This window comes from Bacillus cereus group sp. MYBK222-1 (assembly GCF_051916425.1).
Lineage (GTDB): Bacteria > Bacillota > Bacilli > Bacillales > Bacillaceae_G > Bacillus_A > Bacillus_A paranthracis.
The window spans coordinates 225,712-453,902 of record NZ_JBQAGP010000002.1 but is presented as its reverse complement, the minus strand read 5'-3'; the positions used below and the strand labels follow the sequence as shown (position 1 = coordinate 453,902).

Genomic DNA, 228,191 nt, shown 5'->3' with positions numbered 1-228,191 from the left:
ATCGTCTTGCACTGCCGTTTTTACAAAGAGCAACAGAATTAGATGAAAACGATGTAGAAGCTTTGTTCCAGTGCGGACTTTGCTTTGCACGACTAGAACATATTCAAGAGGCGAAACCTTATTTTGAAAAGGTATTAGAAATGGATGAAGAGCATGCAGATGCGTATTATAATTTAGGTGTTGCCTACGTATTTGAGGAAAAAAATGAGAAGGCTCTCGCTTTATTTAAGAAAGCAACTGAAATTCAGCCAGATCACTTTTTAGCGGGTAATGGTGTTCGTTTATTAGAGCAAGAAGCTGAATAAGATGAAAATATAGTTAATGAGTAGTTATCCCTCATCTAAATAGGTGGGGGATGTACTGCTCATTAAAGTGAAACGAAACCGGAAAGGAGAGGAAAGATGGGAAATCAACATGCAATGGATTTGTTTGAGGAAGAGAAAAAGTTTATAAAAGCGCAAGTTCTTCATACCATTTTCCACAACGAAGAAAACCTCTATTCCGTTGTCAGTATGAAAGTCATTGAAACGAATGAAACGTACGACGAAAAGAAAGTAATGATAAACGGTCATTTTCCTCGCATGCATGAAGATGAAGTGTTTACGTTGACAGGTCATTTTAAAGACCATCCGAAGTATGGAAAACAATATATGGTCGAAACGTTTAAGAAAGAATTGCCGCAAACAAAAGCCGGTATGGTGCAATATTTAGCGAGTGATTTATTTAAAGGGATAGGAAAGCGTACAGCTGAAAAAATTGTAGATCATCTCGGAGAACATGCTATTTCTAAAATTATGGATGACCCTGAGGCATTAAATGGTGTTGTTAATAAACAAAAGGCTCAGGAGATATATGAGACAATTGTTGAACATCAAGGATTAGAGAAAGTAATGAGCTTTTTAAATGGCTACGGTTTTGGAACGAAGCTTTCTATTAAGATTTATCAGCAATATAAAGAGATGACATTAGAAGTAATTCGTAATAACCCGTACCAACTTATTGAAGAAGTGGACGGAATTGGTTTTGGAAGAGCGGATGATATAGGGCGTGCGTTAGGGATATCGGGTAATCACGACGACCGTGTACGCGCAGGATGTTTTTACACGTTAGAGAATGTATCATTACAACTTGGTCACGTTTATATGAGAAAAGATCAACTTATAAGAGAAACGATGTCACTTTTAAATAATCAAGAAGGAAGAGTGACGGAGGAAGACATTATAAGCTGTATTGAAATGATGCAAAGTGAAGGGAAAGTCATCATCGAAGAAGAGCGAGTGTATTTGGCATCGTTATTCTACTCTGAAAAAGGTGTTGTAAAGTCCATTCGCAGGCTTATGAATCAAGAAGAAACACCTTCATTTCCAGAGGCAGAAGTGTTAAAAACATTAGGTGAAATTGAAGAACAACTGAACGTACAATATGCACCGTTTCAGCAAGAAGCAATTCAAACGGCACTTCATAAACCGATGATGTTATTGACAGGTGGACCAGGAACAGGGAAAACAACAGTTATTAAAGGAATTGTTGAAATGTATGCGTCACTTCACGGGCTATCGTTAAATCCGAATGAATATAGTGATGATAATCCATTTCCGATATTATTAACGGCTCCAACAGGAAGGGCAGCGAAGCGAATGAGTGAATCAACAGGGCTTCCAGCTTGTACAATTCACCGTTTACTTGGATGGACGCCAGAAGGTTCTTTCCAGCGTAATGAAACAGATCCGGTACAAGGGAAATTACTCATTATTGATGAATTTTCAATGGTTGATATTTGGCTTGCAAATCAGCTGTTTAAGTCATTGCCGACTAACATTCAAGTTATCGTTGTAGGCGATGAAGATCAATTACCATCTGTAGGACCTGGACAAGTATTAAAAGATTTATTGAATGCAGGTGCAGTTCCAACAGTAAAGCTTACTGAGATTTATCGTCAAGCGGAAGGTTCATCAGTAATTCAACTTGCCCATGCGATAAAAAATGGAACGCTCCCACCAGATTTAGCGCAAAACCAAAAAGATCGTTCATTTATCGGTTGTACAGGAGCTCAAATTGTTGAGGTTGTTAAGAAGGTTTGTGAGAATGCGAAGACAAAAGGGTTTAGCGCAAGAGATGTACAAGTATTGGCCCCGATGTATCGTGGACCGGCGGGTATTAATGTACTAAACGAAGCGTTGCAAGAAGTGTTTAATCCGAAAAGGGAAAAGAGTAAAGAAATTGCTTACGGTGATGTTGTATACCGAAGAGGCGATAAAGTCTTGCAACTCGTTAATCAGCCGGAGAGTCAAGTTTTTAATGGTGATATCGGAGAAATTGTTTCGGTGTTTTATGCGAAAGAAAACGTTGAGCAACAAGATATGATTATCGTTTCATTTGATGGAATTGAGGTAACATATACAAAACCAGATTTAAATCAAATTACACATGCGTATTGTTGTTCCATTCATAAATCGCAAGGTAGTGAGTTTCCGATTGTAATTATGCCGATAGTAAAAAGTTATAATCGTATGTTACGTCGTAATTTAATTTATACTGGTATTACAAGAAGTAAGAAGTTCCTTATTATTTGCGGGGAGGAAGCTGCTTTTCAGTCTGGTGTAAATCGCCTTGATGATGCAATGCGTCAAACGACTTTAGCTAGCCGATTGCAAGAATCACAAGGAGAAGTACAGATGGTAACGGTTAATGGCGAAGAAATGGACGTGGAAAACATTTCACCGTATGATTTCATGTAAAAAGGTAAAATTATATAGTGAAACTTTCAAACGTATAACGTTGAAAGGCTCCAGCAATGTATAAATGAATGCAGTTTGGAAATAATGGCGAATAGAATCCGGGAGACTGTAAGGAGATGAACGCCATATGTTTATTTGTCCAAATTGCAAAGGAAAAGACATTGGGAAAATAGGTGTCAACCAATTTTATTGCTGGAATTGTTATATCGAATTATCGGTTTCAAAGGGGAAAATCCATACGCATCAAGTAGAAGAAGATGGTTCGTTAAGTTCTCTTGATGATTTATTTGATGAGAATGAAAGAACGATCGGATAACGAAAAGGGGGATTTACTTTGAATCTACGCAATTCATTAATCGCATTAGGTGTTGGAGCGGCAGCATATCAATATGCTCGCAAACAAGATGTATTTTCAAAACGTAATATGAAAAAAGCACGTAAGATGATTAAATCTTATTTATAAGCGTAAAAAACTCCCTTCATGATAAGGGAGTTTTTTTATGCACTTGTATGCAAATATAAAAGTCCAATTTCAGAGAAGAGATAAGATAGGCCGTAACATCCAACGCCAAGCATGCCGTAATGAAATAATTGCTTCGCCCTTTCTTTTCGTGAGGAACGAACAAAGAAGCCTTTCCAAATACCAAACCCGATACAAATCCATTCAAGAATCATAAAAAGTGCAGATAATATGAGCATAAATAAAACCATTATGAGCCCTCCTGATTATATTGTTTCATGCCGCGTTCTCAGGGGTGGTTGTCCTTGTTATGTATATATATGTGCGTCTTTACAAAACAGTATGGTCTGCACAAAAAGATTTTAAAACTTTTGCACATAACCTACCCTATTTATTTTCACAATAAAGGTGGAGGAGGTTTTTCGTGTGAAGAATCTTAAAATCATTTGGATATATCGTTTAGGGTTATTGTTACTTGTTTTTCTTTGTTTGCTCGTCTTTTTAAAAATTAAGCCGCTATGGGCACCGATTATTTTTGTATGTAAAGTGGCCATTACACCGTTTCTTATTGCATGTTTCATTGCGTATTTATTGCATCCTTTAATTGAAAAAATTCATAAGGAAGGGATGCCGCGTACACTCGCTATTTTGCTTATTTACATCCTTTTCTTTGGCGGGATTGGTTATGGAATTTATAAAGGAACGCCGGTTGTGATTAAGCAATTACAAGAAATCAATGAACAATTCCCGCAGTTTACAAAAATGTATGATTCTTGGATGGATGGTGTTACAGAACAAACAGCGAATTTCCCGTCATTTATTCATGAAAAGGTGAAACAAATTTTTGTCGGAGTAGAGACGAAGATACAAGCACTTTTAAATAAAGTGATGAGCACAGCTCGTGGTGTACTAGATTCGTTACTCATTATTTTCTTAATTCCGTTCATTGTATTTTACATATTAAAAGATTACGGCGAGTTTTATCATATCTTTTGGAAACTAGTTCCGAGTAAGTGGCGTAGTACGGGGCAAATGCTGGCGAAAGAAATTGATAAGTCACTTGGAAGTTATATTCGAGGACAGTTATTCGTTTGTTTAGTATTAGGGGGAGTATCGGTTCTTTCTTTTTGGTTTATCGGTATGAAATATCCATTATTACTTGGCATCATCATCGGGATAACAGATATAATCCCATACTTTGGCCCTATTTTAGGAGCGATTCCAGCGTTGATGATTGCAGCAACGGTATCAACAAGTTTACTCATTAAAGCGGGGATTACGATTGCTATTTTGCAATTCGTAGAAAGTAACATTTTATCCCCTTACATCGTTGGTAAGTCGCTTCGCATGCATCCTGTCATTATTATGCTTGCACTACTAGTTGGGGGAGAAGTGGCAGGAATTGTAGGGTTATTAATATCAGTTCCTGTTTTAGCGGTCATTCGCACAGTGATCGTTCATGTAAGGCCCCTTTGGAAAAAAGAAGATGTGTAATAGGAAGGCCCTCTCCTTATAAAAGTAGAGGGCTATCATTATTTAGAGAGTTGCTCGTTTATTTTTTGAACGAGAGAGCTTACATCATTTGTTTGAATATGTTTTATTTTTTTCCATTCATTATCATACATAAATACAATTTGATTGCTGAAAAGCCGCTTTTGTTCTTTTAAATTTGAAATTTTTGCGAAAGCGTACTCTTCAAATAAAGGGTTCTTACTTACATCTGGTCCATAAAAGAAGAGCCGTTTGTCTGTTAAAATTAGCAATCCTGGCCTTGCGACGGAACGATAAATAAATATGTCTAGTGAACAGGCTACGTAAAACAATATTGTTTCATCAGTCGTTAACATATTTTTAGCTTTGTTCAATAAGGTTGTCATTATAATCGCTCCTTTATTATTAATAATTTAATTATAACAAAAATAAAATATTCAGAAAAGTGCGTGGGAGTAGTACAATTTATTAATACATGCATAATATATGAAAAGGCTGTTAAGAATGAATAGTAGAATAGCTATGATTAATAAGTAATTGATATAATATAAATGATTATCTAGATTGACAAACTTAAGAGAATTCTATTATATTTAGTCATATAATACATTAAATCAATGACGGAACAAGTACGTTACAGTCCATTTATAGAGAGAAGCTTCCATATGGCTGAAAGAAGCTTTAAATGAAGGGTAACAGAAAGCTAATCCTGAGAGCAGCTAATCACTGCCGTCTTGCCACGTTACGGCACCATGAGGTGATGAATTGATTCATATAGCAATCAATTCATAATTAGGGTGGTATCGCGAGTTAACTCTCGTCCCTTTTATAGGGGCGGGAGTTTTTTATATTTAAGGAGGAAAATACAATGAAACAACTAACAGGCGCACAAATTCGTCAAATGTTTTTAGACTTTTTCCAAGAAAAAGGACATGCAGTAGAACCTAGTGCATCACTAGTTCCACATGAAGATCCATCTCTTCTATGGATTAACAGTGGTGTAGCAACATTAAAAAAATATTTTGATGGACGTGTAATCCCGCAAAATCCACGTATTACAAATGCTCAAAAATCAATTCGTACAAACGATATTGAAAACGTAGGGAAAACAGCTCGTCACCATACATTCTTTGAAATGTTAGGAAACTTCTCAATCGGTGATTACTTCAAAGAAGAAGCAATTACTTGGGCTTGGGAATTTTTAACGAGCGACAAATGGATCGGATTCGATAAAGAATTACTATCAGTTACAATCCATCCAGAAGATGAAGAAGCATTCACAATTTGGAATGAGAAAATGGGCGTTCCAAAAGAGCGCATCATCCGCTTAGAAGAAAACTTCTGGGATATCGGTGAAGGACCAAGTGGACCGAATACAGAGATTTTCTATGACCGCGGAGAAGCTTACGGTAATGACTTTAGTGACCCAGAATTATATCCAGGCGGAGAAAATGAGCGTTACTTAGAAGTATGGAACCTTGTATTCTCTCAATTTAACCATAATCCAGACGGTTCATATACACCACTTCCTAAGAAAAACATCGATACAGGGATGGGTCTAGAGCGTATGACATCTATCGTTCAAGATGTGCCTACAAACTTTGACACAGACTTATTCATGCCAATGATTGGTGCAACAGAAACAATCTCTGGTGAGAAATATCGTAATGGTGACTTAGAAAAAGATATGGCGTTTAAAGTAATTGCTGACCATATCCGTACAGTAACATTCGCTGTTGGTGACGGTGCTCTTCCATCTAACGAAGGCCGTGGTTATGTATTACGTCGTTTATTACGTCGTGCGGTTCGTTATTCGAAGAAATTAAACATCAACCGTCCATTCATGTTTGAATTAGTACCGGTTGTTGGAGAAGTAATGAAAGACTTCTATCCAGAAGTACTTGAAAAGAAAGATTTCATTGCAAAAGTTGTGAAAAATGAAGAAGAGCGTTTCCACGAAACACTTCATGATGGTGAAGCAATTTTAGCTGAAGTTATCGCAAAAGCTAAAGAAGAAAAAACAACGGTTATTTCTGGAGTAGATGCGTTCCGTCTATATGACACATACGGTTTCCCAATTGAATTAACAGAAGAATATGCCGAAGAAGCTGGTATGACTGTTGATCATGAAGGTTTTGAAAATGAAATGGAAAAACAACGTGAGCGCGCACGTGCTGCTCGTCAAGATGTTGATTCTATGCAAGTTCAAGGCGGTGTCCTTGGAGAAGTGAAAGTAGCGAGCGAGTTCGTTGGTTACGGTACAGTTGCAACAGAAAGTAATGTTGTTGCACTTGTGAAAAACGGTGAATACACAGACAGCTTACAAGTTGGTGAAGAAGGACAATTAATGCTTGATGTAACACCATTCTATGCTGAGAGCGGTGGACAAATTGCAGACCGTGGTTATCTTCTTGCTGATGGCGTGAAAGTTCTTGTAAAAGACGTACAAAAAGCACCAAACGGCCAAAACTTGCACAAAGTTGTAGTTGAAGAAGGTACATTAACGAAAGATGCGGCTGTAAAAGCTATTATCGATACGAAAAACCGTAGTAGCGTTGTGAAGAACCATACAGCAACTCACTTACTACACCAAGCATTAAAAGACGTACTTGGAACACACGTTAACCAAGCAGGTTCTCTTGTAACTTCTGAACGTCTACGCTTTGACTTCTCTCACTTTGGTCAAGTACAAGCTGACGAATTAGAAAAAATTGAGCGTATCGTAAACGAGAAAATTTGGGAAAGTATTGATGTTGAGATTTCTCAAAAAGCAATTGAAGAAGCGAAAGAAATGGGCGCAATGGCATTATTCGGTGAAAAATACGGTGATGTTGTACGCGTTGTACAAGTTGGCGATTATAGCTTAGAGCTTTGTGGTGGTTGTCACGTTGATAATACAGCTTCTATCGGTATTTTCAAAATCGTTGCTGAGTCTGGTATCGGTGCAGGAACTCGTCGTATTGAAGCAGTAACTGGTAAGTCTGCTTATGAATTAATGAACGATCAAGTAGGTTTATTAAAAGAAGCAGCTGGAAAAATGAAAACAAATCCAAAAGACATTTTAACAAGAGTTGATGGTCTATTTGCTGAAGTGAAACAATTGCAAAAAGAAAATGAATCTCTTGCTGCGAAATTAAGCAATATCGAAGCTGGAAACTTAACGGATTCTGTAATGACAGTTGATGGCGTGAACGTATTAGCAGCGAAAGTAAATGTTGCAGATATGAATAACTTACGTACGATGATGGATGATCTGAAAAATAAATTAGAATCTGCGGTTGTCGTATTAGCGTCTGTAAATGATGACAAAGTAAACATCTTAGCTGGCGTAACGAAAGATTTAATTAGCCAAGGTTACCATGCTGGTAAACTTGTGAAAGAAGTAGCTTCTCGTTGTGGCGGTGGCGGTGGTGGCCGTCCTGATATGGCACAAGCGGGCGGTAAAAACCCAGCGCAAGTTGAGGAAGCTTTAGCATTTGTACAAGAGTACGTTAAATCTGTTTCAAAATAAAGAGATAGTAGTGTACAATGGTAGGGAGAGGAGAAGTTCTTCTCCCTATACTTACTATATAAGTGAGGTGCTTGAAATGGACGGTTTTGATAAAACAATGAAGTTTAGCATTCAAGATGAAAAACAGAGTGTCCATGTAAATGATGTACTTTTAACTGTGTATGATGCACTTCAAGAAAAAGGCTATAATCCGATTAACCAAATCGTCGGTTATTTATTAAGTGGAGACCCAGCATACATACCTCGCCATAAAGATGCACGTAGCATCATTCGCAAGCTTGAACGTGATGAATTAATTGAAGAGCTTGTGAAGTCTTACTTGAAACATCATCGTGAGGAGTAGTTTATGCGGATATTAGGTTTAGATGTAGGTACAAAAACAGTCGGAGTTGCAATTAGCGACGAAATGGGCTGGACAGCACAAGGGTTAGAAACAATTAAGATTAACGAAGAACGAGGTCACTTTGGTTTTGATCGTATTTCTGAGTTAGTAAAGCAGTATGATGTGGACAAGATAGTAGTAGGTTTACCTAAAAATATGAATGGTACAATTGGCCCGCGTGGTGAAGCGTGCCAACAATTTGCAGAAAACCTACGAGAGCTGTTACAATTAGACGTTGTAATGTGGGACGAGCGTTTGTCAACGATGGCAGCGGAACGTCTACTCATTTCAGCCGATGTAAGCCGTAAGAAGCGAAAGCAAGTAATTGATAAGATGGCTGCAGTCGTAATCTTACAAGGATTTTTAGATAGTAAATAAGAGGTGACCAAAATGGAAGAAAATCAAATTACAATTGTAGACGAAAAAGGTAACGAACATTTATGTGAAATTATTTTCACTTTTGACGCTGAAAAATTTGGCAAAAAATCATACGTAGTCTTCTCTCCAATCGGTGAAGTAGACGAAGATGGAGACCAAATTTACGATGCAATGGCTTATGAGCAAAATGAAGAAGAGGGCGGAACTTTACTTCCAATCGAATCTGAAGAAGAGTGGGAAATGGTACAAGAAATGTTCAACACTCTAGCTGATGAGCAAGAAGCTGAATAATAAGTACTGAAAAGGTGGACGATATATAGTCCACCTTTTTTTATATGTAAAATGAAAGATTTTTTGTCGAAACTGCGTAATCCTTTGTAGTATAATGAGACGGATTGTAGAAAAATAAAGTATCTGTCAAAATGATAGGTAAGTTTATTGTGATTTTTCATCGTTTTGTATAGAAAGATGTACATATGGCCTACAATTGAATAAGGAGGAAGAGTTTTGGTAGAGAATCAAGTGAAAAAGAAGCGTAGACGCATTTTTTTATTCTCGATAATTGCACTGCTTTTAGTTTGTGGTTCAGTCTATGCGTATATTTCATCCGCATTAGGACCGGTTGATAGCGGGAATAAAAAAGAGATTGAAGTAGAAATTCCAAAGGGATCATCTACTAGTAAAATTGGTGAGATTTTAGAAGAAAAAGGTGCTGTGAAAAACGGTACAGTTTTTAGTTTTTATACAAAGGCTAAATCTAAAAATTTACAAGCGGGTACATATTTATTAAATCCTTCAATGAGTGCAAAAGATGTTATTGAGCAAATGTCATCTGGTAATGTACATCGTCCAGCTCTTTATAAAGTGACGGTAAAAGAAGGGGCACAAGTAACTGAAATTGCAGAAACGGTTGCAAACGAATTAAAGTGGAATAAAGATGATGTTGTACGTCAATTAAACGATAAAGCATTTATTCAAAAAATGCAGCAAAAGTATCCCAAGCTGTTAACGGATAAAATCTTTGATAGCAATATTAAATATCCATTAGAAGGTTATTTATATCCTGCGACGTACTCTTTCTATAAAAAAGATACAACTTTAGAAGAAATTGTTATCCAAATGCTTGAGAAAACGAATGCAATCATTGTTCAAAACGAAGCAAAAATGAAATCGAAAAACTGGGATGTGCATCAGCTTTTAACATTGTCTTCACTTATTGAAGAAGAGGCAACAGGCTTTACAGATCGTCAAAAGATCTCTAGTGTCTTTTATAATCGTTTAGCAAAAGGTATGCCGCTTCAAACGGATCCAACGGTATTATATGCACTTGGAAAGCATAAACAACGTGTATTATACGAAGATTTAAAGATAAACTCACCGTACAATACGTACGTTGTGAAAGGATTGCCGGTGGGCCCGATTGCAAACTCTGGTAAACATTCAGTGGAAGCAGCGCTAGAGCCTGCGCAAACAGATTATTATTATTTCTTAGCTGCACCAACTGGTGAAGTGTACTATGCGAAAACATTGGAAGAGCATAATGCACTAAAGCAAAAATATATTACGAAAAAGCAGTGAAATGGGGAGGGATAGCGAAAAAGGTCGCACATCCCTCTTTTTTGTGGTAAAATATATCGGGTTAAAAACTGGCAGAAGAATCGTTTTTAATATCAAAACGGGACGTACAAGCTAAGGATAAAGCTGGCTTGTATTTTTATTGCATTCTATGTGTGAAAAGACGTCATAGAGGCACTTCTCCATGTAAATAAGGAGGACCATTATGGAGGATGCAGTTAACGAGTACCTATTATCATTTATTGATCCGAAAGATAAATTAATTCTTGAAATGGAAGACTATGCGAAAGAAAATCATGTGCCAATTATGGATCGACTTGGAATGGAATTTATGTTGCAATTTTTACGTTTAATTGGACCGAAGAGCATTTTAGAGCTAGGTACAGCAATTGGCTATTCTAGTATTCGTATGATGCAAGCTATTCCAAATTCTCGCATTGTGACAGTTGAGCGCAATCGCGATCGATATGAAAAAGCACTTGAATATATAGAACGTTCACCAGTTAAAGAACGTATTTCCGTTATTTACGGTGATGCGTTAGAAACAGGCGAGCAAGTAGAAGAACATGGAACATTTGACGTTATTTTTATTGACGCAGCAAAAGGACAATATCGTCGCTTTTTTGACTTATATGAACCGTTATTAAGTCCTGGTGGCGTAATTATTTCAGATAATGTTATGTACCATGGCCTTGTAACGACGAAAGAGAAAATTGAAAACAGACGTACACGTGGTTTAATCCGTCGTATTAAGACGTACAATGAATGGCTTATGAACCATGAAGGATATGATACAACGATTTTCCCAATTGGTGATGGAGTAGCTGTTAGTAAAAAGAAAGGGTGACCAAGGTATGAAGAAACCAGAATTGTTAGTAACACCAAAAGCAGTGGCGGATATCGAACCTCTTGCGAAAGCAGGAGCAGATGCGGTAATGATCGGTGAGCAAAAGTTTGGTTTACGTTTAGCAGGGGAATTTTCACGTGAAGATGTGAAACAAGCTGTGAAGATTGCACATGAAAATGGTGTAAAAGTATACGTAGCAATGAACGCTATGTTCCACAACGATAAAGTAGAAGAATTAACAGACTATGTTGCATTTTTAAACGAAGTACATGTAGATGCAATTGTTTTCGGAGATCCAGCAGTATTAATGGCGGTTCGCGAAGTAGCGCCAAATATGCAATTGCACTGGAATACAGAAACAACAGCAACAAACTGGTTTACTTGTAACTACTGGGGACAAAGAGGAGCAAAACGTGCTGTATTAGCTCGCGAGCTTAGCTTAGATGAAATTGTTGAATTAAAAGAAAATGCTGAAGTGGAACTTGAAGTGCAAATTCACGGTATGACTTGTATGTTCCAGTCGAAGCGTTCGTTAGTAGGAAACTACTTTGAGTATCAAGGACGTCATCTTGACATCGAAAAGAAAAAATATGAAGAGAATATGTTCTTATATGACCCAGAGCGTAACAATAAATATCCAATTTATGAAGATGAAAATGGTACTCACATTATGAGTCCAAATGATATTTGTTTCATCGATGAGTTAGAAGAGCTAATTGATGCTGAAATTGATAGCTTAAAAGTTGATGGTGTACTAAAAAGCTCTGCATACATTATTGAGGTAACGAAGAAATATCGTAAAGCAATTGATTTATGTGTAGAAGATCGTGATGCGTATTACGACGTGAAAGACGACTTATATAAAGAGATAGAAGAAATGCAACCGGTGAATCGTCCGTTAGATACAGGATTCTTCTTTAAAGAGACGGTTTACTAAACGAGGAGGGTGTAGGAAATGACTGTACAAGAAATTTCACGAGTGATCGATGGCAAACGCGTTATTGTGAAGAAACCTGAACTGTTAATCCCTGCGGGTAACTTAGAAAAATTAAAAGTAGCTATCCATTACGGGGCAGATGCTGTATATTTAGGTGGACAAGAATTTGGTCTTCGTTCGAATGCAGGTAACTTTACACTGGAAGAAATGGCAGAAGGTGTGGAATTTGCAAAGAAATATGGAGCAAAAATATATGTAACAACAAATATCTTTGCACATAATGAAAATATGGACGGGCTAGAGGAATATTTAAAAGGGATTGAAAAAGCTGGCGTAACGGGAATTATCGTTGCTGATCCGCTTATCATTGAGACTTGTAAACGTGTAGCGCCTTCTGTTGAGGTGCATTTAAGCACACAGCAATCACTATCCAACTGGAAAGCAGCACAGTATTGGAAAGAAGAAGGTTTACATCGTCTTGTATTAGCTCGTGAAGCAAGCTATGAAGAAATGAAAGAGATTAAAGAAAAAGTGGATATTGAAATTGAAGCATTCGTCCATGGTGCAATGTGTATCGCATATTCAGGAAGATGTACGCTAAGTAACCATATGACAGCGCGTGACTCTAACCGTGGTGGTTGTTGTCAATCTTGTCGCTGGGACTATGATTTAGTTCAAACAGTATCACAACATAAAGATGCAAAAGAGCTTCCTCTATTCCAAGAAGAAGATGCTCACTTTGCAATGAGTCCAAAAGACTTAAATTTAATTTTATCAATTCCGAAAATGATTGAAATTGGAATTGATAGCTTAAAAGTTGAAGGACGTATGAAATCAATCCATTACGTAGCTACTGTAGCGACAGTATATCGTAAAGTAATTGATGCATATTGTGCGGATCCTGATAACTTTGAGTTTAAACAAGAATGGTTAGATGAGCTTGATAAATGTGCAAATCGTGATACAGCTCCTGCATTCTTTGAAGGGGTTCCAGGACATCAAGAGCAAATGTTTGGAAATCATAGTAAGAAAACAACGTATGATTTCGCTGGTTTAGTGTTAGATTATAATGAAGAAACGGGCATCGTAACGATTGAGCAACGTAATCATTTCAAACCAGGACATGAAGTGGAGTTCTTTGGACCAGAAATAGAAAACTTTACGCAGACGGTGGAGAAAATTTGGGATGAGGATGGAAACGAATTAGATGCAGCGAGACATCCGTTGCAGATCGTGAAATTCAAAGTGGATCAACCAGTGTATGTGAATAATATGATGCGCAAAAGCATACTTCAATAAGAAAGAGTGATAGTCGAATGGGGACGAATAAGCCTGTTGTAATTGGAATTGCTGGTGGTTCAGGGTCAGGTAAGACAAGTGTAACGAAAGCGATTTTTGACCATTTTAAAGGTCATTCCATTTTAATCTTAGAGCAAGATTATTATTACAAAGATCAAAGCCATTTACCAATGGAAGAGCGTTTAAAAACAAATTATGATCATCCATTAGCGTTTGATAATGATTTGTTAATTGAACATTTGCAGCAGTTGCTTGCATATAAACAAGTAGAGAAACCTGTATATGACTATACATTGCATACGCGTTCAGATGAAATTATTCCAGTTGAGCCGAAAGATGTAATCATTTTAGAAGGAATTCTTATTTTAGAAGACCCACGTCTTTGTGAGTTAATGGACATTAAGTTATTCGTTGATACAGATGCTGACCTTCGTATCCTGCGCCGCATGCAACGTGATATTAAAGAACGTGGTCGTACGATGGATTCAGTTATTGATCAATATGTAAATGTTGTACGTCCAATGCACAATCAATTTATTGAGCCTTCTAAGAAATTTGCGGATATTATTATCCCTGAAGGTGGACAAAACCACGTTGCAATTGATATTATGGTTACAAAAATTGCAACAATTCTTGAACAAAAAGTAAATTTGTAATAGCATAGTAAAAGATATACGGTAGGAAGGGATTTTTTCCCTTCCTATCGAATACAATGAAACATGCAACCTCATCTATATATAGGTGAGGGCATATTTATATCAACTTTCCATACATATCTTCTTTATATAAAGAAGAATTGGGAATACGGGGTTGTATGTGACAACTCCGCTAGTACAGGCGTGCTAGAAACCTCCGCTTTACATATAAGCGGGGGAGTTTTCATATGGAACTCCTCTTTTTTTCGGGGGATTGGTATATAAAAGGAGTGGAAAATATGGCAACAGAAAAAACATACCCTATGACGCAAGAGGGTAAGCAAAAGCTAGAGAATGAACTTGAGGATTTAAAAACGGTAAAACGTAAAGAAGTTGTAGAGCGCATTAAGATTGCACGTAGCTTCGGAGATCTTTCTGAGAACTCTGAGTATGATGCAGCGAAAGATGAGCAAGCGTTCGTAGAAGGACGTATTACACAATTAGAAAACATGATTCGTAACGCAGTTATCATCACAGATAACGGTGAAGAATCTACAGTTGTTACATTAGGTAAAACAGTAACATTTAAAGAACTACCAGATGGAGATGAAGAAGCTTACACAATCGTAGGTAGCGCAGAAGCAGATCCATTTGAAGGAAGAATTTCTAACGATTCTCCAATCGCAAAAAGCTTATTAGGTAAGCAAATTGGCGAGAAGGTAGCAATCCAAACTCCAGGTGGAGAAATGCAAGTAGAGATTATCTCTGTAAAATAATTAAAAATCACTCGTGTAAAAGCGAGTGATTTTTTTATTTGTATAAAAGATGAAACACTCCGTCCAAACTATACTAGACGAGGTGTTTTTTTATGGAAATAAAACGGAGAATTACAATTGTTTTAATTTGTTTTATATGTGTCATGTTTATGTTACTTTGTCGTTTAATTCAAATACAAATTATCGATACGGAATCATTTACGGATCGTAAGATTAACTTAATTGAAAAAAGTGTTACACAACGGACGCAATCCATTACGGTAGATGATGGACGCGGCCATTTTATAGATCGTAATGGTAAGGAGATAGGTGAGAAAAAGTATCCTGTTTTAATTGTTTTTCCATTTCTACAATTAAAAAATAACATGTTGGAGAAAATTGCGCATATCATTGGTATGTCGAGACAAGAGATTGAAAGTCAAATGAAACATAAGAAAAGTGCATTTATCCTGCAAAGAGGAAATGAACCACTTCGCTTGGAACGAGAGCAGATGGAGAAGGTGAATCAATTAAATGTATTAGGCATTGTAGCAGCTGAAGTTCGTTTGCGGCAAACTAGCGTGGTGAATCATTTAATTGGTGATGTGGGTGAGAATGAACGAGAATTTCAAAAACGATACGGAGAAGTTAGAAAAATTTCAAAACAAACACCGATTGGCATTTCAGGATTGCAGCAATCATTTGATGAATTTCTTTTGACCGATGGAGAGGCAAAAGTATTGTATCAAGTGGACCGGCAAGGAGAACCGATTTTTGGAAAACAAGCGAAATATACATCGCCTGGAAATCCGTTTTATCCAGTGACGATTCAAACTACTTTACATAACGAGTTACAGAAAAAAGCAGAAGAAGTAGTTGAAGCAAGTGAAATTAAGAAGGGAGGAGTAGTGCTACTTGATGTAAAGAAAAATGAAATTTTAGCAATGGTTAGCAAACCATCTGTACAGGTGAAAGATGAGAGTTTATATAAAACTACACTTGAAAATCAAATGTTAACACCACACTTTCCCGGTTCTGTTTTTAAAACAATAATTGCGGCCGCAGCGATTGATCAAAATGAAAATGTTTTTAATCGCGTATTTAATTGTAATAAAGATTTATATGGTGAAGATCACCCACAAGTTAGGATGGGGACACTTAGTTTTAAAGAGAGCTTTGCTAGAAGCTGTAACAGGACATTTTCAGAGTTAGGAAATGAGCTAATACAAAAGGATAAGATGGTGTTAGAAACTTATGTAGAGGCTTTAGGAGGCGCTGAGAAGGTTGGATGGAGAGGTTCTGTATTTCATACAACTCATTTTGAGCAAATGCCAGAGGAGAAAAGTGTTACGATTTGGGAGAGTGAAGGAAATAAGAATAGTAAAAAAGCGGTAGCGCAAACAGCAATTGGACAGAAAGATGTACGTATGTCACCTCTAGCGATTGCAAATATGATGGCGACGATTGCTAGAGGTGGAGAAAAGATGGAAGTGAAAGCTGTTGAAAAAATAATGTACAAAAATGGAACGGATTTTTATACATTTGAAGACCATACATTAGGTGGGAAACAGCTTTCATATGAAACAGTGAAAACATTACAACAGTTATTAAGGAGCGTTGTAACAACGGAGAAAGGCACAGGAGCAGCATTCAAGTCGTTACCACTAAGTGTCGCTGGAAAATCTGGGACAGCACAAACAGGAAAAGGAACGAAAGAGAATCGTTGGTTTGCAGGTTATTTTCCATATGAAAATCCAAGATATGCTTTAGTTGTCGTGGATATAGAAACGAGTAGCAATGTAAATGCAGTTACACCTATTTTTAAAGCAATCGTAGAATCAATCTATCGATTAGAGAATGAAAAGTAATCTTGCAATTCATAGTAAAATGTTTTCATTTCATGAAAATATTATTGTAAATGTTCAACCTTTCTAGATTTAATGTTACAATAGCAAGTATGAAAAACTGCATGGAGGTTTGAAGAATGGCAGGAGGATCTAGATTCCAACAGAAACAACAAAAACGTCGTCAAAACGGTGTTTTAAATATTGCAATCGCTATTGTACTAGTAGCAGTAGCTATTGTAGCATATCAATTGTTTGTTCCTGACACGAAAGAGCAAGCGTCTTCTAGCGATAAAAAGGTAGCTCAGCAAACAACGAAAGAGAATAAGTCTGAGAAAGCTAAAGGCAAAGAAGAGACGAAGAAGAATGAACAAGAGAAAACAGAGGCTAAGAAGAAAGAAGAAGAAGAGAAGCTAAAGGCTGAAGAAGAACAGAAAAAAGCTGAAGAAGAAGCAAAAGCTAACGAGAAAGTACCAGCTGAAAAAACACAGCCAAAGGCAACTGACGCTTATACGAAACCTTCTTGGAAGCCAGTAGGCACAGAGCAAGGTGCAACACCTGCGATGACGTTTAAAAAAGGTACAGCAGATTGGAATGAGATGAATCAAGCGATTTCAGCTGCAATTGACGTTCCAGTAGAGCAATTAATTATTCATCGAATCGGAAATAACGGTAAGAATAAAGCTTACGGTAACGTACAAGATAAACAAACAGGTAAAAGATATTATGTAAATATTGATTGGGTAGACAATGAAGGCTGGAAACCAGTACTTGTTCAAACTCTAAACTAAAAAAGAGAAGCTCCTTAGGAGCTTCTCTTTTTTAGTTAGCGTAATTTCTTTAATTTAAAATGAACAACCGCGCTATAATATGGTCTTTTACTTTCAGGATCCATAACCATTTGATGCGAGATGTGATGAACTTCAAGCATAAGTGCTTTATTATTATCGATTTGTTCACTGATTTTACGTTCTAAAGAAGCTAAGTCTCCCGCTTCAAAAAATTCTACTTTATCTTCTAACATTTCAAAGGTAAATGACATGAAGACGGCCCCTCTCCTATGTAATCAACTATAGTGTAACAAAGAAAAGAAGGAAATACCATGTACATTTCAATTGACATTTTTAGAAAGAGGGAATATCATACTGATAAAACCGATAAGAAAAAGGGGAATTTTTATGGGTACAGAATTTAATGGTTTATTTGATGAGTGGGCTCATACGTACGACTCATTTGTACAAGGCGAAGATATACAATATAAAGAAGTTTTCGCCCATTATGAGGACATTCTAGAGGATGTAGTTAACAAGTCATTTGGTAACGTATTAGAATTTGGTGTCGGTACAGGTAATTTAACAAATAAATTATTACTTGCTGGCCGCACAGTTTACGGTATAGAACCGTCACGTGAAATGCGCATGATTGCAAAAGAGAAATTGCCAAAAGAGTTTTCCATTACAGAAGGTGATTTTCTTTCGTTTGAAGTCCCGAATTCCATTGATACTATAGTAAGCACCTATGCATTTCATCATTTAACAGATGATGAAAAAAATGTAGCGATTGCGAAGTATAGTCAATTGCTAAACAAAGGTGGTAAAATAGTGTTTGCTGATACGATATTTGCAGATCAAGATGCATATGATAAAACTGTTGAAGCAGCAAAACAAAGAGGTTTTCATCAGTTAGCAAACGATTTGCAAACGGAATACTATACACGTATTCCAGTTATGCAGACTATTTTTGAAAACAATGGCTTCCATGTAACGTTTACGAGATTAAATCATTTCGTGTGGGTAATGGAGGCAACTAAGCAATAGAAAGAGGGATTAGATTGAGAATTGCTGTAATTGGAGCAATGGAAGAAGAAGTACGTATTTTACGTGATAAATTAGAACAAGCAGAAACAGAAACGGTTGCGGGTTGTGAATTTACGAAAGGGCAATTAGCAGGACATGAAGTAATCTTGTTAAAGTCTGGTATTGGTAAAGTAAATGCAGCGATGTCAACGACAATTTTATTAGAAAGATATAAGCCTGAAAAAGTCATTAATACTGGTTCAGCTGGTGGATTCCATCATTCTCTAAATGTTGGGGATGTCGTTATTTCAACAGAAGTTCGTCACCATGACGTAGATGTAACAGCATTTAACTATGAGTATGGTCAAGTACCAGGAATGCCGCCTGGATTTAAAGCTGATGAAGCATTAGTTGCATTAGCTGAAAAATGTATGCAGGCAGAAGAAAATATTCAAGTTGTAAAAGGTATGATTGCAACAGGTGATTCATTTATGAGTGATCCGAACCGAGTTGCAGCCATTCGTGATAAATTTGAAAACCTTTATGCAGTAGAAATGGAAGCAGCAGCTGTTGCACAAGTATGCCACCAATATGAAGTTCCGTTTGTTATCATTCGTGCACTTTCTGATATTGCTGGTAAAGAATCAAATGTTTCATTTGATCAATTTTTAGATCAAGCAGCTCTTCATTCTACAAACTTTATCGTAAAAGTATTAGAAGAGTTAAAGTAATGTAACAAAAAGGCAACTGTCTCATATAAAGAAAATACATACAGTTGCCTTTTCTTTATTGGCAAATAAGGGGGAGAACACGATGAATGTATATCGTGGAGTTCATGAGTTAATTGGTCATACACCAATTGTGGAAATTACTCGTTTTTCACTTCCAGAAGGGGTCCGTTTATTTGCAAAGCTTGAATTTTATAACCCAGGCGGAAGCGTTAAGGACCGATTAGGAAGAGAATTAATCGAAGATGCGCTAGAAAAAGGGCTTGTTACAGAGGGCGGAACAATTATTGAACCGACAGCTGGAAATACTGGTATTGGACTGGCACTCGCAGCGTTACAACATGATTTACACGTTATCGTTTGTGTACCAGAGAAATTTAGCATTGAAAAACAAGAATTAATGAAAGCACTAGGCGCAACGGTCGTGCATACGCCGACTGAGCAAGGAATGACCGGTGCAATTGCAAAAGCAAAAGAGTTAGTAAATGAGATACCGAATTCATACTCTCCAAGTCAGTTCGCAAATGAGGCAAATCCTCGTGCATATTTTAAAACATTAGGACCTGAACTTTGGTCGGCACTTAATGGAGAGATTAACATATTTGTTGCTGGAGCAGGAACTGGCGGTACGTTTATGGGGACTGCATCTTATTTAAAAGAAAAAAATGTAGATATAAAAACGGTTATTGTGGAACCAGAAGGATCTATTTTAAATGGTGGTAAAGCTGGCTCACATGAAACAGAAGGGATTGGCCTTGAATTCATCCCGCCATTTTTGAAAACATCTTATTTTGATGAAATTCATACGATTTCTGATCAAAATGCATTTTTACGAGTGAAAGAATTAGCGCAAAAAGAAGGACTTCTTGTTGGGAGCTCTTCAGGAGCAGCATTTCATGCAAGTTTACTTGAAGCAGAGAAAGCGGCGCCAGGTACAAATATTGTAACGATTTTTCCTGATAGTAGTGAGCGCTATTTAAGTAAAGACATATACAAAGGATGGGAATAAAAAATGAGAGCAAAGACAAAGTTAATTCATGGTATTCGCATAGGAGAACCTTCAACTGGATCTGTAAATGTACCGATTTATCAAACGAGTACGTACAAACAAGAAGCAGTTGGTAAGCATCAAGGATATGAATATTCACGTACAGGAAACCCAACACGTGCAGCTTTAGAAGAAATGATTGCGGTATTAGAAAACGGCCATGCTGGTTTCGCATTTGGTTCAGGAATGGCGGCTATTACAGCTACAATTATGTTGTTTTCAAAAGGTGACCACGTTATTTTAACAGATGATGTGTATGGCGGAACGTACCGCGTGATTACGAAAGTGTTAAACCGCTTCGGTATTGAGCATACATTTGTAGATACAACAAACTTAGAGGAAGTTGAAGAAGCGATTCGTCCAAATACGAAAGCGATTTATGTAGAAACACCAACGAATCCGTTACTAAAAATTACTGATATTAAAAAAATATCTACTCTTGCTAAAGAGAAAGATTTATTAACAATTATTGATAACACATTCATGACGCCATATTGGCAGTCGCCGATTTCTTTAGGAGCAGACATTGTACTTCATAGTGCAACGAAATATTTAGGAGGTCATAGTGACGTAGTTGCAGGTTTAGTAGTTGTAAATAGTCCGCAATTAGCAGAAGACCTTCACTTTGTACAAAACTCAACAGGAGGCATTCTTGGCCCGCAAGATAGTTTCTTACTACTTCGTGGTTTAAAAACATTAGGAATTCGAATGGAAGAGCATGAAACGAATTCACGCGCAATTGCTGAGTTTTTAAATAATCATCCAAAAGTGAATAAAGTATATTATCCAGGCCTTGAGTCACATCAAAACCATGAACTGGCAACAGAACAGGCAAATGGATTTGGTGCTATTATCTCATTTGATGTAGATAGCGAAGAAACATTAAATAAAGTACTTGAGAGATTACAATACTTTACGCTGGCTGAAAGTTTAGGAGCAGTAGAAAGTTTAATTTCTATTCCCTCTCAAATGACGCATGCATCAATCCCAGCAGATCGTCGCAAAGAATTAGGAATTACAGATACATTAATTCGAATTTCTGTCGGTATTGAAGACGGAGAAGATTTAATTGAAGATTTAGCACAAGCGTTAGCATAGTAAAAATGCACTGCTAGTATAGGCAGTGCATTTTTACTATATTAATTTGTGAAATATTTCACAAATTAGACAAACACAAATAAAATAAATTCATGTATATTAAGTTCATGAAGTGTTACCCACGAACAAACTTGTGAAATGTTTCACAAACAATGAGGTTCATGTAGGAAAGCAATTCTATTTTTTTGCGCTAATCAGGACTAATTATGACCTGTAGGGTCTTATTTAGTCCAAGATAGCAGAATAGGAGGAATTTACATGGTAGTCAAAGAGAAAGTTGTAAATGAAATGCAGGAAGTAAAAGAGATGATTGATACGTTAGTGAATAACGGTCAGAGAGCTTTACAAGCATTAGAAAGTTTTACACAAGAGCAAATTGACAACATTGTTCATGAAATGGCATTAGCAGGTGTTGATCAACATATGCCGCTTGCGAAGTTGGCTGTTGAAGAAACAGGTCGTGGTGTATACGAAGATAAATGTATTAAAAATATTTTTGCTACTGAATATATTTGGCATAGCATAAAGAAAGATAAAACAGTAGGGATTATTCACGAAGATCCTCATGAAGAAATAATAGAAATTGCGGAGCCCGTCGGTGTAGTAGCTGGGGTAACACCAGTAACGAATCCAACATCGACAACAATGTTTAAAGCATTAATCGCGATAAAAACGAGAAATCCAATTATTTTCGCATTTCATCCTTCAGCACAAAACTGTTCCATTGCAGCGGCAAAAACAGTATATGATGCAGCGGTGAAGGCGGGGGCACCAAAACATTGTATACAGTGGATTGAAAAACCTTCTGTCGAAGCAACGAAACAATTAATGAACCATGAAGGTGTTGCTCTTGTTTTGGCAACTGGAGGGGCTGGTATGGTGAAATCAGCTTATTCTACTGGAAAACCAGCGCTAGGTGTAGGTCCTGGTAATGTACCATGTTATATAGAGAAATCAGCGCATATAAAACGAGCGGTTAATGATTTGATTTTATCTAAAACATTTGATAATGGTATGATTTGTGCATCAGAACAAGCAATTATTGTAGACAAGGAAATTTATGATAATGTGAAAACAGAAATGATTGCAAATGATTGTTATTTTGTAACCGAGGAAGAGAGAAGTAAATTAGAAAAGCTTGTTATTAATGAAAATACATGTGCAGTAAATAGTGATATTGTAGGGAAATCCGCACAGTATATTGCCGAATTAGTTGGAATTACTGTACCTAAAAATACAAAAATGCTTGTAGCTGAAATACAAGGCATCGGAGCTGCATATCCACTATCTCGTGAGAAGTTAAGTCCAGTATTAGCTTGTGTAAAAGCAAATTCATTAGAAGAAGGGTTTACATATTGTGAAGAAATGTTAAACCTCGGTGGTTTAGGACATTCAGCAGTTATCCATTCTGTAAATAAAGAAGTGCAAAAGCAATTTGGATTACGTATGAAAGCTTGCCGCCTTATTATAAATGCCCCTTCATCACAAGGTGGAATCGGTGACATATATAATGGATTTATTCCATCACTTACGCTTGGCTGCGGTTCCTACGGGAAAAACTCGGTTTCTCAAAACGTAACAGCGACGCACTTATTAAATATAAAAAGGTTGGCAAATAGAAAAAAGAATATGCAGTGGTTCAAATTACCACCAAAAATTTATTTTGAAAAACATGCGACATCATATTTAGCAAATATGCCTAACATTTCACGTGCGTTTATTGTAACGGATCCAGGAATGGTTGAGCACGGATATGTAGATACGGTTACGCATTATTTACGTAAACATGCAAATGATGTGAAAGTTGAAGTTTTCTTTGAGGTCGAGCCAGATCCGTCAGATGAAACTGTGTTTAAAGGTGCGGAAATGATGAGAAGTTTTCAGCCTGATGTCATTATCGCACTTGGTGGTGGTTCAGCGATGGATGCAGCGAAAGGGATGTGGCTTTTCTATGAGCACCCAGAAACAACATTCTATGGAATTAAACAGAAGTTTTTAGATATAAGAAAACGTACATGTAAATATCCGGAATTAGGAAGTAAGGCGCAGTTTGTTGCTATTCCAACAACATCTGGAACAGGATCAGAAGTGACACCATTTGCGGTTATTACAGATAAGAAAAATAATATAAAGTATCCACTCGCCGATTATGAATTAACGCCAGATGTAGCAATTGTTGATCCACAATTTGTAATGACAGTACCACCACATGTAACAGCAGACACTGGGATGGACGTATTAACGCATGCAATCGAGGCGTATGTGTCTGTTTTAGCAAATGACTATACAGATGGATTAGCATTAAAGGCTATTGATCTCGTATTTAAATATTTACCAAGAGCATTTAAAGATGGACATGATGAAGAAGCACGAGAAAAAATGCATAATGCTTCTGCAATTGCAGGGATGGCATTTGCAAATGCTTTCCTAGGTATTAATCACAGTTTAGCACATAAAATTGGACCAGAATTTCATATTCCGCATGGGCGTGCGAATGCAATTCTTATGCCGCACGTAGTTCGCTATAATGCTATTAAGCCAAGAAAACACGCATTGTTCCCAAAATATGAGCATTTTGTAGCTGATGAACGCTATGCACATATTGCGAGAATGCTCGGGCTACCAGCAAGTTCGGTGGCAGAAGGTGTAGAATCACTCGTCAAAGCAATTATTGATCTCGGAAAAAGTTTAAATATAAATATGAGTATTGCGGGACAAGGAGTTGCTAAAGACCAATTTGAAGAGGTTGTTGGATTATTAGCAGAAAGAGCTTTTGAAGATCAATGTACAACAGCTAATCCGAAATTACCTCTCATTTCAGAGCTGAAAGAAATTTATATGAAAGCATATAAAGGTGAGTAATGGTTATGAAAGAGTCGCAATAAAGCGGCTCTTTTTCTTTTGGAAAACATCTCCCAGAATGGCTGTATTTACTTGTCTTTAAGTTTAGTAGAATATGATACAGTGAAATGGAGGAGTGAGAATATAATGAAAGAATTACAAGAGAAAATAGAAGATTATACTCGGTTCGGACAAATTCTTCTCGCTGTAAGTACATTGTTAATGGTTGGCTTATTGATTCCAAATGGAGCAAAAGAAACGATACAATTTTTTGTTATGATGGGGAGCATCGTTATATTTTTAAGTTTATCTTTCTTTTTCTTTCAGCGTGTGAAAGTGATGCGAGACAAGTTAGAGGGAAACGAATGTGAATAATATTGATAAATAGTGCGTTACAAAAAGAAGGAATCTTTTTGTAACGCTTTTTGTTTTTTTCTAGAAAATGTATGTGTTTCATATTGACAATGATAATCCTTATCAATTAAAGTAGAATAGTAGTTAATGATTATCATTATCAATTAGAGGTGGGAGAATGAAAAAATCTATTACGCTATTTACAGCGATTTTATCTATTTTTTTCTTATTAATAGGTTGCAGTGCAAAGGGAGACGAAAAAGCAGCGGCAACAAAAACAGAAAAAGGAAAAGAGAAAATAGAAGTTACCGACCTGTCAGGAAGAAAGGTAATATTCGATAAAGTGCCAGAGAGTTTTGCAACATTAAGTATGGGAGACATGAATATTATTCATGCTTTAGGCGGAAAAATAGTGGGTCGTCCGGATGCAAAAATAACTCTTCCAGAAGATATAAAGAAAGTACAAGTAATCGGGAATGCACATCAGCCAAATTTTGAGCAAATTGCCAGCTTAAAGCCCGATGTACTTATTGCTAATAATGGGTTCCAAAAGAATGTTCCAACGGTTGAAGGGCAAGGAACGAAAGTAATGATTTCTTCTACGAATTCTGTACAAGATATTCTAAAGAATATTGAACTATACGGAACGATAATGAAAAAAGAAGATAAAGCAAAAGAACTTAACCAAAAAATTACGAATCAAATGAAGACATATGAGAAAAAGAGTGATGTGAAAGCATTGCTAGTGTATGGAGCACCTGGTACTTATTTAGCGGCATTACCAACTTCTTTATCAGGTGATATTTTAGAGAAAACAGGTGGGAAAAATATTGCCGCTGATTTTCCAGAAATGAAGGAATATCCGCAATATGCACAGCTAAGTGTAGAACGCATTATTGAGGCGAATCCTGATGTGATTTACTTAATTACACATGGAGATCCAAATAGCGTTAAAAAAGCATTTGAAGGTGAAATGATGAAAAATGAAGCGTGGAAAAATTTAGATGCAGTAAAACAAAATCGCGTAGTTATTTTGCCACCAGACTTATTTGGATCAAATCCTGGAACAAAAGTTACAGAAGCGATGGACTTTATGTATAAAAGTATACAAGATGTAAGGAAATGATAAGTATGGAAAGTAGTGAAGTAGTAAGGGAAAAGGAACATCCTTTTGCGAAAAAAAGATGGATCATAGCAGTTACCTTAGTTGTATTAACGGTTTTATGTCTTTTTTACGGTCTTTTCGCAGGAAGCCTATCCTTTTCTTTACGAGATATTGTAACAGGGATACAAGATGAAGGTTCGACAGTTCATCGAATTGTATGGGACCTTCGTATACCAAGAGTGCTCGTTGGATTTATAGTAGGAACATGTTTAGCTGCATCTGGCGCAATGCTGCAAGGGGTGATGAGAAATCCTCTTGCAGACCCTGGTATTATCGGGGTGTCATCTGGAGCAGGCCTTGTTGCAATTGTAATTATGATTTTATTCCCTCAGCATATGGCGTTTTTACCACTCGGTGCGTTTTTAGGAGCTTTCATAACGGCGATGATCATTTATGCTTTATCATGGCAAAAAGGGGCGCCACCTTCAAGAATTGTCTTAGTAGGTGTGTCAATTAATGCATTAATAGGTGCAGCGACGTCAGCATTAATGTTATTACATAGTGACAAAGTACAATCCGTGTTACCGTGGTTAGCGGGTGGTATTGGCGGTGTAAGTTGGGCACATTTAAACATGATTATTTATTATGCAATATTCGCTATTATACTGGCCTTCTTCGGTATCAAGCATATTCGAGTATTAATGCTTGGAGATGAAATGGCGAAATTATTAGGTCATAACGTGGAGAGAAGTCGTTTTTATTTAATAGTAGTAAGCACATTATTAGCTGGAATAGCAGTTAGTGTTTCTGGTCTTATTGGATTTGTCGGCCTTGTCGTACCACATATGTTACGTTTATTAGTTGGAAATGACTATAAATATTTACTGCCATTATCATGCCTTGGCGGAGGGATATTACTTGTTTTCGCGGATGCGATAGCTCGAAGTTGGTTTGATCCAATTGAATTGCCTGTCGGTATTTTATTATCCTTCTTAGGCGGTCCGTTCTTCTTATATTTAATTCATAGAGGGGGAAAACAGCGTGATTTCCGTTAATAAAGTGTTTTACGCACATTCTGAAAGATTTCAAATGCAAAATATGAATGTACATATTAAAGCTGGAGAAGTCGTTAGTTTGATTGGACCGAATGGATCTGGGAAATCTACTTTGCTTCGTTTAATAGCAAGACTACTTAAACAAAGCGAAGGGGATATCGTTTTAGATGGAAAAAGTATTCATACGATGAAAAGTGCCGATGTAGCGAAGCAATTAGCGATGTTACCACAAATGCATGATCATCAATTAGATTTAACAGTGAAAGAATTAATCGAATTTGGAAGAGGCCCTCATAAGTTATGGAGAGGTCGCTTAAATAAAGAAGATGAAGAAATTGTTGATTGGGCATTGTCTGTTACAAATCTTGAAGGGTATGAATATCGTCTTTTACAATCTTTATCAGGAGGGGAAAGACAACGCGCTTGGATTGCAATGACGCTAGCACAACGTACGAATGTCTTATTATTGGATGAGCCAACAACTTTTTTAGATATCGTTCATCAGTTGGAAGTAATGGAACTTGTGAAACGACTAAACGAGGAATTTGGCATGACAATTATAATGGTTTTACATGATATTAACCAAGCGGCTCAATATAGTGATCGTTTACTCGTATTAAAGCGAGGGAAGCTTCAGTATGATGGTATACCAGAAGAAGTGTTATGTCATGAAATGTTTCAACATGTATTTGGCATAGAGGTAGATATTTTTCAAGGAAGCGATAAGCCATTTTTTACACCGAAACGAATTTCTAAAAAAGGAGGAGCAAAATGCGAACAGAAGAACGTGTTACCACTGAGTTAGTAAGGGAATTTGTTATGGCAGCTCACGGAGATTTAGAAAAAGTACAAGAACTGTTGGCTGAATCGCCAAGTTTACTTCATGCTTCTTACAATTGGGGTGGATCAGATTGGGAAAGTGCGTTAGGAGCAGCGGCACATGTAGGGCGTAAAGATATTGCTCTTTACTTATTAGAAAAGGGTGCTCGAATGGATATTTTCGCGGCCGCTATGCTGGGGGAATTAGAAGTTGTACAAGCTATTTTAGTAGCACAACCAGAAGCATTACGTGCATCTGGTCCACATGGTATTTCTCTTCTTCAACATGCACGAATGGGTGGAGAAAAAGCACAGCGTGTATTTGACTACTTAACGGTGCTTTCTTACTGACCGCCAAAGTTCTTATGTGCGGTAAACTTTTCACTTTTATATAATTGGAAAGTTTACCGCCCGTTAGAACGGGATAAGTATCTAGTGTATTTGAAAATCCTACACCCCCCTCAATTGTAGTTTTCTTTATGCTAGTTATGATATGGATGCAGTAGACAATATTTGTCTACTGCCTTTTTTTAATTCTTTTGAGATTGAATATTCTGTATTTTAATGTTAGTTCATTTATAATAGATAGTAACATTTAGTATGGATACAAGACGTGAGCGTGTAATGAAGTACAAATTCGTGGGAAGGAGTGCAGAAATGTTTCATACAGATCGTTTACAAATTCGCAAATATACAATGGATGATTTACAGTTCTACGCTTCACTATGGGGAAATGAGAAGGTAATGCGCTATATTGGAAATGGGACGTTAAAAACATATATGCAGTGTAAAAAAAGTTTGGAGGAGTGGGTGATTCCTAGCTATAAAAACGGTCTCGGTTTATTTGTATTGATTGAAAAGGAAACGGGAATACGAATTGGTCATGCAGGATTAGTAAAGCAGCAAATAGATGGAAAAGAGGAAATTGAAATTGGTTATTGGTTATTACCTCAGTATTGGGGAAAAGGGTATGCGAAAGAAGCAGCGGCAGCATTTCGAGATTATGGCTTCCAAGCGTTACGAATGAATAAATTAATCTCTCTTATTAATCCGGATCACCCCGCCTCAATCTTTGTTGCTAGAAAAACGGGGCTTAGTTATGAGAAAACAACTTCATTTCATGGGATGGATGTTCTCGTTTATTCCATTAGGCGCATTGGATGAAAAAAGGTGAATTGCATCTTTTGAAGAATGGTATATAAAAATAAAGGGGGGATTACATGTACATTTATCATAATGGACTTATTATTCGTGAGGGAACGAATGGTGTACCTGCATATGCAATTAAAACTTTATTCGAAGATGCCGGTTGGAGCAATGATAATATCCCTTCTTGGCAAATTGAAAAATTCACGATAGCATTTGAAAATTCAACATGGGCATTCACAATTTGGGATGAAGAAGAGATGATTGCGATGGTTAGAGTCATTTCTGATGGAATCATGGTAGCCAACATAGTAAATTTAGTTGTGAAATGTGAATATAGAGGGAAGGGATTAGGTAAGAAACTTGTTGCTCTTTGTTTGCAAAAATTGCCACATGGTGACTGGTTTGCGCATACTTCTGCGAGTAATTTTGATTTTTATAGAAGTTGTGGTTTTGAGGTGAGAGAGTTATCGAGAAATGGAACATGTGCGTACTATGGATATCAAATAGCTAAAAAAGAGGGGCACCGATAAGGAGAAAAAGTAGAACAGAAAAAGGCTTACTATTTTAATAATATAAACTGAACTAAGATTCATTTTACGATAAAATGAAAGAAAATTCTGTTTATTATTAGGGGGATAAAAATGAGTATAAAAGTTGGGGATGTATTTAAATACGAAAGAAGATTTACTGAGGAAGAGGTTTTTGAATTTGCAAATATTACAGGGGATAAAGGTAGGCATCATATGGAATATGATGAAAATGGACGTTTAATGGTTCATGGTTTATTGACTGCTAGTATTGGAACGAAAGTAGGCGAAGAATTACATTACATAGCAAGAGAATTAGTAAGTGAGTTTATTAGACCAGTTTTTACAGGAGATACGATCACTTGTGAATTAACTTTAACGAATGTTGAACAGATGGAAGGATACAAAAAGGTTTCAATCGAGTCAGTTTATCGTAATCAACACGAAAAGACTGTACTAGTTGGGACAAGCTATGGAGTTATAAGAGGATAAAAAGAAGCCTGATTTACAGGCTTCTTTTTTTAATAAACACGTTTTCGATTTTCTGCATGACTAGAGATGAGTAATAATGCAGTTTCTTCTCCTATATTACGAACGATATGAGGAACACATGCATTCCAGGAGAAAGAATCTCCTTCTTCTACAATTGCAACATCTTCTCCATGTTGAACTTCTAGTTTTCCGCGTAATACAAGGTGACATTCTTCTCCTTCATGGGCATTTGGTGTGTTTTCTTTCGGAAACCCAGCAGGAATTTCTACGAGATTGAGGCGAAGGCCACCTTGCTCTGCAACATGTTCAATTCTTTGTTCATCTTTTCCGTATACACTATATTTACGCTCTACCTTTTTGACAACTTTCAATCGATCTTTTTGTTCTAACAATAAATAGGGAAGAGGAACGTTTAAAAAATTGGAGATTGTTTCTAAAGTTGAGATAGATGGTGATGTTTTATTATTTTCAACCTGACTCATAAACCCTTTAGAAAGACCTGTTCCCTCACAAATTTGTGCAATTGTTATGCCTCTACGTTGACGAATTTCACGTATTGCAGAACCAATATTCATAAAATCAAGCTCCTTTTTATAAACAACTATTTGTATCATAGCAAAAAAAATATATATTTTCCCAGTGAAAATGAATTGACGAATAAAAAAAATTAGTGTATGTTTTGTAATGTAAATAAAAGTTTTGTATAAGAAAACTATAAAGGAGAGAAGGAAATGAATCAACATATTGGTAACTTAATTATTCGTATCGTGTTAGGGGTAACGTTCTTTATGCACGGTTTAACAAAATTCCAATCGGGAATTGACAATATTGCAGGGTGGTTCACAAGCATTGGTTTACCAGGAGGACTTGCATACGGTGTAGCAACAGTTGAATTAGTTGGCGGTCTATTATTAATTCTAGGTTTAGGTGTAAGATATATTGGATTATTATTTGCACTAGTTATGGTTGGAGCAATTGTAAAAGTAAAATGGTCAGCTGGTTTATTAGGAGATGGAAAAAATCCTGGTTTCGAATTAGAGCTTGCATTGTTAGCAATGGGTGCGTACTTATTTGTTGCGAAAGCGGATGGTTTTGTAGATAATTTCTTAAAAGAGAAAATGTCAAAGAAGAACTAATTTAAATGGGAGGCTAACAAGATGAGTTTTCAACTTCATCCCGATACAACACTTGATGTTGTTCATTTATATGTATCAAATATAAAGAAATCACTAGAGTTTTATACAGAAGTACTACGTATGAAAGTGCTAAAAGAAGATGAAATGGTCGTTACATTTGGGAATGAAAATAACGAACCACTCCTTATCATTGAAGAAAAGAAAGAAGCCTTACCAAAGCAAAGAGGGAGAACGGGTTTATATCATTACGCAATTTTATTACCGAGCAGACAGGATTTAGCGAATATCCTTCGTCATCTTGTAGAAATGGTATATCCACTGCACGGCGGAGCTGACCATTACTTTAGTGAGGCCCTTTATTTAGCTGATCCAGATGGAAACGGGATTGAAATTTATCATGATCGTCAAAAAGAAGTTTGGCGTGATGAGAATGGAGAGCTACCATTTGTTAGTAACCCGTTAGCTGGTGAAGAATTATTACAGCAAGGAAGTAAATGGAGTGGGTTTCCAGCTGGTACTGTGATGGGACATATTCATTTCCATGTAGCTGATTTGGAAGAAGCGAAACGTTTCTATGTGGATGGTCTTGGCTTTGAAGTAACGATCCCAGCCCGTAATGGGGCGCTCTTTGTATCGGCAGGCGGCTACCATCACCATATCGGTTTAAATACGTGGCAAGGTGAAGGAATACTACCGCAAATGCCAAATTCTGTTGGCTTGAAATATTTCACAATTGTACTAGCAGATGAAAAACAAAAAGAGCAAGTATGTGAAAGCTTAAAAAATATTGGCAAGATTGCTACGTACAAAGATGGAATATTACAAGTAGAGGATCCATTTGGACATTGTATCCATTTCAAAATAAAAGGAGAAGCCTAATAAAGGCTTCTCTTTTTTACTTTCTTATAATGGCTTTTTCATTTTGGACAAATAGTTCATCAAATTGCTTCGCAAGCTCAAAATCGAGTTTCGTTAAACCTTTTGCATTCCAAGATGACAAAGTAATAATGACTGCTTTATACTGGATAAGGATAAATGGGTGGTGATTATGTTCTTCTGATAGTTTGGCGGCTTCAGAGACAAATTCGACTCCTTTTAAGTAGTCGGAAAACATATATTTTCTTTCAATCCATTTTTCATCTTTTACTACCCATTTATCTAACCTCAATAATTCTTCTTGAACTTCCTCTTCAGTTAATCGTAGCATCATTTTTCACATCCTTTACTGGAAGTAGCGTAAGACCATTGTTAATAAGACGTGTTACAGCTTCATCCGTTGTGAAAGTAGAAAGTTGTTGTAATAATGCTGCTGATGTTTCGTGCCCTTTGTTATGCTCTAAAAGCAATTCTAATATTTCAAGGCGAAGTAACCATTCTTTCGGATACAATTTATTTAATACTTCTTGAATTGCTACTAATTGCTCGATATGCGCGTCGTGTAAAATACCTTCATTTCGGATATCGCGAACTGTTTGATACATACGTTCAAGTTCATTCAGTACAAGTGGAGCAGGAATTTCTTGGATTTCTTCATCCATTGGGAAAAATGCTGCAGCATCTGCGGCACCTGGGAATACCGAAGTGATTGTTGAACCAACAGCCATATCAAATGCGCCCCATGAAGCATCAAATAAAACGCGGTCGTTATAAGTAACTGTACAATTGATAAAGGAAATAAGAGCGATTTTATTATCGTTTTTTACAATATCTGTTACTGTTCCTTTTACATGAATACCACTTGCAAAAGTAAACTCAGCAACATTTCCAATTGTAATTCCTAATGATTGTAATTGTTCATCTGTACAATTTTCTAATGCAATATTTTCAGTGAGTAATCCAATTGGTGTTCCAAACCCGTCACTGTGTACAGACGTAGAATGATTCGCTAGCTGTTTATTGTGAATTGCTAATGCTGTTGGCGAGCTCGTTCGCATGTAAATCAATTCACCTGCATCGTTTTCAATTGTCTCGGTAAATGTACCTGTAATTTGTAAGCCGCTATTTAATTCAGCAGTTGCATGATTTTCAGAGCGAATTGCTTTTTCTAATCCTTCTTTACCACCTGTTTTAAAGGCCATCGTTTCAGAGAATTTCTCAAGTGCTTCTGTTAATTCTTCAAATGATTCACAAACAAATAGTTGTGGTTGCATTTTTGTTACGTCATAAGTTGTACTTGTACATGCCTCTATAGAGAATGGAACCTTTTCTACAGCGTCTGTTAAGCAATATTTGCTTTCGCCAACAGAAGAAAGAAGACCAGCACCATATATTTTTGGAGCATCTATATTTCCAATTAATCCATATTCTACTGTCCACCAGAAAAGACGTGAAATTTGTTCCGCTTCTGATAAGCCAGAAACTAACTTTTGTTTTTCAAGTACATTATTCTCAGCAGCTGTAACTTCATCAGGAGTAGAAGTAGGGCTTTCTTTTACAATTGTTAATGTACGAACAGCTTCGAATGCATCATGTTCTTCTTTTGTTGAGAAAGCTTTTGCACCAATTTGTCCAAATCGTTTCACATATTTTGCATATGTAGGATCAAGTAAAATAGGTGCGTGTCCTGCAGCTTCGTGTACAATATCTGGAGCTGGTGTATACTCGATATTCTCTACCTTGCGAATATCTGTTGCGATTGGTAGCAATCCGTGCCCTTGAAAATCGAAAAATGCGACGCCAGGAATAAGTCCGTCAATCGTTACAGCGCCCCAGCCGCTTGGCGCCAAACATTCATTCATTTCTTCTACCTTTGGAATTGCATCTATATTAATACCAGATGATTGTAGTCCGTTCACATAGGCTGGATGAGCAACGTCTTTTAAGAAGCTATGATTTTGTCTCATAATGTAACGCCATACAGCGTGGTTCACCGGTGTGTATTGATCATAATGCTGTGTGGATACGAATGGTTTTAAATGCGATGGAATTTCTCTTTTCTTTGTCATTTAGACATCCTCCTTTTTTTAAATAAAATTAAGTATCGGTTTCGTATAGCTTGTATCACCCCCTTTCAAAAATTGTAAGCGCTTATAAAATTTTATCATAAGATTCGGAATTATTTAATATTTGTTTCTGTGAGAAATAGAAAAAGCCCCTATCGGAAAATCCGATAGGGGCGAAAGAATCGGGTTACTACCTTATTTCACATCTAAATCAACATTTAAATTAGATGTATTTCCAGCTGCATCTGTTGCTACAATGTGAATTGTATTTTTACCTTCTTGTAATTGAGTACGATCTAAATAAATGCCGTAATTTTTCTCCCAAGGATTTAGGAATGCACTTTCCCATACACCATTTCCGTTGATTTCATACTGTAGTCTCACTGGAATTCCAGGTGCTACCCAACCAGATTCTGTCATCCAATCTAGTAAGATATCATCCACTTTTCCTGTGATTACAAGGTTTTCTTGGTCAATTTCGTATGTTAACTTAGGTGCAGTTCGATCCAGAAATACAGCAGCTGTTTGTTTTGTTTCCCCACCAGAATTAGAGGCAACTGCTTCGATTTGGTATAGACCGTCAGCTAACGGAGTACCATCTGCTTTTGTACCATTCCATTTGAAAGGTTTGTATCCAGCTGTTTCATTTTTAGCTTGATGGATAATCCCTTGGTACGTTACACGTTCTTTTGTAACTAAATTTGCGTGCAATGTTACATCATCCACAGGTGCAACTAAATAGTAGTTGATGAGATTATCGTCTAATATTTGGTCACCATTTGGACTAAATGTAGAATTAATAATTTCGAGTCCATCTATACGTTTGTAATCTTTAGGATCGATACTAAATGTAAATGGAATGCGAGTTTCTTCCTTCTTACCTTGTTCTTTTATATACACATTTCCAGTATAGACACCTTGGGGTAGCGAACTATCGACAGTGATAGTAAATGGTTTTTCGGTACTACTATTCGGCTGTATGCTAATCGATGAAGGTACAGAAGTTTTTACTTTTGTTTTTGTGTTTGTATCTAGCAATTCCACACGAGTTGAAAAACTTTTCTTTTTACTAGATAGATTTTGTAATGTAATATTTTGCGTCAGTTTTACTTTACCACTGTTTGGCTTAATAAGACCGAAGCTCACATTGTTAGGTTTGACTAATACATCTGTTTGAGCTGCTTTCGGGATGTTAATTAAACCAGACCCTTGTGTCATAATAGGATATGTATTTTCATTCACATCTTTTAAAGTTTTTGCGGTATTGGCAAGGGATGCTTTTAATTGCTCTGTCGTCCAATCAGGATGCATTTGACGCAAGAGGGCAACCGCTCCAGCTACTTGTGGAGCAGCCATACTTGTACCATTATGAGATTCATAGCCGCCTCTCGGTACTGTACTCGTAATTTGTACGCCAGGTGCAATTATATCTGGTTTTATAAGCCAACTTCCTTGTGACGGACCTCTGGAACTGAAGTTAGCAATCAATTCGGTTGGATTTGGTTGGCCAATTTTTATATTTTTCTTACGCTTTGTAATTAAGTTTTTCAACTCTTCACCGTTTACATTGGATAGTTGCATAACTGGAAGGGCTAGGTTTTCACGTGTAAAGTATTCAGGCATAATATTGATTTCTTTTTCTGTAGAAATGAATAGTACACCAATTGCACCAGCTTGCTTCGCTTGTTCAGCTTTTACTAACGTGCTAGAAGTACCTTGTAAAACAAGTGCAAATTTTCCTTTCACATCTTGTTTTGCATAATCGCTTGGATTACCATAGCCAACATATACAAGTGGAGAATCATTTCCTATTGGGAAATCTGATTTTGATAACGGTAATCCTTGGTATGTTTTGCTGGAACCAGCTACTTGGAATGTTGGAAACGGAATAGAAACTGTAGATGCTCCAACTGATATCACGCTACTTGCATTTCCAGGTGCATCAACAGACCAAGGTTTTGGACCATCATTTCCATTGGAAACGACTGCAGTAACCCCAAGCTTTGCTGCACGTTCTAACGTTAAAGTTACAGGCTGATCAGGTACATTTAAATCTTGTCCAAGGGATAGATTTAACACATCAGCACCATCTTGAATTGCTCGTTCAATACCTTGAATAATATCATCTGTTGTACCAGTACCACCGTCATTCATGACACGATAAGCTAAAATAGAAGCATTCGGAGCAACGCCTTTAATTTTTCCGTTACCAGCAATAATTCCAGCTACATGAGTACCATGTACGTTACCATCCATTGGATCATTATCTTCATCAACTGTGTCATATCCACCGATATAATTTGCTTTTAAGTCAGGATGTGTATAGTCTACACCAGAGTCGATAATCGCTACTTTCATACCTTTTCCATCAAGCGGTTTGCCAGATGGGTCTTTTAAATTCCATGCTTCAGTTGCACCAATTGTTGGTCCGCCGATATTTGGTGCTTCTTCATTAGTAGTACTTTTTGATGTTTCATGTAATTTATATGTTAAGTTCGGATAGACTGCTTTTACTTCAGGTAAAGAAGCAAGAGCGGTAATTTGATCTCCAGGAACTGAAATAGAGAATCCAGAAAATAACGTATTATACACTTCTTTAATTTTTGCACCAGGTGCTTTTTCTTTTATTTTCTTAGTTGTATCTTCTTGTGCTTTTTTAAGCTCGGTATGATAAGACTGTGCATGATTATTTTGTAAATCTGGAGCATGCTGAATGTTACTTTGTGAAGCGAGTGGAGCATGTTGCAATTCTACAATGACAGAAATTTCTTTTGATGTTTTTGTTTCAACATTTTGCGCAATTTTGTTTTCTCCCCATTGTTCAATGTTCGCTTTTAACTGTGGACTAAATTGCTTCTCCTTTTGTAGCGATTCAGCATGTGCGCTTAAAGCTCCAAAACTGGAAAAGACGAGCGCCATACTTAATAGTGTAGATGTAGTTTTTTTCATTGAAACTCCCCCTAATAAAAAGTGCTAATATTCCGAAAAAACATCTTACAAATTGATCTCGAATTACATAATCGGATGTTAGCTAAACTATATTTTCGACATAATTCATACCAATCCTCTATGAATTTAAAATTTCTTGGGAAATTTTTTCTGATTATGTCGAATAGGTATTTTTTACATATTGTAGGTGGACATTGAGGAATGCTATGAGGGAAATGGAGGGGTGTTATGAAACGGTTCATAGTAAGCGTTGGTACAATGTTAGTCGTATTTTTATGTTCAACCATTAATAGTAGCGCAGAAAATAATGAATTTAAAATTGCTTTTATTCGTCATCATGACCTCTGGATTAAAGTTGATGGAAAAGAAAAACAACTTACAAAAGGAGAGTATATAACAGGGCCAAAGTGGTCTCATGATGGAGAGTGGCTGGCATATGTAAAAGGAAAGAAACAAAGTAATCTTGAGTTATATCGGCTAAAAGATGGAAAGAAAGTTACGCCGTTTCACTCAGAAGTATCAAATTATCAATGGTCACCAACAGAAAATATAATTGCATTTATATTTACAGGTACATTACATACCTTCGAGGTAGAAAAAAAGAATGCAGATTTTGAAAATGTATCGGCTGGTGTAGGTGATTATGCATGGTACCCGAATGGAAAGAAGTTTCTTGTATCTTCTGAAGCACACTTACTTCCAACTGGATGGACAGGAGCTCAGCTATATGAAGTACAAAAAGATGCACATATGAATCCTCACAAAATGAAGCATTTGTATGCATTGCCAAATGAACATGATGATTTCCTAGCGTTAGTTGCAAGTGGCTTTCAGTGGTCGCCAGATCAAAAGTGGATTTCATTTTTAGCAGTACCGACAGCTTCATGGTCAGCTGATAGCAATACGCTTTGCTTAGTTCGTGCAGATGGTAGTCGTTTTGAAAAGGTAGATCAAATGTTATTAAACACACAATGGTTCAAATGGGCGCCAGCCAACAATATATTGGCCTATATTGAAGGAAGCGGGAGAGTTGCATTAGAGAATAAACATTTGAAAGTAAAAGAATTGCCAGCACTTCAGCAGAACACATTTACACCGAAAGGATATGTCGATTGGGATTTTACATGGAAGAACGATAACGTAATTATCGTCTCTCGAGCAAAAGAGGGAGGATTTGAAACATTGCCAGAAAAAAGGCCACTACCATCTTTATATGAGGTTGATAGTACAAGCAATGTACAGCATCGAATCACAAAGCCACCTCATAAGCAGGGTGATTATCATCCAATCTTTATGAAGAAGAGCAATCAATTAATATGGATACGTTCAGACCGTAAGAAAGCAGATGTATGGCTTGCTGATAGAGATGGAAAGCATGAAATGAAGTGGATTGAAAATATAGATGTACCAGAGTGGTATTATGAGAAATGGAATTGGGGAAATGTTATATCGGTGAAATAACAATAAAAAATCTGCCTAAAAGATAATTTTAAGCAGATTTTTTATTATTATTTATGTGTTTTATTTGGCTTTTTTTTCGCTGGGTTTCCGTTCCCTTGACGTTTTCTATTTTGTTCATCTTTTGCTTGTTTTTCATGCAGTGTATCTAAAAAGTCATTCGAGTTACTCATTTTTCTATCGCTCCTTTCCTTTCATCTTGTCCTAATTACTATAACCATTTAGGAGGATAATCATGAGATAAAAAGTTAAGCGCTTAATTTTCTTCGATAGTATACGTAAAATATGCCATACGTAATAAATAGCATAAATAAAATTTGTAACTCTACATTTTCTTTTAAAATAGTTGCGACAGAAGTTGGTAAGTATGGTGATGTATTACTCGTTTCTATACCTAACCATTTGTTTAAGAGATTAATGGTACAAAACATAAAAACACCGGACCAGCTTGCAATGATTGCCTTTTGCTTAATTTTTGTTTCGCGTTCATCATCTGTAATCCAAGGGTTAGCAGTTTTATCACTGCTAAAAAATCCGTTTATATACCCCCATATAATCATGCCAATTAAGATAGTTAGCCATTTCATATGCATGTTTCTCCTCTCTCTTGTAAAAAGTATTTTACACATATAATTGTAATGTTTTCCAATTTGTTGTGTCAAATATTTTTTACATATCGATGTTTCATATAGCAGGAATAAAGGATGGAATAGGGAAGAAATATGTAAGAGGATTTTATAGTGAGAGGAGGATGGGGATGAAACTCATCTTTGTTCGGCACGGTGAAGGAGAACATACAAAAGATTCGCCATCAAGTTTACAAGTGCCTCATCCACCGTTAACGGATGAGGGAAGGAATCAGGCTAAATTACTTCAATGCAATGTACCCTTGCAAGAAACGGATATATTAATTGCTAGTCCTACAATTAGAACTTTACAAACGGCAACAATATGGAGTGCGAAAGTAGCTTGTCAAAAAATTGTCCACCCATATGTATCCCCACGTATTTTTCCTTATCGAGAAGGAGCGACAACATTACCATGTGATCACATAGTAGATCAGGGGGTAATAACAAATTTATTTCCACATTTTTTGATAGAGAAAAGTACAAATAAACAGCTATGGACGGAAGGTATAAATACTATTCCAGAGAATCGTTTTCAGCAAATCGTAGATGAATTTCTTCTTTGGTGTTGTCAGCTAGGCGCTGAAAGAATTTGCATTGTATCTCACGACGGGACAATTACTGCGTATCGGCAATATTTACAAAAAGTCGTTTTAACTAGAGCTGATTTTTTGCAAGAAACGGGTATATATGAAATGGATGTATCCCTTAAAATTTTGATTGAGGAGATCTAATTATAGGATGGTGGGTGTATGTGGAATGTTGCACTAGTAGTTGGCTTTAATTCTGATTTAGAGGCACAATCAATCCGAGCATCACTTGAATACTTTGGGGCGAAAGTTATAACGTACTGGATTGGTAGACCGAAAGAATTCATCGACATTCTTTCTGGAAAGGGTTTATATAACGATATTAATTATGTCGTTTTTTGCTTTCATGGTGAGGAAGGAAAGTTTGTCATGGAAGAGTTAGGTGAAGATATATATGAACAAGATGAACCGAGAGGATACTTTGGTGCAGAAGAAATTTATAAATATGCAAAATTGCATAATACAAATATTGTAAATAGTGGGTGTACGTTAGGGGAACAAAAACTAGCAGAATCTTTCTTACGTAGTGGTGCGAAATCGTATATTGGATCGATAGATTATGTAGATGGAAATGCAGCACTTATGTTTACAATACGCTTATTTTACGGGCTTATTAACCATGAAAAAACGTTAGGAGAGGTTTTTGAAGAAGCACGGTTAATTGATAAAGAGACACATACATTTCGATTATATAAGTAGTGTGAAACACGTTTATTCTATATTCGAATAAACGTGTTTCACATTTAACTCACATTTTTTTTACATTTTCTTCAATGAAAACCATTATCACTTATGGTATGATATGTTCAAGTTTTTACAGGTAATAAAAGTTACTATATAAACGTTAGTTTTTAATGTTTCATACACATGTCATGAATTATTCATAATTAACATTTTAAAAATAAGTAACTAATGTTATTTTATAACTTGTAACTAACTTAATTACAAATTTAGGAGGAATATATGGTTATTCAATTTTTAAGAGAAAACAAAGCAGTTTCTTTTGTGTTAGCGGTAATTCGAGTGTATCTTGGTTACACATGGTTAATGGCTGGAATTGGTAAACTACAAGGAAAAGGATTCGATGCAACGGGTTATTTACAAGGTGCAATTGAAAAATCTAAAGGAGCACAACCGGCTGTTCAATCTTGGTGGGCATCATTTTTACAAGATTTCGCAATTCCAAACGTTGATCTATTTAATACACTTGTAACGTGGGGAGAAATTTTAGTCGGAATTGGTTTAATTGTAGGCTGTTTAACAAAAACAGCGGTCTTTTTCGGTCTTGTAATGAACTTTTCCTATATGTTTAGTGGGTCAATTGGTGTGAATCCTGAAATGGTTATTCTATCAATGTTCGTTCTAGTTTCTGGTATGAATGCTGGTAAATTTGGAATAGATGGTTTCGTTATTCCGAAAGTATTAGGTTCAAAAACTCAAAAACGCCAAAAGCAAGCTGCTTAATATATGAAAACGGGTATCTCAAAATGAGATACCCGTTTATTTTTCAGTTATTATAGGGTTTTTGCCAAAGAAATCTTTCACATACCCTACAAACTCCTGTGGTTCCTGACGAAATGGTGCGTGATAGCCTTTCTCGATAATATGGAAAGTGCTATTTTTTAAGAATTGATGATACGTTTCTCCTTCTTTCCACGAAACGCTACTATCATTTCTTCCCCATATAATTAAGGTCGGTTGTTTTATTTCATTTGCGTTGATTTGAAGACGTCTAGGCCATAATTTCATTTTATTGTAATGCTCTTCATCATTACGTTTAAATTTCACTTTGCTCTCATCATAATCTGCAATGGCAGAAACGGTATTTAAATCAGTCGACAACTGTGGTCTTGGTGATCCTTGTTTATTAACGAGTGTATGAGGACCGCCCGTAGCATCAGTTAAAATAAGGTGGGTAACGGATTCTGGATATAAATATGTTAAATTAAGAGAAATTTCTCCGCCCATTGAGTGGCCCAATATTGCAAACGAATCGTAACCTAGTTTTTTCATTAATTTATAATACAAATTTGCATGAGTTGGGAAAGAATAATAAAAATCCATCGGCTTAGATGAGCGCCCGAATCCTAAAGCATCTACAGAAATAATTGTATGATCTTTTGCTAAGTCTGAGTAAATCTTTTGAAAACCATCTGACGATCCTCCAAATCCATGGATCATAAGTAAAGGTGGTTTTTCATTGCCAATCTTTTTGAAGTAAATGGTTTGACCATCTATTTCTACCATTTTTTCCTCGGTAGCTAGTTTTGCTGTAAGTGTATTTTTAACTTGTTTTACTTGTTCTACTGGCTTTTCTGCTGCACTACATCCTACTAATAGTGTAAGAGTAAGACAACCTACCATAAAATAGCTAAATCGCTTCAATTAGGTGTCCCCTTTCTAACATAACGCTGTATCTATCATAGCAAATAGCATATTACGATTTCCAGGAAGTTGGCTACCATTTTTGATCATAAGAGGTGAAAGGAGCGTTTCTTGGAAATGTTCTGTTTGAAGAAATTTGCGAAATGAAAATTGTGAATGTGGGACATCAATTCTTACTGTGCCATTCCAACATTCACATATGTTTTGTAGTAATTGAATAGCATCTTCTTCTCGTTTGGCGATAAGTGGATTGATACATAATACATTCCCCTTTTGTATGCATAAGGAAAAAGCTTCTATACAGTTATGTCTCTCAATTTTAAAAGAGTGGCTCGTTCTTGGGAATAGTAATGAATAAAGTAAATAACGATCGGCACCAGTTGTACTTTGATCGAGAGAAATAAGCGATATAAGATCTTTTTCTTTTACTTGTTTTGGATGAGTGATATGTGTCTTAGTAGTTTGTTTTTCAAAACGATGAATCGTCGTTACTGTTTGAAATCCGCATGATGTATACAGAGGCTCGCCAGCTTTTGTTGCAATAAGTGCAATTGGTTGTTTTGGGTGAGTGTGTTCTAAGCAGTGATTAAGCAAAATACGCCCGATACCTCGTCTTTGAAAATGAGGATGGACGATTAACATGCCAATAGTAGAAAACCTATCTTTAAAAGGAAATACGCCTCCAGCTGCAATCAGTTTATTTTCATGCATATAACCGACAAGTGTACCGAGAGAAAGGTACATTTCGAATTGTTTTTTCATAAATGCTTTATTTTGTAACCATCCAATAGATTTGCAAAGGTCGAGTAAATCAAAAATAAAAGTTTCATCTAGCTTTATTATTTTCATACATGTTCACCACATTTCTATTAATTTTCATAAAAGTAGATGGAAAATGTTAAATAAGAGATTTACGTTAAATGAAATCCAACTTGTTTATATTTTGATTGTAAAGGTGAAAATGGTTGATATGAAAAGACAAACTTATACAAATTATAACTGATATTTACATAAGTTAACAAAAAATTTACATATAACTAATTTTCTCTTAATAGTCTTCTATTAGATTTGATAGTGGGAAATGAATAACGTAATTAGGGGGACAAGACAGTGAAAAAGTTTGTGAAAAAAGCATGGCCATTTGCAGTTGTGGCATCATTAGCAGTTACTTCGGTAGCAACATGGAATTTTACACGTTCTAGTGAAGTGAGTGCAGATGAGAACGGAAGCAATGCAAAGATTAAAAATGTCATTGTATTAATTGGGGATGGTATGGGCCCTTCATATATGACAGCTCACCGTTATATGAAAGATAATCCAAAAACTTTTGAGATGGAATCTACAGAGTTTGATAAACATCTTGTAGGAACACAAAAGACATATCCAGAAGATGAACATGAAAATATCACAGACTCTGCATCTGCAGCAACAGCTATGTCAGCAGGAATTAAAACATATAATGCGGCAATTGCAGTTGATAATGATAAAGCAGAAGTGAAAACTGTTCTTGAACAAGCGAAAGAAAAGGGGAAATCAACAGGACTAGTTGCTACTTCTGAAATTACACATGCAACACCAGCTGCTTTCGGTGCGCATGACATTAGTCGTAAAAATATGGACGCAATTGCAAATGATTATTTTGATGAGAAAATTAAAGGGAAGCATAAAGTAGATGTTATGCTTGGCGGCGGCGTAAAAAACTTTGTTAGAAAAGATCGCAATCTTACAGAAGAATTTAAGAAATCTGGTTATAGTTACGTAACAGATAGAGATCAATTGTTAAATGATAAAAATGATCAAATTCTTGGTTTATTTGCACCAGGCGGTTTAGATAAAATGATTGACCGCAATGAGAAGACACCTTCATTAGAAGAAATGACAAATGCAGCAATTGAGCGTTTGAACAAAAATAAAAAAGGTTTCTTTTTAATGGTTGAAGGAAGTCAAATTGACTGGGCAGGACACGATAATGATATCGTTGGTGCAATGAGTGAAATGGAAGACTTTGAAAAAGCATTTAAAGCTGCGATTGAGTTTGCGAAAAAAGATAAAAATACGTTAGTTATTGCAACGGCAGACCACGCTACTGGTGGATTATCTTTAGGTGCAAATGGTGAGTATAACTTTAAAGTAGATCCAATTAAAGCTGCAAAACGCACACCAGACTTTATGGCAAATGAGATTGCAAACGGTGCAAATGTAGAAGAAACATTGAAAAAATATATTGATTTACAATTAACACCTGAAGAAATTAAAGCGGTAAATGATATTGCTCCTTCAAAAGATGTAACAAAGATTGATAATGCGATTGAAGATATTTTCAATAAGCGTTCGGTTACAGGATGGACAACAGGTGGACATACAGGAGAAGATGTAAACGTATATGCATTTGGCCCTGGTAAATACTTGTTCTCTGGCGTTCAAGAGAATACAAATATCGCGAAACGTGTCTTTGATATTGTTGGCGGTGGCGACCCGAATAAAGGAAGACGCTAATTATAAACGAAAGTGAGGCGAAATGCCTCACTTTTCTTTTTAGGAGATGGGAAGATGAGAGCTTTTTTCAGGGGGATAGGACTCTTTCTAATAGGTGTATTATTGCTAGTTGGATGTCAATCTAAAGAGAATCAGATAGAACAAAAAGCTACTACAAAAGCTGAAGGAAAGGTACAAATAACGAAAGAAGAAGAGAAATCGATTCAAGATGTTATGGATAAATTTGTAAGGACAACCAATGAAAAAAATCTTGCTGAACATATAGAATTATTTTCAAAGAAGATGCCTAGTGCCGAAGACTTAAAAACGCAAAAAGAAGCAGCTTTTCAAAAGGGAAATAAGAAAATTGAATTGGAACATATAGACATAAAAGCTAGTAAAGCAGGGTATGTTGTTGTTGAAACAAAAGAAAAGGAAATAGATGGAGAAATCACTCTTCAGAAAAAAGTACAGTATGCACTTGGAAAAGAAGAGGATGGCTGGAAAATTGAAGAGGTTCGCACGATAGAGAAGAAATAAAGTGAAATTTTCCGTAAATAGCGCAAAAAGGTTCTCATTGGCGAGAACCTTTTTTTATAGTGGCAACATAATTTAATCTGAGCATGCTTCGATATCATCAATATCTTGGCGAATGGTTGCCATTTTATTATCAAGATCCTCAGCTTTCATTGCGGCATCATGTAGTTCATCTTTTAAATAATCAGGTATTTTCCCTTCATATTTATAATAAAGTTTATGTTCTAAACTTGCCCAAAAGTCCATTGCGAGCGTACGTAACTGAATTTCTGCAAAGACTTCTTTTGTACCAGAATTCAGTGATAAAGGATATTTAATAATCATGTGTAAACTTTTATATCCATTTTGTTTTGGATTAGCGATATAATCTTTTACCTCTATGATTTCCATATCTTCACGCTTTTGAATGACTTCTTTCAAATGATAGATATCTTCTACGAAGCAACATGTAATACGAATGCCAATGATGTCTTGTAAATGCGTTTGCGCATTTTCAACTGTCGGTAATAAATTTTTACGCTCAAGTTTTTTAATAATACTTTCAGGTTGTTTTAATCTTGTTTTTATATGTTCAAACGGGTTGTAATCCTCTAAAAATTGGGCTTCCCGGTTCATAATTTCAAATTTAGTTTTTAACTCTTCTAAAGCAAATGTATATGGTAGTACAAAAGCTTTCCAGTAGTTAACTGTTGATTGATTATATTCCATTTATATACACACCTTTTCCTATTTACAAGTGAGGTTGTTATTATACTAAACACCAAATCATGTAGGCGCAAGCAGCAAATGATGAGATCATAAAACGATATTTAGTTTTCATACTTTCAACTCCTTTCAAATAAAATTTTATATAAATAAACGTGATTGTTAATAAGTTCACTATGTACAGTTTCTATAGTAATAGATTCGTGTGAATTTCGTATGAACTAATTGTTTCAGCTTTTTGTCTTTTTTTGCAAATCATCATTATTCTCGATAATTTAAAGTGTTTTTATTTGATTTATTCATTTGTATAAATTAATGTGTATTTGAATTTATAGTTATTAAGGAGGCTATACGGTGAACTTTGAAGAATTAGCAATTGCTAGACGTTCTGCAATGAAATTTGTACAAGGAATAGAAATCCCAGATGAGGACTTTAAAAAAATATTTGAGCTCACAAAGCTTTCTCCATCTTGTTACAATTTGCAACATACACATTATGTTGTAATTCGTGATCAAGAGCGCAAAGAAAGATTAAAAGAGTTAGCCTTCGGACAATATAAAGTATCGAGTGCATCTGCGGTAATACTTGTTTGTGGTGACAAGAGAGCATACCAAAATGTCGAAAATATTTATTTCGGTATGAAGGTTTTAAAGATGATTGATGAATGTGAGTATGAAGATACAATTAAGCAAACGAAAGGGTTATATGAAGGAAAAGGAGAACGCTTCATGGAAGAGGAAGCGATTAGAAATGCTTCGCTAAGTGCGATGACTTTTATGTACGCAGCTAAGTATTATGGATATGATACGTGTCCAATGATCGGTTTTGATGAGAAAGCAGTACAAGGTGAATTGAATATGCCAGAGCATGTAGTACCTGTTTTAATGATTACGATAGGAAAAAGTGATACTACTAAAATTCGCCCACGAGGATATAGAAAACCAATTAGTGAGTTTGTTACATATGAGACATTTTAATACAAGGTATAGATTACTTAAATAAAAGGGTTCTATTTAGATCCCTTTTATTTTGCAATTGACAAATAGAATGAAGTTATATAATATATAAATCGCAATCATTACGATTTAGTTTGCGATCTTTAAAAGAAAGGAGAATTACATATGCGTGTAAATATTACACTAGCTTGTACGGAGTGCGGTGATCGTAATTATATTTCTAAAAAGAATAAACGAAACAATCCAGAGCGTATCGAACTAAAAAAATATTGTCCACGATTAAAACGGGTAACGTTACATCGTGAAACGAAGTAGAAGACTAGAGATATCTCTAGTCTTTTTTGTTTATTATCCTTTGGTTTTGTTTGTTATAATTACCTTAAATTGTAACAAGGGGGCGGTATGATGAATCAAAAAGATATAGAAAGAAAAGAGCAAGTGGCTCATATGATCAACATTCCAGATGATTATAGACTTGTTGTAGACGATCAAGAAGGCGTAGATGACCCGTATCATCTATTATGGTGGGAGCATAAAGAGGATGAAGAGAGAACGATACAAATTACGCTGAATAGACATACTGGTAATTTAATTGAATTTAGTATAGATGATGAAAATTCTTTTTCGGACGATAAGGAAGCTCTAGAGGAAAATCAAGCGAGAGAGATTGCAAATATATTTTTAACAAAATATACAAAAGAAGGATATGAATTTTATACATATGTAACTGTTAAGGACGACAGGCGTGGTTGGAAAGAAGTAAATTATATGCAAGAAGTGAATGGCTATCCATTGCCGAATACGGGGTGTGTTGTGCTAGTACATCCATTAGGTGATGTGATGCATTTTCATTATAATGGACAAAAAGCTATCGAGAAAAAACCGTTATGGCCAAGTGATATTGTTGAGGAGAACGTCGTCTTAGAAAATTTGAAGGCTAGACAAGATATGAGACTTGCATTTGTAGATTTAACACACTCCTCATGTGAGTATGAAAATGGAGAAGAAGTAAAAGGGTACCATCTTGTATATGAACCAGATCCTAGCCATGCGTTTATTAAAGCAAGTACAGGCAAAGATTTGTTTGGGCCAGATCACTATAGAATAGCTTCTACAGTACCGGTTGTTAAAGCGATAAAAAACAGTGAAAGAAAAGATGTGCTCGATTTATTAGATTGGGATAAAGAAAAATTTATAAAAGTAGATGAAAAAGAGGATAGGTATGAAATTCAGATGAGATTTGTACTGGAGAAAGAATTACAAAAAGAAAGAAAAGAGAAAGATGCATATTCAATGGAGGAATTCTATAAAAAGTATTCCCCGATATTGAAACATGATAACTTCGTTGTAATTACTTTAGATAAAGAAACAAATCAATTACTTTCCTGTTTAATGTGGAAGGATGAGCGAGAAAGGAAAACGCTCTTATCTAGAGACCAATGTTTAGACAAAGCACTTCAATTTTTGGAGCATATTATTCCGGATGCAACCAATTATGTTCAACTTTGGGATAATTATGAAAAGGAAGATGGAATTGAGAGATTTTCCTTTTCAATATATGTAAATGACATTCAAGTAGAGGGAAAATATATTATGATTAATATTAATACAGAGAATGGTGCTGTGATGCACTACTCTGGAGAGTCTAGCAATTTTATAAAAGAATTGCTCACATACGAAACAACACCAAAAGTAACAAAGGAAAAAGCGTTAGAAATATACAGAGGGGCCATGCGAGTTCATTTAGAATGGTTTTTAGAAAATGAGGTAGAGGAAACAATTTACGAACTATTGTATAAACAAACAACGTATGAAAATCATAAAGAATCCTTCGACTGTAGTCGAGAAATTCGTTATATTGATGCGCATACTGGGGAGAAAATTTGGAGTAAATAAACTTTTAAATAGGGAAAAAGGTCTTCGAGAGAAGACCTTTTTTAGAAAGAACGATTATTCTTCGTATGTATCAATTTTATATAACCACTTCTGTACACTAGCAGGCGGTCCTTCTGTTCTCCACTTTATTGTACACATTCCACAAGAACAGTGAACTTTTCCTTTTGCAAAAATACCGGCAATTTCAGGAGTATATCCCCATGTGTGTTTTGCAATATTCATTTTTCGACGCATTGTACGTTGACGTTGGTGTCTTGTATAAGCACGTGTTCTTTCAAATTTCATATTTGTAATCCCTCCTTGTAGTACAAGTAGCTTGCAAGAGCGTACAAGGAGTTCATCTCTTACAAGCTACTCAGGTACAAGAGGGAAATGAAATATTTCATATTCCACTCTCCAATCTTTTGTTTAAGTATACGTAGTGAAGCTTTATGAGACAATTATTATGCTTAAAAACATACGGGAATGATATCGTACAGACACAAACAACCTCATGCCCACATACACTTAGTAAAGACCACTATTTTGGCGGAGGTGAAAGGTTTGAGTCTATTCGCCGCAATTGGATATATGGTTCGAGAAGTGTTTGTTTTTGTTTCTTATGTGAAGAACAATGCGTTTCCGCAGCCATTATCATCAGACGATGAGAGAAAGTACTTAGAGTTAATGGAGCAAGGTGATGCTCAAGCGAGGAATCTGTTAATTGAACATAATTTACGGCTTGTAGCTCATATCGTTAAAAAATTTGAAAATACAGGGGAAGATGCAGAAGATTTAATTTCAATTGGTACAATCGGGCTCATTAAAGCAATCGAGAGCTATTCGGCAGGAAAAGGTACAAAACTTGCGACGTACGCAGCACGCTGTATTGAAAATGAAATTTTGATGCATTTACGTGTATTAAAGAAAACGAAAAAGGACGTTTCACTTCATGATCCAATCGGGCAAGATAAAGAGGGGAATGAAATATCGCTTATTGATATATTAAAATCAGAGTCTGAAGATGTAATTGATATGATCCAGCTTAGTATGGAGTTAGAAAAGATTAAAGAGTATATCGATATTTTAGACGAACGAGAGAAAGAAGTAATCGTGAAGCGTTTTGGACTGGGGCTTGATAAGGAGAAGACGCAACGAGAGATTGCGAAGGCACTTGGTATTTCCAGAAGCTACGTATCAAGAATTGAAAAGCGCGCTTTAATGAAAATGTTCCATGAATTTGTAAGAGCAGAGAAAGAGAAAAAAGCAAAAGAATAATGTACATTACAAGCAGCCGTATTTTAAAATGGGCTGCTTTTCTTTTTGGAAATAAGGAAAGAAAAAGAGTTGTGTTCAGAAGAAATCCATGTTCACTGTTGAAAATGACGGATTCTATCTGTAATATTAGAAGGTGCTAAACAATTTAAGAATGATACCGTACTTAGTTTTCTGCATGTATAATATGGCGGTTCTATATGATATGTGGGAATAAGAACTAATTTTACATATGATATAGAAGGAAAAGAAGGGGAAGCTAAAGTTATAGACTGATTAGGAGGTTCCGCAATTTGCGACGTACATTATATCGACTTATGATCGAACTTACAAATGGTCGTTTTACTTCTTATATATTACGTAAATTTGCACAATCTCGTTTGAGCTCTATCATTATTCCATCGTATGCGAAAGTATTTCAAATTAATCAAGATGAGATGGAAAAGGGTTTGAAGGAATATAGAACATTGCATGAATTATTTACACGTAAGCTAAAAGAAGGAAAGCGTAGTATTGATACAGATGCATCGAGTATCGTTAGTCCTGTTGATGGTGTTTTTGCTGATCACGGTCCTATTGAGGACACAAAAACATTTGATATTAAAGGCAAGCGTTATTCGATTGTGGATATGCTAGGTAATGAAGAACGTGCACAGCGATATGCAGGTGGTACATATATGGTTATTTATTTAAGCCCAAGTCATTATCATCGTATTCATAGTCCGCTTTCTGGTTCTGTGATTGAAAGATTTGTACTCGGTAGAAAATCATATCCGGTAAATGCAGCTGGTATGGAATACGGGAAAGAACCATTGTCAAAAAACTATCGCTCCGTTACAGAAGTGAATAGTGACGGTGAACATATGGCGCTTGTAAAAGTAGGAGCTATGTTCGTAAATAGTATTGAGCTGCTGCATGAAAGAGACACTGTTCAAAAAGGTGAAGAAATGGCATACTTTACATTCGGTTCAACAGTTGTGTTATTGTTTGAAAAAGATATGATAGAAGTAGTGCAAGAATTGAAGAGTGGACAAGAGCTTCGCCTTGGTGAAAAGATTGCTACTCGATTGGCTCATAAGTAAAAAAGATTTTATAACTGTAAGTAAGATTTATGGACAAAGATGCGTAATGATGAAATTCCCTAGATGGGAGTACTTGTTTATTCGAGAGCCATCGCAGGATGGCTCTTTTTACAAGTTAGTTACTTAAAATTTCACTTTATATGTAATCAAGACGATTTGACGAGCTTGTCCTCTAATGAGCGTCTAATAATTTCTTGTTTTATAAGTAAAATGAAGTCGGGATTTAATTTTAGTTCTTTTGCTTTATAATAAGACTCAGTGAGTAACTCAGTAGATAACTGTTCCATATGTTTTGTTTTCAAGGTGAGTCACCTCCTAATAATATAAGGATTGATTCGTTGTTGCATTTAATGTACCAAAAAAATATGACAGTCACAAACGGGTGGTTATCCACATACCTAGGTGGATAAAATGTGTATAGATTGTTAGTAAATTCCAAATTAACCGAAAAATTAATGTGGAAAATGTGTACAATTTTATCCACAGGCCATATATCGAAATATGTTGTCGAAAAATTTTTATGAAAACTCCTCAAAGAGGTGAAAGAAATTGAAACTATTTTTACCAAATGAATATGTGAAAAATGTATATCATGTTCAACCAGAAGATTTGAAGAAACGTGGAATTAAAGGTGTTATTACTGATTTAGATAACACTTTAATTGAATGGGATCGTCCAAATGCAACGCCACAACTTGAAGAATGGTTTTTGAAAATGAAAGAGCAAGGCATTCAAGTAACGGTCGTTTCAAATAATAATGAGCAACGAGTGAAAGATTTTGCTGATCCATTAGGCATTCCATTTATTCATAGTGCGCGTAAGCCATTTGTTCGTGCGTTTAAGCGTGCGATACGAGAGATGCAGTTGCAACCAGATGAAGTTGTAGTAATTGGGGATCAGTTACTGACAGATGTGCTAGGTGGAAACCGAGTTGGACTGCATACAATTTTAGTTGTACCAGTAGCACAAACAGACGGATTAGTAACGCGCTTTAATCGAAAAATTGAACGAAGAATTATGAGAAACATGAAGAAAAAAGGTTTAATTAACTGGGAGGAATAAAGTTTGACTGAAACAATTAAATGTATTGGTTGCGGTGTAGAAATTCAAACAGAAGATAAAAATGAAGTGGGATATGCTCCTGCCTCATCTTTAGAAAAAGAACAAGTCATTTGTCAACGCTGTTTTCGATTGAAACATTATAACGAAATTCAAGATGTCTCATTAACAGATGATGATTTCCTACGTATTCTAAACGGTATTGGAAAATCGGATGCGTTAGTAGTTAAAATTGTAGATATTTTCGACTTTAATGGTAGCTGGTTACCTGGCTTACATCGTTTCGTGGGAAATAATAAAGTATTACTTGTTGGGAATAAAGCGGATTTAATTCCTAAGTCAGTAAAACATGATAAAGTAAAGCATTGGATGCGCTATAGTGCAAAGCAGCTAGGATTAAAGCCAGAAGATGTCTTTTTAATTAGTGCAGCGAAAGGACAAGGGATTGCTGAGCTGGCAGATGCGATTGAGTATTACCGCGGCGGAAAAGATGTTTACGTTGTTGGATGTACAAATGTAGGGAAATCAACATTCATTAATCGTATGATTAAAGAATTTAGTGATGAGACTGAAAATGTAATTACAACATCTCATTTCCCAGGAACAACGCTTGATTTAATTGATATCCCGTTAGACGAAGAATCTTCTTTATATGATACGCCAGGTATTATTAACCACCATCAAATGGCTCATTATGTTGGAAAACAAAGCTTAAAGCTTATTACACCAACAAAAGAAATTAAGCCAATGGTATTCCAATTAAATGAAGAACAAACATTGTTCTTTAGCGGATTGGCACGTTTTGATTACGTAAGTGGCGGTCGTCGCGCATTTACTTGTCACTTCTCAAATCGTTTAACAATCCATCGTACAAAGCTTGAGAAAGCAGATGAATTGTATAAAAATCATGCAGGGGATTTACTAAGCCCGCCAACACCAGAAGAATTAGAAAATATGCCAGAGTTAGTGAAATACGAGTTTAATATTCGTGAACCAAAAACGGATGTTGTATTCTCTGGATTAGGATGGGTTACTGTGAACGAACCGGGAGCAAAAATTGTTGCACACGTACCAAAAGGAGTAAGTGTTTCATTGCGTAAATCTTTAATTTAATATGGAGAGGGATTTATGAAACAATTATATGGTGTAATCGGAAATCCAATTGGACATTCATTATCACCCGTTATGCATAACGATGCATTTGAACACTTGAATATGGATGCCTATTATCATGCCTTTCTTGTTAAAGAGGAAGTGCTAGGGGAAGCAGTAAGAGGTTTAAAAGCGTTAGGTATTTCAGGATTTAATGTAACAACTCCGCACAAAGTTGCGATTATGGATTATTTGGATGAGATTGACCCGCTAGCAAAACAAATTGGTGCAGTAAATACGGTGGTTCATAAGGATGGGAAATTGATTGGCTACAATACAGATGGAATTGGTTTTGTCAAAGCGCTACAGTCAATTAGTAGTGAACCACTTCAAGAGAAACGTATTTTATTGCTTGGCGCAGGTGGTGCTAGTCGAGCTATTTATTTTTCACTTGCTGATGTAGGTGTGAAAGAGATTGATGTAGCGAATCGTACAGTAGATAAGGCGAAAGAACTTATTACTGCATGTACGGCTACTGTTCATTCTGTTGCTTTATCGTTAGAGGAAGCAACAGAAGAACAAGAGAATTATGATATTATCATTCAGACGACAACGATAGGTATGCATCCACGTGTCGAACATACGCCGTTACAAATTTCTTCGTTGAAAAAGGGAACGATTGTATCAGATATAATTTATAATCCATTTGAAACGAAAATTTTATGTGAGGCGAAAGAGCAAGGTGCAATCATTCAAAATGGTATTGATATGTTTGTTTATCAAGGAGCGCTTGCATTTGAAATGTGGACAGGTTGCGTACCGAATATTGAACGAATGAAACAATTAGTTATAAGAAAGCTTGGAGGCTAACATATATGTTAACAGGAAAACAAAAAAGATTTTTACGTGCACAAGCACATCATTTAACACCAATTTTTCAAGTAGGAAAAGGCGGAGTAAATGAAAATATGATTAAACAAATTGCAGATACTTTAGAAGCTCGTGAGTTATTTAAAGTAAGTGTGCTACAAAACTGTGAATTCGATCGCCGTGAAGTTGCAGAAGAACTTGCAAAAGGTGCACGTGCGGAAATCGTTCAAGTAATTGGAAGTACAATTGTTTTATACAAAGAATCAAGAGAAAACAAGCAAATTAAACTTCCTCGATAAAAATAGCATATGTTATTTTTATCACTAGTAATGGTGTAGAGATCGAAACCAATTGAACTTTTATTAACAGTAAACTCTCTTCGGATGGAAATGAAGAGAGTTGCTGTATGTAAAAGGAAGGGGCGTTTCTTTTGAGAAAAATTGGCATCATTGGTGGTACATTTGATCCGCCACATTATGGACATTTGCTCATTGCAAATGAAGTATATCATGCTTTGAATTTAGAAGAAGTATGGTTCTTACCGAACCAAATTCCGCCGCATAAACAAGGGCGGAATATTACAAGTGTAGAAAGTCGCTTACAAATGTTAGAACTTGCGACTGAGGAAGAGGAACATTTTTCTATTTGTTTAGAAGAGCTAAGCAGGAAGGGCCCATCTTATACGTATGACACTATGCTACAATTAACGAAGAAGCATCCGGATGTGCAGTTTCACTTTATTATTGGTGGAGATATGGTTGAGTATTTACCGAAGTGGTATAACATTGAAGCGTTACTTGATCTTGTAACGTTTGTTGGGGTTGCAAGACCGGGTTATACATTGCATACACCTTATCCTATCACCACTGTAGAAATTCCGGAGTTTGCAGTTTCTTCATCTTTATTACGTGAGAGATATAAAGAGAAGAAAACATGCAAATATTTACTTCCTGAAAAAGTACAGGTATATATCGAGAGGAATGGGTTGTATGAATCGTGAGGAAGCACTTCATATTGTGAAACAACAAATGCATGAAAAACGTTATATACACACAATTGGTGTAATGGAGACGGCAATTGAACTTGCTAAATTATACGGTGTGGATGAAAAAAAGGCTGAAGTTGCAGCTATATTCCATGATTATGCGAAGTGTAGAGCGATTTCAGAGATGGAAGAGATCATTAAAAGTGAAGGTTTGCCGAAAGATTTACTTTGTTATAACAAAGAGTTATGGCATGCACCTGTTGGGGCATACTTAGTAGAAAAAGAAGTAGGTATTACAGATCCTGAAATCCTGCAAGCTATTACATATCATACAAGTGGTCATGAGAAAATGACGATGTTAGATAAAGTAATTTATGTAGCTGATTACATTGAGCCTGGGCGAAAGTTTCCAGGGGTGGAGGAAGCTCGTAAACTCGCATATACGGATATAGATCAAGCTTTATTATTTGCGCTAAAGAGAACAATTCAATTTTTAATGGAAAAAGATCAAACGATTTATCCATTAACATTCCAAACATACAATGCAGTTATCAAGGAGGAAATGAGTAAATGAAAGATAAAGATTTATTAGTATTAGCAGCAAAAGCAGCTGATGATAAGAGAGCAGAAGATATGGTTGTCCTAAATATGCAAGGTATTTCACCAATTGCAGATTATTTCATTATTTGTCACGGTAATTCAGATAAGCAAGTGCAAGCAATTGCACGTGAAATTAAAGCGAAAGCACACGAGTTCCAAATCGACGTACAACGTATGGAAGGTTTTGACGAAGCTCGCTGGGTATTAGTTGACCTTGGAGATGTAGTTGCTCATGTATTCCATAAAGATGAGCGTAATCACTATAATTTAGAGCGTCTATGGGGCGATGTGCCACGTGAAGATATTACAGAAGAGTTAGGCCAATGAACTACGAACAATTTGCGTTGCTGTACGATGAACTAATGAATGATGTCCCTTATGATAAATGGGTGGAATTCACAGAGGAAAGCTTGCAGCAAGCGGATATGAAAGAGGCGAAGATTCTTGATGTAGCATGCGGTACTGGTAATGTAACGCTTCCGCTTGTACAAAAGGGTTACGATGTAATCGGTGTCGATCTTTCGGAAGAAATGTTAGCAGTCGCACAGCAAAAACTAGGCGAGGCAGGATATTTTATTCCTTTTTACCAACAAGATATGCGGGAGCTTGATGTTCCAGGTGAGTTTGACTGTGTAACGATCTTTTGTGATTCATTAAACTATGTATTGCAAGAAGATGGAGTGCAAGAAACATTCCGAAGAGTGTTTCATCATTTACGTCAAGATGGTTTGTTTTTATTTGATGTACATTCTTTATATAAAATACATCATGTATTTCAAAATGAAACATACACAGTGAATGGAGAAGAAATATCTCTTATTTGGAATTGCTTCCCTGGTGAAGATCCAAACAGTGTAGAACATGATTTAACATTCTTTGTTCAAGACCCAGAAGAAGATGTGTACCATCGTTTTGACGAATGTCACGTACAACGTGCATATCCGGTTGAAGAGTTAACGAAATGGCTTGAAGAAGCTGGTTTTACAGTGCTTCGTGTAACTGGTGACTTTGAGCGACTTGAAGTTACAGAACAAACAGAGCGTATTTTCTTCATGGCGAAGAAAAACGGATAAAACAAAAGCAACCGAGAAGGTTGCTTTTGTTTTGTGAAGAAGCTGTAATTTTAGTTCTAGGATAATAAGAAAATGACATACGTGGATTGTGAAAAAGCTAGTTTAAGTAAAAATGTAATGTGAAAAATTAAGTATTTATAAAAAGGATTTGGAATGACGATGACGTATTTGTTATGTGTGTTTATTGAATTGCTGATCAACGCATTTTAAATCTTCATCAAATTTCTCGTGTGTCCGCTCGATTAATTTATGAAACATATCTCCAACATGTTCTTCTAAAACCCGAATACCTTCTCCTGTAACGCCGCCTTTCACACATACTTTTTCTTGTAAAGTAGGCAATGTGAAAATTCCTTTTTCGAGTAGTTTCCCCATTCCAACGACCATTTCACTTACTAAAGTAGTGGCTTCTTCATGTGTAATATTTGTTTTATCTACAGCAGCATTAATGAAACATTGTAATAAATAACTAAAGAATGCAGGGCCGCAGCTTGCTATATCAGATGAAACGCGCGTTATATCTTCTTCTATTACAAGGGGAGTAGAAATGTTTTTGAATAAGCGAAATAGTTTTTGTTGCCATTCTTCAGAGCAGTTACTTCCAAATGTAAATAGTGATGCGCCGGATAGGGCGCGGTTTGTAATGCTCGGAATAATACGGGCAACATGGCAAGGTACAAGTGTCTCTAATTGTGATGGAGATATTGGACTTGTGATAGAAACTAAGCACTTTTCATCAGAAAAATGTTCAGCGTATTTTTGCAAGATTGGGTATATATCTATCGGCTTTACGCAAATAAAAATAAGATGTGATCGTTCGATTACCTCATCAATAGTTTTGGCTATATGAACAGAAGGGTGTTTTTCCTTTATATGATATGCTTTGGCGGGCGTCCGATTAATGATCGTAAGGCACGAAGGTTTGACAGCACGGGTTTCTAAAAATGCATCGATTAGTATATTCCCCATGTTTCCTGTCCCTATAATTCCTATGTTCAATGTTTCATCCCTCCTTCGTAACAGCTTTCTCCTAAACAATATGAATGATGTTATAAATTTATGATTAGAGGTGAAAAATGATGTGGGATTTTCCAAAGAAATGGTTAGGATTAGTTGCTATTATTGGAACTGTGCTTTTTCTTATTTTCTGGAAAACGAATGAGCATACAGAGCGATCAGTTATTGCAACGGATGTTCAAGCGAAAGATATAGAGAAGAAAAGTAAACCGAAAATATCGGATACAAAGCAGCAGAAAAAAATAATTGTAATTGATATGAAAGGGGCTGTTGTTAAAGAGGGGGTGTATGAAATGAAAGAAGGGGACCGGGTCAAGGATGCTATTGAAAAAGCAGGTGGTTTTTTGCCTGAGGCAGATAGGATGAAGGTAAATTTAGCACAAATGGTACAAGACCAAATGATTCTTTACGTACCGAATAAAAACGAACAAGTGCAAGAAGTAGCTGCTGTTTCAAAGGGAGAGGGAAAAGTTCAAATAAATGCAGCTTCTAAAGAACAACTTGAAAAAATTACAGGTATTGGTTCTCGGAAAGCAGAAAGTATTTTGAAATATCGAGAGGAACATGGTCCGTTTCAAAAAATAGAAGATTTGTTAGAGATTGATGGGATTGGTGTGAAGTCTTTGGAGAAAATAAAAGATCAAATTATTATTCCGTAAAAGATTGACGAAGTTTTTCTTCATTCGCTACACTACAAGTAGACAAAAAAGTAGGTGAAGAATATGGAACGAATTTCATGGGATCAATATTTTATGACGCAAAGCCATTTGTTATCTTTACGTAGTACATGTACAAGGCTTGCAGTAGGAGCGACAATTGTTCGTGATAAACGAATTATTGCTGGTGGATATAATGGTTCAATTAAAGGTGGCGTACATTGTATAGATGATGGATGCTACGTTATTGATAATCATTGTGTTCGTACAATTCATGCAGAAATGAATGCTTTGTTACAATGTGCAAAATTTGGCGTGAAAACGGAGGAAGCGGAAATTTATGTTACGCATTTTCCTTGTTTACAATGTTGTAAGGCGATTATTCAAAGTGGTATTACAGCAGTTTATTATGCACAGGATTATAAAAATCATCCGTATGCCGTAGAGTTATTTGAAAAAGCGAATGTAACGGTGAAACACGTTCCGCTAGAATACGATATTGCAGCATTAGAGGATCAAAAGCGTCATATGGAGTTAAAAGAACTATTTGCATCTTTAGAAAAAGAGAACTTATCAATGGAAGAATTACAGCATGTATTCACGAAAGCAAAAATGATGCTATAAGGAGTGAGTATGAGTTGCAAGGACAATGGGGCTATGTTGCAATCTCATTTATAATTGGGATTGCAATTGCCTTCTCCTCTTCAGTTGTATGGCTAACTTGTTGTCTCGTTGTATATGTTTTCTTTTGTTTATATCGTACTTCGCGTAAAACCTTCTTTTATTGTATGATAGCGTGTTTTAGTGGCGCTATGTACACCGCGTATGTTCAAGGGCAAAACAAGCCTCTGAGAGAGTCCTATGAAGCTACAAGAGGAGTGATACATACTACACCTCTTATTAACGGCGATCGCCTCTCATTTCAAGTTGAAGATCAGAATAAAAATATAGTGCAGTTAAGTTACAAAATGAAATCAGCCTCGGAAAAGAAACAAATGCGACAATTACATGCAGGAGTATCATGTGTATTCGAAGGTGAGAGGAAAGAACCACAAATAGCTCGGAATTTTCATGGTTTTAATTATCGTGATTATTTATATAAGCAAAATATTCATTTCATATTGGACGCTACATATATTTCTGAATGCCATAAAATATCGTTGTCACTGGTGCAGTGGATTCTTCTTTTGAGGCAACAAGCAATCTCAGAAGTTACAGAAATGTTTCCAGAACAATCAGGTGCTTTTATGAATGCATTAGTATTTGGTGATAGACAACAAATGACATTTGAAGTTGAAGAGCAATATCAACAATTCGGTCTCGTGCATTTGTTGGCGATTTCAGGATCGCATATCGTATTGTTAATGGTAATCGTGTATTTTATTTTGCTAAGAAGCGGTGTGACAAGGGAGGTAGCGACAGTATGTCTTATCTTCTGCATTCCTCTATATATGATTTTAGCAGGAGCGTCACCATCTGTTATAAGAGCTTCTATAACAGGAGTTTTCATGTTAATTGCTTTTATGTGTTCTATTCGTTTATCTAGCTTAGATGCTTTAAGTATAACAGCTATATGTATGCTTATATTTGATCCATATCTCGTGTTTAATATTGGTTTTCAGTTTTCTTTCGTCGGTAGTTTTGCTTTACTTTTATCTGCCCCGCTTTTACTAGAGAGTGGTAATGGAGTAATTCGAAATTCTATTTATATTTCTCTTATTTCACAGCTCGTTAGTACTCCGATTTTGTTATATCACTTCGGTTATTTTTCTCCATATAGTATTTTCTTAAATATCCTATACGTTCCGTTTTTATCTCTCGTTGTATTGCCGTGCAGTATTGTTATTTTGATATGTATACCGATCATTCCGTTTCTGGCAAAAAGGCTTGGGAATGTATTATCAATAGGTTTGAATCTTTCTAATGATTTTTTAAGTTATTGCGAAAACTTACCATTTACCCGTCTTAATTTCGGACAAACACCTATACTTCTTGTAGCCCTATATTGCGTGAGTATTATTAGTATATTGATGGTTTGGGAAAGGCGAATGACGAAGGGGATTCTGTTTATATCTGCGGGTGTATTTCTTTTTATTAGTACATGCCATTATGTATATCCGTATTTTCGAGAAAGTGGGAGTGTTACCTTTCTCGATGTTGGACAGGGAGATGCAATATTAATTCGCCTCCCGTATGATCAAGAGATTTACCTTATTGATACTGGTGGAACAATTCGTCCAAACAAGGAAGAATGGCAACGTAAAAAGCATGAATTTTCTGTCGGAAATGATATTTTGATTCCTTATTTACAAAAGGAAGGTATTAAAAAGATCGATAAATTAATTATAACGCATGGAGATGCGGACCATATAGGTGCTGCACAAGAGTTGTTATCAAATATAACCGTAAAAGAAGTTGTATTTGGCCGAAAGGAACAAGATGCGGAATTAGAAAAAATAGTAAAGAAACAGGCTTTAGAAAAGGAAGTGAAAATAAGAGAAGTGAGAGAAGGAGAAAGTTGGAGCATAAATGGAGCGGAATTTTTCGTATTAGCGCCAACAGGGAAGAAGAGCAGTGAAAATAACGCTTCAATTGTAATGTTGGCAAAATTAGGAGGACTAACGTGGTTGTTTACAGGTGATTTAGAAGAAGAAGGTGAGAAGTTTTTAGTAGCTACGTATCCAGAGTTGCGAGCGGATGTTTTAAAGGTTGCTCATCATGGGAGTAATACTTCATCTACAACAACTTTTCTGAGCGTCGTACAGCCTAATATAGCCGTTATTTCTGCCGGTGAGCGTAATAGGTATGGGCACCCTCATAAGGACGTTATAGAGCGTTTTGAGAAGAGGGGGATTGAAATATGGCGTACGGATAAGCAAGGGGCTATCTCCTATGTTTTTAAAGGGGAAAACGGAACCTTTCGCAGCAAAATCACATATGATGAAACACATAATAGATAAAAAAGACTGCCAGTAAGCAGCAGTCTTTAAGAACCGATAAATTTAATAACAGTTGCAATGATGAAAAGTGTTGCGAAAAAACCAAATGAGACGATAAATCCTACCCCTGAATCAATAGCGTCATTGCGTTTACTTTGAACGTTTTGTTCAAAATCATTCATTTAGAATCCCTCCCCAACATTCCACTTTAGTATAAAATATTGTCAGAAAAAAATCTACAATTTCCATGTGAGGAGAAATAGAGCGTTTTTACTACTTTTAGATCATGAAGTAATGTGAATTTTTGTTTCCAAGCATGTTAACAGTTGGCACTTATACTCGAATTTTTATTGCGAATAATAAAGGGAAGGTGATTACCGCACACCAATAAGAAACCCGGGGCTTATTGCGTGGCGTTTAATATAAATAAAGGGACGGGTTATATTGCCTGTTCCTTTGTACTTGTAAAACAAAAGCTAGGGCATTAGTATAAATATATATTGCCAAGTTAGGGAGTAGGAAAAAGTATGAGTGATATACATAAAAAGATTAAAAAGAAGCAGTTTGCTCCGTTATATTTACTGTATGGAACGGAAGCGTTTTTTATAAATGAAACGATAAAGCTTATTACAACAGAAGCGCTTGAAGAGGAAGATCGCGAGTTTAATGTTGTTACATATGATTTAGAAGAAGCGTATTTAGAAGATGTGGTTGAAGATGCACGTACACTTCCTTTTTTCGGAGAACGTAAAGTGTTATTAATAAAATCACCACTCTTTTTAACTTCACAAAAAGAAAAATTGGAACAAAATATAAAAATTTTAGAAGAATATATCGGGGAACCTTCTCCCTTTTCTATTCTTGTTTTTGTTGCGCCTTACGAAAAGCTGGATGAACGAAAAAAAATTACAAAACTATTAAAGAAAACAGCGGATGTAGTAGAAGCGAATGCAATGCAAGTGCAGGATGTTCAGAAGTGGATTGTTGCTCGGGCGGATGAAGTACATGTGCATATTGATCATGCGGCTGTTAGTTTGTTGTTAGAGCTTGTGGGAAGTAATGTAACAATGTTGGCGAAGGAAATGGACAAGTTAACGTTATACGTCGGTATGGGCGGAGAGATTACACCAAAACTCGTTGCAGAGCTTGTACCAAAATCAGTTGAACAAAATGTGTTTGCTTTGACAGAAAAAGTGGTGAAAAAAGATATCGCGGGTGCGATGCAAATTTTGGATGGATTATTTACGCAGCAGGAGGAACCTATTAAATTGCTTGCGTTATTAGTAAGTCAATTCCGTTTACTGCATCAAGTGAAAGAGTTACAGCAGCGTGGTTACGGCCAAAATCAAATCGCGTCTCATATTGGTGTGCATCCATATCGTGTAAAATTAGCGATGAATCAAACGAAGTTTTTCTCTTTTGAAGCATTAAAAAAAGTGATAATGGAATTAGCGGAAGCTGATTATAGTATGAAAACGGGAAAAATGGATAAAAAACTTGTGCTCGAGTTTTTCTTAATGCGGTTAAATCATATGTGATGAAACAAAAAAAGTTCACGTGCTAAGAGCGTGAACTTTTTTGTATATAAAAAAACGATCCGAATGGATCGTTTTTTAAACGCCTTACGCGTTTACTTGTTTCGCTAAGCGAGATTTTTGACGAGCTGCAGCGTTTTGGTGGATAAGACCTTTACGAGCTGCTTTGTCAAGTTTTTTAGAAGCAGTTTTGAAAGCTTCTTTAGCATTTTCAAGATCGTTATTAGTAACTAAAGCTTCTACAGTTTTAACAGCAGAACGCATGTCAGACTTGATAGAAGCGTTATGTGCACGACGCTCTTCGCTAAGTTTAGCGCGTTTGATAGCAGATTTGATGTTTGCCATACTTTTCACCTCCCTGGTGCAATCGAATGACTCGATTCTTAACATAGAACAAGTGATATTCTATCAAACGGTGAAGAGAATTGCAATAGTATATCCATGAAATTTCACGTAAAGGAAAGAATGACCTTATATAACTTTGGGAAATCTAACGATATTTACTATGAATGACGGAGGAGATACGATGAAAGAACCACTAGATTTAAGTAAATATAGTGTTAGAACGGACCTTGCTGTAGAGGCACATCAAATGCTGCAAGAGCGCCAAGAAGAGCAACAAGGGATACAAGGAGTTGTTGTAAAAGAGAGGGAAGAAGAAGGTATTACCATTACAAAAGTAACGATTGATGAAGTTGCCTCGGAATCGATGGGTAAAAAACCTGGAAATTATTTAACGCTTGAAGTACAAGGTATACGTCAACAAGATACGGAGCTGCAACAAAAAGTAGAGCGTATTTTTGCAAAAGAATTTTCGTATTTCTTAGAAGAGGTTGGCGTTACGAAAGAAGCGAGCTGTTTAATTGTTGGTCTTGGGAATTGGAATGTAACACCAGATGCGCTTGGACCGATAGTTGTAGAAAATGTATTGGTAACGAGACATTTATTTCAATTGCAGCCTGAAAGTGTAGAAGAAGGCTTTAGGCCTGTTAGTGCAATTCGGCCCGGGGTAATGGGGATTACAGGAATTGAAACGAGCGATGTCATTTATGGAATCATTGAGAAGACAAAGCCAGACTTTGTCATTGCAATTGATGCATTAGCTGCTCGTTCTATTGAAAGGGTAAATAGTACGATACAAATTTCTGATACAGGAATTCATCCTGGATCGGGTGTTGGGAATAAACGTAAGGAACTCAGTAAAGAAACATTAGGTATTCCTGTTATCGCAATTGGTGTTCCGACTGTGGTGGATGCCGTTTCGATTACAAGCGATACAATTGATTTTATTTTGAAACATTTTGGCCGAGAGATAAAAGAGGGAAACAAACCTTCCCGATCTTTGTTGCCAGCTGGTTTTACATTTGGAGAAAAGAAAAAATTAACAGAAGAGGATATGCCGGATGAAAAAAGCCGAAATATGTTTTTAGGTGCTGTAGGTACACTGGAAGATGAAGAGAAAAGAAAATTAATTTATGAAGTGTTATCTCCTCTTGGTCACAATTTAATGGTGACTCCGAAAGAAGTGGATGCCTTCATAGAGGATATGGCAAATGTAATAGCAAGTGGTTTAAATGCAGCGCTGCATCATCAAATTGATCAAGATAATACAGGAGCATATACACATTGATGAGAAGAGATGATAATCATGTAAGCCGCTTTTCGCTTTTATGTATATGTAGTGCGGCTATATGCTTACTTATGGTAATAGCAGGGGTGGCACTTGCAAATCATGGGTTGAAAAGTATGAAAGGTTATCAGCAAATGTCGTATGAACAAATCGCTCATATGACAGGAACAAAAGGTGAGGCCACTGAATCAGAAACTTTGGAAGGTTCGTTTTCCGCTACTGAAAAACAAAAACAATTAGAAAGCTTAAAAAGTTTTAATATTGTAGAAGGAATGGGTATGGCGATAGCAAGCGTTGCCTATGAAATAACAAAGTTTGGAACAGATATAGTTGTTGGGAAAGTAAAAGGGATTTTTAGTTAAGAGTCAAACGGAGGACGGTTGTTTTACAGGTTTGTAAGACAGCCGTTCTTTAATTTGAAAAAGGTTTGTCTCTTATGGTTTGTTCGCATAAGATATAAATAGAATGATTTGTATTGTAAGCAGCACGAGTTTTCATTGAATCTTTGCTGCTCTATTGATATAATCAGTGCTAGTGTATATTGGCGAGACTATTAGGAGTTGAGAACATAGATGAACAAAGAAGAAAGAGCAAAAAGACAGTCCAAAATTCGTAATTTCTCTATCATTGCTCATATTGACCACGGAAAGTCAACGTTAGCAGACCGTATTTTAGAGAAAACAAACGCGTTAACACAACGTGAAATGAAAGCTCAGTTGCTTGACTCTATGGATTTAGAGCGTGAGCGTGGTATTACAATTAAATTAAACGCAGTACAATTAAACTATAAAGCAAAAGACGGCGAAGAATATATTCTTCACTTAATTGATACACCAGGACACGTCGACTTTACGTACGAAGTATCTCGTAGTTTAGCGGCTTGTGAAGGTGCAATTCTTGTAGTAGATGCAGCGCAAGGTATTGAAGCGCAAACGTTAGCGAACGTATACTTAGCGCTTGATAACAATTTAGAAATTTTACCGGTTATTAATAAAATCGATTTACCAAGTGCAGACCCAGAGCGTGTACGCCAAGAGGTGGAAGATGTAATTGGGTTAGATGCATCAGAAGCTGTACTTGCTTCGGCAAAAGCTGGGATTGGTATCGAAGAGATTTTAGAACAAATCGTTGAAAAAGTGCCAGCACCAACAGGTGATTCAGAAGAACCGTTACAATGTATGATCTTTGACTCTTTATATGATCCATACCGCGGTGTAATTGCTTATATCCGTGTTGTAAATGGAACGGTAAAAGTTGGCGATAAAGTACGTATGATGGCAACTGGAAAAGAATTTGAAGTAACAGAAGTAGGTGTGTTTACACCGAAAACTACGCAACGTGATGAGTTAACAGTAGGTGATGTAGGTTTCTTAGCAGCATCGATTAAAAATGTTGGTGACACACGCGTTGGTGATACGATTACACATGCGAAACGTCCAGCAGCTGAGCCATTACCTGGTTACCGTAAATTAAATCCAATGGTATTCTGTGGTCTGTACCCGATTGACTCTGCACGTTACAACGACTTACGTGATGCGCTAGAGAAATTAGAATTAAACGATTCTGCTCTTGAGTTTGAGCCAGAAACATCTCAAGCGCTAGGATTTGGTTTCCGTTGTGGATTCTTAGGACTTCTTCATATGGAAATCATTCAAGAGCGTATTGAACGTGAATTTAAAATTGATTTAATTACAACAGCGCCAAGTGTTATTTATAAAGTATTCTTAACGAATGGTGAAGACATGATTGTCGATAACCCGTCTAATATGCCGGATCCACAGACAATTGATCGTGTTGAAGAGCCATTTGTTAAAGCAGCAATTATGGTTCCGAATGACTATGTTGGAGCTGTAATGGAAATTTGCCAAGGTAAACGCGGAACGTTTATTGATATGCAATATTTAGATGAAACGCGTGTTACTTTGACATATGAAATCCCATTATCAGAAATCGTATATGACTTCTTCGATCAGTTGAAATCAAATACGAAAGGATATGCATCATTTGATTATGAGTTAATTGGTTACAAGCCATCTAAACTTGTGAAAATGGATATTCTTTTAAATTCTGAGCAAGTCGATGCTCTATCATTTATCGTACACCGTGATTCAGCGTATGACCGTGGTAAAGTAATCGTAGAAAAATTAAAAGAATTAATTCCAAGACAGCAGTTCGAAGTGCCAATTCAAGCGACGATCGGAAACAAAGTTGTAGCGCGTTCTACAATTAAAGCGATGCGTAAAAACGTACTTGCGAAATGTTACGGTGGTGACATTTCTCGTAAGCGTAAACTTCTTGATAAGCAAAAAGAAGGTAAAAAACGTATGAAGTCTGTTGGTTCTGTAGAAGTACCGCAAGAAGCATTCATGGCTGTACTGAAAATGGATGACAACTAATAGTTGGAATGAAAAAAGAAGTCGTTTATGCGGCTTCTTTTTTACGTATAATTACTTTTTAGACATCCGAGTAGCTCTCATTTACAATAGTGAGAGAGCTTTTTAGTTCATATAAAGTTAGGAGTTTGTTAATGTCCGAAAATATTCGAAAAGATATTCAAGAAAAAATACAAAATGGCAATTTTAATTGTGAAAAGGAATTGACACTTTCTATTATTAGTGGAAAGTGGAAAGTTGTGATATTGTGGCATCTTGGTGTGGAAGGGCCTCATCGTTTTAGTGAATTACAGCGATTATTTCCGAGCATTTCTCATAAAGTTTTATCAAACCAATTAAAAGAGTTAATGGAAGATGGGATTGTTGATCGAACAGTATACCCAGAAATTCCACCGCGAGTGGAATATTATATGACGGAATTAGGCATGTCGCTTTTACCAATCGTTGAAATGATGTATGATTGGGGAAAAATGCGAATGGAACAAATTCGTAATACGTTAGAGAAGTAAAAGAAGCCTCCCGAGCGTGGAGGTTTTCTTTTTAGAAAGGTAGGAGTTATTTTTGGTGCAAGCTGCATATATTCATATTCCGTTTTGTCAGCATATTTGTCACTATTGTGATTTTAATAAAGTGTTTATTGAACGCCAGCCGGTCGATCAATATTTAGAGTATTTAGAGAAAGAAATAATAAATACAGTTCAAAAGGTACCGTTTGATAGTATAAAAACGATTTTTGTTGGCGGGGGAACTCCAACAGCATTAAATATGGAACAGACAAAGAAATTATTAAATATTATAAATCGTCGTTTACGTCCGTTTGCCCCGAATTGTGAATTAACATTTGAAGCGAATCCAGGTGATTTGCCGAAAGAGAAATTAAATGTATTGCTAGAAGGTGGAGTGAACCGAATTAGTTTTGGGGTGCAAACATTTCGAGATGAATTGCTTGAGAAAATTGGACGTAAGCATACGAGAGAAGATGCGTTTGTAGCAATTAGAGAAGCGCAGGAAGTAGGCTTTAAAAATATAAATGTAGATATTATTTATGCTCTGCCAGGACAGACGATAGAAGATGTAAAAGAAACATTAGACATTGCTTTTACGCTTGGTGTACAACATTTCTCGGCATATTCATTAATTGTGGAACCGAAAACAGTATTTTATAACTTAATGAATAAAGGGAAATTAAGACTTCCAGGTGAAGACCATGAAGCGAAAATGTACGAAATGGTAATGGATGAAATGGAGAAACATGGCTATACCCAGTATGAAATTAGTAATTTTTCAAAAGGTAATAATGAAAGTAGACATAATCTCACATACTGGAATAATGAAGAGTATTATGGATTTGGAGCTGGAGCGCATAGTTATGTAAATGGAGAACGTATCCAAAATGTAGGGCCGCTCAAGCAATATTTCAATAAAATCGATGAAACCGGATTTCCGTATTTAGATGTTCACGTGGTGACGGAGAAAGAAAAAATGGAAGAAGAATTGTTCTTAGGACTCCGAAAAACAAAAGGTGTATCTAAAATAGCGTTTCAAAAGAAATTTAATATGGAAATGGATCAAGTTTTCGCGAAGCAGTTACAAAACAACCAAGAACAAGGATTGCTTGAAGAGAGCGATGGATATGTTCGTTTAACGCGAAAAGGAAAATTATTAGGGAATGAAGTATTCCAATCATTTTTGATTGACTAATTAAATGTTCCATTAACGTGAAAAAGTTTCATTATTTCGTGACGTTTCCGTTGACAATTGAATGTCAATTTTGGTAAGTTATTAATAGATTTAGCACTCGAAGACAAAGAGTGCTAACAGAGGTGATGATGAGATGCTTACGGAACGTCAGCTCTTAATTTTACAAACAATTATTGATGACTTTATTGGATCAGCGCAACCTGTTGGGTCAAGAACGTTGGCTAAAAAAGATGAAATTACGTTTAGTTCAGCTACTATACGAAATGAAATGGCTGATTTAGAAGAACTAGGATTTATTGAGAAAACGCACAGTTCTTCTGGACGTGTTCCTTCTGAAAAAGGATACCGATTTTATGTAGACCATCTTTTAGCGCCGCAAAATTTACCGAACGATGAAATTGTACAAATTAAAGATTTATTTGCTGAAAGAATTTTTGAAGCGGAAAAGATTGCACAGCAATCGGCTCAAATTTTATCAGAGCTTACAAATTATACGGCCATTGTTCTTGGACCGAAGTTAAGCACAAATAAACTTAAAAACGTACAAATTGTTCCGCTTGATCGTCAAACCGCAGTCGCTATTATTGTAACGGATACAGGGCATGTACAAAGCAAAACGATTACCGTTCCGGAATCTGTTGATTTATCAGATTTAGAAAAAATGGTTAATATTTTAAATGAAAAGCTATCGGGCGTACCAATGTCGGAACTCCATAATAAAATCTTTAAGGAGATTGTTACGGTATTGCGTGGGTATGTTCATAATTACGATAGTGCAATAAAAATATTGGATGGTACATTTCAAGTTCCGTTATCGGAAAAGATATACTTTGGAGGGAAGGCAAATATGCTTTCGCAACCAGAGTTTCATGACATTCAAAAAGTTAGATCTTTACTTACCATGATTGATAACGAAGCTGAGTTTTATGATATTTTGCGTCATAAACAAGTTGGTATTCAAGTGAAAATTGGTAGGGAAAACTCTGCGACAGCCATGGAAGATTGTAGTTTGATTTCTGCAACATATTCGATTGGAGAAGAACAACTTGGAACAATTGCAATTTTAGGTCCAACGAGAATGCAATACTCTCGTGTAATTAGTTTGTTGCAGTTATTTACAAGGCAAATTACAGATGGACTAAAAAAATAAAGAATAAAGAAGAATACATTCGCTCAAGTGATAAGCAATACATCACTGTGTGTAATATATAACTATACTTAGGTAATCATGCTATGCATGATACCTAATACCTTTTAAGGAGGTGAAAATTGTGGAAGAGCGTAACGAACAAGTTGTAGAAGAAGTGAAAGAAGAAGTAAAAGAAGCACAAGTTGAAGAAGCCGTAACATCTGAAGACAGCGAAGAAACTGTTGAAGAAAAAAGTGAGGCTGCTCTTTTACAAGAAAAAGTAGATGAATTGCAAGCGAAACTGACGGAAACGGAAGGCCGTATGCTACGTCTACAAGCTGATTTTGAAAATTATAAGCGTCGTGTTCAAATGGATAAACAGGCTGCTGAAAAATATAGAGCACAAAGTCTTGTTTCAGATATTTTGCCAGCTCTTGATAATTTTGAAAGAGCGATGCAAGTGGAAGCAACTGATGAGCAAATGAAGTCCTTATTACAAGGGATGGAAATGGTATATCGTCAATTGTTAGAAGCGATGACAAAAGAAGGTGTAGAAGCGATTGAAGCTGTTGGTAAACAGTTTGATCCTCATGAACACCAAGCTGTTATGCAAGTAGAAGACAGCGAATTTGAATCAAATGCGGTTGTGGAAGAATTCCAAAAAGGTTATAAATTAAAAGACCGTGTAATTCGCCCATCGATGGTAAAAGTAAATCAATAATTTACATAAAAGTAGGAGGATTCGCCATGAGTAAAATTATCGGTATTGACTTAGGTACAACAAACTCTTGTGTAGCTGTTATGGAAGGTGGAGAACCAAAGGTTATCCCAAATCCAGAAGGAAACCGTACAACACCTTCTGTTGTAGCTTTCAAAAATGAAGAACGTCAAGTTGGGGAAGTAGCAAAGCGTCAAGCAATTACAAACCCAAATACAATCATGTCTGTTAAACGTCATATGGGTACAGACTACAAAGTAGAAATTGAAGGTAAAGAATATACACCTCAAGAAATTTCTGCAATCATTTTACAAAACTTAAAAGCTTCTGCTGAAGCATATTTAGGTGAAACAGTAACGAAAGCTGTTATTACAGTACCTGCATACTTCAACGATGCAGAGCGTCAAGCAACGAAAGATGCTGGTCGTATCGCTGGTTTAGAAGTTGAGCGTATCATTAACGAACCAACAGCAGCAGCGCTTGCTTACGGTTTAGAAAAACAAGATGAAGAGCAAAAAATCTTAGTATATGACTTAGGTGGCGGTACATTTGACGTATCTATCCTTGAGTTAGCAGATGGAACATTTGAAGTTATTTCAACTGCTGGTGACAACCGTCTTGGTGGAGATGACTTTGACCAAGTTATCATTGATCACTTAGTAGCTGAGTTCAAAAAAGAAAATAACATTGATTTAAGCCAAGATAAAATGGCACTTCAACGTTTGAAAGATGCAGCTGAAAAAGCGAAAAAAGATCTTTCAGGTGTAACACAAACACAAATTTCATTGCCATTCATTAGTGCTGGGGCTGCTGGTCCATTACACTTAGAATTAACATTAACAAGAGCGAAATTCGAAGAGCTTTCAGCAAACCTTGTTGAAAGAACATTAGAACCAACTCGTCGTGCTTTAAAAGATGCTGGTCTATCTGCAAGTGAATTAGATCGCGTTATCCTTGTAGGTGGTTCTACTCGTATCCCAGCTGTACAAGAAGCTATTAAACGTGAAACTGGTAAAGAACCATATAAAGGTGTAAACCCGGATGAAGTTGTAGCATTAGGTGCTGCAGTTCAAGGTGGCGTACTTACTGGTGATGTAGAAGGCGTACTATTATTAGATGTAACTCCACTTTCTTTAGGTATTGAAACTATGGGTGGTGTGTTCACGAAATTAATCGAGCGTAACACTACAATTCCAACGAGTAAATCACAAGTATTCTCAACAGCTGCTGATAACCAACCAGCAGTAGACATTCACGTATTACAAGGTGAGCGTCCAATGTCAGCTGACAACAAAACGTTAGGACGTTTCCAATTAACGGATATCCCACCAGCACCACGTGGTATTCCACAAATCGAAGTAACATTCGATATTGATGCGAACGGTATCGTTAACGTACGTGCAAAAGATTTAGGAACAAGCAAAGAACAAGCTATTACAATCCAATCTTCTTCAGGTCTTTCTGATGAAGAAGTAGATCGTATGGTAAAAGAAGCAGAAGCAAACGCTGACGCTGACCAAAAACGTAAGGAAGAAGTTGAACTTCGTAACGAAGCTGACCAACTTGTATTCCAAACAGATAAAGTTGTAAAAGATTTAGAAGGTAAAGTAGATGCAGCTGAAGTTGCAAAAGCAACAGAAGCGAAAGAAGCATTACAAGCTGCGATTGAGAAGAACGAGCTTGAGGAAATCCGTGCGAAAAAAGACGCTTTACAAGAAATCGTACAACAACTAACTGTTAAACTATATGAGCAAGCTCAAGCAGCTGCAGGGCAAGCAGAAGGTGCACAAGGAGCACAAGATGCTGGCGCGAAGAAAGACAATGTAGTAGACGCTGAGTTTGAAGAAGTAAAAGAAGACAAGTAATTCAACTTTAAACATAATAAGTAAGATGACAAAAAGTCAAAGTCAAGCGTGCCTTGGCTTTGGCTTTTTTCACGAATGAGAAGGAATGTGTGAGGGTCTTAAGTTTTTTACTTTGCATACTGTAAGTGAGGAAACTTTGTTGCAAAGCACTTTCTTTCGGTGTTAAAATTACGTTTATGTGAAAGATTCGGGGGTTGTAAATTTATGAGTAAACGAGATTATTATGAGGTCCTTGGACTTAGCAAGGGTGCTTCAAAAGATGAAATAAAAAAAGCGTATCGTCGTTTGGCTAAAAAATACCATCCAGACGTAAGTAAAGAAGAAAATGCAATTGAAAAGTTTAAAGAAGTACAAGAAGCATACGAAGTATTAAGCGACGATCAAAAGCGTGCGCAATATGATCAATTTGGTCATGCTGGTGCTAATCAAGGCTTCGGTGGCTTTGGCGGCGGAGGAGACTTCGGTGGTGGCTTCGGTTTTGAAGATATCTTTAGTTCATTCTTTGGCGGCGGTGGCGGCAGACGTCGTGATCCAAATGCTCCGCGCCAAGGTGCTGACTTACAATATCAAGTCACTTTAGATTTTGAAGAAGCTATTTTTGGTAAAGAGTTAAATGTTGAGATTCCAGTAGAAGATCCATGTGATACTTGTAAAGGTAGCGGGGCAAAACCAGGAACTTCAAAAGAAACATGTAAACATTGCTCAGGATCAGGGCAAGTAAGTGTAGAACAAAATACACCATTTGGTCGTATCGTAAACCGTCAAGCTTGCGGTCATTGTTCAGGAACTGGGCAAATCATTAAAGAAAAATGTACGACATGCCACGGTTCTGGTAAAGTTCGTAAACGTAAAAAAATCAATGTTAAAATTCCAGCAGGTATCGATAATGGTCAACAAATCCGCGTATCTGGAAAAGGTGAAGCGGGCGTAAATGGCGGCCCAGCAGGAGATTTATATGTTGTTGTTCATGTAAGAAATCATGAATTCTTTGAGCGCGAAGGAGATCACATTATTTGCGAAATGCCATTAACATTTGCGCAAATGGCACTTGGTGATGAAGTAGAAGTTCCTACTGTTCATGGTAAAGTGAAGCTGAAAATTCCAGCAGGAACACAAACAGGAACAGAATTCCGCCTAAAAGGAAAGGGTGCTCCGAACGTACGTGGATACGGTCAAGGAGATCAATATGTAGTCGTGCGTGTTGTTGTACCGACGAAATTAACTTCACAGCAAAAAGATTTATTGCGTGAATTTGCAGGACAAGAAGAGCAGGATGATAGTTTATTCGGAAAGCTTAAACGTGCTTTCAAAGGGGAATAATGGAAATAAAAAATGGAGTTGGTAAATTGTGAAATGGTCAGAAATTAGTATTCATACAACAGAAGAAGCAGTAGAAGCTGTCTCTCATATTTTACATGAAGCTGGTGCTAGTGGAGTTGCGATTGAGGACCCAGCGGAGTTGACGAAAGAGCGCGAGCAACAATATGGTGAAATTTATGCATTGAACCCAGATGAGTATCCGGCAGAAGGTGTGTTAATAAAAGCATATTTCCCGCAAACGGATTCTTTACATGAAACAATTGCAGGTGTAAAATCATCTATTGATGTGCTTCCATCTTACGACATCGAAATTGGTACTGGAAATATTACCGTTAACGAAGTCAATGAAGAAGATTGGGCTACTGCTTGGAAAAAATATTACCATCCAGTACAAATTTCTGATACATTCACAATTGTACCGACTTGGGAAGAATATACACCATCTTCTCCGGAAGAAAAAATTATTGAATTAGATCCAGGTATGGCGTTTGGGACAGGAACTCATCCAACAACAACGATGTGTATCCGTGCTTTAGAAAAAACAGTACAGCCAGGTAACACAATCATTGATGTAGGAACAGGTTCTGGTGTGCTGAGTATTGCAGCAGCAAAACTAGGTGCGTCTTCTGTTCAAGCATATGATTTAGATCCGGTTGCGGTTGAAAGTGCAGAAATGAATGTACGTTTAAATAAAACAGATGATATCGTGACTGTTGGACAAAATAGTCTTTTAGAGGGTATTGAAGGTCCTGTTGATTTAATCGTAGCTAACTTATTAGCAGAAATTATTCTTTTATTCCCTGAAGATGCAGCAAGAGTTGTGAAGTCAGGCGGATTATTTATTACATCGGGCATTATTGCTGCAAAGGAAAAAGTAATTTCTGAAGCGCTAGAAAAAGCTGGATTTACAATTGAAGAAGTGTTGCGAATGGAAGATTGGGTAGCAATTATTGCACGAAATGCGTAATATAGATTTTAGTCTATAATGAAAAGGGGAGTCTCTCACTATAAGGTGAGGGACTTGCCGTTTGTTATATGAAAAATGATAACGTTTCGTTCTTTTCGTAAGTATTGGCTTACGAAAGGAACGAAACTCTACTAAGGTGATTATATGCAACGTTATTTTGTAGAAGAGAAATATGTAAATGAGACAAGTATTCGCATTGTAGGTGATGACGTACATCATATAGCAAGAGTGATGCGTATGTCAGCTGGTGATCACATTTATTGCTGTGTAAACGGAAAAACAGCCGTATGTTCAATTGATGAAATTACCAGTGAATTTATTCATACGGCTATTGTAGAATGGGTAGAGACGTCAAGTGAACTTCCTGTTTTCGTGACGATTGCAAGTGGACTGCCGAAAGGAGACAAGCTAGAGTTAATTTTTCAAAAAGGAACTGAGCTTGGGGCAGCTGCATTCTTACCATTTCAAGCATCTCGCTCTATCGTAAAATGGGATGCGAAAAAAGCTGATAAAAAAGTTGAGCGTTTAAGAAAAATTGTGAAAGAAGCTGCGGAACAATCACATAGAAGTGAAATTCCAGAAGTACACACCCCAGCATCGTTTAAACAATTGCTGTCAATGAGTGGTGAGTATGATGTTTGCCTTGTTGCTTACGAAGAGGAAGCGAAACAAGGCGAGAAATCTAATTTTGCGAAAGCTTTAACGATGATGAAACCAGGTCAAAAGCTATTGATTGTATTTGGCCCAGAAGGCGGTTTAGCTGAGGAAGAGATTACAGCGCTTCGTGAACATAAATTTGTACCATGTAGTTTAGGACCAAGAATTTTAAGAACAGAAACGGCGCCGTTATACGCGTTAAGTGCTGCTTCGTATCATTTTGAATTGATGGGGTGATGATCAATGTCAACTGTTGCGTTCCATACGTTAGGTTGTAAAGTAAACCACTATGAAACAGAAGCCATTTGGCAATTGTTTAAACAAGGTGGATATGAAAGAACTGAATATGAAAAGAAAGCTGATGTATATGTTATCAATACATGTACAGTAACAAATACGGGAGATAAGAAAAGTCGTCAAGTTATTAGACGTGCTGTTCGTCAAAACCCAGATGCGGTTATTTGCGTAACGGGATGTTATGCACAAACATCTCCAGCGGAAATTATGGCGATTCCAGGTGTAGATATTGTAGTTGGTACACAAGATCGTGAAAAGATGTTAGGATACATCGAAGAATTCCGTAAAGAGCGTCAGCCAATTAATGCTGTCCGCAACATTATGAAAACACGTGTATACGAAGAACTGGATGTACCTTACTTCACGGATCGTACACGTGCATCTTTAAAAATACAAGAAGGTTGTAATAACTTCTGTACATTCTGTATTATTCCTTGGGCGCGTGGTTTAATGCGTTCTCGCGATGGGAAAGAAGTTATTAAACAAGCGCAGCAATTAGTAGATGCAGGCTATAAGGAAATCGTATTAACAGGTATTCATACAGGTGGATACGGTGAAGATATTAAAGATTATAACTTAGCTGGATTACTTCGTGATATGGAAGCGGAAGTAGACGGATTAAAACGTCTTCGTATTTCTTCTATTGAAGCGAGTCAGATTTCAGATGAAGTAATTGAAGTGTTAGATAAGTCTGAAGTAGTTGTACGTCATTTACACATTCCGTTGCAATCTGGATCTAATACTGTATTAAAGCGTATGCGTCGTAAATATACGATGGAATTTTTCCAGGAGCGCTTAGATCGTTTGAAAGAAGCGTTACCAGGTCTTGCGATTACATCAGACGTAATCGTTGGTTTCCCAGGTGAAACAGAAGAAGAATTCATGGAAACATACAATTTCATTAAAGAGAATCGCTTCTCTGAGTTGCACGTATTCCCGTACTCAAAACGTACAGGAACACCTGCAGCGCGTATGGAAGATCAAGTTCCTGAAGATGTGAAGAATGATCGTGTTCACCGTTTAATTGAACTATCTAATCAATTAGCGAAAGAGTATGCATCACAGTTTGAAGGAGAAGTACTTGAAATTATTCCAGAAGAACAATTTAAAGAGGGCGACCGTGAAGGCCTATATGTAGGTTATACAGATAACTACTTGAAAATTGTATTTGAAGGATCAGAAGAATTAATCGGTAAATTAGTGAAAGTAAAAATCACAAAAGCTGGTTATCCATATAACGAAGCGCAATTTGTTCGTGTCCTTGAAGATGATGTGAAAAAGGAATCAGCAAGCGCATAAAGTGAAACTTTAATGAGCGTGGGATTCATTCCCCGCTCATTATTAGCCCGCACCAATCGGGATAAAAAAGCATGCAAACGGAAACGATTTGCATGCTTTCTTTTTTAGTGGAGAAGTTAAGTACTGAAAATGTACGAAATGAGTAGTTTTTCCGTACGTTTCTGCATGAAAAAAGGTATAATGACAAAAATATAGTTGCCTTCAGGGGAAAAGATAACAGCTATCTGCATAGTTTTTGAAAAAGGAAGAGCATCTATTCTTCTTTTATTCTGTCAAATAGTTGACCTGAAGTGATAAAATGTATTATAATCGTAAAAGACATGCTGAAGAAGTGTTTCTTTTTGCATGCTGGAGTTAGTATGTAAGTGTGATGTTTCGGAGGGAGGGAAAGAGAATGTCAAAAACAGTCGTTCGTAAAAACGAGTCTTTGGAGGATGCACTTCGCCGTTTTAAAAGATCGGTTTCTAAAACTGGTACACTTGCTGAAGCAAGAAAGCGCGAGTTTTATGAAAAACCAAGTGTAAAACGTAAGAAGAAATCTGAAGCGGCAAGAAAGCGTAAATTCTAAGAGAGGGTGTAAGTTATGAGTCTTCTCGGTCGTTTAAACGATGATATGAAACAAGCGATGAAGAATAAACAAAAAGAAAAATTAACCGTCATTCGTATGGTTAAGGCTGCTTTACAAAATGAAGGTATTAAACTACAGCATACTCTTACTGAAGAAGAGGAACTAACAGTTTTAGCTCGTGAAGTAAAACAGCATAAGGACTCCCTCCTTGAATTTAAAAAAGCTGGTCGTGAAGACCTTGTTAATAAACTGCAAAGTGAAATTCAGATTTTAAGCGCATATTTGCCGGAGCAATTAACGGAAGAAGAGCTAGTTGATATAATCAAGCAAGTTATTTCTGAAGTTGGTGCGACGTCTAAAGCAGATATGGGTAAGGTGATGACTGCTGTTATGCCGAAAGTAAAAGGTAAAACAGATGGATCGCTTGTGAATAAGCTGGTTATCCAGCTATTAGCATAAAAAAACGTCTCATTTCGTATGAGACGTTTTTTTATGCTTTTTTCAGTTTGGACGTGATATTACAAGCTCTTTTTTCATACATATGGGATGAGAGGGGGTCTTTTGGGATGAAAAAATTAGAACAAATGAAGAATTGGTTAACGAAGCAAATAGACCTACCAGTGGATGTGCTAATGGATCTACCTCGGATCACGCTTGTTGGGCAAGTGCATATCTATATAGAAAATCATCGAGGTTTATTAGTGTTTTCAGATAAAGAAGTAAGATTGTTGTTAAAACATGGTCAGTTATTGATTAAGGGGCAGTCCTTTGTTATTAAAACAATCCTTCCGGAAGAACTTTTGCTTGAAGGGATAATTGAGCAAGTGACGTTTTTAGAAGACGAACAGAAAGAGAAGTAAGGGAAACTTCCGTATGTGAAGTTTTTCTTCTTTATTCTAATGATTTGTCCCTACTATTTAAGTTTATCCCGCTTTAATGGGCAGTAAGCCCCCGCCTCAAAATTCAGCGAAAGCAAAGAAGTTAGGTGGGGGTCGGGCTATCCATTAAAGTCCAATTGGTGAGGGCTGATTAAAGTCTCACTTTATCCCGCTATTTATGGAAAATAAAACTCTTTATTTCATTTTCGTACGAGCTATTTTGCTAATTAAAGTGAAAAGTAGTGTGTCTACTTTTGGAAAGGTAGTGAAGGTAGTAGATGAAAAATAAATGGTTTATAAAGTGGCTTGGATATGTGAAGGTACGAATTGAAGGTAGAGGAGCGGAGCGGTTTGTTAACGAATGTGTGCGTAGAAAATTATTAGTTTGGGACGTTAAGAAAATCGCCGATGAAACGTTAGTCTTTTGTATGCTATTACGAGATGTGAAAAAAATAAAGCCGATTTATAGAAAAAATGAGTGTAAACTATATTTTATTGGGCGTTACGGTTTTCCATTTTGGAATAAGCGCTTAATTAAAAATAGTGGATTCTTAATTGGTTTTTTAATTTTCTTCTTTGGTATGATTGCATTATCGAATATGGTTTGGAAAATTGAAATTACAGGAGCGAAACCTGAAACAGAATATATATTGATGAAAGAATTGGACAAAATGGGTATTAAAAAAGGAAAATTACAATTCCAAATGCCTAGTGTAGAAGATGTACAACGTCATTTGACGGACAATATTAATGCGATTACTTGGGCAGGACTAGAAGTAAGGGGAACGACGTACCATTTTAAAATTGTTGAAAAAAATGAGCCGAAAAAAGAAAAAGAACAAAGGCCGCAAAATTTAGTGGCAAAAAAAGAAGCGATTGTTACAAAAACATTTGTTGAAGTTGGAAAACCAGTCGTTTTAAAAAATGATCATGTAGAAAAAGGGCAGCTTCTCGTATCAGGGATATACGGTAATGAGGAGAGTCCAACCATTGTTTCGGCGAAAGGTATTGTATATGGAGAAACGTGGTACACCTCTGAGGTGAATGTACCACTCAAGACGCAATTTCAAGTATATACTGGTAATACGTATAATGAGCATTACCTTACATTTGGGAGTACAAAAATAAAAATATGGGGATTTCAGCATGATAAGTATAAACGTTCTCGTACGGAAAGTGTAAAACATGATGTGAAATTATTTGGTTTTACACTGCCGATTGCATATGAAAAAGATGTAGTGCGAGAAGAGGAAGAGGCGAACCGAGAATATACAGAAAAACAGGCAATGAAAGTAGCGAAAGAAATGGCCGAAAAAGAACTAAAGAAAAAATTGGATGAACATGCTATGATTGTAAGTGATAAGATTTTGAGTAAAGAGGTTGAGGCGGATCAACTAAAAGTCACTTTGCATTATACTGTGATTGAAAATATTGCAGAGCCACAACCAATATCCGAATCCGATATTCAAGGAGACTGAGTAATGGCAGAACAATTAGTAGAAATGAACCAACAATTGGAAAATACTAACGAAGCAATCGCTCTTTTTGGAGTCAATGATGCTCATTTGAAAGTAATTGAACGGGAACTGAATGTATCAATCGTAACTAGAGGTGAAACTGTTCATGCATCTGGAGCAGTTGAAACTGTGACACTCGTAGAAAAAATCTTACAACAACTACTTGTTGTTATTCGAAAAGGTGTGTCAATTACAGAAAGAGATGTTGCGTATGCAATTCAGCTCGCACAACAAGGGAAAATTGCTCAATTTGAAGAGTTATATGAAGAAGAAATCTTTAAAACGGCAAAAGGTAAATCCATTCGTGTAAAAACGATGGGACAAAGAAGATATATTCATGCAATGAAGAAAAATGATATTGTATTTGGAATAGGACCTGCCGGGACTGGGAAAACATACTTAGCTGTAGTAATGGCTGTAAGAGCTTTAAAGCAAGGGTATGTAAAGAAAATCATTTTAACGAGACCGGCTGTAGAAGCTGGAGAAAGTTTAGGATTTTTACCAGGTGATTTGAAAGAGAAGGTAGATCCGTACTTACGTCCATTGTATGATGCTCTGCACGATATTCTTGGACAAGAATATACGCAGCGTATGATGGAGAGAGGTGTAATTGAAATCGCGCCTCTTGCTTATATGAGAGGACGTACGCTCGATGATTCATTTGTTATTTTAGATGAAGCGCAAAATACAACGGGTGCACAAATAAAAATGTTTTTAACTAGATTAGGTTTTAGTTCTAAAATGGTTATTACGGGGGACCCTTCACAAGTAGACTTACCAAAGGGGGTAAAATCAGGGCTTACGCTAGCCGCTAACATTTTATCTGGTGTATCAGGTCTTTCATTCATTACGTTAGAACAAACGGACGTTGTAAGGCATCCACTGGTACAACGTATTATTGAGGCATATGATAAAATGGAATGATCCTATTTGTCAGGATCATTTCTTTTTGTATTAAGGTTGGCGAACGGCATATTTTTTACTATCATAAAAGATAAGAGAAATAAACTATAGGTACTGGTGTATAAAAATGTTACCTAAAAGTATCGTTGGCTAGAAGAAATGAAAGCTATAAATAGTTTCACTTTATTTCTAGAGAGGAGAAGGTATTGAAATCATGTTAAGATCTCAAGAAATTTCTAAGTGGTTTCGTAATTTACAACATTCGAAAAAACTAAGTTGGATTTCTTACGTTTTATTAGGAGCAGTGCTGTTTTTCGCACTTATGAATAATGTGAAACCAGAGCAATTAGATGTTGATATGTATTCTATTGCGAAAAAAACAATTCATTCTCCTATTAAAATTGAAGATAAGGTTATAACGGAAAGAAAAAAACAAGAGGCCGCTCAAAAAGTCGGGGATCAATATACATATAGAAGTGAATATAAACAAAATAGAGTAGATATTGTAAATGATGTTTTTGCTAAGGTGAATGAAGTAATTCAGGAGATGAAAGCTGCTGGACCTGAAGAGCAAAAAAAGATGACCGATGCGAATAAATTAGAAAAGTTGAAGAAGAAGTTGCCATCTAATTTAACGAAGGAATTATCGGATGAGAATTTATTATACTTTATTAATGCAGAACCGGATCAATTAGAATTAGCAAAGAATGCGGCTTTAACGTCTGTTAGCGTTATCATGGGTGGAAATATTAAAATGTCCGAAGAAATGGCAGCGAAAGAGCGATTTGTTAATGAAATGAAAAGCCTGAATGTGAATAGCGGATTGAAAGAAGCTGTGAATGCGCTAGGATCATATGCGATTACAGCAAATTATTTCTATGACCCGGCTGTAACGAAAGAGAAGAAGAAAGCAGAAGAAGATTTAGTTCCACCTGTTTATATTCTTCAAGGACAAGTTATTGTTAGAGAAGGTGAAACAATTTCAAGTGATATGTATAATCAGTTGAAATTAGTCGGTTTATTAGAAAAAGGTAATAGTTTTCAGCCTTATGTTGGATTAGCGGTGCTCATTGGTGTGTTACTATACTTTATGCATAAACAGTTTGAAGTATTTTTACAGCGGAAAAGAGAAGACAAACCGTACATTTTAGCGTATATTACAATTTTGTCTATCACGATTGTTTTAATGAAAATTATTAGTTTGTTTCAAAAGCTTGAATATGCAGGAATTGCGTATGTTGTCCCAGTTGCGATGGGAACGATACTTGTAAAACTAATGATTGGCGATCGATTTGTATTTTTAACAAGTATGATTTTTTCTGTGTGCGGAAGTATTATGTTTAATGAAGGAGTAACAAGTACACTAAATTATAGTGTAGGCATTTATGTGTTATTAAGTTCATTATCAGTGAGCATTTTCTTAAGAGAAAAAAATCGTCGTACGATGATTTTACAAGCTGGTATACTCGTTTCAATCTTAAATGTAGTCGTCTTGGCGGCGTTATTATTATTACGTAATGGGAATTTTTCGCCTCTTGAAATTGGTACCCAATTATTAATGGCTTCCCTTTCAGGAATTATCTCATCCGTTTTGGCTATGGGGATATTACCATATTTAGAAAGTGGACTTGGAATTGTATCAAGTATGAAGCTTATGGAATTATCAAGTCCGAATCATCCGCTGTTGCGTAGAATTTTATTAGAAGCGCCAGGGACATATCACCATAGTGTAATGGTAGCGAATCTTTCTGAGGCGGCTTGTGAAGCAGTTGGAGCAAATGGTGTATTAGCGCGTGTAGGGGCTTACTATCATGATGTAGGAAAAACAGTACAACCACAATTCTTTATTGAAAACCAGATGGGAATTGAAAATCCGCATGATAAATTAGATCCTGTGACGAGTAAAGATATTATCATTGGTCATGTAACCGATGGAGTAAAGATGCTCGAAGAATACCATATTCCGCAAGAAATTATCGATATTGCTGGACAACACCATGGTACAACGCTCCTGAAATATTTTTATTATAAGGCGATTAAAGAAGATAAAGAAAAATATACAGAAGAGATGTTCCGTTATCCGGGATCAAAAGCAACTTCTAAAGAATCGGCAATCGTTGGTATTGCGGATAGTGTTGAGGCAGCGGTACGTTCTATGAATCACCCAACGCCAGATCAAATTAATAATTTAGTACAAAGTATTATTAAAGATCGCCTGCAGGATGGGCAATTTAGTGAATGTGATTTGACATTTAAGGAACTACAAATCGTTGGAAAAACGTTATGTGAAACGTTAAATGGTATTTTCCATTCGCGTATTACATATCCGGAACCACCGGAAGATAAGGAGAAAGAATGAGTTTATTAATTGATTTCATTGATGAAACAGAAGAAGTGAAAGAAGAGTATGTGAATTTAATTCGTGAGATATTAGGAAAAGCAGCTCAAATGGAAAAAATAGAGGATGGTGCAGAGTTATCAGTAACATTTGTAGATAACGAACGCATTCGCGAGATTAATCGTGATTACCGAGATAAGGATCAGCCTACTGATGTCATTTCTTTTGCTATGGAAGAAATGGGAGAAGGAGAAATGGAAATTGTAGGTGTAGAGATGCCGCGTATGTTAGGTGATCTTATTATTTCTATTCCGAGAGCGAAAGAACAAGCTGAAGAGTATGGACATTCTTTTGATCGTGAACTTGGCTTTTTAGCGTTACATGGCTTTTTACATTTACTTGGTTATGACCACATGACAGAAGAGGATGAAAAAGAAATGTTCGGAAGACAAAAAGAAATTTTAGAAGCATTTGGATTAGGACGATGAAAAAAGGAAAACTTATAGATAGTTTTGGGTATGCTATAGTCGGTATATTCTTTTGTCTTCGTCATGAACGAAATATGAAAATTCATTATTTAGCCGCAGTTGTTGTTATATGCTGCGGCTTTTATTTCCATATTACAAAAGTAGAATGGATGGTATTACTTATTGTAATAGGAATTGTAATGAGTTTAGAGATGGTAAATACGGCTGTGGAAAAAACAGTAGATTTAGCGACTACCGATATACATCCGTTTGCGAAAGTCGCAAAGGATGTCGCGGCGGGAGCGGTTTTATTGTTTGCGATAATAGCCGTTATAATTGGTGCTATTATCTTTTTACCGTATGTGGTATAGTTGCATTCCAAAGCTTTTCTTAAGCTTTGAAGGTGCCGTAAAGGCCTTTAATAAGAGAGTGTATCTATTCACAGCTGTGAACAGGAAGGATGCGGGAATATGAATGGTCAACAATTAATTCAAGAAGCAATCGAAGCGCGTAAACAAGCGTACGTACCATATTCTAAATTTCAAGTAGGTGCAGCATTATTAACGCAGGATGGAAAAGTATATCGTGGATGTAATGTTGAGAATGCTTCATATGGCTTATGTAACTGTGCAGAAAGAACAGCTTTATTTAAGGCGGTTTCTGAAGGAGATAAAGAGTTTGTAGCTATCGCAATTGTGGCGGATACGAAGCGTCCAGTACCTCCTTGTGGAGCATGTCGACAAGTTATGGTAGAATTATGTAAACAGGATACGAAAGTATACCTATCAAATTTACATGGTGACGTTCAAGAGACAACAGTCGGGGAATTGTTACCAGGAGCATTTTTAGCGGAGGATTTACATGAATAGAAAAGGTTATAAATCAGGTTTTGTCTCTATTATTGGCAGACCGAATGTTGGGAAATCTACATTTTTAAATCGTATTATTGGTCAAAAAATTGCTATTATGAGTGACAAGCCACAAACAACTCGTAATAAAATTCAAGGTGTATATACAGAAAATGATTCACAAGTAATTTTTATTGATACACCAGGAATACATAAACCGAAACATAAACTAGGCGACTTCATGGTGAAGATGGCGCAAACGACATTAAAAGAAGTTGATATCGTTCTATTTATGGTGAATGCTGTTGAAGGCTTTGGTCGTGGTGAAGAATTCATCATCGAGAAGTTAAAAGAAACGAAACAACCAGTATTTTTAGTTATTAATAAAATTGACCAAGTTCACCCAGAACAATTATTAGAGCTAATTGATCAATATCGCAAATTACATGACTTTGCAGAAATCGTACCAATTTCTGCATTAGACGGTAATAACGTAGAGGCCCTAATTGGTACAATTAAAAAGTATTTACCGGAAGGACCACAATACTACCCAGATAATCAAGTAACGGATCATCCGGAGAGATTTATTATTGCAGAGCTTATTCGTGAGAAAGTACTACATTTAACACGTGAAGAAGTGCCGCATTCTGTAGCTGTTGTTATCGATGCAATTCAAAAACGTGAGGGCGGGGCAGTTTATATTAATGCAACGATTGTTGTGGAACGTCCGTCGCAAAAAGGGATTATTATCGGAAAACAAGGGAAGATGTTAAAAGAAGTCGGTAAGCGAGCTCGTTTTGATATTGAAGCATTACTTGGTTCTAAAGTATTTTTAGAAGTATGGGTAAAAGTGCAAAAAGATTGGCGTAATAAAATGTCTCAGCTTCGTGACCTTGGTTTCCGCGAAGACGAGTATTAAAATAGAGTAAAGCTGTAATCAGCGGATGTTTTGTTCATCCGCTGATTATTGGTTTTTACGAGTTTTGATAAATTAGGAAAAATTTTTCTCACATGAAAATGGACAAAATGGGTCAATTTAATAACAACAAAGGAAATTGGTTTATAGGCTACGCTTATTGAGAAAGGTGGATTCTTATGCTAGATTTTACCTGGAAGTTTTTCTCCAAAACAGGAAGCATTGAGACGTATTTGCTTTTGAAAGAAATGGAAAAAGACGTAAACGATGAGATGGATCAACATGAAGAGGAGCTAGCGCATCTAGACTCTCCAATTTCTTGACCCGTTTTGTTCAAACCTTGGATGGTGACGAACATGTTTCAAAAAGTTGAGGGCATCGTTATCCGTACGACAGATTACGGAGAAACGAACAAGATTGTTACAATATTCTCAAGAGAATTGGGTAAGGTAAGTGCAATGGCAAGAGGAGCGAAAAAACCGAAAAGCCGGTTAGCATCTGTTTCGCAACTTATGACACATGGTCATTTTCTTATTCAAATGGGATCTGGACTTGGAACTTTGCAACAAGGCGAGATTATTTCAACTATGAAAGAAATTCGCGAGGATATATTTTTAACTGCTTATGCATCATTTATTGTTGAGTTAACTGATAAAGCAACAGAAGATAAAAAACATAATCCATATTTATTTGAAATGTTATATCAAACGTTGCATTATATGTGTGAGGGTGTTGATCCAGAAGTATTATCATTAATTTATCAAACGAAAATGCTTCCGGTATTAGGGATGCGCCCGTACTTTGATACATGTGCGATTTGTCATCAAGAAACAGATTTTGTCGCCTTCTCTGTTAGGGAGGGCGGTTTTCTGTGCTCACGTCATGCTGAGCAAGATCAGTATCGTATACCAGTGGGGGAAGCCGTTCATAAATTATTACGTCTTTTCTACCACTTCGATTTACATAGACTTGGCAATGTATCAGTGAAGGATAGCACAAAAAAACAAATGCGTTTAGTATTGAATACATATTATGATGAATATTGCGGGATTTATTTGAAATCAAGACGTTTCTTAGAACAACTTGATAAGTTTCAAATATAATTTGGGGCCGTATACGGTCCTTTTTACATCCTTTCTTTTTCGAATAGCATATTTAGTATATAATATTTAAGAGATAGTATAACTTTTTTCGTTGTGCATTAAAGGTGGTGATTATCATAGAGCTGAATAAACGGCAAGAACATATCATTCAGATTGTAAAAGATCACGGTCCTATTACAGGGGAGTCAATTGCTGCGCAATTGGGATTAACACGTGCAACGCTAAGACCAGACTTAGCAATTTTAACGATGGCTGGTTATTTAGAAGCACGTCCACGCGTAGGTTATTTTTATACGGGTAAAACTGGGGGGCAGTTATTATCTGAAGCTGTTAAGAAAATTAAAGTACAAGATTATCAATCTAGACCGGTTGTAATTGATAAAAATGTATCGGTATACGATGCGATTTGTACTATGTTTTTAGAGGATGTAGGTACATTATTCGTTGTAGATCAATCGACTCTATTAGTAGGCGTTGTATCTCGTAAAGATTTATTACGAGCTAGCTTAGGGAAGCAGGATTTAACCTCACTTCCGGTTAATATTATCATGACAAGGATGCCAAACATTGCGATGTGTCGTAGAGAAGATTCTTTATATGATATTGCGATGGAATTAATAGAAAGACAGATTGATGCGATGCCAGTTGTAAAAGATACGAAACAAGGTTTAGAAGTGGTTGGACGAATTACAAAAACAAATATTACACGTGCGTTTGTAAACTTAGTAAATAACGAATAAGTGTAATTTGTTTAAAGTGAGGTAATGTAATGGATAATAAAATCGTATATGTCGTATCTGACTCTGTAGGAGAAACGGCTGATTTGGTTGTTCGAGCAGCAATGGGGCAATTCCCATTTGCTCCTGATATTAGACGTGTGCCGTATGTAGAAGATACAGGGACATTAAAAGAAGTGATTTCGATTGCTAAGAGCAATCAAGCACTTATTTGTTTTACGTTAGTAAAGCCTGACATGCGCCAATATTTAGTGACAGAGGCTGCAAAAGAAGGTGTAGAGGCATATGATATTATTGGTCCTCTAATCGATCAAATTGAAGAAATTACCGGGCAAGTGCCTAGATATGAGCCTGGTGTTGTTCGTAGGTTAGATGAAGAATACTTTAAAAAGATTGAAGCGATTGAGTTTGCTGTGAAGTATGATGATGGTAGAGATGCACGTGGTATTTTAAAAGCAGATATCGTGTTAATTGGGATTTCGCGCACATCAAAAACACCACTTTCTCAATATTTAGCTCATAACAAACGTTTGAAAGTTGCCAACGTACCACTAGTACCAGAAGTAGATCCGCCTGAAGAATTATATCAAGTGGCTAAAGAAAAATGCTTCGGTTTGAAAATTACGCCAGAGAAGTTAAATCATATTCGAAAAGAGCGATTGAAATCACTTGGACTAAGTGATGGAGCAACATATGCCAATATTAATCGTATTAAAGAAGAGATTGATCACTTTGAGAATGTAGTTAGTAAAATAAATTGTCAAGTAATTGATGTATCGAACAAAGCGATTGAAGAAACAGCTAACATTATTGTGAATGCAGTGCAAAACCAAAAAATGTTTTAGCACATTTACCAAAGGTGAATGTGCTTTTTTCGCTCGTGAGAAACACAGTGCCTGCTGATTTCGTAATAGATGATAGCGAAGTGGTTATGCTTATATTTTTCGGTCTTTTTATTATGCTAAAGGTAGGGTTTCGCTATCCTGAAATAGAAGATGAAAAAATAAAGGGATATGTAGCGTAGTTGAAGAAAATATATTATAATAAAAAATTGTGATAAAAACCTATATTTTACGTTTAGACTTTAATTTTTCAGAATAAACTAGGGATAGGATTTAAGAAATGACATGTAATTACGTTAAATCGACAAAATCTATACAAGAAAACGCACATTATGGAAGGATTCGCAGAAGGGATGTAGAATACAGAAATATGCAAAACATCAATACGGTATGAGTTGATGCAGATGCATATACTGTGAAGGCTGACAATTGTGCGAGCTGGAACGAAATTTCATGTCAAAATTTTGTTTGTCACATCGTATGCTCATCGTTTAAGGAAGCAGCGAGGGAATTTGGATCTATGTAGATGCTGAATAAGCAAAAGTTGATTTCTTTATATGTATCAACATGCAAAAAACAGATCTCGTGATCACATAGGATATGATGCTTGCTAGTCTTCTTATGAAAAAGTGCATATGTATTGTCTCCATGAGGTACATTTGTAATAGATGAGCAAATGGATACAATTTTATATAGTAGGTACGTATCTGCGAAGTTACGCAGAAAAGGGTCTGCAAAATCGCTTGATAACGTGATCGACAACATTTTCTAATAAGTTTAGAAAAAATATTGTCGAATTATAAAGGAATTTTTTAATTTATATCGAATACAAAATACGACACGGAGATGGAGTTATGGGGAACAGAATTCCTGAAGAAGTTGTTGAACAAATTCGGACATCATCCGATATTGTCGAAGTGATTGGTGAATACGTTCAACTTAGAAAACAGGGACGTAACTATTTCGGCCTTTGTCCGTTTCATGGTGAGAATTCTCCTTCATTCTCTGTTTCATCTGACAAGCAAATTTTTCATTGCTTCGGATGTGGAGAAGGTGGAAATGTATTTTCCTTTCTAATGAAAATGGAAGGACTGGCTTTTACCGAAGCTGTTCAAAAGCTAGGTGAAAGAAATGGAATTGCGGTTGCAGAGTATACATCAGGGCAAGGACAACAAGAAGACATATCTGATGACACTGTCATCATGCAACAGGCTCATGAACTTTTGAAAAAGTATTATCATCATTTATTAGTAAATACAGAAGAAGGAAATGAAGCACTTTCGTATTTGTTAAAACGTGGTATTACAAAAGAGATGATTGAGAAGTTTGAAATTGGTTATGCGTCACCTGCTTGGGATGCAGCAACGAAAATCTTACAAAAAAGAGGTTTATCGCTATCAAGTATGGAACAAGCTGGTCTTCTCATAAGAAGCGAGAAGGATGGTAGTCATTATGATCGCTTCCGTGGAAGAGTTATGTTTCCAATCTATACGTTACAAGGTAAAGTGATAGCGTTTAGTGGAAGGGCATTAGGAGATGACACTCCGAAATATTTAAATAGCCCAGAAACACCAATTTTTCACAAAAGTAAATTGTTGTATAACTTCCACCAAGCGAGGCCGTTTATTAGAAAACGTGGGCAAGTGGTCCTTTTTGAAGGGTATGCTGACGTACTAGCTGCGGTAAAAAGTGGTGTGGAAGAAGCTGTTGCGACAATGGGAACAGCTTTAACTGAAGAACAAGCAAAACTTCTGCGACGTAACGTTGAAACTGTTGTTCTTTGCTATGATGGTGATAAAGCAGGGCGAGAAGCGACGATGAAAGCAGGGCAATTATTGTTGCAAGTTGGTTGCCAAGTGAAAGTTACATCCTTGCCAGATAAGCTTGATCCTGATGAATATGTGCAACAATATGGGACAACTGCTTTTGAAAATCTTGTGAAATCAAGTATAAGTTTTGTTGGTTTTAAAATAAATTATTTGCGTTTAGGGAAAAATTTGCAAGATGAGTCGGGCAAAGAAGAGTATGTGAAAAGTGTTTTAAAAGAGTTATCGTTGTTACAGGATGCGATGCAGGCAGAATCATATTTGAAGTCATTATCGCAAGAATTTTCGTATTCAATGGAAACACTTTTGAATCAATTGCACCAATATCGCAAAGAACAAAAGGTACAGCAAAAACAAGTAAAGCAGGTTTCTAAGCCGTCTCAAATTGTTCAAACAAAACCGAAGTTAACAGGTTTTGAAAGGGCAGAAAGAGAAATTATTTACCATATGTTGCAAAGTCCAGAAGTGGCCGTTCGTATGGAATCCCACATAGAAGATTTTCATACAGAAGAACATAAAGGGATTTTATATGAACTATACGCATATTATGAAAAGGGAAATGAACCTTCAGTCGGAACATTTTTAAGTTGGCTCTCTGATGAAAAGTTGAAAAATATTATTACTGATATTTCGACGGATGAATTTATTAATCCAGAATACACAGAAGAAGTGTTACAAGGCCATTTGGAGACGCTTAGACGTCATCAAGAAAAACTTGAAAAGATGGAAATCATCTTCAAGATAAAACAAATGGAAAAAACAGATCCTGTAGAGGCTGCTAAATATTATGTAGCATATTTACAAAATCAAAAAGCGAGAAAATAGCTTTTTTGATAAATTTTTAGTATAATGAATGTTTGTATCTCGCGTAAGGAGGGGAACAGATGGCTGACAAACCAGCTCGTTCTAAACAAATTGAAACTGAAATGACCCTTGAGCAAGTGAAAGAACAACTCACTGAGCTCGGAAAAAAACGTGGCGTTCTTACATATGAAGAGATTGCAGAACGCATGAATGGATTTGAAATTGAATCCGATCAAATGGATGAATACTATGAATATTTAGGTGAACAAGGGATTGACTTAGTTGGCGACAATGACAACGACGAAGGCCCTAATAATCGCCAAATAGCAAAATCGGAAGAAGAATTCGACCTCAATGATTTAAGTGTACCACCAGGGGTTAAAATCAACGATCCTGTTCGTATGTATTTAAAAGAAATTGGTCGTGTAGATTTACTATCTGCAGAAGAAGAAATTCGACTTGCAACGCGTATTGAAGAAGGCGATGAAGAAGCGAAACGTCGTCTTGCAGAAGCAAACTTACGTCTTGTAGTAAGTATTGCAAAGCGCTACGTGGGCCGTGGTATGCTTTTCTTAGACTTAATCCAAGAAGGGAATATGGGTCTAATTAAAGCGGTTGAAAAGTTCGATTATCGTAAAGGTTTCAAATTTAGTACGTATGCAACTTGGTGGATTCGCCAAGCAATTACACGTGCGATTGCAGACCAAGCAAGAACAATTCGTATCCCAGTTCATATGGTTGAAACGATTAATAAGTTAATTCGTGTACAACGTCAATTATTACAAGATTTAGGACGTGAACCATCTCCTGAAGAGATTGGTGAAGAAATGGATCTTGCTCCAGAAAAAGTACGTGAAATCTTGAAAATTGCACAGGAGCCAGTTTCTCTTGAAACACCGATTGGTGAAGAAGATGACTCCCATTTAGGTGATTTCATTGAAGACCAAGAAGCAACATCGCCTGCGGACCATGCAGCGTATGAATTGCTAAAAGAACAATTAGAAGATGTGTTAGATACACTAACAGATCGTGAAGAAAATGTTCTACGTCTTCGTTTTGGTTTAGATGATGGACGAACTCGTACGCTTGAAGAAGTTGGGAAAGTATTCGGCGTAACGAGAGAGCGTATCCGTCAAATTGAAGCAAAAGCACTTCGTAAATTGAGACATCCAAGCCGTAGTAAGCGTCTTAAGGATTTCTTAGAATAGGCTACCTTTAAGTTTACTTCACTTTTGTGAAGTAAACTTTTTTATTTTGTTAATTTTTGTTAAACTTTAGCTGTCAGCAACGATTACAATTTCTTGTAATTTATTTTACAGAATTGTCTTTTGATTTGCAAATGCTCATTTTTCGATTTTTCGATTAATTTTGTTTATTCTATACAAAAATATATGTAGAAAAGTGAAAAATATGATGAGAAACGTTAATAATTATCGAAATAATAAGCGATATAACAATAAAAAACAATAAACTGAATTTATGGAATATTTTTAACGATTAGTAGTTTACTCTTTTCTGATAGAGCGTTTTCAAGTACAATGGAAATGACTGAATCATCTAACTATTTAGGGGTATAGAGGGGGGAGAAGAGATATGAAACGTAATCCGCTGATTCCGTTCGCTCTTATTGCAGCATTGGGTATTATCGTTATGTTTGTATTTTCATTTCAGGGGCTAAATAAATCTAAAGAGTTAGCTGATGCAAAAAATGGCGGGAAGCCAGCACAAACAGCATCCAAGCCAGAGGATATTGTGAAGCAAAGCTGTACGAGCTGCCACGGTGATCAGTTACAAGGGGCGGTAGGACCTAATTTACAAAAAATTGGTGGGAAACTTTCAAAGGATGAAATTAAAGAAATTCTTTCGAAAGGAAAAGGAAATATGCCACCGAATATAGTTCCAGCTGATCAAGCCGCTAAAGTAGCTGATTGGTTATCGAAGAAAAAATAAAGTTCCGTATGACAAGCCTTTTGCTTAAGCAAAAGGCTTGTTTTTCTATATTTTCTAAAATACGATGAATGATAGAGAAGTGAATTGTTGTTATAGGCTTGCAACAACTACTATAAATTCATTATCATGGAGACAGACTGACAAGAGAAGGAGTAATGGAAATACATGAATGAAGTAAAGCTTTCAAAACGATTAGAAGAAGTTGTGCGTGAAATACCAGTAGGATCTACAGTTGCCGATATTGGATCGGATCATGCGTATTTACCGTGTTATACAATTATAAATAATATTGCTACTAAAGCAGTTGCTGGAGAGGTTGTAGATGGACCATTTCGCTCTGCGCAGGCAACTGTAGCTGAAAGTGGCTTACAAGATAAAGTAGATGTGCGTAAAGGGAATGGATTAGCTGTTATCGCGCCAGGAGAAGTAGATGTAATTACGGTTGCCGGAATGGGCGGAGCGTTAATTCGTGATATTTTAGAAAGTGGTAAAGAAAAATTAGAAGGTGTAACACGTTTAATCTTACAGCCGAATATTGCAGCGCATCACATTCGTGAATGGTTTATTGCGAATGGATGGGAGCTTATCCATGAAAAAATCGTAAAAGAAGATGGGAAAATTTACGAGATTTTAGTAGGGGAGCGAGGAAATATCACGGTTCCTTACTCTGAAAATAAACAGGCTGAATTATTTATGGGACCATTTTTAATGAAAGAAAAAAGTGAAGCTTTCGTTGAAAAGTGGGAAGGAGAATTAAAAAACTTCCAAAATATTTTAAAGCAGTTAGAACGTGCGGCTGATTCTGAAGAAACAAAAGCGAAGCGTGCGGAAGTAGAAGCGAAAATGAAAATGATAGGGGAGGTTTTATCATGAGTAAAATTCCAAATGGCCATGAAATTATTTCGTTATTTGAAAGTATGTATCCGAAGCATTTGGCGATGGAAGGAGATAAGATTGGCTTGCAGATTGGAGCGCTTAATAAACCCGTGCAGCACGTATTAATTGCGTTAGATGTAACGGAAGAAGTTGTGGATGAAGCAATTCAATTAGGAGCGAATGTCATTATTGCGCATCATCCTTTAATTTTTAACCCGCTAAAAGCGATTCATACAGATAAGGCATATGGGAAAATTATTGAAAAGTGTATTAAAAATGATATTGCAATCTATGCCGCACATACAAATGTGGATGTTGCTAAGGGCGGGGTAAATGATTTACTTGCTGAGGCGTTAGGATTGCAAAATACAGAAGTTTTGGCACCGACATATGCAGAAGAAATGAAAAAAATTGTTGTGTTTGTGCCTGAAACTCATGCAGAAGAAGTACGAAAAGCATTAGGAGACGCAGGTGCTGGTCATATCGGCAATTATAGTCACTGTACGTTTAATAGCGAGGGTACAGGTACGTTTGTACCTCAAGAGGGGACAAATCCTTATATCGGGGAAACTGGACAGTTAGAGCGCGTAGAAGAAGTGCGGATCGAAACGATTATTCCAGCTTCATTACAACGAAAAGTGATTAAAGCAATGGTAACAGCACATCCATATGAAGAAGTAGCCTATGATGTGTATCCACTTGATAACAAAGGTGAAACGTTAGGGCTTGGAAAAATAGGGTATTTACAAGAAGAAATGACACTTGGACAGTTTGCGGAACATGTAAAGCAATCGTTAGATGTAAAGGGTGCGCGAGTTGTTGGGAAATTAGATGATAAAGTGCGCAAAGTAGCTGTACTTGGTGGCGATGGTAACAAATACATCAATCAAGCTAAATTTAAAGGTGCGGATGTATATGTAACAGGTGACATGTATTATCATGTTGCCCATGATGCGATGATGCTCGGTTTAAATATCGTCGACCCAGGACATAACGTTGAAAAGGTAATGAAGCAAGGTGTACAAAAGCAATTACAAGAAAAAGCAGATGCAAAGAAACTGAATGTACATATTCATGCTTCGCAGTTACATACAGATCCATTTACATTTGTATAAGAAAAATAAAAAACCGTTGCTCATATAGGCAACGGTTTTTATTATTGTTCTTTTTTCACTTTTACACGAGGTAATATTTTTTGTAACGGTACTTTTCGAACTCTTTCCCATGTAGCAGGATTCATTGGGTCATATTGCTCTAAGAAAGCGATAACCTCTTTTGTAATTGGTGTTGGAGTAGAAGCGCCTGCTGTAACAGCTACGTTCTCGACACCTTGTAGCCATTCTAATTTGATTTCACTTACGTCCGCAACGCGGTATGCTTTCGTACCAGCGATTTCTTGCGATACTTGTGCTAAACGGTTTGAGTTATTACTTTTCGGGTCACCAACAACAATTGTTAAGTCTGCAACATCAGCTTGTTTGGCAACCGCTTCTTGGCGAACTTGAGTTGCTAAACAAATTTCCTTATGGAACTCTGCTGTTGGGAATTTCTTCTGAATGTCCTCCATTAAATGTTGAACATCCCATTGACTCATCGTTGTTTGATTTGTAACTAAAATTTTATCCGTTGGAATTTCTAATGTTTTTAAATCATCGGCTCTTTCGATAAGATGAACGATGTCAGGTGCGATACCAACTGCGCCTTCTGGTTCTGGATGATTTTTTTTGCCAATATAAATGACATGGTAACCTTCAGCTTTCTTTGCTTCAATAAGGTCATGTGTTTTTGTAACATCTGGGCAAGTGGCATCGATTGTTGTTAAACCTTTTTCTTTTGCACGTTGTTTAACTTCTGGAGAAACACCGTGTGCAGTGAAAATAACAGTACCAGAATCGATTTTATCTAAAATGTCTAATCGACTTGGACCATCTAGTGTGATGATGCCATCTTCTTCGAACGCATCTGTTACATGTTTGTTGTGAACAATCATACCTAAAATGTAAATAGGTCTTGGTAATGATGTATCTAATGCGGCGTTACGTGCAATAACCATCGCGTCCACAACACCGTAGCAATAACCACGAGGGGAAATTTTAACAATTTTCATACGAGTAATCCTCTCCTTCTAAACAAGGGATACTTTTGTGCATAGTCTTTTACATTATAAAGGAGGAGTGGATAGAAAACAAAGGATTGTTACACATATAGTTTTGGTTTTGTTGCTATTTTTTGAACAGGCTCCTCTCGTACTTCTTTTTCTATGACTGGCTCAATCACCATTTTTTTTCTTTTTCTTTTTTTGGATGGAGGATGTGGAGTTGCTACCTCAACCTTTTCTGTTACGTCTTCAGTTTGATCTTCGGTTGGATTTTCTTCCGTACTTTTTCCAGAGGTTAGAATTTTAACAATGCTTGGTAGGTTACGTATAATGGGACCGTACTGTTCGACGACAGGGCTTACAGATTGAACGACTTGTGATACTTTTTCGATATTATTTATCATATTAGTTGGATTCGAAATTAAATTCGAAAAAAAACTACCGATGCCGCTACTTGATGTGTCTGTAGTTGCTGCACCGCCGCGCGTGTCGTTTGATTCATACATTTGAGGAGGGATCATTTGCTCGGGATGCTGCTGCATGTATGGTTGATATTGCTGTTGATATTGTTGCGGGTATTGGTGTTGGTATTGTTGCTGATATTGCTGTCGATATTGAGGTGGCGGTTGCTGGTGCATCATTGGCGGTCCTTCCATTTGTCGATAAGGCGGAACCATTTGCATGAAAGCTTCGGTTGGATCGTGTTTTTTAAAGAGTTTAGCAAGAAATCCTTTCTTTTTTTGTGCCATCGGTGGTAGTTGTGGAATTGGATATGGTGTATAAGGTTGCTGCCCTGGATTCGGATACATTTGCCTCATGGGGGATTTTGGAAACATGTGAGAAATCCTCCTTTCTTCAGTTAGGTATATACACATACAATATGCAATAAGAGGGAAGAAGGTTAGTTTTTGAAGTAAAAACCTAAACTAAAGATGGATTTTACTTGTAGATTTCGATATAATGTAGACTTGACTGATTTGTGCGCGCAGTAGAAATTTAGAAAGAAGGTGTAACTTATGACACAACAAACTTTTACACAGTATGATTTTAAACCATTTTTAATAGATGCAGTTCGTGAACTACGCTTTACAGAGCCGACAGGAATTCAACAGAAAATTTTCCCGGTCGTGAAAAAAGGTGTAAGTGTAATTGGACAATCCCAAACAGGTTCTGGGAAAACACATGCATACTTACTTCCTACATTGAACAGAATTAACCCAGGTCGTGAAGAAGTACAACTTGTTATTACAGCGCCTACTCGTGAGTTAGCACAACAAATTTACGAAGAAATCGTGAAATTAACAAAGTTCTGTGCGGAAGATCAAATGATTACAGCACGTTGTTTAATTGGTGGAACTGATAAACAACGATCAATTGAAAAGTTGAAAAAACAACCTCATATTGTAGTTGGAACACCAGGACGTATTAAAGACTTAGTAGAAGAACAAGCACTGTTTGTTCATAAAGCAAATACAATTATTGTCGATGAAGCAGACTTAATGCTTGATATGGGATTCATTCATGATGTAGATAAGATTGCAGCACGCATGCCTAAAAACTTGCAAATGTTAGTTTTCTCTGCAACAATTCCTCAAAAACTAAAACCGTTTCTGAAGAAATACATGGAGAATCCAGAGCATATTCATATCAATCCAAAACAAGTTGCGGCTGGAAATATCGAGCATTATTTAGTGCCTTCTAAACATCGTAACAAAATTGATTTAGTGAAAAGAATGTTGCTACAATTTAAGCCGTATTTAGCAGTTGTTTTCACGAATACGAAGAAAATGGCAGATCAAGTTGCTGACGGATTAACGGAACGCGGCTTAAAAGTTGGACGAATTCACGGAGATTTATCACCTCGTGATCGTAAAAAAATGATGAAACAAATTCGTGACCTTGAATTCCAATATATTGTTGCAACTGATTTAGCAGCTCGTGGTATTGATATTGAAGGAATTAGTCATGTTATTAACTACGAACTTCCATCAGATTTAGATTTCTTCGTTCACCGAGTGGGAAGAACAGCACGTGCAGGCTATTCAGGTATTGCAGTGACGATTTATGATCCAGCAAACGAAGAAGCGTTAGATAGTTTAGAAAAACAACGTCATATCGAGTTTAAACATGTAGATTTACGTGGAGATGAGTGGGCAGATTTAGGTGAACGTCGTCGTCGTAAGAGCCGTAAAAAACCAAATGATGAACTTGATGTTATGGCAACGAAAGTTGTTAAAAAACCGAAAAAAGTAAAACCAAACTATAAACGTAAACTTGCAACAGAACGTGACAAAGTGAAAAGAAAATATAGCAATAAAAAAAGATAAGGGATTTCCCTTATCTTTTTTTATCCAGCTATTTGTGAGAGCCGTAATCAATATGGATAGAAAATATTGATTAAAGTTTCGCTTCATCTAGATAATGTAAATGAAGAGTATAGTCTGTTTAAATAGTCGTATAAATTTATGTAGTGCGTTTTTTGTGAACAAACAATTCACTACATATTTCTACAAATTATGCTATCATTATATCTATTGTATATTGAAGAGGTGATTGTATGTTAAAGATTGGATCTCATGTTTCTATGAGTGGTAAGAAAATGTTATTAGCAGCAAGTGAAGAGGCTGTTTCATACGGTGCAACGACGTTTATGATTTATACAGGTGCACCGCAAAATACGAGAAGAAAACCAATTGAAGAATTGAATATAGAAGCAGGAAGAAAACATATGGAACAAAACGGTATCGAAGAGATTATCGTACATGCGCCATATATTATTAATGTTGGAAATACGACGAAGCCAGAAACATTCCAATTAGGTGTAGATTTCCTTCGTATGGAAATTGAAAGAACATCAGCATTAGGTGTGGCAAAACAAATCGTTCTTCACCCAGGTGCGCACGTTGGTGCAGGGGCAGAAGCTGGCATTCAACAAATTATTAAAGGACTGAATGAAGTATTAACGCCAGATCAGACGGTGAACATTGCGTTAGAAACGATGGCAGGAAAAGGAACAGAATGCGGCCGTAGCTTTGAAGAAATTGCAAAAATTATTGATGGTGTAACATATAATGAAAAACTATCGGTATGCTTTGACACGTGTCATACGCACGATGCAGGATATGACATTGTAAATGACTTTGACGGTGTATTAAACGAATTTGATAAGATTGTTGGTATCGATCGTTTACAAGTACTTCATATTAATGATAGTAAAAATGTACGCGGCGCAGGAAAGGACCGTCATGAAAATATCGGTTTCGGTCATATCGGTTATAAAGCATTGCATCATATTGTGCATCATCCGCAATTAATGCACGTACCAAAAATTCTGGAAACACCATATGTAGGTGAAGATAAAAAGGACAAGAAGCCGCCATATAAATTGGAAATCGAAATGCTGAAAAATGGTACTTTTGATGAAGGGCTTCTTGAGAAAATTAAAGCGCAATAAGCAATAAGGAGGGGAATATCCCCTCCTTATTTTAGTAGTTGTTGAAATAAAGTATTTACTTGTTGGGCAGTAGCGGGCGAGGTTACTTGAGCTATTTGTTTTAAGAGCGCTAGTCGTTCGTCATTATCGTAAATGTTAATATTCTTTCCTTTCATAAGTCCAACAATTTGATCAGCTTGTGCAGTCGTAATTGGAACATCATATTCTTTACTATATTTCAATAATTCCTTTGTAGAAATATGATTTAATTTTTTATTTACAAGTTGTTTAATGAGGTTCATCGAGTTATCCTCCTTCACACGTTCTTCTATCGAAATATATGAGTACGTAGCTTGTACATATTCATATAGAGCTTCTTTTTTCATGAGAAAAAGAAGCGTATGTTATAATATAAGGACAAAACTATAGAAAAAGAGTATAAGGGAGGACTTATGGAGCAGAAGCAACATCGAAAAGAAAGTGTTATCCATCTTATGTATCGTTTAGTTATGATTATTTTTGGAGCAGCATGCGCAGCGGTAGCGATTGAATTATTTTTAATGCCAAATAAAATTATTGATGGTGGAATTATTGGTATTTCTCTTATATTAGATTATCTTACTCCTAATATTTGGTGGTTAAGTTTCTCTACTTTAGTCGTTATTCTCAATATCCCATTTATGTATTCGGGTTATAAGCAAATTGGAAAAACGTTCATGTTATCTTCGGCGTTCGGTATTGTAGCTTTAGCGTTTATTGAATCAACGTTACATGCTGTTCCGCCATTTACAACAGAGCCAATTTTAGCGACAGTGTTTGGTGGTCTTATTTTAGGGCTTGGTGTAGGGCTTGTTATTCGTCATGGTGGATCAATGGACGGAACAGAAATTATGGGTATTTTATTAACGAAAAAATTACCTTTCTCCGTAGGCGAATTTGTAATGTTTGTGAACTTATTCATTTTTGCATGGGCAGCATTTGTATTTGGTGTGGAACAAGCGATGTATTCTGTTATGACGTACTACATTGCATTCAAAACAATTGATACAGTCATTCAAGGTTTAGATGAAACGAAAGCTGTTTTAATTGTATCAGATCAATATGAGGAAGTATCAAATGCGATTTTGCATCGTCTTGGTCGTGGAACTACAAAGCTTGTAGCGAAAGGCGGTTACACGGATAAAGAAAAAGAAGTTATTTATGCAGTGGTAACACGTCTAGAAGTGACAAAGTTAAAATCAATTGTGTATGAAATTGATGCGAATGCGTTTGTTACGATTATGAGTACACAAGAGACAAATGGTGGTAAGTTTAAATCGGCTATTCACTAAAAAATTAATTATAATATCTTTTGAAAGCAGAGAATTTTTCTCTGCTTTTTGTTATAATAGTAAGGTTTCTTGAAAAAGTAGATATATTTTAGGCAGATTGGTTTACAACTATAATAAGCTGTACTATAATTCAAATAGATATAAATCGGAATCATTCTGAATTAAAATAGGTGAGATGCTATGAACAATATATTAGAAATAGAAGGATTGTCATTTCGATATGAAGATCGAAATGTGTTAGAAGATATAAATTTGCAAGTTCCGAAGGGAGCTTTTTTAGGTTTAGTTGGGCCAAATGGTTCAGGGAAATCCACTTTGCTAAAATGTTTATTAGGCGTTTTAAAGCCAAAACAGGGAAGCATTCGTTTGTTTGGTGTTGATAGTAAGAAGTTTAAAGAATGGAACAAAGTTGGTTATGTGTCGCAAAAGGCAAATAGCTTTAATTCTGGTTTTCCGGCAACTGTGTTTGAAGTTGTGTCAATGGGACTCGTTTCGAAAAAAGGGCTGTTTCGCTTTTTTACGAAAAACGATAAGAAAAAGGTAGAAAAAGCGATTGCTGATGTAGGAATGAGTGAGTTTCAAGGGCGTAATATTGGAGAACTTTCTGGTGGACAACAACAGCGCGTATTTATTGCTCGTGCGCTCGTTAGTGATCCTGAATTACTTATTTTGGACGAGCCCACTGTTGGAATTGATGTGAAGAATGTAGAAAGTTTTTATGAGATATTAGAGGATTTAAACAAAAGGCTAGGAATCACATTAATTCTCGTTACGCATGATATGGGAGCTGTTACCGAGAAAGTAACACATGTTGCATGCTTAAACAAACATTTACATTTCCATGGAAATGTAGAAAAGTTCCGAGAGTTAGAAGATGCAGAAATGTCCGTCTTATATGGACACCATGTTCATCGTTTAGAACACGAGCATGAGCATCACGGGAGGATATAATGATACAAGATTTTTTACAATATGACTTTTTACGTAACTCTTTATATGCAGGAATTTTAATAGGACTTGTTGCGCCGCTTATCGGTGTATTTGTTGTCATTCGCCGCATGTCGCTTATTGCGGATGCATTAAGCCACGTGACATTATCGGGTATTGCTGCAAGTTTACTACTAGAAAAAACAATTTTCACAGGGGGATTTTTAAATCCGTTATATATGGGGATGATTTTTTCTATTGGTGGGGCGTTACTTATTGAAAAACTACGTACTGTATATAAACATTATCAAGAATTAGCAATTCCAATTATTCTTTCAGCAGGAATGGGGATTGGCGTTATTTTTATTTCACTTGCAAATGGGTTTAACACAGATTTATTTAGTTATTTATTTGGTAGTGTAAGTGCTGTAACAAGTACGGATTTAATAATTATCGGCATTGTAGCAATTGTTGTTATCGTAACGATTACTTTATTATACAAAGAGTTATTTTTACTATCGTTTGATGAAGAATACGCTGTATCAACCGGTTTGAGTGCAAAGTGGATTCACTTTATTTTCATTATATTGGTTGCTCTTGTCATTGCAGTATCAATGCGTGTAGTAGGGGTTCTTCTCGTATCATCATTAATGACATTACCAGTTGCAGCAAGTATTCGTATTGCAAATGGATTTAAACAAACAATTTTCTTCTCCATTTTATTTGGTGAAATTGCAGTAATTGGTGGAATGTTTGCTTCGTATCAACTTGATTTAGCACCAGGTGGTACAATTGTTATGATAGCGGTTCTTATTTTAATTGGTGCGATTTTATGGAAGAAGAAAAAAACTGCATAAAGTAGGGATAGATATGAATCTAACAGAAGCTTTACGCCTAATGAAAGATAAAGGATACAAACATACTGGGAAAAGGGAAGAAATGCTCAGGTTATTTGCAGCTCACAATCGTTATTTAACAGCGAAGGACGTTTTAGAGCATATGAAGGATGATTATCCAGGTCTTAGCTTTGACACGATTTATCGTAACTTAACGGTGTTTGCTGAAATCGGTGTTTTAGAACAAACGGAATTAAACGGTGAAAAACATTTTCGTTTTACATGTTCTATTATGGAACATCATCATCATTTTATTTGTTTAGATTGCGGAGGGACGAAAGAGATTACTTCTTGCCCGATGGATTTTATGAATAAAGATTTTAATGGTTATGAAGTAACAGGTCATAAGTTTGAAATATACGGACGTTGTCCAAAATGTGCAAAGTAAAAGCTCGTTAGTTCTATAACTGACGAGCTTTTTTACGTAGAAAAGAAGGTTGCTCACAAATGTTGTGGGCAACCTTCTTTTTATTGTTCTTGTGTTTCTTTTTCTTTTTCTTTTTCTCGTTCAGCAGCCATTTCAGCAGCAATTACGTCGATTTCTTTTTTCAGTTCTTCTACCATTATTTCTTCTGGTACTTTACGAACGACTTGCCCTTTGCGGAATAATAGTCCTTCTCCGCGCGCGCCGGCAATACCGATATCAGCTTCACGAGCTTCCCCAGGACCATTTACGGCGCAGCCAAGTACTGCAACCTTAATTGGTACTTGTAGTGTAGAAATGTACTCTTCCACTTCGTTAGCGATGCTAATTAAATCAATTTCAATACGACCGCAAGTTGGACAAGAAATAAGTGTTGCTGCATTAGATGCAAGGCCGAATGACTTTAATAGTTCACGCGCAACTTTTACTTCTTCAACTGGGTCAGCACTTAATGAAATACGTAGTGTATTTCCGATGCCTTTACTTAAGATTGCTCCAAGACCAGCGGCACTTTTTACAGTTCCGGCAAATAACGTTCCAGATTCTGTGATACCTAAATGTAGTGGATAATCAAAAGCACGTGCAGCTTTTTCGTATGCTTCAATTGCCAAGTTAACATCAGAGGCTTTCATAGATACGATAATATCATGGAAATCTAAGTCCTCTAAAATTTTAATGTGATGCAGGGCGCTCTCAACCATACCATCTGCAGTTGGGTATCCGTACTTTTCTAAAATGTGACGCTCTAATGAACCTGCGTTTACACCGATACGGATTGGAATACCACGTTCTTTTGCTGCATTTACAACAGCTTCTACTTTATGGCGACGACCAATGTTACCTGGATTGATACGTACTTTATCAATGCCGCCTTCAATTGCTTTTAAAGCAAGACGATAATCAAAATGAATATCAGCAACAAGTGGAATGTTGATTTGTTTTTTAATATCAGCAATAGCATTTGCTGCGCGTTCGTCTGGAACAGCAACACGCACGACTTGGCAGCCAGCTTCTTCTAAACGTTTAATTTCAGCAACTGTTGCTTCAACATCATGTGTTTTTGTTGTTGTCATACTTTGTATAATTAATTCATTATTACCGCCAATTGTTAAATTACCGACTTTAACTGGACGTGTTTTTGTACGATGAGTCATTTCATTCACGAATAGATCGCTCTCCTTATAAAAGAAGTTTCTTATTTAGTCCCTTATATCAATGATAGTATACGTGATACAGGGCTATAGAAACCGAAGTGCTCGGTTTCACTTTTACTATTGTATCAGCGCCTTTATGTAATTGACAAGGATTAAGTGATTGCTTATTGATATAACGGGAATTTATAAGACTTTCCAAGTTGTATTTTTGTAGCAGGTGTATTTTTATTTAATTGTTTAAAATCATCAATTACTTTTTCGATAGAAGGAATTTTCTTCTTATTAATCGCTTCTGTAATGGAAAGAACCGTATCACCTGTTTTGACTTCAATTGTTTTATAAGTGACATCTGTTTCTTTTTCCGCTTTGTTTTCTTTCTTTTGTTTTGTATTTGTACTTTCTTGTTTTATCGTTTCGGCCGCATTTGTCTTTTTATATGAACTTAACATCGGTAAAGTGCCGATTTTTATATCGTAATAAAATATATAACCAAGAACAAGCACGAATAAGAATATACCTAATCTCTTCATATTCTTCACTCCTTTGCTAGGAATATATGCTTGTCCAAAAAAAAAATGCCTATTTAGGCATTTTTTTCGTTCGGTTTTGGAACTTCTTTAATTGTTAAGTATAGGACAATTAAAACAACTGCGATATAAATGAATGTTGAGCCAGGTACAACGATTTTGAATAAATCCATAATCATAAAGAAGATGGTTGGAATTGTGTAGCTGTAGGCAGTTAACGTCCATACTTGCTTATAAGATAATTTACGTTGACCACTCATAGCAGAACCGATAAACGCAAGTAAAGTAATTCCTAAGAAAGTAATGAACAATTGGAATAGATATACTAACACTCCGATAACAGCTAATAAAATTGGATAAATACTATCAAATACAGAAATGAAATCTTGCAAATCTTTTTTCTCAAGAGATGTCCCTAATAAATCATTGTAGGAGTATGTTTGCGTCTGGCCATTTCCTATAGAAACTACTTTATCTTTTAAAATAAATAAACCAGTTTTATTTTGATACTTTTCGATATCTGTTGTATTTGGATCAAATACGAAAAGAGCATCTCCCTCTTCTTTTTGAATAGGTTGTTCAATATCAGCTTTTAGTTCACCATTTTCGATTTTAAAATCAGGTAAATCTTTTTCAATTGCTTGATTTACCATAGTAACACTATCTTGGATAAAGCTACCGTAAAAGAATGTTCTTGGAATAGTAGTGATTAGACAAAGTAGCATAATATACAAAATGGTTTTTCCGATTTTTTGAAAACGGAATAGCGCCATATCTTTAGGCGAATATACGCTTTTGACTAATTGGGTAAATATGGACATAGATTCACTTCCTTTATGTATGTATAAAATCATTGTAACGTAGGAATCTAGGGAATCTCAAGATATATTATATTTACATATAGTAGCGATAACTAAATTTCTTTTTATTAATTTTCTTCTTTTAAATGAAAAAAATACAATTGACAGTTTTCTTTTCTATATGGTAAATTTATCTTACATTTCTTAAAGGGTATATCCGATAGGAATTCCTTTATTTGATGTATTATTACATACATAATTGTGGACCCTTAGCTCAGCTGGTTAGAGCAGACGGCTCATAACCGTCCGGTCGTAGGTTCGAGTCCTACAGGGTCCATATCCATTTCACCTGTTTATTATGTCAGTAGGAAGCTTCCTTGTAGAAGGGAGCTTTTTTTATGAAATATATGAGCATTTTAATTGAAAAGAAGTGGGAATTTTGCTACTTTAATGATAGCAAGACAATGTGATTTATTTGTTTGCACCCTATGGCAATTAGGGTAGAATGTAGTTGTATGTCACTTAAGTGGCAATACATAAACTGGGAGGAATATAACAATGGCAAAACACGAATTACCAAATTTACCTTATGCGTATGATGCTTTAGAGCCTCACTTTGACAAAGAAACAATGAACATCCATCATACAAAGCACCATAACACGTACATCACAAACTTAAACGCTGCTTTAGAAGGTCATGCAGAATTAGCTGACAAAAGCGTAGAAGAATTAGTTGCAAACTTAAACGAAGTACCAGAAGCAATCCGTACAGCAGTACGTAACAATGGTGGCGGACATGCTAACCACACATTCTTCTGGACAATCTTATCTCCAAACGGCGGCGGACAACCAGTAGGCGAACTTGCAACTGCAATTGAAGCGAAATTTGGTAGCTTCGATGCATTCAAAGAAGAATTCGCAAAAGCTGGCGCAACTCGCTTCGGTTCTGGTTGGGCTTGGTTAGTAGTAAATAATGGTGAGTTAGAAGTAACAAGCACGCCAAACCAAGATTCTCCTCTAACTGAAGGTAAAACTCCAGTTATCGGTTTAGATGTTTGGGAACATGCTTACTACTTAAATTATCAAAACCGTCGTCCAGACTACATCGGTGCATTCTGGAACGTTGTAGATTGGAACGCTGCTGAAAAACGTTACCAAGAAGCAAAATAATTGTAATAACGATAGAAAAAGCTAGGAGAATGCTCCTAGCTTTTTTCTATGCTTTCCTTTTACATAATTGAGCTTGTCTTTGGAAGACTAGAACATGAAGTAAAGGAGAGTTGTGTATGAAGTGGAAACATATAATTGGTGACGTTGAAGTGAATCGGGATTTAGTGTTATTACTCCTCATTGGAGGTTTATACACGCTCGCAATTTCTTTATCGAATACGTTTGTTAACATTTATTTATGGAAACAAACACAAAATTATGTGAATCTCGGCTTGTATAATTTGGCCAGCGTTGTATTGCAGCCCCTCACATTTCTTATAGGTGGGAAATTAGCGAAGCGTATTGATCGCTCGATCTTGTTACGAATAGGCGTAGGCACGTTAGCGATTTTTTTTATCGTTGTTTTAGTAGCGGGGAAAAGCGCTTCTCACTATATTTTATTAATGGGGGCTCTTTTAGGAGTCGGATATGGTTTTTACTGGCTCGCGTTTAACTTATTAACATTTGAGATTACAGAACCAGAAACAAGAGATTTCTTTAATGGGTTTCTTGGGCTTCTTACATCCTTCTCTGGCATGATTGGACCGATAGCAGCTGGATACACAATTTCACGTATGGAGAAGTGGAGTGGTTATACGGTCATATTCTTTCTCTCGTTATTGTTATTTGCAATTGCTGTCGTTTTAAGCTTTTTTGTATCTAAGAGAGAATGTGAAGGTCGTTATGAGGTTACACAAGTTTTGAAAGAGCGACGGATTGATAAAAATTGGGGGAGAATTACACGCGCTCATTTTTTCCAAGGATTGAGAGAGGGGACATTCATTTTTGTTATTTCAGTATATGTGTACTTAGCAACCGATAGTGAGCTTGCATTAGGGAAATATAGCTTAGTAAATTCTGCTGTATCATTTGTATGTTACTATTTAGTCGCCCGTATGTTAAAGAAAGAGTGGCGAAAAAAAGCAATTTTACTTGGAGGCATTATTTTATATGCTGTTGTATTTTTAGTTATATTCAATGTTACATACACAAAATTACTTATTTATGCAGCATGCATTGCGATTGCATACCCTATTTTACTCGTTCCATATGGATCGATGACATATGATGTAATTGGTAGAGCGAAACATGCGAGAGAGTGGCGTGTAGAGTATGTTGTTGTCCGAGAATTATGGTTAAATGCCGGGAGAATTTGTTCAGTTTTAAGTTTTTTATGTGCTGTATTATTCTTTCCGCCTGAAAAGAGTTTACCTGTCTTACTATGTATTTTAGGTGCTGGACATTTTCTTATTTATTTTGCAGTTAAAAATGTCAAATATGATGAAGGAAATGCAGGGAACACAAGTGTCGTAGCGCAAGGAACCACGCAGAATCAAACAGAACCAGAAGGTTAACTTATCGTTTGTTTTATGCTAGAATAGAAAAAGATGTAAGACAGCAGTGAGGACACCTGTATGAAGGTGTCCCTTTCAAATTACATAGCTGTTGGTAGAGGGGGTTTGTATGGGCAAGAAGCAGAAACAACAAAAGAAAAAGACTCACGTTCCTTTTCGGTTAAACGTGCTGTTTTTCTGCGTGTTTTTAATGTTCTCCGCGGTTATTGTAAGGCTTGGTTATGTACAAATTGTTCGCGGTGAGGAATATAAGAATGAAGTGGAGAGGAAAGAAAACTCGACGATAAGTAATCCTGTACCACGTGGGAAAATATTTGACCGTTATGGGCGAGCTGTAGTAGATAATGCAGCTGTACGTACGATTACATTTACAAAAATGAAAGGATCAACTGCAGAGGCTCGCTTAGAAACAGCGAAAAGATTAGCAGATTTGATTGAAGTACCGACAGATAAATTAACAGATCGCGATAAAAAAGATTATTGGCTTGCTATTCATAAAGAAGAAGCGCAAGAAAAAATTACGAAAAAAGATCGTCAAGAGTTTAAAGATAAAAAAATTGACGATAAAGAATTAGATGAGCGTCAACGAAATCGCGTGACAGAAGAAGAAGTGAATCAATTATCCGCAAAAGATTTAGAAGTGCTAGCGATTAAAAGCAAAATGGACGGCGGATATGCGATGACGCCACAAGTCATTAAAAAGGATGCTACAGAACAAGAATATGCGATTATTAGTGAAAATCTAGCAACATTACCAGGTGTAGATACGAATGTTGATTGGGATCGAAAGTATATTTATGATGATTTATTCCGAAGTGTACTTGGCGGCGTGTCAACGTCTGATGAAGGTTTACCTAGAGAAAGACTAGATTACTATCTTGTTCGTGATTATAATCGAAATGACCGCGTAGGGAAAAGTTATCTTGAGCAGCAATATGAAGATAGTTTGCACGGTAATAAAGCGGAAGTGAGAAATATTACGGATAAAAACGGTAATATTTTAGAAACGATTAATGTATCAAAAGGGCAAAGTGGTAACAATCTGAATTTAACAATTGATATGGAATTACAAAAGCGTGTAGAAGAAATTATCACGAAAAATTTATTGAGATATAAAGGGGGACAACCTCTTTTAGATCGCGCATTCGTTGTAATGATGAATCCAAAAAATGGTGAAGTTTTATCTATGGCAGGGAAACAGTTAGTGGAAGAAAATGGCGAAACGAAAGTGCAAGATTTCGCATTAGGAACGATGACAAGTTCTTATCCGATGGGATCAACTGTAAAAGGTGCGACAGTACTTACAGGATATCAAACAAAAGCGATTCAACCGGGTTCCTACCAACTGGATGAACCAATCGTATTGAAAGGAACGCCGAAAAAATCTTCTTGGAAGACGATGGGATCTATTAATGATCTGACAGCATTAAAAATGTCTTCTAACGTATATATGTTTAAAACAGCGATGAATATCGCAGGTGTTCAATATGTGAGAGGTGGTACGTTAGATGTACCAAAAAAAGCATTTGATACGATGCGCTATTATTTCGGACAGTTTGGACTTGGTGTAAAAACAGGTATCGATTTACCAAACGAATCTGCGGGTCAAATAGGTAGAGGAAATCAGCCTGGTTTCTTATTAGATTTATCAATTGGACAGTATGACACATATACACCACTTCAATTAGCACAGTATGTTTCAACAATTGCAAATGGTGGTTACCGTATGCAGCCGCAAGTTGTAAAAGAAATTCGTCAACCGGAAGCGAAACAAGGCGAAGTTGGAAAAGTCGTTCACTCAATGGAACCAAAAGTACTAAACCGTATTGATATGCCTGAATCACAAATTAAACGTGTTCAGGAAGGATTTAGACAAGTATTTAATGAGTCTGGTGGTACAGCTGCGAAATACTTTACAGGCGCATCATATAAAGCTGCTGGTAAAACAGGTACAGCTCAAACTGTGTATGGCGGAGATAAAGAGATTGGTAGAAAAGCAAACGGTGAGCGTAAAGAAACATATAACTTAACATTAGTAGGTTATGCGCCACTTGAAGACCCTGAAGTAGCATTTTCTGTTGTTGTACCTTGGGTAGATGATAAATCAGGTATTAACGGATATATTAGTCGTGACATTATGGACGCGTACTTTGATTTGAAAAAGGTAGAAAATGGCGAAGCTACACAAGAGGAAATAGATAAGAAAAATAAAAAGCAAGATGATGAATAAAAAAGTTGTAAAAAAAGCACACTATCTGAAAAGATAGTGTGCTTTTTTTTTTGATTCATGCATACGTTTTAATAAAGTGGACAAGCAGATCATATCGGAATTTTAAGGGACCTTGCAAATAATACGTATGCATTCACTATGGAAGTTATGGACCAATCCTCAGTGAAGATGAACAGTGGCTACGGATTAATAATTTACCTAATGTTGATTCTTGTGGAACTTTACAAAACTTTTACAAACAATTAAAACCGAATTAATAGTTTAGCAGTATTCTTATATCTGTAATCCTGTTATTTCCGGTTACTTCTAGGAGGAAGAACACGTGAAATGGATAAGTGCATCAATTAAAGTTTTCATACTGTCGACATGTTTCTTTTATGTTGGCACGTCTACTGCATTTGCTGTGAATGAAATGGGAGAAGTGAGAGTTGATGGATCCTCAACGGTTTTTCCTATTATAGAAGCAGTAGCGGAGGAATATACAAAGGTGCATCCAAACGTGAAAATTTCCATCAGTGTTTCTGGGACAGGAGGAGGATTTAATCGTTTCAGTAAAGGAGAAGTAGATATAAATAATGCTTCGAGAGTAATGAAACAAGTGGAAGAAAATGAAATGAAGAAAAACTCCATTCAGTTTACACCGTTTGAAGTCGCTTATGACGGCCTTACGATCGTTGTGAACCGTCAAAATACTTGGGTAGATAATATGACGGTAGACGAGTTACGTCTATTATGGAGTGAAGATGAAAGTGAAAAGCGATGGTCACAAATTCATTCATCATGGCCACGTGAACAGGTAAAGTTTTATGCGCCAGGTGTAGACTCTGGTACGTATGATTATTTTCAAAATGTCATCTTACAAAAAAGTCGCATTGTAAAAAAAGTCTCTTTGTCTGAAGATGATCAAGTTATTATGCAAGGGGTAATGAATGATAAAAATGCCATTGGTTTTGTAGGATATGCTTATTATATGGCCAATCGAGATAAGGTGAGAGCAATAAAAGTGAATGGTGTACTTCCGACGAAAGATACCATCCAATCAGGTGAGTATAAGCCGTTATCTAGGTCGCTATTCGCTTATGTGAATCATGCATCTATCCGAAATAAAATGAATGTAGCAAATTATATTGAGTTTATGATTCAGCATGTTGGTAATCTTGCTGAAGAGGTTGGATATGTAAAATTACCAAAAGAAAAATACAATGAACAGCTGCGGATGTTAACAGAAATAAAAAGGTAATGTCAGGGTGGAAAGGGGTTTTCATCTTTGGCTTATAATGACAAAAGTCAAATTACATTTTCTGTACAACATTTGATTGAAAGAAATACAAAACATAGAAAAAAAACGCAGCGAATCAATCGAATCGTTCCATTATTACTAAAAATAATTGCTAGCGTGTCTATTGCGACGACACTTGGAATTATTTTTACGCTTTCTAATGAAACAATAATGTTTTTTAAAAAAATATCATTGCTCTCCTTTTTGACAGAGAAAGAATGGTTACCTTTTTTTGAAAATCCTAAATTCGGTATATTACCACTTATATGTGGAACGGTACTTGTAACAGCAATCGCTATGTGCGTAGCAGTTCCTATCGGTTTAGCGTGTGCCGTATTTTTAAGTGAATATGCTTCAAACAGTGTAAGAAAAGTATTAAAACCGATGTTAGAACTATTAGCAGGTATCCCGACAATTGTATATGGCTTTTTTGCATTAACAGTTGTTACACCGCTTTTACAACGGATTATACCTGATTTACAGTTTTTTAATGCGATTAGTCCAGGTATTGTTATTGGCTTTATGATGATACCTACAATTGCATCTCTGTCTGAAGATGCAATGAGAGCTGTAGCAAAAGGAACGAAAGAAGCTTCGTTGGCACTTGGAGCAACTCGATTTGAGATGGTAAAACAAGTCGTGTTTCCTTCAGCTTTCGCAGGGATTATGGCAGCGATTATATTAGCTGCTTCAAGAGCGATCGGTGAAACGATGATCGTTGTAATTGCAGCAGGGTCCACACCGAACGTATCTCTCGATCCGACACACTCTATTCAAACGTTAACAGCTTATATTGTGCAAGTGAGTTTAGGTGATGCTCCGCATGGAACAATTACTTATTACAGCATGTACGCTGTAGGCGCAACGTTATTCTTGTTTACTTTTATAATGAACATCATTTCGCAGTTTATTATGCGCCGCTTTAGGAGGGTGACATAATATGCGCATGTTGAATCATAAAAAAATACAAGAAAATATGGCATCACGTTTTTTTAAAGATCGAATTTACAAATTGTTATTTTATATGGCAATTTTGTTTTCAATAGTAATCCTGCTTATTTTGCTTTTTCAAATTTTTGAAAAAGGTGTCAGTTACCTTTCGTTAGATTTCTTTACAAACTTCGCTTCGCGTAATCCGAAAGAAGCTGGGATTGCTGCAGCTTTGTCAGGAACAATATTATTTATGAGTATTGTTATACCACTCTCCTTTATATTTGGGGTCGGAACTGCTCTTTATTTAGAGCAATATGCGAAGGAATCTATATTTAAAAAGGTAATAGAAATTAATAATCAAACGTTAGCGGGAGTACCTTCCGTCGTATTTGGATTACTCGGCTTAACCATTTTTGTATACGCTCTTCACTTAGGTGAGAGTATTATTGCAGCGGCACTGACGATGAGCTTACTCGTCTTACCGACAGTTGTTGTAGCGAGTCAAGAAGCGATACGATCTGTACCGAGGTCATTATTAGAAGCTTCTTACGGGTTAGGTGCTACGAAGTGGCAAACGATGTATCAAGTTGTATTGCCATATGCGTTCCCAGGAATTATAACAGGTTGTACGTTAGCGATATCAAGAGCGATTGGAGAAGCGGCACCGTTATTAGTTATCGGGGCACTTGCATTTGCAAATTATGTTCCGTTTAGTATGTTTGATAGATTTACAGTTTTACCAATTCAAATTTTTAATTGGATGAGTAGACCACAGGAAGAATTTCAGTATGTAGCAGCTGCTGGGATGATTGTTTTGTTAGGTTTGTTGCTCTTGATCAATATAGTTGTCCTATGGTTACGAAATCGAAAATAAGTTGGAAATGGATGAAAGGGGAATTCAAATGGTAGCAACAGTAGTAAATGTACAGGTGAAAAACGAGGAGAAAATCGAGACTGCGCCAAAGAAAGTAGTATTTGATACGAAAAACTTAAATTTATGGTATGGAGAAGACCATGCTTTAAAAGATATTAACTTAAGTATTCATGAGAATGAAGTTACAGCAATTATCGGGCCAAGTGGTTGTGGTAAATCAACGTACTTAAAAACATTAAATCGTATGGTAGAGTTAGTACCAATCGTGCGAACTACAGGCGTAATTGAATATAGAGAGCGCAATATATTTGATAAATCATATCCAGTTGAAGAATTACGAACACATGTAGGAATGGTGTTTCAAAAACCAAATCCATTTCCAAAATCTATTTATGAAAATGTAGCATATGGCCCGAAAATTCATGGGATTAGCGACAAGAAAACGTTAGATGAAATTGTTGAAAAAAGTTTACGTGGAGCAGCGATTTGGGATGAGTTAAAAGATCGTTTGCATGATAATGCATACGGTTTATCTGGTGGACAGCAACAGCGTCTATGTATTGCACGTTGTTTAGCGATTGAACCAGACGTTATTTTAATGGATGAGCCAACATCAGCACTAGATCCAATTTCAACATTAAAAGTAGAAGAATTAATTCAAGAGTTAAAGAAAGATTTTAGTATCGTTATCGTAACGCATAACATGCAACAAGCTGCGCGTATTTCAGATAAAACTGCTTTCTTCTTAAGTGGAGAAGTTGTGGAGTATACAGATACAAATAAATTATTTACGACACCTTCAGATAAGCGTACAGAAGATTATATTACAGGCCGATTCGGTTGATGTCGCTAGCAAGGCTAAGAGCAAATACCCTCTTAACAGAGGGTATTTCTTATTTTTACCTTATTTAAGATAGGAGAAGTAATACTTCTCCTATCTTAAGGTTTATTATAAGTAGGCTAGGTAGGAGAGTTATATATAGTGGCACATAATATTAAGGGGGAAGAAACAATGGTACGAGAACAATTTCAATGTGATTTAAAAACGTTACAGCAAAAGGTGATTGAGCTTGGTGAACTAGCGAGAGAAGCTTTATTGCTTGCTATGGAAGGGCTCCATAAAAAGGATGTAGAGAAAGCGTTAGAGGTAATAGATGGTGATTATCGTATGGATAATTTAGAAGAGGAAATAAATGATCTTGCGCTTATGCTCATTACGAAGCAGCAACCTGTAGCGAGTGATTTAAGAAGGATTTTCATTTCAATTAAAACAGCGACAGATTTAGAACGGATTGCAGATCATGCTGTTAATATTGCGAAATCAACCATTCGTCTCGGGGAAAAAGACGTGTCTGTTAGTTTGCACAATCTTGATGAGATGTTTGCGATTGCAAATAAGATGTTACAGTTAGCGCTAGATGCATATGAGCAAGAAAATTTAACTTTTGCGAAGCAAATTGCCGAAATGGATGATTCTGTTGATGAAATATATGGGAAAGCGATTCGTGAATTTATATCTTCAGTTCCAGAACAACCAGAAGCAATTACACAAATTACACAATTATCCTTTGTAGCGAGATATATCGAACGTGTAGCAGACCATATTACAAATATTGCTGAAAATGTTTTTTATTTAGTAAAGGGAAAGCATTACTTATTAAATGAATAAAGAAAAAAGCAGGTGAAACATCACCTGCTTTTTTTAGTCAAAACATGACAAAAAAAGCTCGTTGTTTCCTTTAGTTTATGATGATAAGATGTATCATAATATAATGGAAAAAATAGGGCGTATATGTTATTCGCTTATTAAGTAATATTTTAAAAGTTAATAGTAAGCGCTTTCTTCAGTTGTTGAAAGGTGAATGTATATAAGGGGAACTTTACTGCCTGTCGGCCCGATTGGTCAAGGCTAATAATCAGTAGGGGATGAAGAAAACCTCCACTGATTAAAGTTTCACTTTATTTTATACTGCTAGTTAATGCTGGGTAGATAATATACATATCGTATATGAAGTTACTGAACATTATATAAGTGGAGGCTGAAGTATATGAAGGGGGTTATTTTAGCTGGAGGAAAAGGACGACGCCTTAGACCATTAACATGTAATACTCCAAAGCCGATGTTGCCATTATTAGAAAAGCCAGTTTTAGAATACAACATTGAATTATTGCGTCAGCATGGTATACGTGAGATTGCAATTACTGTTCAGTATATGAGTGCGGCTATTAAGCAATATTTTGGTGACGGTAGCAAATGGGGCGTTAACTTGTACTACTTTGAAGACTCTCCACCGCTTGGAACTGCAGGGAGTATTAAACAAGCGGAAAAATTTTTGGATGAACCGTTTGTTGTCATAAGTGGGGATGCGTTAACTGATTTTCAATTATCAGAAGGAATTACGTTTCATGAACAAAAGAAAAGAATGGTAACTATGTTTGTAAAGGAAGTAGAAAATCCACTCTCATTTGGTTTAGTTGTAATGAACAAAGAACAAGAGGTTACACGATACATAGAAAAACCGAGTTGGAATGAAGTAGTCTCTAATATTGTGAATACAGGTATATATATTATGGAGCCAGAAATTTTTTCTTACATACCGCCCCGAGAATTTTTTGATTTTAGTCAAGATGTGTTTCCGTTATTGGCAAATAAGAACGCATTATTTGCATATTTGTCAGAAGGTTACTGGTTAGATATCGGTACATTTGATCAATATCGACAAGCACAATTTGATTTGTTAACGAAAAAATTGCAAGTACCTATCCCGTATACGGAAGTATTACCGATGGTATGGATGGGAGAAGGGGTAACGATTGGAAAAGGAACGAAAATTCACGGTCCTTCTTTTATTGGTGAAGGAGTAAGAATTGGTGCTGGATCTGTAATTGAGCCATACTCTATTATCGGGAAAAATAGTGTTGTTTCAAGTTATTCTCATCTTCAAAAGAGTATTGTTTTTGCAAATGTGCACATTGGGAAATATTGTGAGTTACTAGAAACGACAATAGGAGAACATACAATGGTGGAAGATGATGTTACATTGTTTCAAAAAAGCATTGTAGCGGACCATTGTCATATAGGAAAAAGTACGGTAATTAAGCAAAAGGGAAAACTATGGCCATATAAGGCGATTGATAGTCATTCGGTAGTAGGATCGGCTGGTGTTCAAGAAAGTGAGAAGAGTGCAGGATGGTTTCAAAAAAGCCGCATTGTAGGAAGAGGTAATGTGGAGATTACGCCTCAATTTATTGTAAAGGTTGCGATGGCGTACGGATCTCTTTTTACAAAAGGGGAAAGTATATTAATCGGGAGTCAAGAACATATAGAAACGACTTCTTATAAAAATCTTTTTCTTCATGCAATTCATGGTATTGGGATTCATACGATGGAATGCAAAGAAATGAACGAATCACTTTTTCAGTACAGCATTCAAGATTTGCAATGTGCGGGCGGGGTTTTCATTCAAGCGGAAAAAGAAAAAGAGATTGTTATAAAGTTGTATGGTAAGGATGGGGCACAGTTAACGTATAAGCAGCAAAAAGCGATAGAACAAGTGTATATGTCTGAGTCGTTTTATTACGTATGTGAGAAGGAAATGGGGCGGAATAAGCTAGTACACGTTTCTTTACATAATTATATAGAGGCTGTATTAGAGCGTATTGATATTGAGAAAATAAAAAAACAGAAGTTCCATCTTCTTATTAATAAGAGAAATGATATGTTACAACATTTGCTTATGCTCTTTTTGCAAAGACTCGGATGCACAGTTACGTGGATTTATGCTGGTGAACAAAAGGATCATGTGAAAGCTTTAATGAAATCAAGTAAAGCAAATATGGCGCTTATGTTTTCAGAGCAAGGAAATTATTTCGAGTTATATGATAATCATAGTAATATTTACCAAGGGACGGATTTTGAAGAGATTGATATTCCAGATTTATTACTGGAATCGGCAGGAAATATTTACCCAATGTCTTTGAAATTAGGAGAATGTTATCTTCTATTTTATACGCAGGATGAAAAAAAATCGTTTCAAGCGAGATGGAAGCGAGATATTTTATATCGAATTGGAAAATTATTCGAGTTAATAGCATTGCAGGGAAAAACCTTTCTCAGCATAGTAGAGCAATCCCCGCCGCTTTATTTACTTTGTGATGAAGTTGTATGTTCGTGGAATGAAAAAGGGAAGGTGATGAGGAAATTATTGGCTGATATCGAAAGGAAGGAAGAAGGCATATTTGAAGGAGTACAGTTCAAATATACCGAAAAGGAGTGGTCTTATATCGTTTCTGACACAAAACAACCGAAATTTTTAGTGTATTCACATGCTAGAAACCCAGTAATAGCAAGGGAAAACATGAAAAATCTTATAGAAAAAATTAGACAATATCAAAAGGTGTAGAATTTTTATTTTAAAAGTGGTATTATAGTATAGTCTGATTTAAGTTATTAGTACTGGAGGGAAATAAGAATGCGTGTGAATATTACTCTAGCATGTACAGAATGCGGAGATCGTAACTATATCTCAAAGAAAAACAAACGTAACAACGCTGAGCGTATCGAGCTTAAAAAGTATTGCAAGCGTGACAAGAAGTCTACGTTACACCGTGAAACAAAGTAAGCAGTAGGAATATTTTCCTACTGTTTCTTTTTTTATTCGATTCCTCTCTTAAAAGTGATACACTATCATCGTAGAGCAAAGTATCACTGTGAGGGGGAAAATGTGTGAGAGAAGAGAAACTACGTTTACGTAAACAAATAATAGAGCACATGAATTCTTTATCAAAAGAACGGTATACAACTTTATCAGAGCAAATTGCATTTTCGTTGTATGCACAAAAAGAGTGGACTGAAGCTAAAACAATTGGAATCACTCTTTCAATGGAAAATGAAGTGAATACATATCCTATTATCGAAAAAGCTTGGGAAGAAGGAAAGAAAGTTGTTGTTCCGAAGTGTAATAAAGAAACAAGAACAATGTCCTTTAGGCAAATTAGTAATTTTGATCAATTGGAAACAGTGTATATGAATTTACGTGAGCCAATTCCAGCGCTTACGGAAGAAGTGAATGCAGATGAAATTGACCTTCAAATTGTACCAGGTGTAGCTTATACAGAGCGAGGAGAACGGATTGGATATGGTGGTGGCTATTATGATCGTTATCTCATGCATTATAAAGGGAAAACGCTATCATTAGCTTATAGTTTTCAAATGGTAGACCATATTCCAATAGAGCCGTTTGATAAAAATGTAGAAAAAATTATTACAGAAAAAGGAACAATGGTTAAAAATGGGCTTGTATAGACAAATAAAAATTGACGAGACTTTTTCTTCTTGATTATAATAAAATATGTGAACGTTTTCTTATTATAATTTTTTATAGTAAGTGAGCATAGAGGGTGATGAAATGTTATCTATATATGATATTCAGCAATTGCTAAAGAAATTTGGTACGATTATTTATACGGGAGATCGAATTGCAGATTTACAATTAATGCAAGATGAATTGCGTGAATTAAATCAATCACAGCTAATCGATTCACAAGACTATCAAACAGCTTTATTTTTATTGAAGCAAGAAATTCAAAAAGAGCTAAATAAGAATTAGATAAAGGTAGGTAAGTAACATGGAAGAGAAATGGTTAGTTGGTGTTGACCTTGGTGGTACAACGATTAAATTAGCATTTATTAATGTATATGGTGAAATTTTACATAAGTGGGAAATCCCTACGAATACAAATGAGCAAGGAAAACATATTACACTTGATGTAGCGAAAGCTATTGATAAAAAGTTAGAGGAGTTAGGCGAATTAAAAAGTAAGTTAATCGGTATTGGTATGGGAGCTCCTGGCCCTGTACACGTGGCGTCTGGAATGATTTATGAAGCGGTTAACTTAGGATGGAAGAACTATCCGTTAAAAGATTTATTAGAAGTAGAAACAGGATTACCTGTTGTGATTGATAATGATGCGAACTTAGCAGCGCTTGGTGAAATGTGGAAAGGTGCTGGTGAAGGAGCAAAAGATTTAATTTGTATGACGCTTGGCACTGGTGTTGGCGGCGGTGTAATTGCCAATGGAGAGATTGTACACGGCGTAAGCGGTGCTGCTGGTGAAATCGGACACATTACAGTCGTTACAGAGAATGCTTTCCCATGTAATTGTGGGAAGTCTGGTTGCCTAGAAACTGTAGCATCTGCAACAGGTATTGTGCGTGTTGCTATGCAAAAAATACAAGAGACTGATAAAGAAAGTATTCTACGTTCTATGTTAGCAGAAGAAGGACGTATCACATCAAAAGACGTATTTGAAGCACATGGACAAGGTGATGAACTAGCAGGCGAAGTAGTAGAAAAGGTAGCTTCTTATTTAGGATTAGCTGTAGCGAACCTTTCTAGCACGTTGAACCCAGAGAAAATCGTTATTGGCGGAGGCGTTTCTAAAGCTGGAGATGCACTTTTAGAACCAATTCAACGCTATTTTGAGCAATATGCTTTCTCACGTGCTGTAAAGAGCACGAAGTTAGCTATTGCAACACTTGGTAATGATGCAGGTGTTATCGGAGGAGCTTGGCTTGTAAAAAAGCACAAATACGAAGCGAAGATGATATAAGTTGTGAAGTATGAAAAGAGGAAGGGGAAACCCTTCCTCTTTTTGTGCGAAATCTTGATGAAGACGAGCATGTAAATGAATTAAGCCGCTGGTGGGTACCCGTTATATAGAACAGTCATGATTGTAAACCATCCGAAAACGAGTACAGTTGCAATTGCAAAGCCGCCCGCGAGAAAATTCTTTTCGCGAAGTGTTCTAAGCGTAGCAAATACAGCTAACAGAGTGACAAGCGTAAAAATAATAACAAGGCCCATACAATATCCTCCTCTGTCTACCCATTCCTTAATATGAGTTTTTGGAATATTTACTCTTTTATATTGTACATGTTTTAAAAATGATTGTCGAGATAGCATCCTTTCTTTTCCTAAGAGAAAAAAATGTTGTATCATTGAAAGTAAGTTTAATAATTGGAGGAGATTTTCATATGAAATGGATACAAATGCCGTTAGGCCCATTACAAACAAATGCTTATATTTTAACGAATGAGCAAAATGAGTGTATTATCTTTGATCCTGGTCACGAAGGAGAGAAGCTCGTTACATATTTACAAGAAGAACAATTAAAGCCACTGGCTGTTTTATTAACACATGCTCACTTTGATCATATTGGTGCTGTTGATGCGGTAAGAGACGCTTTTCATATTCCTGTGTACGTACATAAAGAAGAAGCAGATTGGTTAGGCGATGCAACTGTAAATGGTTCTCAAATCTTTATGATGAATCGCAGCATTACAGCAAAACCAGCAGATCATATTATTGATGCAGAAGGTGCATTAGCAATTGGTTCATTTAACTTTGAAATTTTTGAGACACCAGGACATTCTCCAGGCAGTATTTCTTATTACTGTAAAGAGGCGAATGCTGTATTTTCTGGAGATGTATTATTCCAAATGAGTATTGGAAGAACAGATTTACCTGGTGGAAGTTTTGCAGAGTTGATTGGAAGTATTGAAGAGAAATTATTTGTATTACCTGATGAAACAGCGGTGTTATGTGGACATGGTCCAGAAACAAGCATTGGTTTTGAAAAAGAAAATAATCCATTTTTACAGTAAGGAGCTAGTATGGGGATGGAGCTCATTTTAAAAGAATGGATGGAAAAAGAAAAGGATTATTCAATTTCATACAGTACATATATGAACCTCGCATTATATGCAGAGGAACATGGATATTATATGAAAGAACGTGAAAAAATAGGAAGACAAGGGGATTTTTTTACAAGTAGCAACGTATCCTCTGTGTTTGCAAAAACTTTTGCTAAGTTTTTTATTCGTCTTGTTGAAAATGGTGAAGTTGCTCCACATATTTGTGAGATTGGTGGGGGGACAGGAAGGTTTGCCTATGATGTTTTACAAGAATGGAAGCAATTATCACCGGAAACCTTTATTGATTTAAACTATTCGATAATTGAAATGAGCCCTTTTCATAGAAAATTGCAGCAAAAGACTCTTTGTTCCTTTTCTAATGTGTCATATTATACGTCGCATAGTGAAATGGGAGAATCGTTCGAGGGGATTCTTTTTTCGAATGAGTTATTTGATGCATTTCCTGTTGAAGTAATTGAGAAGAGAAATGGAATATTGTATGAAGTACGTGTTACGTACACAGAGGAAGGGAAACTTGCAGAAGTATGTAGGCCGTTACATAAAAGAATTGGTCGATACTTATTGAAATATAATATTCATCTCGCTGAAGGCCAGCGTTTTGAAGTGCCAATTGCGATGGAAGAATATATAAAAGAAATTGCGAAATGGTTTCAACGAGGTGTATGTATTACAGTTGATTATGGATATACAAAAGAAGAATGGATGCATCCCGCACATCAAGAAGGTAGTTTACGAGGATATTACGAGCATAAATTAATTCGTAATCCTTTAGCGTATCCAGGTGAAATGGATCTTACTACTCATATTCATTGGGACGAACTGAAAGAAATGTTTAGCCTGCAAGGTATGAATATGGTATGGCATAAGAAACAATCTGAGTTTTTGTTAGCAGCAGGAATACTAGAGCTGCTTACGAATCATCAAGATCGGGATCCTTTTTCTGAAATTCAAAAACAAAATCGTGCAGTTCATTCTATGATTTTGAGCGGAGGATTGGGGAGTGCATGTGATGTTGTTATACATACGAAACATATGCAACAGTTACACTTGGATCGGTATTTGAAAATATAAAAAACAAGACACAGCATAGTTCTGTGTCTTGTTTTTTAATACGACTTATGTAGCATCATATATTTCCTCTCATGATATATATTTATATTAAAGATATGAGATGAAATATATAAAATACATCCTTTTTTTCTGTCTATGAGTCCCTAACCCAATAATACGCGAACGAGTTGAATAATTGTCTCGTTTTCTACTTTGTAATAAATTTCCAATCCTTTTCTTTCACTTGAAACGATTTTAGCACTTTTTAACTTTGCTAAATGCTGTGAAATTGTAGATTGTGGCATGTTTAAGCCAGTGTACATTGTAGAAACGTTGCTTGGACCGCGTTCAATTAATCCTTTTACAATACATAAGCGAACAGGATGAGCAAGTACTTTCAATAATTCTGCATTGCTTTCATATAGTTCTATTTCTTTTTGAAAGGTTTCTAACATGTTCTTTTCCACCTCCGTGTGAGCTGTTATACCATACTATACATACCAAAAAATTAAAGAAAAGAAAACAGTTGTTGCAGAAAAACATTCCTAAAGTAAAGAAATTGTAAGAAAAGAGACCCTGATGTAAATAAAGTAGATAATTTAGCACGGTTTTGTAAAATGACATTTTTGGGTGAAAATTTCGATGCGTTTTAAAAATTGAAAGATATAGATATATTTGTAACACAATTTTATCATGATTTTCTTATTCTTTCAAATGAATATACGAAATTTTTAAAATAATATGACAAAGGAATTATAATGTTATATATAGAATATAAAACAGGTTAAAAGAAAAGAAGCCGAATTTAGTCAGCTTCTTTATGGTGAAAATGAAATGTTTGAATATAGCTGATAAATCTTAGAATTACCAAGATGTTAGTTATGTATTCTAGATTTCATCTTTCATCAATTTTAAAAATCTGTGGTTCCATATATTTTCATAAAAATCAATTGTCTCTTTTGCGGACATAAATGGATTATTTAACGTAGAGGTTGCTTTCTGGAACATGAAGTTTTCGTACCCTAGTCCATGGGCAAATTTAATCGTGGTATCCATACAGTACTCTGTTTGGGCACCACAAAATTCAATACGATGTACAGATAATTGATCTAAAATCTCTTTCAAGTTTGTGTTATAAAAAGAATTGGCATGTGTTTTTCTTACAAAAAAATCTTGTTTTTGAACATCTAAATCTGAATGAATAGCCCAAAGTTCTTTTTCAGGTACTAAATCATCATCACAATGTTGAACGAAAAGAATTGGTTTATTTGATTTTCTGTATGAAGAAATTCTTTTATTTACTTTTGTAAGTAAATTTTGTAAGTCAAATAAATGTTCTTCGCTATAACATACTCCATTTTGTAGATCGATAACGATTAAAATATCTGCACAAGTATCCATTATTTTTGCCCCTTTTTTACTTCTTAATATATCAATTAATTCATTACTTGGAAATGGGTGTACTCTTTCTTTTTTTATGAACTATACGAAAAGTAAAAAGTATAATCGAAAACATAAAAAGAAGATATGAAAATTTAATTTCATATCTTCTTTTCGCTCTATGCATTTACAGGCTCTTCTACATAAGAAAGGGCATTTTCAAAATCAGATATTAAATCGTCAACATTTTCAAGACCGACGGATAGCCGAAGTAATGAATTTGAAATCCCTCTTTCATCACGAGCTTCTTGCGATAGTGCTGCATGTGACATTTTAGCTGGGTAGGAAAGGATCGATTCGACAGCCCCTAAACTAACCGCAAAGACAGGTAATTTTACTTTTGATAAAAATTGGCGAAGTGCGTCTTCTGATTGTAAAGTGAAAGATAGGACAGCTCCTGCTGATGTAGCTTGAGATTGTTGAATGTTAAATCCAAGATGTGTTTGTAATCCTGGATAATAGACATTTTGAACTTTAGCGTGCTCTTGTAAATAGTGTGCAATTTTATTGGCATTAGCAGCTGAATGCTCAAGACGTACATGCAATGTTTTTAGACCACGAAGTACGAGAGAACAATCTTGCGGGCCTAGAATAGCGCCGAATGAATTTTGTAAAAAGCCAAGTTTTTGAGCGAGATCGGTATCTTTTACAACTGCTAATCCGGCAGTAACATCACTATGACCGGCAATGAATTTTGTGGCACTATGAAGAACGACATCAGCGCCAAGGTCAAGTGGTTTCTGGAATAGTGGTGTCAAAAATGTATTATCAACAAAAGTAAGGGCGCCAATAGATTTTGCAAGTTTAGAAACAGCACGAATATCTGTCACTTTTAAAAGTGGATTGGAAGGTGTTTCTACATAAAAGAGTTTTGTATTTGGCTTAATGTTTTGCTTTATTTCTTCTAAATTGGTCATATCAACAAATGTATGTGAAACACCGTAACGGGAGAGAACTTCAGTTATCATTCGATAAGTTCCTCCGTATACGTCTTCTGAAATGAGTACGTGATCACCTTGTGAAAGGAGGAGGAATGCAGTAGAAATCGCTGCAATTCCTGATGCGAAGGCAAATCCTTTTGTTCCGCCTTCTAATAAAGCAATGATGTCTTCAAGAGCTTCACGAGTTGGATTGCCTGACCTGCTATAGTCATATTTCCCGAACGTATCTACATCAAATTGGTGAAATGTTGATGTGTTATAGATGGGAACGTTAACAGCTCCTGTTTGCGAGTCATGTTTATATTGGTTGTGCAGTAAGAGTGTATCTATAGAATAACTCATATTCTTACACCTTCTTTTACAAGTTTAATGGCTTGCTTTAAGTCTTGAATTAAATCGTTACTATTTTCAATACCAACGGAAAATCGAAGAAGACGATTACATACACCGTTTGCTGTTCTAATTTCTTCAGGAATATCAGCGTGTGTTTGTGTTGCTGGATATGTCATTAAACTTTCAACACCACCGAGACTTTCGGCAAATGTAATTAAGGATAAAGATTGTAAGAATGGATTAATCCATGTTTCATCTTTCAGACGAAACGAGATCATGCCGCCTCTTCCAGGATAAAATACATCTGTCACCCCATCCTCATCATTTAAATAAGCAACAACTGCTTTTGCATTTTCTTCATGTTGTCTCATGCGAAGCGCTAACGTTTTCATACCACGGATTAATAGCCATGAGTCAAATGGACTTAAGACCGCACCAGAGGCATTATGATAATGAGCGATTTCCTCACAAAGTTCCTTTCCTTTTGCAACGACAAGTCCGCTTAGTACATCGTTATGACCACCTAAATATTTCGTTGCGCTATGAAGTACAATATCGGCACCTTCTGTTAATGGCTGCTGTATATAAGGTGTGTAGAATGTGTTGTCTACAATAAGAAGTAGTCCGTGTCTTTTCGCTACAGTTGCAACAGCGGCAATATCGGTAACTTGCATTAATGGATTAGTTGGAGTTTCTATGAAAATAGCCTTCGTTTTCGTTGTGATGGCTTGCTCAATTTGTTTAATAGATTGTGTATTTACGTATCTACATCGAACGTTCCACTTTTTTTCGTGCTCAGAAAATAATCGATAAGTGCCACCGTATAAATCTTCAGAAACAATAAGTTCGTCTCCAGAGCGGAATAGGGAAAGGACAAGAAGAACGGCTGCCATCCCTGAACTACAGGCATAACCTTGTTCACCGCATTCTAAGTCTGCGATTGCCTGTTCTAATAGGCCGCGCGTTGGATTTCCAGTTCGTGAATAATCAAATCCAGTAGATTTACCAATTCCTTCGTGACGATAAGCAGTTGAAAAATAAACAGGTGGATTAACAGTTCCTGTTGTAGTTTCACTCCGGTTTCCGATTTGCGCTAATTTTGTTTCGATAGTTGACATGTGAAAATTCCTCCTTTTTAAATTGAACCATTAGTTGAATATAAAATAAAAAAGCCTTCTAAGAAGAAGGCTTTCGGTTTGAATAGAGTCTTCTTCTCATCTGTCAAATCTTTCACAATTTGCTGGAATTAGCACCTTATTAACAAATGTTAATGGTTGCTGAGGCGTCATAGGGCCAGTCCCTCTACCTCTCTAGATAAGAATGTTCGTATGAAATTTTATTATGTTTTTAACTTTACAACAAAAGATAATTGAATTGCAACTTTATTTTAAATAATTTTTATTTTTCCGCAAGTGTCATTGACTTTTGTATTTGTGCGTGCTAAATTTATAAAAAAATTAACAAACATTGTTAAAAGGGGAACGCATTTCCTTTTAGCTACATAAATAAAATAATAAAGACAAACTCTTATTGAGAGCGGTGGAGGGAAAGGCCCTGTGAAACCCGGCAACCTTCAAACGAAATGTTTGAAACGGTGCTAATACCTGCAAAACGAATGTTTTGCATAATAAGAGGAGGATCGATTATGTCCCCCTCTTCAAAGTGAAGAGGGGGTTTTTATATTGATAGAAATGAGGGAGATTTGTGAAATTACTAGATTTATTATCAAAAGGAATTGTAATAGGTGATGGTGCGGTTGGGACGTTATTACATTCACATGGTTTGCAAAGTAGTTTTGAAGAATTGAATATATCTGATCCAGATTTAATTGTATCGATTCATAAGCAATATGTAGCGGCTGGGGCAGATGTGATTCAAACAAATACGTACGGAGCAAATGAAGCGAAATTACGTATGTATGGATTAGAAAATCAAGTTACTGAAATTAATAGAGCGGCAGTAAAACTGGCGAAAGCATCTGTTACAGACAGAAATGCAATTTTAGGCACAATTGGTGGTATGAAACATATCGGGGCGGTTACGACAACTGATATGGAGCGAGAATTTATGTTACTGGAACAGGCAAGTGCATTATTAGAAGAACAGGTTGATGGACTGCTATTAGAGACTTTTTATGATGAGTTTGAATTACTTCATGCTGTCCAGGTGTTACGAAAAGAAACAAATATTCCAATTGTAGCGCAATTGGCGTTACATGAGGCGGGTACGACTCAAAATGGAAATGATGTAAATGAAATATTAAAACAACTTTTAGATTACGGTGCAAATGTTGTTGGATTGAACTGCCAACTAGGGCCACTTCATATGACGGAAGCTTTTAAAATGATATCGATTCCGAAAAATGGTTACTTGTCAGCATATCCAAATGCAGGTCTCCCAAATTATGTAGAGGGACGATACGTATATGAGGGAAGTCCAGCTTATTTTGAAGCGATGACACCGAAATTTATTGAGCAAGGTATTCGGTTATTGGGCGGTTGTTGTGGCACGACTCCAGAACATATTGAAAGTATGAAACGTGCTACTCTAAATGTTACGCCTGTAATACAAAAGGATACGGTTCAAAGACCGAAAGTAGTTCATACACATGAGAAACGTTCAAAAGCTCATGTCACTTTAGCAGAGAAAGCAAAAAAACAAACGACCGTAGTAGTGGAATTAGATCCACCAAAAACGTTAGATACGCAGCGGTTTTTTGAAGGCGCAAGAGTATTGAAAAGAGCTGGAGCAGATGCTATTACTCTAGCAGATAATTCATTAGCATCGCCCCGTATCTCGAATATGGCAATGGGAGCATTATTAACGAAGCATGATATTCCGGTATTGACGCACTTAACATGTAGAGACCATAATGTCATCGGACTACAATCTCATTTACTAGGATTATCAGCGTTAGGCATGGAAGAAGTGTTAGCTTTAACTGGAGATCCAGCGCGCGTTGGTGATTTTCCAGGTGCCACTTCTGTATATGATTTGTCCTCTATCGAGCTCATTAAAATGATTAAAGAAATGAACGATGGGCGTTCCGTTTTAGGGAAATCCATTGGACCGGCAACAAGGTTTTCTGTGGGTGGTGCATTTAACCCGCATGTAAGACATTTAAAAGCAGCGGTTAAGCGAATGGAACGGAAAATAGATGCTGGAGCAGAATATTTCTTAACGCAGCCAATCTATGATATCGCGTTAATTGAAGAAGTGTATGAAGCGACAAAGCATTTAGAACAACCTATTTTTATTGGGATTATGCCATTAATAAGTAAACGGAATGCAGATTTTCTTCATTTTGAGGTGCCAGGTATTACTTTACCTGAAGCAGTAAGAGAGAGAATGGATGGACATGAAACGAAAGAGGCAGCAATTGAGGAAGGGATTCGTATTTCTCAAGAATTAATCGATGCGGCGATGAAATACTTTAACGGCATTTATCTTATTACACCATTTTTAAAATATGAAATTACAGAACATCTTGTTAAATATGTGAGAGAAAAGCAAGAAGTGAAAGAAGGTATTAATTGATGAAATGTATAGAAGAAAAATTACAAAATAACATCTTACTATTAGATGGTGCAATGGGAACGATGATCCAGCAAGAGGATTTAACTGCGGAAGATTTCGGAGGAGAGGAGTACGAAGGGTGTAATGAGTATTTAGTAGAAACAAGACCAGATGTTATTTTAAAGATTCATAAAGCCTATATTGAAGCTGGAGCGGATATTATTGAAACAAATACATTTGGGGCAACCAATATTGTACTAAGTGATTATGAGTTATCTCATTTAGACGAGGAGCTAAATGAGAAGGCAGCGCGTTTAGCGAAGCAAGCAGTCGAAGAAAGCGGGAAGGAAGTATATGTTGCGGGAGCAATGGGACCGACAACGAAAGCGATTAGTGTTACTGGTGGTGTAACGTTTGAAGAATTAATTGAAGCTTATACACGGCAGGCAAGAGGATTGTTGAAAGGAGAAGTGGATGTATTACTCGTTGAGACGAGTCAAGATATGCGTAACGTGAAGGCTGCTTATATTGGAATTCAAGCGGCTTTTGATGAACTAAATACAGTTGTACCTATCATGATTTCGGGAACGATTGAACCGATGGGAACGACTCTAGCTGGGCAAACAATTGAGGCTTTTTACTTATCGGTAGAACATATGAAGCCATTATCTGTTGGATTAAACTGTGCGACTGGTCCGGAGTTTATGAGAGACCATATTCGTTCTCTATCTGATTTATCGGAGTGTTACATTTCTTGTTATCCAAATGCAGGTCTTCCTGATGAAGATGGACATTATCATGAATCTCCATCCTCGCTTGCCGAGAAAGTGAAGCGATTTGCAGAAGAAGGATGGGTTAATATTATCGGTGGTTGTTGTGGTACAACACCAGAACATATAAAAGCAATGAAATCCGCATTAACGTCTCTTAAACCTCGTGAACAGCAAGAGAGAGCGGGACATGGGGTTAGTGGATTAGAGGCACTGCAATATGATGACTCTATGAGACCGTTATTTGTTGGTGAAAGAACAAATGTTATTGGATCACGTAAATTTAAAAGATTAGTAGCAGAAGGGAAATTTGAAGAGGCTGCTGAAATCGCTAGAGCGCAAGTGAAGAAAAATGCTCATATTATTGATATTTGTATGGCAGACCCGGATCGCGATGAAATAGAAGATATGGAAAACTTCTTGGCAGAGGTTACGAAAGTGTTAAAAGTACCGATTATGATTGACTCAACAGATGAACATGTGATGGAGCGAGCTCTTACTTATATTCAAGGGAAAGCTGTTATTAATTCAATTAATTTAGAAGATGGAGAAGAGCGATTTAAAAAAGTGACACCGCTTCTTCGTAAATATGGTGCTGCAATTGTAGTTGGAACAATCGATGAAGATGGAATGGCAGTAAGTGCGGAAAGAAAACTAGAAATTGCGAAAAGAAGTTATGAGTTATTGACGACGAAATATGGTATACGCCCATCAGATATTATTTTTGATGCACTTGTATTTCCTGTAGGGACAGGTGATGAAGAGTATATTGGCTCGGCGGCTGCGACGATAGAAGGGATTCGCCTTATTAAAGAAGCATTACCAGAGTGTTTAACGATTTTAGGTGTAAGTAACATATCATTTGGTTTACCACCAGCTGGTCGCGAAGTGTTAAATTCCGTCTTTTTATATCATGCAACGAAAGCAGGGTTAGATTACGCGATTGTAAATACGGAAAAATTAGAGCGCTATGCGTCAATTCCTGATGAAGAAAAACGCCTTGCAGATGCATTGCTTTTTGAAACGACGCAAGAGACGTTGGAGAAATTTACAAACTTCTATCGCGTGGCAAAAAAGAAAGATGTTGTTGTCCAAGAAACATTAACACTTGATGAAAGGCTCGCAAATTACATTGTAGAAGGTACGAAACAAGGTTTACACGAAGATTTAAGTCTCGCACTTACAGAAGGAAGAAAACCTTTGGATATTATTAATGGCCCACTTATGACAGGAATGGATGAGGTAGGAAGATTATTTAATAATAATGAGCTTATCGTTGCTGAAGTATTGCAAAGTGCTGAAAGTATGAAAGCTGCTGTAAGTTATTTAGAGCCACATATGGAATCTAGCGATAGTGCGAAAAAAGGGAAAGTATTATTAGCAACTGTAAAAGGTGATGTGCATGATATTGGGAAAAATCTCGTTGAAATTATTTTAGCAAATAACGGATATGAGATTATTAATTTAGGAATTAATGTTCGCTCGGATCGAATTGTGCAAGAAGTACAAGAAAAGAAGCCTGATATTATAGGTCTTTCTGGTTTATTAGTAAAATCGGCTCAACAAATGGTAACGACTGCTGAAGATTTAAAAGCGGCGGATATTGATATTCCAATTGTTGTAGGCGGGGCAGCGTTAACGAGAAAGTTTACAGATAATCGCATTTCGCCATCTTATAAAGGGCTCGTATGTTATGCGAGTGATGCGATGACGGGGCTGGATATTATTAATAAGCTTCAAAAAGAAGAAGAGCGTGAGAAGATGAAGCAGGATAAAAAAGAACGTCATCTTCATATCGTAACAAAAGAAGAGAAGAAAGTAGAAATTCCAGCAGTAATTGAGCCATTACCGAAGGCTGAGGTTATCGTACCGGATTCAACAAAACGAATTGTATTAAGAGATGTTCCTGTTTCACATCTCGCGCCATTTCTAAATAGACAAATGCTGCTTGGACATCACCTTGGCCTAAAGGGAAGTGTGAAGAAACTTTTGCGAGAGGGAGATAAAAGAGCGCATGAATTAAATGATTTAATAGATGAATTATTGCAGGAAGGACAATCTTGGTTAAAACCGAAAGCAGTGTATCAATTTTTCCCAGCGCAAAGCGACGGACAGAATATTGTAATATATGATCCAGAAGATCATACGCGTGTTATAGAGCGTTTCACATTCCCAAGACAAGGAAAAGCACCATATCGTACTTTAGGTGACTATTTACGCCCAGTTGGAGATGAGATGGACTATGTTGCTTTCCTATCTGTTACGGTTGGAGAAGGTGTTCGTGACATTGCTGAAGAGTGGAAGGCGAAAGGTGATTATTTACGCAGTCATGCTATTCAATCGTTAGCGCTTGAACTAGCAGAAGGACTTGCTGAAAAAACACATATGCTCATTCGCGATCGCTGGGGGATTCCAGATTCGCCAGAATTGACGATGGAAGAACGCTTCCGTACGAAATATAGAGGGATACGAGTGTCCTTCGGTTATCCAGCATGTCCAGAACTCGCAGATCAAGAAAAGTTATTTCGCTTAATTCATCCAGAGGAAATAGGTATTTCATTAACGGAAGGATTTATGATGGAGCCAGAAGCGTCTGTAACGGCTATGGTATTTTCTCACCCCGAGGCAAGATATTTTAGTGTATTATAGTCTAGAAGGGGGAGACGTATGAAAAAAATAGTCTTTACAGGTGGCGGTTCGGCAGGGCATGTAACACCTAATTTAGCCATCATTCCACATTTACAAGAACAAAATTGGGATATTTCTTATATTGGTTCTCATCAAGGAATTGAGAAAACGATTATAGAAAAGGAAGGCATTCCGTACTATAGTATTGCGAGCGGAAAGCTACGCCGTTATTTTGATTTAAAAAATATAAAAGATCCTTTTCTTGTGATGAAGGGTGTTATGGAAGCGTATGTAAGGATTCGAAAACTAAAACCAGATGTAATTTTTTCAAAAGGTGGTTTCGTATCTGTACCAGTCGTAATTGGAGGATGGTTAAACAGGGTACCAGTTTTATTACATGAATCTGATATGACGCCAGGACTAGCAAACAAAATTGCGCTCCGTTTCGCTTCAAAAATATTTGTTACATTTGAAGAAGCTGCGAAACATTTACCGAAAGAAAAAGTAATTTATACAGGATCTCCTGTACGTGAAGAAGTACTAAAGGGAAATCGTGAAAAAGGTTTAGCATTTTTAGGTTTTTCACGTAAAAAGCCAGTTATTACAATCATGGGAGGAAGTTTGGGCGCAAAAAAAATTAATGAAACGGTTCGAGAAGCGTTACCAGAACTTCTGAAAAAATATCAAATTGTTCACCTTTGCGGAAAAGGTAATTTTGATGATAGTTTACAAAATAAAGAAGGATATAAACAATTTGAGTATGTACACGGAGAACTGCCAGATATATTAGCCATAACAGATTTTGTTATTTCACGTGCGGGCTCTAATGCCATTTTTGAGTTTTTAACATTGCAAAAGCCGATGGTTTTAATTCCACTATCGAAATTTGCAAGTCGTGGAGATCAAATACTAAATGCAGAGTCTTTTGAGAGACAAGGATATGCTTCCGTATTGTATGAAGAAGATGTGACTGTGAAATCTCTTATAAGGCATGTCGAAGAATTAAATCAAAATAATGAAGTGTATAGAACAGCTCTAAAAAAATATAATGGAAAAGAAGCAATTCAAACAATCATTCAACATATTTCAGAGGCATGATGAAACAATCATGCCTCTTTTAGTAGGATGAAAGATTCCAAGAAACGGTGTTTTTATGTTACAATAGCAAATGAATTAGTAGGGAAATTCCAATTAATGAAGCGTGAAAATACGAATGGATTAGGAGTGACTGTGTTGGAGCTAAGTCTCTATGAAAATACTGCACTTATTATATGCTTTGTGTTGTACGTTGGTAGTGTTATTGTTTATATTTCAAGGAAGTTTTCGCAAGAAAGAGAGCTTGAAAAATCAGAAATAACAGCAGAACTAGAAATGTTAGCTGATGAAAGTTATAAAAAACAAAAAATAAAAGAAGACCATGAGGCATCCCATCATTTAAACGCAAATAAGTTTTAAAGATGGGGATTTTTTTTGAAGGAGATGCAGCAGAATTTGCATCTTATGTTATGAATCATGTGAAATAATAGTAACTATCTAAAAGGTTATAAAAGTGATCTTTTGGGTACAGTGATGATAAGAAACATATATAAAGGAGTACATAATATGAAATTAGAAAATGGATGGGAAACGAGCTTTTTAGAAGTCGTACAAAATAGCGAATTTAAGAAAGAGGCACTTCTTAGCCAATTACTTTTTGCAGATAGTGAAGAAGTTGAGGAGCTTGTAGATGATTATGGTTATGAAGAAATCATTGACCGCGAACATGATGATGAATTAGCTGATATTTTAGGAGAAGAACTTTTTAGTGAGATGGAACGACACGTATTCTTATCTTCACAGTCAGAAGAAAAACTTATTTCATTCGTAAATGGATTAGGTTTTCATGTGTTAGATTGGATCGTTCTTCTTGAAACAGAATTTGGCATCGATAGTGCACACTTTACGTCGGATGCTGTGAAAATGTTAGAAAAGCGTTTCAGACAATTTCCATACATAGAAGATAAAACAATTTTTGACATGACATTTGGAGAAGCAATGGATGTATTAGAGTCTATTACAGGATTACAACTGAAAGAAAAGATGAATGTATAATGTAAAAAAAGAACGTGAGACTATCACGTTCTTTTTTTACATTATAATAATTTTATCATCTAGTTTCGTTTGTCCGCTAAGAAGTGCGTTTAAATATTCCACTTTTCTTATACAGGCTTGTATATGTCTTTCAACCTCTTGTAACTCTGCTTGGTGATGCGTTTCAATAGGATGAATTTGTACGTTGAATTTTTCAAATTGACTACTATATGTTATTTCTGCATAGCCGCTCATAATATCTGTTTCGTTATGAAATAAAAATTGCTTCGTTTTGTCACAGAATGATACATTCTGAAAGCCATATACTTTTAATGCTTCAATTACTTTTTTTATCATTTTTGTATTCATTTTTTTTAACCCTCTTTACGAAGTTCTACTTATACATTATAACATAAAAAATTACATAGAAAGCGCTTCCAAGTGTATTTTATTATAAACTTTACGTTTCAATCACAAAAATGAAACAAAGAAAAAATAATTGTAAAGAAGGAAGGACTCTTTTATTGTTTCGTCATATATATAGAGAAATAGTGCAATGAAAGGAAATTTTCCGAGGTGGAGATCGTATTTCCAATTTGAGCGCAGTAAAAGAGGTGAAGATCTTGAACTTTGATATTGTAGGACAAAAAGCATATATAAAAGATGGACCGCATCGGAACCGAATTGGAATTGTAAAGAAAAACGAGACAAAATTAGAATCGCAGTTTGCTATTGTAATTGGAGAACAAATCATTGAGGTAGAGCTAAAGGATATCGTGTTAGTTGGAGTAGACGTAGGACAATTTCATAAATGGTGCGAACAAAATGGTTATTTGTGAAAAGGACGGGCTGTGAGATAATGAAGTATATGTGAGGAAAGAGAATATGTTATTGTATTCTCTTTTTCTATGTGTAAGGAGACGGAGATGAAGTATACAGAACGAGATTTTACATTGGAGTTAAAAGAGAACATTCAATGCATGGAGAAGGAAATAGAGAGAATAGCATTTAAACTTTTTAAAGATTATTCACATTTGTACATAGAAAAAAACATGGAATTATTTATAGAACTCATCAGAGATAAAGAAAATCCTTTTGAAACAGGATATTCTTCATCAATTTCGATAGCTGTATTAGATGAAGAAGGAAAGATGGTTGAATTTTATACAGTTCCTATCTGGGAATGTTGTAGTTATTTTTTAGGAGTACCGCTTCCAATAAGGTTTTGGGGAAGTAAGTTAAGTGGTGAACTTGTTGATGAATCTTATTGTGAGATAGAGGAGGAGTTAAAGGAGCGGTTGGAAGAATTTTTACAGTTTGCGGGTGAGGAATAATAGTTAATCTGTAGTTTATAATTAATAGTTATTAAAAAAATGAAAAACGGTGTAATTTCTTTATATCTGTACATAGTGTTTGAAACAATATGTTATGCCTTATGTATAAAAGATAAAGAGGAAGATGAAAAGAACTAAAAAAGGACGCTAACCGTTTTGTTAGCGTCCTTTTCATTATGAAGCAATTTCACCAGTTTTTGTATCATCTTGATTGTACGTATCTTGATCTAATTCACCAAGCCATTTACTAGAAATAAGACCTGCTGTCATAGAACCACTTACGTTAAGAGCTGTACGCCCCATATCGATTAATGGTTCAACTGAGATAACAAGAGCGACAATACCGATTGGTAAGTTCATTGTAGATAGTACGATTAACGCTGCGAATGTTGCACCGCCACCAACGCCGGCAACACCGAATGAGCTAATCGCAACGACAGCGATTAAAGTTAAAATAAATTGTGGTTGTAATGGATCAATTCCTACAGTTGGAGCGACCATCATTGCAAGCATTGCTGGATAAATACCTGCGCAACCGTTTTGTCCGATAGATACTCCAAATGAGGCTGCGAAGTTTGCAATCCCTTCAGAAATACCAAGTTTTTCTTTTTGAGCTTCAATATTTAATGGCATTGCACCAGCACTAGAGCGAGATGTGAATGCAAATGTTAATACAGGGAACACCTTTTTCAAATATTGAATTGGATTTAAACCAGATAGAGCAATTAATAATAAGTGGATAACGAACATTACGATAAGTGCCACGTAAGACGCTAACACGAAGTTACCAAGTTTTAAAATAGCATTTATGTCGCTACCAGCAACTGTTTTTGCCATAAGAGCTAATACGCCGTATGGAGTAAGACGTAAAATTAATGTTACCATACGCATTACAATTGCATATACAGCATCAAGCATTTTCTTAAATAGCTCTGCTTGTTCTGGATATTTTCGTTTTACACCTATAAAGGCGATACCGATAAATGCTGCAAATATTACAACAGAAATTGTTGAAGTTGGACGAGCACCTGTTAAATCAAGAAATGGATTTGTAGGTAACAGCTCTAATAATTTATCTGGAATTGTTGTTTTTTCAATAGAAGTAAATCTTTCTTCAACTAGCTTCAGACGAGCAGATTCTGCATCACCTTGTTGCAGACCAGTTGCAGAAACATCAAATCCTGCACTTGCAGCGATACCGACAGCTGCAGCAATTCCTGTAGTCAGAATTAAAATTCCGATAATAAGACCACTAATTTTACCAAGGTTTTTCGTTAACTGTAATTTTGTAAATGCTGAAATAATAGATACTAAAATAAGTGGCATAACGATCATTTGAAGTAACTTCACATAACCGTTACCGATTAAGCCAAACCAAGTATTTGATTCAATAATTACTTTAGAAGTTGGCTCATAAATAAATTGTAATATAAGACCGAAGATAATTCCGACTCCTAAAGCGGTAAATACACGTTTATTAAAAGATACATGCTTACGTTGCATATAATATAATACGCCAACTAAAATGAGCATGACTGCAACGTTAATTCCGACAAGCAGTGTATTCATGATGATTCCCCCTAATTCCAATCTGTTATATAGAATATAAATCAATAAAACCTATAAGTCAACTAGGGAATTCCGGAATTAAAAAAAAGATGGCAAAATGCCATCTTTTAATGTCCAGCCCCAGGGACAAGTAAAAATGTCGTGTAGTATGTAAATCCTATGAAGAAAACAGTTAAATATGCCCCGAATACGTATATATACATACGCTCTGTTAAATTTAAATAGCTTAAAAGTACGAAGAATCCTGTTTGTCCTAAAAATAGTAGTGCAGTCGAATGCATATCCCCTACGTAAAACATAACCGAGAAAATTCCAGTCCAAAAGCCGAGAACGCGAAACATGCGCTCCATGCCATCTCCCTCCTTTTCTAAAAAAAGTAAACCTCACTTCATTATAGTTTATTTTTCTTACTATTGTAAATATTCGTTCATATAAAAAGAAGCCAATTATAATTGGCTTCTTTTTATATGAGAAATCAAATTGTTAGTTTATAATTACAAGATTTACATCCATCTAGTAAACTATCATTTCGTGTTAATTCCGTGTTAGGGAATAGGATTTCAAAAATCCCTTTCATCATATCTCCGTGCATATTACAAATTTCAGTTGGGTGATGGACAGCAACTTCTTTAAATGGACAATTGTGTACATCATAGAAAATTTTTGTTCCATCTGCACTTAATTCAAATGCAGGTGATAAGCCAGCTGTTGAAAAGGCTTCCTTTGCAATTTGAACTTTTTGCTCCACTGTTAAAGCATCTTCGCTCACATTTAAGCGCTGCATATGTTGTTGCATTAATTCGGCCCCGAATTGTTTCCCTGTTTCGTAGAGCGCTTTTTCACCAGCAGCACCAAGGCTAAGTAAAGAATTAAACGCGATTCTTGCTAACAATTGATAGTCACGGAATGGGAATTGTAATTGGATAACATCTTCAGATAATACATATAATCTGCTTGGTCGTCCGCCTTTTCCAGTTTTCTTCGTTTCAGATTTCAGCATATGAACATCTTCTAATTTAGATAAATGTAAACGCGCTACGTTTGGATGAATGTCAAACTCATCAGCAATTTCTTGTACAGTTACGTAACTATGTTTTTGAGAAATATATTTATAAATGTAATAACGAGTTGGGTCAGCTAAAACACCTGTAATTTTTAAAGCTTGTTCCATGAGGATCTCCACCTTTATCACTTTATCCAAGATAATAACATTATAATACAGATAAACATGGGTATAGGTAATTTTAGACAATAATTCGGAAATTGTTCATAATTTCACAAACATATTTTTCCTTTTTTATCTAGTGAAAATGCAAAAATACCGATTTTTCAGATGGATTTCTTCATGCTATATACATAGTGGGGAGGGAAAAATGATGAATGGAATTGAAAGTTTTGCGAATACGATTTTGAAAGAGGCGTGTAGGGTACAAGCTTCGGATTTACATATTGTGCCCCGGAAGAAGGATGTAGTGATTCAACTGCGCATAGGGAAAGATTTAATGACGAAACAATACATTGAAAAGGAATTTGGAGAAAAACTTGTTTCACACTTTAAATTTTTAGCATCCATGGATATAGGGGAGAGGCGGAAGCCACAAAATGGTTCACTGTATTTACAAATGGATGGACAGGAAGTGTATTTACGTCTTTCCACGCTTCCAACTGTATATCAAGAAAGTCTCGTTATTCGTCTTCATTTACAAGCATCTATTCAGCCGTTATCTCATCTTTCGTTATTTCCAAGTACAGCGAAGAAACTACTTTCTTTTTTACATTATTCCCATGGGTTACTCGTATTTACTGGACCGACTGGATCGGGGAAGACAACAACAATGTATGCATTATTAGAGGTAATTAGAAAAAAGAAAACACGCCGCATCGTTACACTGGAAGATCCAGTTGAAAAAAGAAATGACGATGTATTACAAATTCAAATAAATGAAAAAGCAGGTATCACATATGAGGCGGGACTAAAGGCTATTTTGCGTCATGATCCAGATGTTATTTTAGTGGGTGAAATTCGTGATGAAGAAACAGCAAAAATCGCTATAAGAGCAAGTTTGACTGGCCATTTAGTAATGACGACACTGCATACGAATGATGCGAAAGGAGCAATACTTCGGTTTATGGACTTTGGCATAACAAGGCAAGAGATTGAACAATCTTTATTGGCTATAGCTGCACAGCGACTTGTTGAATTGAAGTGTCCGTTTTGTAAAAGAAAGTGCTCAACTGTATGTAAATCAATGAGGCAAGTAAGGCAAGCGAGTATTTATGAGTTGTTATATGGATATGAGTTAAAACAAGCGATTAAAGAAGCAAACGGGGAATGTGTCACGTACAAGCATGAGACATTAGAGTCTTCGTTGCGAAAAGGATACGCTTTAGGATTTTTAGAAGAGGATGTTTATGTTTAAGAAAATATGGAGTTTAAGTGATCAAGTAATATTACTGAAACGATTAGGAGAACTATTAGAAAAAGGATACTCTCTTTTGCAGGCATTAGAATTTTTACGGTTTCAATTACCTTTAGAAAAGAAAGTACAATTGCAGCGCATGATTGATGGATTAAAAAATGGAAAAAGTCTACACGATTCTTTTCATCAATTAAAGTTTCATCAGGAGATGTTAAGCTATTTATTTTATGCCGAGCAACATGGTGATATTTCTTTTGCGTTGCAACAAGGGAGTGCACTTCTTTATAAAAAGGATAAGTATAGGAAAGATATGATGAAAATAATGCAGTATCCTATGTTTTTGGCGTTCTTTTTAATAATCATGATTTTGATTTTTAACCGCATTTTATTACCACAAGTTGACATGGTATATAGTTCATTTGGTTCTACAGCACCGTTACTCACAGAACAAATATTAAGTACAATTAAGCTACTACCCTATCTTATTTTTAGCACTATTTTTATTGTTATGGTGGGTTGTAGTGTATATATATTGTACTTTCGGAAACTCCCGCATATGAAGCGAGTAAAAATTATGCTTCGTATCCCCCTCGTAAAAACATTTCTTATTTTAAAGCATTCGCATTATTTCGCTACTCAATTGAGCGGCTTATTACACGGAGGACTATCAGTACTTGAGGCTCTAACAATAATGATGGAGCAAAAGTATCAGCCGTTCTTTCAGTATGAAGCGGGCCGAGTTAAACACCAATTAATTGCGGGAGAACCGTTGCAATCTATTATTGCTAAAAGCGGATATTATGAGGAAGAACTTTCTTATATTATTACACATGGTCAAGCAAACGGTAATTTGGCGATTGAATTAGGTGATTATAGTGATCTGATTATGGAAAAGATGGAGCAAAAAATTAAACGTATGTTAGTGATTATTCAACCGATTTTATTTACGTGTATTGGAGCAATAGTTGTTCTTATGTATTTAGCGATGATTATGCCAATGTTTCAAATGATGAATTCTATATAGGAGGCATTTACATGCAGAATGAGGAAGGGTTTACCCTTTTAGAAATGTTATTAGTTATGGTCGTCATCACTGTATTATTACTATTAATTATTCCAAATGTAGTTACGCAGCGCTCATCCGTCGAAGGAAAAGGATGTAAAGCCTATGTGAAATCTATAGAAGCGCAAATACAAGTATATCAACTACAACATAATAAAATTCCCTCGCTAAAAGAGCTAATTGATGGGAAATATATTACAAAGGATGAGTGTCCGAATGGTGAAGCTATTCATATTTCCAATGATGGCACGGTAACAAGTGGGAAACTGTGAAGCAAAAAGGTTTTACACTTTTAGAAATGCTACTCGTTTTATTTGCCATTTCTGTATTAAGTGTGGTCACGTATTTTCATGTACATTCATTATACGAAAAACAAAAAATCGAACAATTTTTAAGACAGTTTTCAAATGATATTTTGTATATGCAACAATTAGCTATAAATCGTCAAAAACACTATACATTACGATGGCATAAAGATAGACATATGTATTATATAGGGGAATCGAGTACGGATCATTCTATCATTAAAAGAGAATATGATAGCGATATACAATTGGATTTGAATACTTTTCCAAATCCGATGACATATAATCCGAGTGGAAATATTAATAGAGGTGGCACGATTTTACTTTCGTATCGAAGTTATAAATATGAGATTGTATTCCAGCTTGGAAGAGGGAGATTTACGTATCGTGAAATGTCAAAAAGGGTCAGTGATGGCTGAAATGCTTGTAGCATTAAGTATAGTAATGATGATGGTATCTTTACTACTTCCGCAAACAGTATTGATTATGCAAGAACGAAAAAACATACAAATTCGTTATAAGGCATTTGTATTATTAAAAAAAGAAGCAGCTTTATATATGTATGAGAATGAGGCAAAACAACAGAAAGAAAAAGTCATAAATGGAAATGTATATTACACATATTGGGGAGGAAATGAAGTTTGTGCGATGTGGAAAGATGTGAAAGGAAAAATGATGGAACAATGCTTTTATGCGGGAGAAAAAATGAATTAGAAGTTGGATTTACATTAATTGAAATGATCGTATGTTTTTTTCTGTTATCACTTTTCTTTTTACTCTTACCACGTTTAAGCTTTATTGGAATAGAAAACAAGCAATCAAAAGGGTTAAATAATTGGGAATGGGATGTGTTTGTAGGACAAGTACAGTTAGAGTTTCGTGAAGTATCATTTGTGGAAAAAATAGTTCCTGAAAATAGAGAGAGTATGTTGCGCTTCCGTCTTCGCACTGGAGATGAAGTGACGTATGAAAAATTGAATAATCACCTTATAAGAAAAGTAAACATGCGCGGAAGAGAAGTTATATTACAAAATGTTGAAATGGTTTCGTATGAAGTAACACCTCATTTGCTCTTTATCAATGTGAAAGATAGGAGCGGGAAAAAATATGAAGGTGTAGCTATAAGGTATAGCGAAATGGGAATACATGTATGATAAAACAAGATGGATTTACGATGCCAGGAACAATCATTTTTCTTATATTATTAACTTCGTTCTTTATATACGAAACGAATATGTTGCTTATAGATAAAAAATTTTATATTGAAATAGAGCAAAAGTTTGTACTGGAGGAAATACTAAATCAATCTATTACAAATATAAAAAAAGACTTACGGCAAAAAGAAAAGGAAGATACTTTTTTCTTTTCATATGAAAAGGGCGAAGCGAGTGGAAATTACGTATTTGAAAACGACGTTATTCTCGTTTCATTGCAGTGCAAAATAAAACAGGAAGTTTTCTATAAAGTAAGCTTTCGGTATAGAAAAAAAGATGAGAAAATATTCGATTGGATAGAAGGATAGTATGTGAAATATATGGATAAAAAACCATGATTTATCATTTGAAAATAGGCTGTTTTTTAAAAGGAAATGGATAAATAAAACAATTAAAAGTTTAAATTTTCTCAAAAAAGAGAAAGGTAGAAAGAATATGATATATTCATGCTATCCAATCATTATTTTTAGGGAGAATAGGGAAATGACAAACAACAATCAAATAGGTGAAAATAAGGAACAAACTATTTTTGATCATAAAGGAAATGCAATTATGACAGAAGATAGGGAAATACAAATTATTTCAAAATTCGAAGAACCTCTTATTGTCGTGTTAGGAAATGTATTAAGTGATGAAGAGTGCGATAAATTAATTGAATTGTCTAAAAATAAATTAGCACGTTCTAAAGTTGGTTCATCACGTGATGTAAATGATATTCGAACGAGTAGTGGTGCATTTTTAGATGATAATGAACTTACTGCGAAGATTGAAAAACGAATTTCATCTATCATGAATGTTCCTGTTTCGCATGGAGAAGGATTACACATTTTAAATTATGAAGTGGATCAACAATATAAAGCACACTATGATTATTTTGCCGAACATAGTAGATCAGCTGCTAATAATCGTATTAGTACGCTTGTCATGTACTTAAATGATGTAGAAGAAGGCGGAGAAACTTTCTTTCCGAAATTAAATCTTTCTGTGCACCCTAGAAAGGGAATGGCAGTATACTTTGAGTATTTCTATCAAGATCAATCACTAAATGAGCTTACGTTACACGGAGGGGCACCTGTAACGAAAGGTGAGAAATGGATTGCAACACAGTGGGTGAGAAGAGGTACTTATAGATAAAGCGAGTATGTTACGTTTTGTTCTTCAGTGTATAAGAAGAACAAAACGTTTTTTTATTAAATAAAGTAGCATCTTTCGTTATAATAACAAGTAATACATGACGATTGAGAGGAACGAAAATGAAATCTATATACATAACCGGCTATATGGGAGCTGGGAAAACAACAATTGGAAAAGCATTAAGTAAAGAACTTCATATGGATGTTATAGATACAGATCAAAAAATTGAAGAGAAGCAAGAGAAGGAGATTCGTGATATTTTTGCCGAAGAAGGTGAAATGGCTTTTCGGGAATATGAAAGTAAGATGTTACGTTCACTACCTGTTGAAAATGTAATCATTACAACTGGCGGTGGAATCATTGAGCGAGAGGAAAACCGAAAGTGGATGAAGGAAAATGGAACTGTCGTGTATTTATATTGTGATCCACATGTAATTGCAGAAAGGCTTCGTGAAGATACGACACGTCCACTATTTCAGAAGAAAGATATAGATGCATTTGTAATGAAATTCGAATTGCGCCGAGCTTATTATGAAGAGGCCCATATTCATATCGATACGACGAATAAGTCTGTAAAGCAAATTATGGATGAATTAAAAGAAAAGATTAATGAATAAAAAAGTGGACATACTAATCAAGTAGAGGTGATGATAATATGTCTACTAATGATTATGTTCGCTTTGTGACACAGCAGTTTGTGTCGTATATGGATGCTCCAAAAGAAGATCGTAAACAAAAGAAAGAACAACGTCGTGCTGAAAAAGAGCCATTTATGAATAAGTGGTTTGGTGTTATGCCGCTAAGTGCTGCTTTGTTTTATCAAAACGTAAAAAATAAAAGAAAAAAATCAAGTTAAAGATTTCGTAATATGTGTAGCAAAATGAAAATCCCCTAGTAGCATCATACTACTAGGGGATTTTCATTTACTGCATAGACTCTTTTTCTTCTGTAACGGCATGTATTTTATTGTTCACCCAGACAAATCCAATTCCGATACAAATGGAAATGCCCCATCCAACAGCGGTCATAATTGCTCTCATTTCACCGTAGCCATCTACACCGAAAACAGAGATGAAATAAATTTTTAAGAAGCTTTTTAATATGAATTGTAGACCGAAAAAGAGCGTTAAATATTGCAATGCTGGATAGATACGACTATCACGATACAGTTCACGACTTTTATCACGGTCATGGCCTTGCAGTGCAGCAATATCTGCTGCGAAATATAACATAAGTGGTTTTTTTATAAAAATTGTGCATATAACGATAATACCGAGTACGATGTGATAATACGCATCGTTCCACAACATTCGTTCAGCTGATCCAGATAATAGATCTACCGTTGTATTAGAAATGAGTGTAATTAAAATAAAGAACCCTGTTACGTTAAACTGTTTTTCTTTTTTAAAGGTATACAGTGTATAAATAATCCCCGGAACAGAGGAAAGTAACATTGCGTAATAAGGATCGATATAAGGTTTTGCAAATTTCCAAATGAGGAATGGGATTACGAGATAAAAGACAAGATCTAATATAGCTTTTTTATTTTGATTCATATACAGCCTCCTTAAGTCATACATATATTTTATAATATAATTTCTGAAAATTGTATAAGGTTTAGTGGAAAAAGAAAAAGAAAAAGTATATGTTTAGTAGATTGAAAAAAATACCCCTAGCGTAGTAAGTTTTTTTAGTATACAATAAAGGAAACGCTTTCATTTTTAGTTTGTTCACAAAATAGACGGAAAATCACATATTTACTATCGATATGTTGCTTTATAATGAAACTAATTAAATATACATGCATACAATATTGTGAAATAAATAACATAAATAATTTATATAAATGTAAACGTTAACAAAAGAGAGAGGTGGAGGCAATGAGTAAATTTTTCTTCAATCATAATCCAGCAACAGTAGAGGATGGAAGGCTTGTTGAATATGCTGAAATTATTTATGGAGAAGGCGGCCGTTCTGTATTAGAAAATTTAATGGTGAAGGCATCTATCAGATTGCGTGATCGTTATCCGAATAAATCTGACGAGCAGATCTCGAACCTAGTAAATAAAGGCATCCATGATATGTTTCAAAAATATGTGAGTGAGTAAGAAGTAAGAGTAGCTAACGGCTGCTCTTATTTTTTTGTATAAGGATGGTGTCTCTAGCTGAAAATAAGGGTGTATTTTGAAAGATATAAAAAGGAGGGGAAATAATGAGCAATGGAATTGGTCGTTCAAAAGAAAATCTTCCAACTGATGCTAATCATGTGAGTGCAAAGGATCGTGCGCATCAAAAACGCATGGCAAAGCAAAAACAACAAGAGCGTAATGGCGATAGAGGATAACTCAAAAAAGCTCCTTCTAAAACAGAAGGGGCTTTTTAAGTTAGAAAATGATTCGCGGTAACATAAAAGAGTCCACCGTTAATAATTTGTACTGTAATGCGGGGTTCATATTGTTCTTGCAGTGCTTGTTTTTCAATTTCATAGCTTTCAGGAAGTTCATCACTTTCTTCATAAAAACGATTTAAAAGGTCCAAATCGTGATTCCAGCGCACTCTTGCTTCTTTCGCCCACGTATGGTCATCTTCTGCAATAATATTTTTTAAAGCATCCTCTATACGTTGTAAACCGCTTTGCGGTTTAATAATAGGCGAGAGCGTAAAACAAAAGTCAGGTATTTTCGGTGTAAGTTTAATTTTAGTTAATGTTTCATGAAAGTTTGCAATCATTGTGCCAGAAATAAGATGAATGCCAATGGAGTGGAGGATATCTTTTTTTCGATCACATTGATAGGAAACTTTTATATTTACACCGAGCCACGGATGGAGCGGTGTATGTGTCGCTCCGCTATGCCGTACTTCCTCATATAAGCGTATGTAAGAGCCTAATTCTTTTGTCGTTTGAAAAATTTGATGAAGACGTGGTGAACCGTAGTGAATAAGTTCACCATCGTTTTCTTCATTTTCTGGATTTGTAATAAGAGTAAGGCGCATCGGATTCGGTACGCCTCCTGTCTTCTCAAGATAGTGCCAATAAAAAGGACGGTTCATTAATAATTTATCCATCTCAATTGTTAATTGCACATCCAATAGATGAGGAGAACGTTCTAAAATTTCACAGTTATTCGCCTCAAAAAAATTGTATAAGTAATTATGAATTTCATGTTGCTGCATAGCCTTGCACCTCAGCTTCATTTCGTTTCGCAAAGTCGATAATAGATGTTAAGTTTTCCATCTTAATTCGAATTTCTCCTTCGCTTTTTGATTGCGCAAATATTTCTTGAATGTGTGCATCGATGTTTTTCATATTAATTCTCGTTAAAATTTCATCAAGTTCACCGATCACACGCTCAAATAAATTGATTTTTTCATATAACAGTTTCAAAATATGTTCTTCAACAGTGTGTTTTGTGGCTAAGTTATAAATATGAACATCATTTTTTTGACCAAGGCGGTGAATACGTCCGATTCTTTGTTCAAGACGCATTGGATTCCATGGCAAATCATAATTGATCATATGGCTACAAAACTGTAAGTTAATTCCTTCACCACCAGCTTCCGTTGCGATTAGCACTTGCGCATGATTTTGGAAAAGTTCCTTCATCCAATCTTTCTTCCCGCGTTTAAATCCACCGCGGAATGGGACGGAAGAAATACCGTGTTGTTGTAAAAACCATTGTAAGTACATTTGTGATGCTCGATATTCTGTGAAGATGACGACTTTATCATCAATTTCTTTTATAAGCTCTAGCGCTTTATTTGCTTTTGAGTTAAAAGGAATATGATTAATTTTCTCCATTAGCACATCGATATGCGGATCTTTTACGTAATGTTCATTTTCCTTCTGTCGTTTTTCTACATGTTTTTTTAATGAATAGTAAACAGCCTCACGACTACTACACGCTTCCCGTTTTAAAGTTAACGATGAGAAAGCTGATGTGAATGCATCTTGTCCTCGCCAATTTTCAATATTGTTATATAAATCTTGCTCTTCTTTATTAAACTCAACAAAAATTGTACGTACATGTCTCTTTGGCCAATCAATCCCAGTATTATGGCGCCGATTTCGGACCATCACTTTGTTAATAAGAGCTTTTAAATCTTCATCAGATTCGGCTGAACGATTTTTTGAAGCGTAATATTCTTCAAAATTGGATTGATTGCCTAAGTGTCCTGGTTTTAATAAAGAAACAAGGTTGAAAATTTCATCAATCTTATTTTGAACAGGAGTAGCGGTTAATAATAAACAAAATTTCTTTTTTAATCGCTGTGCAAATTCATAGTTTTTTGTTTTATTATTTTTAAGTTTATGTGCTTCATCGATAATAATAAGGTCATATTCTAAGTTCAAAACGATATCACGATGTGGGGAACGTTTTGCAGTATCAATTGATGATACAATCACATCGGCTTGTTCCCACGAGTAGCTTTTCTTTTGAGCTACAGCTGGAATGAAAAACTTTGTATTTAATTCGTATGCCCATTGTGATACGAGAGAGGCTGGAACGAGTATAAGTACTTTTTTCACAAGGCCGCGGACCATATATTCTTTTAAAATAAGTCCAGCTTCAATCGTTTTTCCAAGTCCTACTTCATCTGCTAGAATCGCTTTACCATTCATTTGTTCAATAACATTTTGAGCGACTTCTAATTGATGAGGCAGTGGTGTGAAATGGGATAAATGTTTCGGTGCTTGTAATCCATCAAAAGTAGGAACAAGTAATGATTTTTCTGTTTCATAAGCTAAATGATATAAATCCCAGTTTGTCCAAGGACCATCTTCATCAATTCTATTTAAAAAATTGTTTTGCCACGTTCGATCTATGGAAATATCGACATTCATTACGACTCTCCCACCTTTTATAAACTAAAGTAATTATGAAAAAATCTTTACTATATAAGCCTTGTAATAAGGCGCTATTACACTTACTGAAAGGTAAACAATAAGTAAAGATAAAGGACTAAATCTTAAAAACTGTATGTAATAAGATTAAGCGTAAAAAATTCTAAATTATTTTTTATGCTAGAATATTGATGAAATATAGCGAATAATGTTAGGATAATGGTGTGAAATGTGTGGAATCTTTCGTATTTTATCCAGGAAAGTGATTTTTTATTTACGCTTTCATAAAAAAATATAATGAGATTCCGTATATCCTATCTTTTTAGAATGAAAATGTTTAGAAATGAGTAACAACTTTTATTGATTTGTCAGAGCATAAGGGGGAGAGATCATGATTACATTACAACGTACACCGTTATTTGATGTATACGCGAAGTATGGTGGGAAAACAATCGACTTCGGTGGTTGGGAGTTACCAGTTCAATTTTCAAGCATTAAAGAAGAACATGAAGCTGTACGTACAGCGGCAGGTTTGTTCGATGTGTCTCACATGGGAGAAGTTGAGGTAAAAGGTGTAGATAGTTTAGCATTTTTACAACGTGTTGTTACAAATGACGTATCTACCTTAAAGGTAGGGGGCGCACAATATACAGCAATGTGCTACGAAAATGGTGGTACAGTAGATGATTTATTAATCTACAAACGTGGTGAAGAAGACTATTTATTAGTTATCAACGCATCAAATATCGAGAAAGATTACGAATGGTTAGCTAGCCATGTAATTGGCGATGCGACAGTAGTCAATGTTTCTAGTGAAGTTGCACAGCTTGCAATTCAAGGACCAAAAGCAGAAGGCATTTTACAAAAAGTTGTGTCAGAAGATTTGAAAGAAATTAAGTTCTTTAAATTTAAAAACGATATTCTTGTAGATGGAATTCCAGCACTTGTATCTCGTACAGGTTATACAGGTGAAGATGGATTTGAAATTTACTGTAAGAGTGAAGATGCTGCAAAACTTTGGGAGAAACTTCTTGAAGTTGGAGCAGAAGAAGGCTTAAAACCATGTGGCTTAGGTGCTCGTGATACACTTCGCTTCGAAGCAACATTACCACTTTACGGTCAAGAATTATCAAAAGATATTACACCGATTGAAGCTGGAATTGGCTTTGCGGTAAAACCAAATAAAGAAGCAGACTTCTTTGGAAAAGCAACGTTAAAAGAGCAAAAAGAAAACGGTGCACCTCGTAAGTTAGTCGGCATCGAAGTAATTGAACGTGGAATTCCTCGTACGCATTACCCTGTATTTATTGGAGAAGAAAAGATCGGGGAAGTAACAAGTGGTACACAATCTCCAACGTTAAAGAAAAGCATTGGTTTAGCACTAATTGATGTAAAATACGCAGCAGTTGATACAGAAGTAGAAATTGAAATTCGTAATAAACGCGTCAAAGCAGTAGTTGTTCCAACACCATTTTATAAACGTTCAAAGTAACGGGGAGAGGGGTAGATTTCATGTTGCATCGTTATCTTCCAATGACAGAAGAAGACAAAAAAGAAATGTTACAAACGATCGGCGTTCAAACGATCGATGAGTTATTCTCTGATATTCCAGAGAGTGTTCGTTTTAAAGGGGATTTAAAAATTAAAGAAGCAAAATCAGAGCCAGAGCTTTTAAAAGAGCTATCTCAAATGGCTAGTAAAAATGCGAACTTAAAAGAGTATGCTTCTTTCTTAGGAGCAGGCGTATACGACCATTACGCTCCAGTAATCGTAGATCATGTTATCTCTCGCTCAGAATTTTATACAGCTTACACGCCATACCAACCGGAAATTTCACAAGGGGAATTACAAGCAATTTTTGAATTCCAAACAATGATTTGTGAGTTAACAGGAATGGATGTAGCAAACTCTTCTATGTACGACGGAGGTACAGCTTTAGCTGAAGCGGCAATGCTAGCAGCTGGCCATACTCGTAAAAAGAAAATTCTTGTATCTAGCGCAGTTCATCCAGAATCAAGAGCTGTACTTGAAACGTATGCAAAAGGTCAACATCTTGAAGTTGTTGAAATTAATCATAAAGATGGTGTAACAGATTTAGACGTATTACAAAGTGAAGTAGATGATACAGTTGCTTGTGTAATCGTTCAATATCCAAACTTCTTCGGACAGGTTGAAAAATTAGCTGATATTGAAAAAATCGTTCATCAACAAAAATCATTATTTATCGTTTCTTCAAATCCATTATCATTAGGCGCATTAACACCACCAGGAAAATTTGGTGCTGATATTGTCATCGGTGATGCACAACCATTTGGTATCCCAACGCAGTTTGGTGGACCACACTGTGGTTACTTTGCAACGACGAAAGCATTCATGCGTAAAATTCCAGGACGTCTTGTCGGGCAAACTGTAGATTCAGATGGTAAACGTGGATTTGTATTAACGTTACAAGCACGTGAACAGCATATTCGCCGTGATAAAGCGACGTCTAACATTTGTTCAAACCAAGCGTTAAATGCATTAGCAGCTTCTGTTGCAATGACGGCACTTGGTAAACAAGGTGTGAAAGAAATGGCGCGTCAAAACATTTCTAAAGCACAATATGCAAAACGTCAATTTGAAGCGAAAGGCTTCACAGTTACATTTGCTGGACCATTCTTCAATGAGTTCGTTGTAGATTGCAAGCGCCCAGTGAAAGAAGTAAACGATGCATTATTACAAAAGAATATTATCGGCGGTTACGACCTAGGCCGTGATTATAAAGAGCATGAGAACCATATGCTTGTAGCAGTAACTGAGCTTCGTACAAAAGAGGAAATTGACACACTTGTAAACGAAATGGGGGCTATCCAATGAAGAACCAAGACCAAGCACTTATCTTTGAAGTAAGTAAAGAAGGACGCATAGGATATAGCCTGCCAAAATTAGATGTAGAAGAAGTGAAACTAGAAGATGTATTTGAGAGCGATTATATTCGAGTAGAAGATGCAGAGCTACCAGAAGTATCTGAACTTGATATTATGCGCCACTATACAGCACTTTCAAACCGTAACCACGGTGTTGATTCTGGTTTCTATCCACTTGGATCTTGTACGATGAAATATAATCCGAAAATTAATGAGAGTGTAGCTCGTTTCGCAGGATTTGCAAATATTCATCCGTTGCAAGATGAAAAGACAGTACAAGGTGCAATGGAATTAATGTACGATTTACAAGAGCATTTAATTGAAATTACAGGTATGGATACTGTTACATTACAACCAGCAGCTGGTGCACACGGAGAATGGACAGGCTTAATGTTAATTCGTGCATACCATGAAGCAAATGGTGACTTTAACCGTACGAAAGTAATTGTTCCTGACTCTGCTCACGGAACGAACCCAGCATCTGCAACTGTAGCTGGTTTTGAAACAATTACAGTAAAATCAAATGAACATGGTCTTGTTGACTTAGAAGATTTAAAACGTGTTGTAAATGAAGAAACAGCAGCACTTATGTTAACAAACCCTAATACATTAGGTTTATTCGAAGAAAATATTTTAGAAATGGCAGAAATCGTCCATAACGCAGGCGGTAAATTATACTATGATGGTGCAAACTTAAATGCGGTATTAAGCCAAGCGCGCCCAGGAGATATGGGGTTTGACGTTGTGCATCTAAACCTTCATAAAACATTTACAGGTCCTCACGGCGGCGGCGGCCCAGGTTCTGGTCCAGTAGGTGTGAAAGCTGATTTAATTCCGTACTTACCAAAACCAATTTTAGAGAAAACGGAAGATGGCTATCGCTTTAACTATGATCGTCCAGAAGCAATTGGGCGCGTAAAACCATTCTACGGTAACTTCGGTATTAACGTTCGTGCATACACATACATTCGTTCTATGGGGCCAGATGGACTACGTGCAGTAACAGAGTATGCGGTATTAAATGCGAACTATATGATGAGAAGATTAGCACCATTTTATGATCTTCCATTCGATAGACATTGTAAGCATGAGTTTGTATTATCAGGTCGTCGTCAAAAGAAACTTGGTGTACGTACATTAGATATCGCAAAACGTCTGCTTGATTTCGGTTACCATCCACCAACAATTTACTTCCCATTAAATGTGGAAGAATGTATTATGATTGAGCCGACGGAAACAGAATCAAAAGAAACATTAGACGGTTTCATTGATAAGATGATTCAAATCGCTAAAGAAGTAGAAGAAAATCCAGAAGTTGTACAAGAAGCACCTCATACAACAGTCATTAAACGTTTAGATGAAACGATGGCTGCACGTAAACCAGTTTTACGTTATGAAAAGCCAGCTCCTGTACAAGTTTGATTAGAATAACAAAGGAAGAACTCGCTATATGCGAGTTCTTTTTTTGTATGGAGAATTTGTTCCGCAATTTGTGGCCTGGTAATCAGTAGAGATGAACAAAAACACCTACTGATTAAAGTTTCACTTTATGCAGAAGTGGTGAAGAAAATGTTAAAAATTTATATTTTTTGTTTCATAATGGTGTAAAGAGGCAGTTTTATAGGTGATTTTGTTGAAAAAGTCAGTTTGATAAAAGTATTTATTTTTGTTAGAATTTTATTGAAATTAAGAAGGTGTGATGAGGCAAAAATTACTCATTTTTATGTATATGTGAAAAAACGAGCAAGACGGGGGTGAAAGTGTGGGATATCGATGTTATAGGATGGTATACCATTTAGAAAATGGAGAAACAATTAAAGATGTAAAAGAATTTTGTTACCGAGATCAAGGAAAAGTACTAGAAAGAGTAGCGCATCGTGTAATGGATAATAGAGAAGTGACGGCAATTGATAAGCAAGGAACGATCATTTCAATAGCATGTGAGGACATTGTAAAGGTGGAACTTGATTACATAACAGAAAGTTAACCTTGAGTCATATCGAATTATTCGATAAAATATACTGTTGAATGGTGAAGTGAGAAGAGAGGAGTTTATCATGGGTAGTACAAGACACTTTTATATGTTTATCTTAGCGTTTGTTCTTGTTGTGGCATTAACGATTTATTTAATTGTTGATAGCACTTGGTACAACACAGTTCATCCGGCGTTCCTTCTGTTTATGTATGTAGGAATTGCGGTAGTGAGTTTCGGAATGAGAGATGAGATGTTAGATCGCTTTGAAAAGTGATACATATACGAAAGACCAACAGGAAAATGTTGGTCTTTTTTTCTTGCCAAAAATAGGATGGTGTGTATATACTGTATATATAAGGTATATACAGTATATACACACTGGAGGAAAACATGAATATTATTATTTCGAATTCTTCCCAAGACCCTATTTATGTACAGATAAGAAAACAATTAAGCCAGCTTATTTTAAATGGTGGTTTAAAGGGTGGAGACCAATTACCGTCTATTCGTAGCTTAGCAAAGGAATTACAAATTAGTGTAATTACTACGAAGCGTGCGTACGAGGAGCTTGAGAAAGAAGGATATATAGAAACTGTTGCTGGGAAGGGGACTTATGTTTCACGTAAAAATAATGAACTATTAAAAGAACAAAGGCTTCGTCTATTGGAAAGTAAAGCGGAAGAGATTGTAAATGAAAGTAAAGCGTTACAGCTTTCACTTGAAGAATTACAGCAGATGATTGCGTGTTTATATGAGGGGGAATAAGAGATGTTAGAGTTAAAAAACGTATGTAAAAGCTATGAAGATTTTGCAGTAAAAAATATAAGTTTTACATTACCACGCGGATATATTATGGGATTTGTCGGACCGAACGGGGCCGGGAAAAGTACGACGATCAAAATGATTATGAATTTAATTAGAAAAGATAGCGGCGATATAAAAATTTTTGGCAAGGACAACAAGAAAGCCGAAAAGGAAATAAAGCAAAATATCGGCTTTGTATATGATGAAAATCATTATTATGAAGATTTAACGTGTGAGCAAATGAAGCGTATTATTGCACCGTTATATAAAAAGTGGGATGAAGAGCAGTATCAATCGTATATGCATAGATTGCAAGTTCCGAAGTATAAAAAAATTAAAGAATTATCAAAAGGAATGAAAATGAAATTTGCGATTGCCATCGCGCTCTCGCACCACGCAGAATTTATCATCATGGATGAACCAACAGCAGGATTAGATCCAGTTGTTCGAAGTGAATTACTTGATATGTTGCAAGAAATTGTAATGGAAGATGAAGTATCGGTATTATTCTCAACGCACATTACAACAGATTTAGAGCGCATTGCAGATTATATTACGTTTATCAACGATGGAGAAATTATATTTACTGGTGAAAAAGAAGACTTGATGGAGAACTACGTAATCGTAAAAGGAAGTAATGATTTATTAGATCGAGAAGGAAAAGAACTATTTGTTGGATTACGAAAAAATAAATTTGGTTTTGAAGGTTTAGCGAAGGATAAACAAGCAATTATTGACTGGTTTGGAAATGAGGTTGTACTAGAAAAGCCTACATTAGATGATATTATCGTTTACACTGCGAAAGGGAGGGGTGCCTATGCGTCAGCTCGTATATAAAGATTTGTTCTTTTTTCGAGGGATATGGCCAGTGTATCTTACTATACCCTTTATATTCTTTTTATTTGAAAACGGTGATAGAATGCTGTTTCCTATGAGTTGTGTATTTATAACTCTTTCCTCAGTTATTATATTAATCATAATAGATGAACGGAATACAAGTGACATTATGATTAATAGCTTACCGCTAAGTAGAAAGGATATCATAATTGCTAGATATATTTCCTGTGCAATATTCATTGTAGGGGGCATGATTTCTACTATGCTAGTTGTTTTTCTTATAAGGTGTATCGCTGTTATTGGTGATATCGGTGCATACTATCCTAAGCTTTATATTGAGATTTCATGGTATGAAGTAATAAATGGAATTGTTTATGCCGTATTTTGGATGGTCACCTTTTCCCCTATGTATTATGTTACAAAATCAAAGGCGGTAATAAGTATAATAGCAGCAGCTTCAATAATAGTTAGCGGGATACTTTGGATATTTATTAGTGATGGAATAAAGGAAGTAGCACCTTCATTCCTTGATTGGATTATGAATCCTCTGCATATTGGTGTATTTATAGTTGGATTCATTGCATTAGTCAGTATTTATATCGCATCTATGTTTCTTACAATTAAAATTTATGGAGCGCGTGATTTATAGAGAGGGGAATTACCATGCAGCAATTGATTTTGAAGGAGTTTTTCTTACAAAGAAAAATGTTTCTTATCTATTTGATCTTACCAATATACGGAGCATTCCAAAACTCTATAGAACCATTTCAAATGGCGTATGTTTGTTTTGCTATATGTCTTTTGATGATTTCAATCTCTTTATCAAATGAAGAGAAAAATAGTACGGAAAAAATATTAGTAAGTCTACCTTTTACTAGAAAAGATATTGTCATTGCGAAATACATATCTACACTATTTTTTATGGCATTCAGCTTAATCATTACATTCGTTTTCTTTGTACTACCTGTATGTGTATTAAAAGAGAATATAAATATTCCTTGGTATGCAGCATTTATAGCTATTTTCTTTTCTATTCTGTATGCTGTTATGATCCTTCCCATAAAATATAGTGAGGATAAGCGAACGGTTACTATGCTGGGATTAGTTATGCTTTTTCCTATAATAAGTTTACTAGGATTTATGTGCAATATATTTACGGATGAAAGGCTTATGGTAATGATTTTTCGAACTTCAAATGTGCTATTAGTTGTAAGTGTTTTAAGTATAGGCGCGTGTGTAAGTTATTTAGCTTCAATGTTTGTAGCTATTGTGAGTTTTAAAAAGAGAGAGCTTTAATACTTATGACTGGCCTTATATAAAAATGAATAATTGATGTTAAGGAATGAGTTTAGTGAGGTGTAATATATGATTAAGCAACTAGTTTTCAAAGATATGATGTTGCAAAGAAAGTTGGGATTTATTAGTTTTATATGTTTGCTTTTCCTGATAATTGTTGATTTTGGTAGCGACAATTTTCTTTTGAAGCTTAGCATATCTATACCTATCCTTGGAACGATATGGTCGACCAGTTATGAGGCTAGAAGTAAGAGTGAAAAAATATTAAATAGTTTACCGTTTGATCGTAAAGACATTATCGTAGCAAAATACGTATTTGTAAGCATTTTAGTTCTTTTAGGTGTGATTTTCTCACTTTTAGTTGGTCTAATTCAGTTGCAAAATGAACATATAACTGGATTTATGCTGTGGGGAGAGATTCTTGGCGGAATAACGGGAGGATTGGTTTATAGCATGATCGTACTACCAATTGAATTTTCGGTAGAATATAGCAGTTCGAAACAGGTTGCTTATTTTATGGGAATTATAGTTGGTGGATTAAGTGGAGTGATTGTAAGTAGTGAATGGTTAGATGTAGAAAATGCTTGGAGCACGAGTCTAGTCGTAAATATTTGTTTTATAGCAGGACTCATTTTTTTGTATATTATGTCCATGTTGCTTTCAGTTAGCTTGTATAATGAGCGTGATTTATGAGGGGAGGAGTAATCGTGAAGCAACTTATAATAAAAGATTTTATCATACAATGGAAGCATTTAATATGGTACTTAATATACCCTCTTTTCTTGTATATGACATTAACAGATATTAAAAGCTTTTACGTAATTATGTCTGCTATAATTCCAGTTATGGCAATTTTAAAAACATTTAATGGTGATAAAAAATATGATGGTGAAGTAATGTTAAATAGTTTACCGCTAGCAAAAAAAGAAATTGTAGTAGCTAAATACATAATGGCACTTACTATTTTTATTATAAGTATGATAGTGTCTAGCCCTTTAGGGATTATTCGGTTTGCAGGCGGGGGATTTGAATTTATTACGACAACTTTAGTTACGATTACTGCCTTTGTTTTTATATATTTAAGTCTTGTCTTACCGATATCGTTTTGGCTAGGATATAAAAAATCTATTTTTATTACGCTTTTTATACTAATGGCGCCGTTTGTTATTGTAGAAATGTTCTTCCAAATTAACATAGAACAAATTCATTTACATAATGGAGTATTGTTAATTTGTTCAATTTGTATGTTGCTTTTATCTGTACTTGCTTCAGTAAAGCTATATGAAAAAAGAGAATTTTAAAAGGTGCCCTATAAAAGGCACCTTCTTCAATAGCGACAATAGGAAAGTAAAAGTTTATAAACAGAGAGGCTATTCGGTACAACATCTTTTGGAGTATGTAATATAAAGCTGAAAACGATAACGAGAATAAGAAAGAGGAAAAATAAAAATAGGATCTGCTTATGTACGGAATTTTGCATATTATTCACTCCTTTTTTAGGTAGTATGTCCAAAAGAAAGGAGTGTATGAAAAATTTTAGGAGGGGAGAATGATGAGCAAAAGAAAATGGTTATATAGAATAGGGGTATTTTTATTTTCAATTGGTCTCATATTAGCAAATGCTTATTCAGATATACCACCGTTATTTCCTAGTTTGCATAAAGGGGTTGGTATAAGTATTGCCATAGTCGGTCTGTTTTGTCTTATCACATCAAACTTTTATAGAAAGTCTGAATGAATATAAAAAAGGACAGTTACTCTTTTTCAGAAGAACTGTCCTTTTTAAATAACTTATTCCATAGCCTGGCGATACTCCATATAATGACGATTGCAATGGAGGCAATAATGGACCAAACGATTGATATCATTTCAAGTGTCATGTTAGGAAGGAATGTGAGAATGGATACTACTTTATGAAACAACCATTCTATTATGTGAAAACTTATTTGTAATAGAATGACGATACTAAGTGTGATCCATGCTAACAGTTGCTTCCCTTTTTCTTTCCACATGACATTCACCTCACGTTAGCTTAATAGTTTTAAGCCAACAGCGCCGCATAGAATGCAGCTTAAGAAAGCAAGGCGACGCCAATCCGCTGATTCGCGGAAAATAAGGATGCCTAGAAGTGCACTTCCGGCAGTTCCGATTCCAGTCCAAATCGCGTAAGCAGTTCCCATCGGTAATGTGTTCATCGCAAGGGATAAGAAGAAGAAGCTTACGCCGAAGTTAGCAATTAAAATAACTTTTGGTGCCCAGCCTTTCTTTTCAGTGGCTACTTTCATAAAGAGTACACCAATAATTTCACAAATACCAGCTAGAATTAAAAATACCCAAGCCATTTTATGCGGCCTCCTTCGCTTCTTTTTCTTCTGTTACTCGTTTTAAACCAATTACGCCAAAGAAGATTAAACCAATTAATAATACTTTTACGATAGAGAATGGCTCTCCGAAAACGAAAATTTCTGTAAGAACGATTCCACCAGCTCCAATTCCAGTGAAGACTGCGTATACAGTACCAACAGGTAAATCTTTATAAGCTCTAAATAATAAGACGAAACTAATTGTAATTAATAACGCAACACCAGCCCATTCAAGTGGAGCCTCCGCGTGTTTTAATCCAATTACCCAAAAGATTTCAATAATACCAGCTAAGATTACATAAATCCATGCCATATGTCATTTCTCCTTCCTACCAGTCGTTAGGTAAAGGGCTTAAAAACGACGCATTGCAAAGGAGCAATCCGTCAGTTTGAAAGTCCACGCCAAAATACTTTCCAAGAAGCGTCTAAACGTGTCTCAAAACGATTTAAACCTGCGTATAGTAGTTCAACCATAAGACCGTCAAGTAAGCATAGAAAAGCCTCTAAGGCGTCTTTTACTTCAATGTTATGCAACTCATCTCGTTCGCTTGCTCTTTTAAATACAGGGAATAAAAGTTTTCCGACGTTTTCAATGTGTACATTTGCTTTATTAATAATTTGTTCGCGAAATGCATCAGGCGGAAAATAAGAAGTTCGTAACCAAAACATTGATTCTTCACTTTCACCAAATCGTTTTGCATAGCCCTTTAGTAATTGTAAGAGCAATTCTTCAGTAGACGAATTGGAAAACTTTTCGATATCGCCTGTGAAGCTCTGTAAATCTTTTTGAAGAGCGGATTCTAAGCATGTAAAATATAGCTCTTCTTTTCCTTTAAAGTGTGCGTAAATTGATGGTTTTTTAATCCCGACTTCTTGAGCAATATTTGCTAATGAAGTTCCTTCGTAGCCGTAGCGTGCGAAATGAGAAAGTGCTACAGCTTTAATGCGGTTTGCTGTCATTTTCATCCCCTACCTACCGTTCGTTAGGTTTATTATATGCGAGTAAAAATATAAAGTCAATAGGTGAAGAGCTGAAAAAGAGCGCTATAGGTAACGCTCTTATTAGACAGTATCTCGTTCGATTAAATGGAATGAAAGCTCTTTTGCGTTCCCGATAATTTGCTCGCTTTGGATTTGTTTATGGAATAAAGAAAACGCATGTGAGCCCATTTCGAGACCGGGATGTTCAATTGTTGAAATTTCTAACGCCTTTGAAATTTCATGATTATCAAATCCGAGGATAGCAAGATCTTCGGGTACTCGAAGACCTTGCTTTCGAGCCTCTGTTAATAAACCAGCTGCAACTTGATCGTTCGCTGTAAAAATAGCGGTTGGACGATTTTTCATGTTTACAATACGATGGAGTATTTGTGCACCGTCTTGCATTGTATAGCATTGGTGAAAAATCCATTCGGGATGTAACGTTTTGCCTTCGTTACGAAGTGTATCAGCAAACGCTTTTTCACGTTCCATAGAATTTACACTTGTTTTTCTTGCTAAACAAATCCCGATTTTTTCATGACCTTTATTGAGTAAATAGGCGGTGCCGAGACGGAAGCCTTCATAATGATCTACGTAGACAGATGAAATGAGGGGGTGGTGCATTTTTTCGCATGAAATAATAGGAGCAAATTTTGCGAAAGTTTCAATTTGTTCCCATGAACTCGTTCGAGAGCAAATAATCATCCCGTCGAATTGTTTCATTTTCATCATTTCCAGAACACGAATTTCTTCGATACTATCGTAATTCGTTTGACATAAATTAATGTGATATCCAGCTGCTAACGCTTCGTTACCGATTCCTTCAATAATGGTACTGAAGTATGGAAGGTTAATGAAAGGGAGCATAACACCGATCGTATATGTTTTTCCTTTTATTAAATGAATAGCATTTATATTTTTGGCATAGTTCAATTCTTCAACAGCATCTAGAACACGCTTACGTTTTTCTTCTTTTACGTAAGGGTGATTATTCAGGACGCGAGAAACAGTTGATATGGATACACCAGCGGTTTTTGCAATTTGTTTTATATTGGCCATATGTATCACCTCTTCCTCTTATTATAAAGGGAAAATAATAAGAATGAAAAAAATCTTGACCTGAAAAGCTTTTCACAAACTATGTTATAAATATGACTTCTGTTATTCGCGTAACCTTTTTATTTGGGCGTGAGAATGATAGGGGTCTTTCTTGCGTCTATAAAAGAATTTTTGTCAAAATGTGTGAGAATAACGTGGAAAGTTTTCAAATGAAAAAACTAGCTGAATTATTCAGCTAGTTTTTGTATGTTATTATTTCTTTTTAATTTTTCCAGTCCACGTTTTAAATCCACCTTGTAATTGGTAGAAATCTTTGTAGCCTTGTTTCTTTAAGTATTGAGCCGCACGACCGGTACGGAATCCACTTTGACAGTATAAGTAAACTGGTTGATCTTTACGAAGTTCTTTATGACGAAGGCGAATTTGTGATAACGGAATGTTACGTGCGCCTAAAATATGCCCTGCAGTATATTCGTCTGCTTCGCGAATATCGATAAGCTGTGCTTTACGGTAGCCAGCGCGAAACTCTTCTTCTGAAAGTGTTGTAATTAATTTCTTCTGATAGAAATACATCCATACAGTGTAACCGATGAACGCTACGATTACGGCTAATAAAATAATCCAAGTTGTTGACACGATTCTATCGCTCCCTTTTTTCTTATCCTACTTTCAATATTATAATGCCCGTATGTATTTATGCAACAGATTCATTTGTATATAAGAAGAAATTTCGTATTCTTTCACAAATTTTGTCGAATTTGGTAGACTAGAGAATGTGAAAAATAATTGGTTATATGAGGTGCAGGATGGGAAAAGAAAAATGGTGTTATATTAACTCTGGTCAATGTTCACCGGCATTTAATATGGCGTTAGATGAATGTCTATTAAATTGGCAAAGTGAAAAGAAAATGCCACCAACTATTCGCTTTTATGAATGGGAAGTACCAACATTAACAGTCGGATATTTCCAGCGTGTTGAAAAAGATATTAATATGGATGTAGTTAACGAAAAGAAATATGGATTCGTTCGTCGTCAAACAGGCGGCAGGGGTGTACTACATAATAAAGAATTAACGTACAGTGTTATTGTGTCTGAAGATCATCCAAATATGCCAAAAACAGTTACAGAAGCGTATCGTGTTATTTCGCAAGGTTTATTAGATGGTTTTAAAGCATTAGGGTTAGAAGCGTATTATGCAGTTCCAAAAACAGAAGCAGATCGTGAAAATTTAAAAAATCCACGTTCAGGCGTATGTTTTGATGCGCCGTCTTGGTATGAAATTGTAGTAGAAGGAAGAAAAATCGCAGGTAGTGCGCAAACACGTCAAAAAGGCGTTATTTTACAGCACGGGTCGATTCCATTAGAAATAGATTTAGATGAGTTATATGATCTGTTTTTATTCCCGAATGAACGTGTGAAAGAACGTATGAAGAGTATGTTCTCATCTAAAGCGGTAGCAATTAATGAATTAACAGACCGTACGTTTACAATCGAGCAGTTAATTAAAGCGTTTGAGGTTGGGTTTGAAAAAGGATTAGATGTAGAGCTTGTTCCGTATGAATTAACAGAAGAACAATTACATGAAGTGCAAACGTTAGCAAAAGAAAAGTATGAAAGTAAAGAATGGAATTATAAAAAATAAGAGGTGGCAATTGCCGCCTCTTATTTTTTTATAGTAAATTAAGTACTTTTTCTACTTTGATTCCTTTATCTTGTAAAGAACGAAGGCGATTGACAACGTCCATAATTTCTTTGTCAAATGTAACGCTAATACCTTGGCTTTGTAGTTCTTCTTTTAAGCCTTCAATAGAATCATCTATGTCGATGCCAAGCTCGTAATCTTGACAAACTTCAATTGTCTTTTTCACGAGTTTCACATAATTTTCTTGTAGTTTTGAATTTGTTTCAGTCAAAGCAGGTTGCTTCGGTTTTGCAGGCGCGACCGGTGCTGTCTCTTGCTTTGTAACCGGAGTTGGTACTTCTCGTTTCACAGGTGCTGGAGTAGATAATTCCACAGCTGCTTCTACACTTACTGGCTTCGGTGCCGGAGTAGGCTTCGGTGTTGGTGCTGTAGCAGGTGTTTCTACACGTGTAACAGGCTTTGGAGCAGGTGTAACTGCTTTTGGAGCTTCTACAACTACTTCTTTTTTCGGAGTAGTTTCTACAACTGTTTCTTCTTGTTCAGCAGCCTCTTTATTTTCTTTACTCCACATAACGCGTTCTATTTCTAGAGAAACATTATTTTTGTTCATCGCTGTTAATGTAACTTTACCAACTTCAGCGTTTCCAGTGAAATCAACAATTTTATAAATAACACTCTTGTTCCAATCCACGTTTCCGCTCAAAAATAATTCTTCGTTACATTTCGGCGTTAAGCCCTCGATTTTAATTTCTGCGTTTACACCGTTTTCACTATATACCATAATTAGCGAAGCATTTACATCTTCGTCTGCTAACATTAGTTCACGTACCATTTTGCCGGTGCGTACTTGCGTTTTCTTCTTAACTGACATCTAATTTCTCCTCTCAAAAATTCAGTAATAATAAAAAAATCGTATAACGAAAAATAATTGCTCACGAAGATTTATGATACCGATAATAAAAGCATCACGTCAACAATTAACTTTAATTATTTTGCATTTTTCTTATTTTCTTTATGAAATTTTTCAATTTGTAAAATTAGACAGAAGAAAAACAGCCTTTTGAAGGGCTGTTAAAAATTTGATTTTTTATATAGGAATTTATATAAAGCATAAAATAGGATAGCGATTAAGGCATTTTGCCAAAAGGTTAGATGATAAATGAGATAAGGTTGTTTTTTAAAATAAATATTTAAGAATATAGCGGAACAAAACGGGATAGCAAATGCGAATCCAAATAAAATTTTTCTTTTCCAATTCATTTTCTGATCAAAGGAGTACCGCTTTAATAAATATAAAATAAATAGTATACCTAGTATAATTATTGAAACAGACGAAGTAGTTCCAAGGATACTAAAAGGTGGACTTATTATTTCGGTGTTCTTTTCAAAAAAGAAAATGAAAAGAGAAGCAATGGTGTCCATTCCAAACTGTATAGCGAGAAGTAAGCTAATAACAAAGCCGATTAAAGAAGTTTTTTCTAACATTGTTTGAACCGGCAAAGCCGATATGAGTTCATCACAATAAGATTGTAAGTCATCACCAAAAATGTCATAAGCATTTTTATTTTCTGTTTGTGCTTCGATGAGATGGTCTAATATTTCTAGTAATAGTTCTTCTACTTGCTGCTCTGGCACGTTAGATAAACGAAGATAAACTAACATATCGCTATAAGCAACTTCATTTTCAGGTGTTAGAAGTTCGCGTTTTTTGTTGTTCAATTTAATCATGTCTTGTGCATTCATCCCCATCACTCCCCCTGTAATAAATTGTTCACCGTTGTTGAAACCATTCCCCAGCTTTGTTTAAATTCTTCAAGCTGTTCTAATCCTTTATCCGTTACGTGATAATATTTTCTCTTTGGCCCAAGTGAGGAGGCTTTTAATGTTCCTTCAATCAATTTTTCTTTTTGCATACGTAACAATAACGGATATATGCTTCCTTCACTTACGAATGTAAATCCGTGTTTATTTAATTTTGTACTCAGTTCATATCCGTACACTTCTTCTTGTGAAATGATGTATAGGATGCAACCTTCGAGTACACCTTTTAACATTTGGCTGTGCATGATTTCACCACCTTTTACTCAGGTAACTTGCTGTGCAAGGTAGCTGTTATCCAAATTGTAACATTCAGTAACTTGCAAAGCAAGTTACTGAGGTGGAAAACTTTAATGCGTTTTAATTTTTCCACGTTCCCCATACTAACGAGAGGAGGGAAGTATATGAAACCGTTTATGCCAAAACTCGTTTACTTTGAACCGAAGGCACTTGAATATCCACTTGGAAAAGAGCTGTATGAGAAGTTTACGAAGATGGGACTAGAGATTCGTGAAACGACATCCCATAATCAAATTAGAAATTTGCCGGGTGAAAATGATTTGCAAAAGTATCGCAATGCAAAGGCGACACTTGTCGTTGGAGTGAGGAAGACATTAAAATTTGATACGTCAAAACCGTCAGCTGAATATGCAATTCCGCTTGCAACAGGGTGTATGGGACATTGTCATTATTGCTATTTGCAAACGACACTTGGGAGTAAGCCTTACGTTCGCGTGTATGTGAATCTTGATGAAATATTTGAGAAGGCACAGCAATATATGGATGAAAGAGCACCTGAAATAACAAGGTTTGAAGCTGCTTGTACATCAGATATCGTTGGGATCGATCATTTAACACATGCATTAAAGCGGGCGATTGAATTCATTGGAGAAAGTGAGCATGGGCGTTTACGTTTCGTTACGAAATATTCGCACGTTGATCATTTGTTAGATGCAAAACATAATGGGAAAACTCGTTTTAGGTTTAGTATTAATTCACGGTATGTAATTAAAAATTTTGAGCCGGGGACGTCACCCTTTGAAGAGCGTATTGAAGCAGCACGTAAAGTAGCAGGCGCTGATTATCCACTTGGTTTTATAGTTGCGCCACTTTATATGCATGAAGGATGGGAAGAAGGATACCGTGAATTATTTGAAAGACTGTACAATGCACTAAAAGATTTGTCCATACCGAATTTAACATTTGAATTAATTCAACATCGCTTTACAAAACCAGCAAAAAAGGTCATTCAGGAGCGTTATCCGAGTACGAAGCTTGAAATGGATGAAGAGAAGCGTAAATATAAATGGGGACGGTACGGCATCGGGAAATACGTATATAAAAAAGATGATGCGGAAGTATTGGAAGAAACAATAAGAGGCTATATATATGAGTTTTTTCCTGATGCAGAAATACAATACTTTACTTAAGAGGAGTCTGTATACAAATACAGATTCTTTTTTGTTTTATATATTTAGGCTTGTTTTCAACTTGTCACGTTATTCTTTCTGGTGTATCATTTTATTGATTGCTTCGTACGGAATGAGCAAAATGAAATTGGATGGAGGAAACCGATGCCTACCCCTAGTATGGAAGATTATATTGAACAAATTTATTTGTTGATTGATGAAAAGGGTTATGCCCGCGTATCTGATATTGCTGAAGCGCTTAGTGTACATCCATCCTCTGTAACAAAAATGGTGCAAAAATTAGACAAAGATGAATATCTAATTTATGAAAAATATAGAGGGCTTGTATTAACATCAAAAGGTAAAAAAATTGGAGAACGTCTCGTATACCGTCATGACTTGTTAGAGCAATTTATGCGTATTATCGGTGTGGATGAAAGTAAGATTTACAATGATGTAGAAGGAATTGAACATCATTTAAGCTGGGAAGCAATTGATCGCATTGGTGATTTAGTGCAATACTTTGAACAAGATGAGGTTCGAGTGGAAACACTTCGTGGTGTTCAAAAAGCAAATGAAGAGAAAAGTAATTAAAGGGAACGTATGTCGTTTCCTTTTTTATTTCAATCGAAAAGGATGGGAGAATTATGAAAGCAATTATTTTTGATTTTGATGGATTAATTGTGGACACAGAAACAATATGGTTTCACTCTTTCAGAGACGCCGTTCGTGAGTATGGTGGAGATTTACCTTTAGAGGAATTTGCAAAGTGTATTGGAACGACAGATGATGTACTGTATGCATATTTAAATGATCAATTAAAAGAGAAGTTTAACAAGCATGCATTAAAAGAAAAAGTGAAAACTTTACATAAAGAGAAAATGAAAATAACAGAAGCTCGTGACGGGGTAAAAGAATACTTACAAGAAGCGAAAGAAATGGGATTAAAAATCGCATTAGCTTCCAGTTCATCTAGAGAATGGGTTATTCCTTTTTTGGAAGAGCTACAAATTCGAGATTATTTTGAAGTCATTAAAACGAGAGAAGATGTTGAGAAGGTAAAACCAGATCCAGCACTTTACCGAGTGGCAATAGAAGGTTTAGGGATAGATTCGTCTGAAGCCGTTGTATTTGAAGACTCGTTAAACGGATTGAAAGCAGCAATTGCGGCAGGGTTAACGTGCGTTGTTGTACCGAATGATGTAACACGGAATTTACCCTTTGAAAATCATCACCTTCGCATTGAAAGTATGAAAGATAAAAGCTTGAAAGAAGTACTGCAAAATATAAAGAAAGACCGTATTTCCTAAAAGGAAGCACGGTCTTTCTTTTTGTTTTTTTTACCTTCAATGACAGTTAAATGAGATTGTTTTCTTTTTCGCTTTAAAGAAGAAAGATTCCCTTTTTTCCCTTTGTCATTAGAAGCGTTTGATTTAAAGAAAGAATTGCTTAGGGGTGCTACATTTTGTTTCCCATGCTTGCGGCTCGATTGTTTTGCAGCGCGCTTATATGAGCTTTGCGAATTTGCTGAACCGCTAGAGTTTGTAAACATTTTGTAGAGTAAATAAAAGATACCAACGACAGCCAACATGATACCAATATTTCTTAACACTCCCATTGGATCTGTAATGACAGATGAAACAAGGCCGAATATTGCTAATCCGATAATAAGCACAAATATAGCGAAAGTAAACGAACGACCGTTCATAAGGAACACCTCCTAAAAACATATATTAAAATTAGTATATTAACGATGAGGAAAGGAGTTGAACACCATTTTTAAATAATTATTGTTTGTTTTCTAAACGTAATAATTCTTCAAACGATGCAATGGCTACTTCCACTTGATCATCTGTTGGTTCTTTCGTTGTTAATAGTTGTAGCCATAATCCGGGATATCCAAGTATGCGTAATACTGGAATATCGCGTAATCGATTCGTAAATTGTAACACTTCAAAAGAAATACCGAGAACGACTGGAATTAATAAAATTCGGTTTAACACTCTGGCCCAAAGTGGATCTGTAGGGACAAGGAAATAAACAAACATTCCAATAATGACTGTAAATATAATGAAGCTACTGCCACAACGATAATGAAGGCGAGTTTGTTTTTGAACATTTTCTACAGTCAATGAAAGATTATTCTCATAGGCATTAATTACTTTATGCTCCGCACCATGGTACTGAAATACCCGCTTAATGAGTGGCGTTAAAGAAATAAAGTATATATAGCTCAATAATAACATGAGCTTAATGACACTTTCGACAATGATTTGCCCTGTATGAGATGGGAAAATCGGTCTCGTTAATTCAGCTAGTAATGCAGGAACTGCTGTGAAAATGACTTTACCGAATATGAAAGATAAAACGCCAACTGCTGCAACTCCTAATACCATCGTTAACTTCGATTGTTCTTCTTTTTTATTTGCAATTTGTTCATCTTCTTCTGGGTGAACATCAAATCGTTCTGAAGCAAAGTTTAAATGTTTTGCCCCGTTCGCGCTTGCATCCACAATAGCGGCAATCCCTCGTAAAAATGGAATTTTTTTCAGGATAGATAATGCTTTATTACGAACGCGTGGTAATCGATAAAATTCAATCGATTTATCTTTACGACGAACCGCTGTAACAGTATATTCTCTACCGCCAAACATAACTCCTTCTATGACTGCTTGCCCGCCATATATTTGTTTTGACTCTTCTGCCATGTTAACACCAACCTGTATTTGTTTCTCTCTTATGTAGAAAAAGAGGCAATTGTCATACTGGGTTCTGTCGTTTTGAAATAAGACAATCACCGAGTTTCCTTTATTTTATCGACAAATACAAGTAGATGACAAGGAAAAATGTTACGAGAGTCGGACATTTCTTATTCTTTTTATAGACAAATTTCGCAGTATTTAAACATGGTTCAAAATAGTTTCGGGCATACTATTGAGCGGAGGTGTTGATGTGAGTCAAGAACATATAGGAACAAGAAATTTTGTGCAAATTGGTTTATTTGGTGGACTCTTTTGGGGAGGAATATGGTATTTCCTTCATATATTTTCATTTACAGAAGCGGGACCGAACTATTTACTTCTACCATTTGCCTTTGGAAGTTGGAAAGAAGGGGTATGGGGAAATGTGTCAGGAATTGTTTGTATGGGACTACTTTCGATTTTAATTGCTTTTTTGTATAAAGCGTTTTTGGCAAAGTTTGAAGGAATTCTGCCAGGGATTATTTATGGTCTATTTTGGTGGGCGTTACTATTTTTCGGAGTGGGGTTAATAGCGCCTGCTATTAAAAGTGCACTCCATTTACCGAAAGAAACAATTGTGACGACGATATGCATTTTTATATTGTATGGTGTATTTATAGCATACTCTGTTTCTTACGCAGTAAATACCAATAAGGCCGAGCGAGAAGGGGAAGAGAAGACAAACTATTCAAACAAGTAACTCCTATGTTAAAATGTTATATAGACATTTAATATTAAGGAGTTTTAAGCATATGAAAAAGGTACTCCTCGTAAACGGTCCTAACCTAAATCGCCTCGGTGTCAGAGAGGTAAATGTATATGGAAAGGGCACGCTAGCGACACTTGAAGCAGATATGAAGCAAGAAGCAGAAACAATGGGAGTGGAGTTAGAATGTTTCCAATCGAATCATGAAGGTGCGATTATCGATCGTATTCATGAGGCGGAAGATATATATGAAGGGATCATTTTAAATCCTGGAGCATTTACGCATTATAGCTATGCGATTCGAGATGCAATTGCAAGCATTTCGATTCCTGTTATTGAAGTACATATTTCTAACATTCATCAGCGTGAGTCGTTCCGTCACGAATCTGTGACGGCAGCTGTTTGTGTGGGACAAATTGTTGGATTTGGTTTTTATGGCTATAAGTTAGCGTTATTTGCATTAATGGAGAAATTGAGGGAGGCATAAAGTAATGGAGAAAATCGAAAGATTAAGAAGTGCATTTGATGAGGCTGGTATTGACGGTATTTTATTAACAAATGAACATAGTCGTAGATATATGGCTAACTTCACAGGAACAGCTGGTGTTGTACTCATTTCGAAAAACCGCGCTCAATTTATTACAGATTTCCGTTACGTAGAGCAAGCTACTAAACAAGCGGTTGGATACGAGATTGTACAGCATGCGGGATTAATTATCGATGAAGTTGCAAAGCAAGTGAAAGAATTAGGAATTCAAAAGCTTGGCTTTGAGCAAGATACTCTTACATATAGTTCTTATTCAGCTCATAAAGAAGCGATCGATGCTGAATTTATCCCAACTTCTGGGCTTGTAGAAAAGTTACGCTTGATAAAGACTGATTCAGAGATTAAGATATTAAAGGAAGCTGCACAGATTGCAGATGCTGCCTTTGAACATATTCTATCATTCATTCGCCCGGGAGTATCTGAAATTGAAGTGTCAAATGAACTTGAATTTTTCATGAGAAAACAAGGAGCAACATCTTCTTCGTTTGATATTATCGTTGCTTCAGGTCTTCGTTCGGCATTACCGCACGGCGTGGCATCTGAAAAAGTGATAGAAACAGGAGATTTCGTTACATTAGACTTCGGCGCTTATTACAAAGGATATTGCTCTGATATTACTCGTACGATTGCAGTTGGTGAACCATCTGATAAATTGAAAGAAATTTATAATATCGTTTTAGAAGCACAATTACGTGGTGTGAACGGTATTAAAGCTGGTTTAACTGGCCGTGAAGCGGATGCGTTAACGCGTGATTACATAACGGAAAAAGGATACGGTGAATACTTCGGACATTCTACTGGTCATGGAATCGGTCTTGAAATCCATGAAGCACCAGGTTTAGCATTCCGTTCTGATACAGTACTTGAACCAGGTATGGCTGTAACAGTAGAGCCAGGTATTTATATTCCAGGTATTGGCGGCGTACGTATTGAAGATGATATCATTGTGACAAGTGAAGGTAATGAAGTAATTACGAAATCACCAAAAGAACTTATTATTTTGTAATACACAGGAGGATTTTTTTACATGATTTCAGTAAACGATTTTCGTACAGGTTTAACAATTGCAGTGGATAATGGCCTTTGGCAAGTACTTGATTTCCAACACGTAAAGCCAGGTAAAGGTGCTGCATTCGTTCGTTCTAAACTACGTAACCTTCGCACAGGTTCTGTTCAAGAGAAAACATTCCGTGCTGGTGAGAAAGTAGAAAAAGCACACATCGAAAACCGTCGTATGCAATACTTATACGCAAGCGGTGAGTCTCACGTATTTATGGATAACGGAACTTATGAGCAAATCGAACTTGGTGAAAAACAAATCGAGCGCGAGCTTAAATTCCTAAAAGAAAACATGGAAGTATCTATTATGACTTACCAAGGCGAAGTACTTGGTGTTGAACTTCCAAACACAGTTGAATTACAAGTTACAGAAACAGAGCCAGGTATTAAAGGTGATACTGCTTCTAACGTAACAAAACCAGCTACATTAGAAACTGGCCTTGTTGTACAAGTACCAATCTTCATTAACGAAGGCGAAACACTTATCATCAACACTGGTGAAGGTAAATACGTTTCTCGTGCATAGTAGAAAAGCACTCGTGATTATCACGAGTGCTTTTTTTATAGAAAATAGGGCAAATAATAAATAGTAGTTATTATAAAACTGAAAGCTGTAAGACTAGCAGCACCTGTTGTGTAAGGACCCCATGTCATTTGAAAAGGTTTTACTGTACCTGTTTTATATATAGTGTGATCAATGTTGTTATTTTGGCTTATATTTAAAGCAACGAGCCAAATTGCCCCGAATATCGCTAAACTACCAAGGAAAAAGGCTTCCATGAATGACCAGCCGACCAATGATGAAAAAAGATAAATAAGAGTTACTTCTACTACGATTGTTAAACTAATTTTTAATCTCTTCATATTTTTCCTCCTCATTTTGTAATTCCAACCAGTTTAAAAATTTTTCACGTGACACGACGTGCAGAGAGCAAGGTGACCTTACTTCTTTCTCTAGTGCAGCGTGTTCGTCTGGAAATTTGTTTTCCACATGCAATGAAATATAAGGTAGTTTTTCTTGTGCTTTTAAAGAGCGAATATTATTCGTTTTAGCACCAGCAAATACATAGGAAAGTTGTAAGTCTAAAAAAGCAATCTTAAAAATTTCTTTTTTTGCAGCCTCATTATATCCTTTTCCCCAGTATGGATAGCCGAGCCAGCTGCCAATGTGAGATTGTTTCTTCTCATAATTAATATGTTTAAGTGTGGTGAGACCAATTATTTCATTCTCTGCATTTACAATCACTCTCGATAAAGACTTCTTTTGACGTTCTTCTTCTATGGCGAAAAGAAGGAATGCTTTCGTGTCTTCGATTGTTTCTACTTTTATTCCTAATGCGTTTTTTACATGTGGATCACTTGATAGCTTGAAAATCGCATTTGCATAACGGAAATCGAGTGGTAGTAAAGTAACTCGTTGCATCATTTTCCCTTCTTTTCAATAAACATACCATAAAATACCATCGTTATTAAGAATATTCAAAATATTATAGGCGGTAGATAAAAATTATGTTTTTAATTCTGAAATAGACAACCTCTGCATATGGTTGTACAAATATATTCTTTTTTAGCACATGCACTAGTAACCGTTATGGGAGAAGGTGGGAGAATGAAACAGTGGCTAGCGGCAATGGAAACATCTGTGCTTGTAATGGGGCTGCTTCGGTTGTTTTCAGGTAGCGCGGAAATATTCGCCGCTTTGCTTATGCTTTATGTGAATGATGCGAAGAAAGCATTGTTTATAAATGGTATGTTGGCGTTTGTTGGACCGACCGTATTAATTTTAACAATGACAATAGGCATAGCGAGTGTGGCAAGTGAGATCTCTTTCTTGAAACTCTTTTTTCTAGCGCTTGGAATTGGCTGCATTTTTATCGCGTTGTTGAAATAAGTAAGTCGAGTATAGTGGGGCGAAGCTGATGAAAGAAGTATTAGAAGTTTTACCAAAAACGATGAAGCAGTTAGTGGAAAATTGTAAGCAGTACGATGCTCTAGAGGAAATCCGTGTTCGAATTGGAAGACCGCTAGAGTGTATTGCTCAAGGTGAAGTGTTTTTTTATGACTATATCGTTACAGCAGAGGATGCTATTTACTTATTGAATAAGTTAAGTCACTTCTCAATTTATACAATGGAAGAAGAATTAAAGCGTGGGTATGTGACACTCCGAGGTGGGCATAGAATAGGCTTAGCAGGAAAAGTTATTACAGAAAAAAGCACAGTGAAAATGATTCGAGATGTCTCTTCTTTTAATATTCGTATTGCTCGTCAAAAAATAGGCATTGCTGAACCACTTTTACCGTATTTGTATGAATCACGATGGTTAAACACGATGGTAATTGGCCCGCCACAAACGGGAAAAACAACACTTTTAAGAGATGTAGCGCGTTGCATGAGTCAAGGTGTAAGTACTTCGAAAATTCCTTCTTGTAAAGTCGGGATTGTTGATGAACGGTCAGAAATTGCTGGCTGTGTGAAAGGCATCCCGCAATATGACTTTGGCACACGAGTAGATGTGTTAGATGCATGTCCAAAAGCTGAAGGAATGATGATGATGATCCGTTCTATGAGCCCAGATATATTAATTGTGGATGAAATTGGTCGTAAAGAAGATAGTGAAGCAATTATGGAGGCTGTACATGCAGGGGTTCAGCTTTTTATAAGTGCACATGGATTTTCCTATGATGATGTTGTGAAACGCCCATCATTAAAGGCAGTGCTAGAGCTCGGCATTTTTGATAGGTTTGTGGAATTGTCAAAAGCAAGAGGGCCAGGAACAGTTATGCAAGTGAAAGATAAATATGGAAAACCGGTATTACCTCATAGAAAGGCTGAGGGCGTATGGTGAAAATATTTGGTGCAGTGTTAATCGTTGCGGTCAGCACCTTTTTCGGGTTTTCATACGCCAAAAGATACAGTGAGAGACCGAGGCAACTTAGATTATTAAAAGCGGCACTGCAATCATTAGAGGCAGAAATTATGTATGGGCATACACCGTTGTCTGAAGCTGCTGAGCGATTAGTGAAACAAATGCCGAAGCCGTTAAATTGGATATTTCAAAGTTTCGCTAGCAGGCTAGAAAGTGGAGAACAAACAGTTAGAGAAGCTTGGATAGATAGTTTGAAAGAAAATTGGAAGCTAACAGCATTTCAACAAACTGAGTATGAGATTTTGCAGCAATTTGGTGAAACGCTCGGACAACATGATCGTGAATCACAACAAAAACATATTCGGTTATGTATTACACATTTAGAGAGAGAAGAAGAAGAAGCGAAAGCATTACAGCTGCAATATGAAAAGATGATTAAGAGCTTAGGAGTACTAGCGGGGCTACTTATCGTAATTTTACTGCTATAGGGGGGAGAAAGGCGATGTCCATTGATGTTGGATTAATATTTCAAATCGCCGGAATCGGCATTGTTTTAGCTTTCATTCATACTGTACTAAAAGAATTAAAGCGTGAGGATATTGCAAATTGGGTTATCCTCGTCGGTTTTGTCGTTATTTTATTTCATGTCGCATTTTTAATTAATACACTATTCGACAAGATTAAAAGTGTCTTTCTCTTCCAGTAAAGGGGGCGGTTCGAATCGAAATTATACAAATTGTCGGATTAGGCCTCGTTGCTACGTTTTTAGCGGCTGTATTGAATCAGCATAAATCTAGCATTACGTCATTATTTATTGTGTTCGTAGGTAGCGTAATGTTCCTTCTTTTAATCGATCAAATTCACGCTATTTTACAAATGATTGAGAGAGTAGCGAGTGAAGCGAAAGTTAGCAACGTATATGTAGAAACGTTGCTAAAAATTATTGGGATTGCTTATATCGCTGAGTTTGGAGCGCAAATTACAAAGGATGCAGGGCAGGGGGCAATCGCTTCGAAAATTGAATTAGCTGGAAAGATTTTAATTCTCGTTATGGCGATCCCTATTTTGACGGTTGTAATTGAAACTATTCTCGGATTTTTACCGACGGGATAAGGGGGAGTGAATGTTGAGGGGGTTTGGAGCTAAGCTGCTATTTGCTTGCTTCCTTTTCTTTTCTTTACCGGTTGTTGTACAAGCTTCTCCTGTAGAGACAAACGTCGTTGATCAACAATTGGATAAGCTCGGAATTGAAGATGTGAAGCAATTTTGGGACGGGCTTGTTACAAAATATGGAGGTTACTTACCAGAGAGTCAAAAAGGTAGCTTTATGGAGTTTGTAAAGGGAGAAAAAGAAATCTCTATAAAAGAGTGGATGCTAGGTTTATTAAAGTACTTATTTCACGAACTTGTTGCAAATGGGAAACTACTCGGAACGCTCATTATGCTCACAATTTTTAGTGCATTGTTGCAATCACTGCAATCTGCATTTTCAAAGAGTAGCGTAAGCAAAATAGCCGATGCAGTTGTATATATGGTACTAATTATTTTCGCTTTAAATAGCTTTTATGTCGTTATGACATATGCAAGAGAAACGATACAAACAATGGTAGATTTCATATTAGCGTTATTGCCTATCTTGCTTGCACTCATAGCGACAGGTGGTGGTGTTGTATCCGTATCGTTTTTTCATCCGATTATCATCTTCTTAATGAATACGAGTGGGCTTTTGATGAATTATATCGTGCTACCACTTTTATTACTTGCAACGATATTAAGTATTGTGAGTACGATGAGTGATCAATATAAAGTTACGAAATTGTCCAAGCTTCTGCAAAACGTTAGCGTCGGGATTATCGGTATTTTTTTAACGATTTTTTTAGGCGTATTATCTGTACAAGGAACAGCGACAGCTGTTGCGGATGGAATCGCTGTGAAAACAGCTAAATTTGTAACAGGAAACTTTATTCCCGTAGTAGGAAGAATGTTTACAGAGGCGGCGGATACAGTTATTAGTGCGTCGGGATTATTAAAAAACACAGTCGGAATTATCGGACTCGTCATTCTATGTTTAATTGTCGCTTTTCCAGCGATTCAAATTTTTTGCATCGCATTTATTTATAAGTTCGCAGCAGCAGTATTGCAACCAGTTGGCGGCGGAGCAATCATTCAATGTTTAGATATCATTGGACGGAGCATCATTTATGTATTTGCTTGCTTAGCTATCGTATCGTTTATGTTCTTTTTAAGTATCACAATTATTATTGCTGCGGGGAACATTACACTTATGATGCGGTAGGAGGTGAAGGGTATGCAATTTGTTACAGAGTGGATTAGAAATATTATCGTTTTTTTACTCTTAGCGACAATGCTTCATCTTATTCTTCCAAATTCCAATTTGCAAAAGTACGTTAAATTCGTTGTAAGTCTATTATTAGTTGTTTTAATTTTAACGCCTCTATTTAAACTATTGCAAACAGATGTAAATGAAGTAATCGCAAATTTTAATGAAGAGAAGTACGTAGCAGAAGGATCTGTAAAAAATTCAATAGATTCGAAGAAAAAAGAAATACAAGCTCTAACACGTGCATATAGTTTAGAAGAGATGGCTACCAAAATGAAAAAAGAAGTAGGAAAAGAGTTTGAGAAACAGTATGGTATGTCAGTCTCTGAAATACAAATAGTCGCAGCGGAAAGCACAGCGGAAGTAAAGTCAGCGAAAGATATTCAATCTGTTGTTGTGACGTTGAAAGAAAAAGAACGTAGTAAAAATGATGCAATCGAAACAGTAAAACCAGTTGAAATTAATACGAAAGAACCACCGAAAAAAGTAGAGGAAACGAATGGAGAAATGAAAGACTTCTTTTCAAGCAGGTGGCAACTAGAGAATAAACAAATCCAAGTTCAAATGGAAGGGAGGACAGGTAGAGTAAATGGACAATAAAGATAAAAATTCGAAGTTCTCATTTTTTCGAAACTTATTGAATGGAGATGAAAAAGAAAGTAATGAGAAGGGAAAAAAGGTAACACCTAAGTTCTTACTTGTCCTACTCATACTTGGAATGTTGCTTATGTTTTCTAGTAGTTTCTTTTCAAGTAAAAAAGAAGAAGTACCTGTATTTAAAGAACAAAAAACTCAAAAACAAGAAAAAGACGTACCAACTTTTGGACAAAAAAATAATGATAATATGTCAAATGTAGAAAAATATGAAAAAGCGTATGAACAAGAATTAAAAGCAGCCTTAGAAGAAATAGCAGGAGTAAAAGATGTAACGATTAATGTAAATTTAGACTCATCAGAGGAAAAAATATTAGAAAAAAATACAGTGAAACGTTCACAAACAACAGGTGAAACAGATAAAACAGGTGGCAAGAGGGAAGTAGAAGATGAGTCTCTTGATGAAAAGACAGTCATTATACGTGAAGGGGATAAAGAAACTCCCGTTGTTTTACGAACAGAGAAACCGAAAGTGCGAGGTGTTCTTGTCGTAGCAAAGGGAGTGGATAATATACAAGTTAAAGCGATGGTAAAAGAAGCTGTCATACGGCTACTAGATGTACCAGCCCATCGCGTTTCAGTTTCACCGAAAAATTGATAGGGAGGAAATAAAGTGTTAAAAAAACAAACGGTTTGGCTATTAACGATGTTAAGTTTAGTTGTTGTACTATCTGTGTATTACGTAACAACTCCAGACAAAATGAATACAGCATCGCCGGCAACAGGTGAAAAGATTGGACAAGAAAAACAAGGTACTGATAAAGCAGTAACAAACGAAGCACCTAAAGAAACGCCTAAAAAAGAAAATACAAACAAGGAAACATCAAATAAAGAAACATCAAATAAAGAAACAAACAAAGAAACAGATAAAAAAGAGAGTGCTACAAAAGAAACAAGCAAAAAAGAAGCTAACGTAACAGTTCAATCAAGTGATGAAAATTTCACAGCATTACGTATGCAAATGGAAGATCAGCGAAGTGAACAAAAAGCAAAATTACAAGAAGTGATGAGTTCAACAAAAGCTTCAGCAACAGAAAAGAATAAAGCGAAAGAAAATTTTGATGCAATCACTACAATGGAAACGAAGCAAGAATTACTTGAGACAGTAATTAAATCTCAAGGTGGATATAAAGATGCCCTTGTAAGAGCCGATGGAACTGACATTAAAGTAACTGTAAAAGCAGCAAAACATTCACAAAAAGAAGCGAATAAAATTATACAACTTGTAAGAAGTGAAGGCGGATCAAAAGATGTAGGTGTAAAATTTGATCCACCAACAAAATAAAACGAATAATCCGCGGGGAATTCCTCCGCGGATTATTCGTTTTTAGTAATCGGATTGTTTGAAAATAGTTAGATAAAAATAATAATAGAAAAAAGCTATCATTTTCGATAGCTTTTTTCTATTTCGTCTTTGTTTTTACTATGTTCAACTCGGAACGGAGAAATACGTTGTGAGTAAAAGATTAGCGGTTCATGGTAGTGATGATTACTTTTTCCGGATTTGACGTGGATGAAGAGAACGAATGCCCAGACCATTACGGCAGGTAAGAAGAGAATGAGCCATATCATATGTCCACACCTCGATACGATATATTTTCTACACTTTGAACATACTATTCTTATATGAAGGAATGATGAACGACGTGTAAACAAAAAAATAATATTTGGTAAAAATACGTTATTGACTATAGATGAGGTGACGAGTAAAGCGGTAATGGTAGGTTTACTTTATAGTATTTTGAAAAGTAAGGAATGTTTTTTCGGAAGTGGTCTTGCCAATTTTGTGTGAAACTTGGTATTATTACTAGGTAATAAATTTTTATTGGAATAATATTTTTACAGGAGTTTCGATTTATTATAAAGAAATATAAATTGGAATGTTTAAAAAATTTATCGTAAGATGGAAATAGTAACTATTTCTATTAGTAAATGAAATACATTTTCTAATAGAGTACATCGTATTTTTACAGTCAATCTAGTTTTAGTGAAGAGAAATCTGTAAAAACGGGACAAACAAGAGTATGGGAGTGGATTTTACATGTTTAAAATTCAAGAAGTTCGTGAATTAATTAAATTAATTGATAGCTCTAATATTGATGAATTTGAATACAAAAAAGATGGTACGACAATCAAAATGAAAAAGCGTGGTAATGAAGTTGTTGCGGTGCAAGCACCTGTAGCAAAACAAGCCGTGCAACCAGTAGCACCTGTTGAAGTTGAAACAACAGTAGCGGCAGCACAAGTGGAAGTGCCAAAACAAGAAGAGAAAAAAGCTGTTCAGAATGAAAACCTACATAAAATTACATCACCAATGGTAGGTACATTCTATTCTTCTTCTTCTCCTGATACGCCTCCATATGTAAGTGTAGGAGATAGAGTATCGAAAGATTCTATCGTATGTATTGTCGAGGCTATGAAGTTATTTAACGAAATCGATGCAGATGTAGATGGAGAAATTGTTGAGATTCTTGTTAATAACGGACAGCTTGTTGAGTATGGACAACCGCTATTTCTTGTAAAAGCGTAATAAGGGAGTCTTTGTGATGATAAAAAAAGTATTAATAGCCAATCGTGGGGAAATTGCTGTACGAATTATTCGTGCTTGTAAAGAAATGGATATTGAAACAGTCGCAATTTATTCAGAAGCAGATAAAGAGTCACTTCACGTACAAATTGCTGATGAGGCGTATTGTGTAGGACCAACGATTTCGAAAGAAAGCTATTTAAATTTGACGAACATTATTAGTGTTGCGAAGTTAACAGGCTGCGATGCAATTCATCCGGGATACGGATTTTTAGCAGAGAATGCAGATTTTGCAGAGTTATGCCGTGAGTGTAACTTAATTTTTATCGGTCCAAGTCCAGAAGCTATTTCAAAGATGGGCACAAAAGACGTTGCTCGTGATACAATGAAAGAAGCAGGGGTTCCGATTGTACCAGGTTCACAAGGAATTATTAAAAATACCGAAGAAGCGATCGAACTTGCGAATCAAATTGGATATCCTGTTATTATTAAAGCGACTGCAGGTGGCGGCGGAAAAGGTATTCGTGTTGCGCGTCATGAAGAGGAGCTTGTAAAAGGAATTCAAATTACACAGCAAGAAGCTAGTACCGCTTTTGGGAACCCTGGTGTATACTTAGAAAAGTACGTTGAAGATTTCCGCCATGTTGAGATTCAAATAATGGCAGATACACACGGAAATGCCATTCATTTAGGAGAGCGTGATTGTACGATTCAGCGCCGCTTGCAAAAACTACTAGAAGAAAGTCCATCACCAGCACTTGATGAAAATGTGCGTAAGCAGATGGGTGAGGCGGCAGTTAAAGCGGCGGTAGCGGTTGATTATACAGGTGCTGGTACGGTTGAGTTTATTTATGAATATAAAACGAAAAGCTTTTATTTCATGGAGATGAATACGAGAATCCAAGTTGAGCATCCAGTTACTGAAATGGTAACAGGGGTAGACTTAATTAAAGAACAAATTCTTGTTGCTTCTGGAGAAAAGTTATCGTTACAGCAAGAAGAAGTACAATTTAATGGTTGGGCAATTGAATGCCGAATTAATGCGGAAAACCCTGCCAAAAAATTTATGCCATCTCCAGGTAAAGTAGAAATGTACTTGCCACCAGGCGGATTTGGTATTCGCGTCGATTCAGCTGTATATCCGGGATATTCAATCCCACCTTTCTATGATTCGATGGTTGCTAAATTAATTGTTCACGGAAAAACACGTGAAGAGGCAATTGCAAAAATGAAGCGTGCACTCAGTGAGTTTGTCGTTGAAGGCGTACATACAACAATCCCGTTCCATTTGCAATTGTTAGATCATCCTGATTTTGTAAAAGGTGAGTTTAATACGAAATTTTTGGAAGAGCATGAACTTGTGACGCAGTGATACATTAAAGGAGGTTTTTTTCATGGCTGAACATATGTTAGATATGGGTCAAGATACAACTCTTGGTAAAGTAGAAATTGCACCAGAAGTAATTGAAGTAATAGCAGGTATTGCAGCTGCTGAGGTAGAAGGCGTAGCGGCAATGCGTGGTAATTTTGCTACAGATGTTGTTGAGAAGTTAGGTAAGAAAAATCATGGTAAAGGTGTAAAGGTTGAATTAGCAAACGAAGATATTATCGTTGACCTTTATGTTGTAATGTATTTTGGCGTAGCAATTCCAGTTGTTGCACAAAAGATTCAAGACAACATTCGCCAAGCACTCTTTACAATGACAGGGCTTGAGCCAAAAGAAGTGAATGTTCACATCGTTGGCGTAACATTCGAAACACAAAAAACAGAAATCGAACCAGTGTAAGAATGAAAAAGGTGCCTAGTAACATAGGCATCTTTTTTATCGTTTCATTTCTTCACAAATTACAACTCTCTAATTATTATACTATTTCAAAAAATGAGAAATAAAAAAGAAAATGTTTCGTTTTACCAAAAAACGTACATTGTGATAAGATATGGAACTTGAAGTTAATCTTTTTATTATTTTTCAGCCTTGTAACCCGTGTGTGAAACGATAAATTGTGTTATTATCATTGTATTATAAGGTTGGAAAATCAATGAAAACTGTAAGAGTAAGTGAATTGACGGCTTATAAATTATAATAATATAACAAAGCATAAGGAAAGACTTGAAGCATAAAGGAGAGTTACAATGAAACGTAGGACGGCTAGAGAAAGAGCTATGCAAGCATTATATCAAATGGATATTACAGGTGAATTAGAACCGAAAGTAGCAGTGGAAAACACGCTAGATGAAGGTGAAGAAACAAATGAGTTTCTAGAATCACTTGTTGTAGGTTTTGTAGAAAATAAAGAAGTAATTGATGAAGCGATTCGTCAAAATTTAAAAAAGTGGAAGCTTGAGCGTATTAGTATTGTTGATCGCAGTATTTTACGTGTAGCTGTGTATGAAATGAAATACATGGAAGAAATTCCACACAACGTAACAATTAACGAGGCAATTGAAATTGCTAAAACATTTGGGGATGAGGAATCTCGTCGTTTTATTAACGGCGTTTTATCTAATATAAAAGATACACTGTAATTTCTTTAAGGGGGAATCTTAAAATGGTAGCAGTAATCATCAAAGGAAATGAAGTTGCGGAGAAAAAACGAGCACAATTAACAGAAGAAGTTGTGAAGTTGAAAGAGCAAGGGATTGTACCAGGATTAGCAGTTATTTTAGTTGGAGAAGATCCAGCATCTCGTTCTTATGTAAAAGGAAAAGAAAAGGGCTGTGAACAAGTAGGAATTTATTCAGAGCTAATTGAATTTCCTGAAACAATTACGGAGGAGCGTTTGCTTGCTGAAATCGATCGCTTAAATGGCGATGACCGCATTAATGGCATATTAGTGCAATTACCTTTACCAAAACATATTGAAGAAAAAGCTATCATTGAAAGAATTTCACCAGAAAAAGATGTAGATGGATTTCACCCAATCAGCGTAGGACGTATGATGACGGGACAAGATACATTCCTTCCATGTACACCGCATGGTATTGTAGAGTTAGTAAAAGAAACAAATCTTGATATCTCAGGAAAACATGTTGTAGTAATTGGAAGAAGTAATATTGTCGGCAAGCCAGTGGGACAATTGTTCTTAAATGAAAATGCAACTGTCACATACTGTCATTCTAAGACGCAAAATATGAAAGAGTTAACGAAATTAGCTGATATTTTAATCGTAGCAGTAGGACGACCTAAAATGGTAACAGCTGATTATATAAAAGAAGGAGCAGTTGTAATCGACGTTGGTGTAAACCGTTTAGAAACAGGGAAACTTTGTGGTGATGTTGACTTTGACAACGTGCTAGATGTTGCAGGTTACATTACACCTGTGCCAAAGGGTGTTGGTCCAATGACGATCACAATGCTTCTTCATAATACTGTTGAATCGGCTAAGCGTGCAGGTGTCGTTTGTAAATAATTTGAGTCGGCTATGAGGAGAGAGAAATGGAGAAACAATATTTAACCGTTACAGCGTTAACACGCTATATAAAAACAAAAATAGAATATGATCCGCATTTACAGTCTGTTTGGTTAAAAGGTGAAATTTCCAACTTTAAAAATCATAGCCGTGGCCACATGTATTTTACATTGAAAGATGAAAATGCAAGAATCGCAGCGGTTATGTTTGCGGGTCATAATCGTAATATTAAATTCAGACCTGAAAATGGGATGAAGGTACTCGTGAAAGGGAAAATCTCTGTTTACGAGGCGAGTGGTTCTTATCAAATTTATATTCAAGACATGCAGCCTGACGGAGTCGGAAACCTGCATTTAGCTTACGAACAATTAAAGGTTCGTTTAGAGGAAGAAGGATTGTTTTCTCAAGTTTATAAAAAAACAATCCCTCCTTATGCGAAAACAATAGGTGTGATTACGTCACCAACAGGAGCAGCGATTCGTGATATTATAACAACGATTAAACGTCGTTATCCAATTGGAAATGTTATTGTGTTTCCAGTACTTGTACAGGGGGAGTCAGCAGCTCCCTCAATTGTACAAGCGATCCGTACAGCGAATGAAATGGAAGGGATAGATGTCCTAATCGTTGGGCGCGGTGGAGGTTCTATTGAGGAATTGTGGGCGTTTAACGAAGAAATGGTTGCAAGAGCTATTTTCAAGAGTGAGATTCCTATTATTTCAGCAGTAGGCCATGAAACAGACTTTACAATTGCGGATTTTGTTGCCGATTTAAGAGCACCAACACCAACTGCAGCGGCTGAGCTGGCAGCGCCTAATATTATCGAGTTACAAGAAAAGGTATTACAAAGAACTCTAAGGTTGCAAAGAGCAATGAGAGAGTTAGTACATAAAAAAGAAGAAAAACTACAAGTATTGCAAAAATCTTATGCGTTCCGTTATCCAAGACAAGTATATGAGCAAAAAGAAGAGCAATTGGATAGAGCGTTAGAACAGCTTGTGTTAGCGAAAGAGCGCTATATTGATAAAAAGGTAAATCAGTTAAAACAGCTTTCATTTTATTTAGAGAAGCACCACCCATCTCAAAAAATTATGCAAACAAAGGTAGCAGTTGAAACATTGCAAAAGCAATTGCAACGTGAAATGCAAACGTTACTCCAAACGAAAGAATTTGCCTTTGTAAGAGCTGCTCAAAAACTTGAAGCGCTAAGTCCGCTTAAAGTAATGATGAGAGGGTACGGGCTTGTATATGATGAAGAGAAGCAAGTGTTAAAAAGTGTGAAAGATGTTAGCCTTGGAGATGCTGTTTCAGTTCAATTACAAGATGGAATATTAGATTGTAGCGTATCAGGAATAGAGGAGCGTGAATTGAATAATGGAAAATAAATTAAGCTTTGAAGAGGCAATTTCGCAACTTGAGCACCTCGTTTCTAAATTAGAGCAAGGTGACGTACCTTTAGAAGAAGCAATTTCTTATTTTAAAGAGGGTATGGAATTATCTAAGCTTTGTGATGAGAAGTTGAAGAACGTACAAGAACAAATGGCAGTTATTCTTGGGGAAGATGGAGAGCTTGAACCGTTTACTGCTTTAGGAGATGAAGCATAGTGACAATTGCTTTTGATACTTTTTTGAAAGAAAGTAAAACTTTCGTAGAAGAGAAGCTTGTAAGCTATGCAAATGAATTACAATGTCCAAATGTACTTCGTGAAGCGATGGCATATTCTTTGGAAGCGGGTGGAAAGCGTCTCCGCCCGTTACTTTTATTTGCAACATTACAAGCGTTTGGTAAAGAAAAAAATCTTGGTGTAGGTGCAGCTTGTGCTCTTGAAATGATACATACATACTCGTTAGTTCATGATGATTTACCTTGTATGGATGATGATGATTTAAGAAGAGGGAAGCCCACAAATCATAAAGTATTTGGTGAAGCGATGGCAGTTTTAGCAGGAGATGGTTTGTTGACATATGCTTTTCAAGTTATTATGGCATATGAACAAAAGGAAATCTCTGCTGAGAAAAAAGTAAGACTTGTACTTGAGCTTGCAAAAGCGGCAGGGCCAGAAGGAATGGTTGGCGGACAAGTAGCAGATATGGAAGCGGAAGGGAAACAGCTTACGATCGATGAGCTAGAGTATATTCATAAGCATAAGACTGGAAAACTACTTGAATTCGCTGTACTTGCAGGGTCGATACTGTCTGATGCGACAGAAGAACAGGAAGAAAAATTACTTGAGTTTGCGAAATATATCGGCCTAGCTTTCCAAATCCGAGATGATATTTTAGATGTGGAAGGAACCGAAGAAGAGATTGGAAAACCGATTGGTAGTGATGTTTCTAACGAAAAGAGCACATATACGACGTTATTTACTGTAGATAGAGCAAAGGATATTTTAGAAGAAACGATTGCAAAAGCAAAAGATGCTATTAGTTCCTTGCAATTACAAGATGAATATTTACTATCTATTTGCGATTTGATTGCAAAACGTAATAACTAATATAACAGCGTTTTCATTTGTTGAGTCATTCATCATTTTATGATATAAATGTAGGAAAAGGTTTTTCTTTTCTTGTTATTGGCAAAAATATATGTAGATTACATTGCCGTTATCACTTCGTGTTAGCGGCTATTTTTTTCATCGCCTAAAGAAATATGGTTTATAATAAGATTAGGGCGCAATAGACTGGTTAATAGCAGGACAAGGTGAAAAATAAAAAAAGAGAATTTCTTGTTTTGTGTAAATGTTTTTTATAATATTTGACATGTTGACAGATTATGAAATGAAAGTGAGTGATCCATGTGGATCTAACGCAAATTCAAAACCCTAGTTTTTTGAAAGAGATGTCTATCAGTGAACTAGAGGGATTGAGTGAGGATATTCGTAAGTTTTTAATTGAAGAGCTCTCTCAAACAGGTGGACATATTGCGCCTAATTTAGGTGTAGTAGAACTCACAATTGCTCTGCATAAATTATTTGATAGTCCGAAAGATAAATTTTTATGGGATGTAGGACATCAATCCTATGTACATAAAATTTTAACTGGACGTGCAAAAGAATTCGGCACATTAAGGCAATATCAAGGTCTATGTGGTTTCCCAAAACGTTGTGAGAGTGAGCACGATGTATGGGAAACTGGCCATAGCTCGACATCATTATCTGCTGCAATGGGAATGGCTCTAGCACGTGATTTAAAGAAAACGAAAGAATATGTTATACCAATCATTGGTGATGGCGCTTTAACGGGCGGAATGGCTTTAGAGGCATTGAACCATATTGGACATGAAAAAACAGACATGATTGTTATTTTGAATGATAATGAAATGTCAATTGCGCCAAACGTTGGTGCGCTTCATAATGTGCTTGGACGTCTACGTACCGCAGGAAAATACCATTGGGTAAAAGATGAGCTAGAGTATATTTTGAAGAAAATCCCAGCTGTCGGTGGGAAAGTTGCTGCGACAGCAGAGAAAATAAAAGATAGTCTTAAATATTTACTAGTATCTGGTGTCTTTTTCGAAGAGTTAGGCTTTACATATTTAGGTCCAGTCGATGGACATGATTATGAAAAGTTATTCGAAACGTTGCAATATGCAAAGAAAACAAAAGGCCCAGTGCTTGTTCATGTTATTACGAAAAAAGGAAAAGGTTACAAACCAGCTGAGAGTGATGTTATTGGCACTTGGCATGGAACAGGACCTTATAAAATTGAATCAGGTGACTTCGTTAAACCGAAAGAAGTTGCACCAGCATGGAGTGCTGTTGTTAGTGAAACAGTACTTAAGTTAGCAAGAACGGATGAGCGTATCGTTGCAATTACACCTGCAATGCCTGTTGGATCGAAACTTGAGAAATTCCAAAAAGAATTCCCAGATCGTATGATTGATGTAGGTATTGCAGAACAGCATGCTACAACAATGGCAGCGGGTATGGCAACGCAAGGTATGAAACCATTCTTAGCGATTTATTCAACATTTTTACAAAGAGCTTATGACCAAGTTGTTCATGATATATGCCGCCAAAATTTAAATGTTTTCATCGGAATTGATCGCTCTGGTTTAGTAGGAGCAGATGGTGAAACGCATCAAGGTGTATTTGATATCTCATTCTTACGCCACTTGCCGAATATGGTACTTATGATGCCAAAAGATGAAAATGAAGGGCAACATTTAGTATACACGGCGATGCAATATGAAGATGGACCAATCGCATTACGTTATGCGCGAGGTAATGGACTTGGCGTTCATATGGATGAAGAATTAAAGGCGATTCCAATCGGTTCATGGGAAACGTTAAAAGAAGGTACACAAGCAGCTATTTTAACATTTGGTACGACAATACCAATGGCAATGGAAGCGGCTGAGCGTCTTGAAAAGGCTGGTATTTCAGTGAAAGTAGTGAACGCTCGCTTCATTAAACCAATGGATGAAGCATATTTACATGATCTCTTAGGAAAAAATATACCAATTTTAACGATTGAAGAAGCTTGCTTAATTGGTGGTTTTGGAACAGGAGTAGTTGAATTTGCGTCTGAGAACGGGTACCATAGTGCGTTAGTTGAACGAATGGGTATTCCAGATCGTTTCATAGAACACGGTAGTGTAACAAAATTATTAGAAGAAATCGGTTTAACGACAGATGCTGTTGTAGACCGTATTCATACAATGATTCCATCAAAACAAAAAAGGGCGTAACAAATGAGTGCGAAAAAAGAAAGAGTAGATGTACTATTAGTAGAGCGAGGGCTTATAGAAACACGTGAGAAAGCAAAACGCGCCATTATGGCCGGCCTTGTATATGCGAATGAGATGAGATTGGATAAGCCAGGGGAGAAAATCCCACAAGATACAGAGATTACGGTGAAGGGGCAAGTTATGCCGTATGTAAGCCGTGGTGGTTATAAACTTGAAAAGGCATTAGAGACATTTCATCTTGATTTACAAGATAAAGTTATGATAGATATTGGTTCATCAACTGGTGGCTTTACCGATTGCGCGCTTCAAAATGGAGCGAAATTATCTTATGCATTAGATGTAGGGTACAATCAACTTGCTTGGAAATTGCGTCAAGATGAGCGTGTTGTCGTAATGGAACGAACGAACTTCCGTTACGTAACACCAGCAGACTTAGAACGTGGTTTACCGCAATTTGCTAGTATCGATGTTTCGTTTATATCATTAAAACTTATATTGCCAGTTTTAAAAACAATGCTTATGCCGAATGGGGATGTAGCAGCGTTAATTAAACCGCAGTTTGAAGCTGGAAGAGAGCAAGTTGGTAAAAAGGGTATCGTTCGCGATCGAAAAGTACATGAGGCTGTCGTAGAAATGATTGTCGACTTTGCTATAAAAGAAGGATACGACGTAGAAGGCTTAACATTCTCACCAATTACGGGCGGGGATGGTAATATTGAATTTTTAATTCATCTGAAATGGCATGGTGAACGTGAGAATGGCGAAAATCATTCTCCAGTTTCTGTTGAGCAAGTAGTTACAGAGGCACATGATGTCCTAAAACAAAAAGGGAAAGGGGAATAACATATGTTGTTCCTCTTTTTGTTGTAATTGTATAATGATTGTAAAAACAATTGTGTACAAGTAACGAATTATAAGTTAACATAAATAAGTGAAGTATACCAATGTTTAAACTATGGTAAGAGATAGTGTGAGGTGCAAATGTATGAATAAAGGTCAGCGCCATATTAAAATCAGGGAAATTATTGCGAACAAAGAAATTGAAACACAAGATGAATTAGTTGATATTCTACGTAATGAGGGATTTAATGTAACGCAAGCGACAGTATCGCGCGATATTAAAGAATTGCACTTAGTGAAAGTGCCATTACATGATGGTCGCTATAAATATAGCTTGCCAGCAGATCAACGATTTAACCCGTTACAAAAATTAAAACGCAATCTAGTGGATTCATTTGTAAAATTAGACACGGCAGGACATATGCTTGTGCTAAAAACATTGCCTGGTAACGCTCATTCACTTGGGGCACTTATTGATCATTTAGAGTGGGATGAGATTATCGGAACCATTTGTGGTGATGATACTTGCTTAATTATTTGCCGTACACCTGAAGATACAGGTGTTGTCTCTGATCGTTTCTTAAATATGCTGTAATAAAAAATCTTGTTTGCTTTCCTCTGTAAAGTGGAAAGTGAACAGGATATTTTTATTGGTTAAAAACGTGAATTCTTAATTGTAATATAATATTTTCTTTGAATAAAATTAGGAAATAGGTGGATTGACCCGTAAAACAAATGTTTGGTACAATGGAGCGGTTAGAAAAGTAATTTATACATACAAACATATAGTATGACTATTTGAATAAAGAACTGAGAAAAGCCCTTCATAGGGGATTAGTTTATAACGAGGTGAATGGGGCATTGTTATCGGAATTATCGATTAGAAACTTTGCTATTATTGAGGCATTAAATATTTCTTTTCAAAAAGGATTAACGGTTTTAAGTGGTGAAACAGGGGCCGGAAAATCGATTATTATTGATGCGATTAGTTTACTTGTAGGTGGCCGTGGTTCAGCAGAATTTGTTCGATACGGAACAGAAAAAGCTGAGATAGAGGGGCTATTTTATGTGGAAGATGATAAGCATCCATGTATTGAAAAAGCAGAAGAGTTGGATATAGAAATAGAAGACGGCATGATTATTTTGAAGCGTGATATCGCTGCAAACGGAAAAAGTGTATGTCGTGTAAATGGAAAACTAGTTACCCTTAGTGTATTAAAAGAAATTGGAAAAACACTTGTTGATATTCATGGACAACACGAAACGCAAGACTTAATGAATGAAGAACGTCATCTATTTATGCTCGATCATTTTGATGGAGAGCGTATCGTTAAACAATTAGATATATACCAAAACGTATATGCTGACTATGAGAAATTAAAAAAACAGTTGAAATCGTTAAGTGAAAATGAACAACAAATGGCACATCGTTTAGATTTAATTCAATTTCAGCATGAAGAAATCCGTAAAGCGGATTTAAAGATAGATGAAGAAAATGACTTAACTGAAGAACGATTGCAAATTTCTAATTTCGAAAAAATTTACAAAGCATTAGGGGATGCGTATCGCTCGTTAAGTGCTGACGGACAAGGGTTAGATAATGTACGAAGCGCAATGGGACAAATGGAGAGTATTACACATTTAGATGAAGTGTATCAAGAAAATCATGATTCCATTGCCAATAGTTATTATTTATTAGAAGAAGTTGCCTATCAACTAAGAGAAAAGCTCGATATGATGGAATATGATCCGAATCGCTTAGATGAAATTGAAACGCGTTTAAATGAAATTCGTATGCTAAAGAGAAAATATGGAAATACTGTAGAAGAGATTTTAGCGTATGCTGATAAAATTGAACAAGAAATTTTTACGATTGAAAATAAAGACGTTCATATTGAAACGACGAAGAAACAGTTGAAGGAATTAGAAAGTGTTATTCTGAAAGAAGCAACGTTGTTAAGTAATATGCGTCATGAACTTGCAGAACATCTTACAAATGCCATTCATCAGGAATTAAAAGAATTATATATGGAAAAAACAAAATTTGAAGTGAGAATTATGAAGCGAGAAGGAAATGCAGAAGAGCCTCTCGTGGAGGGAGCACCGGTAAGACTTACAGCGGATGGTTACGATCATGTGGAATTTTATATTTCAACAAATCCGGGTGAGCCGCTAAAACCACTTTCAAAGGTTGCTTCTGGCGGAGAGTTATCCCGTATTATTTTAGCTTTAAAAAGCATTTTTTCTAAGCATCAAGGTGTTGCATCTGTTATTTTTGATGAAGTGGATACTGGTGTAAGTGGCCGGGTCGCACAGGCTATTGCGGAAAAGATTTATCGAGTATCAGTAAACTCACAAGTACTTTGTATTACGCACTTACCTCAAGTAGCTTCAATGGCGGATTCGCATTTATTTATTCGAAAACAAGTAGCAAATGATCGAACAATTACATCAGTTACCGTTTTAACTATGGAGGATAAAGTAACAGAAATAGCTCGAATGATTTCTGGTGTGGAAATTACAGATTTAACGACAGAACATGCGAAAGAATTACTTACGCAAGCGCATCATTTTAAACAGACAGCAGAGGCTATCCAGTAATGGATAGCTTTTTTTCTCAAATGATGATTTCTTAATTCTTCCGGTTATAAATAAAGCATTGCAAGGAGAGATTAAAAAGTGAAGCCAAAAGGCTGAATGTGGGGTAGGAGCGAGGAGAGTGAACAAATTGAAATTAGAAAGATTTCGCAAAATAATAGGTATTTTTCTCCTTGTTTCTTTAGTTTTTATTGGGTGTTTTAAACCGCTTCGGACGTTTATTTCATCTCCGAAGCAACTTGTTGTTTTTGAAGGACAACAATCAGAAATAGCTTCATTACCAGTATTTAAAGCTTCATCTACAGATCGTCATGTGTTTACAGTAAGTTCAAATGAACAAAAACAAGGACTTATGGTAAATTCTCATCAAAATGGTGAAGCAGATATGGTGTTTCAGCTTGCTGGTTTTCCAGTGAAAAAAGTAAATGTGAGAGTATTAAAAGATTTCAAAGTTATTCCAGGTGGACAATCAATTGGTGTAAAGTTAAACACAAAAGGGGTACTTGTTGTAGGCCATCATTTAATTCAAACTGAAAAAGGGAAAGTATCTCCTGGTGAAACAGCTGGTGTGCAAATTGGAGATATGATTACTGAAATTAATGGTAAAACAATTGAAAGAATGAGTGATGTAGCACCATTTATTCATAATAGTGGGGAAACAGGCGAACCGCTTAATCTCGTTTTGCTAAGGGATGGAAAGCATATCCGCACTAAATTAACACCACAAAAAGACAGTGGAGAATCGTCTTATCGCATTGGTTTATATATTCGTGATTCGGCAGCTGGAATCGGAACAATGACATTTGTTCATCCTGATTCTATGAAATATGGGGCACTTGGTCATGTTATTTCTGATAATGATACGAAAAAGCCGATTCAAGTCGAAGATGGACAAATTATGCGTTCGACAGTTACATCAATTGAAAGAGGTAGTCATGGGAATCCAGGGGAGAAATTAGCGAGGTTCTCACCTGATCGTGAAGTGATTGGCAATATTACAATAAATAGTCCATTTGGTATTTTTGGCAAATTGAATACAAATATGACAAATGGCGTAATGGATAAAGCAATGCCTATTGCACTATCTCATCAAGTAAAAGAAGGACCAGCAAAAATATTAACGGTTATTGATCAAGATAAAGTGGAAGCGTTTGATATTGAAGTTGTGAGTACAGTACCGCAAAAGTTTCCGGCAACAAAAGGCATGGTAATAAAAGTAACAGATAAACGTTTATTAGCGAAAACAGGTGGTATCGTACAGGGGATGAGCGGAAGTCCAATTGTACAAAATGGAAAGGTAATTGGCGCTGTTACACATGTATTTGTAAATGATCCAACATCAGGATATGGTGTTCATATTGAATGGATGTTACATGAGGCTGGAATTAACATTTATGATCAAGAAAGAAAAGCGAGCTAATTAATAATTAGCTCGTTTTTCTATTGAAAAATTCGTTGAAATTTTGTAAAAGCTCCGCAAGAGGTGTTTTTTGTTGTAAAATAAAAGGAAAGGGTTGAACGTTTCGTTGTTTTTCTATGATGGAATGTGTTGCGAAAAGGAATAATTAAACGATAAACATATTTTTTTGTGATTTTATCGGAAAGTAACAAACTTTAAAAGGGAATTTTCACACAATTGTCGAACAATTCATGTAGCCTAGAAGGATACACATGTCGGAGAATCGATTCGGTAAGGGAGGAAAAGCTGTGGAGAAAATTAAAGTATGTCTTGTGGATGATAATAAAGAATTAGTATCAATGCTAGAGAGTTATGTAGCTGCTCAAGAGGATATGGAAGTAATTGGTACTGCTTATAATGGTCAAGAGTGTTTAAATTTATTAAAAGATAAGCAGCCGGATGTACTTGTATTAGATATTATTATGCCACATTTAGATGGGTTAGCTGTACTAGAGAAAATGCGCCATATTGAAAGGTTAAGACAGCCTAGCGTAATTATGTTGACAGCGTTTGGACAAGAAGATGTGACGAAAAAAGCAGTTGACTTAGGTGCGTCATATTTCATATTAAAACCATTTGATATGGAGAATTTAACGAGTCATATTCGTCAAGTGAGCGGTAAAGCGAACGCTACTATTAAACGTCCACTGCCATCTTTCCGATCAGCAACAACAGTAGATGGAAAACCGAAAAACTTAGATGCAAGCATTACGAGTATCATTCATGAAATTGGTGTGCCTGCTCATATTAAAGGGTACATGTACTTAAGGGAAGCAATTTCTATGGTGTACAATGACATCGAATTACTGGGATCTATTACGAAAGTATTGTATCCAGATATCGCGAAGAAATATAATACAACAGCAAGCCGTGTCGAGCGTGCAATCCGTCACGCAATTGAAGTAGCATGGAGTCGTGGGAATATCGATTCTATTTCGTCCTTATTCGGTTATACAGTATCTATGTCAAAAGCAAAACCTACGAACTCTGAGTTCATCGCAATGGTTGCGGATAAGTTGAGACTTGAACATAAGGCTAGCTGAGAATAGAAGAAGTAAGGGATTTAAGTTTTAATAAAGCTTAATAATTCTTGAAATGTATACTCGATAGTAAATTTAAAACCAATGAACTTTTTAATTAATGACCAATGAATGTTAGAATTCGTTGGTCTTTTTATTGTACATGTTCGAAGTGAAGGTTAAATTGAATCATGGTATATCCAATGAGGGATTTTAGCAAGGAAGCCATCCATGATATAATAGAAAATAATAAAAAGTCCTGCGAAACAGGACTGTATTATTCTTCGTCTTTATTTTGTTTTTCTAATTCAACTAACTTTTGAATTAAAATGTGCTGCGGCATATGCATAAGTTGTTCAAGTGGAACACCTAGTGCTTTTGATAGGCGGACTGCAGTGTCTGGAGAAATTTGTAATGGTCTCATAGAAGTACCTCCTTTTTCGTATAGTATAGCATAAGATTGGGGGAGTGAGGATGACTCTTATATTTGCGCATCGTGGTGCAGCGGGAACGTACCCAGAAAATACGATGATTTCATTTGAAGCAGCTGAATCTTTTAAGACAGATGGAATTGAGCTGGATGTTCAATTAACGAAAGACGGAAAGGTTGTCGTCATTCATGATGAAACAGTGAATCGGACAACGAATGGAAAAGGTGCGGTTCGAAATTATGTATATGAGGATTTATGTAAATTAGATGCGAGTTATAAATTTGGTGATAAAGTAGGATTTTGTAAAATACCTCTTTTAGAAGAGGTGTTAAAATGGATTGAAAAAACAGAGTTGTTACTTAATATTGAACTTAAAAATAATAAAATTCCATACAGAGGTTTAGAAGAAGAAGTTATAACGCTTGTACGGAAATTTAATCTAGAAGATCGTGTTATATTTTCTTCATTTAATCATTACAGTATGAAAAGGTGTCATATGATGGCTCCAGATATTCAAACAGCGATTTTATATCGCGAAGGTTTGCATAGTCCGTGGGCATATGCAAAAAAAATGGGGGCTACAGCAGTGCATCCTAATTATCGTTATCTTCAAGATGCTGTTGCCGAACTAACGATGGAAAGTGATGTAGAGGTTCGGCCCTATACAATTAATGAAGAAACACTTATGCGTAAATATTTTGATATGAATATTTCGGCGATTATTACGGATTATCCTGAAACGGCAAGAACATTATTGCCAATAAAAAAATGAGACCGCTTGTAACGGTCTCATTTTTTTATTTGTAAATAGTAGGGCTTTCCTATCTTCGAAAGCGAGCTTGTACTTTATTTCGTTTACGATCTCGGTGTAAGACGAAACCACCAAAGATATAAAATCCGAGCGCGAAGCAGAGAGCCCCGATTAAAAATTGTAACCATAGTATAGAGAGTGGAGGAAATAAAATCCCGAATACGGTATCTCTCATTAACTTAATGCCAAACACAGCTAATGAAATAGGGATGAGTGCTAATAATAGAGCAAGGTAACGCTGCATATAAACGCTCCTTTTCAGATTATTTTGTTTATTTTAATGATGTTATATGAAAAGGGGGTTTGTCAAGAGGGAGCTGAACGAGTAAGATAAGGGTGTGAAAAATTTTGCAGAGATACTCCGAGAGGAAGTGTAATATATGAAACAAAAAGTTTTAATTGTTGGTGCAGGTGAAGGTGGTAGTACACTGCTGCGTCTGTTACAGAGTTCGAATATATTTCAAATTATAGGGATTATTGATATAAATCCGATAGCAAAAGGGTTACAGATGGCAAAGGAATACGGGATTGCAATTGGAGAGAGTGTGACTCCGTTTCTTTCTATGCACATTGATGTAATGTTTGATATGACAGGTGACGATGATTTACATAAAGATTTATTAAAGAAAAAGCATAAAGATACTCTTCTTATACCAGGTGATATTGCAAAAATTGTTACGAGATTAGCACATGAGAAGGAAAATTTAATTGGAAAGTTAGAAGAGCAAACGCAGCAAGGTGATTTAATTTTAAACTCTACGCATGACGGTATGATAGTGATTGATCAAGAAGGAAAAGTTCGGCTATTCAATAAAAGTGCAGAACGTATTATCGGATATAAAAAAGAAGATGCGGTAGGGAAATATATTTTAGAAGTTATTCCGACTAGTAAGTTGCTTCGTATTATACGTACGAAACAAATAGAAGTAAATTATGAACTGACGCTTGAGAATGGAAAGAAAATTATTACAACCCGTATTCCAATATTAAAAGAGGGAGGAGAAGTGCAAGGGGCATTTGCGATTTTTAAAGATATAACAGAGGTTGTAGATCTTGCGGAAGAAGTTACAGATTTAAAGGAGATTCAAACGTTACTTGAGGCGATTATTAACTCGTCTGAGGAAGCCATTTCGGTCGTGGATGAAAAAGGTCGAGGGTTAGTAATTAACCCTGCATATACGAAATTAACAGGTTTAACAGAAGAGGACATTATTGGAAAGCCAGCTACAACTGATATTGTAGAAGGTGAAAGTATGCATATGAAAGTACTTCGAACGCGTAGGGCGGTACGAGGCATACATATGAAAATCGGACAAAAAAAGCGAGATGTAATTGTAAACGTAGCACCAGTTATTGTGGATGGAATATTGAAAGGGAGCGTCGGTGTAATTCGCGACGTATCAGAAATTCAAAAATTAACAAATGAACTGAATAGAGCAAGGCAAATCATTCGAACGTTAGAAGCGAAATATTCATTCGATGACATTGTCGGAAATTCAGATGAAACAACGGCTGCTATTGAACAGGCGAAACTGGGGGCGAATACACCAGCAACAGTGTTGTTACGCGGGGAGTCAGGGACAGGTAAAGAATTGTTTGCGCATGCTATCCATAATGGAAGTAATCGAAAATATAATAAGTTTGTTCGTGTAAATTGTGCAGCTATTTCGGAGACGTTGTTAGAAAGTGAATTGTTTGGTTATGAGGAAGGGGCGTTTTCTGGCGCGAAAAGAGGGGGGAAACGTGGATTCTTTGAGGAAGCGAATAACGGCAGCATCTTTTTAGATGAAATAGGGGAACTATCTGCAAATACGCAAGCGAAACTCCTTCGCGTTTTGCAAGAGAAAGAAATTGTAAAAGTTGGTGGAACGAAAGCAATTCCTATCAATGTCAGAGTAATTGCAGCGACGCACGTGAATTTAGAAAAAGCCATTCTAGAAGGGAAGTTTAGGGAGGATTTATATTATCGATTAAATAAAATTCCAATTCAAATCCCATCTCTTCGTCAGCGTAAAGGGGATATACCGGCAATCGCAGACAGATTAATTCAAAAAATCAACCAAGATTATGGCCGAAATATAGAGGGGCTCACTAATTCTGCTATTTCATATTTACAATCATATGAATGGCCAGGGAATGTGAGGGAACTTGAAAATATTTTGGGGAGAGCTATTATCTTTATGAATTATAACGAGACCTATATTGATGTACAACATTTACCGCCATTACATAACGAAGAGCAAGTGGAGTCAAAACAAGCTCATTTATTGCCTGAGTTAGAAGAAAAGCCACTTGAGCATTTAGTGACGGAGTTTGAAGGGAATATCATTCATGAATATTTAGAGAGATTTGGTGGAAATAAAACACAAACAGCAAGAGCGTTAGGAATTTCGGTTCGAAATTTATATTACAAGCTAGAAAAGTATGAGTGTGCAAAAAATAGCATGCAATAAATTGCGTACCGTGCAATTTATTGCATGGTATACAAAAAGCGACAAAATAAGACAGAATCTTTTGTTATTTTCCAAAGTATTGATTTTACTGTGTTTTGAATGCGTTTTCATTATTGGTAAGACCACTTTTGAAAGTTGGCACGGTATTTGCTTAATAAAAAGACGAGGGACGACGGAAAGGGTTGATTACAAAATATGAAGTTAGAACACTTAATTGATCAAGCGGCAGGCCAGCCTAAAAAAACTGTGGCTGTAGCAGTAGCTGAAGATCATGAAGTAATTGAAGCTGTAGCGAAAGCAATTACATTACAGCTAGCTCAATTTCGTCTATATGGAAATCAAGAAAAAATAATGGGGATGCTACAAGAACATAGTTTACAAACTTCAGAACATATTGAAGTGATTGCAACACAGTCAAGTGCTGAGGCTGCAGAACTTTCTGTTAAAGCTGTAAGAAATGGCGAAGCAGATGTGCTTATGAAGGGGAACATCCCAACAGCAAATATTTTGAAGGCTGTATTAAATAAAGAGTGGGGACTTCGTAAAGGTAGCGTACTTTCACACGTTGCAGCATTTGAAGTTCCAAACTACAATCGTCTCATTTTTGTTACAGATGCAGCGATGAACATTGCACCTGATGTAACACAAAAAGCTGCTATTATACAAAATACTGTAGAAGTTGCCCGGGCAATAGGAATTGATTTGCCGAAGGTAGCACCAATTGCAGCGGTAGAGGTTGTGAATCCTGCGATGCAAGCGACAATTGATGCAGCGATGTTAACTCAAATGAATCGCCGCGGACAAATTAAAAATTGTGTCGTTGATGGACCACTTGCTTTAGATAATGCAGTATCACAAATTGCAGCAGAACATAAAGGCATAGTAAGTGATGTAGCAGGTAAGGCAGACATTTTACTCGTCCCAACAATTGAAGCTGGAAATGTACTATATAAATCACTCGTATACTTTGCGGATGCAAAAGTAGGAGCAATGATTGCTGGCGCAAAAGCACCGATTGTTTTAACATCTCGTGCTGATTCAGCAGAAACAAAAGTATATTCATTAGCATTGGCAGTTGCCACTGCTTCAAAATAAACCAAATAGGGTAAAACATTAGGGGGAAACGACAATGGCATTAGAAATCTTCGAATACTTAGAAAAATATGATTATGAGCAAGTAGTATTTTGTCAAGATAAAGAATCAGGTTTAAAAGCAATCATTGCAATTCATGATACAACACTTGGACCTGCTCTTGGTGGAACAAGAATGTGGACATATGATTCTGAAGAAGCGGCGATTGAAGATGCATTGCGTCTTGCAAAAGGGATGACATACAAAAACGCAGCAGCTGGTTTAAACTTAGGTGGTGCGAAAACAGTAATTATCGGTGATCCACGTAAAGATAAGAGCGAAGCAATGTTCCGTGCATTAGGTCGTTATATTCAAGGACTAAACGGACGTTACATTACAGCTGAAGATGTTGGTACAACAGTAGATGATATGGATATTATCCACGAAGAAACTGACTTTGTAACAGGTATTTCACCATCATTCGGTTCTTCTGGTAACCCATCTCCAGTAACTGCATACGGTGTTTATCGTGGTATGAAAGCTGCTGCGAAAGAGGCTTTCGGTACTGATAATTTAGAAGGAAAAGTAATTGCTGTTCAAGGTGTTGGTAACGTAGCATATCACCTATGCAAACATTTACACGCTGAAGGCGCAAAACTAATCGTTACAGATATTAATAAAGAAGCTGTACAACGTGCAGTAGAAGAATTCGGTGCAACAGCAGTTGAGCCAAATGAAATTTACGGTGTTGAATGTGATATTTACGCACCATGTGCATTAGGCGCAACAGTTAATGACGAAACTATTCCACAACTTAAAGCAAAAGTAATTGCAGGTTCTGCAAATAACCAATTAAAAGAAGATCGTCACGGCGACATCATTCATGAAATGGGTATTGTATACGCACCAGACTATGTAATTAATGCAGGTGGCGTAATTAACGTAGCAGACGAGTTATATGGATACAATAGAGAACGCGCATTAAAACGCGTAGAATCAATTTATGACACAATTGCAAAAGTAATCGAAATTTCAAAACGCGATGGCATTGCAACTTATGTAGCAGCTGATCGTCTAGCTGAAGAGCGCATTGCAAGCTTGAAAAACTCTCGTAGCACATACTTACGCAACGGTCACGACATTATTAGCCGTCGCTAATCATTCATATATTACTTTTACAAAAGGTGTGGTTACCTCTTATGAGGTTTCCACCTCCTTTTGAATTTATTAGTGGAGGTAGCAACAGTGTCTGTAAATCGAATTCTTGTTATTAATCCGGGTAGTACATCCACAAAAATTGGTGTTTTTGATAATGAAAGACCCGTTTTAGAAGAAACTATTCGTCATGACGAAGAACAGATTGGAAAATATAAGCGAATTATCGACCAATATGAGTTTCGTAAAGAAACGATCTTAGAAGTTCTACATTCTCACGGTATTAACATTTCAAAATTAAACGCAGTTTGTGGCCGTGGGGGATTACTTCGTCCAATCGAAGGCGGAACATACACAGTAAACGATGCGATGTTAGAAGATTTAAAAAATGGTTTTAGCGGTCATCACGCTTCAAACCTTGGGGGCATTTTAGCATATGAAATAGCTTCTGGATTAAATATTCCGGCATTCATTGTAGACCCTGTCGTTGTAGATGAAATGGAGCCTATTGCTCGTATAAGTGGTATTGCTGGTATGGAACGCAAAAGTATTTTCCATGCATTAAATCAAAAAGCAGTTGCTCGTAAAGTAGCTGAACAGTTAAATCACAAGTATGAGGATTTAAATTTATTAGTTACACATATGGGCGGCGGTATTACAGTTGGTGCTCATAAAAAAGGAAGAGTAATCGATGTAAATAACGGTTTAAACGGAGAAGGCCCATTTAGTCCAGAGCGCGCTGGTACAGTACCAGTAGGGCAACTAGTAGAAATGTGTTTCTCTGGTGAGTATTACCGAGATGAAATGATTAAAAAACTTGTCGGACAAGGTGGACTTGTAAGTCTTATCGGTACAAATGATGCGATTAAAGTAGAACAAATGGTTGAAAAAGGTGATCCTGAAGCAACTCTTATTTATAAAGCTATGGCATATCAAGTTGCAAAAGAGATTGGCGGAGCTAGCGCTGTACTTCACGGGAAAATCGATGCAATCGTATTAACTGGTGGACTTGCTTACAGTAAAATCCTTGTTGATGAAATAAAAGAACGAGTAGACTGGATTGCAGATGTTATCGTACATCCAGGAGAAGATGAATTACAAGCATTAGCAGAAGGGGCACTTCGTGTACTACGTGAAGAAGAAGCTCCAAAAGAATATATTGTACGTGAAAAAGAAACGGTAGCTAGGGGTTGAGATAATGGCAAAAGAATATGATTTAGTCATCGTTGGCGGCGGTACTGGTGGATATGTTGCTGCAATTCGTGCATCACAACTAGGGTTAAAAACTGCACTTGTTGAAAAAGAAAATCTTGGTGGTACTTGTTTACACAAAGGATGCATTCCTAGTAAAGCCCTTTTACGTAGTGCGGAAGTATACGCAACTGCTAAAAAAAGCGAAGAGTTCGGAGTTATTGCAAGTAATGTAGAACTAAACTTTGCGAAAGTACAAGAGCGTAAAGAGAAGATTGTAACGCAACTTCATAAAGGTGTTCAGCACTTAATGAAACAAGGTAAAATTGATGTGTTTGAAGGTATTGGCCGTATTCTTGGCCCATCTATTTTCTCTCCGATGCCAGGGACAATTTCAGTTGAACTTGCAAGTGGAGAAGAGAATGAAATGTTAATTCCAAAAAATGTACTTATTGCAACAGGTTCTCGTCCGAATTCATTACCAGGTTTAGAATTAGACGGAGAGTATGTAATGTCTTCCGATCATGCCCTAAAAATGGAAACGCTTCCTAGCTCGATTATTATCGTTGGTGGCGGTGTAATTGGTATTGAGTGGGCATCTATGCTTGCTGACTTCGGTGTAGAAGTTACAGTATTAGAGTATGCGAAAACGATACTACCACTAGAAGACCAAGACGTTTCAAAAGAAATGCAACGTCTATTCAAGAAAAAAGGTATTAAAGTGGTAACTGGTGCAAAAGTATTACCAGAAACATTGGTAAAAGATAATGGAGTAACAATTCAAGCTGAACATAACGGTGAGAATAAAGAATTTAAAGCAGAAAAAATGCTTGTATCTGTAGGACGACAAGCCAATACGCAAAATATTGGTTTAGAGAATACGGATATCGTTGTGGAAAAAGGATACATTCAAACAAATGAGTTTTATCAAACGAAAGAATCTCATATTTACGCAATCGGTGATGTAATTGGTGGCTTACAGCTTGCTCACGTTGCTTCTCATGAAGGAATTGTTGCAGTAGAACATATTGCTGGTAAAGAAGTTACACCAATTGATTATTCTATGGTATCAAAATGCGTATATAGCAGTCCGGAAGTTGCTTCTGTCGGTTTAACAGAACAAGAAGCGAAAGAAAAAGGCTATAAGCTAAAAGTAGGTAAGTTCTCATTCCGTGCAATCGGAAAAGCGCTTGTATACGGCGAATCAGATGGTTTCGTAAAACTTGTAGTTGATGAAGAAACAAATGATATTCTCGGTGTTCATATGATTGGACCGCATGTAACAGATATGATTTCTGAAGCGGGTCTTGCAAGAGTACTTGATGCAACACCTTGGGAAGTAGCACATACAATTCATCCGCATCCATCATTATCTGAGGCGATTGGTGAAGCAGCATTAGCTGTAGATGGAAAAGCGTTACACGCATAAAAATGTGGATTTAGGAGGTTATGAAAAATGGCAGAAGTAAAAGAAAAGCGCCATGAAGAGCTTGGCTTAAGTGATGAGCAAGTATTAGAAATGTTCCGTACGATGTTACTTGCACGTAAAATCGACGAACGTATGTGGTTATTAAACCGTGCTGGTAAAATTCCATTCGTAATTTCTTGTCAAGGACAAGAGGCAGCACAAGTTGGAGCAGCATTTGCTCTTGATAGAGAGAAAGATTATGCATTACCATACTACCGTGATATGGGTGTTGTACTAGCGTTTGGTATGACAGCGAAAGAACTGATGCTATCTGGTTTCGCGAAAGCTGGAGATCCAAACTCTGGTGGTCGTCAAATGCCTGGTCACTTCGGTCAAAAGAAAAATCGTATTGTGACAGGTTCATCTCCAGTAACAACGCAAGTACCACATGCAGTTGGTATTGCATTAGCTGGAAAAATGGAAAAGAAAGATTTAGTAACGTTTGTTACATTCGGTGAAGGTTCTTCCAACCAAGGTGATTTCCATGAAGGTGCAAACTTTGCTGGCGTACACAAGTTACCTGTTATTTTTATGTGTGAAAATAATAAATACGCAATCTCTATTCCAGTTGAAAAACAATTAGCATGTAAAAATGTATCAGACCGTGCAATTGGATACGGTATGCCTGGATATACAGTAGACGGAAACGATCCGCTTGCAGTATATAAAGCTGTAAAAGAAGCAGCAGACCGTGGCCGCCGTGGTGAAGGTCCAACTTTAATTGAAACAGTATCATATCGTTTAACAGCACATTCAAGTGACGATGATGATCGCGTTTATCGTGATAAAGAAGAAGTAGAAGAAGCGAAGAAAAATGATTCAATTGTAACATTTGCTGCTTATTTAAAAGAGGTTGGCGTGTTAACTGAGGAATCAGAAAAACAAATGTTAGACGAAATTATGCATATCGTAAACGAAGCAACAGAATATGCAGAAAATGCTCCGTATGCAGCACCTGAAGATGCATTGAAGCACGTATACGCAGAATAGGGGGGAACGTTTCATGGCTGTAATGTCTTATATTGATGCTATTACATTAGCAATGCGCGAGGAAATGGAACGCGATGAGAAAGTATTCGTTTTAGGTGAAGATGTTGGTAAAAAAGGTGGCGTATTTAAAGCGACACACGGATTATATGATCAATTTGGTGAAGATCGTGCGCTAGATACACCACTTGCAGAATCTGCAATCGCTGGGGTTGCAATTGGTGCAGCAATGTATGGAATGCGTCCAATCGCTGAAATGCAGTTTGCGGATTTCATCATGCCAGCAGTAAACCAAATTGTTTCTGAGGCAGCAAAAATTCGTTACCGTTCTAATAATGATTGGACTTGTCCAATCACAGTTCGTGCGCCATTTGGCGGCGGTGTTCACGGTGCATTGTATCATTCGCAATCTGTAGAAGCGATGTTTGCAAACCAACCTGGTTTAAAAATCGTTATCCCTTCTACACCATATGATGCAAAAGGCTTACTAAAAGCTGCAATTCGTGATGAAGATCCAGTATTATTCTTTGAGCATAAACGTGCATATCGCTTAATTAAAGGTGAAGTGCCAGAAGATGATTATGTATTACCAATCGGAAAAGCAGATGTAAAACGTGAAGGTGATGATATTACTGTTATCACATACGGATTATGTGTTCATTTTGCTCTTCAAGCAGCTGAAAAGTTAGCGCAAGATGGCATCTCTGCACATATTCTTGATTTACGTACTGTATATCCATTAGATAAAGAAGCAATCATTGAAGCAGCTTCTAAAACAGGTAAAGTTCTTCTTGTAACAGAAGACAATAAAGAAGGAAGTATTATGAGTGAAGTGGCAGCAATTATCGCTGAAAACTGTCTATTTGATTTAGATGCACCAATTGCGCGTCTTGCAGGTCCAGACGTTCCAGCAATGCCATATGCACCAACAATGGAAAAATTCTTTATGGTAAATCCAGATAAAGTTGAAAAAGCAATGCGTGAACTTGCGGAATTTTAATCGGGGGGACTATACATGGCTGTAGAAAATATTACAATGCCTCAGCTCGGGGAGAGCGTTACAGAGGGTACAATTAGTAAATGGCTCGTTAATGTTGGCGATCACGTAAACAAATATGATCCGCTTGCAGAAGTAATGACTGATAAAGTAAATGCTGAAGTACCATCTTCTTTCACTGGTATTGTGAAAGAGTTGATCGCTGGTGAAGGTGATACGTTAGCTGTAGGTGAAGTAGTTTGTGTGATTCAAGTAGAAGGCGCAGATGAAGTAGCAGCAACAGCTGTTGAGGAAAAAACAAAAGAAGAACCAAAGGCAGAAGTAGCTACGCCTGAAAAAGCACCGAAAGCAAAACAACCAACTGATGGAAAACCTCGTTTTTCACCAGCTGTGTTAAAACTTGCAGGTGAACATAACGTTGATTTAGATCTAGTAGAAGGTACGGGAGCAAACGGCCGTATCACTCGTAAAGATATTTTAAAGCTAGTGGAATCAGGAAATATTCCGCAAGCAGGTGCGGCGAAGAAAGAGGAAGCGGTAGCGGCAGTAGTAGAAGCGCGTCCGGAAGCACCAAAAGCAGCGCCAGTAGCACAAAAAGTAGAAGCTGCGAAACCAGTTTCTGTACCAACAATGCCTGGCGATATCGAAATTCCAGTAACAGGTGTACGTAAAGCAATCGCAGCGAACATGTTACGTAGTAAACACGAAGCGCCACACGCTTGGATGATGATTGAAGTAGATGTGACAAACCTTGTGTCATACCGTAATTCAATTAAAGGTGATTTCAAAAAACGCGAAGGCTTTAACTTAACGTTCTTTGCTTTCTTCGTAAAAGCAGTAGCACAAGCGTTAAAAGAGTATCCTCAAATTAATTCAATGTGGGCTGGCGATAAAATCGTTCAGAAGAAAGATATTAACCTTTCTATCGCTGTTGCGACAGAGGACGAACTATTTGTACCAGTAATTAAACACGCGGACGAGAAGACAATTAAAGGTATCGCTCGTGAAATTACAGAACTTGCAGGAAAAGTACGTACGAAATCGTTAAAAGCGGACGAAATGCAAGGCGGAACATTTACAATTAATAACACAGGATCATTCGGTTCTGTTCAATCTATGGGTATTATTAATTACCCACAAGCGGCTATTTTACAAGTTGAATCAATTGTAAAACGCCCAGTAATTATGGAAAATGGTATGTTCGGTGCTCGCGACATGGTTAACTTATGTTTATCACTTGATCACCGTGTACTAGATGGTTTAATTTGTGGTAAGTTCTTAGGACGTGTAAAAGAAATTTTAGAAAATACGTCAGAAAATAATACATCTGTATATTAAATAAAAAGCTCGCTTATGCGAGCTTTTTATCATCTTATTTCTTCATCTACATCCTACTATATGTATAATACCTTTCCCAGTAATCTTACAATGAACCATTATGTATTAGGAATTTATGAAAATACATTGCTGATATATGGTATATGGATATAAAATAAGAAAAGAATAATTTTTTTGGCAAATCTTACTGACGAAACTGTAGTATAATATATTGTATTGTATGAAAAAGAGAGTTATTCTATATAAGTGTTTTATAGATAATGTGTAATCAGTCGTCAAAACATGAAGAATGTTGACTCCTGGTTTTTTATTTTGCTGTAACAATGTTTCAGGAGGATGTCATGAAAAGAAGTACCGAGTTTCTAAAAAGTTTAGATGTAAAATTAATTTTAATTTTGTTAGCATTATGTGTTACAAGTATAGCTGCTATATATAGCAGTCAGCAAACTGGCCAATATGGAGAGGCAAACTTTGCGATGAAACAAGGTTTGAACTACATAATTGGGGTTGTATTGTTATTGCTTGTTGCAAGCATCGACTTAGATCAATTACAAAAATTGTCTTGGCCACTTTATATCGTTGGATTTGCTTCACTTATTCTTTTGAAAATACTACCGGTTTCCAATTTCACACCTGAAAAATTAGGTGCAAAAAGATGGTTTGTATTTCCGTTAGTTGGACAAATTCAGCCATCTGAGTTTTTCAAAATTTCATTGCTTCTCGTAGTAGCAAGTATAGCAGTGAAACATAATGCGCAGTATATGGCAAGGACATTTCAAACGGACTTAAAATTAGTAGGTAAAATTATGCTAGTATCCCTCCCGCCTATGGCTGTTGTATATAGCCAACCGGATACGGGGATGGTGTTCTTATACGCTGCTGCCATTGCATGTATTTTATTTATGTCAGGTATTCAGAAGAAATTGATAGCGTTATGTACAGTTATTCCAGTCACCATACTATCCACGTTAATATTTATTTACGTAAGGTATGAGGATTTCTTCTTTAATAAGTTAGTTACGCTACTAAAACCGCACCAACAATCACGTATTTTAGGTTGGTTAGATCCATTTGAACATACAGATCAAGGTTATCAAACACAGCAATCAATTTTAGCTGTAGGTAGTGGCGGTATGGAAGGGAAAGGGTTTGGCGAAGGGAATGTTTATATCCCTGAGAAGCATACAGACTTTATTTTCGCTACAATTGCCGAAGAAGGTGGATTTATCGTAGCAGCGTTAGTTGTATTCTTGTTCTTATTACTACTATATAGAACAATTATTATCGGTTATTCTGCTGATAATTTATTCGGTACATTATTATGTGCTGGGTCAATTGGGATATTAACGGTTCAAATATTCCAAAATATCGGTATGATTGTTGGATTAATGCCTGTAAAAGGGATTGCATTACCTTTCTTATCGTATGGGGGAAGTTCCTTGTTCTCGAATATGATTATGATGGGTCTCATATTATCGGTACGAAAAACGTATAAAAAGTATATGTTTTCCGTTAAGTAAAAAAAGCTGGTTCGTTTTTAAACGAACCAGCTTTTTTACATATATACTCATAAACGTTGCAAACTAAAACAGACTAGCAGTTTAGGATGTAAGGAGTGCAAAGTGATGCATATGCATATTTTTGAGGGAGCACGGCATCTTTCTAATAGTGAATGGGTTATTCGGGCTATTATAGCATACATATTTTTAATATTAGTTGCGAAAGCGATGGGGCAAAGGTCCATCGCACAACTTCGCTTTTTAGATGTTGTATTGGTGTTATTGCTTGGCGGGAATATTTCTAACGCATTGTCTGATGAAAAAGTAGGATTAATGGGCTCGATGATTACAACGTTTATACTCGTTGTACTTCATATTATAAGTTCAGTTTTAATGTTGAAATGGGATAGATGGAGACGCTTTTTAGAGCCAGCACCTATCATTCTTATACACAACGGCTCCATTGATTTTAGCAATTTGAAAAAAGCGAGAATTACCGTGGAATATTTATTTTCAGAACTTCGTATGCGAAATGTGAGCGATATTCAAACAATCAAATTAGCATTATGGGAAGCGAACGGTGTCGTTTCTATATTTCGGTATCCAGAATATGAGGCAGTTTCCCGACTTGATCTAAAAGTGGCGGGAAAAAAATCTCCAGTTTCTTTTGTATTAGTAAAGGATGGGAGCATTCAGCAAGATGTTCTTGCTTTATTAGGGAAAACAGAAGAATGGGCGAGAGAATTTCTAGAGAAAAACGCAGAAGTTGAATCCATTTTGTTAGCTACAGTAGATGAAACACATAAAATAAATATTTTGTTAAAAAAATGAAAAATATACGCATTTTGTCGTTTCATACATATGATACAATAGTGTGGACAACGAAAAAGGAGGGATACGATGGGATATGTAGAAGAATTACGGAAAATAGTTGGTCATCGCCCTTTAATTTTAGTTGGTGCTGTTGTACTCGTTATAAATGAAAATAGATATGTATTATTACAACAAAGAACAGAGCCTTACGGAAAATGGGGGCTGCCTGGCGGATTAATGGAGCTTAGTGAATCACCAGAAGAAACTGCTTTTCGTGAAGTATACGAAGAAACAGGAATAAAGGTGAAGAACCTACGATTAATCAATGTGTTTTCTGGAGCGAACTATTTTACAAAATTAGCAAACGGTGATGAATTTCAATCTGTAACGACCGCTTATTATACGGACGAATACGATGGAGATTTTGTTATGAACAAAGAAGAAGCGGTTCAGCTTAAATTCTTCCCACTAACAGAACTACCTGACTATATTGTTGGGTCGCATAAAAAAATGATTGCTGAATATATGAAGATTATGGAAAAGTGACAAAAAGGTGTTAGAACAGGGTTCTAACACCTTTTCTATATCCAAATACAAGTAAACTTACTTGTATTTCATAAACATTAACTGGTAAGATACAAATAGGTAGTTTTAGAGGAGGGAAAAGATTGATTAATTTTAACTTTTTTATGAATGATGTTGTCCGCCAAGCGCGTGAAGAGATTGTCTCTGCTGGATATACAGAATTGACGACGCCAGAAGCAGTAGACGAAGCGTTTAAAAGAAATGGAACAACACTTGTAATGGTAAACTCTGTATGTGGTTGTGCAGGCGGTATTGCTCGTCCTGCTGCTGCGCATTCTGTACATTATGATAAACGTCCTAACCACCTTGTAACGGTGTTTGCAGGTCAAGATAAAGAAGCGACAGCAAGAGCTCGTGAATATTTCGAAGGGTATCCACCATCTTCTCCATCATTTGCTTTATTAAAAGATGGAAAAATTGTAACGATGGTAGAGCGTCATGAAATTGAAGGTCATGAACCGATGCAAGTTATTGCAAAACTACAATCGTATTTCGAAGAGAATTGCGAAGAACTATAATCAGTGGAGGTGGTTCATCCCAACTGATTATAAGTCCTTATAAAAATAAATGAAAAGGCGGTACGTCCACACTCAAGTGGATGTACCGCCCTTTTTTATTTCGTATTAAAATTTTTGGGATATGCATAGTTTTGTTATTTTATGCATCTTTTTATACACAGATAACTGTATTTTAACTCGTTTTATATTTATTTTTATTTTATATATTGCATAAAAATAAAAGTGCTGATACAATACAAACATCGAATAAATATTCTATTAAACTTTTAAATATACATTATTAGGGGGAAGAAAGATGAAGAAGTTATTATCAATATCGTTTGCACTTATTTTAATTGTAAGTATGTTCAGTGCTTGTAGTAATGGGGAAGAAAAGGCTACTGGAAAAAATAAAAAAGTACTCGTTATGGGGACTTCAGCAGATTATAAACCATATGAATACGTAGAAGCTTCAAAGAGTGATGAAATTATCGGCTTTGATGTTGATGTTGCTAAATATATCGGAAAAGAACTTGGTTATGAAGTGAAAGTGAAAGATATGGATTTTGGTGGTTTATTAGCATCTCTTAGCTCAGGAAAAGTTGATTTCGTAATGGCAGGTATGACGCCAACTGCAGAGCGTAAAAATAATGTTGATTTCACAGATATTTACTTTGTTGCGAAAAACATGGTCGTTTCTAAAAAGGACTCTAACATTCAATCTGTAGAGGATTTAAAAGGGAAAAAAGTAGGGGTACAAACAGGATCTATTCAGGAAGAGAAAGCAGCAGAATTTAAAAAACAAGTAGATTTCAAAGTTGAGGGACGTGACCGTATACCAGAAATCGTACAAGAAATTAAAGCTGGTCGTTTTGATGCTGCAATTATAGAAGACACAGTTGCTAAAAATTATTTAGAGAAAATGAAAGAGTTACAAGGAATTGAAATTAAAGAAGCTCCAGAAGAAGTTGGAGCAGCAATTGCCCTTCCGAAAAACAGTGATAAAACAGCTGAATTTAATAAAGTAATTAAAAAAATGCAAGAAAATGGAGAAATGGATAAATTAGTGAAGAAATGGTTTGGCAGCGAAAAATAAGCTGCCTTTCACTTTTCTGTGAGGGGAATGAAAAGAATGAACTTAGATTTTTCGGCGATTACGCCTTCGATACCGTATATATTAAAAGGTCTAGAAGTTACTTTGAAAATTGTAGCAGTATCAGCTTTAGCTGGGTTTCTTTTAGGGACGTTATTAGCACTTTGCAAAATTGCTAGAATACGAGCATTAAATATAGCAGCAGATCTTTATACATCAATTTTCCGTGGTACACCACTTGTATTGCAATTAATGATTATTTATTTCGGTGTCCCGCAAATAATTGGTTATGAAATACCGGCATTCTTAGCAGCTGTACTTGCATTTAGCTTAAATTCAGGTGCATATATGTCAGAAGTAATCCGTGCCGGCATTCAAGCGGTTGATAAAGGACAAACAGAAGCAGCGATGGCTTTAGGAATTCCATACGGAAAAATGATGCGAAATATCATTTTTCCTCAAGCTTTAAAAAATATATTACCGGCACTTGTAAACGAGTTTGCGACACTTACGAAAGAATCGGCTGTAGTAACAGTAATAGGAGCAACGGATTTAATGCGTCGTGCTTATATCGTAGGCGGGGAGACTTTTAAATACCTTGAACCATTACTTTTTGTTGGACTCATTTATTATATGCTAGTCATTATTCTTACATTAGTCGGGAAGGCAATTGAAGGGAGAATGAAGAAAAGTGATTAAAATTGAAAACCTTCATAAATCATTTGGAAAAAACGAAGTATTAAAAGGAATTACAACAACGATTGAAAAAGGGGAAGTAGTAGCAATTATTGGACCGTCTGGATCAGGAAAATCAACATTTTTACGTTGTATGAATGTGTTAGAAGCACCGACAAATGGTCACATTTGGATTGGAACGGAAGAAGTAACGAATCCAAAAACGAATATTATGCACGTTCGTGAAAATGTCGGAATGGTATTTCAGCATTTTCACCTATTTCCTCATATGACTGTATTAGAAAATATTACGTATGCTCCTATCAATGTAAAAGGAGTAACGAAACAAGAAGCTGAAAAGAAAGCCGAAAAACTGTTAGAAAAGGTCGGCTTATTAGATAAAAAAGATACGTATCCAAATCGTCTTTCGGGAGGACAAAAGCAACGTGTAGCAATTGCAAGAGCGTTAGCAATGGAACCAGAAGTAATGTTATTTGATGAACCGACATCAGCACTAGATCCAGAGATGGTAAAAGAAGTGTTAGAAGTTATGAAATCATTAGTTACGACAGGAATGACAATGGCGATTGTTACACATGAAATGGGATTTGCAAAAGAAGTAGCAGATCGTGTTCTCTTTTTAGATGGTGGAAAGCTTGTAGAAGATAGTGCGCCAGCAGAATTTTTTGCAGCACCGAAAAGTGAGCGTGCGCAACAATTTTTACAAAAGATATTGTAATATGTAAAGGTTACGTGAATAATAAGTAGAAAAGGATGACATTGTGTCATCCTTTTTTTATACTAACTGTAAATACGTTTATACATATAGGAGCAATGCTATGTTCAAAATTGGATACCGTACAGTAAAAACAGCAATAGGGACAGGCGCAGCCGTTTTTATTGCACAGTTATTAGGGTTGGAATTTTATAGTTCAGCGGGTATTTTAGTTATATTATGCGTACAAAATACGAAACGTAAATCACTTCAAGTGTCGTTACACCGTTTTTTAGCCTGTGTATTATCAATGGTGTTCGCGTTTTGTATTTTTGAAACAATTGGATATACACCACTAGCAATTAGCGTACTATTACTTACATTTATTCCGACTGCAGTCATGTTTAAAATTCAAGAAGGTATTGTTACGAGTTCAGTTATTGTGATGCATCTATATTCATTGAAACAAATTACATGGCTTATTGTTGGGAATGAAATTGCGATATTAACGATAGGGATTAGCGTGGCTCTATTAGTAAATATGTATATGCCAAGTAGTGAAAATAAGCTAAAAGAGTATCAAGGTAAAATAGAAAATAATTTTAAAACGATTTTGTTTGAAATGGTTGTATATTTACGAAACCGAGAAAGTAGTTGGAGCGGGGCAGAACTTATTGAAACTGAACAGATGCTAAATGAAGCTAGAGATTTATCGTTTAAGAAACTTGAGAATGCATTTATGCGAGAAGATGACTATTACTATCGCTATTTCAATATGCGTATGCAACAATTCGAAATTTTAGAGCGAATGATTCCGTTAGCAGCTTCTTTATCATGGACATATGAACAAGCGGACATGATTGCGGATGTGGTTGAAAACATTGGAAATGCTATTAGCCCTCAGAGTACCGGGGTTATTTCTTTAAGGCAGCTTCAAGAAATGCGAGAATTATTTAGAGATATGCCATTGCCGGCTACACGTGAAGAATTTGAGATACGTGCGAAACTTGTTCAACTTGTATACGAAATGGAACAATATTTACTCATTAAAAGTCGCTTTAAAGGAAAGGATAATATAAAAGAACTTATATAGAAGGTAGGAATTATCTATGCCGTATCTTCTCTCTTTCCTATTATGTCTTTCTTTATCGCCTATTTGGCCTCTTGGTGATAATCCGCGTGCCGGTGATCCTTTCATTATTGTAAATAAAGCGACGAATAAACTAGCTTATATTGACGATGAAAAGATTCAAAAGGTTTTTCCAGTCGCGACAGGAAAAACAAATGAATTAACCCCAGAGGGAACTTTTGATATTGTAATGAAAGCAAAGGACCCATATTATATTGCGAAGAATATTCCTGGGGGATCACCGAAAAATCCACTTGGATCTAGGTGGATGGGATTCAATGCAAGAGGAACTGATGGGAGTAAATATGGAATACATGGAACAAACCAACCGAGTTCAATTGGAAAGTATATTTCACAAGGATGTATAAGAATGAAGAAAAATGATGTGGAATATTTATTTGATCGCATTCCAATTGGAACGAAAGTATGGATTGTAAAATCGAAAAAGTCATTTCAGCAATTGGCAAAAGAAAAAGGAGCCATTGCATATGAAAAAGTCAACGAAAAAGTTGGCTTTTTCTATTGTAATAAGTTGTCTTGACATGTGTACATAACCATGCGTTAATGAGAGTATAGAAAGATAAAATGAGATAAAGGGGTTGCTCATATGTACTTGAATCCAAAACTTTCGTATATGCAGTTTTTTATGGGATTTCTATTTATTATTACATTCATATTGGCAACTTTTAATATATGTTCTTATCTTGTAGCGATTGTATGTATGGCATTACTTAATCTTACTTTTGTTATTGGGGCATTTCAGCAGAAACAATATACAAGTTTTGTGATAGCACTTGTAATGTCATTTTTCTTTAGTATTGTAGCGATTGTGCTTTACATAAAATAAACCATCTCGATTTCGAGATGGTTTATTTTACTATGTGTAAAAAGTAAAAAAAGGACGAACAGATCGTCCTTTTTACCAAAACATACTTGCGCCAGCAAGTAATGTTGTTACAAGCATAGAAATTAGCATTACATAAATCATAACTTTTTGAGCTTTTTTATGCATCGTTAAACCTCCTTGCAAATCAGTACAATATCATTGTAACGAGAAATGATATTGTGGACAAGAGGGAGAGAAATGACAAAATTCGAGAAGTGTGTGTAAAGTATAACAGGAAATTTGTATGTACATAGAGAATATATAAGAATGATAGGGTATAAGTTTTTTGTTATGCAAGCTGAAGAATGGAGATACGATGATGAAAATATATGAAACAAATCGTTTACATTTAAGGGAAATTGATGAGTCGTATGCTGAAAAAGTTCTTCAATATTACGACAGAAATCGTGAATTTTTAAAAGCCTGGGAAGAGTATAGACCGGATGATTTTTTTACGTTAGATTATCAAAAGAAAAAGTTACAAAAGGATAGAAAAGAGATCGCAGAAGGTAAAATCATCAGACTTTGGATTTTTAAAAAAGGTGATGATACGAAAATAATTGGATGTATTTCATTTAATTTAATTGTTCGTGGAATTTACCAATCTTGTGTACTCGGCTATAAATTAGATAAGGAAGAGTTAAACAAAGGTTATACGACAGAAGCGCTTAGAAAAGCGATTCAAGTTGCTTTTGAGGAATTTCAATTACATCGTATAGAAGCACCGATTATGCCACGAAATTTAGCATCTATACAAGTCGTAACGAAGATAGGTTTTCAGTATGAGGGCGTGTCTAGGAAGATGTTAATGGTTAATGGAGTGTGGGAAGATCATATGCGCTGGGTATTGTTAAATGAGTAATAGAAAGCAGATGGTTATCTAGACATATAAACCGTCTGTTTTTTGTCTTGTATTTCGAAACTTTTGCGAAATTCTGTTATAATTAATAGTGTTACATACATAATGGTAGTGCAGGAGGCGCAGTCTTATGATTAATCAAGAACGTTTAGTAAATGAATTTATGGAGTTAGTACAAGTAGATTCTGAAACGAAATTTGAAGCAGAAATTTGCAAAGTATTAACAAAGAAATTTACAGATTTAGGTGTAGAAGTATTTGAAGATGATACAATGGCTGTTACTGGGCATGGTGCAGGTAACTTAATTTGTACATTACCAGCAACAAAAGATGGTGTTGATACAATTTACTTTACTTCTCATATGGATACAGTAGTTCCTGGTAATGGAATTAAGCCTTCTATTAAAGATGGATATATCGTATCAGATGGTACTACGATTTTAGGGGCGGATGATAAAGCGGGATTAGCATCCATGTTCGAAGCAATCCGTGTTTTAAAAGAAAAAAATATCCCTCATGGTACAATTGAATTTATTATTACAGTTGGAGAAGAATCTGGTCTTGTTGGTGCAAAAGCATTAGATCGTGAGCGCATTACAGCGAAATATGGTTACGCGTTAGATAGCGATGGGAAAGTTGGCGAAATCGTTGTTGCAGCTCCAACACAAGCGAAAGTGAATGCGATTATTCGCGGGAAAACAGCTCATGCTGGTGTAGCACCAGAAAAAGGTGTATCTGCAATTACTATCGCAGCGAAAGCAATTGCGAAAATGCCACTTGGTCGTATTGATTCTGAAACAACTGCAAATATTGGACGTTTTGAAGGTGGTACACAAACGAATATCGTTTGCGATCATGTACAAATCTTTGCAGAAGCGCGTTCTTTAATCAATGAAAAAATGGAAGTACAAGTTGCGAAAATGAAAGAAGCATTTGAAACAACTGCAAAAGAAATGGGCGGCCAAGCAGATGTTGAAGTAAAGGTTATGTATCCAGGATTTAAATTTGCTGATGGCGATCATGTTGTAGAAGTTGCAAAACGCGCAGCTGAAAAAATTGGTCGTACACCTTCTCTTCACCAAAGTGGTGGCGGAAGTGATGCAAACGTAATTGCTGGACACGGAATTCCAACAGTTAACTTAGCAGTTGGTTATGAAGAAATTCATACAACAAACGAAAAGATTCCTGTTGAAGAATTAGCGAAAACAGCAGAATTAGTTGTTGCAATCATAGAGGAAGTAGCGAAATAATATAACAAAAAAGCGTGTAAATCAATTGTGATTTACACGCTTTTTACTTTGATTCGATTGCTTTTACAAGGCGGATAAGCCAATACAAGAAAATCCATGGCAGTATGTAAGTTGTTACTACATGGACTAGACGAGGAAAGAAACCAGCTATGTTTATATCAAATATAGGAAGAAGTAAATAATTGATTGCGACGATTAGTATAATTATGAGAAACGTATAATTGAGTTTATCAGTTGATTTCATAATAATCACCCCTAATTACAAAAATATCCACTTCATTTAAATTATAGCAATAAATATGATGGAAAAGAACAAGTAATAATTATAATTATTGTGCAAAATTTGCTATAATAAAAGAACGAACGTTCTGATTAGGGGGTGAGTACTATGCGAGAAATGTATCCAAAAAAAGGTCGTGTTATTTTACATGTAGATATGAATTGTTTTTTCGCATCTGTTGAAATTGCTCATGACTCATCGTTACAAGGGAAGCCGTTAGCGGTTGCTGGAAATGAAAAAGAAAGAAAAGGAATTATCATAACATGTAGTTATGAGGCGAGAGAATATGGAATACGTACAACGATGCCACTTTGGGAAGCGAAAAGGTTATGTCCGCAATTAATTGTAAGGCGCCCTAATTTTACATTATATCGCGAAGCTTCATTTCAAATGTTTCAAATTCTTTCCCGTTTTACGGAAAAAATACAACCAGTCTCAATAGATGAGGGGTATTTAGATATTACAGACTGTTACGCACTCGGTTCACCTCTTGAAATAGCAAAGATGATTCAGCAGGCGTTATTAACAGAATTGCAGCTTCCGTGTAGCATCGGGATTGCTCCGAACCTTTTCTTAGCAAAAACAGCTTCTGATATGAAAAAGCCTCTCGGTATTACCGTGCTCCGAAAACGAGATATTCCAGAAATGATTTGGCCACTTCCGGTTGGAGCGATGCATGGAATTGGAGAAAAAACAGCTGAGAAATTAAAAGATATTCATATACAAACAATTGAACAGTTAGCAAAAGGAAATGAACATATCATTCGCGCTAAAATTGGAAAGCATGGTGTTGATTTACAAAGAAGGGCAAAAGGTGTGGATGATAGAGAAGTTGATCCGAGTCAAATGGGACAACATAAAAGCGTTGGTAATTCGATGACTTTTTCAAAGGATATGGATGAAGAAAAAGAATTACTTGATATGTTAGAAAGGCTATCAAAATCAGTGAGTAAAAGATTACAAAAGCGAACTCTTGTCAGCTATAATATTCAAATTATGATTAAATATCATGATAGGCGGACAGTAACGAGGAGTAAGCAATTGAAAAATGCCATTTGGGAAGAACGAGATATTTTTCAAGCGGCCTCTCGTTTATGGAAGCAACATTGGGATGGCGATTCCGTTCGTTTATTAGGTGTTACAGCTACTGAAATAGAGTGGAAGACTGAATCGGTGAAGCAATTAGATTTGTTTTCATTTGAAGAAGATGCGAAAGAAGAGCCGCTACTTGCTGTCATTGATCAAATTAATGATAAGTATGGAATGCCGCTTTTACAACGAGGTAGTCAATTATTACGTAAGCAAGAAAAGTCTTTTCAGCAAAAATTAGAAAATAAGTTTATGTAGAAGGTGTCATGAAGCTGTAAATATCATGACACCTTTTATGTTCAACTTGCTTCTAAATCTAATGAAGTTTTCCAACCAGCTGCAGTAACGCCAGATTCTAATAGCATTCTGCTCACTATTTTTTCAATTAAGACTGCTGTATTTGTGTTGCAGTGTAATGTCGCTTGTATACATACTTTTTGATTAGAATCTACGTCTTCACTATACAATTCTTTTAAACCAATGCCTTCAGAACTTACCATATGCATAAGTAAAAAACGAATATGGGCTTCATGTTCTTCTGAACAAGTGAGAGAAAGTAAGTAGTTCGTTTGTTCAGGTGATTCTTCTTTTGATTTCTGATTCATAAAGAGAGCGATTGGGCGAAGTAGTATGTTTGCTAGTAAAACACCAGCTGCACCTAATATAGCTGCAATGAGGAAACCAGCGCCTGTAAGAGTACCAACAGCAGCTGCGCACCATAGGGTAGCCGCAGTATTAAGCCCTCTAATACTAAAACCATCGCGGATAATAACGCCGCCTCCTAAAAAACCAATCCCACTGACGACTTGAGAGGCAATACGTGAAGGGCTAGCATCGTGATCAATCATGACGGATAATAAAACAAATATACAGGCACCAAGTGATACGAGAGCATTTGTCCGTAGCCCAGCCATCCTATGTCTCCATTGTCGTTCCATTCCGATGCAAGCACCTACAATAATTGCAATAAATAATCTTAGTACAATGTCATACCATACCATCATGGTCACCTCCATACATATAAGTCCAAGTTATGTTTTTGAGAATGAGCGGGAAGCACCCGCTCATTCTCATTTTTATAACCAGCTATGAAACTTTTTAATATAAAGATTTTTCAGGAATTGTGTTAAGAAAGCATAGCCTAATAGTATCCCTACTAACCAAGGGAAATAGCTAAGTGGTAATGCTTGTAATCCAACGGCTGCTCCAAGTGGCGAGAATGGAATATAAATTCCGATTATCATAATACAAGCGGTTAATAAAAGAACCGGTACTGATGCGGTACTTTGAATAAATGGAATCTTCTGTGTTCTTATCATGTGAACAATTAAAGTTTGTGTTAGCAATCCAACGACAAACCAACCAGATTGGAATAATGATTGTTCGCTAGCTGTATTTGCACTGAAGACGTTCCACATGACCACATAGGTGATGATATCAAATATGGAACTAATGGGACCGATGCAAATAATGAAGTTCCGTAAATTTGCAGTATCCCATTTTCTTGGTTTTTCTAAAAACTCTTTATCCATTTTGTCCCATGGGATAGACAGTTGTGAAATATCATAAAGTAAGTTTTGAATTAAAAGGTGAATGGCAAGCATCGGCAAGAAAGGAATGAAGGCACTTGCTACTAACACACTAAATACATTTCCGAAGTTAGAGCTCGCTGTCATTTTAATGTATTTCAAAATATTACCGAATGTAGTGCGTCCTTCTAAAATACCTGCTTCTAATATCATTAAACTTTTTTCAAGTAGAATAATATCGGAAGACTCTTTTGCAATATCAGTTGCAGTATCAACACATATGCCAACGTCAGCTTCCCGTAACGCTACGGCGTCGTTAATGCCATCTCCCATATAACCTACAGTGTGTCCGTTTCCTTGTAATACTCGTATAATGCGGGATTTTTGCATTGGATTTAGTTTAGCAAAAACAGTTGTTTCTTCGGCTAGCTTTGCTAATGCTTTATCAGGTAAAGCATCGATTTCGTAACCAAGGATAGGCTCGCCAATATTTAATCCAACTTCTTTACATACCTTTTTTGTCACGATTTCGTTATCACCAGTTAAAATTTTTACTTGTACACCATGTTTTTGTAATGCTTGAATGGCAGTAGCGGCAGATGGTTTCGGCGGATCTAAAAAGCCAATATATCCAGCGAGAATCATATCATTTTCATCTTGTACGGCGTACTCTTTATTATTTGTTGGTCTATTTTTTTTATAAGCTACAGCAATAACGCGCATACCTTCACTATTCAAAGTTTCACTTAGTTGTTTTACATGTAAGCGCATGTCATCGGTAAGAGAAGCAATTTTGCCATATATTTCAGTGTAGTTGCAAATAGATAAAATTTCTTCTACAGCCCCTTTACAGACCATTGTATGTTCACCTGAATTGTTTTTTACAATGACGGACATACGCCGACGAGCAAAGTCAAATGGAATTTCATCTAGCTTTTGAAAAACAGATGGATCAAATTTTTGATTTTCTTCTGTATGTTTTATAACGGCTTTATCTATTAAATTTTTCAATCCTGTTTGATAGAAGCTATTTAAATAGGCAAAGTGTAATACACGATTACATGTATTACCATTAGGATCTAAGTGGCGAACAAGTACAACTTTATCTTCTGTTAAAGTTCCTGTTTTATCGGTACAAAGAATGTTCATAGCACCTAAGTTTTGAATAGAATTCAGCTGTTTTACAATTACTTTCTGTTTAGACATGTTAACGGCACCTTTAGCTAAATTAGCAGTCACAATCATTGGTAACATTTCAGGTGTTAGACCAACTGCGATTGCAATAGCGAAGAAGAAAGCTTCTTGCCAATCCCCTTTTGTGAATCCGTTAATGAGAAGAACGATAGGTGCCATAATAAGCATGAATGTAATTAAAAGCCAGCTTACTTTGTTTACACCTTTATCAAAGCTTGTTTCTACGCGCTTACCGCTTACTTTATTTGCTAAAGAGCCAAAATACGTATCGGTACTTGTGGAGATGACAACCGCTCTTGCGCTACCACTTACAATATTTGTCCCCATGAAGCAAAGATTTTCCATATCAAGTGGATTGTAATTTTTTTTCGTGCTTTTCGGTAATAGATGTTTATTTTCTGTATGGTAGCAGTTTTCGTATTTTTCTACAGGAAGTGCTTCTCCTGTTAAAGAAGATTGGTTCACAAATAAATCTTTAGCCGATAAAATACGCACATCAGCTGGAACAATGTCTCCGGCTGAAAGTGAAATAATATCGCCAGGTACAAGTTCCTCAATTGGAATTTCCGTTGTATCAGTTTGCTTTAAATTTTTTACATTTTTTGTTTCGTGTACAAATCCATCTATTCTAAAGACACTCGCCGTTGTTCGAACCATAGCCTTTAACTGATCTGCAGCTTTTTGAGAACGAAATTCTTGTAAAAAGCGAATCGTTGCACTTAGCATTACCATTACAGATACGACAATCGTTCCTTGTATGTCATCTGTGAAAAAAGAAAGTGCGCCGAGAGCTAATAAAACAAAAATAAATGGATTTTTAAAAGCCAGCAGAAATTGAATGTACCACGGTGATGTTTTATTATGAGCTATTTCATTAAGGCCATATAAAGAAAGTCTACGAGACACTTCTTCTTTAGAGAGTCCATTTTCTGTTGTTTCTAAAAGTCGTAACGCTTTGTTTGCATCCTGCGTTGCGACTTCCACTAATAATTTGTGATTTGTTTTCATACAATCTTGATCGTATGAATGTTTCGTTTCTTGTTTTTGTAAATTTAACATCGGTAGTTCCTCCTTTTTCATGAAGGAGGAAACAAGCTGTTACTCGACTATTTAAAATTAGGAGGAACAGTTTCTTTCCTACCTACATGATGAAATATTAACGTAAAACATATGGGTATCTGGGCCGAATCATCAATTGCCAACTGTTCCTCACCTCCGTACAATTTAGTAGATTCTGAATATGCTATGTTTGTTTCATAGTAAGGTGCATATATACGTAAAAAGACCTTTACTCAAAACGAGTAAAGGTCTGAATTCGTAGTTAAAAGAGTCCACGACAAAGACTGTTAGTAAATATAGATTAAAACAGTTTTGTGTATGACAAAATATACGCACCTCTCCCTCGTTGAGTTTTAGCACTGTATAGCATAGGTACTGAAACCAGCTACGTTAAAAAAGGCCTTCATTCCGACCTTTCCTGTTGACCCATTGGCGTCTCTCGACATTTTTGGGCAGCAGCGTTTCTCTATACAGGAGCCTCACCTAACAGAGACCATATTCAATTACACGTTGAATGTTAGCACTGAAATTTTGTAGTGTCAATATATTTTTTTGAAAACTCAAATAGATTCATCTTGGCTATATAGTAGGAAATAAGAGGGGGTTTTTGGAAATAAGTTTGGAAAATAAATACCGTAATAAACATAAAAAAAGCACTGATTACAGTGCTTTTTTTATAGATTATGAGATTGTAGCATTTTCAAAAATAACAATTTCTGAACGATTTGTTGTTGAAACACGTTGTGCATAATATGTTAAAGCTGAAGAAATATATGTTGGTAACGAGTCATTTGTATGTGTTGTTGTATATTCATGGATTAATTCTTTCAAAGTCGTCCATTCTAATTGTGCTGGGTGATCAGACACGAAAGAACTTACCCAGCGATCAAATGAAGATGAAAAATCAGTTTGTAAACGAAATGCTTCTTTCATAATAAAACGCTCCCTTAAAATGTAGTATAATCATTTTAACATAAAACACGAACGATTGCTAAGTTTTTTGAGTATAACGTTCGTGATATATAGTTGTCTAGATGATTGGTTATGTAAATTCGATTTGCCATTTGAAATAACATTCCGTAAGATGAAAGGTAGATTATATAAAGAGCTGGAGGAAAGAAAGTGGAATTTGTATTTTTAGGAACTGGTGCAGGTGTTCCTTCGAAAGGAAGGAACGTTTCAGCAATTGCTTTGCAATTGTTAGAAGAACGAGGACAGACTTGGTTATTTGATTGTGGCGAGGCGACGCAACATCAAATATTACATACATCAGTACGTCCACGCCGCATTGAAAAAATATTTATTACGCATTTACATGGTGATCATATTTTTGGATTGCCTGGTTTATTAGGAAGCCGTTCGTTCCAAGGAGGGACTACACCTCTAACAGTGTATGGACCAAAAGGAATTAAACAATTTATTGAAGTCGCATTATCAGTAAGTACGACACATGTAAAATACCCGCTTGAAATTGTTGAGATAACAGAAGAAGGTACTGTGTTTGAAGATAATGAATTTCATGTGGAAACGAAAAGATTGTCACACGGTATTGAATGTTTTGGGTATCGTATTATAGAGAAAGATATACAAGGCGCCCTTTTAGTCGATAAATTGCTGGAGATGGGCGTGAAACCAGGTCCACTCTTTAAACGTTTAAAAGATGGAGAAGTGGTTGAATTGGAAAATGGTACGATACTAAACGGAAAAGATTTTATCGGCCCACCTCAAAAGGGAAGAATTATTACCATTTTAGGTGATACGAGATATTGTGAAGCGAGTAGAGAGCTAGCACAAGACGCTGACGTACTTGTTCATGAAGCAACTTTTGCAGCAGAAGATGAACAACAAGCTTATGATTATTTTCATTCCACATCTAAGCAAGCTGCAAGTATTGCACTTCAGGCAAATGCAAAACGATTAATATTAACTCATATTAGTTCTCGTTATCAAGGGGATACATATAAGGAATTATTGAAAGAGGCAAGAGAGCTATTTTCTAATACAGAAATAGCTACAGATTTAAAATCATTTCCAGTGGACAGATAATAATGTTGTGAAAAAATGGTGACGAAAGGTTGCCATTTTTTTATTTCTAAAAAAAAATAAAAATAAAACTGTTATCATTTTACGCTTATATAGGATGAAACAGAAAGTTTTAATGATGTAAAGATATAAGATGAAACAACATAGTATCGATTGTTTAGAAAAACTGTTATATAAGTCGGACGACATACAAGTAGTACAAATAGCAAAAATGGATTGTTATTCAGAACTTTTAAAATTCATTAAAAGTAAGCGTTTTATTAAAAACAAGCTATAATGAGGACAGATTATAATTTACTGTAGGCTACATGTGTTTGAGACGTTTATCATAACAAGTGAAGTTGAATAAATTGTGAGAGGGCAACATGGAAATTATAATAGGAAGGACATTACTATTATTTGTATGAAGCCTTTTTCACTTTTTAGCTTTAAGGCATCAAAAGGTATGAAAGCAATGGGCGTTTCACTTGTTTATGCTATGCTTGTAAGGGGTTCTGTGTTAAACTTTGGATTGCTACAAGACTTTACTGTAGATTATCTTATATTATGTGTAAATGAAGGTAATGCTAAGTTTCTTATTTCATATTATAACTGGTATTATTTCAGGATATATCGCTTCACTGTTATTCAAAAACGATCCAATTCGTATAGCGGAACAAATTCGTAGTACAACTGGAAAAGCAACCGATTTGGTAGCTTAATAGAATAGTAAAAAATTTTTTCATAGAGGTTTAGGGGGAGTTATGATGAAGTATCGCTCAGTATTTGATATTATCGGTCCAGTTATGATTGGTCCATCAAGTTCACATACAGCAGGCGCAGCAAGAATGGGGCAAGTTGCTCGCCAGCTGTTTCGTCATGAACCAGAAAGAGTAAGCATTTCATTATATGGATCATTTGCAAAAACGTATCGTGGGCATGGTACAGATGTAGCGCTAATAGGTGGGATATTAGGGTTTGAAACAGATGACTTACGTATTCCAGAGGCGCTAGAAATAGCAAAAGAGCGCGAAATTGAAGTGGAATTTATTGAAGAGGATGCCAATGCACCTCACCCAAATACAGCGAGAATTCGTTTGTATAAAGGTGAAGAAGAAATTGAAGTTGTTGCTTGCTCAATTGGTGGCGGTAAAATTGAAGTTGTAGAATTAAACGGATTCGATCTTCAATTATCAGGCACGAGTCCAGCACTACTTATTGTAAATAACGATCGCTTCGGTGCTATTGCAGCAGTAGCTTCAATCCTTGCGAAACACGAGATTAACATTAGTACAATGAGTGTTTCTCGTAAGGAAAAAGGAAGAAGAGCGCTTATGGTCATCGAAACAGATGAAATATTAGCAGATGAAGTGATTGAAGAAATAAAAGCGCAACAAAATATTTGTCAAGTAACTATTATGGAATAATTGCAGGGGGGACACACCATGTTTCGGAACGCAGCGGAACTAGTGGCGCAAGCTAAAGAACAAAATGTAAAAATCGCAGAAATTATGATTCAATGTGAAATGGAAACAAGAAGTATTTCACGTGAAGAAGTAATTGCTGGTATGGAAAAGAACTTAGTCGTGATGGAGCAAGCGGTAGAACGTGGTATTCGCGGAGTGAAATCACCAACTGGTTTAACTGGTGGAGATGCTGTAAAAGTTCAGGCGTATATGAAGAGTGGAAAAGGCTTATCTGGAGATACGATTTTGGACGCAGTGAGTAAAGCTGTTGCAACAAATGAAGTAAACGCAGCGATGGGAATTATTTGTGCAACACCAACAGCAGGGTCTGCTGGAACAGTGCCAGGTGTACTATTTGCACTAAGAGAAAAATTGCAGCCTACACGTGAAGAAATGATTGAATTCTTATTTACAGCGGGAGCTTTCGGTATGGTTGTTGCGAATAACGCTTGTATTTCTGGTGCAGCGGGAGGATGCCAAGCTGAAGTTGGTTCAGCAAGTGGAATGGCAGCTGCAGCTGCAGTTGAAATGGCTGGTGGAACACAAGAGCAAGCAGCTACAGCGATGGCAATTTCATTAAAGAACATGCTTGGTTTAGTATGCGATCCTGTTGCAGGACTTGTAGAAGTACCTTGCGTAAAACGTAATGCAGCAGGAGCTGCAAATGCGATGATTTCAGCTGATTTAGCATTAGCTGGTGTAACGAGTACGATTCCATGTGATGAAGTGATTGAGGCGATGTTTAGAATCGGACAAACGATGCCAGTAGCACTTCGTGAAACAGCTGAAGGTGGACTTGCAGCAACACCGACTGGTCGTCGTCTGCAAGAAGAGATTTTTGGGAAGACGAATAACTAAACAATATATGTTTATAAAAAAATGGAGCTCAAGTAAGATTGAGCTCCATTTTTTATTTTTCTTTTGTTAGTTGTTCTAATGTTTTTCCGAGATTATGCGATCGTTGCGCTGCCTGTGTAATACAAGAAATAAGTGCTTGTTGAAATTGGTGTTCTTGTAATACTTCAATGCCTGCTTCGGTCGTTCCACCAGGAGAAGTAATTTCCTTTCGCAAAATAGAAGGATGTTTTTCACTTGCTTTTAGCATTTCAGCAGCACCAATCATTGTTTGAAGAATAAGTGACTTTGCAACATCTTCTTTTAAACCGATTTCTTTTGCGGCTTCTTCCATCGCTTCTACTACGTAATAAATATAAGCAGGCCCACTTCCAGATAATGCAGTGACAGCATGCATATCTTCTTCCTCTACAACAGAGACGAGACCGATCGTTTCAAATAAAGCTATGGCAGTTTGAATATGTTCCTTTGTTGCATGTTTAGAAGGCGAGATAGCAGTAGCTGATTTTAAAATAGCTGCAGATGTATTTGGCATGGCACGAATAATCGGAACGTCTTTTTGAAGTAGATTTCTAATTGAATGAGTAGAAACACCTGCTAATAACGAAATAATAAGCAGGTTATTATGTATGTCTTCTTTAAAAGGGGTAAGCGCTTCTGCAACATCTTTTGGTTTCATTGCTAGAAAAAGAATATTTGTATCAGTAAGTAGTTCTTTTTTATTATGTGTTCCTTTGACGCCATATTTTTTATGTAGCTCCTGCAACCTTGTCTCGTTAGAACGATTACTTACGGTAATTTGTTCGCCTTTCACAACGTTTGCATGTAATAAGCCACCAATAATCGCTTCAGCAATAGAGCCTGCACCGAGAAAGGAAATGTTTTGAATAGACATGATGTTCCTCCTTTAATTTTGGTTAGAAATTCTTATAAATGTACATACATTCGTTTTTTTCTAGGAAACACCTCTTTTTATCTGAAAATAATGACAAATATATAAGGAAGTTGTAAACTGAAGAAGTATTCATTTTTGAACCGGAAAGAGACAGGGGGGCTAAGCATGACGGCGATTCACCGAATGGAGATTCCTGTGCCATTTGCAGTTGAAACTGTGAATGTGTTTTTAGTTGAGGGGGAGACATTAACATTAATTGATACAGGGACGAATACAGAAGAGGCAAGAAATGCGTTAGAAAGTCAGTTAGGTACATTAGGATATACGATAGAAGATATTAAAACAGTAGTTATTACGCATCATCATGCGGATCATTGTGGGCTTTTAAATATATTTTCTGAGAAGACGAACATTATTGGACACCCTTGGAATGAGCCGTGGATCACGCAAAATCCAGAATTTTTAAAGCGATATCATGATTTTTTTAGAGAGACGGCTTTACAATTTGGTGTTCCAGCAGCATTTTTGAAAGACGAGGCGTTATTGACGACAAGGACACTGAAATATTCTTGTAATAGATCGTTAACGCATACTGTGAGAGAGGGAGATCGTATTGATTCAATGCCTGGTTTTACAGTAATTGAAACACCGGGTCATGCTTCCACTCATATTTCATTATATAGAGAATCTGATGGAATACTAATTGGCGGAGATGCTCTCATTAGTCATATTTCTTCGAATCCAATATTAGAACCACCATATGAAGGACAAACAGAAAGGGCACGTCCATTATTACAATACAATCAAACGTTAAAGCGTTTAAGTGAAATGAATATTTCGCGCATTTTATCAGGACATGGAGAAGATGTTCTAAATGTGAAACAACTTATTGAAACGAGATTACAAAAGCAAGAAACACGTGCATTTAAAGTGCTTGAGTTATTAAAGGAAAAACCAATGACAGCATTTGAAGTATGTGTAAAACTATTTCCGGTATTATATAAGGAACAATTGCCACTTACTATTTCAGAAACGGTTGGACAATTAGACTTTTTAGCATATAATCAACAAGTGATGATTGATGAATCTTCGCAACAATTGATTTATTATGCAAAGTAGGTGACAGCAATGACGGGACGTTTACAAAATAAAGTAATCGTCATTACAGGTGCTTCTAGTGGAATTGGAGAGCAAGTTGCAATGCAAGTTGCAGAGCAGGGAGCGACTCCAGTATTAATGGCTAGAACAGAAGAGAAATTAAAAGCGCTAGCAGACAAAATTAAAGAAACTTATAATACGCCTTGCTATTATTATGTATTAGATGTAAGTGAAGAGACGGGGATAAAATCTGTTTTTTCAAAGGTATTACAAGAAGTGGGACGTATTGATATATTAGTAAACAATGCGGGATTTGGTATTTTTAAAACGTTTGAAGATGCGTCAATGGATGAAGTGAAAGATATGTTCCAAGTAAATGTATTTGGATTAGTAGCTTGTACGAAAGCAGTTCTACCTTATATGGTGAAAAGAAACGAAGGGCATATTATTAATATTGCTTCACTTGCTGGGAAAATTGCAACGCCGAAATCAAGTGCGTATGCAGCGACGAAACATGCAGTATTAGGATTTACCAATAGTTTACGCATGGAGTTATCCAGTACGAATGTTTTCGTAACAGCGATTAATCCAGGTCCGATAGATACAAACTTTTTTGAAATAGCTGATCAATCCGGTACATATGTGAAAAATATGGGACGATACATGTTAAAACCAACATATGTAGCAGAGCAAATTGTAAAATCAATGCAAACGAAAAAGCGTGAAGTAAATTTACCGAAATGGATGGGCATTGGTCCGAAACTTTATGCATTATTCCCAGGTTTATTTGAGCGTGTTGCAGGTAAATCATTAAGTAAAAAATAGGAGATTTCCATATGGAAATCTCCTATTTTTTATTTTCCAGTCACATAATCGTAAACGATATCCTCAACTGCCTCGTATACATCAATTTTAGTATTTGAATGAATTATTGCTTGAATATGTTTAACAAGCATTTCCTGATCCTCATTTGACATAGGACTATATTGATATTGCTGAAAACTTTTTATAATCATTTTCTCAATTAATTTTTCATTCATGTTTTCCCCGCCTGTATGTACGTATGTATTGTTTTATTGTACTTGAAGTGAAATAAAAAAACTACTATGCACTATTTTTGTATAAAAATTCGGTTGTGCATATTATTTTTCTAGTAAAATTAAGTTTTTTAAGTTTATAAAATTTATAAATATTTAATTGACTCTATAAATATACAATATTATAATCATACTTAATTTAAAGAATCGATATGAGGAGGAGCATATGAAGGTCGCGATTATTGGAGCAACTGGGTATGGAGGTATTGAATTAATTCGGTTATTAGAGCAACATCCATATTTTTCGATAGTATCTCTCCATTCTTTTTCACAAGTTGGTGAGTGTATAACAAATGTATATCCGCATTTTCAAAATGTTCTTGTTCATACGTTACAAGAAATTGATGTGGAGGAAATAGAGAAGGAAGTAGAAATTGTATTTTTAGCAACCCCAGCAGGAGTATCAGCAGAGTTAACTCCCAAATTATTAGCAGTAGGCTTAAAAGTAATTGACCTATCTGGAGACTTTCGTATGAAAGATCCTTTCATATATGAACAGTGGTATAAAAGGGCAGCTGCAAAAGAAGGAGTCCTTAGGGAAGCTGTATATGGGTTAAGTGAATGGAAAAGGTCCGAAATTCAAAAGGCAAATTTAATTGCAAATCCAGGATGTTTTGCTACAGCTGCATTATTAGCGATATTACCGTTAGTTCGTAGCGGCATAATTGAAGAAGATTCCATTATCATTGATGCGAAATCAGGAGTATCTGGAGCAGGAAAAACGCCAACAACGATGACTCACTTTCCTGAGTTATACGATAACTTGCGTATTTATAAAGTAAATGAGCATCAACACGTTCCTGAGATTGAGCAAATGCTCGCGGAATGGAATAGAAAAACGAAGCCAATCACGTTTAGTACACATTTAATACCGATATCACGTGGGATTATGGTTACACTTTATGCGAAAGTAAAGCGAGAAATGGAAATAGAACAACTTCAAAAATTATATGAAGAAACGTATAAACAATCAGCTTTTGTTCGAATTCGCATGCAAGGAGAGTTTCCAAGTCCGAAAGAAGTGAGGGGCTCAAATTATTGTGATATGGGGATAGCTTACGATGAAAGAACAGGAAGCGTGACAGTCGTTTCTGTTATAGACAATATGATGAAAGGTGCGGCTGGGCAAGCGATTCAAAATGCAAATATAATAGCGGGACTAGAAGAAACAACAGGTTTACAACATATGCCGCTTTATTTATAAGGGGGACATGATGGTTAAAGTAGCGTCTATTACAAAATTAGAAAATGGTTCGATTGTAACACCAAAAGGTTTCTCGGCAATTGGCACTGCAATTGGTTTGAAAAAGGAGAAGAAGGATTTAGGGGCAATCATTTGTGATGTACCGGCATCATGTGCTGCTGTTTATACAACAAATCAAATACAAGCAGCCCCCTTGCAAGTAACGAAGGATAGTATAACGACTGAGGGGGAATTACAAGCTATTATCGTCAATAGTGGAAATGCAAATGCTTGTACAGGGATGAAAGGATTACAAGATGCATACGAGATGCGTGCATTAGGGGCGGAACATTTTGGAGTGAAAGAAAATTATGTTGCAGTAGCTTCAACAGGTGTAATTGGTGTTCCGTTGCCGATGGATATAATCCGAAAGGGAATTGCAACTCTTATCCCGGCGAAGGAAGAAAATGAAGCTCATTCTTTTTCTGAAGCAATCTTAACGACGGATCTTATAACGAAAGAAACTTGCTATGAGATGATGATTGATGGAAAGAAAGTGATGATTGCTGGTGTTGCGAAAGGTTCAGGGATGATTCATCCAAATATGGCAACGATGCTAAGTTTTATTACGACAGACGCTCATATAGAGCATGACGTATTGCAAACCGCATTATCACAAATAACGAATCATACATTTAATCAAATTACGGTGGATGGCGATACTTCTACGAATGATATGGTCATCGCTATGGCAAGTGGATTATCAGAAACGAAACCAATCGATATGGAACATGCAGATTGGGAAACTTTCATATTTGCCTTACAGAAGGTATGTGAAGATTTAGCAAAAAAAATTGCACAAGATGGTGAAGGCGCTACGAAGTTAATAGAAGTAAATGTGCTAGGAGCTCAAACGAATGAAG

The 228,191-nt window shown here is 36.2% G+C and carries 259 protein-coding genes, 1 tRNA gene, 3 riboswitches and 1 other annotated feature (2 of these 264 only partly in view); of the genes, 201 read left to right on the top strand and 59 right to left on the bottom strand.

The window, feature by feature from the left end; all coding sequences use genetic code 11:
* From ACTFR9_RS14390 to ACTFR9_RS14375, 4 genes are all read left to right on the top strand, one after another.
* Positions 1-305 carry the end of a tetratricopeptide repeat protein gene (locus ACTFR9_RS14390; protein ID WP_000066399.1) on the top strand. The gene continues 355 nt to the left of window position 1, outside the view, so only the last 305 of its 660 coding nucleotides appear in the window; its start codon lies off the left edge, out of view; its stop codon occupies positions 303-305.
* A 96-nt stretch (positions 306-401) separates the two neighbouring features.
* Positions 402-2,738, top strand: a complete 2,337-nt coding sequence (gene recD2, locus ACTFR9_RS14385; protein ID WP_214328307.1) for an SF1B family DNA helicase RecD2 — start codon at positions 402-404, stop codon at positions 2,736-2,738.
* Between the two features lie 127 nt (positions 2,739-2,865).
* A complete protein-coding gene (locus tag ACTFR9_RS14380) occupies positions 2,866-3,054 on the top strand; it encodes a hypothetical protein (protein WP_000469281.1) in 189 nt (62 codons plus the stop codon).
* Positions 3,055-3,072: 18 nt separating this feature from the next.
* Positions 3,073-3,201, top strand: a complete 129-nt coding sequence (locus tag ACTFR9_RS14375) for a YrzQ family protein (RefSeq protein WP_001053553.1) — start codon at positions 3,073-3,075, stop codon at positions 3,199-3,201.
* Between the two features lie 35 nt (positions 3,202-3,236).
* Here the strand turns inward: ACTFR9_RS14375 and ACTFR9_RS14370 are convergent, their stop codons facing one another.
* Positions 3,237-3,449 carry a hypothetical protein gene (locus tag ACTFR9_RS14370; protein WP_000242548.1) on the bottom strand — a complete coding sequence of 71 codons (213 nt, stop codon included), beginning with the start codon at positions 3,447-3,449 and terminating at the stop codon, positions 3,237-3,239.
* Positions 3,450-3,624: 175 nt separating this feature from the next.
* Between ACTFR9_RS14370 and ACTFR9_RS14365 the strand changes: the two genes are divergently transcribed.
* Positions 3,625-4,692: an AI-2E family transporter gene (locus ACTFR9_RS14365; RefSeq protein WP_000793118.1), complete on the top strand. Its 1,068-nt coding sequence runs from the start codon at positions 3,625-3,627 to the stop codon at positions 4,690-4,692.
* Positions 4,693-4,730: 38 nt separating this feature from the next.
* On the opposite strand, the gene ACTFR9_RS14360 is transcribed toward ACTFR9_RS14365, so the two are convergent.
* Entirely contained in the window at positions 4,731-5,075 is a 345-nt protein-coding gene (locus ACTFR9_RS14360) for a PH domain-containing protein (protein ID WP_000209473.1), read from the bottom strand.
* Between the two features lie 222 nt (positions 5,076-5,297).
* Positions 5,298-5,517, top strand: a binding site (T-box leader).
* A gap of 40 nt (positions 5,518-5,557) precedes the next feature.
* Between ACTFR9_RS14360 and alaS the strand changes: the two genes are divergently transcribed.
* The 12 genes from alaS (at position 5,558) to ACTFR9_RS14300 (ending at position 17,643) form a co-directional block, all read left to right on the top strand.
* A complete protein-coding gene (gene alaS / locus ACTFR9_RS14355) occupies positions 5,558-8,200 on the top strand; it encodes an alanine--tRNA ligase (protein ID WP_000811836.1) in 2,643 nt (880 codons plus the stop codon).
* 76 nt (positions 8,201-8,276) lie between these two features.
* Positions 8,277-8,543: an IreB family regulatory phosphoprotein gene (locus ACTFR9_RS14350; RefSeq protein WP_000348590.1), complete on the top strand. Its 267-nt coding sequence runs from the start codon at positions 8,277-8,279 to the stop codon at positions 8,541-8,543.
* A gap of 3 nt (positions 8,544-8,546) precedes the next feature.
* On the top strand, positions 8,547-8,960 hold the full coding sequence (gene ruvX, locus ACTFR9_RS14345; protein WP_001221191.1) for a Holliday junction resolvase RuvX: 414 nt from the start codon (positions 8,547-8,549) through the stop codon (positions 8,958-8,960).
* A 12-nt stretch (positions 8,961-8,972) separates the two neighbouring features.
* Positions 8,973-9,251: a DUF1292 domain-containing protein gene (locus ACTFR9_RS14340; protein WP_000392247.1), complete on the top strand. Its 279-nt coding sequence runs from the start codon at positions 8,973-8,975 to the stop codon at positions 9,249-9,251.
* A 216-nt stretch (positions 9,252-9,467) separates the two neighbouring features.
* Positions 9,468-10,538 carry an endolytic transglycosylase MltG gene (gene mltG / locus ACTFR9_RS14335; protein WP_229136244.1) on the top strand — a complete coding sequence of 357 codons (1,071 nt, stop codon included), beginning with the start codon at positions 9,468-9,470 and terminating at the stop codon, positions 10,536-10,538.
* A gap of 202 nt (positions 10,539-10,740) precedes the next feature.
* A complete protein-coding gene (locus ACTFR9_RS14330) occupies positions 10,741-11,382 on the top strand; it encodes an O-methyltransferase (RefSeq protein WP_229136243.1) in 642 nt (213 codons plus the stop codon).
* Positions 11,383-11,389: 7 nt separating this feature from the next.
* Positions 11,390-12,319, top strand: coding sequence for a peptidase U32 family protein (locus tag ACTFR9_RS14325; protein WP_000742781.1), 930 nt, complete (start codon positions 11,390-11,392; stop codon positions 12,317-12,319).
* Positions 12,320-12,337: 18 nt separating this feature from the next.
* Complete coding sequence (locus ACTFR9_RS14320) at positions 12,338-13,618, top strand: peptidase U32 family protein (RefSeq protein WP_000217969.1); 1,281 nt, start codon at positions 12,338-12,340, stop codon at positions 13,616-13,618.
* A 17-nt stretch (positions 13,619-13,635) separates the two neighbouring features.
* Positions 13,636-14,274, top strand: coding sequence for a uridine kinase (gene udk / locus ACTFR9_RS14315; protein ID WP_000537087.1), 639 nt, complete (start codon positions 13,636-13,638; stop codon positions 14,272-14,274).
* Positions 14,275-14,552: 278 nt separating this feature from the next.
* On the top strand, positions 14,553-15,029 hold the full coding sequence (gene greA / locus ACTFR9_RS14310) for a transcription elongation factor GreA (protein ID WP_000179963.1): 477 nt from the start codon (positions 14,553-14,555) through the stop codon (positions 15,027-15,029).
* A 92-nt stretch (positions 15,030-15,121) separates the two neighbouring features.
* Positions 15,122-16,876 carry a peptidoglycan D,D-transpeptidase FtsI family protein gene (locus tag ACTFR9_RS14305; RefSeq protein WP_000403943.1) on the top strand — a complete coding sequence of 585 codons (1,755 nt, stop codon included), beginning with the start codon at positions 15,122-15,124 and terminating at the stop codon, positions 16,874-16,876.
* Positions 16,877-16,992: 116 nt separating this feature from the next.
* Positions 16,993-17,643, top strand: a complete 651-nt coding sequence (locus ACTFR9_RS14300; protein ID WP_000897107.1) for a YrrS family protein — start codon at positions 16,993-16,995, stop codon at positions 17,641-17,643.
* A gap of 35 nt (positions 17,644-17,678) precedes the next feature.
* Here ACTFR9_RS14300 and ACTFR9_RS14295 read toward each other — a convergent pair whose 3' ends face one another.
* The gene (locus tag ACTFR9_RS14295; RefSeq protein ID WP_000010984.1) at positions 17,679-17,894 is read right to left on the bottom strand and encodes a YrzA family protein; all 216 of its coding nucleotides are present in this window, start codon (positions 17,892-17,894) and stop codon (positions 17,679-17,681) included.
* A 136-nt stretch (positions 17,895-18,030) separates the two neighbouring features.
* Here ACTFR9_RS14295 and ACTFR9_RS14290 point away from each other — a divergent pair, with 136 nt between their 5' ends.
* From ACTFR9_RS14290 to ACTFR9_RS14230, 13 genes are all read left to right on the top strand, one after another.
* Positions 18,031-18,669, top strand: coding sequence for a class I SAM-dependent methyltransferase (locus ACTFR9_RS14290; protein ID WP_000536319.1), 639 nt, complete (start codon positions 18,031-18,033; stop codon positions 18,667-18,669).
* Positions 18,670-18,683: 14 nt separating this feature from the next.
* Entirely contained in the window at positions 18,684-19,379 is a 696-nt protein-coding gene (mtnN, locus tag ACTFR9_RS14285) for a 5'-methylthioadenosine/S-adenosylhomocysteine nucleosidase (RefSeq protein ID WP_001217039.1), read from the top strand.
* Positions 19,380-19,461: 82 nt separating this feature from the next.
* Complete coding sequence (locus tag ACTFR9_RS14280; RefSeq protein WP_001103856.1) at positions 19,462-20,385, top strand: O-acetylserine dependent cystathionine beta-synthase; 924 nt, start codon at positions 19,462-19,464, stop codon at positions 20,383-20,385.
* 3 nt (positions 20,386-20,388) lie between these two features.
* Entirely contained in the window at positions 20,389-21,522 is a 1,134-nt protein-coding gene (locus ACTFR9_RS14275; RefSeq protein ID WP_001201909.1) for a bifunctional cystathionine gamma-lyase/homocysteine desulfhydrase, read from the top strand.
* Between the two features lie 258 nt (positions 21,523-21,780).
* Complete coding sequence (gene adhE, locus ACTFR9_RS14270) at positions 21,781-24,384, top strand: bifunctional acetaldehyde-CoA/alcohol dehydrogenase (protein WP_000260470.1); 2,604 nt, start codon at positions 21,781-21,783, stop codon at positions 24,382-24,384.
* A gap of 126 nt (positions 24,385-24,510) precedes the next feature.
* A complete protein-coding gene (locus tag ACTFR9_RS14265) occupies positions 24,511-24,738 on the top strand; it encodes a YrhC family protein (protein ID WP_000661441.1) in 228 nt (75 codons plus the stop codon).
* Between the two features lie 157 nt (positions 24,739-24,895).
* Positions 24,896-25,843: an ABC transporter substrate-binding protein gene (locus tag ACTFR9_RS14260; protein WP_000748449.1), complete on the top strand. Its 948-nt coding sequence runs from the start codon at positions 24,896-24,898 to the stop codon at positions 25,841-25,843.
* 5 nt (positions 25,844-25,848) lie between these two features.
* The gene (locus ACTFR9_RS14255) at positions 25,849-26,877 is read left to right on the top strand and encodes a FecCD family ABC transporter permease (RefSeq protein WP_000445967.1); all 1,029 of its coding nucleotides are present in this window, start codon (positions 25,849-25,851) and stop codon (positions 26,875-26,877) included.
* Positions 26,864-27,682, top strand: coding sequence for an ABC transporter ATP-binding protein (locus tag ACTFR9_RS14250; protein ID WP_000626533.1), 819 nt, complete (start codon positions 26,864-26,866; stop codon positions 27,680-27,682). The genes ACTFR9_RS14255 and ACTFR9_RS14250 overlap by 14 nt, the downstream gene beginning before the upstream one ends.
* Positions 27,649-28,047: an ankyrin repeat domain-containing protein gene (locus ACTFR9_RS14245; protein WP_001258470.1), complete on the top strand. Its 399-nt coding sequence runs from the start codon at positions 27,649-27,651 to the stop codon at positions 28,045-28,047. Before ACTFR9_RS14250 ends, ACTFR9_RS14245 begins: the two co-directional genes overlap by 34 nt.
* 273 nt (positions 28,048-28,320) lie before the next feature.
* Positions 28,321-28,860 (top strand): GNAT family N-acetyltransferase, encoded by a 540-nt coding sequence (locus tag ACTFR9_RS14240; protein WP_370647175.1) that lies wholly within the window; start codon positions 28,321-28,323, stop codon positions 28,858-28,860.
* Positions 28,861-28,916: 56 nt separating this feature from the next.
* Positions 28,917-29,375 (top strand): GNAT family N-acetyltransferase, encoded by a 459-nt coding sequence (locus tag ACTFR9_RS14235; RefSeq protein WP_000276116.1) that lies wholly within the window; start codon positions 28,917-28,919, stop codon positions 29,373-29,375.
* A 111-nt stretch (positions 29,376-29,486) separates the two neighbouring features.
* Positions 29,487-29,864: a MaoC/PaaZ C-terminal domain-containing protein gene (locus ACTFR9_RS14230; protein ID WP_000025011.1), complete on the top strand. Its 378-nt coding sequence runs from the start codon at positions 29,487-29,489 to the stop codon at positions 29,862-29,864.
* 29 nt (positions 29,865-29,893) lie between these two features.
* Here ACTFR9_RS14230 and ACTFR9_RS14225 read toward each other — a convergent pair whose 3' ends face one another.
* Positions 29,894-30,439 carry a helix-turn-helix domain-containing protein gene (locus ACTFR9_RS14225; RefSeq protein WP_001020702.1) on the bottom strand — a complete coding sequence of 182 codons (546 nt, stop codon included), beginning with the start codon at positions 30,437-30,439 and terminating at the stop codon, positions 29,894-29,896.
* Between the two features lie 156 nt (positions 30,440-30,595).
* Between ACTFR9_RS14225 and ACTFR9_RS14220 the strand changes: the two genes are divergently transcribed.
* On the top strand, positions 30,596-31,000 hold the full coding sequence (locus ACTFR9_RS14220) for a DoxX family protein (RefSeq protein ID WP_001071557.1): 405 nt from the start codon (positions 30,596-30,598) through the stop codon (positions 30,998-31,000).
* 21 nt (positions 31,001-31,021) lie between these two features.
* A complete protein-coding gene (locus ACTFR9_RS14215) occupies positions 31,022-31,879 on the top strand; it encodes a VOC family protein (protein ID WP_000009821.1) in 858 nt (285 codons plus the stop codon).
* A gap of 16 nt (positions 31,880-31,895) precedes the next feature.
* On the opposite strand, the gene ACTFR9_RS14210 is transcribed toward ACTFR9_RS14215, so the two are convergent.
* The 3 genes from ACTFR9_RS14210 to ACTFR9_RS14200 form a co-directional block, all read right to left on the bottom strand.
* Complete coding sequence (locus ACTFR9_RS14210) at positions 31,896-32,210, bottom strand: 4a-hydroxytetrahydrobiopterin dehydratase (RefSeq protein WP_000979545.1); 315 nt, start codon at positions 32,208-32,210, stop codon at positions 31,896-31,898.
* Positions 32,191-33,945, bottom strand: a complete 1,755-nt coding sequence (locus ACTFR9_RS14205; protein WP_000163099.1) for an aromatic amino acid hydroxylase — start codon at positions 33,943-33,945, stop codon at positions 32,191-32,193. Before ACTFR9_RS14205 ends, ACTFR9_RS14210 begins: the two co-directional genes overlap by 20 nt.
* Positions 33,946-34,137: 192 nt before the next feature.
* Positions 34,138-36,891 (bottom strand): S8 family serine peptidase, encoded by a 2,754-nt coding sequence (locus ACTFR9_RS14200; protein ID WP_000754135.1) that lies wholly within the window; start codon positions 36,889-36,891, stop codon positions 34,138-34,140.
* 228 nt (positions 36,892-37,119) lie between these two features.
* Between ACTFR9_RS14200 and ACTFR9_RS14195 the strand changes: the two genes are divergently transcribed.
* A complete protein-coding gene (locus ACTFR9_RS14195) occupies positions 37,120-38,352 on the top strand; it encodes an eIF2A-related protein (RefSeq protein WP_229136242.1) in 1,233 nt (410 codons plus the stop codon).
* Between the two features lie 47 nt (positions 38,353-38,399).
* Here ACTFR9_RS14195 and ACTFR9_RS14190 read toward each other — a convergent pair whose 3' ends face one another.
* Entirely contained in the window at positions 38,400-38,522 is a 123-nt protein-coding gene (locus tag ACTFR9_RS14190; protein WP_000071861.1) for a DUF4023 domain-containing protein, read from the bottom strand.
* A 75-nt stretch (positions 38,523-38,597) separates the two neighbouring features.
* Positions 38,598-38,936 carry a hypothetical protein gene (locus ACTFR9_RS14185; protein ID WP_000871756.1) on the bottom strand — a complete coding sequence of 113 codons (339 nt, stop codon included), beginning with the start codon at positions 38,934-38,936 and terminating at the stop codon, positions 38,598-38,600.
* Positions 38,937-39,106: 170 nt separating this feature from the next.
* On the opposite strand from ACTFR9_RS14185, the gene ACTFR9_RS14180 reads away from it, so the two are divergent.
* From ACTFR9_RS14180 to ACTFR9_RS14170, 3 genes are all read left to right on the top strand, one after another.
* Positions 39,107-39,709 carry a histidine phosphatase family protein gene (locus ACTFR9_RS14180; protein WP_000766621.1) on the top strand — a complete coding sequence of 201 codons (603 nt, stop codon included), beginning with the start codon at positions 39,107-39,109 and terminating at the stop codon, positions 39,707-39,709.
* 18 nt (positions 39,710-39,727) lie between these two features.
* Positions 39,728-40,264: a hypothetical protein gene (locus tag ACTFR9_RS14175; protein ID WP_000267385.1), complete on the top strand. Its 537-nt coding sequence runs from the start codon at positions 39,728-39,730 to the stop codon at positions 40,262-40,264.
* Between the two features lie 264 nt (positions 40,265-40,528).
* Positions 40,529-41,029 carry a DoxX family protein gene (locus tag ACTFR9_RS14170; RefSeq protein ID WP_000236600.1) on the top strand — a complete coding sequence of 167 codons (501 nt, stop codon included), beginning with the start codon at positions 40,529-40,531 and terminating at the stop codon, positions 41,027-41,029.
* Between the two features lie 36 nt (positions 41,030-41,065).
* Here ACTFR9_RS14170 and ACTFR9_RS14165 read toward each other — a convergent pair whose 3' ends face one another.
* Together ACTFR9_RS14165 and ACTFR9_RS14160 are read right to left on the bottom strand one after the other, a co-directional pair.
* Positions 41,066-41,950, bottom strand: a complete 885-nt coding sequence (locus tag ACTFR9_RS14165; RefSeq protein ID WP_000819828.1) for an alpha/beta fold hydrolase — start codon at positions 41,948-41,950, stop codon at positions 41,066-41,068.
* A 15-nt stretch (positions 41,951-41,965) separates the two neighbouring features.
* Complete coding sequence (locus ACTFR9_RS14160; RefSeq protein ID WP_000691518.1) at positions 41,966-42,799, bottom strand: GNAT family N-acetyltransferase; 834 nt, start codon at positions 42,797-42,799, stop codon at positions 41,966-41,968.
* A gap of 261 nt (positions 42,800-43,060) precedes the next feature.
* Here ACTFR9_RS14160 and ACTFR9_RS14155 point away from each other — a divergent pair, with 261 nt between their 5' ends.
* Complete coding sequence (locus tag ACTFR9_RS14155; protein ID WP_000714927.1) at positions 43,061-44,446, top strand: alkaline phosphatase; 1,386 nt, start codon at positions 43,061-43,063, stop codon at positions 44,444-44,446.
* 54 nt (positions 44,447-44,500) lie between these two features.
* Positions 44,501-44,965 (top strand): hypothetical protein, encoded by a 465-nt coding sequence (locus ACTFR9_RS14150; RefSeq protein ID WP_001201009.1) that lies wholly within the window; start codon positions 44,501-44,503, stop codon positions 44,963-44,965.
* Between the two features lie 72 nt (positions 44,966-45,037).
* Here ACTFR9_RS14150 and ACTFR9_RS14145 read toward each other — a convergent pair whose 3' ends face one another.
* Positions 45,038-45,670: a GTP pyrophosphokinase gene (locus ACTFR9_RS14145; RefSeq protein WP_440048997.1), complete on the bottom strand. Its 633-nt coding sequence runs from the start codon at positions 45,668-45,670 to the stop codon at positions 45,038-45,040.
* A 351-nt stretch (positions 45,671-46,021) separates the two neighbouring features.
* Between ACTFR9_RS14145 and ACTFR9_RS14140 the strand changes: the two genes are divergently transcribed.
* The 3 genes from ACTFR9_RS14140 (at position 46,022) to ACTFR9_RS14130 (ending at position 48,520) form a co-directional block, all read left to right on the top strand.
* Positions 46,022-46,645 carry a nitroreductase family protein gene (locus ACTFR9_RS14140; RefSeq protein ID WP_001008505.1) on the top strand — a complete coding sequence of 208 codons (624 nt, stop codon included), beginning with the start codon at positions 46,022-46,024 and terminating at the stop codon, positions 46,643-46,645.
* A 144-nt stretch (positions 46,646-46,789) separates the two neighbouring features.
* On the top strand, positions 46,790-46,939 hold the full coding sequence (gene rpmG, locus ACTFR9_RS14135) for a 50S ribosomal protein L33 (protein ID WP_001265617.1): 150 nt from the start codon (positions 46,790-46,792) through the stop codon (positions 46,937-46,939).
* Positions 46,940-47,026: 87 nt separating this feature from the next.
* Complete coding sequence (locus tag ACTFR9_RS14130) at positions 47,027-48,520, top strand: YcdB/YcdC domain-containing protein (protein ID WP_229136241.1); 1,494 nt, start codon at positions 47,027-47,029, stop codon at positions 48,518-48,520.
* Positions 48,521-48,574: 54 nt separating this feature from the next.
* On the opposite strand, the gene ACTFR9_RS14125 is transcribed toward ACTFR9_RS14130, so the two are convergent.
* Positions 48,575-48,805: a hypothetical protein gene (locus ACTFR9_RS14125; protein ID WP_000667454.1), complete on the bottom strand. Its 231-nt coding sequence runs from the start codon at positions 48,803-48,805 to the stop codon at positions 48,575-48,577.
* A gap of 258 nt (positions 48,806-49,063) precedes the next feature.
* On the opposite strand from ACTFR9_RS14125, the gene sigK reads away from it, so the two are divergent.
* Together sigK and ACTFR9_RS14115 are read left to right on the top strand one after the other, a co-directional pair.
* The gene (gene sigK, locus ACTFR9_RS14120; RefSeq protein WP_000051382.1) at positions 49,064-49,777 is read left to right on the top strand and encodes an RNA polymerase sporulation sigma factor SigK; all 714 of its coding nucleotides are present in this window, start codon (positions 49,064-49,066) and stop codon (positions 49,775-49,777) included.
* A 290-nt stretch (positions 49,778-50,067) separates the two neighbouring features.
* Positions 50,068-50,856 carry a phosphatidylserine decarboxylase gene (locus ACTFR9_RS14115; protein ID WP_048557583.1) on the top strand — a complete coding sequence of 263 codons (789 nt, stop codon included), beginning with the start codon at positions 50,068-50,070 and terminating at the stop codon, positions 50,854-50,856.
* Between the two features lie 146 nt (positions 50,857-51,002).
* Here ACTFR9_RS14115 and ACTFR9_RS14110 read toward each other — a convergent pair whose 3' ends face one another.
* Positions 51,003-51,158, bottom strand: a complete 156-nt coding sequence (locus tag ACTFR9_RS14110; protein ID WP_000850094.1) for a sporulation histidine kinase inhibitor Sda — start codon at positions 51,156-51,158, stop codon at positions 51,003-51,005.
* A gap of 247 nt (positions 51,159-51,405) precedes the next feature.
* Here ACTFR9_RS14110 and ACTFR9_RS14105 point away from each other — a divergent pair, with 247 nt between their 5' ends.
* The 8 genes from ACTFR9_RS14105 to ACTFR9_RS14070 all read left to right on the top strand — a co-directional run bounded on the left by ACTFR9_RS14105 (position 51,406) and on the right by ACTFR9_RS14070 (position 56,535).
* Positions 51,406-51,918 carry a YqeG family HAD IIIA-type phosphatase gene (locus ACTFR9_RS14105; protein WP_000765311.1) on the top strand — a complete coding sequence of 171 codons (513 nt, stop codon included), beginning with the start codon at positions 51,406-51,408 and terminating at the stop codon, positions 51,916-51,918.
* 3 nt (positions 51,919-51,921) lie between these two features.
* Positions 51,922-53,028: a ribosome biogenesis GTPase YqeH gene (yqeH, locus tag ACTFR9_RS14100; RefSeq protein ID WP_000140795.1), complete on the top strand. Its 1,107-nt coding sequence runs from the start codon at positions 51,922-51,924 to the stop codon at positions 53,026-53,028.
* A gap of 15 nt (positions 53,029-53,043) precedes the next feature.
* Complete coding sequence (aroE, locus tag ACTFR9_RS14095; protein ID WP_000812102.1) at positions 53,044-53,877, top strand: shikimate dehydrogenase; 834 nt, start codon at positions 53,044-53,046, stop codon at positions 53,875-53,877.
* Between the two features lie 5 nt (positions 53,878-53,882).
* On the top strand, positions 53,883-54,176 hold the full coding sequence (gene yhbY, locus ACTFR9_RS14090; RefSeq protein WP_000955224.1) for a ribosome assembly RNA-binding protein YhbY: 294 nt from the start codon (positions 53,883-53,885) through the stop codon (positions 54,174-54,176).
* Positions 54,177-54,307: 131 nt separating this feature from the next.
* The gene (gene nadD / locus ACTFR9_RS14085; protein WP_001226058.1) at positions 54,308-54,877 is read left to right on the top strand and encodes a nicotinate-nucleotide adenylyltransferase; all 570 of its coding nucleotides are present in this window, start codon (positions 54,308-54,310) and stop codon (positions 54,875-54,877) included.
* A complete protein-coding gene (gene yqeK, locus ACTFR9_RS14080; RefSeq protein WP_001078246.1) occupies positions 54,867-55,436 on the top strand; it encodes a bis(5'-nucleosyl)-tetraphosphatase (symmetrical) YqeK in 570 nt (189 codons plus the stop codon). Before nadD ends, yqeK begins: the two co-directional genes overlap by 11 nt.
* The gene (gene rsfS, locus ACTFR9_RS14075; RefSeq protein WP_000653200.1) at positions 55,433-55,789 is read left to right on the top strand and encodes a ribosome silencing factor; all 357 of its coding nucleotides are present in this window, start codon (positions 55,433-55,435) and stop codon (positions 55,787-55,789) included. Before yqeK ends, rsfS begins: the two co-directional genes overlap by 4 nt.
* Positions 55,786-56,535, top strand: coding sequence for a class I SAM-dependent DNA methyltransferase (locus ACTFR9_RS14070; RefSeq protein ID WP_001105567.1), 750 nt, complete (start codon positions 55,786-55,788; stop codon positions 56,533-56,535). The genes rsfS and ACTFR9_RS14070 overlap by 4 nt, the downstream gene beginning before the upstream one ends.
* Before the next feature lie 171 nt (positions 56,536-56,706).
* Here the strand turns inward: ACTFR9_RS14070 and comER are convergent, their stop codons facing one another.
* The gene (comER, locus tag ACTFR9_RS14065; protein WP_001020541.1) at positions 56,707-57,534 is read right to left on the bottom strand and encodes a late competence protein ComER; all 828 of its coding nucleotides are present in this window, start codon (positions 57,532-57,534) and stop codon (positions 56,707-56,709) included.
* Positions 57,535-57,611: 77 nt separating this feature from the next.
* Between comER and ACTFR9_RS14060 the strand changes: the two genes are divergently transcribed.
* The 3 genes from ACTFR9_RS14060 to ACTFR9_RS14050 all read left to right on the top strand — a co-directional run bounded on the left by ACTFR9_RS14060 (position 57,612) and on the right by ACTFR9_RS14050 (position 61,168).
* Positions 57,612-58,211, top strand: a complete 600-nt coding sequence (locus tag ACTFR9_RS14060; protein WP_000989939.1) for a helix-hairpin-helix domain-containing protein — start codon at positions 57,612-57,614, stop codon at positions 58,209-58,211.
* 63 nt (positions 58,212-58,274) lie between these two features.
* A complete protein-coding gene (locus tag ACTFR9_RS14055) occupies positions 58,275-58,832 on the top strand; it encodes a ComE operon protein 2 (protein WP_000439783.1) in 558 nt (185 codons plus the stop codon).
* A 14-nt stretch (positions 58,833-58,846) separates the two neighbouring features.
* Complete coding sequence (locus tag ACTFR9_RS14050; RefSeq protein WP_001162024.1) at positions 58,847-61,168, top strand: DNA internalization-related competence protein ComEC/Rec2; 2,322 nt, start codon at positions 58,847-58,849, stop codon at positions 61,166-61,168.
* Between the two features lie 26 nt (positions 61,169-61,194).
* Here ACTFR9_RS14050 and ACTFR9_RS14045 read toward each other — a convergent pair whose 3' ends face one another.
* Positions 61,195-61,329: a YqzM family protein gene (locus ACTFR9_RS14045; protein ID WP_000997609.1), complete on the bottom strand. Its 135-nt coding sequence runs from the start codon at positions 61,327-61,329 to the stop codon at positions 61,195-61,197.
* A 345-nt stretch (positions 61,330-61,674) separates the two neighbouring features.
* On the opposite strand from ACTFR9_RS14045, the gene holA reads away from it, so the two are divergent.
* Positions 61,675-62,685: a DNA polymerase III subunit delta gene (gene holA / locus ACTFR9_RS14040; RefSeq protein WP_001279919.1), complete on the top strand. Its 1,011-nt coding sequence runs from the start codon at positions 61,675-61,677 to the stop codon at positions 62,683-62,685.
* Positions 62,686-62,769: 84 nt separating this feature from the next.
* Here the strand turns inward: holA and rpsT are convergent, their stop codons facing one another.
* A complete protein-coding gene (rpsT, locus tag ACTFR9_RS14035; protein ID WP_001274011.1) occupies positions 62,770-63,027 on the bottom strand; it encodes a 30S ribosomal protein S20 in 258 nt (85 codons plus the stop codon).
* Between the two features lie 181 nt (positions 63,028-63,208).
* Here rpsT and gpr point away from each other — a divergent pair, with 181 nt between their 5' ends.
* The 32 genes from gpr to ACTFR9_RS13875 all read left to right on the top strand — a co-directional run bounded on the left by gpr (position 63,209) and on the right by ACTFR9_RS13875 (position 94,346).
* Positions 63,209-64,312 carry a GPR endopeptidase gene (gene gpr, locus ACTFR9_RS14030; RefSeq protein ID WP_048557586.1) on the top strand — a complete coding sequence of 368 codons (1,104 nt, stop codon included), beginning with the start codon at positions 63,209-63,211 and terminating at the stop codon, positions 64,310-64,312.
* Positions 64,312-64,674, top strand: coding sequence for a YqxA family protein (locus ACTFR9_RS14025; protein ID WP_048557587.1), 363 nt, complete (start codon positions 64,312-64,314; stop codon positions 64,672-64,674). Before gpr ends, ACTFR9_RS14025 begins: the two co-directional genes overlap by 1 nt.
* Positions 64,675-64,884: 210 nt before the next feature.
* Positions 64,885-66,708, top strand: coding sequence for an elongation factor 4 (gene lepA, locus ACTFR9_RS14020; RefSeq protein WP_001030957.1), 1,824 nt, complete (start codon positions 64,885-64,887; stop codon positions 66,706-66,708).
* Between the two features lie 131 nt (positions 66,709-66,839).
* A complete protein-coding gene (locus ACTFR9_RS14015; protein WP_001293546.1) occupies positions 66,840-67,214 on the top strand; it encodes a winged helix-turn-helix transcriptional regulator in 375 nt (124 codons plus the stop codon).
* 52 nt (positions 67,215-67,266) lie between these two features.
* Positions 67,267-68,406, top strand: coding sequence for a radical SAM family heme chaperone HemW (hemW, locus tag ACTFR9_RS14010; RefSeq protein WP_074533335.1), 1,140 nt, complete (start codon positions 67,267-67,269; stop codon positions 68,404-68,406).
* Positions 68,407-68,539: 133 nt separating this feature from the next.
* Positions 68,540-69,556, top strand: a complete 1,017-nt coding sequence (gene hrcA / locus ACTFR9_RS14005) for a heat-inducible transcriptional repressor HrcA (RefSeq protein WP_000954950.1) — start codon at positions 68,540-68,542, stop codon at positions 69,554-69,556.
* A gap of 121 nt (positions 69,557-69,677) precedes the next feature.
* Positions 69,678-70,256: a nucleotide exchange factor GrpE gene (gene grpE, locus ACTFR9_RS14000; protein ID WP_000392720.1), complete on the top strand. Its 579-nt coding sequence runs from the start codon at positions 69,678-69,680 to the stop codon at positions 70,254-70,256.
* A gap of 26 nt (positions 70,257-70,282) precedes the next feature.
* Positions 70,283-72,118, top strand: a complete 1,836-nt coding sequence (gene dnaK / locus ACTFR9_RS13995) for a chaperone protein DnaK (RefSeq protein ID WP_000034690.1) — start codon at positions 70,283-70,285, stop codon at positions 72,116-72,118.
* A gap of 204 nt (positions 72,119-72,322) precedes the next feature.
* Positions 72,323-73,438, top strand: a complete 1,116-nt coding sequence (dnaJ, locus tag ACTFR9_RS13990) for a chaperone protein DnaJ (RefSeq protein ID WP_000043935.1) — start codon at positions 72,323-72,325, stop codon at positions 73,436-73,438.
* 28 nt (positions 73,439-73,466) lie between these two features.
* A complete protein-coding gene (gene prmA, locus ACTFR9_RS13985) occupies positions 73,467-74,405 on the top strand; it encodes a 50S ribosomal protein L11 methyltransferase (RefSeq protein ID WP_000872108.1) in 939 nt (312 codons plus the stop codon).
* A 144-nt stretch (positions 74,406-74,549) separates the two neighbouring features.
* The gene (locus ACTFR9_RS13980; protein ID WP_001190152.1) at positions 74,550-75,299 is read left to right on the top strand and encodes a 16S rRNA (uracil(1498)-N(3))-methyltransferase; all 750 of its coding nucleotides are present in this window, start codon (positions 74,550-74,552) and stop codon (positions 75,297-75,299) included.
* 6 nt (positions 75,300-75,305) lie between these two features.
* Positions 75,306-76,658, top strand: a complete 1,353-nt coding sequence (gene mtaB / locus ACTFR9_RS13975) for a tRNA (N(6)-L-threonylcarbamoyladenosine(37)-C(2))-methylthiotransferase MtaB (RefSeq protein ID WP_000108677.1) — start codon at positions 75,306-75,308, stop codon at positions 76,656-76,658.
* A 394-nt stretch (positions 76,659-77,052) separates the two neighbouring features.
* Positions 77,053-77,226: a 30S ribosomal protein S21 gene (rpsU, locus tag ACTFR9_RS13970; protein WP_000048061.1), complete on the top strand. Its 174-nt coding sequence runs from the start codon at positions 77,053-77,055 to the stop codon at positions 77,224-77,226.
* Between the two features lie 15 nt (positions 77,227-77,241).
* The gene (locus ACTFR9_RS13965; protein ID WP_000054571.1) at positions 77,242-77,685 is read left to right on the top strand and encodes a GatB/YqeY domain-containing protein; all 444 of its coding nucleotides are present in this window, start codon (positions 77,242-77,244) and stop codon (positions 77,683-77,685) included.
* Positions 77,686-77,792: 107 nt separating this feature from the next.
* Positions 77,793-78,086, top strand: coding sequence for a sporulation protein YqfC (gene yqfC, locus ACTFR9_RS13960; protein ID WP_000732266.1), 294 nt, complete (start codon positions 77,793-77,795; stop codon positions 78,084-78,086).
* Between the two features lie 296 nt (positions 78,087-78,382).
* Entirely contained in the window at positions 78,383-79,582 is a 1,200-nt protein-coding gene (yqfD, locus tag ACTFR9_RS13955; RefSeq protein WP_000792485.1) for a sporulation protein YqfD, read from the top strand.
* Positions 79,583-79,585: 3 nt separating this feature from the next.
* Positions 79,586-80,545, top strand: a complete 960-nt coding sequence (locus tag ACTFR9_RS13950; RefSeq protein ID WP_000840516.1) for a PhoH family protein — start codon at positions 79,586-79,588, stop codon at positions 80,543-80,545.
* A gap of 193 nt (positions 80,546-80,738) precedes the next feature.
* Positions 80,739-82,883 (top strand): HD family phosphohydrolase, encoded by a 2,145-nt coding sequence (locus ACTFR9_RS13945; RefSeq protein WP_000946451.1) that lies wholly within the window; start codon positions 80,739-80,741, stop codon positions 82,881-82,883.
* Positions 82,880-83,350, top strand: coding sequence for an rRNA maturation RNase YbeY (ybeY, locus tag ACTFR9_RS13940; RefSeq protein WP_000054692.1), 471 nt, complete (start codon positions 82,880-82,882; stop codon positions 83,348-83,350). Before ACTFR9_RS13945 ends, ybeY begins: the two co-directional genes overlap by 4 nt.
* The gene (locus tag ACTFR9_RS13935; RefSeq protein WP_000715482.1) at positions 83,347-83,700 is read left to right on the top strand and encodes a diacylglycerol kinase family protein; all 354 of its coding nucleotides are present in this window, start codon (positions 83,347-83,349) and stop codon (positions 83,698-83,700) included. The genes ybeY and ACTFR9_RS13935 overlap by 4 nt, the downstream gene beginning before the upstream one ends.
* 99 nt (positions 83,701-83,799) lie before the next feature.
* Positions 83,800-84,198 (top strand): cytidine deaminase, encoded by a 399-nt coding sequence (locus tag ACTFR9_RS13930; protein ID WP_001014347.1) that lies wholly within the window; start codon positions 83,800-83,802, stop codon positions 84,196-84,198.
* Positions 84,191-85,096: a GTPase Era gene (gene era / locus ACTFR9_RS13925; protein WP_001080241.1), complete on the top strand. Its 906-nt coding sequence runs from the start codon at positions 84,191-84,193 to the stop codon at positions 85,094-85,096. Before ACTFR9_RS13930 ends, era begins: the two co-directional genes overlap by 8 nt.
* 176 nt (positions 85,097-85,272) lie before the next feature.
* A complete protein-coding gene (locus tag ACTFR9_RS13920; protein ID WP_000883924.1) occupies positions 85,273-85,416 on the top strand; it encodes a YqzL family protein in 144 nt (47 codons plus the stop codon).
* A gap of 33 nt (positions 85,417-85,449) precedes the next feature.
* Positions 85,450-86,196 carry a DNA repair protein RecO gene (recO, locus tag ACTFR9_RS13915; RefSeq protein ID WP_000487010.1) on the top strand — a complete coding sequence of 249 codons (747 nt, stop codon included), beginning with the start codon at positions 85,450-85,452 and terminating at the stop codon, positions 86,194-86,196.
* A 107-nt stretch (positions 86,197-86,303) separates the two neighbouring features.
* Complete coding sequence (locus ACTFR9_RS13910) at positions 86,304-86,936, top strand: helix-turn-helix transcriptional regulator (RefSeq protein WP_000583759.1); 633 nt, start codon at positions 86,304-86,306, stop codon at positions 86,934-86,936.
* Positions 86,937-86,965: 29 nt separating this feature from the next.
* Positions 86,966-87,778, top strand: a complete 813-nt coding sequence (locus ACTFR9_RS13905) for a pyruvate, water dikinase regulatory protein (protein WP_000368943.1) — start codon at positions 86,966-86,968, stop codon at positions 87,776-87,778.
* A 47-nt stretch (positions 87,779-87,825) separates the two neighbouring features.
* Positions 87,826-87,957 (top strand): hypothetical protein, encoded by a 132-nt coding sequence (locus tag ACTFR9_RS13900; protein ID WP_001110543.1) that lies wholly within the window; start codon positions 87,826-87,828, stop codon positions 87,955-87,957.
* Positions 87,958-88,629: 672 nt separating this feature from the next.
* A complete protein-coding gene (dnaG, locus tag ACTFR9_RS13895) occupies positions 88,630-90,426 on the top strand; it encodes a DNA primase (RefSeq protein ID WP_000528216.1) in 1,797 nt (598 codons plus the stop codon).
* A gap of 59 nt (positions 90,427-90,485) precedes the next feature.
* Positions 90,486-91,613: an RNA polymerase sigma factor RpoD gene (gene rpoD, locus ACTFR9_RS13890; protein ID WP_000764060.1), complete on the top strand. Its 1,128-nt coding sequence runs from the start codon at positions 90,486-90,488 to the stop codon at positions 91,611-91,613.
* Positions 91,614-91,998: 385 nt separating this feature from the next.
* A complete protein-coding gene (gene cccA, locus ACTFR9_RS13885) occupies positions 91,999-92,355 on the top strand; it encodes a cytochrome c550 (protein WP_000828145.1) in 357 nt (118 codons plus the stop codon).
* 165 nt (positions 92,356-92,520) lie between these two features.
* On the top strand, positions 92,521-93,228 hold the full coding sequence (locus ACTFR9_RS13880) for a tRNA (adenine(22)-N(1))-methyltransferase (protein WP_001006536.1): 708 nt from the start codon (positions 92,521-92,523) through the stop codon (positions 93,226-93,228).
* On the top strand, positions 93,225-94,346 hold the full coding sequence (locus ACTFR9_RS13875; protein WP_000036211.1) for a Nif3-like dinuclear metal center hexameric protein: 1,122 nt from the start codon (positions 93,225-93,227) through the stop codon (positions 94,344-94,346). The genes ACTFR9_RS13880 and ACTFR9_RS13875 overlap by 4 nt, the downstream gene beginning before the upstream one ends.
* A 41-nt stretch (positions 94,347-94,387) precedes the next feature.
* Here the strand turns inward: ACTFR9_RS13875 and ACTFR9_RS13870 are convergent, their stop codons facing one another.
* Positions 94,388-95,338 carry a 4-hydroxy-3-methylbut-2-enyl diphosphate reductase gene (locus ACTFR9_RS13870; RefSeq protein ID WP_000706669.1) on the bottom strand — a complete coding sequence of 317 codons (951 nt, stop codon included), beginning with the start codon at positions 95,336-95,338 and terminating at the stop codon, positions 94,388-94,390.
* Positions 95,339-95,427: 89 nt separating this feature from the next.
* On the bottom strand, positions 95,428-96,165 hold the full coding sequence (locus ACTFR9_RS13865; RefSeq protein WP_229136240.1) for a YqfQ family protein: 738 nt from the start codon (positions 96,163-96,165) through the stop codon (positions 95,428-95,430).
* 180 nt (positions 96,166-96,345) lie between these two features.
* On the opposite strand from ACTFR9_RS13865, the gene ACTFR9_RS13860 reads away from it, so the two are divergent.
* Positions 96,346-97,656 (top strand): DEAD/DEAH box helicase, encoded by a 1,311-nt coding sequence (locus ACTFR9_RS13860; RefSeq protein WP_000194027.1) that lies wholly within the window; start codon positions 96,346-96,348, stop codon positions 97,654-97,656.
* Between the two features lie 230 nt (positions 97,657-97,886).
* Positions 97,887-98,783, top strand: coding sequence for a deoxyribonuclease IV (locus ACTFR9_RS13855; RefSeq protein WP_076855579.1), 897 nt, complete (start codon positions 97,887-97,889; stop codon positions 98,781-98,783).
* 26 nt (positions 98,784-98,809) lie between these two features.
* Here ACTFR9_RS13855 and ACTFR9_RS13850 read toward each other — a convergent pair whose 3' ends face one another.
* Positions 98,810-99,064 (bottom strand): DUF2624 domain-containing protein, encoded by a 255-nt coding sequence (locus ACTFR9_RS13850; protein WP_001048963.1) that lies wholly within the window; start codon positions 99,062-99,064, stop codon positions 98,810-98,812.
* 150 nt (positions 99,065-99,214) lie between these two features.
* Here ACTFR9_RS13850 and ACTFR9_RS13845 point away from each other — a divergent pair, with 150 nt between their 5' ends.
* From ACTFR9_RS13845 to ACTFR9_RS13830, 4 genes are all read left to right on the top strand, one after another.
* A complete protein-coding gene (locus tag ACTFR9_RS13845; RefSeq protein WP_000435966.1) occupies positions 99,215-100,093 on the top strand; it encodes a YitT family protein in 879 nt (292 codons plus the stop codon).
* A 180-nt stretch (positions 100,094-100,273) separates the two neighbouring features.
* Positions 100,274-101,044 (top strand): metal ABC transporter ATP-binding protein, encoded by a 771-nt coding sequence (locus tag ACTFR9_RS13840; protein WP_001059652.1) that lies wholly within the window; start codon positions 100,274-100,276, stop codon positions 101,042-101,044.
* The gene (locus tag ACTFR9_RS13835) at positions 101,044-101,877 is read left to right on the top strand and encodes a metal ABC transporter permease (protein ID WP_000613823.1); all 834 of its coding nucleotides are present in this window, start codon (positions 101,044-101,046) and stop codon (positions 101,875-101,877) included. Before ACTFR9_RS13840 ends, ACTFR9_RS13835 begins: the two co-directional genes overlap by 1 nt.
* 13 nt (positions 101,878-101,890) lie before the next feature.
* Positions 101,891-102,304 carry a Fur family transcriptional regulator gene (locus ACTFR9_RS13830; RefSeq protein WP_001054512.1) on the top strand — a complete coding sequence of 138 codons (414 nt, stop codon included), beginning with the start codon at positions 101,891-101,893 and terminating at the stop codon, positions 102,302-102,304.
* Between the two features lie 80 nt (positions 102,305-102,384).
* On the opposite strand, the gene ispG is transcribed toward ACTFR9_RS13830, so the two are convergent.
* The 3 genes from ispG to ACTFR9_RS13815 all read right to left on the bottom strand — a co-directional run bounded on the left by ispG (position 102,385) and on the right by ACTFR9_RS13815 (position 104,842).
* Entirely contained in the window at positions 102,385-103,494 is a 1,110-nt protein-coding gene (gene ispG, locus ACTFR9_RS13825) for a flavodoxin-dependent (E)-4-hydroxy-3-methylbut-2-enyl-diphosphate synthase (RefSeq protein ID WP_130777227.1), read from the bottom strand.
* A 164-nt stretch (positions 103,495-103,658) separates the two neighbouring features.
* Complete coding sequence (locus tag ACTFR9_RS13820; protein ID WP_000825406.1) at positions 103,659-104,024, bottom strand: hypothetical protein; 366 nt, start codon at positions 104,022-104,024, stop codon at positions 103,659-103,661.
* A gap of 53 nt (positions 104,025-104,077) precedes the next feature.
* Positions 104,078-104,842 carry a DUF1189 domain-containing protein gene (locus ACTFR9_RS13815; RefSeq protein ID WP_000021910.1) on the bottom strand — a complete coding sequence of 255 codons (765 nt, stop codon included), beginning with the start codon at positions 104,840-104,842 and terminating at the stop codon, positions 104,078-104,080.
* A gap of 242 nt (positions 104,843-105,084) precedes the next feature.
* On the opposite strand from ACTFR9_RS13815, the gene ACTFR9_RS13810 reads away from it, so the two are divergent.
* From ACTFR9_RS13810 to glcK, 14 genes are all read left to right on the top strand, one after another.
* Positions 105,085-105,158: transfer RNA gene (locus ACTFR9_RS13810), tRNA-Ile, on the top strand.
* 221 nt (positions 105,159-105,379) lie between these two features.
* The gene (gene sodA / locus ACTFR9_RS13805; protein ID WP_001052031.1) at positions 105,380-105,991 is read left to right on the top strand and encodes a superoxide dismutase [Mn]; all 612 of its coding nucleotides are present in this window, start codon (positions 105,380-105,382) and stop codon (positions 105,989-105,991) included.
* Positions 105,992-106,107: 116 nt separating this feature from the next.
* On the top strand, positions 106,108-107,385 hold the full coding sequence (locus tag ACTFR9_RS13800) for an MFS transporter (RefSeq protein ID WP_076855580.1): 1,278 nt from the start codon (positions 106,108-106,110) through the stop codon (positions 107,383-107,385).
* A 109-nt stretch (positions 107,386-107,494) separates the two neighbouring features.
* On the top strand, positions 107,495-109,615 hold the full coding sequence (locus ACTFR9_RS13795; protein ID WP_000516826.1) for a peptidoglycan D,D-transpeptidase FtsI family protein: 2,121 nt from the start codon (positions 107,495-107,497) through the stop codon (positions 109,613-109,615).
* Between the two features lie 322 nt (positions 109,616-109,937).
* Entirely contained in the window at positions 109,938-110,855 is a 918-nt protein-coding gene (gene phoX, locus ACTFR9_RS13790; RefSeq protein ID WP_000871259.1) for a phosphate ABC transporter substrate-binding protein PhoX, read from the top strand.
* Positions 110,856-110,882: 27 nt separating this feature from the next.
* On the top strand, positions 110,883-111,833 hold the full coding sequence (gene pstC, locus ACTFR9_RS13785) for a phosphate ABC transporter permease subunit PstC (RefSeq protein WP_000323875.1): 951 nt from the start codon (positions 110,883-110,885) through the stop codon (positions 111,831-111,833).
* Position 111,834: 1 nt separating this feature from the next.
* Positions 111,835-112,701: a phosphate ABC transporter permease PstA gene (pstA, locus tag ACTFR9_RS13780; RefSeq protein WP_001242539.1), complete on the top strand. Its 867-nt coding sequence runs from the start codon at positions 111,835-111,837 to the stop codon at positions 112,699-112,701.
* Between the two features lie 28 nt (positions 112,702-112,729).
* Positions 112,730-113,545: a phosphate ABC transporter ATP-binding protein gene (gene pstB / locus ACTFR9_RS13775; RefSeq protein WP_000226683.1), complete on the top strand. Its 816-nt coding sequence runs from the start codon at positions 112,730-112,732 to the stop codon at positions 113,543-113,545.
* Between the two features lie 168 nt (positions 113,546-113,713).
* Positions 113,714-114,370 (top strand): phosphate signaling complex protein PhoU, encoded by a 657-nt coding sequence (phoU, locus tag ACTFR9_RS13770; protein WP_000251231.1) that lies wholly within the window; start codon positions 113,714-113,716, stop codon positions 114,368-114,370.
* A 379-nt stretch (positions 114,371-114,749) separates the two neighbouring features.
* Positions 114,750-117,104 carry a sugar phosphate nucleotidyltransferase gene (locus tag ACTFR9_RS13765; protein ID WP_229136239.1) on the top strand — a complete coding sequence of 785 codons (2,355 nt, stop codon included), beginning with the start codon at positions 114,750-114,752 and terminating at the stop codon, positions 117,102-117,104.
* A gap of 69 nt (positions 117,105-117,173) precedes the next feature.
* Entirely contained in the window at positions 117,174-117,323 is a 150-nt protein-coding gene (gene rpmG / locus ACTFR9_RS13760; RefSeq protein WP_001265616.1) for a 50S ribosomal protein L33, read from the top strand.
* Positions 117,324-117,427: 104 nt separating this feature from the next.
* Positions 117,428-118,006, top strand: coding sequence for a 5-formyltetrahydrofolate cyclo-ligase (locus ACTFR9_RS13755; protein WP_001206419.1), 579 nt, complete (start codon positions 117,428-117,430; stop codon positions 118,004-118,006).
* Between the two features lie 103 nt (positions 118,007-118,109).
* Positions 118,110-118,310, top strand: a complete 201-nt coding sequence (locus ACTFR9_RS13750) for a YqgQ family protein (RefSeq protein ID WP_000949156.1) — start codon at positions 118,110-118,112, stop codon at positions 118,308-118,310.
* A 19-nt stretch (positions 118,311-118,329) separates the two neighbouring features.
* Positions 118,330-119,313 carry a glucokinase gene (glcK, locus tag ACTFR9_RS13745; protein WP_000391706.1) on the top strand — a complete coding sequence of 328 codons (984 nt, stop codon included), beginning with the start codon at positions 118,330-118,332 and terminating at the stop codon, positions 119,311-119,313.
* An 80-nt stretch (positions 119,314-119,393) separates the two neighbouring features.
* On the opposite strand, the gene ACTFR9_RS13740 is transcribed toward glcK, so the two are convergent.
* A complete protein-coding gene (locus ACTFR9_RS13740) occupies positions 119,394-119,567 on the bottom strand; it encodes a DUF2759 domain-containing protein (protein WP_000524853.1) in 174 nt (57 codons plus the stop codon).
* Between the two features lie 170 nt (positions 119,568-119,737).
* Between ACTFR9_RS13740 and ACTFR9_RS13735 the strand changes: the two genes are divergently transcribed.
* A complete protein-coding gene (locus tag ACTFR9_RS13735; protein WP_000871248.1) occupies positions 119,738-120,367 on the top strand; it encodes an MBL fold metallo-hydrolase in 630 nt (209 codons plus the stop codon).
* 9 nt (positions 120,368-120,376) lie between these two features.
* Positions 120,377-121,489 (top strand): class I SAM-dependent methyltransferase, encoded by a 1,113-nt coding sequence (locus ACTFR9_RS13730; protein ID WP_000525121.1) that lies wholly within the window; start codon positions 120,377-120,379, stop codon positions 121,487-121,489.
* Positions 121,490-121,632: 143 nt separating this feature from the next.
* Here the strand turns inward: ACTFR9_RS13730 and ACTFR9_RS13725 are convergent, their stop codons facing one another.
* From ACTFR9_RS13725 to metI, 4 genes are all read right to left on the bottom strand, one after another.
* Complete coding sequence (locus ACTFR9_RS13725) at positions 121,633-121,923, bottom strand: ArsR/SmtB family transcription factor (protein ID WP_000894375.1); 291 nt, start codon at positions 121,921-121,923, stop codon at positions 121,633-121,635.
* A 433-nt stretch (positions 121,924-122,356) separates the two neighbouring features.
* A complete protein-coding gene (locus ACTFR9_RS13720; RefSeq protein WP_000379161.1) occupies positions 122,357-122,869 on the bottom strand; it encodes a cysteine hydrolase family protein in 513 nt (170 codons plus the stop codon).
* A 158-nt stretch (positions 122,870-123,027) separates the two neighbouring features.
* On the bottom strand, positions 123,028-124,191 hold the full coding sequence (gene metC, locus ACTFR9_RS13715) for a cystathionine beta-lyase (RefSeq protein WP_000122291.1): 1,164 nt from the start codon (positions 124,189-124,191) through the stop codon (positions 123,028-123,030).
* Positions 124,188-125,300, bottom strand: coding sequence for a cystathionine gamma-synthase/O-acetylhomoserine thiolyase (gene metI / locus ACTFR9_RS13710; protein ID WP_000103875.1), 1,113 nt, complete (start codon positions 125,298-125,300; stop codon positions 124,188-124,190). The genes metC and metI overlap by 4 nt, the downstream gene beginning before the upstream one ends.
* Before the next feature lie 93 nt (positions 125,301-125,393).
* A riboswitch (SAM riboswitch) is annotated at positions 125,394-125,503 on the bottom strand.
* A gap of 203 nt (positions 125,504-125,706) precedes the next feature.
* Positions 125,707-125,816: riboswitch (SAM riboswitch) on the top strand.
* A gap of 70 nt (positions 125,817-125,886) precedes the next feature.
* Here metI and ACTFR9_RS13705 point away from each other — a divergent pair.
* The 5 genes from ACTFR9_RS13705 (at position 125,887) to ACTFR9_RS13685 (ending at position 133,187) form a co-directional block, all read left to right on the top strand.
* Complete coding sequence (locus tag ACTFR9_RS13705; protein ID WP_000770345.1) at positions 125,887-127,719, top strand: bifunctional homocysteine S-methyltransferase/methylenetetrahydrofolate reductase; 1,833 nt, start codon at positions 125,887-125,889, stop codon at positions 127,717-127,719.
* Entirely contained in the window at positions 127,719-131,117 is a 3,399-nt protein-coding gene (gene metH, locus ACTFR9_RS13700; protein ID WP_000649710.1) for a methionine synthase, read from the top strand. Before ACTFR9_RS13705 ends, metH begins: the two co-directional genes overlap by 1 nt.
* An 18-nt stretch (positions 131,118-131,135) precedes the next feature.
* Positions 131,136-132,194 (top strand): undecaprenyldiphospho-muramoylpentapeptide beta-N-acetylglucosaminyltransferase, encoded by a 1,059-nt coding sequence (gene murG, locus ACTFR9_RS13695; protein ID WP_000724752.1) that lies wholly within the window; start codon positions 131,136-131,138, stop codon positions 132,192-132,194.
* Between the two features lie 96 nt (positions 132,195-132,290).
* Complete coding sequence (locus tag ACTFR9_RS13690; RefSeq protein WP_000817964.1) at positions 132,291-132,551, top strand: DUF3966 domain-containing protein; 261 nt, start codon at positions 132,291-132,293, stop codon at positions 132,549-132,551.
* Positions 132,552-132,698: 147 nt separating this feature from the next.
* Positions 132,699-133,187 carry a hypothetical protein gene (locus tag ACTFR9_RS13685; protein ID WP_000764271.1) on the top strand — a complete coding sequence of 163 codons (489 nt, stop codon included), beginning with the start codon at positions 132,699-132,701 and terminating at the stop codon, positions 133,185-133,187.
* A gap of 36 nt (positions 133,188-133,223) precedes the next feature.
* On the opposite strand, the gene ACTFR9_RS13680 is transcribed toward ACTFR9_RS13685, so the two are convergent.
* Positions 133,224-133,535, bottom strand: coding sequence for a hypothetical protein (locus ACTFR9_RS13680; protein ID WP_001093243.1), 312 nt, complete (start codon positions 133,533-133,535; stop codon positions 133,224-133,226).
* A 254-nt stretch (positions 133,536-133,789) separates the two neighbouring features.
* Between ACTFR9_RS13680 and ACTFR9_RS13675 the strand changes: the two genes are divergently transcribed.
* On the top strand, positions 133,790-134,005 hold the full coding sequence (locus tag ACTFR9_RS13675; RefSeq protein ID WP_001008331.1) for a DUF3912 family protein: 216 nt from the start codon (positions 133,790-133,792) through the stop codon (positions 134,003-134,005).
* Between the two features lie 87 nt (positions 134,006-134,092).
* Positions 134,093-134,500, top strand: coding sequence for a hypothetical protein (locus ACTFR9_RS13670; protein ID WP_000877912.1), 408 nt, complete (start codon positions 134,093-134,095; stop codon positions 134,498-134,500).
* A 174-nt stretch (positions 134,501-134,674) separates the two neighbouring features.
* Here ACTFR9_RS13670 and ACTFR9_RS13665 read toward each other — a convergent pair whose 3' ends face one another.
* The 3 genes from ACTFR9_RS13665 to ACTFR9_RS13655 all read right to left on the bottom strand — a co-directional run bounded on the left by ACTFR9_RS13665 (position 134,675) and on the right by ACTFR9_RS13655 (position 137,240).
* Positions 134,675-136,069 (bottom strand): L-cystine transporter, encoded by a 1,395-nt coding sequence (locus ACTFR9_RS13665; RefSeq protein ID WP_001094339.1) that lies wholly within the window; start codon positions 136,067-136,069, stop codon positions 134,675-134,677.
* 107 nt (positions 136,070-136,176) lie between these two features.
* The gene (locus ACTFR9_RS13660; protein WP_000440714.1) at positions 136,177-136,419 is read right to left on the bottom strand and encodes a DUF2626 domain-containing protein; all 243 of its coding nucleotides are present in this window, start codon (positions 136,417-136,419) and stop codon (positions 136,177-136,179) included.
* 125 nt (positions 136,420-136,544) lie between these two features.
* Positions 136,545-137,240: a helix-turn-helix transcriptional regulator gene (locus ACTFR9_RS13655; RefSeq protein WP_000434109.1), complete on the bottom strand. Its 696-nt coding sequence runs from the start codon at positions 137,238-137,240 to the stop codon at positions 136,545-136,547.
* A gap of 205 nt (positions 137,241-137,445) precedes the next feature.
* On the opposite strand from ACTFR9_RS13655, the gene comGA reads away from it, so the two are divergent.
* The 10 genes from comGA to ACTFR9_RS13605 all read left to right on the top strand — a co-directional run bounded on the left by comGA (position 137,446) and on the right by ACTFR9_RS13605 (position 143,061).
* Entirely contained in the window at positions 137,446-138,489 is a 1,044-nt protein-coding gene (gene comGA / locus ACTFR9_RS13650) for a competence protein ComGA (protein ID WP_001013206.1), read from the top strand.
* Positions 138,482-139,513, top strand: coding sequence for a competence type IV pilus assembly protein ComGB (gene comGB, locus ACTFR9_RS13645; protein ID WP_000473554.1), 1,032 nt, complete (start codon positions 138,482-138,484; stop codon positions 139,511-139,513). Before comGA ends, comGB begins: the two co-directional genes overlap by 8 nt.
* An 11-nt stretch (positions 139,514-139,524) precedes the next feature.
* Positions 139,525-139,824 carry a competence type IV pilus major pilin ComGC gene (gene comGC / locus ACTFR9_RS13640; RefSeq protein WP_001178694.1) on the top strand — a complete coding sequence of 100 codons (300 nt, stop codon included), beginning with the start codon at positions 139,525-139,527 and terminating at the stop codon, positions 139,822-139,824.
* Complete coding sequence (comGD, locus tag ACTFR9_RS13635) at positions 139,821-140,276, top strand: comG operon protein ComGD (RefSeq protein WP_000810398.1); 456 nt, start codon at positions 139,821-139,823, stop codon at positions 140,274-140,276. The genes comGC and comGD overlap by 4 nt, the downstream gene beginning before the upstream one ends.
* Positions 140,269-140,571, top strand: a complete 303-nt coding sequence (gene comGE, locus ACTFR9_RS13630; protein WP_000829518.1) for a competence type IV pilus minor pilin ComGE — start codon at positions 140,269-140,271, stop codon at positions 140,569-140,571. Before comGD ends, comGE begins: the two co-directional genes overlap by 8 nt.
* On the top strand, positions 140,541-141,011 hold the full coding sequence (gene comGF, locus ACTFR9_RS13625) for a competence type IV pilus minor pilin ComGF (protein ID WP_000923058.1): 471 nt from the start codon (positions 140,541-140,543) through the stop codon (positions 141,009-141,011). Before comGE ends, comGF begins: the two co-directional genes overlap by 31 nt.
* Positions 141,008-141,379 (top strand): competence type IV pilus minor pilin ComGG, encoded by a 372-nt coding sequence (comGG, locus tag ACTFR9_RS13620; RefSeq protein WP_000595196.1) that lies wholly within the window; start codon positions 141,008-141,010, stop codon positions 141,377-141,379. The genes comGF and comGG overlap by 4 nt, the downstream gene beginning before the upstream one ends.
* 175 nt (positions 141,380-141,554) lie before the next feature.
* Positions 141,555-142,205 carry a 2OG-Fe(II) oxygenase gene (locus tag ACTFR9_RS13615; protein ID WP_000183848.1) on the top strand — a complete coding sequence of 217 codons (651 nt, stop codon included), beginning with the start codon at positions 141,555-141,557 and terminating at the stop codon, positions 142,203-142,205.
* Between the two features lie 119 nt (positions 142,206-142,324).
* Positions 142,325-142,822, top strand: a complete 498-nt coding sequence (locus tag ACTFR9_RS13610; protein WP_000836627.1) for a shikimate kinase — start codon at positions 142,325-142,327, stop codon at positions 142,820-142,822.
* Between the two features lie 38 nt (positions 142,823-142,860).
* Positions 142,861-143,061 (top strand): YqzE family protein, encoded by a 201-nt coding sequence (locus tag ACTFR9_RS13605; RefSeq protein ID WP_000106079.1) that lies wholly within the window; start codon positions 142,861-142,863, stop codon positions 143,059-143,061.
* 67 nt (positions 143,062-143,128) lie between these two features.
* Here ACTFR9_RS13605 and ACTFR9_RS13600 read toward each other — a convergent pair whose 3' ends face one another.
* Both ACTFR9_RS13600 and ACTFR9_RS13595 read right to left on the bottom strand, forming a co-directional pair.
* Positions 143,129-143,761: a VC0807 family protein gene (locus ACTFR9_RS13600; RefSeq protein ID WP_001073109.1), complete on the bottom strand. Its 633-nt coding sequence runs from the start codon at positions 143,759-143,761 to the stop codon at positions 143,129-143,131.
* A 134-nt stretch (positions 143,762-143,895) separates the two neighbouring features.
* Positions 143,896-144,012, bottom strand: a complete 117-nt coding sequence (locus ACTFR9_RS13595; RefSeq protein ID WP_071727059.1) for a GTP pyrophosphokinase — start codon at positions 144,010-144,012, stop codon at positions 143,896-143,898.
* Positions 144,013-144,085: 73 nt separating this feature from the next.
* On the opposite strand from ACTFR9_RS13595, the gene ACTFR9_RS13590 reads away from it, so the two are divergent.
* Both ACTFR9_RS13590 and ACTFR9_RS13585 read left to right on the top strand, forming a co-directional pair.
* Complete coding sequence (locus tag ACTFR9_RS13590) at positions 144,086-144,313, top strand: hypothetical protein (protein WP_000032699.1); 228 nt, start codon at positions 144,086-144,088, stop codon at positions 144,311-144,313.
* Positions 144,314-144,417: 104 nt separating this feature from the next.
* Positions 144,418-144,549, top strand: a complete 132-nt coding sequence (locus tag ACTFR9_RS13585; RefSeq protein WP_000064661.1) for a hypothetical protein — start codon at positions 144,418-144,420, stop codon at positions 144,547-144,549.
* A 35-nt stretch (positions 144,550-144,584) separates the two neighbouring features.
* On the opposite strand, the gene ACTFR9_RS13580 is transcribed toward ACTFR9_RS13585, so the two are convergent.
* Positions 144,585-145,379, bottom strand: a complete 795-nt coding sequence (locus ACTFR9_RS13580; protein WP_001183969.1) for a YqhG family protein — start codon at positions 145,377-145,379, stop codon at positions 144,585-144,587.
* Entirely contained in the window at positions 145,366-147,048 is a 1,683-nt protein-coding gene (locus tag ACTFR9_RS13575) for a DEAD/DEAH box helicase (protein WP_001100026.1), read from the bottom strand. The genes ACTFR9_RS13580 and ACTFR9_RS13575 overlap by 14 nt, the downstream gene beginning before the upstream one ends.
* Before the next feature lie 391 nt (positions 147,049-147,439).
* Here ACTFR9_RS13575 and gcvT point away from each other — a divergent pair, with 391 nt between their 5' ends.
* The 12 genes from gcvT (at position 147,440) to ACTFR9_RS13515 (ending at position 156,604) form a co-directional block, all read left to right on the top strand.
* Positions 147,440-148,540, top strand: coding sequence for a glycine cleavage system aminomethyltransferase GcvT (gcvT, locus tag ACTFR9_RS13570; RefSeq protein WP_000631771.1), 1,101 nt, complete (start codon positions 147,440-147,442; stop codon positions 148,538-148,540).
* Between the two features lie 20 nt (positions 148,541-148,560).
* Positions 148,561-149,904: an aminomethyl-transferring glycine dehydrogenase subunit 1 gene (gcvPA, locus tag ACTFR9_RS13565; protein WP_000903231.1), complete on the top strand. Its 1,344-nt coding sequence runs from the start codon at positions 148,561-148,563 to the stop codon at positions 149,902-149,904.
* Positions 149,901-151,376: an aminomethyl-transferring glycine dehydrogenase subunit 2 gene (gcvPB, locus tag ACTFR9_RS13560; RefSeq protein ID WP_000795696.1), complete on the top strand. Its 1,476-nt coding sequence runs from the start codon at positions 149,901-149,903 to the stop codon at positions 151,374-151,376. The genes gcvPA and gcvPB overlap by 4 nt, the downstream gene beginning before the upstream one ends.
* A 361-nt stretch (positions 151,377-151,737) precedes the next feature.
* Positions 151,738-151,941 carry a DUF3929 family protein gene (locus ACTFR9_RS13555; protein ID WP_000262495.1) on the top strand — a complete coding sequence of 68 codons (204 nt, stop codon included), beginning with the start codon at positions 151,738-151,740 and terminating at the stop codon, positions 151,939-151,941.
* 70 nt (positions 151,942-152,011) lie between these two features.
* Positions 152,012-152,203: a hypothetical protein gene (locus tag ACTFR9_RS13550; protein ID WP_000535935.1), complete on the top strand. Its 192-nt coding sequence runs from the start codon at positions 152,012-152,014 to the stop codon at positions 152,201-152,203.
* Between the two features lie 116 nt (positions 152,204-152,319).
* Positions 152,320-152,694, top strand: a complete 375-nt coding sequence (locus tag ACTFR9_RS13545) for a GntR family transcriptional regulator (protein WP_001021352.1) — start codon at positions 152,320-152,322, stop codon at positions 152,692-152,694.
* A gap of 3 nt (positions 152,695-152,697) precedes the next feature.
* On the top strand, positions 152,698-153,570 hold the full coding sequence (locus tag ACTFR9_RS13540) for an ABC transporter ATP-binding protein (protein ID WP_000891296.1): 873 nt from the start codon (positions 152,698-152,700) through the stop codon (positions 153,568-153,570).
* Complete coding sequence (locus tag ACTFR9_RS13535) at positions 153,551-154,219, top strand: ABC-2 transporter permease (RefSeq protein ID WP_001249552.1); 669 nt, start codon at positions 153,551-153,553, stop codon at positions 154,217-154,219. The genes ACTFR9_RS13540 and ACTFR9_RS13535 overlap by 20 nt, the downstream gene beginning before the upstream one ends.
* A gap of 14 nt (positions 154,220-154,233) precedes the next feature.
* A complete protein-coding gene (locus ACTFR9_RS13530; RefSeq protein WP_061535599.1) occupies positions 154,234-154,866 on the top strand; it encodes an ABC-2 transporter permease in 633 nt (210 codons plus the stop codon).
* 69 nt (positions 154,867-154,935) lie between these two features.
* Complete coding sequence (locus tag ACTFR9_RS13525) at positions 154,936-155,559, top strand: ABC-2 transporter permease (RefSeq protein WP_061535598.1); 624 nt, start codon at positions 154,936-154,938, stop codon at positions 155,557-155,559.
* 14 nt (positions 155,560-155,573) lie between these two features.
* Positions 155,574-156,167, top strand: coding sequence for an ABC-2 transporter permease (locus ACTFR9_RS13520; RefSeq protein WP_061535597.1), 594 nt, complete (start codon positions 155,574-155,576; stop codon positions 156,165-156,167).
* A 248-nt stretch (positions 156,168-156,415) separates the two neighbouring features.
* The gene (locus ACTFR9_RS13515) at positions 156,416-156,604 is read left to right on the top strand and encodes a hypothetical protein (protein WP_061535596.1); all 189 of its coding nucleotides are present in this window, start codon (positions 156,416-156,418) and stop codon (positions 156,602-156,604) included.
* Between the two features lie 16 nt (positions 156,605-156,620).
* Here the strand turns inward: ACTFR9_RS13515 and ACTFR9_RS13510 are convergent, their stop codons facing one another.
* From ACTFR9_RS13510 to ACTFR9_RS13485, 6 genes are all read right to left on the bottom strand, one after another.
* A complete protein-coding gene (locus ACTFR9_RS13510) occupies positions 156,621-156,878 on the bottom strand; it encodes a DUF3975 family protein (RefSeq protein ID WP_061535595.1) in 258 nt (85 codons plus the stop codon).
* Between the two features lie 15 nt (positions 156,879-156,893).
* Positions 156,894-157,208, bottom strand: coding sequence for a DMT family transporter (locus ACTFR9_RS13505; protein ID WP_000312623.1), 315 nt, complete (start codon positions 157,206-157,208; stop codon positions 156,894-156,896).
* A gap of 1 nt (position 157,209) precedes the next feature.
* On the bottom strand, positions 157,210-157,542 hold the full coding sequence (locus tag ACTFR9_RS13500) for a DMT family transporter (protein ID WP_000312349.1): 333 nt from the start codon (positions 157,540-157,542) through the stop codon (positions 157,210-157,212).
* Between the two features lie 71 nt (positions 157,543-157,613).
* Entirely contained in the window at positions 157,614-158,195 is a 582-nt protein-coding gene (locus ACTFR9_RS13495; protein ID WP_002170167.1) for a TetR/AcrR family transcriptional regulator, read from the bottom strand.
* Positions 158,196-158,291: 96 nt separating this feature from the next.
* On the bottom strand, positions 158,292-159,269 hold the full coding sequence (locus ACTFR9_RS13490; RefSeq protein ID WP_061132210.1) for a LacI family DNA-binding transcriptional regulator: 978 nt from the start codon (positions 159,267-159,269) through the stop codon (positions 158,292-158,294).
* 252 nt (positions 159,270-159,521) lie between these two features.
* Positions 159,522-159,905 carry a rhodanese-like domain-containing protein gene (locus tag ACTFR9_RS13485; protein WP_000108655.1) on the bottom strand — a complete coding sequence of 128 codons (384 nt, stop codon included), beginning with the start codon at positions 159,903-159,905 and terminating at the stop codon, positions 159,522-159,524.
* Positions 159,906-160,075: 170 nt separating this feature from the next.
* Between ACTFR9_RS13485 and ACTFR9_RS13480 the strand changes: the two genes are divergently transcribed.
* Positions 160,076-160,912 (top strand): lipoate--protein ligase family protein, encoded by an 837-nt coding sequence (locus ACTFR9_RS13480; RefSeq protein ID WP_229136238.1) that lies wholly within the window; start codon positions 160,076-160,078, stop codon positions 160,910-160,912.
* A 28-nt stretch (positions 160,913-160,940) separates the two neighbouring features.
* On the opposite strand, the gene ACTFR9_RS13475 is transcribed toward ACTFR9_RS13480, so the two are convergent.
* The 3 genes from ACTFR9_RS13475 to ACTFR9_RS13465 all read right to left on the bottom strand — a co-directional run bounded on the left by ACTFR9_RS13475 (position 160,941) and on the right by ACTFR9_RS13465 (position 162,978).
* Complete coding sequence (locus ACTFR9_RS13475) at positions 160,941-161,783, bottom strand: hypothetical protein (protein WP_061132211.1); 843 nt, start codon at positions 161,781-161,783, stop codon at positions 160,941-160,943.
* A gap of 200 nt (positions 161,784-161,983) precedes the next feature.
* A complete protein-coding gene (locus ACTFR9_RS13470) occupies positions 161,984-162,655 on the bottom strand; it encodes a DUF1129 family protein (RefSeq protein ID WP_002156727.1) in 672 nt (223 codons plus the stop codon).
* A 5-nt stretch (positions 162,656-162,660) separates the two neighbouring features.
* Positions 162,661-162,978, bottom strand: a complete 318-nt coding sequence (locus ACTFR9_RS13465) for a PadR family transcriptional regulator (protein ID WP_000556083.1) — start codon at positions 162,976-162,978, stop codon at positions 162,661-162,663.
* 156 nt (positions 162,979-163,134) lie between these two features.
* Between ACTFR9_RS13465 and splB the strand changes: the two genes are divergently transcribed.
* From splB to ACTFR9_RS13450, 3 genes are all read left to right on the top strand, one after another.
* On the top strand, positions 163,135-164,160 hold the full coding sequence (gene splB / locus ACTFR9_RS13460; protein ID WP_000802117.1) for a spore photoproduct lyase: 1,026 nt from the start codon (positions 163,135-163,137) through the stop codon (positions 164,158-164,160).
* 144 nt (positions 164,161-164,304) lie between these two features.
* Positions 164,305-164,733: a transcriptional regulator MntR gene (gene mntR / locus ACTFR9_RS13455; protein ID WP_001143073.1), complete on the top strand. Its 429-nt coding sequence runs from the start codon at positions 164,305-164,307 to the stop codon at positions 164,731-164,733.
* A 53-nt stretch (positions 164,734-164,786) separates the two neighbouring features.
* On the top strand, positions 164,787-165,449 hold the full coding sequence (locus ACTFR9_RS13450) for an HAD family hydrolase (protein WP_000643907.1): 663 nt from the start codon (positions 164,787-164,789) through the stop codon (positions 165,447-165,449).
* On the opposite strand, the gene ACTFR9_RS13445 is transcribed toward ACTFR9_RS13450, so the two are convergent.
* Positions 165,446-165,847 (bottom strand): SA1362 family protein, encoded by a 402-nt coding sequence (locus tag ACTFR9_RS13445; protein WP_001014446.1) that lies wholly within the window; start codon positions 165,845-165,847, stop codon positions 165,446-165,448. The genes ACTFR9_RS13450 and ACTFR9_RS13445 overlap by 4 nt on opposite strands.
* Positions 165,848-165,926: 79 nt before the next feature.
* Positions 165,927-166,847, bottom strand: coding sequence for a DUF1385 domain-containing protein (locus ACTFR9_RS13440; protein ID WP_000797109.1), 921 nt, complete (start codon positions 166,845-166,847; stop codon positions 165,927-165,929).
* Positions 166,848-167,091: 244 nt separating this feature from the next.
* Here ACTFR9_RS13440 and ACTFR9_RS13435 point away from each other — a divergent pair, with 244 nt between their 5' ends.
* The 4 genes from ACTFR9_RS13435 to efp are packed head-to-tail and all read left to right on the top strand — an operon-like array spanning position 167,092 to position 169,718.
* Positions 167,092-167,580, top strand: a complete 489-nt coding sequence (locus tag ACTFR9_RS13435; protein WP_000076575.1) for a YqhR family membrane protein — start codon at positions 167,092-167,094, stop codon at positions 167,578-167,580.
* Between the two features lie 52 nt (positions 167,581-167,632).
* Complete coding sequence (aroQ, locus tag ACTFR9_RS13430; RefSeq protein ID WP_000757088.1) at positions 167,633-168,073, top strand: type II 3-dehydroquinate dehydratase; 441 nt, start codon at positions 167,633-167,635, stop codon at positions 168,071-168,073.
* Between the two features lie 4 nt (positions 168,074-168,077).
* Positions 168,078-169,139, top strand: a complete 1,062-nt coding sequence (gene pepQ / locus ACTFR9_RS13425) for a Xaa-Pro dipeptidase (protein WP_000411051.1) — start codon at positions 168,078-168,080, stop codon at positions 169,137-169,139.
* A 21-nt stretch (positions 169,140-169,160) separates the two neighbouring features.
* A complete protein-coding gene (gene efp, locus ACTFR9_RS13420) occupies positions 169,161-169,718 on the top strand; it encodes an elongation factor P (RefSeq protein ID WP_000626512.1) in 558 nt (185 codons plus the stop codon).
* A 35-nt stretch (positions 169,719-169,753) separates the two neighbouring features.
* Here the strand turns inward: efp and ACTFR9_RS13415 are convergent, their stop codons facing one another.
* A complete protein-coding gene (locus ACTFR9_RS13415) occupies positions 169,754-170,056 on the bottom strand; it encodes a hypothetical protein (protein ID WP_000825746.1) in 303 nt (100 codons plus the stop codon).
* The gene (locus ACTFR9_RS13410) at positions 170,037-170,615 is read right to left on the bottom strand and encodes a GNAT family N-acetyltransferase (protein WP_001190071.1); all 579 of its coding nucleotides are present in this window, start codon (positions 170,613-170,615) and stop codon (positions 170,037-170,039) included. Before ACTFR9_RS13410 ends, ACTFR9_RS13415 begins: the two co-directional genes overlap by 20 nt.
* A 186-nt stretch (positions 170,616-170,801) precedes the next feature.
* On the opposite strand from ACTFR9_RS13410, the gene ACTFR9_RS13405 reads away from it, so the two are divergent.
* Genes ACTFR9_RS13405 through ACTFR9_RS13365 form a run of 9 tightly spaced genes read left to right on the top strand, consistent with a single transcriptional unit; the run spans position 170,802 to position 176,339 of the window.
* Positions 170,802-171,083 (top strand): YqhV family protein, encoded by a 282-nt coding sequence (locus ACTFR9_RS13405; protein WP_000816054.1) that lies wholly within the window; start codon positions 170,802-170,804, stop codon positions 171,081-171,083.
* 28 nt (positions 171,084-171,111) lie between these two features.
* Positions 171,112-172,038 (top strand): stage III sporulation protein AA, encoded by a 927-nt coding sequence (gene spoIIIAA, locus ACTFR9_RS13400; RefSeq protein WP_000665886.1) that lies wholly within the window; start codon positions 171,112-171,114, stop codon positions 172,036-172,038.
* Positions 172,032-172,547 (top strand): stage III sporulation protein SpoIIIAB, encoded by a 516-nt coding sequence (gene spoIIIAB, locus ACTFR9_RS13395; RefSeq protein ID WP_000238697.1) that lies wholly within the window; start codon positions 172,032-172,034, stop codon positions 172,545-172,547. Before spoIIIAA ends, spoIIIAB begins: the two co-directional genes overlap by 7 nt.
* Positions 172,548-172,561: 14 nt before the next feature.
* Positions 172,562-172,765, top strand: a complete 204-nt coding sequence (gene spoIIIAC / locus ACTFR9_RS13390; RefSeq protein WP_000020914.1) for a stage III sporulation protein AC — start codon at positions 172,562-172,564, stop codon at positions 172,763-172,765.
* 23 nt (positions 172,766-172,788) lie between these two features.
* Positions 172,789-173,172, top strand: a complete 384-nt coding sequence (gene spoIIIAD / locus ACTFR9_RS13385) for a stage III sporulation protein AD (protein WP_077317075.1) — start codon at positions 172,789-172,791, stop codon at positions 173,170-173,172.
* Positions 173,173-173,182: 10 nt separating this feature from the next.
* A complete protein-coding gene (gene spoIIIAE, locus ACTFR9_RS13380) occupies positions 173,183-174,355 on the top strand; it encodes a stage III sporulation protein AE (RefSeq protein ID WP_000943695.1) in 1,173 nt (390 codons plus the stop codon).
* 12 nt (positions 174,356-174,367) lie between these two features.
* The gene (gene spoIIIAF, locus ACTFR9_RS13375; RefSeq protein WP_001161050.1) at positions 174,368-175,000 is read left to right on the top strand and encodes a stage III sporulation protein AF; all 633 of its coding nucleotides are present in this window, start codon (positions 174,368-174,370) and stop codon (positions 174,998-175,000) included.
* Entirely contained in the window at positions 174,990-175,652 is a 663-nt protein-coding gene (gene spoIIIAG / locus ACTFR9_RS13370) for a stage III sporulation protein AG (RefSeq protein WP_000368874.1), read from the top strand. The genes spoIIIAF and spoIIIAG overlap by 11 nt, the downstream gene beginning before the upstream one ends.
* A gap of 15 nt (positions 175,653-175,667) precedes the next feature.
* Positions 175,668-176,339 carry a SpoIIIAH-like family protein gene (locus ACTFR9_RS13365; protein WP_000914703.1) on the top strand — a complete coding sequence of 224 codons (672 nt, stop codon included), beginning with the start codon at positions 175,668-175,670 and terminating at the stop codon, positions 176,337-176,339.
* Positions 176,340-176,437: 98 nt separating this feature from the next.
* Here the strand turns inward: ACTFR9_RS13365 and ACTFR9_RS13360 are convergent, their stop codons facing one another.
* Entirely contained in the window at positions 176,438-176,626 is a 189-nt protein-coding gene (locus tag ACTFR9_RS13360) for a hypothetical protein (RefSeq protein WP_033670699.1), read from the bottom strand.
* A gap of 469 nt (positions 176,627-177,095) precedes the next feature.
* On the opposite strand from ACTFR9_RS13360, the gene accB reads away from it, so the two are divergent.
* The 14 genes from accB (at position 177,096) to spo0A (ending at position 191,622) form a co-directional block, all read left to right on the top strand.
* Positions 177,096-177,584: an acetyl-CoA carboxylase biotin carboxyl carrier protein gene (gene accB / locus ACTFR9_RS13355; RefSeq protein WP_000472870.1), complete on the top strand. Its 489-nt coding sequence runs from the start codon at positions 177,096-177,098 to the stop codon at positions 177,582-177,584.
* A 16-nt stretch (positions 177,585-177,600) separates the two neighbouring features.
* Entirely contained in the window at positions 177,601-178,953 is a 1,353-nt protein-coding gene (gene accC / locus ACTFR9_RS13350; protein WP_000592876.1) for an acetyl-CoA carboxylase biotin carboxylase subunit, read from the top strand.
* A 22-nt stretch (positions 178,954-178,975) separates the two neighbouring features.
* Positions 178,976-179,368, top strand: a complete 393-nt coding sequence (locus ACTFR9_RS13345; protein WP_000807630.1) for an Asp23/Gls24 family envelope stress response protein — start codon at positions 178,976-178,978, stop codon at positions 179,366-179,368.
* A 347-nt stretch (positions 179,369-179,715) separates the two neighbouring features.
* Entirely contained in the window at positions 179,716-180,108 is a 393-nt protein-coding gene (nusB, locus tag ACTFR9_RS13340; protein WP_000830249.1) for a N utilization substance protein NusB, read from the top strand.
* 23 nt (positions 180,109-180,131) lie between these two features.
* Entirely contained in the window at positions 180,132-180,992 is an 861-nt protein-coding gene (folD, locus tag ACTFR9_RS13335) for a bifunctional methylenetetrahydrofolate dehydrogenase/methenyltetrahydrofolate cyclohydrolase FolD (protein WP_000226726.1), read from the top strand.
* 26 nt (positions 180,993-181,018) lie between these two features.
* Positions 181,019-182,377, top strand: a complete 1,359-nt coding sequence (gene xseA / locus ACTFR9_RS13330; RefSeq protein ID WP_000415266.1) for an exodeoxyribonuclease VII large subunit — start codon at positions 181,019-181,021, stop codon at positions 182,375-182,377.
* Positions 182,367-182,597: an exodeoxyribonuclease VII small subunit gene (gene xseB / locus ACTFR9_RS13325; RefSeq protein WP_000428423.1), complete on the top strand. Its 231-nt coding sequence runs from the start codon at positions 182,367-182,369 to the stop codon at positions 182,595-182,597. The genes xseA and xseB overlap by 11 nt, the downstream gene beginning before the upstream one ends.
* Complete coding sequence (ispA, locus tag ACTFR9_RS13320) at positions 182,597-183,487, top strand: (2E,6E)-farnesyl diphosphate synthase (RefSeq protein ID WP_000150360.1); 891 nt, start codon at positions 182,597-182,599, stop codon at positions 183,485-183,487. The genes xseB and ispA overlap by 1 nt, the downstream gene beginning before the upstream one ends.
* A 302-nt stretch (positions 183,488-183,789) precedes the next feature.
* On the top strand, positions 183,790-185,682 hold the full coding sequence (gene dxs, locus ACTFR9_RS13315; protein WP_000366458.1) for a 1-deoxy-D-xylulose-5-phosphate synthase: 1,893 nt from the start codon (positions 183,790-183,792) through the stop codon (positions 185,680-185,682).
* A gap of 3 nt (positions 185,683-185,685) precedes the next feature.
* On the top strand, positions 185,686-186,525 hold the full coding sequence (locus ACTFR9_RS13310) for a TlyA family rRNA (cytidine-2'-O)-methyltransferase (RefSeq protein ID WP_001274742.1): 840 nt from the start codon (positions 185,686-185,688) through the stop codon (positions 186,523-186,525).
* 142 nt (positions 186,526-186,667) lie between these two features.
* Complete coding sequence (gene argR / locus ACTFR9_RS13305; RefSeq protein WP_001032581.1) at positions 186,668-187,117, top strand: arginine repressor ArgR; 450 nt, start codon at positions 186,668-186,670, stop codon at positions 187,115-187,117.
* Between the two features lie 266 nt (positions 187,118-187,383).
* Entirely contained in the window at positions 187,384-189,123 is a 1,740-nt protein-coding gene (recN, locus tag ACTFR9_RS13300) for a DNA repair protein RecN (protein WP_000947749.1), read from the top strand.
* Between the two features lie 118 nt (positions 189,124-189,241).
* Positions 189,242-190,540, top strand: a complete 1,299-nt coding sequence (spoIVB, locus tag ACTFR9_RS13295) for a SpoIVB peptidase (protein ID WP_002028467.1) — start codon at positions 189,242-189,244, stop codon at positions 190,538-190,540.
* Positions 190,541-190,827: 287 nt separating this feature from the next.
* Complete coding sequence (gene spo0A / locus ACTFR9_RS13290; RefSeq protein ID WP_014297988.1) at positions 190,828-191,622, top strand: sporulation transcription factor Spo0A; 795 nt, start codon at positions 190,828-190,830, stop codon at positions 191,620-191,622.
* Positions 191,623-191,875: 253 nt separating this feature from the next.
* On the opposite strand, the gene ACTFR9_RS13285 is transcribed toward spo0A, so the two are convergent.
* On the bottom strand, positions 191,876-192,022 hold the full coding sequence (locus tag ACTFR9_RS13285; protein WP_001247671.1) for a YycC family protein: 147 nt from the start codon (positions 192,020-192,022) through the stop codon (positions 191,876-191,878).
* Positions 192,023-192,072: 50 nt separating this feature from the next.
* Between ACTFR9_RS13285 and ACTFR9_RS13280 the strand changes: the two genes are divergently transcribed.
* Complete coding sequence (locus ACTFR9_RS13280) at positions 192,073-192,801, top strand: glycerophosphodiester phosphodiesterase (RefSeq protein WP_048557598.1); 729 nt, start codon at positions 192,073-192,075, stop codon at positions 192,799-192,801.
* A 49-nt stretch (positions 192,802-192,850) separates the two neighbouring features.
* Here the strand turns inward: ACTFR9_RS13280 and ACTFR9_RS13275 are convergent, their stop codons facing one another.
* Entirely contained in the window at positions 192,851-193,084 is a 234-nt protein-coding gene (locus ACTFR9_RS13275; protein ID WP_001190187.1) for a DUF2627 domain-containing protein, read from the bottom strand.
* A gap of 136 nt (positions 193,085-193,220) precedes the next feature.
* Between ACTFR9_RS13275 and ACTFR9_RS13270 the strand changes: the two genes are divergently transcribed.
* The 18 genes from ACTFR9_RS13270 to ACTFR9_RS13185 all read left to right on the top strand — a co-directional run bounded on the left by ACTFR9_RS13270 (position 193,221) and on the right by ACTFR9_RS13185 (position 211,354).
* Positions 193,221-195,293 (top strand): sigma-54 interaction domain-containing protein, encoded by a 2,073-nt coding sequence (locus ACTFR9_RS13270; RefSeq protein ID WP_048557599.1) that lies wholly within the window; start codon positions 193,221-193,223, stop codon positions 195,291-195,293.
* 195 nt (positions 195,294-195,488) lie between these two features.
* Positions 195,489-196,388, top strand: coding sequence for a phosphate butyryltransferase (yqiS, locus tag ACTFR9_RS13265; protein ID WP_000763079.1), 900 nt, complete (start codon positions 195,489-195,491; stop codon positions 196,386-196,388).
* A gap of 34 nt (positions 196,389-196,422) precedes the next feature.
* Positions 196,423-197,523, top strand: coding sequence for a leucine dehydrogenase (locus ACTFR9_RS13260; RefSeq protein WP_001162675.1), 1,101 nt, complete (start codon positions 196,423-196,425; stop codon positions 197,521-197,523).
* A gap of 87 nt (positions 197,524-197,610) precedes the next feature.
* Positions 197,611-198,714, top strand: coding sequence for a butyrate kinase (gene buk / locus ACTFR9_RS13255; protein WP_000115774.1), 1,104 nt, complete (start codon positions 197,611-197,613; stop codon positions 198,712-198,714).
* Positions 198,715-198,718: 4 nt separating this feature from the next.
* Entirely contained in the window at positions 198,719-200,140 is a 1,422-nt protein-coding gene (gene lpdA / locus ACTFR9_RS13250) for a dihydrolipoyl dehydrogenase (RefSeq protein WP_001051291.1), read from the top strand.
* Between the two features lie 27 nt (positions 200,141-200,167).
* Positions 200,168-201,169, top strand: a complete 1,002-nt coding sequence (bfmBAA, locus tag ACTFR9_RS13245; protein ID WP_000852555.1) for a 3-methyl-2-oxobutanoate dehydrogenase subunit alpha — start codon at positions 200,168-200,170, stop codon at positions 201,167-201,169.
* 13 nt (positions 201,170-201,182) lie between these two features.
* Entirely contained in the window at positions 201,183-202,166 is a 984-nt protein-coding gene (gene bfmBAB / locus ACTFR9_RS13240; RefSeq protein WP_000290076.1) for a 3-methyl-2-oxobutanoate dehydrogenase subunit beta, read from the top strand.
* 15 nt (positions 202,167-202,181) lie between these two features.
* Entirely contained in the window at positions 202,182-203,501 is a 1,320-nt protein-coding gene (locus ACTFR9_RS13235) for a dihydrolipoamide acetyltransferase family protein (protein WP_000257652.1), read from the top strand.
* Between the two features lie 341 nt (positions 203,502-203,842).
* Entirely contained in the window at positions 203,843-205,021 is a 1,179-nt protein-coding gene (locus ACTFR9_RS13230; RefSeq protein WP_000831200.1) for an FtsW/RodA/SpoVE family cell cycle protein, read from the top strand.
* Positions 205,022-205,126: 105 nt separating this feature from the next.
* A complete protein-coding gene (locus ACTFR9_RS13225; protein WP_000550968.1) occupies positions 205,127-205,831 on the top strand; it encodes a DUF421 domain-containing protein in 705 nt (234 codons plus the stop codon).
* A 69-nt stretch (positions 205,832-205,900) separates the two neighbouring features.
* Positions 205,901-206,359, top strand: coding sequence for an NUDIX hydrolase (locus tag ACTFR9_RS13220; protein WP_000542556.1), 459 nt, complete (start codon positions 205,901-205,903; stop codon positions 206,357-206,359).
* 143 nt (positions 206,360-206,502) lie between these two features.
* Positions 206,503-206,916 (top strand): BrxA/BrxB family bacilliredoxin, encoded by a 414-nt coding sequence (locus ACTFR9_RS13215; protein ID WP_001998211.1) that lies wholly within the window; start codon positions 206,503-206,505, stop codon positions 206,914-206,916.
* Positions 206,917-207,211: 295 nt separating this feature from the next.
* Entirely contained in the window at positions 207,212-207,991 is a 780-nt protein-coding gene (locus ACTFR9_RS13210) for a transporter substrate-binding domain-containing protein (protein ID WP_000735475.1), read from the top strand.
* Between the two features lie 36 nt (positions 207,992-208,027).
* On the top strand, positions 208,028-208,687 hold the full coding sequence (locus tag ACTFR9_RS13205; protein ID WP_001046921.1) for an amino acid ABC transporter permease: 660 nt from the start codon (positions 208,028-208,030) through the stop codon (positions 208,685-208,687).
* Positions 208,680-209,402, top strand: coding sequence for an amino acid ABC transporter ATP-binding protein (locus ACTFR9_RS13200; RefSeq protein ID WP_000590218.1), 723 nt, complete (start codon positions 208,680-208,682; stop codon positions 209,400-209,402). Before ACTFR9_RS13205 ends, ACTFR9_RS13200 begins: the two co-directional genes overlap by 8 nt.
* 100 nt (positions 209,403-209,502) lie before the next feature.
* The gene (locus tag ACTFR9_RS13195; RefSeq protein WP_000472680.1) at positions 209,503-210,471 is read left to right on the top strand and encodes an aromatic acid exporter family protein; all 969 of its coding nucleotides are present in this window, start codon (positions 209,503-209,505) and stop codon (positions 210,469-210,471) included.
* Between the two features lie 16 nt (positions 210,472-210,487).
* The gene (locus ACTFR9_RS13190) at positions 210,488-211,048 is read left to right on the top strand and encodes a L,D-transpeptidase (RefSeq protein WP_048557601.1); all 561 of its coding nucleotides are present in this window, start codon (positions 210,488-210,490) and stop codon (positions 211,046-211,048) included.
* A gap of 66 nt (positions 211,049-211,114) precedes the next feature.
* Positions 211,115-211,354 (top strand): DUF3894 domain-containing protein, encoded by a 240-nt coding sequence (locus tag ACTFR9_RS13185; protein ID WP_000281163.1) that lies wholly within the window; start codon positions 211,115-211,117, stop codon positions 211,352-211,354.
* Between the two features lie 72 nt (positions 211,355-211,426).
* On the opposite strand, the gene prli42 is transcribed toward ACTFR9_RS13185, so the two are convergent.
* Positions 211,427-211,519: a stressosome-associated protein Prli42 gene (gene prli42, locus ACTFR9_RS13180; RefSeq protein WP_000549038.1), complete on the bottom strand. Its 93-nt coding sequence runs from the start codon at positions 211,517-211,519 to the stop codon at positions 211,427-211,429.
* 190 nt (positions 211,520-211,709) lie between these two features.
* Here prli42 and ACTFR9_RS13175 point away from each other — a divergent pair, with 190 nt between their 5' ends.
* Both ACTFR9_RS13175 and ACTFR9_RS13170 read left to right on the top strand, forming a co-directional pair.
* Positions 211,710-212,255: a GNAT family N-acetyltransferase gene (locus ACTFR9_RS13175; RefSeq protein WP_001993297.1), complete on the top strand. Its 546-nt coding sequence runs from the start codon at positions 211,710-211,712 to the stop codon at positions 212,253-212,255.
* Between the two features lie 127 nt (positions 212,256-212,382).
* Positions 212,383-213,501: a tripeptidase T gene (locus ACTFR9_RS13170; protein ID WP_000609811.1), complete on the top strand. Its 1,119-nt coding sequence runs from the start codon at positions 212,383-212,385 to the stop codon at positions 213,499-213,501.
* A gap of 43 nt (positions 213,502-213,544) precedes the next feature.
* Here the strand turns inward: ACTFR9_RS13170 and ACTFR9_RS13165 are convergent, their stop codons facing one another.
* Positions 213,545-213,745: a hypothetical protein gene (locus tag ACTFR9_RS13165; RefSeq protein WP_000842869.1), complete on the bottom strand. Its 201-nt coding sequence runs from the start codon at positions 213,743-213,745 to the stop codon at positions 213,545-213,547.
* A 144-nt stretch (positions 213,746-213,889) separates the two neighbouring features.
* Here ACTFR9_RS13165 and ACTFR9_RS13160 point away from each other — a divergent pair, with 144 nt between their 5' ends.
* On the top strand, positions 213,890-215,128 hold the full coding sequence (locus tag ACTFR9_RS13160) for a DNA polymerase IV (RefSeq protein WP_001208839.1): 1,239 nt from the start codon (positions 213,890-213,892) through the stop codon (positions 215,126-215,128).
* 41 nt (positions 215,129-215,169) lie between these two features.
* Here the strand turns inward: ACTFR9_RS13160 and ACTFR9_RS13155 are convergent, their stop codons facing one another.
* The 3 genes from ACTFR9_RS13155 to ACTFR9_RS13145 form a co-directional block, all read right to left on the bottom strand.
* Entirely contained in the window at positions 215,170-215,871 is a 702-nt protein-coding gene (locus ACTFR9_RS13155) for an MgtC/SapB family protein (RefSeq protein ID WP_000262357.1), read from the bottom strand.
* Positions 215,872-215,946: 75 nt separating this feature from the next.
* Complete coding sequence (gene mgtA / locus ACTFR9_RS13150; RefSeq protein ID WP_229136237.1) at positions 215,947-218,652, bottom strand: magnesium-translocating P-type ATPase; 2,706 nt, start codon at positions 218,650-218,652, stop codon at positions 215,947-215,949.
* A gap of 330 nt (positions 218,653-218,982) precedes the next feature.
* Positions 218,983-219,150: riboswitch (M-box (ykoK) riboswitch) on the bottom strand.
* A 183-nt stretch (positions 219,151-219,333) separates the two neighbouring features.
* Entirely contained in the window at positions 219,334-219,585 is a 252-nt protein-coding gene (locus tag ACTFR9_RS13145) for a DUF3932 family protein (protein ID WP_000656493.1), read from the bottom strand.
* A gap of 189 nt (positions 219,586-219,774) precedes the next feature.
* Between ACTFR9_RS13145 and rnz the strand changes: the two genes are divergently transcribed.
* The 4 genes from rnz to sdaAA all read left to right on the top strand — a co-directional run bounded on the left by rnz (position 219,775) and on the right by sdaAA (position 222,998).
* Positions 219,775-220,698 (top strand): ribonuclease Z, encoded by a 924-nt coding sequence (rnz, locus tag ACTFR9_RS13140; RefSeq protein WP_000397443.1) that lies wholly within the window; start codon positions 219,775-219,777, stop codon positions 220,696-220,698.
* Positions 220,699-221,258: 560 nt separating this feature from the next.
* Complete coding sequence (locus ACTFR9_RS13135) at positions 221,259-221,396, top strand: hypothetical protein (RefSeq protein WP_154214285.1); 138 nt, start codon at positions 221,259-221,261, stop codon at positions 221,394-221,396.
* Between the two features lie 45 nt (positions 221,397-221,441).
* A complete protein-coding gene (gene sdaAB / locus ACTFR9_RS13130; protein ID WP_000877446.1) occupies positions 221,442-222,101 on the top strand; it encodes an L-serine ammonia-lyase, iron-sulfur-dependent subunit beta in 660 nt (219 codons plus the stop codon).
* 18 nt (positions 222,102-222,119) lie between these two features.
* The gene (gene sdaAA / locus ACTFR9_RS13125) at positions 222,120-222,998 is read left to right on the top strand and encodes an L-serine ammonia-lyase, iron-sulfur-dependent, subunit alpha (RefSeq protein ID WP_000489463.1); all 879 of its coding nucleotides are present in this window, start codon (positions 222,120-222,122) and stop codon (positions 222,996-222,998) included.
* A gap of 52 nt (positions 222,999-223,050) precedes the next feature.
* Here sdaAA and proI read toward each other — a convergent pair whose 3' ends face one another.
* Complete coding sequence (gene proI, locus ACTFR9_RS13120) at positions 223,051-223,890, bottom strand: pyrroline-5-carboxylate reductase ProI (RefSeq protein ID WP_229136236.1); 840 nt, start codon at positions 223,888-223,890, stop codon at positions 223,051-223,053.
* 165 nt (positions 223,891-224,055) lie between these two features.
* Between proI and ACTFR9_RS13115 the strand changes: the two genes are divergently transcribed.
* Positions 224,056-225,009, top strand: a complete 954-nt coding sequence (locus tag ACTFR9_RS13115) for an MBL fold metallo-hydrolase (protein ID WP_000125138.1) — start codon at positions 224,056-224,058, stop codon at positions 225,007-225,009.
* 9 nt (positions 225,010-225,018) lie between these two features.
* On the top strand, positions 225,019-225,813 hold the full coding sequence (locus ACTFR9_RS13110) for an SDR family NAD(P)-dependent oxidoreductase (RefSeq protein ID WP_000147807.1): 795 nt from the start codon (positions 225,019-225,021) through the stop codon (positions 225,811-225,813).
* 29 nt (positions 225,814-225,842) lie between these two features.
* On the opposite strand, the gene ACTFR9_RS13105 is transcribed toward ACTFR9_RS13110, so the two are convergent.
* Positions 225,843-226,028 (bottom strand): YqzH family protein, encoded by a 186-nt coding sequence (locus ACTFR9_RS13105; protein ID WP_229136235.1) that lies wholly within the window; start codon positions 226,026-226,028, stop codon positions 225,843-225,845.
* A 223-nt stretch (positions 226,029-226,251) separates the two neighbouring features.
* Between ACTFR9_RS13105 and argC the strand changes: the two genes are divergently transcribed.
* Both argC and argJ read left to right on the top strand, forming a co-directional pair.
* Complete coding sequence (gene argC, locus ACTFR9_RS13100) at positions 226,252-227,289, top strand: N-acetyl-gamma-glutamyl-phosphate reductase (protein WP_229136234.1); 1,038 nt, start codon at positions 226,252-226,254, stop codon at positions 227,287-227,289.
* 10 nt (positions 227,290-227,299) lie between these two features.
* Positions 227,300-228,191: the 5' portion of a bifunctional glutamate N-acetyltransferase/amino-acid acetyltransferase ArgJ gene (gene argJ, locus ACTFR9_RS13095; protein WP_229136233.1), read on the top strand. Its footprint extends 332 nt past the window's final position; 892 of the gene's 1,224 nt are visible here — the first part of the coding sequence; its start codon is at positions 227,300-227,302; its stop codon lies off the right edge, out of view.

What these genes read in the sequence shown, in the direction of transcription:
- ACTFR9_RS13765 (WP_229136239.1), top strand. Translation starts at nt 114,750, where the DNA reads ATGAAGGGGGTTATTTTAGCTGGAGGAAAAGGACGACGCCTTAGACCA.
- rpoD (WP_000764060.1), top strand. Translation starts at nt 90,486, where the DNA reads ATGGCTGACAAACCAGCTCGTTCTAAACAAATTGAAACTGAAATGACC.
- ACTFR9_RS13280 (WP_048557598.1), top strand. Translation starts at nt 192,073, where the DNA reads ATGACTCTTATATTTGCGCATCGTGGTGCAGCGGGAACGTACCCAGAA.
- ACTFR9_RS14175 (WP_000267385.1), top strand. Translation starts at nt 39,728, where the DNA reads ATGTGGAATGTTGCACTAGTAGTTGGCTTTAATTCTGATTTAGAGGCA.
- ybeY (WP_000054692.1), top strand. Translation starts at nt 82,880, where the DNA reads ATGAGTTTATTAATTGATTTCATTGATGAAACAGAAGAAGTGAAAGAA.
- gcvT (WP_000631771.1), top strand. Translation starts at nt 147,440, where the DNA reads ATGATTACATTACAACGTACACCGTTATTTGATGTATACGCGAAGTAT.
- ACTFR9_RS13965 (WP_000054571.1), top strand. Translation starts at nt 77,242, where the DNA reads ATGAGTCTTCTCGGTCGTTTAAACGATGATATGAAACAAGCGATGAAG.
- ACTFR9_RS13800 (WP_076855580.1), top strand. Translation starts at nt 106,108, where the DNA reads ATGAAGTGGAAACATATAATTGGTGACGTTGAAGTGAATCGGGATTTA.
- ACTFR9_RS13220 (WP_000542556.1), top strand. Translation starts at nt 205,901, where the DNA reads ATGGGATATGTAGAAGAATTACGGAAAATAGTTGGTCATCGCCCTTTA.
- ACTFR9_RS14255 (WP_000445967.1), top strand. Translation starts at nt 25,849, where the DNA reads ATGGAAAGTAGTGAAGTAGTAAGGGAAAAGGAACATCCTTTTGCGAAA.
- ACTFR9_RS14205 (WP_000163099.1), bottom strand. Translation starts at nt 33,945, where the DNA reads ATGACAAAGAAAAGAGAAATTCCATCGCATTTAAAACCATTCGTATCC.
- yqiS (WP_000763079.1), top strand. Translation starts at nt 195,489, where the DNA reads ATGAAGTTAGAACACTTAATTGATCAAGCGGCAGGCCAGCCTAAAAAA.
- ACTFR9_RS13935 (WP_000715482.1), top strand. Translation starts at nt 83,347, where the DNA reads ATGAAAAAAGGAAAACTTATAGATAGTTTTGGGTATGCTATAGTCGGT.
- comGB (WP_000473554.1), top strand. Translation starts at nt 138,482, where the DNA reads ATGTTTAAGAAAATATGGAGTTTAAGTGATCAAGTAATATTACTGAAA.
- ACTFR9_RS13450 (WP_000643907.1), top strand. Translation starts at nt 164,787, where the DNA reads ATGAAAGCAATTATTTTTGATTTTGATGGATTAATTGTGGACACAGAA.
- ACTFR9_RS13580 (WP_001183969.1), bottom strand. Translation starts at nt 145,379, where the DNA reads ATGCAGCAACATGAAATTCATAATTACTTATACAATTTTTTTGAGGCG.
- ACTFR9_RS14305 (WP_000403943.1), top strand. Translation starts at nt 15,122, where the DNA reads ATGGAAATAAAACGGAGAATTACAATTGTTTTAATTTGTTTTATATGT.
- ACTFR9_RS13945 (WP_000946451.1), top strand. Translation starts at nt 80,739, where the DNA reads ATGTTAAGATCTCAAGAAATTTCTAAGTGGTTTCGTAATTTACAACAT.
- recD2 (WP_214328307.1), top strand. Translation starts at nt 402, where the DNA reads ATGGGAAATCAACATGCAATGGATTTGTTTGAGGAAGAGAAAAAGTTT.
- ACTFR9_RS13505 (WP_000312623.1), bottom strand. Translation starts at nt 157,208, where the DNA reads ATGGCTTGGGTATTTTTAATTCTAGCTGGTATTTGTGAAATTATTGGT.
- ACTFR9_RS14235 (WP_000276116.1), top strand. Translation starts at nt 28,917, where the DNA reads ATGTACATTTATCATAATGGACTTATTATTCGTGAGGGAACGAATGGT.
- ACTFR9_RS13575 (WP_001100026.1), bottom strand. Translation starts at nt 147,048, where the DNA reads ATGAATGTCGATATTTCCATAGATCGAACGTGGCAAAACAATTTTTTA.
- ACTFR9_RS13540 (WP_000891296.1), top strand. Translation starts at nt 152,698, where the DNA reads ATGTTAGAGTTAAAAAACGTATGTAAAAGCTATGAAGATTTTGCAGTA.
- ACTFR9_RS14195 (WP_229136242.1), top strand. Translation starts at nt 37,120, where the DNA reads ATGAAACGGTTCATAGTAAGCGTTGGTACAATGTTAGTCGTATTTTTA.
- ACTFR9_RS14210 (WP_000979545.1), bottom strand. Translation starts at nt 32,210, where the DNA reads ATGATGCTACGATTAACTGAAGAGGAAGTTCAAGAAGAATTATTGAGG.
- ACTFR9_RS13720 (WP_000379161.1), bottom strand. Translation starts at nt 122,869, where the DNA reads ATGGATACTTGTGCAGATATTTTAATCGTTATCGATCTACAAAATGGA.
- ACTFR9_RS14190 (WP_000071861.1), bottom strand. Translation starts at nt 38,522, where the DNA reads ATGAGTAACTCGAATGACTTTTTAGATACACTGCATGAAAAACAAGCA.
- ACTFR9_RS13110 (WP_000147807.1), top strand. Translation starts at nt 225,019, where the DNA reads ATGACGGGACGTTTACAAAATAAAGTAATCGTCATTACAGGTGCTTCT.
- ACTFR9_RS13275 (WP_001190187.1), bottom strand. Translation starts at nt 193,084, where the DNA reads ATGCAGCGTTACCTTGCTCTATTATTAGCACTCATCCCTATTTCATTA.
- ACTFR9_RS13285 (WP_001247671.1), bottom strand. Translation starts at nt 192,022, where the DNA reads ATGAGACCATTACAAATTTCTCCAGACACTGCAGTCCGCCTATCAAAA.
- ACTFR9_RS13685 (WP_000764271.1), top strand. Translation starts at nt 132,699, where the DNA reads ATGAAATTAGAAAATGGATGGGAAACGAGCTTTTTAGAAGTCGTACAA.
- ACTFR9_RS14300 (WP_000897107.1), top strand. Translation starts at nt 16,993, where the DNA reads ATGGCAGGAGGATCTAGATTCCAACAGAAACAACAAAAACGTCGTCAA.
- ACTFR9_RS13270 (WP_048557599.1), top strand. Translation starts at nt 193,221, where the DNA reads ATGAAACAAAAAGTTTTAATTGTTGGTGCAGGTGAAGGTGGTAGTACA.
- ACTFR9_RS13470 (WP_002156727.1), bottom strand. Translation starts at nt 162,655, where the DNA reads ATGAATGCACAAGACATGATTAAATTGAACAACAAAAAACGCGAACTT.
- ACTFR9_RS13235 (WP_000257652.1), top strand. Translation starts at nt 202,182, where the DNA reads ATGGCTGTAGAAAATATTACAATGCCTCAGCTCGGGGAGAGCGTTACA.
- aroQ (WP_000757088.1), top strand. Translation starts at nt 167,633, where the DNA reads ATGAAAAAGGTACTCCTCGTAAACGGTCCTAACCTAAATCGCCTCGGT.
- ACTFR9_RS13195 (WP_000472680.1), top strand. Translation starts at nt 209,503, where the DNA reads ATGTTCAAAATTGGATACCGTACAGTAAAAACAGCAATAGGGACAGGC.
- ACTFR9_RS14370 (WP_000242548.1), bottom strand. Translation starts at nt 3,449, where the DNA reads ATGGTTTTATTTATGCTCATATTATCTGCACTTTTTATGATTCTTGAA.
- ACTFR9_RS14360 (WP_000209473.1), bottom strand. Translation starts at nt 5,075, where the DNA reads ATGACAACCTTATTGAACAAAGCTAAAAATATGTTAACGACTGATGAA.
- era (WP_001080241.1), top strand. Translation starts at nt 84,191, where the DNA reads ATGAATAGAAAAGGTTATAAATCAGGTTTTGTCTCTATTATTGGCAGA.
- ACTFR9_RS13870 (WP_000706669.1), bottom strand. Translation starts at nt 95,338, where the DNA reads ATGAAAATTGTTAAAATTTCCCCTCGTGGTTATTGCTACGGTGTTGTG.
- pstB (WP_000226683.1), top strand. Translation starts at nt 112,730, where the DNA reads ATGGTAGCAACAGTAGTAAATGTACAGGTGAAAAACGAGGAGAAAATC.
- ACTFR9_RS13860 (WP_000194027.1), top strand. Translation starts at nt 96,346, where the DNA reads ATGACACAACAAACTTTTACACAGTATGATTTTAAACCATTTTTAATA.
- ACTFR9_RS14240 (WP_370647175.1), top strand. Translation starts at nt 28,321, where the DNA reads ATGAAGTACAAATTCGTGGGAAGGAGTGCAGAAATGTTTCATACAGAT.
- ACTFR9_RS13725 (WP_000894375.1), bottom strand. Translation starts at nt 121,923, where the DNA reads ATGTTAGAAACCTTTCAAAAAGAAATAGAACTATATGAAAGCAATGCA.
- ACTFR9_RS13510 (WP_061535595.1), bottom strand. Translation starts at nt 156,878, where the DNA reads ATGTGGAAAGAAAAAGGGAAGCAACTGTTAGCATGGATCACACTTAGT.
- metC (WP_000122291.1), bottom strand. Translation starts at nt 124,191, where the DNA reads ATGAGTTATTCTATAGATACACTCTTACTGCACAACCAATATAAACAT.
- ACTFR9_RS13815 (WP_000021910.1), bottom strand. Translation starts at nt 104,842, where the DNA reads ATGTCCATATTTACCCAATTAGTCAAAAGCGTATATTCGCCTAAAGAT.
- ACTFR9_RS14160 (WP_000691518.1), bottom strand. Translation starts at nt 42,799, where the DNA reads ATGAAAATAATAAAGCTAGATGAAACTTTTATTTTTGATTTACTCGAC.
- ACTFR9_RS13850 (WP_001048963.1), bottom strand. Translation starts at nt 99,064, where the DNA reads ATGAACCTCATTAAACAACTTGTAAATAAAAAATTAAATCATATTTCT.
- ACTFR9_RS13165 (WP_000842869.1), bottom strand. Translation starts at nt 213,745, where the DNA reads ATGAAATCAACTGATAAACTCAATTATACGTTTCTCATAATTATACTA.
- ACTFR9_RS13840 (WP_001059652.1), top strand. Translation starts at nt 100,274, where the DNA reads ATGAACAATATATTAGAAATAGAAGGATTGTCATTTCGATATGAAGAT.
- ACTFR9_RS13515 (WP_061535596.1), top strand. Translation starts at nt 156,416, where the DNA reads ATGATGAGCAAAAGAAAATGGTTATATAGAATAGGGGTATTTTTATTT.
- ACTFR9_RS14245 (WP_001258470.1), top strand. Translation starts at nt 27,649, where the DNA reads ATGCGAACAGAAGAACGTGTTACCACTGAGTTAGTAAGGGAATTTGTT.
- comGE (WP_000829518.1), top strand. Translation starts at nt 140,269, where the DNA reads ATGGCTGAAATGCTTGTAGCATTAAGTATAGTAATGATGATGGTATCT.
- bfmBAA (WP_000852555.1), top strand. Translation starts at nt 200,168, where the DNA reads ATGGCAGAAGTAAAAGAAAAGCGCCATGAAGAGCTTGGCTTAAGTGAT.
- gcvPB (WP_000795696.1), top strand. Translation starts at nt 149,901, where the DNA reads ATGAAGAACCAAGACCAAGCACTTATCTTTGAAGTAAGTAAAGAAGGA.
- ACTFR9_RS13360 (WP_033670699.1), bottom strand. Translation starts at nt 176,626, where the DNA reads ATGATATGGCTCATTCTCTTCTTACCTGCCGTAATGGTCTGGGCATTC.
- mtaB (WP_000108677.1), top strand. Translation starts at nt 75,306, where the DNA reads ATGTCAACTGTTGCGTTCCATACGTTAGGTTGTAAAGTAAACCACTAT.
- ACTFR9_RS13465 (WP_000556083.1), bottom strand. Translation starts at nt 162,978, where the DNA reads ATGCACAGCCAAATGTTAAAAGGTGTACTCGAAGGTTGCATCCTATAC.
- folD (WP_000226726.1), top strand. Translation starts at nt 180,132, where the DNA reads ATGGTAGCAGTAATCATCAAAGGAAATGAAGTTGCGGAGAAAAAACGA.
- ACTFR9_RS13880 (WP_001006536.1), top strand. Translation starts at nt 92,521, where the DNA reads ATGAATGAAGTAAAGCTTTCAAAACGATTAGAAGAAGTTGTGCGTGAA.
- ACTFR9_RS13480 (WP_229136238.1), top strand. Translation starts at nt 160,076, where the DNA reads ATGGGAAAAGAAAAATGGTGTTATATTAACTCTGGTCAATGTTCACCG.
- ACTFR9_RS14045 (WP_000997609.1), bottom strand. Translation starts at nt 61,329, where the DNA reads ATGAATGATTTTGAACAAAACGTTCAAAGTAAACGCAATGACGCTATT.
- ACTFR9_RS13535 (WP_001249552.1), top strand. Translation starts at nt 153,551, where the DNA reads ATGCGTCAGCTCGTATATAAAGATTTGTTCTTTTTTCGAGGGATATGG.
- xseB (WP_000428423.1), top strand. Translation starts at nt 182,367, where the DNA reads ATGGAAAATAAATTAAGCTTTGAAGAGGCAATTTCGCAACTTGAGCAC.
- ACTFR9_RS13115 (WP_000125138.1), top strand. Translation starts at nt 224,056, where the DNA reads ATGACGGCGATTCACCGAATGGAGATTCCTGTGCCATTTGCAGTTGAA.
- adhE (WP_000260470.1), top strand. Translation starts at nt 21,781, where the DNA reads ATGGTAGTCAAAGAGAAAGTTGTAAATGAAATGCAGGAAGTAAAAGAG.
- ACTFR9_RS14170 (WP_000236600.1), top strand. Translation starts at nt 40,529, where the DNA reads ATGGTTATTCAATTTTTAAGAGAAAACAAAGCAGTTTCTTTTGTGTTA.
- ACTFR9_RS13160 (WP_001208839.1), top strand. Translation starts at nt 213,890, where the DNA reads ATGCGAGAAATGTATCCAAAAAAAGGTCGTGTTATTTTACATGTAGAT.
- argR (WP_001032581.1), top strand. Translation starts at nt 186,668, where the DNA reads ATGAATAAAGGTCAGCGCCATATTAAAATCAGGGAAATTATTGCGAAC.
- dnaG (WP_000528216.1), top strand. Translation starts at nt 88,630, where the DNA reads ATGGGGAACAGAATTCCTGAAGAAGTTGTTGAACAAATTCGGACATCA.
- accC (WP_000592876.1), top strand. Translation starts at nt 177,601, where the DNA reads ATGATAAAAAAAGTATTAATAGCCAATCGTGGGGAAATTGCTGTACGA.
- ACTFR9_RS13795 (WP_000516826.1), top strand. Translation starts at nt 107,495, where the DNA reads ATGGGCAAGAAGCAGAAACAACAAAAGAAAAAGACTCACGTTCCTTTT.
- ACTFR9_RS14055 (WP_000439783.1), top strand. Translation starts at nt 58,275, where the DNA reads ATGGAACGAATTTCATGGGATCAATATTTTATGACGCAAAGCCATTTG.
- ACTFR9_RS13175 (WP_001993297.1), top strand. Translation starts at nt 211,710, where the DNA reads ATGATGAAAATATATGAAACAAATCGTTTACATTTAAGGGAAATTGAT.
- sdaAB (WP_000877446.1), top strand. Translation starts at nt 221,442, where the DNA reads ATGAAGTATCGCTCAGTATTTGATATTATCGGTCCAGTTATGATTGGT.
- ACTFR9_RS14380 (WP_000469281.1), top strand. Translation starts at nt 2,866, where the DNA reads ATGTTTATTTGTCCAAATTGCAAAGGAAAAGACATTGGGAAAATAGGT.
- ACTFR9_RS13590 (WP_000032699.1), top strand. Translation starts at nt 144,086, where the DNA reads ATGAGTAAATTTTTCTTCAATCATAATCCAGCAACAGTAGAGGATGGA.
- yqfD (WP_000792485.1), top strand. Translation starts at nt 78,383, where the DNA reads ATGAAAAATAAATGGTTTATAAAGTGGCTTGGATATGTGAAGGTACGA.
- gpr (WP_048557586.1), top strand. Translation starts at nt 63,209, where the DNA reads ATGAAAGAACCACTAGATTTAAGTAAATATAGTGTTAGAACGGACCTT.
- ACTFR9_RS13105 (WP_229136235.1), bottom strand. Translation starts at nt 226,028, where the DNA reads ATGAATGAAAAATTAATTGAGAAAATGATTATAAAAAGTTTTCAGCAA.
- glcK (WP_000391706.1), top strand. Translation starts at nt 118,330, where the DNA reads ATGGAAGAGAAATGGTTAGTTGGTGTTGACCTTGGTGGTACAACGATT.
- ACTFR9_RS13905 (WP_000368943.1), top strand. Translation starts at nt 86,966, where the DNA reads ATGGATAATAAAATCGTATATGTCGTATCTGACTCTGTAGGAGAAACG.
- ACTFR9_RS13500 (WP_000312349.1), bottom strand. Translation starts at nt 157,542, where the DNA reads ATGGCATGGATTTATGTAATCTTAGCTGGTATTATTGAAATCTTTTGG.
- sodA (WP_001052031.1), top strand. Translation starts at nt 105,380, where the DNA reads ATGGCAAAACACGAATTACCAAATTTACCTTATGCGTATGATGCTTTA.
- aroE (WP_000812102.1), top strand. Translation starts at nt 53,044, where the DNA reads ATGAAACAATTATATGGTGTAATCGGAAATCCAATTGGACATTCATTA.
- murG (WP_000724752.1), top strand. Translation starts at nt 131,136, where the DNA reads ATGAAAAAAATAGTCTTTACAGGTGGCGGTTCGGCAGGGCATGTAACA.
- comGF (WP_000923058.1), top strand. Translation starts at nt 140,541, where the DNA reads ATGCTTTTATGCGGGAGAAAAAATGAATTAGAAGTTGGATTTACATTA.
- ACTFR9_RS14185 (WP_000871756.1), bottom strand. Translation starts at nt 38,936, where the DNA reads ATGAAATGGCTAACTATCTTAATTGGCATGATTATATGGGGGTATATA.
- mntR (WP_001143073.1), top strand. Translation starts at nt 164,305, where the DNA reads ATGCCTACCCCTAGTATGGAAGATTATATTGAACAAATTTATTTGTTG.
- ACTFR9_RS13525 (WP_061535598.1), top strand. Translation starts at nt 154,936, where the DNA reads ATGATTAAGCAACTAGTTTTCAAAGATATGATGTTGCAAAGAAAGTTG.
- ACTFR9_RS14340 (WP_000392247.1), top strand. Translation starts at nt 8,973, where the DNA reads ATGGAAGAAAATCAAATTACAATTGTAGACGAAAAAGGTAACGAACAT.
- ACTFR9_RS13445 (WP_001014446.1), bottom strand. Translation starts at nt 165,847, where the DNA reads ATGAACGGTCGTTCGTTTACTTTCGCTATATTTGTGCTTATTATCGGA.
- ACTFR9_RS13145 (WP_000656493.1), bottom strand. Translation starts at nt 219,585, where the DNA reads ATGAAAGAAGCATTTCGTTTACAAACTGATTTTTCATCTTCATTTGAT.
- prli42 (WP_000549038.1), bottom strand. Translation starts at nt 211,519, where the DNA reads ATGCATAAAAAAGCTCAAAAAGTTATGATTTATGTAATGCTAATTTCT.
- yqfC (WP_000732266.1), top strand. Translation starts at nt 77,793, where the DNA reads ATGAAAAAATTAGAACAAATGAAGAATTGGTTAACGAAGCAAATAGAC.
- ACTFR9_RS13210 (WP_000735475.1), top strand. Translation starts at nt 207,212, where the DNA reads ATGAAGAAGTTATTATCAATATCGTTTGCACTTATTTTAATTGTAAGT.
- comGA (WP_001013206.1), top strand. Translation starts at nt 137,446, where the DNA reads ATGAATGGAATTGAAAGTTTTGCGAATACGATTTTGAAAGAGGCGTGT.
- ACTFR9_RS14215 (WP_000009821.1), top strand. Translation starts at nt 31,022, where the DNA reads ATGAGTTTTCAACTTCATCCCGATACAACACTTGATGTTGTTCATTTA.
- yhbY (WP_000955224.1), top strand. Translation starts at nt 53,883, where the DNA reads ATGTTAACAGGAAAACAAAAAAGATTTTTACGTGCACAAGCACATCAT.
- ACTFR9_RS14290 (WP_000536319.1), top strand. Translation starts at nt 18,031, where the DNA reads ATGGGTACAGAATTTAATGGTTTATTTGATGAGTGGGCTCATACGTAC.
- ACTFR9_RS14220 (WP_001071557.1), top strand. Translation starts at nt 30,596, where the DNA reads ATGAATCAACATATTGGTAACTTAATTATTCGTATCGTGTTAGGGGTA.
- ACTFR9_RS13835 (WP_000613823.1), top strand. Translation starts at nt 101,044, where the DNA reads ATGATACAAGATTTTTTACAATATGACTTTTTACGTAACTCTTTATAT.
- rpsT (WP_001274011.1), bottom strand. Translation starts at nt 63,027, where the DNA reads ATGGCAAACATCAAATCTGCTATCAAACGCGCTAAACTTAGCGAAGAG.
- pepQ (WP_000411051.1), top strand. Translation starts at nt 168,078, where the DNA reads ATGGAGAAAATCGAAAGATTAAGAAGTGCATTTGATGAGGCTGGTATT.
- holA (WP_001279919.1), top strand. Translation starts at nt 61,675, where the DNA reads ATGAGTGATATACATAAAAAGATTAAAAAGAAGCAGTTTGCTCCGTTA.
- comGC (WP_001178694.1), top strand. Translation starts at nt 139,525, where the DNA reads ATGCAGAATGAGGAAGGGTTTACCCTTTTAGAAATGTTATTAGTTATG.
- ACTFR9_RS13920 (WP_000883924.1), top strand. Translation starts at nt 85,273, where the DNA reads ATGCTAGATTTTACCTGGAAGTTTTTCTCCAAAACAGGAAGCATTGAG.
- spoIIIAG (WP_000368874.1), top strand. Translation starts at nt 174,990, where the DNA reads ATGGACAATAAAGATAAAAATTCGAAGTTCTCATTTTTTCGAAACTTA.
- ACTFR9_RS13605 (WP_000106079.1), top strand. Translation starts at nt 142,861, where the DNA reads ATGTCTACTAATGATTATGTTCGCTTTGTGACACAGCAGTTTGTGTCG.
- ACTFR9_RS13930 (WP_001014347.1), top strand. Translation starts at nt 83,800, where the DNA reads ATGAATGGTCAACAATTAATTCAAGAAGCAATCGAAGCGCGTAAACAA.
- ACTFR9_RS13260 (WP_001162675.1), top strand. Translation starts at nt 196,423, where the DNA reads ATGGCATTAGAAATCTTCGAATACTTAGAAAAATATGATTATGAGCAA.
- argC (WP_229136234.1), top strand. Translation starts at nt 226,252, where the DNA reads ATGAAGGTCGCGATTATTGGAGCAACTGGGTATGGAGGTATTGAATTA.
- ACTFR9_RS13495 (WP_002170167.1), bottom strand. Translation starts at nt 158,195, where the DNA reads ATGAAAATGACAGCAAACCGCATTAAAGCTGTAGCACTTTCTCATTTC.
- ACTFR9_RS14275 (WP_001201909.1), top strand. Translation starts at nt 20,389, where the DNA reads ATGAGAGCAAAGACAAAGTTAATTCATGGTATTCGCATAGGAGAACCT.
- ACTFR9_RS13820 (WP_000825406.1), bottom strand. Translation starts at nt 104,024, where the DNA reads ATGAAGAGATTAGGTATATTCTTATTCGTGCTTGTTCTTGGTTATATA.
- ACTFR9_RS13735 (WP_000871248.1), top strand. Translation starts at nt 119,738, where the DNA reads ATGAAATGGATACAAATGCCGTTAGGCCCATTACAAACAAATGCTTAT.
- spoIIIAC (WP_000020914.1), top strand. Translation starts at nt 172,562, where the DNA reads ATGTCCATTGATGTTGGATTAATATTTCAAATCGCCGGAATCGGCATT.
- ACTFR9_RS13730 (WP_000525121.1), top strand. Translation starts at nt 120,377, where the DNA reads ATGGGGATGGAGCTCATTTTAAAAGAATGGATGGAAAAAGAAAAGGAT.
- yqeK (WP_001078246.1), top strand. Translation starts at nt 54,867, where the DNA reads ATGAATCGTGAGGAAGCACTTCATATTGTGAAACAACAAATGCATGAA.
- ACTFR9_RS13410 (WP_001190071.1), bottom strand. Translation starts at nt 170,615, where the DNA reads ATGCAACGAGTTACTTTACTACCACTCGATTTCCGTTATGCAAATGCG.
- ACTFR9_RS13475 (WP_061132211.1), bottom strand. Translation starts at nt 161,783, where the DNA reads ATGTCAGTTAAGAAGAAAACGCAAGTACGCACCGGCAAAATGGTACGT.
- ACTFR9_RS13665 (WP_001094339.1), bottom strand. Translation starts at nt 136,069, where the DNA reads ATGAATACACTGCTTGTCGGAATTAACGTTGCAGTCATGCTCATTTTA.
- lepA (WP_001030957.1), top strand. Translation starts at nt 64,885, where the DNA reads ATGAACAAAGAAGAAAGAGCAAAAAGACAGTCCAAAATTCGTAATTTC.
- ACTFR9_RS13440 (WP_000797109.1), bottom strand. Translation starts at nt 166,847, where the DNA reads ATGGCAGAAGAGTCAAAACAAATATATGGCGGGCAAGCAGTCATAGAA.
- ACTFR9_RS13610 (WP_000836627.1), top strand. Translation starts at nt 142,325, where the DNA reads ATGAAATCTATATACATAACCGGCTATATGGGAGCTGGGAAAACAACA.
- ACTFR9_RS14265 (WP_000661441.1), top strand. Translation starts at nt 24,511, where the DNA reads ATGAAAGAATTACAAGAGAAAATAGAAGATTATACTCGGTTCGGACAA.
- spoIIIAA (WP_000665886.1), top strand. Translation starts at nt 171,112, where the DNA reads ATGAAAGAAGTATTAGAAGTTTTACCAAAAACGATGAAGCAGTTAGTG.
- proI (WP_229136236.1), bottom strand. Translation starts at nt 223,890, where the DNA reads ATGTCTATTCAAAACATTTCCTTTCTCGGTGCAGGCTCTATTGCTGAA.
- phoU (WP_000251231.1), top strand. Translation starts at nt 113,714, where the DNA reads ATGGTACGAGAACAATTTCAATGTGATTTAAAAACGTTACAGCAAAAG.
- ruvX (WP_001221191.1), top strand. Translation starts at nt 8,547, where the DNA reads ATGCGGATATTAGGTTTAGATGTAGGTACAAAAACAGTCGGAGTTGCA.
- ACTFR9_RS14145 (WP_440048997.1), bottom strand. Translation starts at nt 45,670, where the DNA reads ATGGAATATAATCAATCAACAGTTAACTACTGGAAAGCTTTTGTACTA.
- ACTFR9_RS13690 (WP_000817964.1), top strand. Translation starts at nt 132,291, where the DNA reads ATGAAGCGTGAAAATACGAATGGATTAGGAGTGACTGTGTTGGAGCTA.
- accB (WP_000472870.1), top strand. Translation starts at nt 177,096, where the DNA reads ATGTTTAAAATTCAAGAAGTTCGTGAATTAATTAAATTAATTGATAGC.
- nusB (WP_000830249.1), top strand. Translation starts at nt 179,716, where the DNA reads ATGAAACGTAGGACGGCTAGAGAAAGAGCTATGCAAGCATTATATCAA.
- ACTFR9_RS13205 (WP_001046921.1), top strand. Translation starts at nt 208,028, where the DNA reads ATGAACTTAGATTTTTCGGCGATTACGCCTTCGATACCGTATATATTA.
- ACTFR9_RS14295 (WP_000010984.1), bottom strand. Translation starts at nt 17,894, where the DNA reads ATGTCATTTACCTTTGAAATGTTAGAAGATAAAGTAGAATTTTTTGAA.
- alaS (WP_000811836.1), top strand. Translation starts at nt 5,558, where the DNA reads ATGAAACAACTAACAGGCGCACAAATTCGTCAAATGTTTTTAGACTTT.
- splB (WP_000802117.1), top strand. Translation starts at nt 163,135, where the DNA reads ATGAAACCGTTTATGCCAAAACTCGTTTACTTTGAACCGAAGGCACTT.
- ACTFR9_RS14320 (WP_000217969.1), top strand. Translation starts at nt 12,338, where the DNA reads ATGACTGTACAAGAAATTTCACGAGTGATCGATGGCAAACGCGTTATT.
- ACTFR9_RS13600 (WP_001073109.1), bottom strand. Translation starts at nt 143,761, where the DNA reads ATGAATCAAAATAAAAAAGCTATATTAGATCTTGTCTTTTATCTCGTA.
- ACTFR9_RS13530 (WP_061535599.1), top strand. Translation starts at nt 154,234, where the DNA reads ATGCAGCAATTGATTTTGAAGGAGTTTTTCTTACAAAGAAAAATGTTT.
- cccA (WP_000828145.1), top strand. Translation starts at nt 91,999, where the DNA reads ATGAAACGTAATCCGCTGATTCCGTTCGCTCTTATTGCAGCATTGGGT.
- ACTFR9_RS14200 (WP_000754135.1), bottom strand. Translation starts at nt 36,891, where the DNA reads ATGAAAAAAACTACATCTACACTATTAAGTATGGCGCTCGTCTTTTCC.
- ACTFR9_RS13585 (WP_000064661.1), top strand. Translation starts at nt 144,418, where the DNA reads ATGAGCAATGGAATTGGTCGTTCAAAAGAAAATCTTCCAACTGATGCT.
- ACTFR9_RS14150 (WP_001201009.1), top strand. Translation starts at nt 44,501, where the DNA reads ATGAGAGCTTTTTTCAGGGGGATAGGACTCTTTCTAATAGGTGTATTA.
- ACTFR9_RS13615 (WP_000183848.1), top strand. Translation starts at nt 141,555, where the DNA reads ATGACAAACAACAATCAAATAGGTGAAAATAAGGAACAAACTATTTTT.
- metI (WP_000103875.1), bottom strand. Translation starts at nt 125,300, where the DNA reads ATGTCAACTATCGAAACAAAATTAGCGCAAATCGGAAACCGGAGTGAA.
- ispG (WP_130777227.1), bottom strand. Translation starts at nt 103,494, where the DNA reads ATGACTCATCGTACAAAAACACGTCCAGTTAAAGTCGGTAATTTAACA.
- ACTFR9_RS13545 (WP_001021352.1), top strand. Translation starts at nt 152,320, where the DNA reads ATGAATATTATTATTTCGAATTCTTCCCAAGACCCTATTTATGTACAG.
- rpmG (WP_001265616.1), top strand. Translation starts at nt 117,174, where the DNA reads ATGCGTGTGAATATTACTCTAGCATGTACAGAATGCGGAGATCGTAAC.
- rpsU (WP_000048061.1), top strand. Translation starts at nt 77,053, where the DNA reads ATGTCAAAAACAGTCGTTCGTAAAAACGAGTCTTTGGAGGATGCACTT.
- ACTFR9_RS14070 (WP_001105567.1), top strand. Translation starts at nt 55,786, where the DNA reads ATGAACTACGAACAATTTGCGTTGCTGTACGATGAACTAATGAATGAT.
- ACTFR9_RS14125 (WP_000667454.1), bottom strand. Translation starts at nt 48,805, where the DNA reads ATGAAATTTGAAAGAACACGTGCTTATACAAGACACCAACGTCAACGT.
- spoIIIAB (WP_000238697.1), top strand. Translation starts at nt 172,032, where the DNA reads ATGGTGAAAATATTTGGTGCAGTGTTAATCGTTGCGGTCAGCACCTTT.
- ACTFR9_RS13865 (WP_229136240.1), bottom strand. Translation starts at nt 96,165, where the DNA reads ATGTTTCCAAAATCCCCCATGAGGCAAATGTATCCGAATCCAGGGCAG.
- ACTFR9_RS13555 (WP_000262495.1), top strand. Translation starts at nt 151,738, where the DNA reads ATGGTATACCATTTAGAAAATGGAGAAACAATTAAAGATGTAAAAGAA.
- ACTFR9_RS13740 (WP_000524853.1), bottom strand. Translation starts at nt 119,567, where the DNA reads ATGGGCCTTGTTATTATTTTTACGCTTGTCACTCTGTTAGCTGTATTT.
- ACTFR9_RS13405 (WP_000816054.1), top strand. Translation starts at nt 170,802, where the DNA reads ATGAAACAGTGGCTAGCGGCAATGGAAACATCTGTGCTTGTAATGGGG.
- ACTFR9_RS13670 (WP_000877912.1), top strand. Translation starts at nt 134,093, where the DNA reads ATGAAGTATACAGAACGAGATTTTACATTGGAGTTAAAAGAGAACATT.
- dnaK (WP_000034690.1), top strand. Translation starts at nt 70,283, where the DNA reads ATGAGTAAAATTATCGGTATTGACTTAGGTACAACAAACTCTTGTGTA.
- efp (WP_000626512.1), top strand. Translation starts at nt 169,161, where the DNA reads ATGATTTCAGTAAACGATTTTCGTACAGGTTTAACAATTGCAGTGGAT.
- ACTFR9_RS13155 (WP_000262357.1), bottom strand. Translation starts at nt 215,871, where the DNA reads ATGGTATGGTATGACATTGTACTAAGATTATTTATTGCAATTATTGTA.
- ACTFR9_RS14280 (WP_001103856.1), top strand. Translation starts at nt 19,462, where the DNA reads ATGAATGTATATCGTGGAGTTCATGAGTTAATTGGTCATACACCAATT.
- gcvPA (WP_000903231.1), top strand. Translation starts at nt 148,561, where the DNA reads ATGTTGCATCGTTATCTTCCAATGACAGAAGAAGACAAAAAAGAAATG.
- ACTFR9_RS13550 (WP_000535935.1), top strand. Translation starts at nt 152,012, where the DNA reads ATGGGTAGTACAAGACACTTTTATATGTTTATCTTAGCGTTTGTTCTT.
- pstA (WP_001242539.1), top strand. Translation starts at nt 111,835, where the DNA reads ATGCGCATGTTGAATCATAAAAAAATACAAGAAAATATGGCATCACGT.
- ACTFR9_RS13830 (WP_001054512.1), top strand. Translation starts at nt 101,891, where the DNA reads ATGAATCTAACAGAAGCTTTACGCCTAATGAAAGATAAAGGATACAAA.
- ACTFR9_RS13225 (WP_000550968.1), top strand. Translation starts at nt 205,127, where the DNA reads ATGCATATGCATATTTTTGAGGGAGCACGGCATCTTTCTAATAGTGAA.
- greA (WP_000179963.1), top strand. Translation starts at nt 14,553, where the DNA reads ATGGCAACAGAAAAAACATACCCTATGACGCAAGAGGGTAAGCAAAAG.
- comGG (WP_000595196.1), top strand. Translation starts at nt 141,008, where the DNA reads ATGATAAAACAAGATGGATTTACGATGCCAGGAACAATCATTTTTCTT.
- ACTFR9_RS14325 (WP_000742781.1), top strand. Translation starts at nt 11,390, where the DNA reads ATGAAGAAACCAGAATTGTTAGTAACACCAAAAGCAGTGGCGGATATC.
- ACTFR9_RS13875 (WP_000036211.1), top strand. Translation starts at nt 93,225, where the DNA reads ATGAGTAAAATTCCAAATGGCCATGAAATTATTTCGTTATTTGAAAGT.
- mgtA (WP_229136237.1), bottom strand. Translation starts at nt 218,652, where the DNA reads ATGTTAAATTTACAAAAACAAGAAACGAAACATTCATACGATCAAGAT.
- ACTFR9_RS13750 (WP_000949156.1), top strand. Translation starts at nt 118,110, where the DNA reads ATGTTATCTATATATGATATTCAGCAATTGCTAAAGAAATTTGGTACG.
- ACTFR9_RS13230 (WP_000831200.1), top strand. Translation starts at nt 203,843, where the DNA reads ATGAAAAGAAGTACCGAGTTTCTAAAAAGTTTAGATGTAAAATTAATT.
- ACTFR9_RS14225 (WP_001020702.1), bottom strand. Translation starts at nt 30,439, where the DNA reads ATGAATATTGGTTCTGCAATACGTGAAATTCGTCAACGTAGAGGCATA.
- ACTFR9_RS13415 (WP_000825746.1), bottom strand. Translation starts at nt 170,056, where the DNA reads ATGAAGAGATTAAAAATTAGTTTAACAATCGTAGTAGAAGTAACTCTT.
- ACTFR9_RS13310 (WP_001274742.1), top strand. Translation starts at nt 185,686, where the DNA reads ATGAGTGCGAAAAAAGAAAGAGTAGATGTACTATTAGTAGAGCGAGGG.
- ACTFR9_RS13170 (WP_000609811.1), top strand. Translation starts at nt 212,383, where the DNA reads ATGATTAATCAAGAACGTTTAGTAAATGAATTTATGGAGTTAGTACAA.
- ACTFR9_RS13980 (WP_001190152.1), top strand. Translation starts at nt 74,550, where the DNA reads ATGCAACGTTATTTTGTAGAAGAGAAATATGTAAATGAGACAAGTATT.
- metH (WP_000649710.1), top strand. Translation starts at nt 127,719, where the DNA reads ATGAAATGTATAGAAGAAAAATTACAAAATAACATCTTACTATTAGAT.
- xseA (WP_000415266.1), top strand. Translation starts at nt 181,019, where the DNA reads ATGGAGAAACAATATTTAACCGTTACAGCGTTAACACGCTATATAAAA.
- ACTFR9_RS14130 (WP_229136241.1), top strand. Translation starts at nt 47,027, where the DNA reads ATGATGAATCAAAAAGATATAGAAAGAAAAGAGCAAGTGGCTCATATG.
- ACTFR9_RS13185 (WP_000281163.1), top strand. Translation starts at nt 211,115, where the DNA reads ATGTACTTGAATCCAAAACTTTCGTATATGCAGTTTTTTATGGGATTT.
- ACTFR9_RS14350 (WP_000348590.1), top strand. Translation starts at nt 8,277, where the DNA reads ATGGACGGTTTTGATAAAACAATGAAGTTTAGCATTCAAGATGAAAAA.
- ACTFR9_RS13680 (WP_001093243.1), bottom strand. Translation starts at nt 133,535, where the DNA reads ATGAATACAAAAATGATAAAAAAAGTAATTGAAGCATTAAAAGTATAT.
- ACTFR9_RS14260 (WP_000748449.1), top strand. Translation starts at nt 24,896, where the DNA reads ATGAAAAAATCTATTACGCTATTTACAGCGATTTTATCTATTTTTTTC.
- ACTFR9_RS13855 (WP_076855579.1), top strand. Translation starts at nt 97,887, where the DNA reads ATGTTAAAGATTGGATCTCATGTTTCTATGAGTGGTAAGAAAATGTTA.
- ACTFR9_RS14180 (WP_000766621.1), top strand. Translation starts at nt 39,107, where the DNA reads ATGAAACTCATCTTTGTTCGGCACGGTGAAGGAGAACATACAAAAGAT.
- rpmG (WP_001265617.1), top strand. Translation starts at nt 46,790, where the DNA reads ATGCGTGTAAATATTACACTAGCTTGTACGGAGTGCGGTGATCGTAAT.
- ACTFR9_RS14230 (WP_000025011.1), top strand. Translation starts at nt 29,487, where the DNA reads ATGAGTATAAAAGTTGGGGATGTATTTAAATACGAAAGAAGATTTACT.
- ACTFR9_RS14025 (WP_048557587.1), top strand. Translation starts at nt 64,312, where the DNA reads ATGAGAAGAGATGATAATCATGTAAGCCGCTTTTCGCTTTTATGTATA.
- spoIIIAE (WP_000943695.1), top strand. Translation starts at nt 173,183, where the DNA reads ATGTTGAGGGGGTTTGGAGCTAAGCTGCTATTTGCTTGCTTCCTTTTC.
- ACTFR9_RS13950 (WP_000840516.1), top strand. Translation starts at nt 79,586, where the DNA reads ATGGCAGAACAATTAGTAGAAATGAACCAACAATTGGAAAATACTAAC.
- ACTFR9_RS13215 (WP_001998211.1), top strand. Translation starts at nt 206,503, where the DNA reads ATGAATGATGTTGTCCGCCAAGCGCGTGAAGAGATTGTCTCTGCTGGA.
- ACTFR9_RS13135 (WP_154214285.1), top strand. Translation starts at nt 221,259, where the DNA reads ATGCTAAGTTTCTTATTTCATATTATAACTGGTATTATTTCAGGATAT.
- ACTFR9_RS14015 (WP_001293546.1), top strand. Translation starts at nt 66,840, where the DNA reads ATGTCCGAAAATATTCGAAAAGATATTCAAGAAAAAATACAAAATGGC.
- ACTFR9_RS14330 (WP_229136243.1), top strand. Translation starts at nt 10,741, where the DNA reads ATGGAGGATGCAGTTAACGAGTACCTATTATCATTTATTGATCCGAAA.
- lpdA (WP_001051291.1), top strand. Translation starts at nt 198,719, where the DNA reads ATGGCAAAAGAATATGATTTAGTCATCGTTGGCGGCGGTACTGGTGGA.
- ACTFR9_RS13655 (WP_000434109.1), bottom strand. Translation starts at nt 137,240, where the DNA reads ATGGAACAAGCTTTAAAAATTACAGGTGTTTTAGCTGACCCAACTCGT.
- ACTFR9_RS13345 (WP_000807630.1), top strand. Translation starts at nt 178,976, where the DNA reads ATGGCTGAACATATGTTAGATATGGGTCAAGATACAACTCTTGGTAAA.
- ACTFR9_RS14060 (WP_000989939.1), top strand. Translation starts at nt 57,612, where the DNA reads ATGATGTGGGATTTTCCAAAGAAATGGTTAGGATTAGTTGCTATTATT.
- hrcA (WP_000954950.1), top strand. Translation starts at nt 68,540, where the DNA reads ATGCTTACGGAACGTCAGCTCTTAATTTTACAAACAATTATTGATGAC.
- udk (WP_000537087.1), top strand. Translation starts at nt 13,636, where the DNA reads ATGGGGACGAATAAGCCTGTTGTAATTGGAATTGCTGGTGGTTCAGGG.
- dnaJ (WP_000043935.1), top strand. Translation starts at nt 72,323, where the DNA reads ATGAGTAAACGAGATTATTATGAGGTCCTTGGACTTAGCAAGGGTGCT.
- ACTFR9_RS13190 (WP_048557601.1), top strand. Translation starts at nt 210,488, where the DNA reads ATGCCGTATCTTCTCTCTTTCCTATTATGTCTTTCTTTATCGCCTATT.
- bfmBAB (WP_000290076.1), top strand. Translation starts at nt 201,183, where the DNA reads ATGGCTGTAATGTCTTATATTGATGCTATTACATTAGCAATGCGCGAG.
- ACTFR9_RS13845 (WP_000435966.1), top strand. Translation starts at nt 99,215, where the DNA reads ATGGAGCAGAAGCAACATCGAAAAGAAAGTGTTATCCATCTTATGTAT.
- rsfS (WP_000653200.1), top strand. Translation starts at nt 55,433, where the DNA reads ATGAAAGATAAAGATTTATTAGTATTAGCAGCAAAAGCAGCTGATGAT.
- ACTFR9_RS13490 (WP_061132210.1), bottom strand. Translation starts at nt 159,269, where the DNA reads ATGGCCAATATAAAACAAATTGCAAAAACCGCTGGTGTATCCATATCA.
- spoIIIAF (WP_001161050.1), top strand. Translation starts at nt 174,368, where the DNA reads ATGCAATTTGTTACAGAGTGGATTAGAAATATTATCGTTTTTTTACTC.
- recO (WP_000487010.1), top strand. Translation starts at nt 85,450, where the DNA reads ATGTTTCAAAAAGTTGAGGGCATCGTTATCCGTACGACAGATTACGGA.
- sdaAA (WP_000489463.1), top strand. Translation starts at nt 222,120, where the DNA reads ATGTTTCGGAACGCAGCGGAACTAGTGGCGCAAGCTAAAGAACAAAAT.
- ACTFR9_RS13595 (WP_071727059.1), bottom strand. Translation starts at nt 144,012, where the DNA reads ATGCATGTATATTTAATTAGTTTCATTATAAAGCAACATATCGATAGT.
- ACTFR9_RS13660 (WP_000440714.1), bottom strand. Translation starts at nt 136,419, where the DNA reads ATGGAGCGCATGTTTCGCGTTCTCGGCTTTTGGACTGGAATTTTCTCG.